Raw genomic sequence first — 230686 nt, 5'->3', positions numbered from 1 at the left:
CGTCAACGGCCTCGGCACCACCGGCGGCTTCAAGTTGCAGATCGAGGATCGCGCAGGCCTCGGCTACACGGCGCTGGATGAGGCCAAGAAGGCTTTCATGGCGAAGGCAGCGCAGGCGCCCGAGATCATGGGGCTGTTCTCGAGCTATCAGGTCAACGTGCCGCAGCTCTATGCCGACATCGACCGCACGCGCGCGCGGCAGCTCGACGTGCCGATCACCAGTATCTTTGAGACGATGCAGGTGTATCTCGGCTCGCTCTATGTGAACGACTTCAACAAGTTCGGCCGCACCTATTCGGTGCGCGTTCAGGCGGATGCGAAATTCCGCGCGCGCTCGGACGATATCGGCCAGTTGAAGGTGCGCTCCAACTCGGGCGAGATGATTCCGCTCTCGGTGCTGCTGAAGGTCAAGACCAGCGCGGGTCCGGAAAGCGCCATGCGCTACAACGGCTTCCTTGCCGCCGACATCAACGGCAACACCACGCAGGGATATTCCACCGGACAATCGCAGGCCGCGGTCGCGCGCATTGCCAAGGAAACGCTGCCGAAGGGCATCGACTACGAATGGACCGATCTCACCTATCAGGAGATCATCGCGGGCAATACGTCGCTGTATGTGTTCCCGATCGTTATCCTTCTGGTGTTCCTCGTACTCGCGGCACAGTACGAAAGCATGATGCTGCCACTGGCAATCATCATGATCGTGCCGATGAGCCTCCTGGCCGCGATGTTCGGCGTCTGGGTCACCGGTAGCGACAACAACGTGTTCACACAGATCGGGTTGTTCGTGCTGGTGGGACTGTCGGCGAAGAACGCAATTCTGATCGTGGAGTTCGCGCGCGAACTGGAGTTCGCCGGGCGCAAACCGATCGCGGCGGCCATCGAAGCCAGCCGGCTGCGGTTGCGGCCGATCCTGATGACGTCGCTCGCCTTCATCATGGGCGTGGTGCCGCTGGTGACCTCCACCGGCGCAGGCGCGGAAATGCGTCACGCCATGGGCGTCGCGGTGTTCTCCGGCATGATCGGTGTCACGGCGTTTGGCATCTTCTTCACGCCGGTGTTCTACGTGCTGCTGCGCGGCCTCAGCGGCAACAAGCCGCTGGTCCAGCACGGCGAAGGCTCGATCGAACCGCTCCCCGTCGCACGCACCGCACCCCATGCGCTGAAGGACGCGGCGGAATAACCCGCTCACGGCGGGCCACGAGATGGCGCACAGCTGCATTGCCCGTGACAGCGATGCGCCCGCGACGAAGCGATTCGGTCCTTGCCCCTCCAAGCCGGATCGCTTCGGTCGCAACTTCCGCAAAAGAAAAATGGCCGGGGATGACCCGGCCATTTTTATCGGCACGACGAGAAGCGAGATTTTGTCCCAAGTGAGATACGCTCCTCTCCCCGCCTGCGGGGAGAGGATTGGGGTGAGGGGCAGAGTTCAATGAATGGAGCGAAGTCGCCCCTCACCCGGATCGCTTCACGATCCGACCTCTCCCCGTAAACAGGGCGAGGTTAAGGAGGTCAGCCCAGCGTCTTCGCCAGCGCGCGAAACTTCTCAAGCTGATCGGTCTTGAGCGCGCGGTTCTCGTCGCGGCCGACAAACACCTTGAACATCACCCCGCCATCGACATTGAGGAACGCCGCGAAGGCGGACAACTTTCCCATGAACGGTCGCTCAACAAACGCGATGCCGCCGCAGCGCTCGTGGCGCAGATGGCCGTGCATGCCCTTTGGCTTCATGATGTTGTAGTAGCCGCGCCCGACCTCACCGCCACCGACCGGCTCGGTGACCTCGAAGATGCCGTCCTCGGTGTGGATGATCAGCGTCACCTCGCCCCACGTTGCGATGTCCTGCATCGCGGGCACAAAGGCTGAGCCGGATATGAGGCTGCGCATCTCGTCCGGCAGCGCCTCGATCACGGCGCGCGCCGTGACGTTCTTCTCCCGCGCGACGTCCTCGATGACGCCGCCCGGATTCTCCGCCATATGCTTCCTGAGATCGGCGAGATCGGTGCTCAGCATGGTTCAGGCCGCCGCGCTGGACTTGCGCTCGGTCTGGATGATCTCGAAGCCCTCGAACTTCGGATGGCCGAGATAAAGACTCTCGCCGGTCTGATTGTCGGCGCGGGCATGCGCCTTGCGAAACTGGTCGGACTTGGTCCACGCCTCGAATGCCGCCTTGTCCGCCCACAACGTGTGTGTCGAGTACAGTGTGTGATCGTCGGCCTTCGGCCCGCGCAGCAGATTGAATTCGATGAAGCCTGCGAGTTCGCTGAGATAGGACTCGCGCGTCGCCCACACGGTCTCGAACGCCTGCTCGGAGCCGGTCTTTACCTGGAATCGGTTCATCGCAATAAACATTGGTCTTCTCCTGTTTGTCTGACTGTAAGGCCGAACGGCCCGTTATTAAAGCGTCGTTCATAAGAGCCTGCGCGGTAAACGCAGCGAACCGCGCAGAAAAGCTCTGCGCGGCAACCCAGTTTGCTTTTCAAAAGCAGGGACCGATCGTTCTGCGTTCAGCTTCCTCCGAAATGGTATTTGAGCCCGGCCTTGTAGACGATGCCCGCGCCGGCGCTGGCCCACAGCACGTCGTTTTGCGGCGATGTGAAGTCGGCGGCGCGCGGAATGGCATAAGGCCGGTAATACTGGTTCAGAAGATTCTCGACCGAGAAGTTCAGCGCGAAGTCCCTGGTCGGCTTCACTTGCAGATAGAGGTTGACCAGATCGTAGGATGTGCCGGGCAGATATGTGACCGGGATATCGGTGTTGCTCTTCACCGAGGTCCACATCGCCGACAGCACGACCTGATTGTCGAGAAAGCGCAGGCCCGCCGTCGTCGTCACCTTCTGCGGCTGGATGCTGTACAAGCCGATGTTGGTCTGGGTGTTCTTGCCTTCCTGCAACGTCACCGACACGCCCACGAAGAAATCATTGGCATCGTACATAGTTTCGGCTTCGAAACCCTGGATCCGGGCATGCGCGATGTTCTGGTATTGAAGATACGTGGTCGGGAATAGCCCTGGAATCGGCGGGAAGGCATTGAACGGAGGACCGGTGAACTGAACGCTGTCGATGTAGTCGTCGACGTCGTTGCGGAACACATTGAACTTGCCGCGGAAGCTGTCGCCGGCCCTGAACAGACCATCCTTCTTGATGTTGACGCCGACCTCCTTGGTCTTGCCGACTTCAGGACGCAGATTGGGGTTCGGCAGGAAGCAGAAGAAACCGCGCGTGCCGTCGGGGCAGATCGAAAAATCGCCCTGCCCGGTGCCGGTCGCAACGTGAGCGCTATCCACCAGCGTTTCGGTGATCGAAGGCGCGCGATAGCCCTCGGCGTAGCTGATGTAGGGCGTCATGACGGCTGCGGGCATCAGCCCGATGGTGATTTTCGGCGAGAAGCGATCGCCGCTGGCAGACCCCGCTGACGAGTTCAATTGATAGTTGTCGTAACGGACCGCACCGACCATCTCCAGCAGCGAGGTATAGTTGGTCTTCCACTGCACGAACGCTCCAGTGACCGTGCGCTCGCCGCCGGGTGTGGTCTTGTTGGAGTTGCCGCTCCTGTCGAAGGTTGAAACGTCATCGCGGAAGCCGTCGCCGCCATAGGTAACGGCATGACGCCAGTCGCCGGTCTCAAAGCGCGACGTGTTGTGAACATCGAAACCGAACGTATCGATCAGATAGCCGCGCCGGCCGCCGACGCAGCCGGTGATGCTGTTGCCAGGCGCGCCGCCGGTGCAGTTGCCGGTCGCCAATGCCGAGTTGTGCAGGGTCTTGACCTGCTGGCTGTCGGTCCGGTTCCAGTAGATTTTCGCATCCCAGTCAAAAATCTGGTCGTCGGGCCGCGAATATTTCCACCCCAGTGTGGTGGTGTAGTTTTTCAGGTTGGTCGCGTAGACCGATGTGCCGTTGCCCGCCGATCCCGCCTGCGCGAAAGGCTGCCCCACCGGGCGGCGCGGCTGGCCGACGTTGTAGATGTCTTCCTGAAAGATTCCGCCGAGCTTGATTTCATGACCGTCGGCGGGACGAACCGTCAGCTTGGCAATGCCGCTCGAGAGCCGCTGCGCGGTGTTCTCGACGGTGACGCCAAGACCGTCCTTGTAGTTGTCCTGCGTCGCGTAAGTGCCGCCTGCGAACACATCGACATTCGGGTTGACATGCACACCGCCAAAGATCGAGCCGAGGGCGCGGCCGTGGTTGGTGCCGAACACAGTATTGGTATCGACGCCCCAGCGCTCACCAAGACGCACCACATCCTGAATGTCCTTGGTGCGGAACGACGCCACGCCGCCGATCGCGCCCGAGCCATAGATGTTGGCGGTCGGACCGCGCACGATATCAATGCCGCCGATCAATTCGGGGTTGAGAAAGAACGAACCGTTCGAGTTGTGGCCGGTGCGCTGGTAGTTCTGGCGCGCACCATCGACAACGACAGCGACGCGGCCGAAGTCCTGCAAGCCGCGAATGTTGATCGATGTCGATGGATCGTCGCCGCGATCCTGTATCCAGACACCGGGAACGGTGTAGACGAGATCGCCGACGCGCGAGGCCTGACGTCCCTGGATCTGCTCCAGCGTGACGACGCTGACCGGCGCCAGAGCATCGATCGCGCGCTCCTGGGTTTTCGATGCGGCAACCGTGATCTCATCCAGCGACTGATAGACCGGCTGTCCAATCTGCGCGTTGGCGTTCATCGGATTGCTCGGCACAGGTACTTCCGCCATCGGCGCGCCCGCGCGTTTGCGCTTGATCGGTTTCGGCTTGGCGGGTTGGACAGTCCGGCTGGACGTTTCAGCAGATTGCGCATGCACCGGCGCGGTCGCGACCACTCCTCCCAGCGCAACAACAGACACAGATAATAGTAGCGCGCACGCGCGCGCATTCAGCCCCGACATGACAGCCCCAAACCTTAACTTGCTTTTGCGTGATGCGGCTGGCGGGCATCGCCCGAAGGCGGCTGGCTGGCTGTCGTAGAATCCGTTGGTCGCTGCCAACGTGTTGCCACTTTTCGTAAAATGGCCGCGCCGGGTCAAGCCAGCGAACGATCAGTTTAAACCTATTGTAAACTGGAGTGTTGGAATTCGCGCGCCGACAAATTTAAGAACAACAAGACTTTCCAACACGGGACGCGCAAAATTGATGAATGCTGGCTCTCCTCACGACCCCGACGGCTCCTCGGGCAAAGACGCCGGCAACGAGTCTGGAACGACTCTAATTGAGCGTTCGATCCCTTTGACGGATAACCGCATCAACAGCCGCGACCTGTTCGTCGCCTCGCGCGAGATCATTATCTCGCATGGTGAGGACACCTATCGTCTGCGGCTGACGGCGCAAAACAAGCTGATCCTGACGAAATGAAAAGCAGAATGCCCGCTTCCCGAACGATTGGCGCGACGTTTGGCGTCACGCTCGCCCTCGCCGTGGGCTTTTACGCCAGCGCGGCCCCGCTCGCGGCGGCGCGCGCCGAAGGTATCATCATCCACGACGCCCGCGGCCGCGATGTGACCATCGGCAATACCGCGCGCATTGTCGCGATCGGCGGCGCCATCACCGAGATTCTGTATGCGCTTGGTCTTCAGGACAAGATCGTCGGCATCGACAGCACCAGCCTTTATCCGCCGAAGGCGCTCGGCGAGAAGCCGAACGTCGGCTACATGCGACAACTCAGCGCAGAAGGCGTGCTCGGCCTCAACCCGCAACTGATTCTTGCGATCGAAGGCTCCGGCCCGAAGGAAACACTCGACGTTATCGACGCCGCTAAAATTCCGTTCGTCTCGTTCCCCGAAACGTACACGGAGCAAGGGCTGATCGATAAGATCAAGCTGGTTTCCCATGCGATGGATGCGGACGCGCGCGGCGCCTGCCTCACCGCGGCGGTCAGCAGCGATCTCGCCGAGTTGAAAAAACTCCGTGACAGCGTCAAGCAGCCTGCGCGGGTGATGTTCGTGATGTCGTTCCTCAACGGCCGCGCCATGGTGGCGGGACACAAGACCGCGGCAAACGAGATCATCAAGCTGGCCGGCGGCGTCAACGCGGTGGACGGCTTCGATGGCTACAAGCCGGTCAATGACGAGGCCATCGTCGCCGCCAGGCCTGACGTCATTCTCACCATGCAGCGCGGCCGCGAGCAGCTCGACGCGCAGACCGTGTTCGCCAATCCATCGTTCGCGCTGACACCTGCCGCCGCCAAGAAATCGTTTGTCGCGATGGACGGACTGTATCTCCTGGGGTTCGGTCCGCGCACCGCAGCCGCCGCCCGCGATCTCGCACTGTCGCTTTATCCCGGCCTCAATGAGAAGGCCGCGACGTGGAAGCCGGCGGCGCTTTCCGTCGACTGCCGGAAATGACGGTGACAGAAGCGACGCCATTGGCTGCCGCCAGGGCCGGCGGGTCCATGCGCCCCTCCGCAATTGCCGTATACGCCGTTCTGACTGCGGGTGTTCTCGCGGTCGCACTGCTGGCGACCACCGTCGGAGCGGCCGGCATTCCGCTACCCCGTCTTGCCGCCGCGCTTGGGCTGAACATCGCCGGCGCCGATCCTGCCCTGCTCGCGCGCGACGAACTCGTGCTGTGGTCGATCCGGATTCCGCGCATCGCGATTGCCGGCATGATCGGCGGTCTGCTGGCGCTGTCCGGCGCGATCATGCAGGGCCTGTTCCGCAATCCCCTCGCCGATCCCGCGCTGGTCGGCGTATCCAGCGGCGGCGCGTTTGCCGCGGCATCGGCCATTGTCATCTCGGACAGTGCGTGGGGCGCGAGCCTCCGGTTCATGCAACTGGAGCTGCTGCCGGTCGCAGCATTCGCAGGCTCGCTGCTGACTACCACCATTCTCTACAGGATCGCGAGCCGCGAGGGCCGCACGTCAGTAGCGATTTTTCTGCTCGCGGGTCTGGCCATCGCGGCGATCGCCAATGCCGGCATCGGGCTTCTGGTGTTCGTCGCCGATGACCGCCAGTTGCGCGACATTACCTTCTGGCTGCTCGGCTCGCTCAGCGGCGCGACCTGGCCGAAAGCCGGGATGGTCGCGCCCGTCGCCTTGCTTGCGGTGCTGGCGATCCCGCTGATCGCGCGCGGCCTCGATGTGCTGGTGCTGGGCGAAGCGGAAGCGTTTCATACCGGCGTCGATGTCGAGCGGCTGAAGAAGATTGCGATCGTGCTGATTTCCGCGATGACTGGTGTCGCCGTGTCGATCTGCGGCGTGGTCGGTTTCGTCGGCATTGTGGTGCCGCATCTGCTGCGCATCGTGATCGGCCCCGGCCACCGGCTGCTGCTGCCCGCTTCGGTTTTCCTCGGAGCCATTCTTCTGATTCTGGCCGACACCATTGCGCGCGTACTGGCGGCGCCCGCCGAGGTGCCGATCGGAATTCTTACCGCTGCGCTCGGCGCGCCGTTCTTCCTGTTCATCCTGCTGCGGCAACGAAAGCTGATCGCATCGTGACCACGCTCGCCCCCGCCATGATCGAAGCCGATGCGGTCTGCATGAAAGTCCGGCATGCGACGCTGCTCGATCGTGTGAGTACGCGGGTTCATGGTGGTGAGACCGTCGCCATCGTCGGGCCGAATGGCGCCGGCAAATCGACATTGCTGCGGCTGTTGTCCGGCGATCTTCGCTGCACCGGCGGCGGCGTCCGTCTCAAGGGCCGCGACCTCGCGTCATTCTCCTCACGCGATCTTGCGAACCACCGCGTCATGCTGTCCCAGCACGTCAATGTCTCCTTCCCGTTCACGGTCGAGGAGATCGTCGCCATGGGCGCGGGCGATCGCTCGCGCACCGTCACTGCGCCGCTGGTGGAAGCCGCCATCGCCGAACTCGACCTGGCGCTATTCCGCCACCGCGAATTGCCGACACTGTCGGGCGGCGAACAGCAACGCGCGCATTTCGCCCGCGTGCTGGTTCAGCTCGCCTGCGGCGAAGCCGAACACGGCCCGGGCGTTCTTCTGCTGGATGAACCGACCTCGAGCCTCGATCTGCGCCACCAGATCAATCTCGTCGAAACCGCCAAGCGCCGGGCGCGCACCGGCACCGCCGTGGTCGCGGTGCTGCACGATCTCAATCTCGCCGTCCGCTTCGCGGATCGCATTATTGTTCTGCGCAAGGGAACGGTCGCCGCTGACGGCAGTCCCGCCGAGACGATCACCGACGCAATGATCAGGGACGTCTTTGACGTCAAAACCAATATCGGCTCCGAAGACGGCCAGCCCTATGTTCTGCTTCAGCGCATGCAGTAACGCCCATTTATGACGGCCGTGGACGGCCTGCATATGGGCGATTTCATATTCCGCACATCGAATTCAACGCATCCGATACTGCGGCGCACGCGCTGCCGATTGCTGTTTCGGCCCGCTTCCGTTATGTCTGATCAGGATTCAACTCCGGTCTCCTGCATTGCAGCACACGCAACATCCGATGTTTAACATCGGATGATTGTCGCCATGAGCGCCGGTGTGCTAGCCTCAGAGCATGAAGTCGCCGGTCAAACCTCGCCCGAAAACCGCCAGCAAGCTCGTCAAGCCCGGCCGCATCCAGGCCGTGTTACGGACGCTCGGCAGCGAGATTGCGCAGGATCTGATTCCGGTCGGCTCGACACTGCCGCCAGAGCATGACCTCGAAAGCCGGTTCAGCGTCGGGCGCGGCGTTGTGCGCGAGGCGATCAAGACGCTCGCCGCCAAGGGACTGGTCAGCGTTCGTCCTCGCCACGGCACGCATGTGCGGCCGCGCGGCGACTGGAGCCTGCTCGACCGCGATGTCCTGAGCTGGCTGATCAGCAAGGACGAACCCAATCGCGACCTGCTGCTGGCGCTTCAGGAAGTGCGCCTGATCATCGAGCCGGCCGCCGCCGCTCTCGCAGCCGAGCGCGCGACGGCGAAGGACCGCCGGCGCATCATGACCGCGCTGGCGGCGATGGAAGCCTCGCACGACGTGCCGACCGCCATCATCGCGGACAAGGCATTTCATCTCGCGATCATCGACGCCACGCACAATCCGGTGCTGCAAGGTTTCCGCGGCGCGATCGACACCATTCTGAGCGCCGTGTTCATGGTCGCCACCGGCAGCCCGGGATGGTTCAACGAGAATCTTCCGAACCACGCTATCGCGGCCCGCGCCATCGACGAGGGCAATGCCGAAAAAGCCCGCGCCGCGATGCAGCAGGTACTCGGCTATACGCAGTTCAAGCTGTCGACCAAGAAAAAATACGGACGCAACGCGAAAATCTCGCCGCGCAAGCAGACGGTCAACGGCAAGCTCAGGAAGAAGCGCGTTGCATGACGCTAACGCGGACCCGCGCCTGTGACACCGGGTTCGCCACACGAACCGGCGCATCACGACGCGATGGATGCTCCAGGCATGACTGGCATTGATGCAAATCCTTTGTGCAATTTCTGCAATACCTGTTCGAGCCCACTGCCATGCAGGCTTTCGTCGCATGCTTCGGGAACCGGGATCGTAGACGCGCGCCAAAAGCCCGCTTAAGCTGCCATCGAACCACCGACATCCGGCAAACGGATGCGGACACAAAGAACCGGCGCGACCGGACAATTCGGGAGGAACAATATGAAGCGCTTCACGCGAAAATTTGGGTTGCTGACGGCCTGCTCCGCCGCTGTTCTGGCCCTTACCGGCCCGACATCGGCACAAGAGACCTTCAAGATCGGCATCGTCACATTCCTGTCAGGTCCGGCGGCCGAAAGTTTCGGCGTCCCCGCAGGTAAGGGCGCGGAGTTCGTTATCGGCGAACTGAACAAGGGCGCCGGACCCGCCCCTTATAACAAAGTCGGCTTCGGCGGCATGAAGATCGAGTCCGTCGTTATCGACGAGAACGGCGGCGCGACCAAGCAGGTGCAGGAACTGCGCAACCTCTATCAGCGCGACAATGTCGATGCCGTCATCGGCTATATCAGCTCCGGCGACTGCCTCGCGGTCGCCCCCATCGCGGAAGAACTGAAGAAGCCCCTGTTCCTGTTCGACTGCGGAACGCCGCGCATCTTCGAGGAAGCAAAATACAACTACGTCTTCCGCACCGCAGCCCACGCCACTCAGGATAACGTCGGGCTGATCCGCTACATGAAGCTCAAGAACATCAAGATGGATACGTTCTCGGCCATCAACCAGGATTACGCCTGGGGCCAGGACAGCCGGGCCGACTTTGTCGCGGCCGCGGCCCAGCTTTACCCCAATGCAAAGCTCGGCGCCGATCTGCTGCCGAAGTTCGGCGCGGGCCAGTATGGCACCGAAATCTCCGCGCTGGTGTCGGCCGGATCTGACGTCGTCTATTCGAGCCTCTGGGGCGGCGATTTGCAGGCCCTGGTCCTGCAATCCGTGCCACGCGGCCTCGCCAAGCGCAGCCAGCTTGTGTTCAGCGCCGCCGATCACGTCCTGCCACCGCTCGGCGACAAGATGCCTGACGGCGTCATCATCGGCGCGCGCGGCGCCTATGGCCTGATGTCGCCGAAGACCCCGCTCAACGAGTGGTTCTTCGCCGGCTATGAGAAGGCCCACGGTTTCTATCCCGTGCAGGCGGCCTATCGCATCACGCAGTCGATCCTCGGCGTGAAGAACGCGGTCGAGAAGGCGATGGCCAAGAACGGCGGCAAGAAGCCGAGCGCCGACGAACTGGTCGCGGCGATGACCGGTTCCGAGTGGCAGAGCCCGGGCGGATTGATTCAGATGAAGAACGGCGACGGCCATCAGGCCATCCAGTCGATCGCCTTCAGCCGCACCAAGTACAACGCGGGAAAGAAGCGGGTCGATCTGGTCGACATCGTCAATTTCGAAGCCGAGTGCGTCAATCCGCCCCCCGGCGTGAAATCCATCGACTGGATCAAGGGCGGAATGAAGAGCGACAAGTGCAAGTAATCTGATCGCACATGTCACATCGAACGCGATGCGCTCCCTCTCCCCGATGGGGAGAGGGTTGGGGTGAGAGGTGCTGGATGCTTCCGCTCGAATACCGATCCCCCCAACCGGCGCTACGCGCCGACCTCTCCCCGCCGGGGAGAGGTGATTCCGGCGGCACGAAAGACAGATGAACACCTTACTCACAGTCATACTCGATGGCCTCATTCAGGCATCGTGGCTTTTCGTTGTGGCGCTGGGCCTGACCCTCGTTTTCGGCGTACTCAAGATTCTCAACATCGCACACGGCGGTTTCTACGCGCTCGGCGCCTATCTCGCTGCGACCGTCGTGACAATGGCGGCGGCGCGCAATGTTCCTCCGGGACCTGGCTTTGTCCTGATGCTGGTGTCGGTGGCCGCCATCGCCGCGGCGGTCGGCCTCCTGATGGAGCGCGGGCTCATCAAGCTGTTCTATGGCCGCGATGAAGTCGTGCTGCTGCTCGTGACCTATGCCGTCTTCCTGATCTTCGAAGACGTGACCAAGCTGATCTGGGGCGTCAATCCGATCTATGCGAACCAGCCCTATGAACTATTCGGCAATGCCGAATTCGCGGGGCTGTTCTACGTCGGTTACGATCTCATGCTGATCCCGCTGTCGGCGGCGATCGGATTCGCGGTGTGGTTCGCCCTCAACCGCACCACCACGGGGAAGATCGTCACCGCCGTGATTCACAACGCCGAAATGAGCGCGAGCATGGGCGTAAAAATCAATCGCGTCTACGCGCTTGCCTTTGCCTTCGGCGTGATGCTCGCGGCGCTCGCTGGCGGCCTGACCGCGCCGAAGATTTCCGTGCAGCCCGGTTTGAGTTCGGAGATCATCATCCTGAGCTTCGCCATCGTGGTGATCGGCGGCCTTGGCAGCATCGAAGGCGCCGCCGTCGGCGCCATCCTCGTCGGCATGGCGCGCGCCGCATCGGTCCACCTGCTGCCGCAGGCCGAACTGTTCATGATCTATCTCATCATGGCCGCCGTGCTGATGTTCCGGCCCGAAGGCCTGTTCCGCCGTGAAGTCGCGAGGCGCATCTGATGAAACACGCCACGCACCCTCTCGCCCTTCTGGGTCTGGTCGTCCTCGCCGTGCTGTTCGGCCGAATCATTCCGGCGTGGACGCTATCGCTTGCAACCGTTGCCGCCTCAAAGGCGCTCGTGGCGCTCGGCATTGTCGTGCTGGCGCGGACGGGCAACGTGTCCTTCGGACAGGGCCTGTTCTATGCCGGCGGCGGCTATGGCGTGGCGCTGCTCGCGATCACCTTCGGCGTCACCGACGCCGTCGCGCAGGTCATCATCGGCGCGGTGTTCGGCGGACTCCTCGGCCTGATCATCGGCCCGCTCATTGCGCGCTATACCGGAATCTTCTTCGGCATGCTGACACTGGCATTGTCGATGGTGCTCTACGGCGCGCTGGTCAAGACGACGATCCTTGGCGGCTCGGACGGCTTCAACGTCGGGCGCCCCACCCTGTTCGGCGCGGTGTTCAATGATCCGCGCGAGGCAGACTTCATGCTCTATGCGGTGTCGGTCGTCGCCACGGGCCTTGCGGGTATCTTCGCCACGATCCTGTTCCGCTCGCAGTTCGGGCTGACAAGCCTCGCCGTGCGCGAAAACAACCTTCGCGTCGAATATCTCGGCACTTCCGCGAACCGCATCATCACCATCAACTTCGTGATCGCGGCGACATTCGCAGGCGCCAGCGGAGCGCTCGCACTGATGGCGCAGCGGCACATCGATCCGGAATTCGCCTACTGGACCACCTCCGGTGACTTCGTCTTCGTCGCCGTCCTTGCCGGGACGCAGAGCGTCGCGGCGGTGTTCGTCTCAGCGCTCGCGCTCGAACTCGTGCGCTCATTCTCGAATCTCTACCTTCCGAACACGTGGCAGCTCGTGCTTGGCGTCTTCCTGCTAGCCGTCATCCTGTTCCTGCCGCGGGGCATCGGCTCGCTCTGGAGCGGGAAAAAACGCAGGGTGTCCGAACCGCTGCCAGACGCGGCAATCGCCGAGAAAGGATCGGTGTCATGAAGCCCGTCCTCTCCGTGCGTGGACTCCAGAAGCGTTTCGGCGCGGTGGTCGCCGCCGACAACGTCAGCATCGATATTCCCGCCAGCCAGAAGCTCTGCCTGATTGGCGCAAACGGCGCCGGCAAGACCACGTTCGTCAACATGGTGACGGGATACATCAAGCCCGACAGCGGCGCGATCGAACTCGACGGCTTGCCGATCGGCCGGCGCTCCCCGCGCGGCGTTGCCAGGCTCGGAATCTCGCGCTCGTTCCAGATTCCGCAGCTCTTCATTGAGCTCACCGCTGCCGAAAACCTGACCGTCGCGGTCTCCAGCGCGGAAGGCGGGCGGCTGTCGTTGACGGTTCCGGCGGAAGCCGGCGAGCGGCATGACAAAGCGCTGGCGTTACTGGATCGCTTTGGTCTCAAGGGTCACGCCGATCGGCCGGTATCCGAACTGGCTGGCGGCGTCCGCAAGCTGGTCGATATCGCCATGGCGCTGGCGCGGCGTCCGAAACTGCTGCTGCTCGACGAGCCGACCTCCGGCGTCTCGGCGGAAGAGAAATTCGCCACCATGGACCGCGTCATCCACGCCGTCTCGGAAGAGGCCGCCACCATCGTCTTCGTCGAGCATGACATGGATATCGTCAGCAAGTATGCCGACCGCGTCGTCGCCTTTTACAACGGCCGCATCCTGGCCGACGGCGAGCCATCAACGGTGCTGAAAGACAGCGAAGTCCGCCGTTATGTGACGGGAGGCGCGAAATGACCGCTCCCCGCTCCCTGCTCGAGATCGACAATCTCGCGGTCGAAATCCAGTCGATGCCGGCGCTGCGCGGCTTCACCATGCACTTGACCGAAGGCGGCATGGTCAGCCTGGTCGGCCGCAACGGCGCCGGCAAAACCACGCTGATGCGCTCGATCATGGGTCACCTCACACCGAAGCGCGGCACGATCCGTTTTGGCGGCGAGGATCTGGCGGCCCTGCCGCGTCATGCCCGCGCCAGCCTCGGTATCGGCTATATGCCGGAAGACCGCGGTTTGGTGCCGCAACTGACGGTGGAGGAGAATATCCTGCTGCCGCTGTGGGTCGCGAAGGATATCGACCGCAAGGCGCGGCTGGACTTCGTCTATGAGGTGATCGGCGAACTCGTGACCATGCGCGACCGCAAGGCACTGCTGCTCAGTGGCGGGCAACAGAAGCTTGTCGCGCTGGGGCGCGCGCTTGGGATTGGAACCAGGTGCCTGCTGCTCGACGAGCCATTCGAAGGGATCGCACCTGCCCTGTCCGAGAGAATCTCCGACGTGCTTGCCTCGCTCAAGGGCAAGGGTTTAACTGTATTGATGTCGCAGTCCGATTTGAATCACTCGCATACTTTGTTTGATTCAGAATTTGTGATCGAGCGCGGGGCAAATTTCTCAACCTGACGCTGAGATCAGGATAGGTAGCGGAATCCATGGACTGGTCGAAATACCCGATTCCGGCAATGCGGCTGGAAGCCCGCTTCGGCGACCGTATTGTACCGGCCTTCGAGAACCGCCCGGCGAACATCTGGGATATGGTCGCCGCCGCCGCTGCGCGCAACCCGGATGGCGAAGCGCTGATCTGCGGGGATGAGCGCCTGACATGGCGCGAGGTCGCGCGGAAATCCGCGCAGGTCGCCGCAGGCTTCAAGGAGATCGGGCTGAAGCCCGGCGACCGGATCGCGCTGCTGCTCGGCAATCGCATCGAGTTCGTGCTTGCGCTCTACGGCGCGGCGCATCTGGGCCTCGTCAGCGTGATGCTGAGCACGCGGCAGCAGAAGCCCGAGATTGCCTATGTTCTGGCCGACTGCGGCGCGGCGCTGATTATCCACGAAGACGGGATGGCGGACCGCCTGCCCGATGACAACGAGATCCCAACCCTGCTTCATCGCGTCTCGATCGGCGTGACCGGCGGGTCACTGGCGTTTCAGGATCTGATCGCGACCGAGACATCGCAGACACCGGTGGCTGTCAGCGAGCAAGACACCGCGATGATCCTCTATACGTCGGGTACGACGGGCAAGCCCAAGGGCGCGATGCTCGCCCATTGCAACCTGATCCACTCGGCGACGATCTACGAGGCCTGCCTCGAACTGACGCAAACCGACCGCTCGATTGCCGCCGTTCCGCTTGCGCATGTCACCGGCATTGCCGCCAACATCATGGCCATGGCCCGCTGCGCGGGCGCGCTCATCATTGTCGCGGAATTCAAGGCGGCGGAGTACCTCAAGATCGCAGCGCGCGAGCGCGCCACACAGACCGTGATGGTGCCTGCGATGTACAATCTGTGTCTGTTGCAGGCGGACTTCGACTCCTACGATCTTTCCGCCTGGCGCATTGGCGGCTACGGCGGCGCGCCGATGCCGGTTGCGACCATCGAGAAGCTGGCGCAAAAGCTGCCCGGATTAAAACTCGTCAATGCCTACGGCTCGACCGAGACGTCATCTCCATCGACCATCATGCCGCCGGCGTTCACCGCGAGCCATAGCGACAGCGTCGGCCTGCCCTGTCCCGGCGCGCATATTATCGTTGTCGATTCATCCGGACGCGAACTGCCGCGCGGCGAGATCGGTGAAATCTGGATTCACAGCGGCTCGGTGATCAAGGGTTACTGGAACAATCCGCGCGCGACGGCGGAGAGTTTCACCGCCGGCTACTGGCATTCGGGCGATCTCGGATCGATCGACGAGCAGAACTTCGTTCGCGTCTTCGACCGGCAGAAGGACATGATCAATCGCGGCGGCCTCAAAATCTACTCCGCCGAGGTCGAGTCGGTTCTCGCCAGTCATCCCGAAGTCCTGGAAAGCGCCATCGTCGCGCGGCCGTGTCCGGTGCTGGGCGAGCGCGTTCACGCTGTCGTGGTTGTGCGCTCGAACATCGACCAGCCGACCCTGCGCGCGTGGTGCGCCGAGCGTCTGTCGGATTACAAAGTCCCCGAGACCATCTCGATCGGCACCGATCCGCTGCCACGCAACGCCAATGGCAAGGTGATGAAGAAAAACCTACGCGACGCGCTGGTCGATTCCTGAGCGAGGCGCCGCCGGATCGCGCCCTAGTGACTGATCATCCACGGCCGCGCGGTTGGAAAGCTTTTCGCGCCGCTGCGGTTCTTGGTCACCAGCCGTGACGGCTTGGTCGAACAGCAGCCGCAGCCCGGCTTGTGCGAAGCCTTGTACTCCCCAAGCGTCTTCGGCGCGTTGGCGCTGCGCTCGTTGATCGCGTGCGACTTGCGCTTGTCCGCCGGCATGCAGGAGAAGCGCGGCGCGGTCAGAATGACCCGTGGCGCAGCGACCGCGCACTTCGGACAGTCCTGCGGCGCATCGAACTCGGCCATCGGCCGCATGTCGGTGAAGGGTCCGCAATCGTTGCAAAGATATTCGTAAACCGGCACAGCCCGTCTCCCTCGGTTTGTCCTGTTGTCTCTCGATCCCGGCGGACGCAGAGGCGGCAAGATACGCACCGCCCCTGCATCGCCTCGCGGGTTACTTGTCCGGTGACAGCGGCATGTCGATGCCGCCCTTAATGTGTTTGATCGGGCCTGCCGACGACGGCATGATGTCGAAGTCGAAGATTTCCGTCGGCAGCCACAACGTGGCGCAGGCGTTCGGCACGTCGACCACGCCGGAAATGTGCCCCTGACACGGGGCCGTTCCAAGAATCGAATAGGCCTGCGCGCCGGAGTATCCGAACTTCTTCAGGTACTCGATGGCATTCAGACATGCCTGACGATATGCGATATGCACGTCGAGATAGTGCTGCTTGCCGGCTTCGTCGACAGAGATGCCTTCGAAGATCAGGAAGTCCTTGTAGTTCGGCGTCATCGGCGACGGCTTGAAGATCGGGTTCTTGATGCCGTACTTCGCCATGCCATCCTTGATGACGTCGACCTTGATATGCAGCCAGCCCGCCATCTCGATCGCGCCGCAGAAGGTGATCTCGCCATCGCCCTGGCTGAAGTGAAGATCGCCCATCGAAAGACCCGCGCCCGGGACGTAAACCGGGAAATAGATCTTCGAACCGCGCGACAGATCCTTGATGTCGCAGTTGCCGCCATGCTCGCGCGGCGGAACGGTGCGCGCGCCTTCCGCCGCGGCCTTCGCCTTGGCATCGCCCTTCATGCGGCCCATATGCGCAGTCGGGCCGAACGGCGGATTGGCGAGACCCGGCACCCGGGTCGGATTTGTCGCGATCAGCGCCGTCTCGCGCTCGTTCCACATCGACAGCATTTTCGGATCGGGCAGACAGCCGATCAGGCCCGGATGAATGAGGCCTGCGAAGTTGACGCCGGGAATGTGCCGCGACGACGTGTACATGCCCTTGAAGTCCCAGATCGACTTCTGCGCCAGCGGGAAATGGTCGGTGAGAAAGCCGCCGCCATTCTGCTTTGAGAAGAAGCCGTTGAAACCCCACAGGCTTTCCTTCATCGGGCCGACGTCGAGCAGATCGACCACCAGAAGGTCGCCCGGCTCCGCGCCCTTGACGCCGATCGGGCCCGACAGGAAATGCACGATCGACAGATCGATATCGCGCACGTCATCGGCCGAGTCGTTGTTCTTGATGAAGCCGCCGGTCCAGTCATAGGTCTCGATGATGAAATCGTCGCCCGGGCTGACCCACTCCACCATCGGGATATCCGGATGCCAGCGATTGTGAACCTTGTCGTTGTCGTAGGCCGACTGGTTGAGATCGACCTTGATCAGTGTGTCTGGCATTTAGGATGCTCCCCTGGTTACAAACGTCGTCGTTAAACTGAAAGATATTTGGCGACCTGCGCGGCATCGATGCCGTCGCGCTTCTCGTCACGGACGATCTCGCCGTTCTCGATCACAAGAACCCGATCGGCGACATCCAGCGCGAAACTGAGAACCTGCTCCGAGACAATGATCGAGAGACCGCGCTCGTCACGGATGCGTTTCAGCGTGCGCGCCATTTCGCGGATGATCGATGGCTGGATGCCCTCGGTCGGCTCGTCCAGCAGAAGAACCTTCGGCTTGGTCGCGAGCGCCCGCGCAATCGCGAGCTGCTGCTGCTGGCCGCCGGAGAGATTACCGCCGCGCCGGCCTTTCATTTCGAGCAAAACCGGAAACAGCTCATAGATGTCGCCGGGCACTTCTTTTTCACCCGAGGTGACCAGCCCGGTTTCGATGTTCTCCTTCACCGTCATGGTCGAGAAGATCATGCGGCCCTGCGGAACATAGGCGAGACCCTTGGCGACACGCTCATAGCTCTTGAGCGCGCTGAGCTCGCTGCCCTCCATGGTGACCGAACCGCTTTTGGTCGGAACGATCCCCATCAGCGACTTCATCAGCGTGGTCTTGCCCATGCCGTTGCGGCCCATGATCGCGACGATCTCGTTGGGCGAAACCGAGACGTTGAGACCGTGCAGGACTTCGCTCTGTCCATAAGCGACGTGAAGGTCCGAGATCGCGAGCATGGTATCTTCCTTAATGGCCGAGATAGACTTCGATAACCTTCGGATCGTTCTTGACCGTCTCCATCGAACCTTCCGACAGGATTTTTCCCTGATGCAGCACGGTCACCTTGTGCGCGATGTCCTCAACGAATTTCATGTCGTGCTCGATCACCAACACCGAGCGATCCTTGATGATGCGGTTGAGCAGCTCGGCGGTCTTGACCCGTTCGCTGACGCTCATGCCGGCCACCGGTTCGTCGAGCATCAGCAAGTCGGGATCCTGGATCAGAAGCATGCCGATCTCGAGCCACTGCTTCTGGCCGTGGCTCAATAATTCAGCACTCATGCCGAGACGATCCTTCAGGAAGATCATCTCCGCGACTTCCTCGACCCGATCCCGCACGGTCGCGTCGCGCTGGAATGTCAGCGCGCCGAATACCGTGCGCCCGCGCGGATAGGAAATTTCGAGATTCTCGAACACGGTGAGATCGTCGTAGATCGACGGCGTCTGGAATTTACGCCCCACCCCGGCCTGGACGATCTGGTTCTCCTTCATCCTGGTCAATTCCTGATTGCGGAACTGGATCGAACCGGATGTCGCCTTGGTCTTCCCGCAGATCAGATCCAGCACCGTGGTCTTGCCGGCACCGTTCGGACCGATGATGACGCGGATCTCGTTTTCATCGACGTAGAACGACAGGTCGTTCACCGCCTTGAAACCATCGAACGACACCGTGAGCGCCTCGACCGCGAGCAGGAATTCCTTGGGTTGATGACCGACAAGCATGATGTGCTCCTATTCCGCCGGTGCGCCGTCGGCGACCGAGCCGCCGGTCCAGCCGTTCTTGCCGTCCGCCTTCGGCTTGCGCGATGAGATCAAACGGTCGATGCGGCTCTGGATGTGATCGCGCCAGATTCCGGCGAGCCCGTTCGGGAAGGCCAGCACCACCGCGATGAACAGGCCGCCGAGGCCGAACAGCCACAGTTCGGGAAACGATTCCGACAGGCTGGTTTTGGCGAAATTGACAAGAAGCGTGCCGTACACCGCGCCGAGAATGGAGAGACGTCCGCCGACCGCGGCATAGATCACCATCTCGATCGACGGCACGATGCCGACGAAGGACGGTGACATGAAGCCGATCTCAAGGGCGAACAGTGCGCCGCCGATGGAGGCGAAAACCGCCGCCGCGCAGAAGGCGAAGATCTTGAAGTTGGCGACGCTGTAGCCCGAGAACCGGACACGGTCTTCCTTCTCGCGCATCGCAACCAGAATGCGCCCGAGTTTCGAATGACGAATGAACTGGGCAATGCCAATGCAGCCGAACAGGCAGGCCACCTCCACGAAGTAGAGAATGAACTTGGCGTTGTCGGTGCGGATATCCCAGCCCTTCAGCGTGCGCAGATCGGTGATGCCATTGACGCCGCCGGTGTAACCCTGCTGGCCGATGATGAGGATGGTCAGGATCGCAGCAATCGCCTGGGTGATGATGGCGAAGTAGGTGCCGCCGACGCGGCGCTTGAACATCGCGGCACCGATGATGAAGGAAAATATCGCAGGCACCGCGATGATCGCGATGATCGTAAAGGTCAGACTGTGAAACGGCTTCCAGAAGAACGGCAGCTGCGTGATCTGATTCCAGTCCATGAAATCCGGAATGCCGGGCGTGGACTGAATCTTGGTGTTGGCAACGCTGGATGCTTCCAGCTTGAGAAACATCGCCATGCAGTAGCCGCCGAGGCCGAAGAATACCCCCTGCCCGAGACTGAGAATTCCGCCGTAGCCCCAGCAGATCACAAGGCCGATCGCCACGAACGCGTAGGTCAGATATTTCGCGACCAGATTGAGCCGGAAGATATCCAGCGTCAGCGGCAGGATGACCACCAGCAGCACCGCCAGCGCCAGGATGCCGAGAAGTTCGGAGCGGTTCGCGAAGCGCGGATTGTCGTTGATGGTTTTGGCGACGACAGTTTGCTCGGAGCTTTTCTCAACGCTTTTCTTGGACATTTTCCTGGCCTTTTCACTTCCGGACCTTGAGGGCGAACAGCCCCTGTGGCCGCAGCATGAGGATGCCGACAATCGCGAGGAGCGTGAGAACCTTGGCCATCGAGCCCGACAAGAAGAACTCCATGGTCGACTGGGCCTGAGAAATGGTGAAAGCCGAGGCGATGGTGCCGAGCAGGCTGGCAGCACCGCCGAACACAACCACGAGGAACGTATCGACGATGTAGAGCTGGCCTGACGTCGGACCGGTCGAGCCGATCATCGTGAAGGCCGAGCCTGCGACGCCCGCGATGCCGCATCCGAGACCGAAAGTGTACCGATCAACCTTCTCAGTGTTGATGCCGACGGCGCCGGCCATCACGCGGTTCTGCACCACGGCGCGGACCTGCCGGCCCCAGCGCGATTTGTACATGATGTAGGCGACGGCGACGGTGATCAGCACCGTCAGGCACATGACGAAGATGCCGTTGATGGGCACTTCGATGGTGTCGGTGAGCTTGAGCGAGCCCAGCATCCACTGCGGCAGTTCGACCCCGACCTCGCGCGCGCCGAAGATCGAGCGATAGGCCTGCTGCAGCATCAGGCTCAGGCCCCAGGTCGCGAGCAGCGTATCGAGCGGGCGCTTGTAGAGATGCCGTATCAGCGCCCATTCCACCAGCATGCCGAGCGCGCCGGATGCGATGAACGCAAGTATCATTGCGAGGAAGAAGTAACCGCTGAACAGCGAGGGCAGATAGGCCTGAAAGAAATTCGACGTCATCCAGGTGACGTAGGCGCCGAGGATCATGAACTCGCCGTGCGCCATGTTGATGACGCCCATCTGGCCGAAGATGATCGCAAGTCCGAGCGCCATCAGAACGTAAACGGAGAACAGGATAAGGCCTGCGAATCCTTGCATCACAAAGATCGAGCCGAGATCGCCAATCGAATAGTCGCCGAACATTTCAATTCTCCGCGGAGAGGAAGTCTCGCGCCGCAGACGAATCCGCGGCGCGAGGGCTGCGGGCGTGGATTGACGATCCACGCCAGGGAGCTCAGCTATCGGAGAGAGGCTTACTGGCAGCCCGTCTTATTGGTAGCCCTTGGGGAACGGATCGGGCTCGACCAGATCGGCGGTCTCGTAAACCACCTTGAACTGACCATCGAGGCCGGCGAGACCGACACGGGTCTTTGACCAGAGATGGTGGTTCGGGTGGATCTTGACGTAACCTTCCGGCGCCTTGGTGAACTCGATGCCCGCGGATGCCGCCGCGATCTTGTCGACATCGAAGCTGCCGGCCTTCTCGACCGTCATTTTCCAGAGCCACGGGCCGAGATAGGCAGCCTGTGTGACGTCTCCGATCACGGTCTTCTCGCCCCACATCTTCTTGAATGCGGCAACGAATTCCTTGTTGTTCGCGTTGTCGAGCGACTGGAAGTACTTCATGCAGGCGAACGCGCCCGCGATGTTCTCGCCGCCGATACCGTCGATTTCGTCCTCGGTGACCGAGATGGTCAGCAGCGTCTGCTTCGACAGGTCGATGCCCGCCGCCTTGAGCTGCTTGTAGAACGCGACGTTCGAGCCGCCGACGATGATGGCGTAGATCACATCGGGCTTGGTCAGCTTGATCTTGTTGATGACCGAGTTGAACTGGGTGTGGCCGAGCGGGAAGTATTCCTCGCCGACGACCTTCGCGCCCTGCAAGTGGCCCTCGATGTGCTTGCGCGCGATCTTGTTCGACGTGCGCGGCCAGATGTAATCCGAGCCCAGCAGGTAGAATGTCTTGGCGCTCTTGGTCTTGTTGACCCAGTCGAGGCCCGCGATGATCTGCTGAGTCGCTTCCTGGCCCGTGTAGATGACGTTTTTCGATTGCTCGAGGCCTTCATAGAAGGTCGGGTAATAGAGCATGCCATTGTACTGCTCGAACACCGGCAGCACCGCCTTGCGCGAGGCCGAGGTCCAGCAGCCCATCACCGAAGCGCACTTGTCGTTGACCAGCAGCTTCTTCGCCTTTTCAGCGAAGGTCGGCCAGTCGGATGCGCCGTCTTCCTGGATAAACTTGATCTTGCGGCCGAGCACGCCGCCCGAGGCGTTGATCTGCTCAATCGCCAGCTTTTCGGCCTGCACCGATCCCGTTTCCGAAATCGCCATGGTGCCGGTCACGGAATGCAGGATGCCGACCGTGACTTCGGTGTCGGTGACTGCGAGGCCTGTGGTGTTGACCGCTGATGTTGCCGGTCCAGCGCCGAACGATGGTTTTGAGACCAGCGACATGGCGGGCAGCGCCGCCATCCCCATCAACATTTTTCGCCGGAACGCGGACTGTAAGCCCTGATTTTTGTCGTCTGACATGACCACCCCTTTTGCTGGAAAACCGCCTTGATGGGGAAAAGATGGCCCGGATTGTGCAGCGCACAGATACGCGAAATCGCGCATACTGCACCGCAAAAGCGCGACGTAGATTTTTCGGAACCGGATCAGGACGCGCAAAGCGTGACGATGGAGATCAAAGTGGCCGGGCGGCAGCGGATAGACCGCGTCAGGCGCCAATATAATCAATGGGTTGCCAACCAGACCCTTGAGGACTACGCGCTTCGCTTCACAGCCAAGAGCGCGCGCCGGTGGTCGGCCGCGCGGGTGGCAAACACCGCGCTGGGCGCGATCTCGTTTCTGGCGCTGGAAGCCATCGGCGGCACGATCACGCTGAACTACGGGGTTACCAATGCCACCGCCGCCATTCTGGTGGTCAGTGCCATCATTTTCTGCTGCGGACTGCCGATTGCCTATTACGCCGCCAGGTATGGTGTCGACATCGATCTGCTCACCCGCGGTGCCGGGTTCGGCTATATCGGCTCCACGATCACGTCGCTGATCTACGCGTCCTTCACCTTCATCTTTTTCGCCATTGAGGCCGTCATTCTTGCGATGGCGCTGGAACTCTGTTTCGGCATCCCCCGCCCGATCGGCTATCTCATCAGCGCGGTCGTGATCATCCCGCTGGTCACCCACGGCATTACGCTGATCAGCCGCTTCCAGTTGTGGACCCAGCCGTTCTGGATTCTACTCCACATTCTCCCCTTCGCGGCCATCGCCATCAAAAGCCCCGGCTCGTTCGCGGAGTGGACCGCGTTTCCGGGCGAGCACGGCGATCCGTCTGGACATCTCGACCTGCTGCTGTTCGGAACCGCGGCGTCAGTGGTGTTCGCGCTGGTGGCGCAGATCGGCGAACAGGTCGACTTCCTGCGGTTCCTTCCGCGCGACCGGCGGACCTCGAAGCGTGCATGGTGGATCGCAATGGTCAGCGCCGGCCCCGGCTGGATCGTGCCCGGCGCAATCAAGATGCTGGCCGGATCGTTCCTCGCCTTCTTCGCGCTCAAGCACGGCGTGATTGCGGAATACGCCGCCGAACCCGCGCACATGTATCTCGAGGCATTCCGTTACGTGCTCGCGCAGCCCGATCTCGCACTGGCGTTGACCGGCACGTTCGTTATCCTGTCGCAGCTCAAGATCAACGTCACCAACGCCTATGCCGGCTCGATCGCGTGGTCGAATTTCTTCTCGCGGCTGACGCACAGCCACCCCGGCCGCGTGGTATGGCTGGTGTTCAACGTGCTGGTCGCGCTGCTGCTGATGGAAATCGGCGTCTACAAGGCGCTGGAGCAGACGCTGGCGCTCTACTCGAACGTCGCCATCGCATGGGTTGGCGCGCTGGTCGCCGATCTCATCGTCAACAAGCCGCTCGGCCTGCGTCCGCCCACCATGGAGTTCAAGCGCGCGCATCTCTACGACATCAATCCGGTCGGCGTCGGCGCGATGACCATCGCGACCATCGTCTCGATCAGCGCGTTCTACGGCTTCTTCGGAACGACGGCGAAGGCGCTCGCACCCTTCGTGGCGCTGACCGTGGCGTTCCTGACCGCGCCGGTGATCGCATGGGCAACCGGTGGAAAATACTATATCGCGCGCAAGCCCAAGAAGAGCTGGCAGAACCTCCAATCGATCAAGTGCTGCATCTGTGAACATGCGTTCGAGCCGGAAGACATGGCCTCCTGCCCGGCCTATGCCGGTCCGATCTGCTCGCTGTGCTGCTCGCTCGATGCCCGCTGCCACGATCTCTGCAAGCCGCACGCGCGGGTGCAGGCGCAGTTCTCCGAAACCCTTGGCAAGATGCTTCCGCAATTCATCTACGCACGGATCAACTCGCAGCTCGGGCATTATCTCGGCGTGTTCGTGCTGTCAGCGGGTCTGGTCGGCCTGACGCTCGCCCTGATTTACCTCCAGACCTCCACCGCGATTCGATTCGATCAGATCCAGCTCTCCGACGTGCTGTGGAAAGTCTTCTTCGCGCTCTCGATCATCATCGGTGTGGTGGCGTGGCTGTTCGTGCTGGCACGGCAAAGCCGCCAGGCCGCCGAGGCCGAAACCAGGCGGCAGACCACGCTGCTGATGCAGGAAATCGACGCCCACCGGCAGACCGACATGGAATTGCAGCGCGCCAAGGAAGTCGCCGAATCCGCCAACCTCGCCAAGAGCCGCTACGTGGTTGGTTTGAGCCACGAACTGCGCTCTCCGCTCAACGCCATCAGTGGCTACGCGCAATTGCTCGAACAGGATGCGACCATTCAGCCGAAACCGCGCGATCAGATCCGCGTCGTTCGCCGCAGCGCCGATCACCTGTCAGGACTGATCGACGGCCTGCTCGACATTTCCAAGATCGAGGCCGGCCGGCTGCATCTGTCGCGTGACGAAGTGCGGCTGCACGCCTTCCTCGACCAGCTTGTCGGCATGTTCCGCTTGCAGGCCGCGGCGAAGAACGTGGAGTTCGTGTTTCAGCGGCCGGAGACCCTGCCCCCCGTCGTCTATGCCGACGAGAAGCGGCTGCGGCAAATTCTGATCAACCTCTTGTCGAACGCCATCAAGTTCACCCAGAGCGGCAGCGTTCATTTCATTGTGCATTACCGCAGCCCCGTCGCCGAGTTCGAGGTGCGCGACACCGGCCCCGGCATTCGTGCCGACGATCTTGAGCGCATCTTCGCGCCGTTCGAGCGTGGCGCGCTCGGCATCTCGCAGCCGCAGACCGGAACGGGCCTCGGCCTCACCATCAGCAAACTGCTTGCAGGCGTGATGGGCGGCGATATCCGTGTGACCAGCACAGTCGGCAAAGGAAGTACATTTCAGGTCAAGATGCTGCTGTCCGAGGTCACCAATCCCACCCGCATCAAGGCGATCAACGCGCCGATCTATGGCTATCACGGCCCGCGCAAGACCATTCTCATCACCGATGACGATCCAACCCACCGCGATCTCCTGCGCGAGGTCCTCGCCCCGCTCGGCTTCATCATCCTGAGCGCGCCGGACGGCGCAACGTGTCTCAATCTCGCGCAGCATTGTCAGCCAGACATGTTCCTGCTCGACATCTCGATGGGCGAGACCGACGGCTGGTCTGTCGCGGAAAGTCTCCGCACTGCCGGGCATCACAACGCCCGCATTCTGATGATTTCGGCAAGCGCACTCGAAGCCCACGGTGCGCCGCTGGCGCAGCCGTTCCACGACGGCTATTTGATGAAGCCGATCGACGTCCCGCGCTTGCTGGAATTGATTGGCCAGTTGCTCAAGATCGAATGGTCATACGAGCCCGGTCCGGTTCAGACGAGCGAAGCTGAAGCTGCCACCTGGAACGCGAGCGACGATCCCGGCCCGCCGGTGCAATATGTCAACGAGTTGATCGATCTCGGACAAATCGGTTACGTCACAGCCATTCATCTCAAGCTCGACCAGATCGACAAGGACCATCCGGAGCACGCTGCCTTCGTGTCGCAGATGCGTTCACTGGTCGAACGCTTCGATCTCGGGCAATACATGGCAACCCTTCAGAATGTGCAGCGCCATGATCATTGAAGCCAGATCCCGCGACACAGTGCTTATCGTCGACGATTCGCCGGAAACCCTGCGGATGCTGACCGATGCGCTCGACGGCGCCGGCATGACCGTAATGGTCGCGCTCGATGGCGCATCCGCGCTACGCATCGGCGAACAGATCGTGCCGGATATCATCCTGCTCGATGCCGTGATGCCGGGGATGGACGGATTCGAGACCTGCCGCCGCCTGAAGCGCGAGGCCAAGCTCGCCGGGGTGCCGGTCATCTTCATGACGGGTCTTGCCGAAAGCGAGCACATCGTGCGGGGGCTTGAGGCCGGTGGCGTCGACTACGTGACCAAGCCGATTGTGATTGTCGAGATGCTGGCCCGGATCAAGGTTCATCTCGCCAATGCCCGGCTCACCCAAAGCGCGCGCGCCGCGCTGGATGTCTCAGGGCGCTACCTGTTTGCGGTCGATCATCGCGGACGAATCATCTGGGCGACCCCGCAGGCGGAAAAGCTGGCGCGCGCACGAGGCACAGATGAGAAGTTCGAACTGCCGGAGCCGTGGCTCGACTGGCTCGGCCAGATGCACCGGGGAATGGCGGAATCGAAATCGCCGCCCGCGCTCTCGTTCCGTGACGAGAAACTCCGCCTGCAATACATGGGGCGGCTTGGTGCGAACGAGTTCCTGCTTCGGCTGGCGCGGGATAGCGGTTCGGATTCCCCGGCGGAATTCAGCAAGGAGCTGGGACTGACCAGCCGCGAGGGAGAAGTGCTGTCCTGGCTGAGCAAGGGCAAGACCAACCGCGACATCGCGCAGATCCTGGGACTCAGCCCGCGCACCGTCGACAAGCATCTTGAACAGATTTACGCAAAGCTCGGCGTGGAAAACCGGACAGCCGCCGCGGCGGTCGCGAGCAACGCGAGCCGCCAGCGCATGTAAGTATTATTGTGAACGTGATCCTGTCCGAAAACCGGTTCCCGCTTTTCGGGATCACGCTTTAGCGTTCAGCGAACGCCTTCTCGACAACGAAATCGGCCGGCTCGCCGTGGTTGCCTTCAACGAAGCCGCGATCTTCGAGCAGCTTCTTGGTGTCGAGCAGAAGCGCCGGGCTTCCGCACATCATCACGCGATCCTTCGCCGCGTCGAGTTGCGGCAGCGAAATGTCTTCGAACAGCTTGCCCGACGTAATGAGGTCGGTGATGCGGCCGCGGTTGCGGAACGGATCACGCGTCACGGTCGGATAATAGATGAGCTGGTTGCGCACCAGGTCGCCGATCATCTCATCCTGCGGAAGTTTCTCGGTGATCAGTTCGCCGTAAGCCAGTTCCCTGACATGGCGGCAGCCATGCAGCAGCACGACCTTCTCGAAACGCTCGTAGGTCTCGGGGTCCTTGATGACGCTGAGGAACGGCGCGAGGCCGGTGCCGGTGCCGATCAGATAGAGATTGCGGCCGGCAGTCAGGTTGTCGATCACCAGCGTGCCGGTCGCCTTGCGGCTGACAATGATCTGGTCACCTTCCTTGAGGTGCTGAAGGCGCGAGGTCAGCGGGCCGTCAGCCACCTTGATCGAGAAGAATTCGAGGTTCTCTTCGTAGTTCGCGCTCGCGACGCTGTAGGCGCGCAGCAGCGGCTTCTCGTTCACCTTCAATCCGATCATGGTGAACTCGCCGTTCCGGAAACGGAATGAGGAATCACGCGTGGTCGTGAAGCTGAAAAGGTTGTCGGTCCAGTGATGGACGCTGAGAACCGTTTCCTGATTGAAGTTGCTCATAACCGGACCCATGCTCTTGCAATCGGTGAGCGCACAATCGCCGGACTTGCGGGCGATCACGCCTCACGCAGAACTTCTCGCCAATGAATTTTGCTGGATGGCCTGCCTCGCAGGCGAAGATGGCGGCAACATTCACGACGCCGGTGAAATAGCCGAATTTCCGTTTTTGGTCAATTACATACCGCGCCTGCGTCATGCCCCGAAGGCAGACCGGCGTTGCATTCTAAGATCATGTTCCACAGGAGAAATTTCCTCCCGTGCAGAGCCCGCCGGGAGGAAATTTACACTCAATCTAAACGCCCCGATAACCACGGCCGGGCAAGCACACGGCCGCGAAAACCGGCCTTACTTCTTCACCATCGGGCAATTCCCCTCGCTCATCGGCCGGAATGCGTCCTTCGCCGGGATCGTCTCCACCAGCTTGTAGAAATCCCACGGCGCCTTGGATTCGGCCGGCGTCTTCACCTGGAACAGGTACATGTTGTGGATGTGACGGCCGTCCTCGCGGATCGTGCCTTCGCCGAACAACGCATCCTTCGACGGCATCTCCTTCATCTTGGCGACGACCTTTTGCCCGTCCGTCGTGTTCGCCGCGGCGGCGGCGCGAAGATAATGCAGCGTGCCGGCATAGACGCCTGCCTGAATGGCGGTCGGGCGCCGTCCGCCGCCCACGATCGCGGTGAAGCGGTCGGAGAACTTGCGCGTGCCTTCGTTGGTGTCCCAATAGAACCCTTCCGTAAGGTAGAGACCTTTCGCGCCCTGCAAACCGATGGCATTGACGTCAGTCACCTGCATCAGCATCGCCGCAAGCTCCTGCCCGCCGGCCTGAATGCCGAACTCGGACGCCTGCTTCACGGAGTTGACGGTGTCACCGACCGCATTCGCAAGCGCGACGATCTTGGCCTTGCTGGCCTGCGCCTGCAAAAGGAACGACGAGAAGTCCGACGCGCCGGGCGGATGCCGCACGCTCCCCAGGATCTTTCCGTTTTCTGCCTTCACGACATCGGACGCGTCTTTCTCAAGCGAATGCCCGAACGCATAGTCCGCCGTCACGAAAAACCACGTGTCCTTCTTCGCCTTCAACAGGGCCAATGCGGTGCCGTGCGCCAGTGCCCAGGTGTCATAGGTCCAGTGGACGGTGTTGGGCGAACACCTTTCTCCGGTCAGCAATGATGAGCCGGGGCCCGACGCGATGAACGCGGTTTTCGATCCGCGCGTGGCCTCCTGTACGGCCAGCGCCACCGACGAGAACGGCACGTCGAGGATTGCATCGATCTTGTCGATGTCCATCCAGCGGCGCGCCAGCGCTCCGCCGATGTCCGCCTTGTTCTGGTGATCCGCCTGAACGAGTTCGACCTTGATGTCCGGCTTCTCGGCCTTGAAGTCCTCGATCGCAAGACGCGCGGCGGCAACCGAACCCGCGCCTGTGGAATCGGTGGCGATGCCGGTGAGATCGGTCAACACGCCGAGCTTGATCGTATTGTTGACGATCTGCGCGTTCGCCGGAGTCGCAAACGCCAACAGCATCGCAGCGCCCGCCAGAAGAGCCGATCTTGATCTAAGCAACATTGTTATCCTCCCGTTTATATTTTTATGAATTGTCCGGCGCTGCCGCCGGAATGGTTAGCCGCGAATCGTCTCCAGAATATTTTGCGCGACATCGATACGCACCGTCGCCCGTTCGACCAGCGCTTTCGCAACAGCCTCGACTTCGTCGCCGACGGCCCCGGCCATGATCGCGATGTTCTGCGCATGAAGCGCCATGTGACCTGACTGAATGCCCACCGTGGCAAGCGCCTTCAACGCGGAGAAATTCTGCGCCAGACCCACCGCCGCGATGATGCGCGCCAGCCGCTCCGCCGTGGTGACGCCGAGAATCTTCAGGCATGCCTGCGCAGTGGGGTGAATTTTGGTCGCGCCGCCGATCAGGCCGACCGCGAGCGGCAATTCGATCGAGCCTGAGAGATCGCCGTCCTTGTTGATCTCGTAGCGCGTCAGGCTGGTGTAGCGTCCGCCCCGCGCGGCATAGGCATGTGCGCCGGCTTCCACTGCGCGGGTGTCGTTGCCAGTCGCGAGAATGACGGCGCTGATTCCGTTCATGATGCCTTTGTTATGCGTGGCTGCGCGATACGGATCAGCTTCGGCGAACTGATACGCGCTGATGATGCCGTCGCGCACACTTTCCCCGCCGATGTCGCCGAGCTTCCACACCGCATGCGCGCGCGCCAGCCGCCGGTCGGCGAGATTGGAGAGAATGCGCAGGAACACCCGCCCGCCGCTCCATGTGGCGACATGCGGCGCGATTTTCTCCGCCATTGTATTGACGGCGTTGGCGCCCATCGCATCGCGCGTATCGACAACCAGATGCGTAATGACCATCGGCCCGCCGAGTGTATCGAGAATGCGCACCTCGACATCGCGGAAGCCGCCGCCGAGCTTGACCAGCAGCGGATCGCAGGCATCGCAGATCGCCTTGATCTCGTCGCGCTTCTCCAGAAGCCGAAGCCGCGCGGCATAAGGATCCGGCACGTCGACGGCCTGCACCTGCGCGATCATCAGCGTGCCGGACACCGATGTCATGAAGCCTGCGTCGTAGGTCTGCCGTGCGGCGTTGCAGACGGCGGCAACCACCGACGACTCTTCCGTCGCCATCGGGATCAGCACGTCCTCGCCATCGACCTTCACATTGGTCGCGATGCCGATCGGCACATTCATCGTGGCGACGACATTCTCGATCATCTTGTCCGCGAGTTGCGGCGACAGGTTGCCCATGTCGGCAAGATGAGCCGTGGCCGCGGCATCGAGGCCCGCAAACGACGCCACCAGATCGAGCCGTTCCTGCGGCGACTTGCGGTGAAATCCGGCGATCCGCGAGCTGCGGTTCGCCCCGTGCTTGGCAGAAATCATTCTTCAGCGTCTCCCGAACCGAGGTCCTCTTGAGGGGGATTTTCGGCTGCGGAAACTGTATGGTGATGGGGGTACACCACAAGGAACGCTTTGCACTATTTCAGGAAGGTCCGTACCATTCATAAGATGGGTACAGTTTCCAGTTCCGATGGCGGCCCCGCGCGGTCGCGCATTGAAACCATTGTCGATGCGATCAACGCGCGGATCGAACGCGGCGCGATCCGGCCCGGCGAACGGTTGCCGTCGATCCGCGGCGCGTCTGAATTGTTCGGAGCATCAAAGAATACCATCGTCGATGCGTATGAGCGGCTGGTCGCGTCGGGCCAGATCGAGAGCAAGCCCGGCTCGGGCTTTTACGTCTCGCTGCACCGTCCCAAGCGCATGGAGACCACCGAACCCGCGAAGGTCGAAGCCGTCGACAGCGTCTGGCTGCTGCGCGAGCAATTGGAGAAGCGTTACGAGGTCCGGGTCGGCGACGGACGACCACCCGCGGCCTGGATGGAAGGTTCGGAAGTCGGTCCTTATCTGCGGCCGGTCAGCCGGCCCGGACAACGCAATCTTCCGGAAAGTTATGGCAGCCCTTACGGCCTGCTGCCATTGCGCCAGCGCATCGCCGGCCTTCTCGCCGAGCGATCGATCGGCGCGGAGCCGACACAGGTACTTTTGACTCAAGGCGCGAACGACGCCCTCGACATGATCGTGCGCCAGTATGTCGAGCCTGGCGATCCCGTGCTTGTCGACAATCCGGGATACTATCCGCTGTTCGGCAAATTGCGGCTGGCCAAGGCGCGGCTGATCGGCGTGCGGCGAACCGTGGATGGGCCGGACCCGGACGACCTTGCCACCAAGGCCGCCAGCACCGGCGCGCGGATGTTCTTCACGCAATCGCTCGCGCACAACCCGACCGGCTGCTCGATCACGCTGCCGGTCGCCTATCGTCTGCTGCGCACCGCCACAGAGCACAATCTGCGGATCGTCGATTCCGATCCGTTCGCCGACGTGTTGCCGAACAACAGTCCCCGCCTCGCCGCGCTCGATCAGCTCGACCGCGTCATCTATGTCGGCACCTTCGCCAAGACCCTCTCCGCCAGTCTGCGGTCGGGATATATCGCCGCTGACGCCGAGACCGTCGCACGGCTCGCCGATCTCAAGATGATCACGCGCGCCAACAGCTCGGGTTATATCGAACAGATCATCTACGACCTGATCACGAGCGGGCGTTATCGCGGACACCTCAAGCGGTTGAGCGGCCGCATCGAAGCCGCCACCCACCAGGCGAACGACAGCCTGTCGCGGCTCGGCCTGCCGGTGTTCGGCCAGCCGCGCGGCGGATTCTACATGTGGTGCGAATTGCCGGCGCACATCGACGACAAGCAGTTGTCGCGCGTTGCCGCCGAACGCAGCATTTTGCTGGCGCCCGCCTCCGCTTTCAATCCGGACGCCGCGCCGGCCCGCCCCGCGATGCGCGTCAATATCGCGCATGTCGGCAATCCACGATTTGAAAGCTTCATGGCCGAGCATCGCAATCCATAACAACGGCTGATCGACGGATCGCCGAACGGACGTGCAAAAATCAGACAGGCCGCGATGAATTCATGAGCATCGCGCGATTTCGGCATCGCAACATCGATCGCATGGCAACACCGTATCCTGCCGCGCGAGCTTTCGAATTCTGTTTCAAACAACCCCACGCTGCAATCATCTGATCTTTGCTTGACTCGAACTTGTCCGGCCAGCAGTCTGTCGCCGCAAATAAAAAGCATCGAACACGAATTCGGATGCAACTGGGAGAAACGCATGAAGTCATTTCTCAACCTGCTCGCGACAGCGAGTATTCTCAGTGCCGGCGCCATTCTCACTCCGGCCTTGGCCCAGCAGAGTCCCATCAAAATCGGTATTCCAACCTCGGTCCAGCTTCAGGTCGGGCGTGATACGCAGAACGCAGCGAAGATGGCTGTGGAAGAAATCAACGCCAAGGGCGGTATCCTTGGCCGCAAACTCGAAATCGTCGTCGCCGACGAAACCGAAAACCCCGAACAGGGCATCGCCGCGATCAAGAAACTCACCGCCGACGACAAGGTCGACGTGCTGATCGGCGGCTATACCAGCGGCGTCACGCTCGCCCAGTTGCCGCACATTTCCAATGCAAAGACGATCTATCTCGGGATCGGCGCTGCGTCTCCCGCCATCACCGCGAAGGTGAAAGCCGATTACGACAACTACAAGTACATCTTCCGCTCTTTTCCCATTCATGCCGGTCATCAGGCCAGAGCGCTGGTGGACTTCATCAGTGGCAAGCTGAAGGGCGAGATGGGGCTCACGAAAATCGCCATCGTCGGCGAAAACGCGAAATGGGTGCAGGATCTCGTTCCGATCCTGAAGAAGGGCGCCATCGCCGGCGGCACCGAAGTGCCGTTATCCGAATTCTTCGATACCTCGACCTCGGACTTCTCGCCGCTGTTCGCCAAGGTCAAGGCCAGCGGCGCCCAGTACCTGATCGTGATCCTGTCCCACGCATCGTCGGATATCTTCGTCAAGCAGTGGCATGACGCGCAGGTGCCGATTCCGATCGGCGGCATCGACGTGAAGAGCCAGGACGCTGACTTCTTTACCCGCGTAAGCGGCAAGGCGCTTGGCGAGACCGTCGCCCTGCTCGCAACCCGCGCCCCGCTGACACCGAAGACGATTCCGTTCTGGGACGGGTTCATCAAACGCTTCGGAACCGCGCCCGTCTATACCGGGGTCGGCGCCTATGACGCGGTTTACGTCTACGCCGAAGCCGTACAGCGCGCCAACTCGCTCGACACCGACAAGGTCATCAAGGAACTCGAGAAGACCGATTATGTCGGCATCGCGGGCAAGGTGCAGTTCGACGAGGTGCATGACGTCAAGGCCGGCCCCGGCCTCCAGGGCGTTCTGTTCGCGCAATGGCAGAAGGACGGCGCACGCATCGTCGTCTGGCCGAAGGCATCCGAAACGGGAAAGATGATCCCGCCGCCCTGGATGAACTAACTGCGCTTGACGTCGTGAGAACAGCGGCCGGTAACGACCTTACCGGCCGCGGTCACCGGAGGCTCCGCCTTCATCTTACGCTCAAGAACAGCAGGCGGTTATGCTCCAGATTCTGATCTATGGCGCGGTTTCCAGCGCGATCTATGCGATGCTCGCGGTGGGTTTCACGCTCATCTTCGGCGTTGCCCGCATCCTCAATCTTGCTCACGGCTCGTTTTACGCGCTTGGCGCGTATGCGGCTTACGTGCTGACATCGCTCCTTAACTTTCCGCTATTCATCGCAGCGCCATTGGCCGTGCTGATTGTCGCAGGCTTCGGCGTGCTGATGGAACGGTTCCTGGTGCGGCCTCTGCGCTCGTCGCAACTCGCCGTGCTGATGATCACGCTGGCGGTATCGCTCGCCGTCGAACAGGCCCTGTTCATCATCTTTGGCTCCGAGTACCGCAACGTGCCTTCCTTCGTTGCGGACAAGCTATCGATCGGTGGTGTCGATATCGGCGGCCAGCGGCTGCTCGCGCTGGTCGCGAGCGTGCTGGTGCTGCTGCTGCTGTGGCTGTTCATTCAGCGCACGCGGCTCGGCGCGGCGATTCTCGCGGTATCGCAGGATCCGGAGGCCGCGCAGTACATGGGCATTCCGACCAATCGCATCTTCTCGATTGTCATGGCGATCTCGGCGGGCACCGCGGCACTGGCTGGCGTGCTGGTCTCGCCGTTTCTCACCGTGCAGCCGACCATGGGCCTGCTGCCGATGGTGAAAGCATTCGCCATCGTCATCGTCGGCGGATTGGGCTCGATCCCCGGCAGCATCATCGCCTCGCTGATCCTCGGTTATTCGGAGACCATCGTGGCCTATCTGATTTCGACATCCTGGACCGAACTGGTTTCGCTGGTCGCAGTCGTCATCACCCTCATGATCAGACCGTCCGGAATTCTCGGACGGCGGGCGGCGTTCTGACATGCGGCAGATTTCACTGATCGATATCGCCGGCGGCATCGTTGTCGTCGCCATCCTGGCGCTGGCCCCCGTGTTCGCGGCCAGCAACTACCTCACGGGCGTGCTGACCGTCTGCGTCATCTACGGCATCTGGGCCTCGAGCTGGGACTTCATGTCGGGCCTGACGGGCCGCGAGAATTTCGGCCACTCGCTCTTTATCGGCGCTGGCGCCTACACCGCGGGCTTCCTGGCGACAATCTGGTTCACGAACCCGTGGTACAGCCTGCCGGCGGCGGTCGTCATCGCGGTCGCATTCAGCCTGATCGTCGGCTTTCCGACATTGCGCCTGCGCGGACCTTATTTTGCGCTGGCGATGCTGTCGGCCTCCGCGATCCTGCAACGCCTGTGCCTGATCTTCTGGGAACAGACCGGCGGCGAGGAAGGCCTTTACGGTCTCGAACCGCTGATGCGCAATCCGCTGCACTATTACTGGCTCGTGCTGGCGGTCCTTGTGATCACCGTGATCGTGCTGGTGCTTCTGGCGCAATCGCACTGGGGTCTGCTGCTGCGCGCCATTCGCGGCGACGAGGCCACCTGCCAGGCGGCGGGCATCAACGTGACGTTCTACAAGATCGCGTCGCTCGCCATCAGCGCGGCCTTCGCCGGCCTCGGCGGCGCGCTTTATGCACATTACCAGCTTCAGGTCTCCCCGCCTCTGTTCTCGGTGGTGGTCTCCATCACCGTCATCATCATGTGCTACGTCGGCGGCATCGGCTCGATCTACGGCGCGGCGATCGCCGCCATCCTGCTCACACTGCTCACCGAGATGCTGCGCGGCTTCGGCGAATACCGGCTGTGGATCTACACCCTCACACTGATGCTGATCCTGTTCTTCCTGCCGAACGGCATGATCGCGCCACTCTGGCGCCGGATGACGGAGCGCTTCCGATGACCGCGCTGCTCGAAGTCAACGACGTCACCAAGCGCTTCGGCGGCCTGACCGCCGTGAAAAACGCGACCTTCACGCTGAAAAAAGGCGAACTGACCGGCATCCTCGGTCCGAACGGCGCCGGCAAGACCACGCTGTTCAATCTGCTGACCGGCTTCATGCAACCCACATCGGGCAGCGTGGTGTTCAACAGCGAGCCGTTGAAGAACCTCGCGCCCTACAAGGTCGTCAACCGGGGCATGGCCCGCACCTTCCAGCTCACCCGCCCATTCGTCGGCATGAACCTGCTGGAGAATGTTCTCGTCGCCTGCATGTCGCCCCGCGCGCATCAGGACCATGACAAGGAAGAGCGCGCGCGCCATCTGCTCGAACAGGTCGGTCTCGGCGGACGCGGCTCCGAGCCGGTGGAAACCCTGCCTTACGGCGACCTGCGGCGGCTGGAAATCGCCCGCGCGCTGGCGACGCGGCCGGATCTGCTGCTGCTCGACGAGCCGTTCGCCGGTCTCGGCTCCAGCGAGATCGAGCCGCTGGCGCAGCTCATCAAGCGCCTGCACCGCGAGGAAAACCTGACCATCCTCCTGATCGAACACAAGCTGCGCGAATTCATGGCGCTGGTGTCACGCGTCATCGCGATGAACTTCGGCGAGATCATCGCCGTCGGACCACCCGAGGAAATCGTGAAAAATCCGAAAGTCATCGAGGCGTATATCGGCAAGACGGAGGATGCATATGCCTCTGCTTGAAGTCTCCGACCTGCGCGTCAGTTACGGCAAGGCGCTCGCCATCGAGTCCGTGTCGATCAAGGTCGAGAAGGGCGAACTGGTCGGCGTGCTGGGTCCCAACGGCGCCGGCAAGACCACCCTGCTGAAAGCGATCTCGCGCTCCATCGGCTCGCAAGGCACGCTGAAGTTCAAGGATCAGCCGCTGGACGGCGTCGCGCCCTACGATGTGGTGGCGCGCGGTATCTGCCATTGCCCCGAAGGCCGCAAACTGTTCTCGGAACTGTCCGTGCTGAAGAACCTTCAGCTCGGCGCTTATCTTCGCAGCAACAAGGCCGAGATCAACGCCGACCTCGAACGCGTTTTCACGCTGTTTCCGGTGCTGCGCGAACGGCAGTGGCAGCAATCCAGCACGCTCTCCGGCGGCGAGCAGCAGATGGTCGCCATCGGCCGCGCGCTGATGGGGCGGCCGGAATTGCTGCTGCTCGATGAGCCGTCGGTCGGCATCGCGCCGCGGCTGAAAGGCCTGATCTTCGATTCGATCCAGCAGATCCGGAAAGACGGCACCGCGATCCTGATCGTCGAACAGGACGCAACCTCCACACTCAAGATCACCGACCGCGTCTATGTTCTCGAACACGGACGCACCATCCGCGAGGGCACGGCGAAAGAGATCGCGAGCGACAAGTACATCCAGCAGGTTTATCTGGGCGTGTGAGGATAGCCCACACCGCAGAATTCTCATCCAGTTTCATACAACGAGCGCGATGCGCTCCCTCTCCCCGCAGGCGGGGAGAGGGTTGGGGTGAGGGGCGCTAGATGTCAAACGTGAATTCTGCCCCTCACCCGACCGTTTCGCGGTCGACCTCTCCCCGTAAACGGGGAGAGGTGAAAAAGCTTACTTCTTGTCCAGCGCGCCTTCGGCCTTCAGTACTTCGTGCGCGGCCTTGAAGGCCTCAAGGCCCGCCGGAATGCCGCTATAGACCGTGGCGTGCAGCAGGACTTCCTTGATCTCATCCACGGTGACGCCGTTGGTCAGCGCGCCTTTGACATGGAGCTTGATCTCGTTTGGCGCCTTCAGCGCTGTCAGCATGGCGAGGTTCAGCATGCTGCGGGTCTTGCGGTCGAGGCCGGGCCGGGTCCAGGCATAGCCCCAGCACCATTCCGTGGTGATGTCCTGGAACGCCATCATGAAGTCGTCGGCCTTGGCGATGCTGCCGTCGACGTAGTCCTTGCCCAGAACGTCGCGCCGGACGGCCAGGCCTTTTTTGAATTGTTCGCTTTCACCGCTCATGACGCTCTCCCGACGTTTGATCCTGCGATAGGCCACAGCCTACCAGCCTTCTCTCATGGCGGCATTCTCCCGGCACGGCAACCCGCGCCGCAACACGGCCCTCGTCTGCGATTGCATAGGCGTATTCGCAAACTGCACCTGCTCCCAGACGCTAAATTGCGGTTCATGGAGGGATGAATCGCGATCCGCTCTCCGGGCCTGCCCGATGAAGCCCATCAGAACGGGCATGAAGCCGGTACATATCGCCCTCAATGTGCTGGCGCTGTGTTTCGCGCTGTCGGTGCTCGGACGCGGGCTCGGCGAAAGTTTCACCGTCTTCCTGCTGCCTATCTCCCAAAGCTTCGGCTGGGACCGGGCGGAGGTCATCTCGATCTATTCGCTGGCCGCGCTGGCGGGCGGTCTTGCCGCCCCCGTGATCGGCCGGATCTTCGACCGTTCCGGTCCCCGCATGGTCTATTCGCTGGGGCTTGTCCTGCTGGGCGGAGCCTTTCTCTCCGCAGCCTTCGCGCGGCAGCTCTGGCAGTTTCAGCTCACGCTCGGCCTGTGCGCCGGCTTCGGAATCGCCTGCATCGGCAACGTGCCGAACTCGATCTTGCTGGGACGATGGTTCGGCCCGAAACTGCCCGCCGCCATGTCGGTGGTTTATTCCGCCGCCGGCGCGGGCGTGCTGATCCTGCTGCCGCTGTCGCAGGTCCTGATCGACCGCGTCGGCTGGCGCGGCGCGTATCAGATCTTCGGCGGCACCGCGCTGGTCCTGCTGTTCCCGTTGTTGCTGCTGCCGTGGAGACTGTTCGCGTCAGGATCGGCCACGCTGGCGAAGAGCGCGGCAACCGACTTCATCGATGAAGGCTGGACGCTGGTCAGCGCCATGCGCCATCACGCCTTCTGGGCACTGTTCTCGACATTCTTCTTCACCGCGGTCGGCATGTTCGCGCTGTCGGCACAGATCGTCGCCTATCTGGTCGATGCCGGATTCCCGCCGTTGCAGGCCGCGACCGCGTGGGGATTCAGCGGCGTGGTGCTGCTGTTCGGGATGCTCGGCGTCACCTGGCTCGACGGCGTGATCGGCCGCCGCCGCTCGGTGCTGTTCAGCTACGCCATGTCGATCATCGGCATTGGCCTGCTCTGGCTGCTGAAATCATATCCCAATGTCTGGCTGCTCACCGCGTTCGTCGTGACATTCGGCAGCATGATCGGCTCGCGCGGCCCCCTCATCACCGCCACCGCGATGAAGATCTTTCGAGGTGAGCGGGTCGGCACCATTTACGGAACCATCACCATCGGCAGCGGGCTCGGATCGGCGTTCGGCTCATGGGCCGGCGGCCTGATCCACGACATGACCGGAAACTACAACGCGCTGCTGCTGTTCGCCCTCATCAGCGTGATCCTCGGCATGATTCCATTTCTCGTGGTGCCTGCGCTGCGGCAGTAAACAAGCGGGTTGCGCCGAAGCCTTGCAGTTGCGATCATCGCGAAAACAAACGCGGAGACGACCTCATGAGCGCACCTGCCGATGCACCGGACTGGCGCAAGCTGACGCAGGAACAGCTCGATCTCGGTTTCAACAACACGCTTCATGTGCCCGAGACCGCGTCCATCATCGCCGAATGGGATTGCCTCTCCGCACAGATGCGGGCCCGGCATCCGCAATCCCTCGATCTTCCCTACGGGCCTCGCGAGCGCAACCGGATCGATTTCCTGAAAACGAAGGACGGCGGGCCGACGCTGGTCTTCATTCATGGCGGCTACTGGCAGACCCGCGCGAAGGAAACATTTGCCTTTTGTGCCGCAGGCCCGATGGCCCACGGCATCAACGTCGCCCTGATCGGCTACACGCTCGCGCCCGACGTCATGCTCGGTCAGATCGTGGACGAGGTGCGCAGCGGCATCGATACTCTTGTGGCAGAGCTTCCCGCGCTCGGCGGCGACCCTAACAGGATGATCGTGTCAGGCTGGTCGGCGGGCGGACATCTGTCATCGATGTCGCTCAGTCATCCGCACATCAAGGCCGGGCTCCTCATCAGCGGCATCTACGATCTGGAGCCGATCAGCCACAGCTATCTGAATGCCAAACTCAGTCTCGATGACGCCACGATCCAGCGCAACTCGCCGCTGCGCAATCCCGGCGGCGTGAACAAGCCGCTCGTTATCGTGGCGGGCAGCGGCGAATTGCCGTTGCTGCGCAAGCAGTCCGCCGACTTCGCCGCGCATCGCGCGACATATGGACTGCCGGTGATTTACGAGGAAATCCCGAAGGCGAACCATTTCACCATGATGGATGAACTGGCTTCACCATCGGGCCGGCTGACGACGCTGATGCGGCAGTTATTCGCGCAAACATCCAGCTAGGTTGCCGTCACCCTGAGGTGCCGTAGCGAAGCGAAGGCCTCGAAGGGCGACGGCGTCCATTGCCCATCATCCTTCGAGGCGCGCAAGAGCGCGCACCTCAGGATGACGACGGAAATCCGCAGAGCGTTCACGCCACCATCGGCATCCGCTGCTCGATGATGCGCGAGAACAGGCTCGCGCCGACAGGCAGAATGCCGTCATCCAGAATGAACCCTGGATTGTGCAGCGGCACCGATCCCTCATGGCCCAGCCAGAAGTAGGCGCCCGGCACCGCCAGCAGCATGTCGGCGAAATCCTCGCTGCCCATTTTCGGCGTGGGCGTGGTCAGCACATTGTTGCTGCCGACAACATCCCGCGCCACGTCCGCCACGAAATGCGCCTGCTCCTCGTGATTGATCAGCACCGAGAAGATGTCGCGGATCTCGACCTTGATCTCGACCTGGAATGCCGTCGCCATGCCGGCAGCAAGGGTGCGCATCCGGTCGCGGATATGTTCGCGGACCTTCTCGGAAAAGGTGCGCACAGTGCCGGCCAGCGTCGCCTCGCCGGGAATGACGTTGTACGCCGAACCTGCATGAATCTGCGTGATCGACAGCACGGCGGATTTGAGCGGATCGACGTTGCGGCTGACGATGGTCTGCAACGCCTGCCCCAGCGTCATCGCGATCACCACCGGATCGCGCGACATTTCCGGCATCGCGCCGTGGCTGCCGTAGCCGGTGATGGTGATATCGAAGAAATCCGCGCAGGCCATGCTCGGCCCCGGAAAGATCGCAACCTGACCCGGATTAAGCTGCGGCGCGTTATGCAGCCCGTAAACCTCATCCAGTGGAAACTTCTCGAACAGGCCGTCCTTGATCATCGCGCGGGCGCCGCCCAGCCCTTCCTCGGCGGGCTGGAAAATGAAAGCCACGGTGCCGTCGAAGTTGCGCGTCTCGGCGAGATAGCGCGCCGTGCCGAGCAGAATGGTGGTGTGGCCGTCGTGACCGCAGCCATGGAAGCGATCGGGAATGGTCGAACGCCAGCCCAAATTGGTCTTCTCTTCCATCGGCAGCGCATCCATGTCGGCGCGCAGGCCGATCCGTTTCTTGCCGTTGCCCTTGCCTTTCAGGAGGCCGACGACGCCGGTGCCGCCGAGGCCGCGATGCACTTCGATGCCCCAACCTGCGAGCTTCTCCGCGACGATGCCGGAGGTGCGATGTTCCTCGAAACCGATTTCGGGATGGGCATGAAGATCGCGGCGGATGGCAATGAGTTCGTCGGTATAGCTTTCGATCAGCTCGATATTGGACATGCGGCGTCATCCCGTTTCGTATGAGGGTTTATGACAAAGCCTGAGCGCGCGGGCTCATCCTGGCAAATCATTGCAGGCCGGCCAAGAGACCCGCGATCAGGCGCCCGCGTTCGGCCAGGCTGTCGACTTCGATATGCTCGTTCAGCGTGTGGTAATCCGCGCCGCGTACCCCGAGACCATCAAGTGTCGGCAGGCCCATCGCGCCGGTGAAGTTTCCGTCGGAACCGCCGCCCGAACTGCCCTGAATCAGATCGAGGCCGATTTTCGCGCCCACCGCGCGCGCCTGTTCATACAGTGCCATGGTACCGGCATCGGACTCCCAGACCGGCCGCGTCACGCCGCGCGTGACCTTGAATGTGACATCGTTCGCCGTGCCGTTCAGCGCCAGCATCCGCTCGACGCCGCGGTCAAGATCGGCCTGGCGTTTCGCCATGCTGAGCGCTTCACCGCGGCAACTCGAGGCGACGCAATTGACCCACTGCCCGCCATGCACGACGCCGACGCTGAAGGTGCAGTCGTCGCCGGTCATGCCGTCGATGGCGATGATCTGCCGCGCCATCTCGCGGATCGCGGAACGGCCCGCTGCGAGCGTCGCGCCCGCGTGGCTCGGCTTGCCGGCCGCTTCCAGATTGAACCGCGCAATCGCATAGCGTCCGGTGATGACGCCCGCATTCTTGAACGCCGGCTCCGGCACCAGCACGTATTTGTTTCGGGCGGCTTCCGCCTCGATGATATCGCGCGTGCTCGGCGTTCCGACTTCCTCGTCGGGCGTGAACAGAACCGTCACAGGCAGCGGCGTCGTGACCGACGCCATGGCGAGTTGCCGGATGGCTTCGAGCGAGGCGTAGTTGCCGCCCTTCATGTCAAGAATGCCGGGGCCGTAGCATTTGCTCCCCTCACGCCGCCACGGAAGTTTTTCCAGCGTCCCGATCGGGTGAACCGTGTCCATGTGCCCGGCGATCAGGATGCCCGGCTGTCCCTGCTTCGGGTGAGGAAACCGGGCGCGGATGCAGCCGCCAAACCCCTGCCGTCCGGCGATATATTCAATCGTTGCACCACTGAGCGCCATGTCACGCGCGGCGAGTTCAAGCATGCGGTTGACCGCGGCAGCGTCCCAGGTCGGGCTTTCGCATTCGACCCACGGACGCAGGCCCGTCAGCATGGTTTCGGTATCGAACGGCAATGAGGCGGGATCGATCAAGGCGTGTCCTCTCGTTTGGCTTGTTTTACGGCAGGAACTGGCGCCCCGCTCGCCCTGATCGTTGCAGAAACAGTGGCCGATTCACAATGCAAACTTGACGGGCCTGCTGCGAGCTTCGCGATGTTGCAGGCCGAAACGGGATTGCGTAAGCAGGCCGTCCATCAAGTCAGGGATTTGCGATGTTGATTTGCGGTGCAGCACGGGGGCGCATGTGACGCAATCGGTCATTGCGATGCAGCCTTCCAATACGAAAGCCGCTGGCTGGATGGCCGGCTGGCTGGCCCTGATGCTGGTGCTGCTGGTCGCCGGGCGCGAAGCCACCCGTGAGCTCAACGTGTTTCAGATCATGGAAATGCGTTCGGTCATCGGCCTCTTGATGCTTTATCCGCTGATCCATGCCAGCGGCGGTCTCGCGCGCATGAAGACCTCGCGGCCGCTCACGCATATCGTCCGCAACATCGTCCACTACGCCGCGCAGTATGGCTGGTTTCTAGCGCTGACGCTGATCCCGCTGGCGCAGGTGGTCGCGATCGAGTTCACCATGCCGATCTGGACCGCGCTGCTTGCCGTGAGCTTCATCGGCGAGCGCCTGAACGTCTGGAAAGTTCTGGCGATTGTGCTGGGACTAATCGGCGTCATCGTCATCGTGCAGCCTGGCGCCGCGCAGATCAGTCCGGGCCAGTTGATCATGGTGCTGGCGGCGATGGGTTTCGGCGCCGCTATCGTCATGGTGAAATCCCTCACCCGCACCGATACGGTCCTCGTGATCATCTTCTGGATGCTGGTGATCCAGTCGGCGATCGGACTGGTCCCGGCGATCTACACCTGGCACTCGCCATCGGCTCACGTCTGGCCGTGGATTCTGGTGATCGCGTTCTGCGGCACGTATTCGCACTACTGCTTCGCGCAGGCGATGCGCTATGCCGACGCGACCGTGGTCGTGCCGATGGATTTTCTCCGCGTGCCGCTCTCGGCGGCGCTCGGCTGGCTGCTCTATTCCGAGCGGCTCGACGCCGCGACCGTCATCGGCGCCGCGCTGATCCTCACTGGCAACCTGCTCAACCTGAAGCGATCGTAGATCGATCAGATCACGGCGATAAACGCACGTCGTCATTGTTTGGGTTGTGAATTCAACCTTAAGAGCGAGACATCACGCCGCGCTTTTCTTGTCCACCGAGAGCACGCCGCGCCGGATCTGGTCTTCTTCAATCGATTCGAACAGCGCCTTGAAGTTGCCTTCGCCAAAGCCATCGTCGCCCTTGCGCTGGATGAACTCGAAGAAGATCGGACCGATCGCGTTGGCCGAGAAGATCTGCAACAGCACCTTGGTGTGGCCGCCATCGACCACACCCTCGCCGTCGATCAATATGCCGTTCTTCCGAAGCCGCGCGACATCCTCGCCGTGCTTTGGCAGGCGCGTATCGATCTTCTCGAAATAGGTATCCGGCGGCGGCGGCATGAACGGCAGGCCGTCGGCGCGCAGCTTCTCGATGGTGCGATAGATGTCCTTCACGCCGCAGGCGATGTGCTGAATGCCCTCGCCGCGATAGATGTTGAGATATTCCTCGATCTGGCCGGAATCGCCCGCATCCTCATTGATCGGAATCCGGATCTTGCCGTCAGGACTTGTGAGCGCGCGCGAGAACAGACCAGAGGCCCTGCCCTCGATGTCGAAGAAGCGGATCTGACGGAAGTTGAACAGTTTCTCATAGAATCCGGTCCACACATCCATGCGGCCGCGATGCACGTTGTGGGTCAGGTGGTCGATGTAAAACAGCCCGGCGCCGTCGGGGTGAGTGTCCTTCAGCCCGAGCCAGCCGAACTCGGCGTCGTAAGCCGAACCCTTCGCGCCATAGCGGTCGACAAAATAAAGCAGGCTGCCGCCGATGCCCTTGATCGCCGGAACATCCAGTGTCTTCTGCGCTGACGTTATATCGGCCGGCTCCGCGCCGAGCGACAGCGCACGCTCATAGGCGCGCTTGGCATCCACCACGCGAAACGCCATCGACGGCGCGCACGGACCATGCGCGGCAACGAAATCATAGCCATGCGTGCCGGGCTGCTCGTTGACCAGATAGTTCACGTCGCCCTGACGATAGACTGTGATCGCCTTGGTCTTGTGACGAGCGACCGCCGTGAACCCCATCAGCCGGAACAGCGCGTGCAGCTTTTCCGGTTCGGGATGGGCGTATTCGACGAACTCGAAACCGTCGGTGCCCATGGGGTTCTGCTCGGAAATGACGGCGGCCGGTGCATCGTGCGGAAACGGACCCATGGCGATCTCCTCTTGCCAGTCTTCGCTGGCGATTCCTTCTGATCTGGAAGGGATCATGAGCGGCTTTTGATGCAACATGCGTGCAAAATGAGGCACATTCTGCTAATATCATGCACAGATTGTGCATTCAGGAAGGTATTGGCGCATGACTTCACTGGACGGTTTCGACCTCAAAATCCTCGCCGCGCTTCAGGACGACGGCCGCCTGACCAACCAGCAGCTCGCCGACCTGGCTGGTCTGTCGGCGTCGCAATGCTCACGCCGCCGCACCCGGCTGGAAGACGAGAAGGTGATCGCCGGTTATCACGCCGACCTCGCCAGCGAAGCGCTGGGTTTCAACGTGCTGGCGTTCATCCAGATCACGCTGGCCACGCACTCCCCTAACAACGCCAAGCGGTTCCGCGACCTGATGCGCCGCGTCGATGAAATCCAGGAGGCCTATTCGCTCACCGGCGATGCGGATTATCTGCTGAAAGTCGTGCTGAGCGATCTCAAGAGCCTGTCCGACATCGTCAACAACGTGCTGATGCCACACGAAAGTGTGGCGCATGTGCGCTCGTCCATCGTGCTCGACCGGCTCAAGACCACGCGGAAGCTGCCGCTGAAGAAGATACCGAGTTGATCGCACGATCTCTCATCTCGTCATGGCCGGGCTTGTCCCGGCCATCCACGCCTCGCTGAGACATCCAAAACGCGGATGCCCGGGACAAGCCCGGGCATGACGGCCGATAAATCTGAAAAACAAGTTCGACTTTTACAGCGCCGGCAATATCGTTCCTTCGACCTCACCGAATCCGATGCGATAGCCGTCGCCCTGACACCAGCCGCGCATGGTCAGCGAGTCGCCGTCTTCGAGGAACGACCGCTGCACGCCATTGCCGAGATCGAGCGGCTCGGCGCCGCCCCAGCTCAGCTCCAGCATGCTGCCGCGCTCGCTTTTCTCAGGCCCGCTGATGGTGCCGGAGCCGAGCAGATCGCCAGCATTCATCGCGCAACCCGATGAGGCATGATGCACAAGCTGCTGCACCGACGACCAGTACATGTATTTGAAGTTGGTGCGGCAGATGCCGGCCGGCTTGTTCATCGTCTCGGTCTTCAGATCCACAGCGAGCTGCAAATCGTAGTTGTTCGCACCCTTCTGCCGCAGATACGGCAGCGGAACCGGGTCCTGCGCCGGTCCCGTCACGCGGAACGGCTCCAGCGCCTCGCGTGTCACGATCCACGGGCTGATCGAGGTGCCGAACGCTTTCGCCTGAAACGGCCCGAGCGGCACATACTCCCAGGCCTGGATATCGCGCGCGCTCCAGTCGTTCAGCAGCGTAAAGCCGAAGATCATCTCCTCGGCCTGCTGCTCGGTCAGCATCTCGCCCATGGCCGAGGCCTGACCGATCACAACGCCCATCTCCAGTTCGAAATCCAGCCGCTTGCAGGGACCGAACACCGGCGCATCCGCTGTCGGCGGCTTCAGCTGTCCGCGCGGGCGGCGGATCGGCGTGCCGCTGACAACGACCGTCGATGCACGGCCATTGTAGCCGATAGGAATCGACAGCCAGTTCGGTTGCAGGGCATTGTCCTTGCCGCGGAACATGATGCCGACATTCGTCGCGTGCTCTTTCGACGAATAGAAATCGGTGAAGCCCTGCACCGCGATCGGCATATGCATGTCGGCAAAGTTGCGCGGCACCAGCGCGCGCTTGCACAGATCCGCGTTGTCGCGCAGTTCGGGATTGTCATGCCGCAGCAGTTCGCTGATCCGCGCGCGCGTCTTGCGCCACACCTTCGGGCCAAGCGCCATGAAGGCGTTGAGCGAGGGACTTGCGAAAACACTCGCTGCGCCATCAACACGCAGCAATCCCGCCGCTTCCAGCACCGCCAGGTCGAGCACAAAATCGCCGATCGCGACACCGACCCGCAGGTCCGGCTGCTCCGGCGTGAAGAACACGCCATACGGTAAATTCTGGATCGGGAAATCCGACGCGGGATCGACCGCGACGAAGGAGCGGAGCTTGGGATCGTTCGGGTGCATCGTGTCCATCCGTTTCTCTTATTCCGCGTCGGGCTGGCGGCCCGGTTCGGCGGCGGCAAAGGCATCGAGGCTCATAGCGGCGGCATCGATCTCCACGATCCGCTTGTAGGGCGCGAGGTCGACACCAAAGCGCCGCGCATTGAAAACCTGCGGCACAAGGCAAATATCCGCCAGTGTCGGCACCTCGCCCAATGCGAACGGCCCCGGCAGATGCGCCAGCCGCGCCTCGACGGCATCGAATCCGGTCTCGATCCAGTGTTTCGACCATGCCGCGCGTGTCGCCTCATCGACGCCCATGTCGATCAGCCGGTTCAGCACGCGCAGATTACCGATGGGATGAATGTCGCTTGCGACAACCAGCGCGATCTCCCGCGCAATCGCCCTTCCCTTTGCATCCGGCGGCAGCAGCGGCGGCTGCGGATGCGTCTCGTCGAGATATTCGATGATCGCCAGCGACTGCGCCAGTTCAAGATCGTCATCGATCCAGTACGGCACAAGGCCAGCCGGATTGATCTTGCGATAGGCCGCTTGCGTCTGCTCGCCCTTGCGCAGATGGACGAAGCGATGATCCGCACTCAATCCTTTCAGATTGAGCGCGATGCGCACGCGATAGGCCGCGGTCGAGCGGAAGTAGCCGTAAAGAACAGCGTCAGTCATGCGAACTCTTTACGGCTTCGACGGATCAAAGCGGCGCTCCAGCCCCTGCCAGCAGTCGGCGTAATCGTCCTGCAACGCACTGGTTGTCGCGGCATACTCGGTCACGTGCTGCGGAAACCGTGTTTCGAACATGAAGGCCATGGTGCCGGTCAGCTTCACCGGCTTCAGTTCGCCGTTGCTGGCGTGATCGAACGCCTCGCGGTCCGGCCCGTGCGGCAGCATCATGTTGTGCAGGCTGATGCCGCCCGGCACGAAGCCCTGCGGCTTGGCGTCGTAGACGCCGTAGATCAGCCCCATGAACTCCGACATGATGTTCATGTGATACCACGGCGGCCGGAAGGTGTTCTCCCCCACCATCCAGCGCTCCGGGAAAATCACGAAGTCGATATTCGCGGTGCCCGCGGTTTCCGACGGCGATGTCAGCACGGTGAAGATCGACGGATCGGGATGATCGAAGCCGATGGCGCCGACCGGCGAGAACGTCCGCAGGTCATATTTGTACGGCGCATAGTTGCCGTGCCACGCTACCACGTCGATGGGCGAATACGGCAGTCTGGTTACGAACAGCGAGCCGCCCCACTTCACATAAAGCTCGGTCGGCGTTTCCTTGTCCTCGTAAGCCGCCACCGGGGTCAGGAAGTCGCGCGAATTGGCCAGACAATTCGCGCCGATCGGCCCGCGCTCCGGCAGCGTGAACGCGCCGCCGTAGTTCTCGCAAAGATACCCGCGCGCCGGACCGCCCGGAATCTCGACGCGGAATTTGACGCCGCGCGGGATCACGGCGATCTCGCCGGGTTCGATATCGATGATGCCGAACTCGGTGACGAGGCGCAGGTTGCCCTCCTGCGGAACGAACATCAGTTCGCCGTCGGCATTGTAGAAATGCTGATCCACCATCGATCTGGTGATGAGATAAATGTGCGCCGCCATGCCCGCCTGGGTGTTGGCGTCACCCGCCGTGGTCATGGTGTAAACGCCCTGGAGGAAGGTTTGCTCCTCCTTCGGCATCGGCACCGGGTCCCAGCGCAGTTGCGCGATCGGCATGTCGTACTCGGTGCATGGCGCGGTGCGCCAGTATTTCGCATCGGCCCTGGTGAAGCGGCCCGAATGCTTCACCGACGGGCGGATACGATAGAGCCACGAGCGCTCGTTGGTGCCGCGCGGCGCGGTGAACGGCGATCCCGAAAGCTGTTCGGCATAAAGCCCGTAGGCGCAGCGCTGCGGCGAGTTGCGCCCGATGGGCAACGCGCCGGCCAGCGCCTCGGTCTCGAAGCTGTTGCCGAAGCCGGACATATAGCCCGGTGTGACATTGACGGCGTTGCGATTGACGGCGCCAGGAGCGGTGTTGATGTTCATCGCACTATCCTCCTTGCAAAGCTGCCCACATTTCGCGGTCGCGCTTGTCGGTCCAGATCACCGGATCGTCGATCCCGGATGCCTCGTCGTAGGCGCGCGAGACATTGAACGGCAGGCAGTGTTCGTAGATCGCGAAGCTGGAAAACTTCGGGTCCATCACCTCGCGGCTCGCGGCCATGGTTTCCTTGAGTGAACGCCCCTTCGCCACCGACAGTTCCGCCGCGCCATAAAGCGAGGTCACGAAATCGCGCGTCATGGCGATGGCCTCGTTCACCGTCGCTGTGCCCTTCAGGGCGTCGCCGCGCCCCGGCGCGACGGCTTTCGGATTGAACTCGCGGATCTCGTTCAGGGTCAGCGGCCATTTGCGCAGCATTGCGTCGCCGCAATAACAGGCCGAGTGATACTCGATCAGATCGCCGGAGCACATCACCTGCGCATCGGGCACCCATGCCACGATGTCACCGGAGGTGTGGCCCGCGCCGAGATGCATCAGCTGCACCTCGCGCTTGCCGAGATAGAGCGTCATGCCGGTGTCGAAAGTCAGCGTCGGCCAGGTCAGGCCGGGAATGCTCTCAGCGTCGCGGAACAGGCGCGGAAACCGGCCATATTCGGAATCCCAGTCCTGCTGTCCGCGCTCCATGATGAGGCGACGGGTTTCCGTTGAGGCGACGATGCCCTGCGCCTTGTAGGCCGATGCGCCAAGCACGCGCACCGCGTGATAGTGCGACAGCACGACATACTTGATCGGCTTGTCGGTCACGGTCCTGACGCGCTCGATCACGCTGTTCGCCATCGCCGGTGTCGCCTGCGCATCGAATACGATGCAGCCGTCATCGCCGACGATCACCGCCGTATTGGGATCGCCCTCCGCGGTGAAAGCGTAAATGTCCGGGCCGATTTCGGAGAAAGTGATCTTCTTTTCCGTCATGTCGCCGGTCGAAGCAAAACCCTTTGCGCTCATTTTGCGTCCTTTTCTGAATTCATCTTGTTGCTGGCCTGACCGAGCTGGCGTTTCGCCAGCGCAATCGCCGCGCGCAGCACATCGGCATCGCCAATATGATTGGCCAAAATCAAAACCAGTGCCGTATCCAGCGATGCACTGTCCTCGTCGCTCAACCCGCGATGCGCTTCCACCACCAGCCGGTAGGCGGTGTCGGGATCGCTGAAATTCGATGCGGTCGAGAGTGTCATGGCGCGGCCCTCCCGCTAGCGCGAACCATCGCGGCCTGCACCGCCGCCGCCGTCGGCTTCCTGAAGCGTGCCGCCACGTAACCGTCGGGACGCAGCAGATAGGCTGCGCCTTCGGATGCATCGTAGCGTTTCGCGAACAGTCCCGACGCATCGCGCAGCGGCGCAGCTTCACCGATGGCGATGGTCCTGCAGCCGGGATGATCGCCGCCATTCAGTCCCGATTGCAGCAGGACGAAACCGCCCTCGCCCTGTTCGATAAAGGCTTCTGTGAGATAGATCGGTTCCCCGCTTGCCGTTGTCAGCGGCGCATCGGCCATATGCGCTCCGGGGCGCGGCCCCGCGCTCCATGCTTCGTTGTCCGGCGTCGACAGCGGCGATTCATAGACCGATGGCGTGGACAACCGCCCGCCGTTGACCATGCGTTTAGCGAACTCGGTTTCCTTCGCGAGCCGCAGCACGGCTTGCCGCATCCGGCGTTCCTGCGCTGAATGCGGCGCGATGAAATCGGTCGAGCGGGTCGAGGCGCGGATGTTCTCGTCGGCGGCGGCGCCGCGTTCGATCTCGTAGCTGCCCAGCAGCGATACCGGCGCCGCTCCGCGCAGGATCAGCGACAGCTTCCACGCCACATTCTCCGCGTCTTCAAGCCCTGAATTCGCGCCCCGCGCGCCGAACGGCGACACCTGATGCGCGGCATCGCCCGCGAAGATCACGCGCTCATGGACGAAGCGCTGCATGCGGCGGCACTGGAACTTGTAGATCGAAATCCATTCGAAATCGAAATTTGTGTGGCCCAGCATCCGCTCGATCCGTGGCCGCACATTCTCCGGCAGCCGCTCGACGGCAGGATCGGCATCCGGCCCCAGTTGCAGGTCGATGCGCCAGACATCGTCCGGCTGGCGATGCAGCAGCGCCGACTGGCCCGAATGGAACGGCGGATCGAACCAGAACCAGCGCTCGGTGGGAAATTCCGCGGTCATCTTGACGTCCGCGATCAGGAACTGATCCTCGAACACCTCGCCGGTGAATTCCGCGTCGACAAAGCCGCGCAGCGCGGAGCGCGCGCCATCGCAGGCGACCACATAGTCCGCCTTCAGATGATAGCGTCCGTCCGGCGTATCGATCGCCAGCACCACATGATCGTTGCGCTGGTCGAGGCCAACGACCTTGTTGCGCCAGCGCAGGTCAACCTGCGGCAGTTCCTGAACGCGATCGACCAGAAAGGCTTCCGCATAATACTGCTGGAGATTGATGAAGGCCGGCATCTTGTGGCCGTCTTCCGGCAATAGGTCGAACCGGTAGAGCATGTCGTCGTTCAGGAAGATCTTGCCGACCTTCCAGACAACGCCCTTCTCCACCATGCGCTCGCCGACCCCGAGGCGGTCCCACAATTCCAGCGAACGCTTCGAGAAGCAGATCGCACGCGAGCCGTCCCCAATCCGGTCGGCGTCGTCGAGCAGAACAACCGCATGGCCCCGCTGCGCCAGATCGATGGCGAGCGTCAGCCCGACCGGACCAGCCCCGACCACCACCACCGGGTGGCGCGCGGCATCCGCCGCCGCCCGGTCCTGATCGGAATGGCGGCGATAGCCGAACTGAATATTCCGTGATACCGGCACGTCTCTCTACCCTGCTTGACTGACGGACCCCTTGAACGAAGCCTCTGGTCAAGAAGATAGACCAAGGCTATGATCGTTGCAACTGCAACCAAATAGGCCAAGCCGCTTCTTGGCCAAACCGGACGTTCTTCTTGACCAAGCTCGACCTTTTCAAATTCGTGCCGTTCCGGCTGAACCGGCTGGCCGCCGAAGTCAGCGCGGAACTCTCCAGCGAATACAGCGAGCGCTACGGCCTCGATATTCCGGAATGGCGGGTGCTGGCGACGCTCGGTTTCCGGGACGATGCCTGCACGGCGCAGTATATCGCCTACTGCACGCGGACGCATAAATCGACCATCAGCCGGGCCGTCGCCCACCTGCTGGAACAGCAGTTGATCGAACGCGTCGAGAATGTGGATGACCGCCGCGAGCTTGCCTTGCAGATCACCCGCAAGGGCCGCGCCCTCTATGAGGAGCTTATTCCCCGTCTGCTCCGCAAGGAGCAGGACATCCTGTCATGCCTGACGGCGGCTGAGCGGAAGGAATTCGCAAATGCGCTCGGCAAGATCGAGCAGCAGCTCGATCTGGTGCAAAGCGTGAAAGACGCGCGCGCCAAAAAGGATGCGTACTAGGAGTAGTTCACACAGCCGTCATCGCCGGGCTTGACGGTTCACTAACACGCGTAACGGCAGAGGGAGCAAAACCTGCTCCCTCTCCCCGTAAGAACAGGGCGAGGTTGCAGCAAGCTATCACGCCGCGCGGATATTCGCCATGAAGCGATCGAGCTCCTGACGCAGCCGCGTGCTTTCGACCGCCAGCGTCTGGGCCGAGTTCAGCACCTCGCCCGACGCCGTGCCGGTTTCGCTGGCGCCGCGGTTTACCTCGGAGATGCCCTCCGCGATCTCCAGCGTGCCGCCGGCGGCGCTCTGGACGTTGCGGGCGATCTCGGTGGTCGCGTTGCTCTGCTGCTCGATGGCAGCGGCGATGTTGCCGGCGATCTTCGAAATCTGGCCGATGGTCTCGCCGATTTCCTTGATGGCGAAAACCGATTCCTGCGTGGCGCTCTGCATCCCGGCGATGTGCGACGAGATCTCGTCGGTCGCCTTCGCGGTCTGGCTCGCCAGCGACTTCACCTCGGATGCGACGACGGCGAAGCCGCGCCCCGCATCGCCTGCCCGCGCCGCCTCGATGGTGGCGTTCAGCGCCAGCAGATTGGTCTGCTCGGCAATCGCCGTAATCAGCTTGACCACGTCGCCGATTTCCTGCGCCGCCCGCGAGAGCTTAGCGATACGCGCGTCGGTCGCCTCGGCCTGCGACACCGCCGCGGCGGCGATGCGGCTCGACTCCTGGACCTGCCGGCCGATCTCGACAACGGATGCCGAGAGTTCTTCTGTCGCAGCCGCCACCGACTGCACGTTGGACGATGCTTCCTCGGATGCGCCTGCGACCTTGCCCGACAGCATCTGGGTCGCCTCGACGGTACGCGTCAGGGTCGTCGCGGACGATTCAAGCTGGCTCGCCGACGCCGAAACACTGGATACGATCCCGCCAACCGCGGTTTCGAAATTGTCCGCGAAACGATGAAGCTCGGCGCTGCGCGCGGCGCTGGCGGACTTGCCTTGCTCCTCGCGCTCCGCCGCCTCGCTCTGCGCCTTGGCGACGGCCCGCATCTTGAATTCCTCGACCGCACCCGCCATCTCGCCGATTTCATCCTTGCGGCCAAGGCCCGGCAGGACGACGTCGAAATTGCCGCCGGCAAGCTGACGCATCGCATCGCACATGCCGATCATCGGCCGCGAAATTCCACGGCCCAGCATCCATGCCAGCAACGCACCGAGCGCGATGCCGCCGCCGCCGAGAATCGTCACAAATTTTCCGGTGGTGCGCGCAGCCTCGGCGGATTCCTTCGAGAGCCGGGCCTGCTGTGCAAGCAGACCGTCCTTGATGGCCTTTGCCTCCTGCGTGACAGCCGCCGCCGCTTCATTCATCCTGGCCGACAGCGCCGCGATCTTCGCGGTATTCTCAACGAACTTCGTGAAGGCCACCTTGTAGGCATCGAGTTCCTGGGTGATCTCCGAAATCTTCGATGCGAGCTTCGCGTCGTCGGCTGTCAGCGTGCCGAAGCTGTTCTTCAGAAGCTGCATGCGGGCATTGACGCTATTGGCGACGGCGGCATCGGGGCGCAGGACGTAGTTGCTGATGTTGGACGTGATCGACGCCGAGTGGGTCGCCAGTTCCTTTGCGTTCTGCTGAATCGATGACAGCCCCGCGAGAATCGCAGTGTCGGCCAGATCGTCGAACTTGTAGCGGATGACGTTGCCCATCCGGAGCAACTGGTTCGACGCGATCGCGGCGTTATCGGTCTTGAGCTTGATGACCTCGCCGAACAGCCCCGCGAACTCGCTGTAGCTGGTGGAAAGGTTGAGGACGCTTTTCCGGTTTCCAGCGGTGGCGACCCGGGCCGCGCGTTCGATTGCGGCGCCAAGGGCGGTCTCGGCGGCGCGCGCGGCTTCCTCGTCGGCGGGAAGGCCGGTCGTCACGTAATAACGTGCGAGAAGCTGATACGCTGCGAGTTCGCGGTCGATGTCACGCGCGCTGTCGGTCTCGGCGACAATGCCCTGATAGGATTGGACACCCTCGGCGATGCGCTCGAAGCCGAAATAGGTGACACCCATGTTGATGGCGGAAATGCTGAGCACGATAACGAAACCGAGCATGATCTTGGTTCGAAATCGCAGGTTGGAGAGAAAGCTGACGCTCGTCTTCTGCTTTGCCGGAGTGTTCTTGAACCAGCCCATTCCCAACCCCCAAAAATTCTTTTTGCATGCGAAGCCTGCCGGACAGCCAACCGGCGCAAGGTCCCTCAAGGTAAACAAAATTGAATAACACCCCGTAAATTGCTACCTCACGCAGCAAAAAACGCCCACCAAGCGGGCGTTTCCTGCAAACATCGCGCGCAATTGCCAGGTTTGCACGGGCTTTCAGCACCGCGCGGCGGCAAAGATTAACAAATTATTCCCAGCTCAGCGCGCCGCCGTTCTGGTACTCGATCACGCGGGTCTCGAAGAAGTTCTTCTCCTTCTTCAGGTCCATCGCCTCCGACATCCACGGGAACGGATTGTCCGTCTCGTCAAACACGCGGGTCAGTCCAAGCTGGGCGCAGCGGCGGTTGGCGATGAAGTGCATGTACTGCTCGCACAGCGCAGCGTTCAGGCCGAGGAACCCCCTCGGCATGGTGTCCCGGCTGTAGGCCGCCTCCAGTTCGGCGGCCTCGCGGATCATGCCGCGCACCTCGTCCTGGAACGCGTGGGTCCACAGATGCGGATTTTCCATCTTGATCTGGTTGATGACGTCGATGCCGAAGTTCAGATGAATGGACTCGTCGCGCAGGATGTACTGGTATTGCTCGGCAATACCAACCATCTTGTTGCGCCGGCCGAGCGACAGGATCTGCGCGAAGCCGGTGTAAAACCACATGCCCTCGAAGATCACGTAGAACGCGACCAGATCGCGCAGGAACGCCTGATCCGACTCCGGGGTGCCGGTCTTGAAATCCGGGTTGTCGAGATTCTGCGTATGCTTCAGCGCCCACGCCGCCTTGTCGGTGATCGAGGGCACCTCGCGGTACATGTTGAACAGTTCGCCTTCGTCGAGGCCGAGGCTTTCGACAATGTACTGGAAGGTATGCGTATGCACCGCCTCCTCGAATGCCTGACGCAGCAGATACTGCCGGCACTCCGGATTGGTCAGGTGGCGATAGATCGCCAGCACGATGTTGTTGGCGACGAGGCTTTCCGAGGCCGCGAAAAATCCAAGATTGCGCTTGATGGCGCGGCGCTCGTCATCGGTGAGACCGTCGCGTGATTTCCACAGCGCGATATCGGCCTGCATCGATACTTCGGTCGGCATCCAGTGATTGTTGCAGCCGGCGAGATACTTCTCCCACGCCCATTTGTACTTCAGCGGCAGAAGCTGATTGACGTCGGCGCGGCAGTTGATCATCGCCTTGTCATCGACCGACACACGGCCGCCTTTGCGGTCGATGATGCCGAGACCTGTTTGGTCAGCCACGGCGGGCTGGCCAGCGAGGATCGGCGGAAGCGTATTGATGGCTTTGTTCGGCGAGGTGTCGGACCAGTCGAGCATGGGAAGATTCCTGAAAATCGTGTGGCCTTCACCCTCCCCTTGAGGGGGAGGGTCGCCGACCGGCAGGTCGACGGGGTGGGATGAACACGACGGCACGGGTTCTCACCCCACCCCGCCGCTACGCGTCGACCCTCCCCCTCAAGGGGAGGGTAAGAAGCGCTACTGGCACGCCTCGCAATCGGGATTATCGATCGAACACGCCACCGCGCCCGACAAATCCGGCGCGGTCGATGCCTGCGGCACCACGATGGGCTGGTTGACTGTCATGACCGCGGGCGACGACGATGACGACACCGCATTGAGCTTGCCGTCGGTGCCTTTGAGCGTGGATTTCTCCACATGCGTGGCGCTGCGCGAGCGCAGGTAATAAGTCGTCTTCAGGCCACGCGCCCACGCCAGCCTATACAGTTGATCGAGCTTCTTGCCCGACGGATTGGCGATGTAGAGATTGAGCGACTGCGCCTGATCGATCCACTTCTGCCGCCGCGCCGCGGCCTCGATCAGCCACGCGCTATCGATCTCGAAAGCGGTGGCATAGAGCAGCTTGAGATCGTCCGGCACGCGGTCGATGGAGCCGACACTGCCGTCGAAGTACTTCAGGTCCGACACCATCACCTCGTCCCACAACCCGCGCGCCTTCAAATCGCGGACGAGAAACTCGTTCACCTCGGTGAAGTCGCCGGACATGTTCGATTTGACATAGAGGTTCTGGTAGGCGGGTTCGATCGACTGCGCCACGCCGCAGATGTTGGAGATGGTCGCAGTCGGCGCAATCGCCATGACGTTGGAATTGCGCATGCCGACCGACTGCACCCGCGAACGAAGTGACGTCCAGTCCAGCGTTGCCGACCAGTCCACGTCCAGACCGCCACGCGCGTCGGCTAGGATCTCGATGGAGTCGATCGGCAGGATGCCCCTGCTCCACAGCGATCCCTTGAACGAGGGATACTGCCCGCGCTCCGCCGCAAGATCGACCGACGCCGAGATGGCGTGATACGAAATCGCTTCCATGCTGGTGTCGGCAAACGCGACAGCGGCGTCCGAGGCAACCGGAATCCGCAGCGCATGCAGCGCATCCTGAAAACCCATCAGGCCGAGGCCGACCGGGCGATGTTGCAGGTTGGAGCGCCGCGCTTCGGGGATGGTGTAGAAATTGATGTCGATCACGTTGTCCAGCATCCGCATCGCGGTGGAGATGGTCCGTTGCAGCCGCGCATGATCGATGCCGCCCTCGCCCACATGGTTGAGCAGGTTGACCGAGCCGAGATTGCACACCGCAACCTCGTCATCCGACGTGTTCAGCGTGATCTCGGTGCAGAGGTTGGACGAGTGGATCACGCCGACATGCTGCTGCGGCGAACGAAGATTGCACGGGTCCTTGAAGGTGATCCAGGGATGTCCTGTCTCGAACAGCATGGTCAGCATGCGCCGCCACAGATCGGTGGCGCGCAGCTTCTTGAACACGCGCATCTCGCCGCGCGCGGCCTTGTCCTCGTAGAAAGCATAACGCTCAGCAAACGCCTTGCCGTAAAGGTCGTGCAGGTCCGGCGTCTCATCCGGCGAGAACAGCGTCCACTCGCCATCGGCCTCGACGCGTTGCATGAACAGATCCGGCACCCAGTTCGCGGTGTTCATGTCGTGGGTGCGGCGGCGGTCGTCGCCGGTGTTCTTGCGCAGATCGAGAAATTCCTCGATATCGACATGCCAGGTCTCGAGGTAAGCGCAGACCGCGCCCTTGCGCTTGCCGCCCTGATTGACCGCGATCGCGGTATCGTTGGCAACCTTCAGGAACGGCACCACGCCTTGGCTTTCGCCGTTGGTGCCCTTGATGTGCGCGCCGAGGCCGCGCACGCGGGTCCAGTCGTTGCCGAGGCCGCCGGAATACTTCGCCAGCAGCGCATTGTCTTTTACCGACTTGAAGATGCCGTCGAGATCGTCGGCCACCGTGGTCAGGAAGCAGGACGAGAGCTGCGGCCGCAGCGTGCCTGAGTTGAACAGCGTCGGGGTCGAGGCCATGAAGTCGAACGACGACAGCAGGTTGTAGAATTCGATGGCGCGCGCCTCGCGGTCGATCTCACGGATCGCAAGGCCCATCGCCACGCGCATGAAAAACGCCTGCGGCAGTTCGATGCGGTTGCCGTTCTCGTGCAGGAAATATCGGTCGTACAGTGTCTGCAAGCCGAGGAACTGAAACGACAGATCGCGCTCCGGCTTCAGCGCCGCCGCGATCCGCGTCAGGTCATAGCGCGCCAGTTCAGGGTCCAGCAGTTCAGCCGCGATCCCCTTCTTGACATAGACCGGGAAGTAATCCGCATAGCGCGCCGTCATATCCGCCTGCGTAGCGCTGATCTGCGCGGAATGAACGAACGACAGCACTTCGGTGCGCAGCTTGTCGAGCAAGAGACGCGCGCTGACATAGGCGTAGTTCGGCTCCTGCTCCACCAGCGTGCGCGCGGCCATGATGCCCGCGAGCGCAAGCTCGTCCTGGCTGATGCCGTCGTAGAGATTGCGGCGTGTCTCGGCGAGAACCGGCGCGGCATCGGCACCGTCGAGACTGGCGCAGGCTTCCTGAATGATCAGGGTCAGACGCTCGACATCGAGCGGCACGCGCGCGCCGTCGCCCAGCGTGACATGCAGCAGCGGCTCGGACGATGTCTTGACCGGCCTAGCGGCGGCCTCTTCGGCACGCTGACGCGCGCGCTCTTCGCGATAGAGCACATAGGCGCGGGCGACCTTGTGGTGCTCGCTGCGCATCAGCGCGAGTTCGACCTGATCCTGCACATCCTCGATATGGAAGGTGCGGCCCTCGCCGATCCTGCGGGTCAGCGCGTTCACCACCTCATTCGTCAGTTGCTCGATCACGCCGTGAATGCGGCGCGACGCCGCCGCGGTGTGTCCCTCGACGGCGAGGAACGCCTTGGTCATCGCGATCGAAATCTTGCTTGCGTCGAACGGCGACACCGTGCCGTTGCGGCGGATCACCTGTAACGGCGGTGTGGCGGCAGGGACGGCCAGCGACTCGGAACGCAACTGAATGAAAGGAGCGGACTTGGCGGCTTCGCGTTCGATCGAGAGTGACATCGGCAGACCCCGTGCATGTTGCAATTTTCTGGGGGCTGGGGCCGAAAGGCGCGTCGTCGCGGCGCGCGAACGCACCGAAGCACGCGACCGCCGGACACCCCGCCCGTGGACGTTCTTTTGGTGTCGCGGCAGGTCTCCTGACTCGCAGGTCGCGGCTGAATCCGGTCTTCCCGATGCGAGAACGCACCAGTGACATCGGTCGGATTCAACTCACTGCTTACAGTTGCGGGGGCAGCGCCGGATTTGCAGCATCGGAGTGCAGCTCACCGGCTTCCCATTTTCACCACTAGGCCTTGCGGCTTTGCGGAACCTCGACATCTACATCCTGTGTATTTGGGACAGGAAGTCAACATCGTGAACCTGTGAATAACCGGGACGACTCCTGCAACAGCGCAAAATGCGCTGAAAAACCGCCCAAAGTTTTTTTTGGTGGCATGAGCAAAAGGCGTTCGAGAGTCCTGCCGCGGATCGCGCTATCCAGAATCAGTTTCCATGATTCTCGCCGAACATTTGCCCACTCACATCGCGCACGCGTCCGGCGCTGCCGCAGTGGGAAGCTTTCCATTTGACCCGGCGCGAGCCACGTCAAGGATGAAACACAGATGCCGCGCGCGTAAACATAGTTCTCGGCGGAAGTGTCGTCATCGAGACAGCGTCGCTTCTCCCTCTCCCCGCATGCGGGGAGAGGTGAATATCAGCGCGCCCCGGAATGACGGCCCCTTACTTCTTCTTCCCGTCCGCGGCGAACTGCTTGAGGAAGGCGGTGAGATCCTTGATCTCGTCTTCCTTCTTGATGCCGGCGAACGCCATCTTGGTGCCGGGGATCTTGGCCTTCGGGTCCTTGATGTATTCGGCAAACACCGCCTCGTCCCAGGTGATGCCGGAATTCTTGTTGGCGTCGGAATAGCTGTAGCCCGCGACGCTTCCGGAGTGGCGGCCGAACAGTCCGTTCAGCGCGGGGCCGACACCGTTCTTGGCGGTCTCGCCGACCTGATGACAGGCGCGGCACTTGTTGAAGGACTTCTCGCCCGCGGCGGCGTCCTGAGCGTTGGCGGTGCCGGCGAAACTGACGGCGGCAAGAGCGAAGGCAGCGGCGAGCGAACGAGCAATCATATGTTTTGACCTTTGAAGCGGGCAGGAAGGCTGGCTGATGGAGTGAGAGAGCGCGAGGCGGGAAACGTCACCGGAACCCGCCACGACGCGGCGGGTTCCGTCAACGGTGAACAAGTGTCAGGCAAACATATCGGCTGTAATTCCGGCGTACCAGCCCATGTTTTCCGCCTGCGTCTGCTTGCGCAGCCCGGCATCCTCGCCGGTCTTCGAGACGAAGGTGGATGACGCCGTGATCTTGCCGTCCTTGGGCTCGTAAGCGCCGCCGACCTTCACGCAGTCGTCGGTGTCGATCAGGCTCCAGCAGGTATTGGTGTAGCGCGCCGGGAACGTGCGCGCCGAAGCCAGCTCGCCCCGGATCATCATGGCGGCGACCTTGGCCTGACTGTTGGCGGAGAACGCGGACTTCGGCATGTCGCCGGCGATGGAGGCATCGCCGAGGATATAGATATTGGCATCAACCGACGACTTCATGTTGGTGGGGTCGATGGCGCAGTAGCCGGTCGTGTTGGCGAGGCCGGCATCCCGCGCGATCGCACCGGCCATCTGCGCGGGAATGACGTTGACCAGCGCCGCATTCTTGTAGGTCTCGAATCCCGTCACCACGGTGTTGGTCTTCGGATCGACCGACTTGACCCCGTCATGAACCTTGGGGCCGAGCCATTCGACCATGCCCTTGTAGTGCTTTTCCCAGCCCTCCTGAAACAGCGCCTGCTTGGAGAAGCTGTCCTTCGGATCGATCACGATGATCTTGGAGCGATCCTTGCGCGCTTTCTTCAGAGCATGCGCCATCATCGAGACGCGCTCATAGGGTCCGGGCGGGCAGCGGTAGGGGTTGGGCGGCGCGATCATCACGATGACGCCGCCGTCAGGCACGGCATCGAGCCGTTTCTTCAAAAGCAGCGTCTGCGCGCCCGGCTTCCAGGCGTGCGGCATCTTTTCTTCCGCGGCCTGCGACCAGCCCGGAACGGAATCGTATTTCAGGTCGATGCCCGGTGAGACCACGAGGCGGTCGTAAGGCAGCTTCTTGCCGCCCGCGAGAACGACTTCCTTCTTGTCGCGGTCAATCTTTGCGGCGCGGTCTGCAACGACGGTGACGCCGTGCTTCTTCAGCGCGCCGTAGCCATGGGTGATGGACGGATAGTCCCTCACACCGCCGAGATAGAGGTTGCTGTGGAAGCAGGTCTGGTATTTCGCATTGGGTTCAATCAGCGTGACGGCAATCGCGCCGCCGCTGTCCTTGGCGATGTATTTCGCCGCGGTGACGCCGCCCGCGCCGCCGCCGATCACCACCACGCGCGGCTTGCCCTGCCCGAGTACAGCGGGCGCACCGAACATCATGATCCCCGCGAACGATGCCGATCCCGAAATCAACTGCCGACGACTGATGCTCATGGTATCCTCCAATATGTCTTATGAAAAATCCAATGCAGCAGGCCAGCCGGGTCAGCCGACCTTCAGATACGCGAAGCCTTTCGATTGCAGCGCCGCCACCGTGGCGACACCGGACGGGACGAAGCCGATGAACGGCGCATCCTTCACCTTGGCCTTGTCCAGCTTCAGCCGCTGGAAGGTGATCTCGCACAGGAGAACCTTGAGGCCGTTCTTGGCGAGCGCGGTGACGCGCTCGAACAGCGCCGGATCGATGGTCTCGTCCTTCCAGGGCGTTCCTTCCAGCGTAGAGAGGAAATATTTCACCGAAACGCTGTGCGCGACGATCACCAGTTGCAGGCCGAACGGGTCGGCGCCGTAAGCCGAATAGTGATTGGAGATGTTGTTGAGCGTCTGGGCGAAGCGCGCGTTGTCGCCATAGTCGCAATGATAGAGGCAGGCAACGTCGCCTTCCTTCTTCAAATCGGCCATGGACAGGTCTTTCGGCGCGGCATGCGCCGTTGCCGCTGCCAGACCACCCGCGGCGGCTCCGATAATAAGACTGCGCCGCGTTGCCGAGCCATTCTGGTCTGTCATGACAGCCTCCGATATTGAAACCGCTATTTCTGCGTACTGAAATAAGCCGCCAGGGCCGCGATGTCATCAGCTCCGAGACGCCCCGCGACGGTTTGCATCACCGGGTTGTCGCGTTGTTTCTGCTTGTAGGCATTCATCACCGCGATGAACTGGTCTTCCGGCCATCCGTGGATCTTCGGAATGCCCTGCGCGTTCTGCCCCGACGTGCGATGACAGGTCATGCACTCCGACGACAGATATTGCCCAAGTTCGCGGTCACCGGCAGCAGCATTTTCCAGCGCAAGACCCGCCGTCAGAACGAAAAGCAACGCTTTCGCCGGCCGCCGCCCCATCAATCGACCTTCGGTCCGGCCTTGCTGTCAGGCGTCACATCGATTGAAATCGCCCGGCCGATCACCTTCGGTGCGCTGCGGCAATCCTTCATGCACGGGTCCTTCTTCCAGAACTGCTTTTCGGCGGTCTCGCGGTCGTCGTCGTAGAAGGCGGACGCATTCGGCATCTTGATGGACGTAAAGTTCTTGTCGTTCAATTCGAAGTTTTCGTCCTTTACGATATCATTCATGCTCAGAAGATACGCCGTCAGAGCATAAATATCATCGTCGGACAGTGACCGCGCATTTCCATAAGGCATCGCGCGCTTGATGTAATCGAATGCGGTCGACAGGTCCGGCCAGAACGAGCCGACGGTCTTGTCGGGACGGTCCGCCTTCAGCGTTCCGGTGCCCCCGGCAAGCACCGGCCAGCGGCCCGCGCCTTCACCGAATTCGCCATGGCAGGACGCGCATTGCGCCTGAAACAGTGCGTCTCCCTGCTTCACCGTGCCCTTGCCCGGCGGAAGGCCCTTGCCGTCCGGCCGCACATCGGTGTCCCATGCCTTGATCTCCTCCGGCAGCGCCGGGCGTCCAAGTCCGAGCTTGGATAAGGTCTTGGTGGCCGCCTGTGCGGCAATTTGCTGCGCTTCGATTGGCGAGTTCGCAACTGCGAGCGCCGCGCCACACAGCAAAGCGAATGCGGCGAGCTTAGCCAATCTCGACATTTTCAGTCTCCCCGCTCGCGCGCACCAGCCAGGTCTGAATGCCGTTGTTGTGGTAGATCGAGTTGACGCCGCGCACCTTGCGCAGTTCGTCCTTGGCCGGCTGAACGTAGCCGGTGGAATCCATCGCGCGGGACTGGATCATCAGCTCCTGCCCGTTCCAGTCGAAGTCGACATAGAAACGCGTCAGCGACTTGTCGAATACCGGCCCGTCGATCCGCGCGGTCTGCCAGTTACGGCCGCCATCCATGGTGACATCGACGCGCTTGATGGTGCCGCGCCCGGACCATGCGAGCCCGCTCAGCACATTGCGGCCCTTATGCTTCAGCGGCGCCTGCGGCGATGGGTTGGTCACCACCGACTTCGCATCCATGACAAAAGTGTGCTTGCGGGAGCGGCCGTCGGCGAGCAGGTCGGTGTATTTCGACGTCTCCTCGCGGGTCTGCCACGGCTGATCGCCGGCCTCGATGCGACGAATCCATTTCACCCAGAGATTGCCTTCCCAGCCGGGAATGACCGCGCGCAGCGGATAACCCTGTTCGGGCCGCAGCGCCTCGCCGTTCATCGCGAACGCGAGCATGCAATCGTGCAGCGCCTTCTCGACCGGCAGCGAGCGGTTCATGCCGGCGGCGTCAGCTCCCTCCAGCATCAGCCATTTTGCATTCGGCTTGAGGCCGGCTTCATCCAACAGGGTCTTCAGCGACACGCCGGTGTACATGAGGTTATGCACCATGCCGTGGGTGAACTGGCAGCCATTGAGCTGCGCGCCGCGCCACTCCATGCCGGAATTCGCCGCGCATTCGAGGAAGTAGACCTTGTTCACGCGCGGCATGCGCCTGATGTCGTCCATCGTGAACACCAAGGGCCTGTCCACGAGACCGTTGATCATCAGGCGGTGATCGGCAGGATTGATCTCCGCGATGCCGGAGTGATGCCGCTCGAAGCACAGCCCCGACGGCGTGATGATGCCGTCGAGGTCGTGCAGCGGCGTGAAGTTGACGGATGACTCGGGCGACGCGGTGAGCCACGACACATCGCGGCGGATCACGTTCTTCTCGAACTTCGAGGGCATGCCGTAAGGAGTCTTCTGTACGCCGTCGCCGAGATAGCGATTCCAGTCCTGCACGCCGGTAATCAGCGGATCGGGTTTGGCTCCTTCCGCCATCGCGGGCATCGCGCCGAGTGCGGCGCCGGCGCCCGCGAGACCCGCGGCGCCAAGGAATTTGCGGCGGTTGAGAATATCCGCAGATGATTTGTCACTCATGCGGCATCCTTTCTATTTATCTCGATACGTGAATGTGTTGACCACGGCGATGCATGGAAATGCCCTGCGTCAGACGCCTGAGACTTTGACGGCGGTGTTCGGCTCGACCTTCACAGTGCCGCGCTTCGATACGTGCGCCGACACGACATCCCAGATCGGCGGGCCCTGCGTGCCTTCGTTGACGCTGGCCCAGCCCGCAACGCTGTAGCTCTTCGCCGCCTCGATCGGCTTGCCGGATTTCAGATGCGTCAGACCGGAAATGCGCGAGCCCATCGGCTTCGACACATCGATCGAATAACCCATGCCGCCGATGCGGACCATGTCGCCGCCGCCCTGGAAATAAGGATCGGGATGGAAGATGTTGTCGGCGACGTCCTCGAGGATTTCCTTGAGCTGCGCGCCGGTCATCTGGTTGCGATAGCAGTTCGGATAGGTGATCGCGGTGGCGTTGGTGACGTCTTCCCAAGTGATCGGGCTGTCCGGCAGCAGTGTGCCGCCCCAGCGGAAGCCCGGCGACAGCGCGATCTCGGCGTCGCGCTCCGACAGCATCGCGTCGCAGATCAGATCGTCGAAGGTGCCGTTGAAATTGCCGCGGCGATACAGCAGCGAGTCCGTCTTGCCGACGACGCGCGCCAGATCCTTCGCGAACGGCGCCCTCACCTTCTCGACCAGCGCGGTCATCGTGCTATCCGGTTTGATCGCGTCGGTGAACACCGGCATCAGCTTGAAGCGGATGCGGGCGGCCTTCTTGTCCTTCACTTCGATATCGAGGCGCGAGACGAACTTGCCGTGCGAGCCGGTCGCGACCAGCACCGTGTCGCCGACGCGCACGAGGCCCGGCATCGCGTCATGGGTATGCGCGGTCAGGATCACATCGAGACCCTTCACCCGGCCCGCGAGCTTGCGGTCGACATCGAAACCATTGTGCGAAAGCAGCACGACGATCTGTGCGCCATCGGCACGCGCCTCGTCGACCTGCTTCTGCATGTCTTCTTCGCGGATGCCGAATTCCCATTTCGGGAACATCCAGCGCGGATTGGCCACCGCCGTGCGCGGCAACGCCTGTCCGATCACGGCGATCCTGGCACCGCCGCGCTCGAACATCTTGCGCGGCTCGAACACCGGCTCCTGCCATTCGTTATCGCGGATGTTCTGCGCCAGGAATGCGAACGGCGCTTTCTCAGTGATTTCCTTGACGCGCTCAGCACCATAGGTGAATTCCCAGTGGCCGACCATGGCATCGACCTTCAGCGCCGACATGACATCCACCATGTCCTGCGCCCTGGTCTGGAGCGAACTCCAGCTTCCCTGCCAGGTGTCGCCGCCATCCAGCAGCAACACCTTGTCCTCGCCACGCTCGGCGCGCACCGCGCCGATCAGCGCCGCGACGCGGTCCATGCCGCCCATGCGGCCGTAGTTGCGCGCCAATGAGACGAAATCGTCCGCCGTCAGCGCATAGGCATCCGCCGATCCGGCAGCGATATTGAAGTACTTCCGGAATTCCGCGTCGGTCAGATGCGGGGGCAGACCCTTATCCGCGCCAACGCCAAGATTGACCGACGGCTCGCGGAAATACAGCGGCATCAACTGCGCATGATTGTCGGCGACATAGAGGATCGTCACCGTGCCGAGCGGATCGAACTTCGTGATGTCGGCCTGCGTCAGCTTCTGCTGCGCCGCCACGCGTCCGAGCGAACCCAGTCCGCTCCCGATCGTCAGCGCAGACGCAGCCGCGCTCGCTTGCAGGAATTCCCGCCTCGATATCATCGGACCACCTTTGTCCCCTCGGTTGAGGGAAACGATTTTCAGAAAGCTTGCCTTCGCACGGACCAGGCCGCGTGAAAAAAAATCAGCCGACCGTCAGCTTGTTCTTGGCGGTGTATTCCGAACCGTCGTCATCCTTCCAGGTGAAGGTGAACTCGCCGGTCTCGGCGGCCTTGTAGAAGAACGACTGATACGGATTGGCCGAGATCGCCGGATTCCAGTCGGCTTCGAACACCGGCTTGCCGTTGAAGGTCGCCGTGAACTTGTTGATGATCTTGCGCGGCACGACCTTGCCGGACGAATCCTTGCGCTGGCCCGATTCCATTTCGTGCGAAATGAGCGTCTTGATTTCGATCAGTTCGCCGGCCTTCGCGGTGGCAGGAACACGAACGCGCGGGGTGGGTGCATTGGCCATTGGAAAATTCCTCGCCTGAATATTTTCTTGTTGAACGCCGTCCGATCAGCCGCCGCAGCCGCCGATGGTGACCTTCACATTGGCTTTCGTCATGTAGAGGCTGCCGTTCGACATTTCCGCGACGCAGACGATGTTCTGCGTTTGCGCCAGACGCATGCGCGTCGATGCGGAGGCCTTGCCGCAGGCCGGCGTGAACCTGTAGCTCACGACGCCGGGCAGCGGATTGCCGTCGGCGAACACATGAACCGCCTTCACGTAATCCTTGTCGGTCATCGGGCTTTCGACCTCGACATTGACCGGGACCACAAGGCCGTTCTCGGCGATCTCGGGCACGTCAAGCTTGATCTTGCCGCTGTCCATTTTCTTGTCGCCGTAAAGTTTCTTGATCTCGGCCGCGACGGCGCCCTCGTCGGCGAACGACATCTTCGGCGCGAGGATTGCCGCGAGCCCCGCGATCGCCGCAAGTGTCAGCGTCTCGCGGCGGGTTGTTTCAACGGACTTCAAATTCATCGAATGATTCCTCCAGCGGGAGTCTTTTGCATCCCTTGACGATAGTATCGCTTGACGATGCCAAGTGTGATCTATCATGATCCGAGACACATCATTATATTGTTTTTCTTGAATGTAAAGATGTACCAAGTATTCGTGTGGTAGTTCGCATCTGCGAAATAAAACGAACTTCGGATTCACGACGCCTGCTAATCCACACTTGGCTAATCCACACCTGGCTAATCCGGGAAGCCGAAAGGGCCGCACAGACGGCCTGACGGAGGGAGGACAAAGAATGAGACAGACCATCATCCGGTCGGCGGTCGCTGTTGCCGTCATGTTCGTAACGACGAGTGCCGTTCGCGCACAGGACGCGAGCGAAAAGGAAATCGAGCGCTACCGCGCGATGATTTCCGATCCGATGTCCAACCCCGGTTTTCTCGCGGTGGATCGTGGCGAGGTGCTCTGGAAGCAGAAGCGCGGCACCAAGGATGTCTCGCTTGAGACCTGCGATCTCGGCCTCGGCGCCGGCAAGCTGGAAGGCGCTTTCGCCAGGCTGCCGCGTTACTTCAAGGAGTCCGACAAGGTCATGGACCTCGAGCAGCGCCTGTTGTGGTGCATGACGAACATCCAGGGCCTCGACACCAAGGACGTGATCGCCCGCCGATTCTCCGGCCCCGGTAAAGCGTCCGACATGGAAGACCTCGTCGCCTTCATCGCCAACAAGTCGAGCGGCATGAAGATCGACATTCCGCTCAGCCATCCGAAAGAGCAGGAAATGGCCGCGGTCGGCGAAGCGCTGTTCTATCGGCGCGGCGGCGTGAACGATTTCTCCTGCGCCACCTGCCACGCCGAGGAAGGCAAGCGCATCCGGCTGCAAGGCCTGCCCGACCTGTCGAAGCCCGGCAAGCTGCCGCAGGAAACCATGGGCGGATGGCCGACTTATCGCGTGTCGCAGGGCGCGCTGCGCACCATGCAGCATCGCCTGTGGGACTGTTACCGGCAGCAGCGCTGGCCGGTGCCTGAATATGCCTCCGACTCGCTCACCGCGCTGACCGTGTTCCTGCAAAAGCAGGCCGTGGGCGGTGAAATCAACGTCCCGTCGATCAAGCGTTGAGAGAGGAGCGCATCATGACATCATCTTTGAAAATCGCAGCACTGGCTCTCACCGCAGGCATCTTCACCGCCTTTCCCTTCGCGGCGTCCGCGCAGACCGCGCCGAAGGCCGTGGACCCAGCGATTGTCGATGCCTATGTGAAATCGACCTTCGGCAAGGCGCCGCCGGAATGGCAGGAGCGGATCGTTCCTGACGAAACGCTGAAGACCTGCAACGCGTATCACAACAACGTGCCGCCGAAAGAAGCCGAAGCGATCACCAAACGCGAGTTGGCGAAAGTCGTCTATCCGGCCGACGGAAAGTTCCTTGGCGACTGGAAGGAAGGCAAGAAGACCGCCAACAACGGCCGCGGCGGACAGTTCTCCGACAAGCCCGACACGGTCTCGGGCGGAAACTGCTACGCTTGCCATCAGCTGGAAAAAGCGGAAGTCTCCTTCGGCACGCTGGGGCCGAGCCTGACCAACTACGGCAAGGACCGCAAATACGCGCCGGACGAGATCAAGAACGCCTTCACGAAGATCTACGATTCGCAGGCCGTGTTCGCATGCTCCAACATGCCGCGCTTCGGCGCGAACAAGGTGCTCAGCGAGCAGCAGATCAAGGATCTCGTGGCGCTGCTGTTCGATCCGGAATCGCCGGTCAACAAGTAAGCCGGTTGCAAGCAAGGTGGAGATAACGGGATGAAGGTGCAAGCCCTGCTGGCGATCACGGCTGTCTGCGCCATCGCCTCGGCTCCGGCGCGCGCACAGGATGCGACCGTCGCGTACAAATCGCTCAGCCCCGAAATCGCGCTGGACGCGGCCAGGGCCGCGCTCAATGATTGCCGCAAGCGCGGCTATCAGGTCGCGGTCGCCGTGGTCGATCGTTCCGGCACGCCGCAGGTGATGCTGCGCGATCGTTTCGCGGGCGCGCACACGCCGCCCACCGCGACCGGCAAGGCCTGGACCGCGGTGAGCTTCAAGAGCAGCACCAATGACCTTGTCACGGCCACGCAGGCACCTGCGATGCAGGGCCTGCGCCAGCTTCCCAATGTGGTTCTGATCGGCGGCGGTGTCGTGATCGAAGCCGGCGGTTCAATGCTTGGCGGCATCGGCGTGTCCGGCGCGCCGGGCGGCGACGCGGACGAAGCCTGCGCCAAGGCCGGCATCGCGGCGATCAGCGACAAGCTGGATTTTTAAGAGCGCGGCAGCGCTCGCCCGACACCAGACGCAGTCCTGGCCGTTGATGGAGCAACCCGACTTCTCCACCCGTCATTCCGGGATGCGCCACTTGGCGCAGGCCCGGAATCCATCATGCAAGAATCTGGCTGGCGTCCGTGGATTCCGGGCTCGCGCGACGACGCGCGCCCCGGAATGACGGTGGGAAATATCGAGCGCTTCAACACACGCGATGTCGTCCCCGCGCAGGCGGGGACCCATACTCCCTGAATCATCGGTGTGAAGGGATGCCGGAGCGATCTTCTCACCATTATCGCAACATTCGATGATTATGGGTCCCCGCCTGCGCGGGGACGACGTAGAGAGATCGCGCGACGCTCCAACACTCACAATTGTCATCACCGGGCTTGACCCGGTGATCCATGTCTTGCTTGGGGATGTCGAGATAAATCGTGGATGGCCGGGTCAAGCCCGGCCATGACGATCTGCGAGCGGGGCACGACGCTCGTTGAACATTGACTGCAGTGAAGAAAACCTCACACCTGCCGCTTGAGCCATTCCGGAAATGGCGCGGACTCGTAACCCTTCTCGCGCACGTAGCGGAACATCGCGAGAAATTCGGTCGGCTCCAGCAGCCCCGGCATGCGGGCGACTTCCCGTGCCTGGCCGTTCAGCGCGGCAAGCCCGTCAGCCTTTTCGGGGAAGAACTGGATCGTCGGCGTGAAGCGGATGCCATAGGCTTCGCCGAAGGCCTTCTCGCCGCGCTTGCGTCCGTCGAAGTCGGTGACCTCGCGTGCGCCGATATGGTTGAGATGAAGGATCTCGAAATTGTCGCGGATGTAGCCCTCGATCTTCGGGTCCTGCATATGCACCTCGTGCATCCGCTTGCAGGCCGGACAGCCCTTGAGGCCCCACATGATCGCGAAGCGCTTGCCCTTCGCGGTCGCGCCGGCAAGATCCTCGGACACATCGAGGAAGCTGTCGAGATACCAGTCCATGTGGTAGATGCCATCATCGCTGAGCATCGCTTTCGCAAGCGAAGGCGCGGCACGCAGGCTCAGGGCACCTGCGCCGAGCGCGGCCAAGGCATGCCGCCGGGTCAGACGGTTTTTGTTGCTGGGCAAGAGAACCTCCCTCTGTCGCGTCAACCGATCGATCCAAACGCCGGAAATGTTTCCAGCAGCCAACCGGCGATACGCGGCATGCTGCCAGTCAAAAACAGCACTCCGGTCAGCACAAGAGCGCCGCCGATCACCTTTTCGACAGTGCCCATGTGGCCGCGCAGCCGCGCCATCATCCGCATGAAAGGACCGGAGAACAGCGACGCCAGCATGAACGGAATGCCTATCCCGAGCGCATAGGCCCCGAGCAGCAACGCGCCGTGCGCCGCCGATCCCTCAATCCCCGCGACCACGAGAATCGCGGCCAGCACCGGCCCGACGCAGGGCGTCCAGCCGAACGCGAAAGCGAGACCGACCACATAGGCGCCGACAAATCCAGCCGGCTTTGCCACGGTCTGAAAGCGCGCTTCGCGAAACAGCAGACCGATCCGAAACAGCCCGAGGAAATGCAGACCGAGGATAATGATGATGACGCCCGCGACGATGGCGAGCGTGTCGAAATACGCGGTGATGGCCTTGCCGAGCGCCGAGGCCGACGCGCCGAGCGCAACGAAGACCGTGGCGAAGCCGAGTACGAAGGCGAAGGACAGCGCCACCACGCGCCAGTCCGGCCGCCAGCCGCGCTCTTTATCCTCCTGCGTCAGGTCATCGAGGCTGATGCCCGCCAGAAAACACAGATACGGCAACACCAATGGTAAAATACAGGGTGAGAGGAACGACAGCACCCCCGCCCCCAGCGCCCCCACGAAAGAAAGAGAAGAAACCACGGATTTCCCGGCTCTGGCAGATACATGCGAATTCGTGTATATGTATCACATGATTGCAGGATTGCGCGCAAGAACCTCGGGTATGGCAGCTATCGCATTTGCGGCGAGCGGGCTTTGGCCCGCTTTGGCGGGTGCGTCCGAGCTTGTGATGTTCGAGCAGGCCGGGTGCGTCTATTGCCAGCGATGGGAGCGCGACGTCGGCGCGCTGTATGAGCGAACCGATGAGGCCAGGGCGCTTCCGCTGCGGCGCGTCGATATCCAGAACCAGAAAATGAGCGGCGTCGCCCTCGCTTCCCCGGTCCGCTTCACGCCGACTTTCGTGATCGTGGACAACGGCCGCGAGGTCGGGCGCATCACTGGCTACAGCAACGACGATGCCTTCTGGGGATTGCTCGACTCACTCGCGGCGAAGCTGCGGACCGCGGCGCGCGAACCGAACCGAATCTGATCCACCGTTTGAAAGCCATGCCTATGACATCGATACTTTCATCCGAACTGGAAACCGAGCTTCGCGACGGCGCGGAGTATTCACCCGAACTCGACCAGTTGATGCGCAAGGCGCGCAAGGCCAGCAACTTCCTCAAGGCGCTGTCGCACGAGAACCGGCTGCTACTGCTCTGCCTGCTGGCCGAACGCGAACGGTCGGTCACCGAGCTTGAAAATATTCTCTCGCTGCGGCAGTCGGCGGTCTCGCAGCAGCTCGCGCGGCTGCGTTACGACGGCATGGTCGATACACGCCGCGACGGCAAGACCATCTACTACAGCCTCGCCAATGACGATGTCCGCCGCGTGATCTCGGTGGTGTACGATATTTTCTGCGCGCCGGTGTAGGCCGCGGACAAGAAATAAACCTGCCGCAACGGCAGGCGGACGCGACACGGCCCGCAAGGCCCTTACGTCGCGCCGGTCCGGGAGAGACGCCATGCAGAACATGTCTGCCTGGATGCAACCACTCGGCGGCTTCGCCATCGGCGCGGCTGCGGGTTTTGCCGTGCGCCATGCGCGGCTATGCACCTTCGGCGCCATCGAGGATGCGCTGATGGGCGGCGACAGCCGCCGGCTGCGCGTGTTCGGGCTGGCGCTCGGCATCGCCATTCTCGGAACGCAGGCGCTTGTTATCGGCGGCATTCTCGATCCGGCGCTCGTGACCTACACACCAACGGCCTTGCCACTGATTGCGATCGCCATCGGCAGTGTGATGTTCGGCATCGGCATGGCGATGGTCGGCACCTGCGGCTTCGGCTCGCTGGTACGGCTCGGCACCGGCGATCTGCGCAGCCTCGTGGTCGTTCTCGTATTGGGCGGCGCGGCCTATGCGACGCTACGCGGAATATTCGCAACCTACCGGATCGAGTTTCTGGAATCCCTGTCGCTGCCAATGCCAGAGGGTACGCGCGCCGACATCGCGTCGTTGTCGTCCCAGCTTGTCGGCATCGATACGCGCGTTATCTTCGCAACCATCGCAGGAGCCGGATTGTGCTGGCTCGCATTGCGAGATCCGAGGCTGCGCCGTGCGCCGCGTCTTTTGTCCGCAGGAATCGCGCTCGGCGTCTTGATCGTCGCCGGATGGATCGTCACGGTGTTGGTCGTGGATGAGTTCGCAGGCCCGGCGCGGCCGCAAAGCCTGACGTTCGTGTCCACCGTCGGCAAGGCGCTGTACGCGGGCCTGCTGAGCGCCACGAATTTCGCCGACTTCGGTGTTGCCAGCGTGTTCGGCGTTATCGCCGGTTCGTGGCTTGCGGCGTGGCGCGCAGCCGAATTGCGCTGGGAAGCCTTCGACGACGATCACGAGATGCGGCGGCATCTCGGCGGCGGCGTATTGATGGGAATGGGCGGGATTCTTGCCGGCGGCTGCACCATCGGTCAGGGCCTGACCGCGGGATCAATGCTGGCGCTGTCAGCGCCGCTCGCGATCGGCGGCATGATTGTGGGCGCGCGGCTCGGTATCGCCATTCTGGTCGATGGCTCGCCGCGCGACATCATTCAGCGCCGCTGGGCGAGCCTGCTCGGCAAAGGCGACCCTGCGGAATAAAGATCAGGGACGAATGACGGTATAACCGCCTTCGCTCAGGGCCAGCAGTTGCCCGACGCCAACCTGTACTTCAATGGCTTGCGGATTGATTTTCGGCCGCTGTCCGGTCTCATGTTCGATGGTGTCGAGGGTGTTGCCGCAGACATCGAAACGAATGCCCTGCGTGACCAGACTGTCCACCAGTTGCCGGTTTTCGCTGGCGTCGCGCAGCAAATCGATGCCGGGACCGAACGTCACCACTTCGATCGCGATCTTGTCCTGCCCGTAGGCTTTCTGGAGATTACTGGCGACGCTCAGCACCAGCCGCTGCTTTTTCGGATCGGCATCGGACAGTTGCAACGCAATGAAGTGTTCCGCGAACGGCTTGTCCTCGGGAGGCTTGGCCTTTGTCTGCGCCCCGGCTGGACGCGAGATGGCTGATGCCAACACGGTACATGCTACGGAGTAGATGAGTTTGCGGCGATTCATGGGTGACTTGCCTCTTCCGGCCGACAACGCGGCGGAGGATGCCGGAGCACCATCAGGACGACAAGGGCTTGCCGCAAACGTTCCGGTGAACGCCGCTATCGTCAGCGCGTTGCAAGAGCCGGAATAACGACCGCGCCGCGAATGCCGAGCGCAGCGCCCGACAGGATTCCGGCAACCGCGATGAACGACGGCATGCCCAGCGTCGACAAGCCGGTCAGGCCCTGGCCAATCGAACAGCCGTAAGCCATCGCGCCGCCGATGCCCATCAATGCCGCGCCGGAAATCGAACGCACCATGTGGCTCGGAGAGGTATAGCCTTCAAGCTTGAAGCGACCGGTCAGAACTGCCGTCAGGACGCTGCCGGAGAGTACGCCAGCCACCAGCGCGACGCCGAAGTTCAGCGTCAGGCCGGTCGACAGCATCGTGTACTGCAACGTATCGGCAATCGGCGAGACGAACGAAAGCGACGTCACCGGGATCGGGTTAAAATCGTCGGCACCGAGCCAGCCGGTGGCAAGCCAGCCGGCGGTGACCAGAAGGCCGACCGCAAGACCGGCCACGATCTGGCCATAGGCACGGCGGAACTGACCGTCGGAGAATGCGAAGATCAGCAGCCCACCGCTCGCAATCAGCGTCACGGCGATACGGGCCACAAACTCGTCGATGCCCGCGGAGGCGAGCAGCGCCGGCGCGGAGACGGCAGCGGGCGTGGTCTGCGTGGCCTGAAGAAAGGCGAGACGTGCAGGCGCGATCAATCCCTTCAGGGTCATCTGCGCGGCGATGCCGATGATGGCGATCACGACCAGCGAACGGAGGTTGCCCTTGCCCAGCAGAACCAGGGCGCGCGACGCGCAGCCATTGGACAGAACCATGCCGAAGCCGAACAGCACGCCGCCCGCGAAGATCAGCGGCGCGGAAAACGATGGCTGGAGATAGATTGACTTGGCGATATCGACGAGGCCCACGCCTGCGGCAAGCTGGGTTCCAAGGATCGCAACCGCCAAGGCCAGGGCGTAGCTGCGGACCTTGCGGCCGTCGTTCGCGGTCCACCAGTCGCGAAGGCTGCTCATCAGGCAGAAGCCGCTGAGAAGACCGACGACGCCGAACGCGAGACCAATCGCAAAACCAGCGGAGACCGGAATACCGGGCATGACGGAGTTTCCTTGACCACGATCGATAATGTCTGGAGAACAAATATCTATTCGCCCGCCCCAAACGGGTCTAGATCGTTGAAAAACTAAGGATATTCTTGCCCATGCGCTTCAAAACGTAGAGAGTCCTCCTATTCCGAGAGGCAACAGGCGGAAATCCTTCTCCCATGTTTCAGCAAAAAATCGGGCTGCCGATGGCACTCTCTATAATCCTGCCCTATAGGCGATCTATTCTGGCTGAATGAGATCGATCAACGCCCCCCTTCCCGCCCCCGCCCAATCCCTCAGAGACGGTATGAACCCAGTTAAAGCTCTCACGACTCACGGCCAGGCGATCTGGCTCGATTTCCTCGCACGCGGCTTCATCGCCAACGGCGAACTCAAGGCGCTGGTCGACAGCGACGGGGTGCGCGGCGTCACATCCAATCCCTCGATCTTCGAGAAGGCGATTGGCGGAAGCGACGAATATGACGGCGCCGTCTCCGCGCTTCTGAATGAGCGCGACCGGCCGGTGGCCGATCTGTATGAAGCCCTCGCCGTGGAAGACATTCAGCGCGCAGCGGATGCACTGCATTCGGTCTATGACGGCCTGAAGGGCGCGGACGGTTATGTCAGCCTCGAAGTCTCACCTTATCTCGCGCGCGACACCGAAGGCACCATCGCCGAGGCGCAGCGGCTCTGGAAAAGCGTTGGCCGCGGCAACCTGATGGTGAAAGTGCCCGGAACACGCGAAGGCGTGCCGGCGATCCGCGCGCTGATCTCGCAGGGCATCAGCATCAATGTCACGCTGCTATTCTCGCAGAAAATGTACGCAGAAGTTCTCGAAGCCTATATCTCCGGCCTCGAAGCCCTCATCGCAGGCGGCGGCGATCCGAAGCGCGTCGCCAGCGTGGCCAGCTTCTTCGTCAGCCGCATCGATACGGCCGTCGACAACCAGCTTGATGCCAAGATCGCGGCTGCGGGCGGCGATGAAAAGGCGCGGCTCGAAACGCTCAAGGGCAAGGTCGCCATCGCCAATGCCAAGCTGGCGTATCAGCACTATCTGAAAGTGATCGGCAGCGAGCGCTGGAAAAAGCTCGCGGCAAAAGGCGCGCAAGTCCAGCGCCTGCTGTGGGCATCGACCGGGACCAAGAACAAGGCCTACAGCGATGTGCTGTATGTCGAGGAACTGGTCGGACGCGATACGGTGAACACCGTGCCGCCCGCGACCCTCGATGCCTTCCGCGACCACGGCAAGCCGCGCGACAGTCTTGAACAGAACATTCCTGACGCCGAGCGCGTTCTCGCGGGTCTCGCGAAAAGCAGCATTTCGCTGGATGCAATCACTGAAGCGCTGGTGGACGATGGCGTGCAACTGTTCGCAGAGGCCTTCGACAAGCTGCTCGGCGCTGTCGCGCAAAAACGCGCGGCGATCCTCGCCTCTCGCATCGATGCGCAGACCATCAAATTGCCGGCAGAGATCGATAAGGACGCCAAGGCGCTGTCCGAGCGCTGGCGTGCAAACGGCACCATCCGCGCGTTGTGGCGGCGCGATGCGAAGGTGTGGACGGATGGCGACGAAGCTAAATGGCTCGGCTGGCTCGATGTCGTCGCACGCGAGCAAAGCGAGATCGAGCGCTATGCCGCATTCTCGGGCTGGGTGAAGAGCAAGAATTTCGCCGACGCCGTTGTACTCGGCATGGGCGGTTCGAGTCTCGGACCGGAAGTACTCGCGGAAACCTATGGCCAGATCGACGGCTTTCCGAAGCTGCGCATTCTGGACTCCACAGATCCAGAGCAGGTCCGGCGCACCGAAGCCACGATTAATCTGGACAAGACGCTGTTCATCGTATCGAGCAAATCCGGCGGCACCACCGAGCCCAACGCGTTGATGGAATATTTCTTCGTCCGCGCCGGCGCAAAGGCCGCCGAACGTTTTGTCGCGGTGACCGATCCCGGCTCGTCGCTTGAAAAGGTGGCGGCCGCGCGCGGCTTTGCGCAGATCTTCCACGGCGAGCCGACCATCGGCGGCCGCTACTCGGTACTCTCGCCGTTCGGCCTTGTGCCGGCGGCTGCGGCTGGAATCGACATTGCGGAATTTCTCGGTCTCGCGAGCGCGATGGTGCGCTCTTGCGGTCCCGATGTGCCGCCTGCGGAAAATCCGGGCGTTCAGCTGGGACTGGCGCTCGCCGCCGCCGCCAAGCATGGCCGCGACAAGCTCACCCTCAACGGATCGCAGCGCATCGCGGATTTCGGCGCCTGGGCTGAGCAACTGATCGCCGAATCCACCGGCAAGAACGGCAAGGCGCTGATCCCGCTCGAAGGTGAGCCTCTCGGCAAGCCAGAGGTTTATGGCAAAGATCGTGTGTTCATCGATCTGCGGCTGAAGGACGACAGCGACAACGCGCGAGAAACGGCACTGACCGCGCTGGAGGCCGCGGGCCATCCGATCATCCGCATCACCGTAACAAGCCCTGCGCATATCGGACAGGAGTTCTTCCGTTTCGAGATCGCCACCGCGGTTTCCGGCGCGGTGATGGGGGTCAATCCATTCGATCAGCCAGATGTTGAGGCCGCGAAGGTCAAGACGCGGGAACTGACGTCCGCATTCGAGACATCAGGCACAATGCCCGCCGAGACTGCTGTCGCAACCGACGGCGCGATTGCGATCTACACCGATACGGCAAACGCGGATGCATTGCGAAAGTCTGGAGCCGATGGCGATCTGACGTCCTGGCTCAGGGCGCATCTCGCCCGCATCAAGGCGGGTGACTATGTCGCGACCCTTGCTTATCTTGACCGCAGCGATGCCAATATCGCTGCGATACAGAGCATCCGCATTGCGATCCGCGATGGCAAACATGCCGCGACATGTGTCGGCTTTGGGCCGCGTTTTCTGCATTCCACCGGACAGGCCTACAAGGGCGGACCGAACAACGGCGTATTCTTGCAGATCACCGCAGACGGCGCCGCCGATCTGGATGTCCCCGGCCAGAAGATCAGCTTCGGCGTCATCGAGGCGGCGCAGGCGCGCGGCGATTTCGGCGTATTGGCGGAGCGTGGCCGCCGCGCGCTGCGGCTTCACATCACGGGCGATGTGGCGAAGGGCCTCGCGGCCATCGATGCGGCCGTTCGAAGCGCCTTGAAATAGGTTCTGGGCTGCGGGCGTTATCAATCGTGAATCGCAGACGCGATGAAGCGATAGATGTCGGTATGATCTGCGTTCCTGTCGAGCGCAGCCTTGGCGTTCTCCCAGAACGACGCGATCGTTTCCGCGTTCGACGGATCGAGGCCGACGAGCTTCGACAGATCGGCAGCGATGCGCAGATCCTTAGCCATCAGCGCCAGCGAAAATCCTGACGCGAAGGTTTCCGAGATCACGAACTGCTTCATCTTGACGTCGGTGGAGTTGTTCTTGCCGGTCGATGCGTTGAGCACGTCGATGACCGTGTCGGGTTGCAGGCCGAAGCGACGGCCAACCAGCAGCGCCTCGCAGGCCGCGACAAGTCCGGAGGCGGAGACGTAGTTGTTCAGCGCCTTCATCGCATGGCCCGATCCAAGCGGCCCGGTCGCGAAGACGGATTTCGCCATGGCTTGCAGCACCGGCTTCGCCCGCTCGACAAGCGCAGCGTCACCTCCGGCCATGATCGACAGCGTACCGTCGATGGCGCGCTTGACGCCTCCGGACACCGGCGCATCGATCAGCGCAATCCCGCGCGCGGCAAGGTCCCTGCCAAGCGACTGCGTATCGACAGGCACCGATGAACTCATGTCGATGATCAGCGCATTCTTCGCAAGAACATCGGCGACGCCTTGTTCGCCCAGCACGGCTTCGCGCACGATTTTGCTGTCCGGCAGCATGGTGATGATAATCGACGCATCCTTTGCGGCTTCGCGTCCGCTCGCGAAGATTTCTCCGCCCGCGGCGGCAAATGCTTCACGCGCGGGCAGCGATGGATCAGCACCGCGAACCTTGAAACCAGCGGCGATGCACCGCTTCGCCATGGGCAGGCCCATCTGACCAAGGCCGATAAATACAACAGTATCGGGCGTCGCCATGCTCATCGATCCATGCTGGTCTTAGAAAAAGATATGCCGGCGCGAGCAATCCCGCGCCGGCAAAATCATGGGGACATATCTCAGGCTGCGTTGAAGCCAGCGATCGCCTTCGCTTCGAGATATTCCTCGAGACCGAACTTGCCCCACTCGCGGCCGTTGCCCGACTGCTTGTAGCCGCCAAACGGAGCGGTGCGCTCGTTTGGCACACCGTTGAGGTTGACGTTGCCAGCGCGCAGCTGACGGCCGACCTTACGTGCGCGCTCGACGGTGCCGGCTGAGACATAGCCTGCGAGTCCGTATGGCGTATCGTTGCCGATCTTGACCGCCTCCGCCTCGTCCTTCGCGCCCATGATCACCAGAACCGGCCCGAAGATTTCCTCGTTGGCAATCGTCATGTCGCTGGTGACATCCGAGAAGATGGTCGGGCGAACGTAGAAGCCCTTGTTGACGCCTTCAGGAAGACCGACGCCGCCAGCAACCAGCGTGGCGCCCTCGTCGATGCCCTTCTGGATTAGACCCTGTATCTTGTCCCACTGGGTGCGGTTGACGACGGGGCCGATCGTGGTGCCCTCGGCGCGCGGATCGCCCGCCTTGGTCTTGTCCGCCACAGCCTTGGCGATCGCAGCGATCTCCTTGATCTTTGCCTGCGGCACGATCATGCGCGAAGGCGCATTGCACGACTGGCCGGAGTTATTGAACATGTGCGCCACGCCGCCGGTCACAGCTTTGGTGAAATCGGCATCATCGAGGATGATGTTCGGCGACTTGCCGCCCAGTTCCTGGCTGACGCGCTTGACGGTATTCGCCGCGCGCTTGGCGACGTCGATACCGGCGCGAGTCGAGCCGGTGAACGAGATCATGTCGATTCCCGGGTGTTCGCTCATGGCGACGCCAACATCAGGACCAAGACCGTTGATCAAATTGAACACACCTTTCGGCACGCCTGCTTCGTGCAGGATCTCAGCGAAGATCAGCGCGGACGACGGCGTGTACTCCGACGGCTTCAAAATCATGGTGCAGCCCGCCGCGAGCGCAGGCGCGACCTTGCAGGCGATCTGGTTGAGCGGCCAGTTCCATGGCGTGATCATGCCGATCACACCGACGGGTTCGCGAACCACGACGGCGGAGCCGACCGGCTCCTCGAACTGGTAGTTCTTGAGAACTTCGAGCGTCGATGCGAGATGACCGAGGCCGGCTCCGGCCTGCATCTTCTCCGCCATCGGCAGCGGCGCACCCATCTCGTCAGACACGGCGGCGCCGATATCTTTCATGCGGGTCTTGTAAACCGCGATAATCTTTTCGAGCAGCGCGACACGCTCTTCGCGGCTGGTCTGCGAGAAGGTTTCGAAAGCGCGGCGAGCAGCAGCCACCGCCTTGTCGACATCGGCTTTCGATCCAACCGCAATTTCATACATCGCTTCTTCCGTCGCCGGGTTGACGACAGGGATAGACTTCTTGACGACGGGATCGACCCAGCTTCCGTCGATATAGAACTGCATACGATTGGTCATGACGTTTCCCTTAACTGCCGCGATCTTGCGTAAAGATGGATGGAATCGATCATACGATCGGTGAATTCATCTACCGGCCCTCGCCGATATTCCTTGATGGTATCTTTGTTGTGGCGGGAGCGAAAGACCATCCTTGGCTGTTTGGCGGCGTCCACCGGCTCAGCGCATGCAAGGCATGCGCTGCATGCTCGATTTAACGGCTCAAAACAGCCCCAAACGGCCTTTTACGCCGCCTTTGATCTCTTTTGACAATTGCTCAAAATAAGCCACTATTAGCGGAATTCCCGATACAAGAGAGCACATGATAACCGCTCCCGCCGGTCTCGCCGATGCATTACTGGCATCAGCATCAGACGCCATCATCGCAACCGACCGCGACGGCGCCGTCACGTTCTGGAATCCCGGTGCGACGCGAATTTTCGGGTTCTCGTCCGATGAAGCAATGGGACAGCCGCTCGATTTCATCATTCCCGAGAATCTCAGAGCGCGGCACTGGGCTGGATACCGGCACACGATGGCGACCGGCGAGAGCCGCTATGGCAGCGGAGATCTGCTCTCGGTTCCGGCGCTGACAAAGGGCGGCCAACGCATCTCCGTCGAATTCACGATTGTCATGCTGCGCGATGAACGCGGCCTGCCTGATGGAACGGTTGCCGTGCTTCGCGACGTCACCCGGAGTTTCGCGGAAAGGCTCGCGTTAAGGCGCGAGATTGCAGAACTTCAACGAACGCCGCGGAGCGGCTAACGGCCTCTGCCGTACCGCGTTTCTGAAAACCTGATCTGATTTGACACCGTTCGGAGCGACGGGATACCGTTCCGGACGACGTTATTTCGTTGCTTTCAGCCTGGGCTGACACCCAATCCGACGCTAGTTGCGTTGCAAAAATCGCCTCCCGGCTCGATGGCTGGGCAAAAAAATGTGCAGGACTTTGATGACTGACAGACAAATGGCGCAGACCCTCAGAGCTGGCAGTAAAGGCATCCCAGCGTGACCGAAAACATCGTTGCGGAAACCGCCGAACGGATCTTTTCCGACCTCGCCGACGCTCGGAACATCAACAATGCCGCAAACGACGGCTGGAAAACACCACTCTGGGCCGCGCTCACCGAAGCGGGGCTACCGCTCTCATGGGTGCCAGAAGACTGCGATGGCTCCGGCGCGAGCCTCGCGGATGGATTCAGCGTTGCGAGTTCGGCAGGCCGGTTTGCAATTTCAATTCCGCTGGTCGAAACAATGCTCGCGGGCTGGTTGCTGGCGCAGGCCGGACTTCCCTCACCCGCCGGCAAAATGACTGTTGCCCCGGCGCGGCCGCAGGACCGCGTTTCGATCAACGCGGACGGCTCCCTCAGCGGACGGGTTCGCGGCGTTCCGCTTGCGTCAGACGCCGCGCATATCGCAGTGATCGCACAGGGCGCGAAGGGATATTCCATTGCGCTGGTGGAAGCCTCCGCCTGCCGGATCGAAGCCCGAGAGAGTCTCGGCGGCGACGTGTCGGACACAGTGACATTCGATAATGTCAGGCCTGTTTTGTCCAAGCCGGCGCCATCGGGTACGACGCCTGTGGCACTGATGCTGATGGGCGCGACTGTGCGCAGCCTGCAAATCGCGGGCGCACTGGAGACCATGCTCGACATGAGCGTGCGCTATTCAAACGAACGTGTTGCATTCGAAAAGCAGATCTCGAAATTCCAGGCGGTGCAGCATAATCTCGCCCGGCTCGCGGGTGAAGTCGCTGCCGCCGTCGCCGCTGCTGGATCAGCCGCCGACGCTATCGCGAATAGCTCGTCGTTCGACGACGCGATCTTTCTGGAAGCTGCGTCGGCAAAAATCCGCTGCGCGGAAGCTGCCGAGAAAGGCGCGGCCATCGCGCATCAGGTGCATGGCGCCATCGGCTTCTCGATGGAGCATATTCTGCACCGCTACACGCTGCGCGCACTGGGATGGCGCGACGATTTCGGCCATGAAAGTTACTGGGCGACCGAACTCGGAAAATTCGTTGCCGCACGCGGTGCGGACGAATTGTGGCCGCTGGTCGCCTCGCGCTGACAAAGGAACTGATCATGACCGCAGCGCTTCGTTTTGACCAAATTCGTCTGCCGGAAGAATGCGAAAAGCTGCGGCATGAGGTGCGCGCCTTTCTCGCCGAGGAAATCGCCGCCGGCACCTTCAATCCGCATGAGCCGCAACGCGAGGACACCGACGTTCCGGAGTTCAGCCGCCGGGTCGGTGAACGCGGCTGGATCGGCATGACCTGGCCGAAAAAATATGGCGGACACGAGCGCACCTTCCTTGAACGCTACGTCGTCACCGAAGAGATGCGTATCGCCAACGCTCCGACCCGGCGCTTCTTCGTCGCCGATCGCCAGAGCGGCCCGGTTCTGCTCAAATACGCCAACGAACGGATCAAGATGGATATCGTGCCGCGCATCTGCCGCGGCGAAGTCTGTTTCGCCATCGGCATGAGCGAGCCAAACTCCGGCTCCGATCTGTTCGCAGCAAAAACAAAGGCCACCAAGACCGACGGCGGCTGGCTGATCAATGGCACCAAGATCTGGACCACCTCGGCGCATATAGCCGACTACATGCTGGCGATCTTCCGCACCTCACCGCCCACCAAGGAGAACCGGCGCCACGGCCTGACGCAGTTTCTGGTCGATATGAAGACGCCCGGCATCACGGTCAATCCGATCGCGCAGATCAGCGGTCTGAAGGAATTCAACGAAGTCGTGTTTCAGGATGCCTTTATGCCGGGCGATCACGTCCTCGGCGAAATCGACGGCGCATGGAAGCAGGCGACCAGCGAATTGGCTTACGAGCGCAGCGGGCCAGAGCGGTTTCTTGAAACCTATTATGTGCTGACCGAACTGGTGCGCGCGCTTGGACCGAATCCGGACACGCGCGGCGCAGAAGGAATCGGCCGGCTGGTGGCGCAGCTTCACACCATGCGCCGCATGTCAGTCTCTGTCGCGGGCATGCTACATGCAGGTAAGGAACCCGTCGTCGAGGCGTCGATCGTCAAGGACATCGGCACGATCTGGGAACAGCAGCTTCCGCATCGCGTGCGTGATCTTGCCGCCTTCATCGACACCGATGCTTCCAATCATCGCACCCTTGAGGATCAGTTGGCGTTCGCCATCAAAATTGCTCCGAAGCTGACGATCCAAGGCGGGACGACCGAAGTCCTGCGCGGCATCATCGCACGCGGCCTTGGACTACGCTAACGAACCAACATCGAACGAGGAACATTCATGAGCGGCTTTACCGACATCGGCGTGGAAAAACACGGGCACGTCACGCTGATCGAGATTCGCCGGCCGCCGCTGAATTTCTTCGATCTGTCCCTGATCCGCCAGATCGCCGACGCGCTCGGGCAGATAGACAATGACATGGACGCCCGCGCCGTGGTGCTGGCCTCGCAAGGAAAAGCCTTCTGCGCCGGCGCGAACTTCAACCGGCCTGCCGGATTCGACGGTGATGCAGCGTCCGGCGACGGAACCACCGGCGATCTTTATCGCGAAGCCGTCCGCATCTTCAGCAACAAGAAGCCGATCGTCGCCGCAGTTCAGGGCGCCGCCATCGGTGGCGGATTGGGACTTGCGGTCTCGGCCGATTTCCGCGTCACCTGCCCCGAAGCACGCTTCGCCGCGAACTTTACCAGGCTTGGGTTTCATCCGGGCTTCGGGTTAACCGTGACGCTGCCTGAGGTGATAGGAAAGAACAACGCCGCGCTGATGTTCTACACCAGCCGCCGCGTGACCGGCGAAGAAGCTTTCAGGATGGGCCTCGCCAATGTGCTGGTGCCGCAGGATCAGGTACGTACCGAAGCGTTCAAGCTCGCAAACGAGATTGCAGAGAACTCGCCATTAGGATTGATGTCGACGCGGGCGACGATGCGGGCAGGCCTCGCGGATCGGGTCAAGGCGCAAACCGATCACGAACTCGCCGAACAGACCTGGTTGCGCGAAACCGAGGATTTCCAGGAAGGCATCAAGGCGACTGCCGAGCGGCGCGCGGGCAACTTCAAAGGACGATGACTAATAGTTAAAGGTGCTGCGCAGGCCAAACACTGCGGCATCCTTGATACGCTTTGTCTGGGTCAGGTCGTTGGGATCGACCACGCCTCCTCCCGGATGAAGGACGTACTGGAAGACCGGCTGAACGGTCCAGCCGGTTTGAATCTCCGCCATGTACGCCATCTCGAACACCGCTTCGAAGTCACGCACCGGAAACGGTGCCCCTGTGAACGCCTGCACATCGCGATCGGCGGCGCGTGCGGCATCGGAAATGCGCGCATAGGTCATGGCGACACCGAATTTGTCATTGGGGCGCGCTTCGCTGAAGCCGGTGAACTGGAAGCCGCCGTCGATATAGAAGCTGATAAGATTTCGATCCGACGGACTGACGGATGTCCGGACAAAGAAGCCGACACCCTTGTCAGAACCCGGCGCAGCGCGCGACAGCATTTGCTCGTACACGCCAAAGATGCCGTGATTCCCGCGGCGTTTCAGCGGGACTCCCGAACTCAGAGGGTCTGCCTGCAGAAAGCCCCCTGTCGCATACCGCATGTCTCCAAATTCACCGAGATGTTTCCAGGCGCCGCCGGTCAACGTGCCCGGTAATTTGCTTTCGCCAAGTTGAAATCCGTATTTGAGCTGTCCAATCACCCACGCCGGGTCGTGAACGCGAAACAACATCCCATGTGGATTTGCGATCTGCGGATCAACCAGCCTGTCCGGCGGAGCGGCGTCACCGTCAAAAATCGCGGCATTGGCCGTGATGTCATCAGCCAGTTGCGCCTTAATGCGCACGCCTGGCACAGCCAGTGGCGGAGATGGGCCGCCGCTCAGCAGATTGATACCGGTGATGCCGGGCCACCCCAGCGCCGAGTTGGTGAAAATATCGTCGTACTTGCTGTCGATGAATTCGATATCGGATGCCTGCTGTCCGACACGAACCTGCAACGCGCCGCCAAACAGAGATTGCTCAATCCACAATTCATACAGCCGCGTCGCGCGGAGCGCTTCGACGCCGCTGACCAGCATGAGGTTCCCGACATAGTCGCGGGACAGACCCTGACCATGAATCTGAAACATGTTGGCGTGGAACCTGGCGCCGGTCCAGCCGACGAGCTTTTCGAGATCGGCGTCCATGCCGAGATCGAGACGCCCTGTATAAACCGAGCCGCGCCGCATGCCGCCCGACGCATTGCCGAACACTTCCGAAATGTAAGTCGCGTTGAATTGCACGCCCCAGTCGGCCAGGATTTCGCGCGGACTTTTCGCCGCGAGCTTGTCCGATGCGGGCTTCGTATCGGCGGCACCCGCTCCATGCAGCGGGAACACGCATATGACGCTGGCGGTCGCTATGGTCCGCAGCAATTTGCACGGATGTTGCACGGCGATCTCGAGCTATCTCAGGATGCCGAAGCGTTTCATGATGAAATATGCGAGCGCGGATGAAGAGACGATCAGAACGCTGGCCGTCAGAAAGCCGGTCTCCACATCGGTCAGCGGCAATCCTTTGGTGTTCATGCCGAAAATGCCGGTCACCAGCGTCGGCGGCAGCAGCAGCGCTGTCAGCACGGACAGCAGATGGATGCTTTTGTTCGTCTGTTCCTCGATTTTGAGATGCAGTTCTTCCTGAAGCAACCGGCTCCGCTCGCGCATTTCCACGACCACATGGTCGAGAGCATCCAGCCGCTGCGCGAGCTTGCCAGCGCGCAGCCGCAATGCTGGCTTAAGCGCGTCCGGCCCTTGCAGATCGAGGCGGCGGAACATCAGCAAAAGGCCAGACAGTTGACGATGCAGGCGGACGCAGGTGCGGCGCAGCCGGCCCAGATCCCTGCGAAGGTCGGCCGAATCATCGGAAAGCACCTTCTCCTCAATACTGTCGAGGCGCGCGCCAACGCGCTCGGCAACACGCTCCATCGTCTCCGCGACGTATTCGACGATGGTTTCGAGCAGAGCAGCCGCGTTGCCGATGCGCTGCTGGCCGCTTTCGAGAACGCGCCGCGTCGCATCGACCGCACAGAGTGCGTGATGACGGCCGCTGAGCAGCAGCCGTTCGGTCATAACAAAATGAAGATAGCCGGTTTCCTCGGTAACGCGGTCGATCGCGCGCACCAGATCGGAAAAGACGCCATAGATGCTGTCATCAACAGCGTGGATCTGCTGGAAATTGTCCCGCGATAACAGCAGCGCCTTGCCAACTTCCGGAATATCGAGGTCAGCCGAGGCCAGCCATTGATCGGCACGCAGATCGCCGAGATTGAAATGCAGCCAGAGCAGCCCATCGCCACGCAGATCGATTGATCCCTCCACGTCGAGCGGTTCGGCACTTCCATCAACATGAATCCGGAACGCCCACACCAGCCCCGGAATCTGCGCCGCATGCGGAGAATGCCCGGCCGCGATATCCTCAGCCGCTAACGCTTCTGCTTGCACGATACGCCCCGACAGCCCAGAACTCACAACGCTTCCGGATGGCTCGGGCCACCCGGATATCGATCGAGTATGACGACAAGTTTGTTACAGGCGCATGTCAGCGCCTGTCATTCTGCCGCCTCCGCCAGATCGTCCGCTTCCTTGTTGTAGTCATGCACGACACGGCCATAGGGCAGCGTCAGGTCGGCCAGGAAATGATGCGCCCCTATCACGCGCCTGACCGGGAAATCGGCCACCGGTGCATTAACGTGCGGGATGAGATGTAGCCGCCCAGGCCCGATCCATGAGCCCTTGACGTTGATGTCGGTCAAGTTGATCGCAACAAGCTGGCAGACTTCGGCACGGCCATCGACACCGGGGATCAATTTCAGATTGATCTGGGTCTTGGACAGCGTGGCGCGTGTGATCTCGCCGTTGCCGGCCATGGATTCGTGCTTATAACCCATGGTGCCCATGGCGACCTGCTGACCGGAATATTCCAGCGTGCCAGTCAACGTATCTTTCACGACCTCGAGCTTGGGGTGTGCATACTTCTTTGGGAATCCCCAAATCTCGCGTCCCGCGGCAATTGGCGGATCGTCATCGAGATACATCTGCGAGACAAAATTGACCTCTTCACCGTTCAGGCGTGCGGGGATGACCAGGCCCGACTCGGTATAGCTGCCGAAGCCGGAAGAATCCGGCATCCTGATCCACTCATAGTGGACGATCGGAGTGTCGATCGGCTCCAGCGGTTCAGGCAATCCGGCGCGGATCAGATCCGGGTCGGTCTCGTAGGTGATGACCAGAAACTCGCGATCGATGAAGCGATATGGCCCCGCCGGATAACTCGGACCGGCGGCCGGCATCGAAGGCAATCTGAGAATATCTGCTCTGCGCATGGAAGCGTTCCTTTCAGTGCGCGGTCCAGCCGCCATCGACGGGCAGCGTCGTGCCGGTGATCGATTTCGCGTTGTCGGTGCAGAGGAATGTCACCAGCGCAGCCAGTTCTTCCACGGTGACGAAACGTTTGGTCGGCTGCGCCGCCAGCAGAACATCGGAAATCACCTGCTGCTCGGAGATACCGCGCGCCTTGGCTTGTTCGGGGATCTGCTTTTCCACCAGCGGCGTCATGACGTAGCCGGGGCAAACGGCATTGACAGTGATGCCATGCTCGGCGACCTCGAGTGCAACCGTCTTGGTAAGGCCGGCAATGCCGTGCTTGGCGGACACGTAGGCCGACTTGAACGGCGAAGCCACCAGCGCATGCGCCGACGCAATATTAACGATCCGGCCCCACGACTGCTTCTTCATCGCCGGGATCGCCAACCGCGTGGCGTGGAAAGCGCTGGACAGATTGATCGCCAGAATGGCGTCCCATTTCTCGACGGGAAACTCTTCGACAGGCGCGACATGCTGAATGCCGGCGTTATTGACGACAATATCGACGCCTCCGAACTCTTCCTCAGCGAGCGCGATCATCTTCTCGATCTCTTGAGGAATCGTCATGTTGGCCGGGCTGAATAGCACCTTGACATTGTGTTCACCCGCGATGTCCTGACGAATGGTTTCAATCTCCGCAGGATCGCCAAATCCGTTGAGCATGATGTTGGCACCGCTGGCGGCCAGCCCGCGGGCAATCCCAAGCCCGATACCGCTGGTGGAGCCTGTGATGATGGCGGATTTTCCGGACAGCATACTGATAGCCAATCTGAACTGCCGAGGCGGGTGCCACATCCTTCACCGGCAGCTCGGTTAAGGAGCGGGAAGAACTGCGATGCGCAACAGCTAACGTCGGTCCTTGACATCGATGTGAGGAAATTTCTTCAGTCCGGTGACACCCCGTTTCTGCACGGCCCCATCCGCTAACCACGAAGCGGATTCCGCAATCAAAAGAGTGGCCTGTCACGACAGCGTCACCGCTCGTCTGAAATTTGCGCATAGGACTTCGAGGCAAAATCAACGGGGCAAAATCATGGACGCGCGCACGCCGAAATCCGAAACTTTTGAATCGCAAAGCTGGCGCCCCGATCGCTGTGATCGTGTGGCGCTGGTTCTTCAGGGCGGCGGCGCGCTCGGCGCCTATCAGGCAGGCGTCTATCAGGCCCTGCACGAAAGCGGCATGGAGCCCGACTGGGTTTGCGGCGTGTCGATCGGTGCAATCAATTCAGCCATTATCGCAGGTAACCCGCCGGAGCGGCGCCTCGAACGGCTGCGGACTTTCTGGGACCGCATCACCAGCCGCAGGGTCTGGCACTACACGCCGGATGGCGACATCTACCGCAAGGCACGCAACATGACGAGTTCGTTCCTGACGACCACAATGGGGCAGCCAGGCTTCTTCAAGCCGCACGACGTCAATCCATGGTTCAGCCCGGCCGGGGCCAAAACAGCAACCAGTTATTATGACACCGCGCCGCTGCGCGCATCGCTGCTAGAGCTCGTCGATTTCGATTTGATCAATTCACGCAAGATGCATTTCGCCGTTGGCGCGGTGAATGTTCTCACTGGCAACTTTTTTTACTTCGACAACAAGAAAGAAATCATCGAGCCCGAGCATGTGATGGCCAGTGGCGCACTGCCGCCAGCCCTGCCCATGGTGAAGATCGGCACCGACCATTTTTGGGACGGCGGCATCGTTTCGAATACGCCGCTGCAGCATTTGCTCGATCAGGAAGACAAAATGAACTCGCTGGTATTTCAGGTCGACCTGTTCAACGCTCGGGGAGTCCTGCCGCGCGATATCCAGGAGGTGATGGCCCGGCACAAGGACATCATGTACTCGTCCCGCACGCGCTACAATACCGACGTCTACAAGCGCATGAACAACCTGAAGACCGATTTCTACAAGACGCTGCTGAAGGTCCCGGAAGACAGACTAACGGATCACGAGCGCGCGCTGCGCGATCACTTCGCGGACCTGCCGGAAATCACCATCTTGCAGATGATCTATCAGCAGAAGGCCTATGAAGGCGACTCCAAGGACCACGAATTCTCCGCCACCTCGATGCGCGAGCACTGGCTGAGCGGCCTTGAGGACACGCGCCGCACGCTGAAGCGGCGCGAATGGCTGGCGATGCCGGAGGCTGGGATGGGCATCGTCATCCACGACGTGCATCGCGAGAAGGACTATTGAGCTTCTGCGATATCTCGTTTGAAGAGAAAGCCCGCGCTTTTCGCGCGGGCTTTTCGTTGTCTACTACCGCTGTTGCAGCGTTGGATCAGAACAGGTGCGAGAACAACACATAGAGGCCCGCCGACAGGCAGATCGCAGCCGGCAGGGTCAGCACCCACGCCATCAGCAGGTTGCGGATGGTCGCCATCTGCAATCCCGAACCGTTAGCCGCCATCGTTCCGGCAACGCCGGACGACAGCACGTGGGTCGTCGAGACCGGAAGGCCGAAAATGTCAGCCGCACCGATCGTCCCCGCTGCAACGAGCTCGGCAGATGCACCCTGTGCGTAGGTCAGGTGCGTCTTTCCGATCTTTTCGCCGACAGTGACAACGATGCGCTTCCAGCCAATCATGGTGCCAAGGCCGAGCGCGATAGCCACCGCGATTTTCACCCAGGTCGGAATGAATTTCGTGGCGCTGTCGAGAGAGCCTTTGTAGGCGTTGAGCGTGGCGACCTCTTCCTTGCTCAGGTCGTTTTCCTTGTCCTTCATCAGGAAGCGGATGGCCTCCGAAGTGAGGTACATATCGTTGCGGGTGTTACCCACCGCCTCGGCAGGAACCTTGTTCAACGTGCCGTACTTCTGCACCTGATCGCCGACGTCCTTCACGAGGATCGCCAGCGACGGATAAGTGCCTTCGCTAATCTTGTGCAGCGAGACGTATTGCGTCACTGCCGGACGGGGGTCACCGATGACGCTGTGACCAGCGCCTTTCGCCGCGATGACCTTGGAGGCGGCCTCTGAGGTCTGCTGGAACTTGACGACCTGCGATTCCGGCAAGGCGCGGTTCAGCGCATAGGCCGTCGGCACGGTGCCGATCAGGATCAGCATGATGAGGCCCATGCCTTTCTGACCGTCGTTTGAGCCGTGCGCGAAGCTAACCCCTGTGCAGGTCGCAATGAGAATACCGCGAATCCACAGCGGCGGCGGCTTGTTTCCTTCCGGAGCAGCGTAAAGCGCGGGATTCCGGATCACAAATTTCAACACCAGCAAGAGAAGCGCGGCCATGCAGAAGCCGAACAACGGCGAGAGCAGCAGCGCGTAACCGATTTCGGTGGCCTTGGTCCAGTCGACACCCGACGTGCCGTCACGTCCGCGCATCACCGCATTGGCGACGCCGACGCCAATGATCGAGCCGATCAGCGTGTGCGAGCTGGACGCCGGAAGACCGAAGTACCAGGTGCCGAGATTCCAGATAATGGCTGCGATCAGGAGCGCGAACACCATGGCGAAACCAGCGCTGCTTCCGACCTGAAGAATGAGTTCAACCGGCAGCAGCGAGACAATGCCGAATGCGACCGCGCCGCTCGACAGCAACACGCCGAGAAAATTGAAAAAGCCCGACCACATCACTGCAAATTCGGCTGGAAGCGAATGGGTATAAATCACCGTTGCGACAGCGTTCGCGGTGTCGTGGAAGCCGTTGACAAACTCGAAGCCGAGCGCAATCAGCAGTGCGATGAACAGCAAGATGTAAGGAAGATAGGTCGTTACCTTGGTGCCGGTTGCGTCGATATCGACGTAAATGCTGTAGGCAACGAATAATGCACCCGCGGCAAGGATGCCAAAAAACAGAATCATTGTCAGCGGGTTGAAACCTTTATCGAGATTAGGCCTTGAGGCCGGTTCGATGGTTTGCCCATCGGCGATCCCGGAATTCAATGTAATGTCGCTCATCTCATACCCCTTATGAAACTCAGGGGTTCTATTTGACTGGTTAACTTGAAGGTTGGATGACACCTTTCATATCGGCCCAGCGACGTACTGAATCCTGCCGACGGGGCGCCGCGCGAAAGTCCTGGAGTTGTTCGGGAAATGCAGTGAGCTAACGCAATGCGCCCGCTCTCTTTTGCTCGTTCATCAATTCAAGCAACCAGGCCAGGCTGATACCCAGACCGAGACCGAGCAACACGCTGACGAGCAGAACCCCGACAGGGAATGTACGGCCAGATACCAGCGGTACCGTTGCGCGGCTCAATATCCGGGGGCTCGCATTGTCCGGTTGCTGTTGCTGAGACCGGGCCAGGATCGCCTGATACGCGGCACGGTTTGCCTCGACCTCTCGTTCCAGTTCCTTGAGGCGGGCAATCACTTCGTTCGTCTTAATGAGGTTTTGTCTCGATGCTTCAAGGCGGCTCTTGAGCTGAGTCAGAATACCACGGGTACGTTCCAGTTCGGCTGTGACGGACTGAGCCACATCCTGAATTGACCGCTCCAGCAGCCGTCTGGCTTCGGCCGCTCGCATCCTGGCAATCACACGGTCGGGGTGACGGGGCCCGAGCGTATCGGACAGATCAATTTCCAGCTGCCTTGCGGCGGCATAGCGGGTTCTGAACGTCCCAATTGCTCCTTCCCGGATCGTATCCGGTATTCCGCCGCCATCGAGGGTTCTTCTGGCACGCTGGATCTGATTCAGCGTCGAACGCAAACCACCGGCCTTGGCCTCAGCCGCGGTGATCTGGTCTGAAATTTCGCTCACCTGTTTCTCGGCACCGGACTGGCCACCAGCCATCATCGCGCGGCTATCGCTGCGATATTTTTCATAACGCCGTTCGGCTTCCAACGAGCGGGTCTGAAGCGTTTCCAACCGTCCGGCGAGAGGTGCCACGGCGCCCGATGCTGCCTCCGCACCGGCGCGCTCCTGTTCCTCCATATAACTATCCATCACCGCGTTGGCGATACGCGCCGACGTTTCGCGGTCCAGCGTGACGACGTTAATGTTCACCGTGTTAGAGGTGGAGTTACGAACGATGCTGATCGCACGGTTCAACTGACGCAATGCCACTATGTGCGGCTCGGTTGCAGGGACAAGTCCGACACCGGCAAGGAGCGTGAAGAGAATCCCTTTCGATTTGCCGCCAAAAAGCGGATCGGTGTCGAGCTTCTGTCTTGCGATAACCTTGTCGAGGACGCTACGCGACGTCAGGGCGCCGATCTCGCTGTCGATACCGGCTGCGGCAGCTTCCGGTTTGCCGGCATCGGCTGTCACCTGAGCAGGCAAACCGAGCAGAATCTGGCCGGATGCGACATACCGGGGAGCCGACAGCAATATCCAGGCAAGGCTGAGCGTGGCGCAGATGGCGGTTACCGCGCCGATAAACGCCGCCCGGCGGCGCAACATCGCTGCAAACCCGTCCACATCCAGGGCAGGTACCTGAATCCGGGACAGGTACGCATCGCGCCTGTCGTTTTCGGAAATCGCCATGCCAACGTCCCCGCGCTACGCGTCTTGGGACCGGATCATCCGACAAATCGGCACGCATTGCGAGGCCAATACCTGTCCAAGCGGCGCAAAAATGGTCACCTGCTAGCGTTCGACGAACGCCTTTTCGATGACAAACTCGCCGGGCTCGCCGTGGTTGCCTTCGGTGAATCCCTTGTCGAGCAGCAGCGCCCGCGTGTCCTGAAGCAATGCCGGGCTGCCACAGATCATGACGCGGTCGTGCGCGGCCTCCAGCGGAGCGAGGTCGGTATCTGCGAACAGCTTGCCCGACGTCATCAGGTCAGTGATCCGGCCGCGATTGCGGAATGGATCGCGCGTCACCGTCGGGTAATAGATCAACTGGTTGCGGACCAGCTCGCCGATCAGATCGTCCTTCGGCAACCGCTCAGTGATCATCTCGCCATAGGCGAGCTCGGCGACACGGCGGCACCCGTGCAGCAGGACCACCTTTTCGAAGCGGTCATAGGTTTCGGGGTCCTTGATGACACTGAGGAACGGCGCAAGCCCGGTCCCGGTGCCGATCAGATAGAGATTCCGGCCGTTCTTCAGATTGTCGATCACCAGCGTGCCGGTGGCCTTGCGCCCGACGATAATCTGGTCGCCTTCCTTCAGATGCTGAAGGCGCGAGGTCAACGGACCATCCGGCACCTTGATCGAGAAGAATTCCAGCCGGTCTTCGTAGTTGGCGCTCGCGACGCTGTAGGCGCGCAGCAGCGGTTTCTCGCCGACCTTCAGGCCGATCATGGTGAATTCGCCGTTGCGGAAGCGGAATGACGGATCGCGCGTCGTCGTGAAACTGAACAGCGTATCGGTCCAGTGATGAACACTGAGAACGCTCTCCTGATTGAAATTGCTCATTTCGCTCGATCCGGTGTGCAGAGCCAACGACGGGGCAAAATCAGAAACACGGAGACAGATTGCCTCGCCAATTCATTTGTGTACTAATGAATAATCCGGCTTGATCCTGCCGTCAAGCCGCGCTCAAGTTGGAGCCGACCCGCTGAAAAGGCATTGCACGGAAGGGAAGAATCCATGGCTAACGATGCGCCCCAGGGCACCACCGGCCCGACCAAGCTGGTGATCCGGAATATCGGCCTGATCCTGAGCGGAGCCATGGAGCAGCCAATCCTGGATGCCGACACTATTGTCGCGGAGAACGGCAAGATCACCGTGATCGGGCGGGCCAAGGATATCGACGCCGAGGGCGCGACCACCGTCATCGATGCCAACGGAACGACGGTCACCCCTGGCCTGATCGACAGCCACGTCCACCCTGTCGCCGGCGACTGGACCCCGCGGCAGAACCAGATCGGCTGGATCGACAGCTTTCTGAATGGGGGCGTCACCACCATGATTTCGGCTGGCGAGGTTCACATGCCCGGCCGCCCGCGCGATGTGGTCGGCGTGAAGGCGATGGCGATCTTCGCTCAGCGCGCGTTCGACAATCTGCGTCCCGGCGGTGTCAAGGTTCATGCCGGCGCGCCGGTGATCGAACCCGGAATGACGGAAGAGGATTTCAAGGAGCTTGCGGCAGCCGGCGTCAGACTGCTCGGTGAAGTAGGCCTCGGCGGCGTCAAGGACGGCCCCACCGCGCGCAAGATGGTGGCTTGGGCACGCAAGTACGGCATTCAAAGCACAATCCACACCGGCGGCCCGTCGATTCCCGGATCCGGCCTGATAGACGCGGACGTTGTGCTTGAAGCAGATACCGATGTTGTCGGCCACATCAACGGCGGCCACACCGCCCTGCCCGATGGACAGATCCGATGTATCTGCGAAGGCTGCAAGCGGGGTCTCGAACTGGTCCACAACGGAAATGAACGCGCAGCGCTCTACACGCTGCGGATTGCCCGTGAGATGAAAGAGCTGAACCGCGTCATTCTCGGTACCGACGCCCCGGCAGGATCAGGCGTTCAGCCGCTTGGTATCTTGCGGATGGTGTCTTTGCTGTCGGCGCTCGGCGACGTTCCGGCGGAAACCGCGTTCTGCTTTGCTACCGGCAACACCGCGCGGATGCGCGCGCTGGACTGCGGCATCATTGAAGTCGGACGAGCCGCGGATTTCGTCATTATGGACAAAGCTCAGCATTCAGCCGGGAAAAATATTCTGGATAGCGTTCAACTCGGCGATTTGCCCGGTATCGGCATGACGATCATCGACGGCATCGTCCGCACACATCGCAGCCGAAATACCCCGCCCGCGACCAAGGTGCCGGAGATCGTCGCGCACTAATCAGAGATCCATCAGCGCAGCTTGTTCAGCAGCGCAACGAAGATTTCGCGCTCCTTTGCATCCAGTGGTGCAAGCGTCTCTTTCGAGATCGCCAGCGCGTTTGGGGCGGCTTTCTCTGCCAACGCCTGCCCGGCGCGAGTGAGGCTGACCAGAAGCCGGCGACCGTCCTGCGGATCCGAACCGGTTTCAGTCAGACCCCGCGCAGTCAACCGGTCGATCACGCCCTTGATGGTTGCAACATCCATTGCGGTGAGGCGTCCGAGCTGGTTTTGAGAGCATGGCCCGGTCTCGGTCAGCTTTGCCAGCGCCGCCCATTGCGCCGGTGTCAGGTTGATCCCGATTTCCCTCGCAAAGATCGCTGCATGACGCTGCCAGACCTGGCGCAACACAAAGCCGATCTGATCCTCAAGCACATAGGGCTGCTTTTTCGGACTTCTTTTCGGAGGAACACCCCTGGCTGGTGCAGCGAACTTGTTCTGAGCGGCCTTGGCCATTCCCGTTCCTCTAATAAATATCTTGTCTTCGTCTGGTGGACGTTGTGACCGCAGCGATCGATCACACCGCCAGATGGGCGTCGCGAATATCCGGACGTGCCTCAAGGTCGCTCATGGTTCCGCTGAAGCAGATACGGCCGCGTTCGATGATATAGGCCCGGTCGGAAATCAGATTCGCGAAGTGGAGATTTTGCTCGGACACAACAATGCTGACGCCTTCCTTCTTCATGGCAAGGATGGCACCTACCATCTGCTCGACAATCTTCGGCGACAACCCTTCCGAGGGTTCGTCGAGCAACACCAGAGACGGATTGCCCATCAGGGTCCGTGCGATAGTGAGCATCTGCTGTTCACCGCCACTCATGCGCCCACCCAGCCGACCTCGCATTTCGCCGAGGTTCGGAAACAATGTGAACAGCTTCTCGCGAGTCCATTGCGGAGCATTCTGGCGCGGTGGCTGACGCCCCACTTCCAGATTCTCCTCGACCGTAAGATCGGTAAAGATGCGGCGTTCCTCCGGCACATAACCGAGCCCCCCGCGCACGATGGCATGCGTCGGCTGAGCGGAAACATCCTTTCCCTCGAATACGATCTGGCCTTCCCGCTGTTCGACCAAGCCGACGATCGACCGGAACGTGGTCGACTTGCCGGCGCCGTTGCGGCCGAGAAGCGCAACGACTTCCCCATCCCCGACATCAAGCGCGACATCGAACAGAATGTGGGCTGGACCGTAGTAGCTGTTGAGTCCCTGAACTGACAGCTTCATGCGGGCGTTCCTTCCCGATGACGCGCGTCGTAGACCAGACCTTCGCCGAGATAGATCGCGCGAACCTGGGGATTGCGCCGAACCTCCTCGGGTGTCCCCTCCGCGATCAGCGTGCCACGATTGAGCACAAGGATACGGTCGGCATGTTCGAACACCACGTCCATATCGTGCTCTGTGAAAAGAACGCCGATTGATTTCTCCCGCGCGATGCGTGCGGTCAGGCGCATCAGTTCGACCCGCTCGCGCGGCGCCATGCCGGCCGTCGGCTCATCCATCAAAAGGAGCTTCGGTTGATTGGCGAGCGCAATCGCAAGTTCGAGGCGCTTGAGGTCGCCATAGGCAAGCTCACCACATGGACGCTCCGCATACCCGCTCATGCCGACAAGATCGAGCAGCCGGTTCGCTTCGTCTCGCTCAAAGCCGGGCGTCGAACGCCACATATTGAAAAGCTGGGCGTTATACGAGATCAAAGGGATCTGCACGTTCTCGCGCACGGTCATGGTGGGAAATGTCGCCGTGATCTGAAATGTGCGGCCAACGCCGAGCCGCCAGATCGCACGTGGCTTCTTTCCGGCAGTGTCCTTGCCCAGTAGATTGATTCGGCCACTGTCCGGAATATTCTGGCCGTTGAGCATGTCGAAACATGTGCTTTTGCCGGCTCCGTTGGGTCCAATCAGCGCGAGAATTTCGCCAGCCGCGAGGGAAAACGACACGCCGCGCACCGCGTGGACGCCGCCATAGGATTTGGTCAGGCCTTCGACCGAAAGAAGTGTAGGCGTAGCACTCATTCCGCGCTCTCGATCCGTGATGCCATAATGGCAGACTTCGACGACTTCGATTGGCGCCGTGTGCGGATCGTTTCGATCACCCCGACGATGCCCTTCGGAAAAACGACCACGATCAGCACGATGACTGCGCCAAGCACGAGCTTGGACCAATCCGTCTGGCTGACCAGCCAAATGTTAAGCGCTTTGAAGACGATCGCACCGACCACAGCGCCAGAAACCGTCTCGACCCCGCCCAGCAGCACCATCACCAAGGCATCGACCGACAACGAGATGCCAAGGCTGTCGGGAAATACACTCCCCTTCAGGTATGCAAACAATGCACCGCCCACACCTGCAGCAGTGCCCGCAATCACAAACGCGGTCCACTGAATACGCTTGCCGTTGATGCCGATAGCTTCGCTGCGCAATGCAGAATCCCGGGTCGCGCGCAGCGCATAGCCGAACGGGGAAAACACGATGATGCGAAGCAGCGCCACCGCGAGCGCCGCAATACCCAGCGATAGCCAATAAAAATGAACCGGCCCCGCCGCCCACGCATCAGGCCAAACGCCTAAAATTCCGTTGTCGCCACCCGTAACCCCAACCCACTGAAATGCGATCGACCAGACGATCTGGGCGAAGGCCAGCGTTAGCATCGCGAAATAGACGCCCGAAAGCTGTACGGCAAAGAATCCGAAGATGGCCGCACCAATCAAACCAAGCAGTGGCCCGAGCAACAGGCACGCGATCATCGGCAAACCCGCAGCCTTGGCGAAGAAGGCGACACCATAGGCGCCGAGACCGAAATAGGCTGCGTGCCCGAATGATGCGAGTCCGCCGACCGACATCAAGAAGTGCAGGCTCGCCGCGAAGACCACGAAGATAGCTATCTCCGCACCAACCGTAAGCGCGTAGTTGCCGCCGAACAGCGGAAGCGCCGCCGCAACGATCAGCGCAGCCAGCATCGCGAAACGTTCGTTCGTGGTCAGCGGCCGCCATGGGCGGACTGTCAGACCCGGCGTCTTACGCGCGACCGCTTCCGGCTTGCCGAACAGTCCCCATGGCCGCACGATCAACACCGCGGCCATCACGAGAAATACGAGAATGATCGAAATTTTCGGGAATATCAGAATGCCGAATGCGTTGAGTTCGGAGACCAGCACCGCGGCAACAAACGCACCGGTGATGCTGCCAAGACCACCGATCACGACCACGACAAAGACATCGACGATGATGCGCAGATCCATCGCATGGTGAACAGCATCACGTGGAATTTGCAGCGCGCCGCCGAGAGCAGCCAGGAACACACCCACCGCGAATACACTGGTAAACAACCACTTCTGATTGACACCCAGCGCCGCCACCATATCGCGATCCTGGGTCGCCGCGCGGACCAGAACGCCCCAGCGCGTGCGGCGGAACAACAGCCACAGCGCTCCCAGGACGGCAGGGCCGAGCACGATCAGGAACAGATCATAGGAAGGAATGTTCTGGCCGAAGAAATCGACGGCGCCGCGAAACCCAGGTGCGCGACGGCCGACCAGATCGTCCGGCCCCCAGATCAGGACAACAAGGTCTTCGACCATCAATGTCAGGCCGAACGTGGCTAGAAGCTGAAACAGTTCCGGCGATTTATAAATTCGCCGTAACAATATCATCTCAACCAGCACGCCCAGAACCGCAACGGCAAGCGCCGCAACGACAATACCGCCCCAGAAACCCAGCGTGCCGGACAGCCGCTCGGTCAGCGTGAACGCGACATACGCGCCCAGCATGTAGAATGCGCCGTGCGCAAAATTCACAATCCGGGTGACGCCGAAAATGATCGACAAGCCCGAGGCAACCAGAAACAGCGATGCCGCGCTCGCAAGACCGGTCAGGAACTGAACAAAATAGAAGCTCATATGCGATCCACGGCTGGCATTGCCGCGGGCGCATCGTGCGCCCGCGGTCGTCAAACTCAGTCTTTTGGACGTAGCTTCTCGACTTCCGCATCGCTCGGCAGGAAGTTCTCACCCTTGCGATAGGCGGAATCGATCATCACGCCCTTGCCATCCTTGAGCGCAGTCTTGCCCACGAATGCACCGAGAGTTGATTGATGATCGATTTTGCGGAAGGTGATCTGGCCGAACGGTGACGGCATCGACAGACCCTCCGCCGCAACGATCATCTTCTCCGGGTCGGTCGAGTTGGCCTTGGCGAGAATAGCTGCAGCCGCCTTGATCGTCTGATATCCGACGATGGAACCCAGCCTCGGATAGTCATTGTACTTGCCCTGATAGGCTTTCAGGAACGCATCGTGCTCCGGCGTCTTGATGCTGTACCAAGGATAGCCGGTGACGATCCAATTCGGAGGCGTTTCTTCCTTCAGTGGATCAAGATACTCCGGCTCGCCGGTGAGGAAGCTCACCACCGAACGATCCTTGAACAGGCCGCGTGTATTGCCTTCGCGGACGAACTTCACGAGATCCGCGCCGAAAGTCACATTGAGGATGGCTTCCGGATTGGAGTTCGCAAGCGCCTGCACGATCGGGCCTGCATCGATCTTGCCCTGCGGTGGCCACTGTTCGTCAACCCACTGGATGTCGGGACGCTTCTCCGACAGAAGTTTCTTGAAGATGCCAACCGCGGACTGACCATACTCATAGTTCGGCGCGATGGTGGCCCAGCGCTTCGCTGGCAGTTTGGCGGCTTCATCGACCAGCATCGCCGCCTGCATGTAGTTAGATGGACGCAGACGGAACGTATAGCGATTGCCTTTTGCCCAGGTAATCGCATCGGTCAGAGGTTCTGCAGCAAGAAAGAAGACTTTCTTCTGCTTGGCAAAATCGCTGACAGCCAGGCCAATGTTGGACAGGAACGTACCTGTCAGCATCACGACGTTCTCGTTCGAGACCAGTTCGTTGGCGGCGGTCTGCGCATCGGCGGGCTTGCCGCCGTCGTCCTTGGAAACGACGACCAGCTTCTTGCCGTTGATTCCACCTGCGGCGTTGATTTCCTCGACTGCCAACTGCCATCCCTTGCGATATGGCTCGGTGAATGCCGGCAACAATGAATAGCTGTTGATCTCGCCAATCTTGATTTCGCCACTCTGCGCCATGGCGGATGTCGCCATGCTACCGAGCATCACACCAAGACTTGCCCCCAACAGACCTTTCAAGAGACGTTTGCTATTTAGCATCCCAACCCTCCAATGTTGGCGAAAGCGCCTGCTCCGCCGTGACGTCCGTCCATCCCCTCCCTCATTCAGGGACAGTCCGGTTAATCCTCGCGCACCTTACCTCAGGCACTGGACGGCTAGCGAAGGCCATCCTCACCCTTGATCTCTCCAACGGTCAATCCGCCGACACGCGGCAGTGGCCTGCCGCTGTCGGTCACAGCAACCGCCACCATGATTTCGTTCGCGCGCGGCGCGTCATTTATCTGCACTTCCATCCCGTCGAAATGACTCCGCACGAACGCCGCATCCTTATGGCCGAGCGGAATGTCGAGCACAGTTCCCAGTCCGCCGCGTTTTTTGGAAGACGGAATCAGCGCCGCACCTTTGCTCAATACCTTACGCACCGGCGCCCCCATCTTGGGATGCAAGATCGCTGCCGCGTGCTCCAGCTCGCCATTCTCACCGACCGCCGCCGCCTTGCCATAGCTCTGCGCCTTGCTGCCTTCGATACCGAGTGCCGCGACCGCCCTCGAAGCGAGCAGTTCGCCAAGTTCCTCGCCAATCGCAATCAATGGCGACAGGTCATCGACGAACTTGCCGGCAAACGGATTATCGATCACGGCGATGGCTGCCGCGCGACGGGTTGGCGGCGAGACATTCCGCCCGCCCTCCATGAGGGTCTCCTCGACCACCGTGACGATCTTGCGAATGACGGCATTCATCGCAGCCCATCCTCCCCCTTTATCTCGCTGGCCTTCAGGCCGCCAACCCGGGCGTGGATTCGCGAGCCCGTGGTCATGACAAGCGCGAGAAGCAATTCATCCGCGCGTGGAGCGTCCGAAATGCCAATCTCCATGGCATCGAAATGCGATCGTACATACGACGCGTTGATATGCGTCACCGGAACATCGAGCCGCGCGCCCGGGCCGCCGACCTTCTTGGCAGACGGCACAATGGCTTTGGCCTCACCGAGAATTTCGCGCATCGCATAACCGCCGGGCACATGCCACAGCGCGCCGTGTTCGAGTTCTCCGGAGGCGCCAATAACGGCGCCCTTGCCATAACCCTGTATCGCATCCGGATTGCCGCCAAGCGCCTTCAGCAGCGCGCCCGCCATGGCAATCCCGAGCGGCATCAAATCGTCCATGAACCCCGCGATATCCTCAACGTAACGCCCGGCGAACGGATTGCGGATTACACACAGAATTGCCCCGCGGCGTAACGGCTGCGCCGCCGGTATCCCGCCTTCATGGAAAATCTCCTCAATCAAGGTGACGCGCTTCCGGACTACGATCTCAGACATGCAACAAACTTTCAGTTCCTGCTCTGGACGCCACGCTCGGCAAGGGCCGCCGCACAACACCATCGATGCCCTTTAGCGCGACAACGCGCGTTTGACCTTGCAGATGCAAGGCCGCTCCATCGATCAATCCGGATCCGAGAAGTGAGCAGGCCACATCAGCCCCCGAATCAAGCGCAGCCTTAATGTCACGCAATGACAGCTCTCCGACTTCACGAGTCACCAGACGCGCTCCCAGATCGCTATCTGGTTGAATTTCGTTGGCGGGGCGCCGGACGATCAACGAATGCTCCGCCAGATTGACCGCGTTGGCGACAATGGTCGCCGCGGCATCGGCCCGCGCGGCAGTTCGCGCCAGAACCGTCACTGCGTCGGCTATCCCAAGCGAAAAACTGCGGCCACGCCATCCGCTAGTCGCTATGCCGCGGGTGGGATGCTTCGATTCGACCACAGTCTTTCCGATCAGGCCAGGCATATCGGGACGATCGATCAGGCCAACAGTAAAGCTTTCGCCGTTGGCAAGATACAGCGCGATGTCGCCGCCGTTATTGACGTACACACGATTGAGATCAGACGCTCGCATCATCGCGCCAAGAATTTCCTCGGCAACCGCACCAGCGACGGCCGCCATCGGCGTAATGAAATGATCGGCGGCAAATGGAGCAACCGCATCATACATCCGGCGCGCGACATCCCCCTTCAGAGAACAGACCGCTGGTCGCGCGGGTTTACGAAGTTCCTGCAGTTCTTCACAGAGCTCATCGAGAAGACCCGTGAAACGCTGCACAGCGGCATCGTATGCCGCACGGACATTCGCCGCGGTTCCACGCGCCTCCACGATCAGATCAATCGGACCGTCTTGCAGGTGAATCCGCCTACCGTCCGCCTGCCATCCGATTTGAGGGAGGCGCTTCATTTACGCGATCTCCGCTCGGAAAGCTGTTTCGGCAGTTGGCGGACCTCCGTGTTATCCTTCAATGACGCCAATGGCCGCACGTGATCCATGTGCCCGCCGAGCGCAGCGTAATCCGATAGCCGCAAGGTAAATTCGATTGGTGCGACCAGCGCCGGTGTCGGCACATAACCAAAAGCTCCTTCCGGCACCTGCGTCACATCGACCATGAAGGTGATGCCGCCGCCCGGCCACACATAGACCGGCGCACCGCCACAGGTCACCGACGTTAATGCGTCCTTGACCGAGCGCGTCAGGCGCACCGGATTATCGGTGACGCCTGCTCGAAGCGATCCACCCGCCCCGCCCATGAACAGCACGGTGCATAGCGCAGGCTCACAATTTTCCTGAATGCGTTCGACCGATAGCCTGAGATCGGCAGGCATTTCCTTCTCGACCGGCTTCAGCGCGTCATCGAGTTCAAAATAAGCTGCATGTTCACCGGTCGTACTGACCATCATCATCCGCAGGCCGGGCCACGAGGTCTTGGGATCGAACGCGCCGAGTACCGACAGCGGATCGGAAATATTTGTGCCACCCCAACCAGTGCCCGGCTCGGCAACCTGGAAATAGCGCCCGGGCGTCGAGCGCCGGCCTTTCATCTTGATGCCAGTGTCCGGAATATCCAGCAACTTGCCCGCCTGATGCTCGGAGAGGACACCGGTAATGTGATCGTCCACCACCACGACCTCATCGACCTTGCCGTGCCATTGCTTCGCGAACATCCCGATGGTCGCCGAGCCGCAACCGACCCGCATCCGCTCTTCCGGCACGCCGTTTACGATCGGTGGATAACCGGCCTGAACCACAATGACCGCACCGCCGTCGATCGTCATCTCAACAGGTTTGCCGTTGGACAGATCCATCAGCGCGTCACACGTGACACGGCCTTCTTTCTTGGAGCCGCCCGTCAGGTGATGCACACCGCCGAGCGACAGCATTTGCGAACCATATTCGCCGGTGGTGACGTGGCCCACCGCTTCACCCTGCACACGCACCATCGCGGTTTCGGGACCGAGGTAACGGTCGGTGTCGATCTTCACCTTGACGCCGCAATAGCTGAAGATACCTTCAGTCACCACCGTGACCATGTCGACGCCTTCGATCTCCGAAGAAACGATGAACGGCGCAGGCTTGTAGTCCGGATAGGTGGTACCGGCACCAATAGCTGTGACGAACACGCCCTTCTCGTGGACAATCTTACCATCCCAGTCGCCGCCGGACTGAAACGGAACCAGCCTGCCACCATGGGACATCGTGCGCTCCAGCACGACATGCGGATCGACGCGCACCAGTTCGCCGTTGTTGTTGGCGTAGCGATCACACGCACCAGCCGCACCAGGCTTGATGTAACACATCACCGGACAAGCATCGCAGCGGATCCTGTCTGAACTGCCAGCAGTGGCGGCGTTTGTTTCAGTCAGCATTACCAAACTCGAGTCCGAGCCAAACTGACCTGACGGGCGGCGCTGATGCCGCGAGGATAAAATTCCGTCCGTCCACATTCGGCATTTTGTTCGTATACGAATGATGTTGCGCGCGGACCTGAAACCTGTCAAGCGCCGCCGCGCGCGAAATCCCGAACTGCCGAATAAAAACTCAATTGCCTACCGTTCGTGTTCACAAATCGTGCAATGCATCATGTCCGCAAAACCACAGCACTTTTCGTTTCATCGCTTGGCTTGCACGTTTGTATACAAACGGTATCGTTGGGATCAGGCGTTGCCGTAGTTTGCAGCGCAGCAGACCGGACCGTGACGATGAGCATGACGCAAAAAACGATCCGCCTGACCGTCAACGGCAGAATTCACGACGTCGATGCCGCGCCAGACACCGCTCTCCTCTACGTGCTGCGCAACGATCTCGCACTGAATGGCCCCAAGTACGGCTGCGGGCTTGGTGAATGCGGCGCCTGCACCGTGATCATCGACGGTGTCGCGGCCCGCTCATGCGTCATTCCAATCAGTGGCTGCCTGCAGCGAGACGTCATCACGCTCGAAGGTCTCGGGTCGCGCGATCATCTAGATCCGGTGCAGCAGGCTTTTATCGAGGAGCAGGCCGCCCAGTGCGGCTACTGCCTTAACGGCATGATCATGACGACGAAGGCTCTGCTGATGCAGAACCCGCACCCTTCTGAATCTGAAGTGCTGAGTACATTGCAGTACAACCTGTGCCGGTGCGGCGCGCACATCGAAATCCTGCGCGCTGTGATGCGTGCTGCTGGTCATGCCGTCGAGGGACACGAGTCATGACTGCGGACTCCCAAGTCGACCGCCAGCCAGCGCTTTCGGGAACGCTGTCCGTTGTTCACCCGACACCCTCGACCGGGAATGAAGCGGCTTTCGAGACCTTCATCAAGATCGCCGCGAACGGAACCGTCACGGCGTTTAACGGTCATGTCGACCTTGGAACCGGCATCCGCACCGCCCTCGGTCAAATCGTCGCGGAAGAGCTCGACGTCTCTTTCGCGCGCGTGATCGTTGTACTGGGTGATACATCGCTTGTGCCCAATCAGGGCGCGACCATTGCCAGCGAAACCATTCAGATCACCGCAGTTCCATTGCGCAAGGCGGCCGCGCAGGCGCGTCATTTTCTGCTGGCGCGCGCCGCTGAGAAGCTCGAACTTCCGGTCAGCGGTTTATCCGTAGAGGATGGCCTGATCCGTGGCCGCGACAACCGCAGCGTCAGCTACGGCGAACTCATCGCAGGCGAAAATATTCGGCTTGAACTTGCCGACGACGTCCCGGTCAAGGCGGTGGATACCTACAGGATTGTCGGGCAATCGATATCGCGCGTCGATCTTCCGGCCAAGGCGACGGGCGAGTTGGTCTATGTGCATGACGTGCGCGTCCCGGGCATGCTGCACGGCCGCGTGGTCCGTCCGCCCTATGCGGGTGTCGATGCAGGCGATTTTGTCGGCACCAGCCTTATAGCTGTCGATGAATCATCGATTCGCGACATCCCTGGAATCGTATCTGTCGTGCAGATCGGTGACTTCGTCGGGGTCGTCGCCGAACGCGAAGAAAATGCGATAAAGGCCGCCGCGCAGCTAAAGGTGACCTGGAAGCCGACGCCCGTGTTGCCAAACCTCGAGGACCTTGCAACCGCGCTCCGTACCAATCCCGGCACACCGCGCACGTTGATCGACAAGGGCGACGTCGATGCCGCCATCGCCTCCACGGACAAGCCGATCAAGCGATCCTACATCTGGCCGTATCAGATGCACGGTTCGATTGGCCCGTCCTGCTCGGTCGCGGATGTTCAGGATGGCGCCGTGCAGGTGTGGTCCGGCACGCAAAATCCCCACATCTTGCGGTCTGATCTCGCGCTGCTCCTTGCGCTACCAGAATCCATGATTGATGTGATCCGGATGGAGGCCGCAGGCTGCTATGGCCGTAACTGCGCCGACGACGTCTCGGCCGACGCTGCGCTGCTGTCGCGTGCCGTGGGCCGTCCGGTTCGCGTGCAACTGACCCGTGAGCAAGAGCATGCGTGGGAGCCCAAAGGCACCGCGCAACTAATGGACGTCAATGGCGGCCTGCGTGCGGACGGCAGCATCGCGGCTTACGACTTCACCACACGCTACCCATCGAACGGCGCGCCAACGCTGGCGCTGTTGCTCACCGGGACAGTTCCTCCGGTGCCGGCTGTCTTTGAGATGGGCGACCGGACTGCAATTCCGCCCTACGATTACGATGTGATGCGCGTGGTCACGCACGACATGCCACCGATCGTGCGCGCGTCGTGGTTTCGCGGCGTATCGGCATTGCCGAATACTTTCGCGCATGAATCCTACATCGACGAACTCGCCACCGAGGCCGGCGTCGATCCCATCGAGTATCGATTGCGCTATCTGAAAGATTCGCGCGCCGTCGATCTGGTCAACGCCGTCGCGGAACGCGCCGGGTGGTCTCCTCGTCCGATCTGGAAAGAGCCAGAAGCAGAAGGCGATGTCGTCCACGGGCGCGGCTTCGCTTACGCGCTCTACGTCCACAGCAAGTTCCCTGGCTATGGTGCGGCGTGGTCGGCCTGGGTCGCGGATGTGGCGGTCAACAAATCAACCGGTGACGTGAGTGTAACGCGTGTGGTTGCGGGGCAGGATTCCGGACTGATGATCAACCCGGACGGCGTGCGCCACCAGATCCACGGCAACGTCATCCAGTCGACCAGCCGGGCGCTCATGGAAGAAGTCTCATTTGACCGGGCTACGGTGGCGAGCCTCGAATGGGGTGCCTACCCGATCATTAAGTTTCCGGACGTCCCGAAGATCGATGTGCTGATGCTGCCACGCCAGGACCAGCCACCTCTTGGCGTCGGTGAATCGGCCTCTGTTCCCAGCGCGGCGGCCATTGCCAACGCCATCTTCGATGCTACCGGTGTGCGGTTCCGCGAACCGCCGTTCACGCCGGATCGCATCCTCGCCGGATTGCGCGGTCAGGAACCTGCACCACAGGGCGCACTGCCGGGACCAACTTTCAAGCCGCTGGAACCACCAACGCGAACTCATAGCGATCCGTTTCTCAAACGCCATAACGTGGTTGCTGGAGCCCTTGCGGCCTGCGCCGCGGTTGTCGGTATCGCTGCCGCGGTGCTGCCGTGGCGGTCGATCGCACCAATTGCCCGGCCGGACACTTCGACCTATTCGGCGGCAACCATTGCCCGAGGTCAGCAGCTCGCAGCGCTCGGCAATTGCGCGGAGTGCCACACCGAGGCAAATGGTGTCGTCAATGCTGGGGGCCGCGCGCTCGATACGCCGTTCGGGGTCATCTACAGCACCAACATCACCCCCGATCCGGAAACCGGAATCGGCGCATGGTCCTATCCGGCCTTCGAACGATCGATGCGCGAAGGCATCCATCGCGATGGCCGACAGTTGTACCCCGCATTTCCCTACAATCACTTCGCCAAGACGACCGACGCCGATTTGCAAGCCCTCTATGCCTATCTGATGGCGCAGACGCCGGTGCGCGCGATCAATCGAGAAAACGCGCTGGCGTTCCCTTTTAATCTCCGCCCACTGCTGGCGGGATGGAATGCGCTGTTTCACAGACCTGCTGTCTTCGAACCCTCCCCCAAACAATCACCTGTCTGGAATCGTGGGGCCTATCTGGTCGAAAGCCTGGGCCACTGCGGCGCCTGCCACACACCGCGCAACGCATTGGGCGCGGAGAGAAATATTAAGGCTTATCTGGCCGGCGGAGTTGCAGAAGGCTGGGAAGCGCCGCCACTGACGAGCCTATCGCATGCGCCAATCCCCTGGAGCGAAGACGAGCTCTTTGCCTATCTGCGAACGGGCATATCCCGTTTCCATGGCGTGGCTGCCGGACCGATGGCGCCGATCGTCAGAGATCTTGCATCCGTACCCGACAGCGACATCCGGGCCATGGCGCTCTATCTCGCCTCTTTCAATGAGAGCGCTATCACTCCATCGGCTCAGGACGAGTTGGCAGCACGACTGGAAACGTCGACAAGCGTGAAAGCAGTTTCTGCATCCACTGCGGGCGGCCGCATTTACGATGGCGCCTGTGCCGTGTGCCATCAAATAGGCGGCCCCGCGCTGTTCGGCAGCAAACCTTCATTGGCCCTCAACAGCAATCTGCACAGTGCTTCGCCCGACAATCTCATTCAGGTCATTCTCCACGGCATCGAACAACCGGTATCCAGTGATCTCGGCTATATGCCGGCGTTCAAAAACAGCCTCAATGACCAGCAGGTCATGGAGCTCGTTTCATACCTGAGACAGCAGTTCGCCCCAGATAAGGCGCCCTGGACCGACGTGGCCGCGGCGATAGGCCGGGCACGCCATGCAGGCAGGCCATAAAATATCACCCGGTGGCTGGTTGCCCGCGAAGGAGCCGGATATGATCCCGGTATGGCCATTACAGATATCGCTTCACGAACCTACAATCACGGCTGGCGCCTCGATCCGATCGTGCGCAGCCTGCTCGACACCGATTTCTACAAGCTCCTGATGCTTCAGATGATCCGGGAGTTCTATCCGGACGAGTATGTCACGTTTTCGGTCATCAACCGTACCCATCATGTCCGCCTCGGCGAAGTGATCGACGAGGGAGAACTTCGCGCGCAACTCGATCATGCCCGTACGGTTCGCTTTACCAAGAAAGAACTGATCTGGCTTGCGGGTAACACCTTCTACGGCAAGACCCAGATGTTCTCGCCGGACTTCATCAACTGGCTCGCGACCTTCCAGCTTCCGGAATATGAACTCCGCACAGTCGACGGCCAGTACGAGCTGCATTTCCATGGATCGTGGACGCACACCACAATGTGGGAGATTCCCGCACTCGCCATCATCAATGAATTGCGCTCACGTCAAGCCATGAAGGGCCAGGGACGCTTCGTTCTCGACGTGCTCTACGCACGCGCCAAGGCGAAACTCTGGACCAAGGTCGAGCGGCTGCGCAAACTGGATGGCTTGCGGCTATCGGATTTTGGAACGCGGCGACGGCACGGATTTTTATGGCAGCGCTGGTGCGTTGAAGCTGTCAAGGAAGGACTGGGGTCGGCATTCACGGGTACATCCAATGTGCTGCTGGCGATGGATAATGACCTCGAAGCCATCGGCACAAATGCGCATGAACTTCCGATGGTGGCGGCGGCCTTGGCCAAGGACGACGACGAACTGCGATGGGCGCCCTATCTTATCCTCGATCAATGGCGCCATACCTATGATGGGAATCTTCTGATCGCCCTGCCTGACGCATTTGGCACAAAAGCGTTTCTCCGCGACGCTCCGGATTGGGTAGCGGACTGGACCGGCTTTCGTCCTGACAGCGCTCCACCGATCGCTGCAGGCGAAGAGATCATCCGATGGTGGAAGGAAAAGGGGCGCGACCCGAAAGAAAAACTTCTCATTTTCTCCGACGGGATGGATGTCGAATCGATAGAGGAAACGCATCGATTTTTTGCCGGGCGCGTCAGGACCAGTTTCGGCTGGGGCACAAATCTCACCAACGACTTTGTCGGATGCGCGCCGGACGGCACCGCCGATCTCGATCCGATCTCGCTGGTCTGCAAGGTGACCGCCGTCAACGGAAAGCCGGCGGTGAAGCTTTCTGACAATCCTGAAAAGGCGACCGGCAATCCCTCCGAAATTACCCGCTACTTGCGCGTCTTCGGCAACGCAGGCCGCGTCCGCAGCGCGGTTCACGTGTAACTGCGAGGTTCGCGACCAATTCCATTTGAGCTTCATCGCATGTAAATTACGCACAAGGCCGCGCTTCAATGACACGTGGTCACTGTTAAGGAGACGAATTGATGAAGATCACGGTCAACATTGACTGCACGCCGCAGGAAGCTCGCGAATTCCTTGGGCTTCCGAATATCCAGCCGATGCAGGAAAGAGCGATGAAACAGGTCGAGGAAAAGCTGCTTGCCGGCGTTGCCAGCATGTCGCCCGACGCGATCCTGCGCAATTGGATGTCGTTCAATCCTGAGCAGATCGGAGACATGTTCAAGATGTTCGGCGGACTAGCTGGCGGCGGGACCAAAAAGTAGAAACTACCGTAACCCCGCAGGTTCGAATTCTACAGCGACACCGCGTAAACTTCGTATTCCTCGCGCACGGTCTCAATGTGATCGCGCATTGCGTTCGCCGCTCCCACCTTGTCGCCGCGCAGGATGGCAACAACGACCCTGTCGTGTTCCACGTAGGATTTCGCAAGACGGCCGAGATTTCGGAACTGCGCCCGCCTGAATGGTTGAACGCGAATCCGCGTCGCTAAAGTCATTTCGGCGACATAGCCGTTCTGGGAGCCCGCGTAGATTGCGTTGTGAAATGCCTCGTTCGCTTCATGAAATAACTGCGGATTCCCATCATAACTCAAAAGCCGCAGCCGCTCGTGCAGCGCCTCCAGTTCACTACGTTGAGTGATCGACATCCGCTCGGCTGCAAGCCCGGCACACAGTGCTTCAAGTTCAGCCATCGCCTCAAACATGCTGTTGAGTTGCTCGATGGTCGGCCTCGCCACCACCGCGCCGCGGTGGGCGCGCGAATTGACCAGACCGCTGGCCACCAATTGCCGAAGTGCCTCGCGAACCGGCGTGCGCGAAACATTGAAGCGTCTTGCAAGCTCGGATTCGTCAAGCGACGATCCCGGCTCCAGCGCCCCGCGCACGATGTCGTCGGCCAGTTGCAACCGCAGCTCTTCGGCAAGCGTGCGCTTTCCTGCGGTTGCCGCTCCACGTGTAAGCGAGCCCGTTTCACCAACTCCTGGCGTGTCGCCGGCCAAATCTTGCGGCATTTCCGGTTCAAAGATCATGGCTTTTCATTCGGCGTGTCGATCAGGCTCACATGGGCAGCGACAATCCGCCAACCTTCCGCGAAGCGCACCCACGTCTGCATCTGCCGCCCCACTCTGCCGGGCGCGGATGCTCGACTGAATAATGTTGAAACAACGGCTGTGTCGCGGCCATAGGTGGTGATGACGGTTTTTGACAGGTCACGCATCAGGCCGGCTGGATTGCGCGCGGCTCGAAACGCGGCGATTGCCTCATAGCCGTAGAGGTTTTCGCCTATGCCGTAGCGAATGGTGTCTGGATCCTTGCGAAACAGCGCATCGAGCGCTGCAACGTCGTTAGACGTCAGCGCTTTCTCATAGCGTTCGAAGGCCTCTGTCACTTCGGCAACGACGTCCAATAGGTTGACCTCAATCGCCATTCTCAAAAATTCCCTGGGCGCGGCGCATGAACGACCCCGGCCTGCTCCAGAGCATAAGCCACACGCAGGGCAATATCCTCTCGCCAGGGCGCCGCGATGATCTGCACCCCGATCGGCATGGGATCCAGCGGAACAGGGACAGCCGCCACCGGGAGACCGATAAACGAAACCGGCTGGGTGTAAATTCCAATGTTAGGCCGAACCAGCATCTCGACTCCATCCAGGACGAAGGTCGCCTGACCGATCTTCGGCGCAACGCAAGGCGTCGACGGCGCCAGAATCACATCGACAGTGTTGAACAATTCCACGACTTTCGCCCGGTACCAACGGCGAAATTTCTGCGCGCGGTCCACGTAGACAGCAGGAACCATTGCTCCGGCGAAGAGCCGATCCCGCACCGCAGGATCGAAATCGTGCGGACGGCTCCGCAACCGGTCGAGATGCAACGACGCGCCTTCGCTTGTCGTGATCACATAGGCCGCGGCACGGGCCCGCGCGGCTTCCGGAATTTCGACCTCATGCGTCACGGACAAAGCCTTGGCGACACGCGCCATGGCTTCCTGTGCCTCGGATGTAAGGGATGCCTTGAAATAACCTCCGGCGACGGCAATGCGCAGATCGCCGATCCCTTGTGCGAGTAACGGCGTCACGGGCTCCACCGGACGCCCCACACACGCTGCGTCGTCCGCATCAGGCCCTTGCATCGCATCGTAAGCGAGCGCCAGATCCCGGGCCGTTCGCGCAAATGGCCCTAGATGATCAAAACTCGCAACAAACGGAAACGACCGTGCGCGCGACAGCCTGCCATAAGTCGGCTTCAGGCCGAAGGTACCGCAGAATGACGAGGGGACGCGGATCGATCCATTGGTGTCGGAGCCTAGCGCCAGCGGTACGAGTCCGCCACCAACCGCGCTGCCGGAACCACCGGATGAACCACCGGACATCCGCGTTAGATCATGCGGATTGCGTGAAGGGCCGTCGTGAACGTTCTCTCCAGTGAAATCGTACGCATACTCGCCCATATTGAGCGCGCCGACCAGAACCGCGCCCGCGGCCTCCAGGCGTTCGATCAGCGTCGCATCGCGGCTGGAGGCGGCGCGATCACGGTTGATCTTCGATCCAGCGCGGGTCGGCAGACCTTCAATATCGAAGAGATTCTTCACTGCGAACGGCACGCCCGCGAGCGGACCTGCTCGACCGCCAGCAGCAAGTGCCGTATCAATCTTCCCTGCTGTTGCCCGCGCGCGGGTGGCAATCACTTCGGTAAATGAATTTAGGCTGGGATCACGCGTTGCGATTCGCGCCAGCGCTCCATTGGTCACGTCGATGGCTGACATCCTGCGGGACGAAACCGCATCGGCAATCTCTGATACCGATAACCACTCCATGTCCGGGATCAAGGTGGTATCAGGCTTCATAGGTATTCGCCGGCTCGACTTCATCGGGCAGCGGAAACTCCTGAACCATCCGCGCCATCTTCAACGAGACGTCCAGATTCGCGCGAACAGCAGGCTTCCAGGCCAGGTCAATCGGCAAGCCGAGGACCGCAGCTGCAGCATCGATGTAAGTATCCAGAGGATCAGTCGGAGGCATAGCTGTCTCAGCGGTTCTCAATGCACGGGAAGCGGCGGATGCGGGATCGCCGACAACAGTTCGCGAGTATAAGCATCCTGCGGCGCATCAAGCACAGTCTCGGTCGCTCCCTGCTCGACGATTCGCCCGCTTCGCATCACGATGACACGATCGCATAGGAGCCGCACCACATTCAGATCATGCGATACGAACAGATAGCTCATACCCATCGACTGCTTGAGATCCTGCAGCAAGTTCAGCACCACCGCCTGCACCGATACATCGAGCGCGGCGGTCGGTTCATCAAGAATGATCAGGTCTGGCTTCAGCGCAATGGCTCGCGCAATACCGACTCGCGCCTTCTGCCCGCCAGACATCTGGTGTGGGAAACGATCCAGCAAGGACAACGGCAAGCCTACCTGCTTCGCCAATTCTTCGCATCGCGCACGCAACGCATCGCCCCCTTTGAGGTCGCCGAGTTGCAGGATCGGGTCGGCAATAGCACGCGCTGCCGTAAAACGCGGATTAAGGCTGTCGGTAGGGTCCTGAAAGACCATCTGGATTCGCTTGCGCAGCGGTAATCGCGCAAAAGCATTGGGAAGAATGGCGCCAACGTCTTCGCCATCGAACACAATGCGCCCTGACGTCTGGTCGAGCAGGCGCATCACCATCATCGATGTGGTGGATTTCCCACAACCCGATTCACCGACAAGGCCGACGCTTTCGCCGCGGTTGACCGAAAAGCTGATACCATCCACGGCCCGAAATTGCTCCGGCTCGACGGGCGGCTTGCGGCCAAACAGTGAAGATAATGTCTTCGATACACCTTGACGTGGATACTCCTTGACCAGTTTTTCGACGACCAGAAGCGGCGCGGCATCTGCCTTTCCCACCGATGTCGTATCTGCTGAAGTCGGCAAAGCCGCCCTGTCTTCATCCGACAACAGATCTCGTAGCGAGACCCCGAGCCTCGGCGTCGCTCGCATCAACTTGCGGGTATAGGGATGCTCGGGTTTGACGAAAATATCATTCGATAGCGCCGTCTCAACGACATTTCCCTTCTCCATCACCACCACGCGGTCGCAGTAAGCAGCCGCGAGCCCGAGATCGTGCGTGATGAGGATGGTGGACATGCCGCGGCTTTTGGTCAGCTCCACGATCAGATCCATCACGGCCTTTTGTGTGGTGACATCAAGACCCGTGGTCGGTTCATCCGCGATCAGAAGCTGGGGATTGCAAGCCAGTGCGAGGGCAATGACAACACGCTGGCACATGCCGCCGGACAGCTCAAACGGATAGGCATGGTACCGCTCTCGCGGGCGCGCGATCTTCACCTGCTCAAGCGCCTCAATCGCCTTCTCGCCGCGATCATTGGACGTCGATTGAACATGCTGGCGCAGCACGTCCTCAATCTGGTCACCGACCTTTCGGATCGGATTGAGCGCGGCGCGCGGGTTCTGGAAAATCATGGACATCTCACGGCCACGCAGGTCGCGCATGTTCGCCTCGGACGCATTCTTGACGTCGATTCCGGAGAACATGATAGATCCGTCGGCAATCCTGCCGGCGCGATCGAGAATCCGCATCACCGCGTAGGACGTCACCGACTTGCCCGAACCGGACTCGCCGACGATGCCCAGTGTCTCGCCCTTGGCGACACTGACATTGACATGCTGAATCGCCCGCACGATGCCGCGCCGGGTCGCAAACTCCACTGTGAGATCATTGACGTCGAGCAACGGGGTCGCGGTCATGCGTTATGTCCTTCGCTGCGGATCGACGATGTCGCGCAATCCGTCGCCGAGCAGGTTGAAGCAAAACACCGCGATCATCAGCGCGAGGCCCGGAAAGAATGCGATCCACCATTCACCCGAGACCATGAAGGTAGCGCCTTCCGCGACCATGATCCCCCACTCGGCCGTCGGCGGGCGAACACCGAGCCCAATGAAGGAGAGGCCCGCGGCGTTAAGGATCGCGTATCCCATGGTCAGCGACATCTGCACAATCATGATCGGCATGATGTTGGGCAGGATATGAGCGAGCAGAATGCGATACTCGCTATTGCCGGACAATCGCGCAGCCTGCACGAAGCCGGCGTCACGGCGGACGTTGGCCTCAGCACGCGCCACACGAACGTAAAGCGGGAAATTCACGATGGCCGTGGCGAAGATGATGTTTTGTACAGTATTGCCGAGCGCGGCGACGATGCCCATCGCCAGCACGAACAACGGAAACGCCATGATGGTATCCGCGATGCGCCCCACGATGCGATCAGTCCAGCCACCGAAATAGCCAGCGGCAACCCCTGCGATGCCGCCCATAAGGAACACCAGTACAACTGAAGCAGCCGCGATGAAGAAGTCCAGCCGGGTTGCAACGACCACCCGGCTCAGAATGTCACGCCCGAGTTGATCGGTGCCGAACCAATGAGCTGCCGAAGGCGGCTTCAGCGCCTGTGCAGTATTACTGGCCAGCGGATCGTAAGGTACGATGGAAGGACCAAATACCGCTGCGACGATAATAAGGACAAGGAGCCCGAACGCGAAGGCCGTGACGAGGTTCTCGCCCAGAATGTATCGCGCGTGCTGGAGCGTGGCCTTGAAGCCCGAGGCCTGATTTGTTGATGCTATTTCGGCAACCGGCGCGACAGTGCTCATCCTTCCAACCTCACACGCGGATCGATGACGCCATAAAGAATGTCAATGACCAGGTTAAGCAGCACGTACATGACTGCCATCGTCAGCACGAAGCCCTGCACCGGCGCGAAGTCGGACGAGATCAATGCTTCGACCGCATAGGAGCCGATACCAGGCCATGCGAAGACTTTTTCCACCAGCACATTGGCGCCGAGCAGGAACGAAAAAACCATGCTCAGCGTAGTAATCACCGGCAGCATCGCGTTGCGAAATGCATAAGTGACGGTGACCTTGGAAGGCGACAATCCGCTGGCACGCGCGGTGCGGACGAAGTCCGATGCCAGAACAGCCAGCATGGAGGCGCGGGTCATGCGCGCGATAGGCGCCAGTGAAAAGATCGCAAGCGTTGCGGCAGGCAGGATCAACTGACTCAGCGCCGAGCGGAACGTCTCCATGTTTCGCGCGAGCAAGCTATCGATCAGGTAGAATCCGGTGACAGCAGGTGGCGCGCTTGCAAATACATCCAGACGCCCGAGCGGCGCCGGCGACCAACCAAGCTTGAAATAGAAGACATAGACCAGAACCAGGCCCGTAAAGAACACCGGCAGCGACACGCCAGCGGTTGTCAGTACCCGGCAAAGATGATCGATCCATGAGCCCGGCCGCGTGGCGGCGAGAATGCCCAGCGGAATCGCAATCGAGACAGCGATCAGCAGTCCGATCAGGGTCAGTTCCGCCGACGCCGGCAAACGATTGCGGATTTCCGTCGCAACTGGCTGGCCCGTGGTGAGCGAGTTACCGAAGTCACCTCTCGATAAATCCACAGTATAGCGGACGAACTGTTCGATCAGCGGCTTATCGAGACCAAGCTTCTTGCGAATTTGCTCGATGGCCTCCTTGGTCGCAGCGGGTCCCGCGAAATAGGCCGCCGGGTCACCCGGCAACGCACGGGTCAGAAGAAATGTGACAATCACGACCCCGATCAAACTCGGGATCGCAAAAGCCAGTCTTTTTCCGATCATGCCGAGCATGGAACGCCCCCGCCCTGACCTTTACGCCTTCACCAGTGCGCGATAGTCGAGTCGGCGGTGGAACCAGTACTGGTAACCCGAAACATTCTTCTGCATCGCGACGTTGACGTAAGGCTGATACAGCGGGATGCGCGGAATGTCGGCGTAAGCGAGATCGACGAAGCCCTTTACATCCTTGTCGTAAGCACTCGTGTCGCCGATCGCGGCCGCATCGACCGCACCGTTGATGTACTTGTCCATTTCCGGCGACTTGTAGCTCATCGTGTTGAAGATCGAATTCTTGCCGCTGTAGCACCAGATGAAAAAGTATTCGGGATAATCGAGCCAACCCGAGAATACGTTGGTGTAAAGCGGCAGCACCTTCTTGTTCAATTCCGTGCGCCAGTTGGCTCCAGGTATCTTGTTGATTGTGGTCTTGATGCCAATCTGGCCAAGACTTTCCTGAACCAGGATGCAAAGTGGCTCGTTGACACCGGCAAAACCGAGATCGAACGACAATGTGGTCTCGAAGCCGTTCGGATAGCCCGCCTCTGCGAGGAGAGCTTTGGCTTTTGCGATGTCGGTGTTGAATTTGTGCGGCTGTGGCCAAGCCACTTCCGTCCCGCCGGTGCCACCGAACATTGGCTTGGCGAGCCCGAACAGCACCGCGTCCATGATCTTCTGGTAAGGCAACGCATACGCGACTGCCTGACGCACCTTCGGATTATCGAACGGGGGCTGCGTGACGTTCATGCCGATGTACTGCACGCCGTTGGAATATGGCGTCGAGACAATATTGAGCTTGCCGGAATCCTTCAGCTCAACGAAGTCCTTGTTGGGCAGATCATAGGAAATGTCGGCATCGCCGCGCTCCAGTAGCGCACGCCGGTTGCCGGACTGCGGCACCATACGCCAGATGACGCGCTTGATCTTCGGCATTGGACCGCCGACCCAGTTCTCGTTACGCTCCATCACTACTTCGGTGCCTGCGGTCCAGCTCTTCACCTGATAGGCACCGGAGCCCGCGGTATTCTGCTTGGTGTACTCGAGACCCCACGGATCTTTCTCGGTCGCGCTTTTCTTCACGAGTTCGGAATTAACGATGCACGGTACGATCACCGCGAGATCGGGAATCGTGAGGCGATCCTTCTTCGCGAAATCCACGCGCACCGTATTGTCGTCAACGATAACGAACTGCTCCGGCTTGGTGAGCGAACCCGCGCTCATCTGGAAGGTCGGGAAGCCGCCGACGCTAACGGCACGGTCGAGCGACCATTTCACATCCTTCGCCGTCACCGGCGCGCCGTCGTGAAACGTCGCCTTTTTCTTCAGTTTGAATGTCACCGACATATCGCCGACATTCATATCCTCGGCCAGTTCAGGCTTGAACTTGTCGCGGTCGTAATACGGAACGCCGTTGGCGCCGGTTTTCATTTCATGGGTGATGAGGCGATCGTAACAATTCCAGGACACCTCGTACCCCGGCACATTCGTGCCGACACCGTGGATATCCAGATTGTTGGGTCCACTTTCAGAAACGATCAGCAGCGTTTCAGAACGCGCATCCGCCTTGGCAGCGGACCAGATCGCCGGCCCCGGTATCGCAGCACCTGCCGCCGCTCCGGTAACCGTCTTCAGAAAATCGCGACGCTTCATGATGTTCTCCAACGCGCTGAGATTTCGTTGGAGATGACCTCGCAAGCTTCATGCCAGATCTAAAGGAGGCATTAAAATACATATAAGATACTGAATTATAAAATGATTTTTTAAAATCTGGAAGCCCGGCGGGTTATTTGCAGCGCGACATAATTGCATACAAAGATGATAATATGCATATTTTTTGTGCGAGTTTTTTGAGATGCACGGGTTTTGCGCGTTGTTAACGCGATGCATGTTGCCATTCGATGCGAGCGATTTTCATTCGAATATTGTCGGGGCGAGAAGCGAACCTCTTAGCCGCGTAGATATGTCAATCGCCATCGGACGAGATCGTCCGCCCCGGGACCCGGTTGCGGCTGCAAGTCGTTCAGTTGAACGGTTTCGCCCGTGTCCTGATCAACCATCGCAAGCTTCACGGCGCCACCGGTCTTTCGATTGGTGAACTTAAGCGGCGGCCCGGCCCTCCCGGACACACCCCACTTGTCCCCCACCTGAACCAGCGCCTGCGTCAGGAGAACCGTATCCCTGCCCTTTCGAGTCAGAATGTACTCGTAGCGCTCCGGATTCACCTGATAGCGCCGCCGCTCGACCAGTTCGTTCTCTTCAAGATGCTTGAGCCGGTCAGACAGCGTTGCGTTGGTCACTCCGGTCGAGCGGCGCAAATCCTCATACTTGCTTAGACCGAATGAGAGGTCGCGCAAAATCAGCACGGCCCATCGATCGCCGATCGCGGCCAATACGCCGGCGATCGAACACGCCATTCCCTCAAAGCCTTTTGACTTCATAAAAGTACTTGCCTCCTTATAACTCTTATCATTAGAGTGACTAGTCGTCCAGTCCTATCGGTACTGGACTGAGACGACGCGAAGCAACGGCATCGCAAAAAACGGTTTAGGGACGGCAAACATGAGCAAGCTTCGCGACCTTGTGATCGATGCACACGGAGGCATTGATCGTTGGAATAAAGTGAGAGCCATCGAAGGCGATATGTCCATCACTGGCCTGCTCTGGGCAAGAAAGGGCTGGCCCGATGCCCTTAAGGACATCCACGTCACCGTCGATACCAAGCTGCAATCGACCAGCTATCGCCCGTTCACGGACCCGAATAAGCGCAGCATCTATCGGCCAAACCATACGGCCGTTGAAACCCTGGACGGGCAAGTGCTTGACGAACGGCGCGATCCGCGCTCCGCATTCGAAGGCCACAAGCCGGAAACACCATGGGATGCCCTCCATCTGGCGTACTTCAGCGGCTACGCGATGTGGAATTATCTCTGCACGCCCTTCATTTTCGCGTTGCCGGGATTCAAAACTGAAGAAATAGACCCTTGGAATGAAAACGGCGAATGCCGCCGCAGACTCAAGGTGACTTTCCCCGACACCATTGCCACCCACTGCTCCGAACAGATCTTTCATATCAATGGCTACGGTCTGGTCTGCCGGCTGGACTACGGTGCGGAGGTCACAAGCAACATTCCCACGGCCCACTATGTCGAGGACTACAAGACGTTCGACGGCATCAAAATCGCGACCAAGCGGCGCGCGCTTCGCCGTAATCCGGATGGCACCGCGGTGCCTGCACCTGTCGCCGTCGCCATCGATATAGCAAACATCAGCTTCGCCTGAAGCAAGGGCCGTATCCGCCAAATCAAACAGCCGCTGAAGACGGCATCACGCATATCGGAGGAACAAGTGGTAGAGACCAACGAAAAACGCCACACAGTGACGTTGACCGTCAACGGCATACGCCAGACCGCCTCGGTGGAGGCGCGGAAACTGCTGGTCCATCTGCTCCGGGATGATCTGAATCTGACCGGCACGCATGTCGGCTGCGACACTTCGCAGTGCGGCGCCTGCACCGTCGACATCGATGGACAGGCGGTCAAATCCTGCACAGTTCTCGCTGTCATGGCCGACGGAACGTCCATCACGACAATCGAAGGCCTCGCGTCGGCTGGCGGCGCTCTGCATCCAATTCAAGAGGCGTTCCACGAACATCATGCCTTGCAATGCGGTTTCTGCACGCCTGGAATGATCATGAGCGTCCGCCAGTTGCTCAAGCAGAACCCGGATCCCACCGAAGACGAAATCCGTCACAACCTCACCGGCAATATCTGCCGTTGCACCGGCTACCACAACATCGTGCGCGCAGTTGAATCGCTCGCAGCAGAGGCACACGGTCATGACTGAAACAGCCACCATCAAGTACATGGGTCAGCCGCTGCGGCGGCGCGAAGACTTCAAATTCATTACCGGCAAGGGACGCTACACGGACGACATGAAATCGCCGGGCATGCTTCATATGGCGATTCTCCGTTCGCCGCACGCCCATGCCATTATCAAGCATGTTGATCTCTCCGCAGCTCAGACAGCCCCAGGCGTTCGCCTTGTTTTGTCCGGTTCCGACCTCGTTGGTAAGATTGGCTCGATCGCTCCCAACTGGATTATTCCGGGAACCAAGGTCCCGGATCGTCCGGTCGTTGCGGTGGATCGTGTCCGCTTCGTCGGGGAATGCGTTGCGGTCGTCGTTGCTGAGACGCAGGCGCTGGCTCACGATGCCGTCGGACTGATCGAAATTGATTACGAGACGCTGCCAGCAGTTGTCGACGAAGAGGCCGCGATCCGCGAGGGCGCGCCGCAACTCCACGACAACGTGCCTAGAAACATTACAACGCTCTACAAGGCCGGCGGCGGCGAGTACAAGAAAGCCGCAAGCGAAGCGGACCATGTCATCAAGCTTCGTGTGATTAACAACCGCTTGATTCCAACCTGTATGGAGACGCGCTCCATCCTCGCCGAGCCGAATGTTGACGGAACACTGACCGTCAACATCCAAAGCCAGGTGCCTCACATGCACCGGCGCTGGATCGCCGAAACCGTCGGCATTCCCGAGCACCAGCTCCGAATCGTCGCGCCTGACATCGGCGGCGGATTCGGTGCAAAGATGCATCTTTATCCAGAGGAACTGCTCTGCCCTTATCTCGCGCGTCAGCTTGGTGTTCCGGTGAAGTGGTGGGAGTCCCGCTCGGAAAGCCATCAATCCACCAGCCACGGACGCGCCCATACCGAGACCATTGAAGTCGCATTCCGGAACGATGGAAAGATTCTTGGACTGAGAGTTGAAACACTCGGCAACGTCGGGGCCTATCTGTCGAACATGGCGTCCGGCGGACCGACGGTGAATACGATCAACTTCGGCACCGGCACCTACAAGATCGACAACTACGAGGCATTCTCCAGGGTAGTTGTAACCAATACCGTTCCGGTCGATGCTTATCGCGGATACGGCCGTCCTGAGGCGGGATACATCGCGGAGCGCGCCATCGACGCGGTTGCACGTCACCTCAAGCTCGATCAGGTCGAGGTGCGGCGACGAAATTTCATTCAGCGCGCCGACTTTCCGCACCGCCCCTATAACGGTACGGCCGTGATTTACGACAGCGGTAACTACGAAGGCTTGCTGGCAAAAGCTCTGGATGCATTCAAGTACGACGAGCGGATCGCCGAACGAGATCAATTGCGCAGCCAGGGCCGCTATCGCGGTATCGGCGTCGCGGCCTATACCCATATGTGTGGCATGGCGCCATCTCGCCGCCTCGGACCAGGCGGATTTGATCGGGGAGGCTGGGAAAGCGCTCGAGTGAGCATCGACTCGAGCGGTCGTGCCACAATCTTTTCCGGTTCGATGAGCCAGGGTCATGGCCACAACACATCATTGGCACAGATCGCGGCCGATGTTCTTCAACTCCCGATCGAGAACATCGACATCGTGCAAGGCGATACGCGGCAGGTTCAGGCCGGCCACGGCACTTTCAACTCCCGCTCCATGGCCGTCGGCGGATCGAGCGTTCACGTCTCGTCACAGCGTGTTGTTGCCAAGGCCAAGAAGATCGCGGCGAGCATGCTGGAGGTAGACGAAAAGGATATTTCCTACCAGGCCGGGCAATTTAGCGTTCCGGGTACGGACATCGCACCGCTAAGCTTCGGCAAGGTCGCCCGCATGGCCTATGTAGGGCACAAGCTTCCTGACGGATTGGAACCAGGCCTTGACGAAACGGTGTTTTACGATCCGACCGGCATGGGGTCGCCCTCAGGCATTCATATGGCTTATATCGAGGTCGATCCTGAAACCGGAATCGTCGATGTTCTCGATTACGTAGCGGTGGATGATGTCGGCACGATCATCAATCCCCTTCTCGCCGCTGGACAAATTCATGGCGGCGTCGTGCAGGGCATCGCGCAGGCCCTTTACGAAGAAGTGAGTTATGATTCCGACACCGGGCAATTGATGACCGGCTCATTGCTGGACTATGCAGTTCCGCGCGCGGAGCATGTTCCAAACATACGGTCGTCGTTTCAGGAAACGCCATCTCCAACCAATCCGATCGGCGTCAAGGGTATCGGCGAAAGCGGTGCGATCGCGGCGCCACCATGCATGGTTCATGCGGTACTCGACGCGCTGTCACCGTTCAAAATCCTGCATTTAGATATGCCGATGACGCCGCCGCGCATCTGGTCCGCGGTTAAAAATGCACGCGCAGGAGGAAGCCAATGATCCCGGCATCGTTTGACTATGTTCGAGCAACCTCGCTCTCCGAGGTGATCAGCCTGTTGCAGAAAGACCCCGATGGCAACAAGCTTGTGGCTGGTGGCCACACGCTGATCCCGACATTGAAGCTGCGGCTGGCGTCGCCTGCGTTGCTGATCGATATCGGCGGCATCGAAGAACTGAGAGGAATCGAAATTGGCGACCGGATCAGGATCGGGGCGCTGACCAAACATGCTGAACTCCTCGCGTCCAAGGAGCTGTACGACGTACTGCCGATCTTTCGTCAAACTGCGGACATCATCGCTGATCCACAGGTGCGTAATCGCGGCACGATCGGCGGCTCGCTGGCCAACGCGGATCCGGCGGCCGACTGGCCAGCCGTTGTCATCGCACTCAAGGCAGAATTGGAGATCGCAGGCCCCAGTGGCTCCCGGCGCATCGGCGCAACGGATTTCTTTGTCGATATTTTCACAACTGCGCTGGAAGCCGGCGAGGTCCTGGTGGCGGTCGATATTCCCCGCCCTGATGCGGGGACTGAGTTCAGGTACCGAAAAATCCGGCACCCTGCGAGCGGCTATGCCGTTGTCGGCGTAGCCGTTGGTGTATCCTTGGAGAATGGGGTCGTCTTGAATGCCGCTATCGGCGTCACCGGCGCCGCCGGTCATGCTTTTGCGGCCGATGCGGCAACCGGCTATCTGATCGGGAAAGCTCTTAAGCGTGAGACCATCGAAACGGCCGCACGGCTTGCAAGCGAGCAAGCCCCATGCCTGTCCGACCACTATGCGTCGGCCGAATATCGCCAACATCTCATCAGGACAGAGGTCACACGAGCGCTGACATCTCTGATTGAGGCAGCGTGATCACTGATGCGGGCGCGCAGCCAAGTTGCGCGCCCAGGCGATCTATTTTCTGTTCCGTTTCGATGGGGAAGCACGACCCTTTGCGTCTGTCTTGTCCCCGCCGGTATCAGGACGAGCGGCGACCGCACCAAACCTCTTCCGGTTAAACGAGACAGCGCCGGAGCCAGCAACAATTTCGATATCTTCTAGGCGGAGCGGTTTACCCCGCGCGGTCAGCAATTCGGGATACTGGATTTCCTGCCCATTGGAACGGTCATGGAAAACGACCTGCGGTCCGGCAGGCTCAGCCAGCCAGTCATCCCCCCATTTTTTGAGCGCCAGATAGGTCGGAAAGAAATCCCGGCCCTTTTCCGTCAACACATACTCATACCGACCAGCATGTTCAGGCAGAGGAACACGGGTCATAATCCCGGCATCGACGAGCTTCTTCAGGCGGGTGCTGAGAATGTTCGGCGCTAAACCGACATAGTACTGGAATTCATCGAAGCGTTTGACACCGTAATAAGCCTCGCGCAGCAGCAGGATCGACCACCTGTCTCCCACCGCTTCCATGGCGCGTGCCACCGAACATTCCTTGTTGGCAATACGGCTTCGCTTCACATCGGCCATTTGCAGTCTTTCATTCCTCGAATCTTGTCCTCACAATATGGAGCCCGATACTCGACTGTCCAGCGCCCTCCTGCCCGCTTTTAGTAGAGTTTTTGAACCTCGTACTCTTCCATCCCCGGCCCGCTCAAGGACCTGAGGCAGCGTCTATAATCGTGCCGAACGGCTGCCACCGCTCACCCACCAGACGGCGGAGTTGCATGGATTTTATGGGGGCCAGATTATCCGGGCTGGTGCTGACTTTGATTCCCGGCATCAACATGTCGATCTCAAAATTCCGGATGTTTGAAGCCTGACGCATGACGTTGTCGCGCGTGAGGTCATCGCCTGCCTGCTTCAGCACCTGTATCATCGTTTGCGCCATGACATAGCCCTGCGTATTACCTGTCGCGGCCACATCGGCCCCGGGATAGTATTTTTCCAGAAAGGCGAGGTAAGCCTTGACGCCCGGATCACTTGCCATCGCGGGATCGGTCGCGTCCTTCAGGAACCCGCCGCTGATAATGCCTTGCGAAACATCGAATCCCGCAGGTTTGATGACACTTCCAATCGAAGCTGAAGGAATGTTGAGAATATGGACCGGTTTCCATCCAAGCTCCGCAATCTTCCGGATCGCCTGGGCTGCGAATTTCGGGCCGGTAAAATTCAAGAAGATATCGGCGCCGCTGGCCTTCAGCGCGACGACCTGGGAATCAACTGTCGGGACTGAAACTTCATAACTCGCCTCTGCCACGATCATCGAGACTCTCGCGCCAAGACCCTGCTTCAGTCCATTCAGGATGTCCTTGCCGTAATCATCGTTCTGGTAGAGGACCGCGACTTTTCCGCCCGGATGATTGGCCGCAATGTATTGGCCGTAAACTCTCCCCTCGGTCAGAAACGACGGCTGGAATCCGGTGGTCCAAGGAAAGTTCTTGGGGTCGTTCCATTTCGACCCGCCTCCGCCGACAAAGAGATGGGGCACCTTCCTGGCATTCACATACTTATGGATGGCAGTGTTGGTCGGAACGCCAAACATACTGAACAGCAGCAGGACTTCATCATTCTCGACCAGTCTGCGGGTTTGCTCTACTGTCTTGGGCGGACTGTAGGCATCGTCGTAACTGATGAATTTGATCTTGCGCCCGTTCACGCCACCTTCGGTATTCACCTTTTCAAAGTATGCCGCCTCAGCTTTGCCAAGCAGACCCCAAGCGGAGCCCTGCCCGCTATAGGGCATGGTATTGCCAATCTTGATTTCGCTGTCAGTTGCGCCGGTGTCGTATTTCTTATCCGCGGCACTGGCATTGCCACAGGCAAATACCGCAGCCACCGCAAAATATGTCATGAACGTTATCAAGCGCATCTCAGCAATCTCCAGACAGAGTTGTTCGCTTTCGGCCGCGCATGATGCGCGACCGATGGTCTCGACCCAGGAAACGGGGAATAATCAGGCCGCCTGGCCGGATTCCTTTGCTTTCGCAGACGACTCTGGCTGCGATGCGCGAGGATGTGTCACCAGCACACCGGCCTCCGCCAATCGCTTCAACTCCGCCTCGCTGATACCGAGCTCGCTGAACACCACGTAGTTATGCTCACCCTGGAAAGCGGGTGTTCCAATAGGTGTCAGTTCTTCATCGGAGAAGTGCCACGGCCGGCCCGGCAGACGATATTCGCCGCCACTACGATCCGACACGTGCTGGACCGCACCCCAGTATTCGCTCCACTCCGATTTGATCAGATCCTTGGTCGAGCGAATCTCACCCATCGCTATCTTGGCCTCATCGAACTGGGCATCGAGCGTCGCCATGTCCGGAAAGGTCAACATCCACGACTGAATGATCTGGTGCAGCGCACCAAAATTCAGGCGGCGTGCTGCGGCCGACGAGAACCGAGGATCATCCATCAGATCGACGCGGCGCATGGCGCGCAGCCAGGAGGGAAACGTGCGGCTGCCAACGATGCTGGTCGCGACCGTGAAATGCTCGCCATTCGGACCAGTAAAGAACGAACAGTCGGTGGCGCCGAGAATCGCCGGCTCCGCGCCAATATCATCATCTGACATATCGAGATGGGCACGTTCATTGATCGCAAGCAGCGTCGCTGCCATAGCTACATCGATGTACTGGCCCTTACCCGTCTTCTGACGGCTGTTGAGAGCGGCAAGAATCGCGATCACCGCCTGCAGACCGGTATAGACATCAGCATGCGACAGGCTGTCGGTGCGCGGCTCCGCAAGCGCTTCGCCGTAATGGCGGACGCTGTTGTGCGTGAACCCCGCTTCGGCTTGCACTGTCGGCGCGTAGGCCATTCGGCTGCGCCACGGGCCGCTCTGACCGTACCCCGTGATGGACGCATAAATCAGCCGCGGATTGCGCTTTGACAACGTCTCGTAGTCGAGGCCAAAGAAACCGAGCGTTCCCGCGCGGAAATTCTCCACCACGATGTCGGCCGTATCGCACAGTTTCAGCGCCAGTTCGTAAGCACCCGGCAGGTTCAGATTGATGCTGACATTGCGCTTTCCGGCGTTCTGCTGGGCGTAATAGCCGGACATGCCGTCCGTCGATGGAAACGCGAAGCGCGACACATCCGGGCTCGGCGGCTCGATCTTGATGACCTCGGCGCCGAGATCCTGCAATGTACGTGCGCACAGGGGACCCGCCAGCACGCGGGAAAAATCGACGATCCGGATTCCGTCAAGAGGACCACTCATGTCAACGCCCCGCGAACTTGGCAAGACCCGGGCCATTCTTGCGGAACGACGCAAGACCGGTCTTGAGATCTTCGGATGACCAGATCGGTCCCTGAATGCGCGCCATGGCCTCATCGGCGGCATCAACGCCTTCGTTGACCGCAATATGAACGAGTTGCTTGGTGGCCGCATGGGCCAGGGTCGGCCCCTGTGCGAACTCTTCCGCAACCGACATCGTCGCACTCTCCAGCGACTCCTCAGGCACGGTGAGATTGATCAGGCCCCACTTTTCCAAGGTCGGCGCATCATAGCGCCGCGCCAACATGGACATCTCCTTGGCGCGCTGCGCGCCGATGCGCTGGGCCTGACGCTGGATACCGCCCAACAGCGGATGAAGACCGAGCGTCGCTTCCACCGAACCGATCTTCGCCGACGACGCCGCAATAATATAGTCGCACGACAAAGCGAGCTCGAGCCCGCCACCAAGACAGACACCGTGTACACTTGCAATCAGCGGAATCGGCAGCAATTCCATGAAGCGAAGAAATTCAACGCCGGTCAGGCGGCGATTCTCATTCGCCTGGTTACCGCTCCCTTCTGCGACGCGCTTGTCGAAGATATCGAGATCGGCGCCAGCTGAAAAATGCCGCAAGCCGCTGCGGATCACGATAGCGCGGCTTCCGGCTTTCTGCGCCTCTTCAACCTTCTCCACGATGGCATTGATGAGCTTGGGGCCCAAGAGATTATAGGGCCGATAGACCATCGTCAGTATCGAAATATTACCGCGCTGCTCGCGCGTAACCAGTGCGTCTTCGGACAAGGTGCGCCTCCCGTTTTGCAGGCGCATTCGCTTGCGCCGATGTCATTACGGGAGGCAGCCTAGCTTATGACTTGCATTTTGCAAGTCATTGTTCGTGCAGGTCAGCTATCTTGGCGCTCGACGCAGTTCTTGAGGACGCCGATCCGCTCGACTTCAAGCTCAATTTCGTCGCCATGCTCCAGAAACCAGCCAAGCTCCAGACCGCACCCGTTGCCAACTGTGCCGGAACCAATGAATTCACCCGGCATCAGGGTCTCATCCTGGGTGACATGCGCGATGATCTCTTCAAACGAGAACAGCATGCCGTCGCTCACACCCTTCGAACGAACTTCGCCATTAACGCGCACTTCCATGTTCAGCCTGTATGGATCGCCGATTTCGTCGGGAGTGACGATCCACGGTCCAAGTACATTGCCGCCGTCGAAGCTTTTGCCCTTCGCTGGGCCGAGCCGGCCTTCCATTTCGATGCGCTGAGCGTCGCGCGCCGAGAAGTCGTTGAAGATCGTATAGCCAAAAATATGATTCCGAGCGTTCGCAGCCGAAATATTAGCGCCCTTGCCTTTGGTGATGACGCCGAATTCAAGCTCGTAATCCATGACCTTGCTGTAACGCGGCCATTTAACGGTCGTATTGGTACCCTGCACGCTGAAACGATTGGTGATGTAGTAGATCGGCTGCTTGCGGTAAATTTCGGGAAGCTCAGGCAATGGCTCCGCCTCAAGCCGCGCCAATTCGGCTTTATTCCCTTCCGCACGGGCCTTCAGCTTCAATTGGCCGCGAGGCGACTGACGGATATGCAGCGGAAACGACATCCCGTCCCGCATCTGGCGGGGCTCTGGCAGAGGCGCCAGAATTTCCGCGCCTGGGACAGCCGTCGACAAATCCGTGTCGCGGCCATAGCGATCAAACAGCGCTCTGGCCTGATCAAGCACCGCGTCCCCGCCATCGATCAGCGCGATCATGGAATTGAATGCGGGATTGGCATTTCCTGCACGCGAGGAAGCCGCAGCAAGATCGAACAAACTTGCGTCGTTGTTATGGACGATCGCGACACGTTCCTTGTCATTTACACGGCATGTTGCAAGCTTCACCGACAATTCCTCCGTTTGCTTCTTGATACATGGAGCCGGAATTTTCCGCTCCGTTCCGCTCAGGATAGACAATGACTTTCATTTTGCAAGTCATTAGAATTTGCAAGGCGCCACCCATACCGGGCCCGCGCCACTGCTTAAGGACCGGTATTGCAGGGGTTTCCAGACGAAAATACTTAGCCGTCCACGGCGATATCGTTCGCAAATCTTGCGATGGGCAGCTATGCGCACATCACGAAAGCCGCTGTTATCCCAGAGTCTTGAGCCAGTTGCCGATTTCGCGTAGCGCGTCATTCGCCTTGGGGAGTAGTTTGCCCATGGTGATAAAGCCATGGAATTGACCGGGATACGCCCGGTGCATGACCGGCACGCCGGCATCACTGAGACGCCTTGCAAATTCATCGCCTTCGTCGCGCAAAGGATCGGCTCCGGCCGTCAAGACGATGGCAGGAGGCAAATCTGAGAGCTGTTTCACACGTGCCGGAGAAGCCCGCCAATCCTCAGAGTCCGCCGCACTATTGAGATAGTGATCGCGAAACCAGCGGATCACGGAATGCGTCAGCAACGCATCGGTCTCAGGCTCGTCGTGGGAAGGATGGCTCATTGAAAAATCGGTTGCGGGGTAGATCAGAACCTGACCCGCAATTTTCGGTCCGTTGTCCCGCGCATGGATCGACACGATTGCAGCGAGATTGCCGCCGGCGCTGTCGCCTCCGACCGCCAACCGCGCGGTATCTATCTTCAACTCACGGGAGTTCCTGGCAATCCAATCCGTCGCAGCGATGGCATCATCGACTGCCGCGGGAAACTTGTGCTCTGGCGCAAGCCGGTAATCGATCGAGATCACGACGAGCTGGCCCTCGTCGGCAAGCGTGCGGCAGACAACGTCGTGGGAATCGAGGTTGCCGATAACCCAGCCTCCGCCATGAAAAAAGACGAGGCACGGCGATAGTCCATCCGCCTCTCTCACGGTCAATGGTCTGTAGAGGCGTGCCGGGATCAACCCGGCCGGTCCCGGTATCATCAGCGATTCAGTTGACGCGATCCTGGGTGGCTCGGGATTCGATACAACGCGGCTGGCCAGATACATCTGGCGAGCCTCCGCTGGGGAGAGCGTTTCATACGGCGGGCGTCCGGCTTCACGGAAGGCACTCAGGACCGCAGCGGCATCGGGATCAAGAATAACTGGCATACAACTCCCCGCAGCCCAAACAGGGCCTCGTCATCTTACTGGCGGGAAACTGTAAACCCGCCGCATGGCTGCTGTCGACGCCGCCATGCGGGGGACCAAGGCCGTACTCCAGCTGCCTTGGAGCCGGATGGATACGATGGGCGAGCCCTTAGATCCCGCCCATACAGAGGTACTTGATCTCGAGATAGTCCTCGATGCCGTACTTGGATCCTTCGCGGCCATTGCCGCTTTCCTTGACACCGCCGAACGGCGCGATCTCGGTTGAGATAATGCCTTCGTTGATACCGACCATGCCGTACTCAAGAGCCTCGGCGACACGCCAAACCCTGCCAATATCGCGGCCGTAGAAATAGGCGGCAAGCCCGAACTCGGTGTCGTTGGCCAGACGGATAGCCTCCTCTTCGGTCTTGAAGCGAAATACCGGCGCGACGGGCCCAAACGTCTCCTCCCGGAAGATCAGCATGTCCGGCGTGGTGCCGGTTAGCACTGTCGGCTCGTAAAAAGTTCGGCCGAGGGCATGGCGCTTGCCGCCGACCGCGACCCTGGCCCCTTTTGCCGCCGCGTCGGCGATATGCTCTTCGACCTTCTCGACCGCGGCCATATTGATCAGGGGTCCAATGGTGACGCCCTCGCCAAACCCATCGCCCACCTTCAGGCTCCGCACCGCCTGCAACAACTTCTCAACAAACGCGTCGTAAATCCCGTCCTGCGCGAAGATACGATTGACGCAAACGCAGGTTTGCCCGGCATTGCGATATTTCGAAGCCATCGCCCCTTTTACCGCAGCATCGATGTCCGCATCGTCGAACACAATGAACGGCGCATTGCCGCCAAGCTCCATCGATGTCCGCTTCACTGTGGACGCGCTCTGCTCCATCAGTTTCTTGCCGATCTCGGTCGAGCCGGTGAAGGTAACCTTGCGCACGATCGGATTTGACGTCATCTCGCCACCGATCGCAGAAGCAGATCCCGTCACCACGGAGAACACGCCCTTCGGCACGCCAGCCCTTTCGGCCAATACAGCGAGAGCCAGCGCGGACAGCGGCGTCTGACTGGCCGGCTTCACAACCATGGTGCAACCCGCGGCAAGAGCCGGTCCGGCCTTGCGGGTAATCATTCCGGCCGGGAAATTCCAAGGGGTAATCGCGGCGCATACGCCAATCGGCTGCTTCAGCACGACAATGCGGCGATCGGCCGTAAACGGCGGGATCGTATCGCCGTAAACGCGTTTGCCCTCCTCCGCGAACCATTCGATGAAACTCGCCGCGTAGGCGATCTCGCCCTTGCTCTCCGCAAGCGGCTTGCCTTGCTCTGCGGTCATGATGGCCGCGAGGTCATCCTGGTTGGCAATCATCAGGTCGAACCACTTGCGCAGAATTGCGGAACGCTCCTTGGCGGTTTTTGCACGCCATGCCGGAAGCGCAGCATTTGAGAGCTCAATCGCGCGCCTGGTTTCACCGGCACCCATATTAGGTACACTGCCGACCAAATCGCCGTTCGCCGGATTGTCGACCTTGATCGTGCCGCCGCCGTCCGCGGCAACCCACTCCCCGCCGATAAAGCAAGCACTACGCAGGAGAGAGGAATCTTTCAGCATCAGTTTCGAAGCCATTGTTAGGATGCCTTGTTAACTGGAGTAATGAGCGTTTCACGCAATTTGAACCGGATAATCTTACCCGATCCCGTGCGCGGAATCTCTTCCACGAAATGAACCGAAAACGGAACCTTGTACGACGACAGATGCTCACGGCAATGATCGAGGATGTCGTTTGTTCCGACATTCACCCCTGTCCGGGCAACAACGAACAATGCCGGCACCTCCCCCAAATGCTCGTGGGGGATACCGACGACCGCGCTGTCGACCACATTCTCGATCGTATTGACGACTTCCTCGATTTCGGCCGGCGCAATATTCTGGCCGCCTCGAATGATCAACTCTTTAAGACGCCCGGTGATGGTGAGAAATCCGTCGCGATCACTCTTGGCAAGATCGCCGGTATGATACCAGCCTTTCAGCAACGCGGACGCGGTCTCCTGCGGCTTGTTGTGATAACCGCTCATAAGGTTGGGTCCGCGAACGATCAGCTCTCCCTCCTCGCCAATCGCGACATCGTCGCCCGTTGCCGGCGAAACAATTCGGACGGCGAGGCCCGTGAGCGGTAGTCCGCACGACCCCATCACCCGGGCTCCTGTTTGCCAATTCATCGTCACCATTGTCGATGTTTCGGTAATTCCATAACCATCCAGCAGCTTAATCCCGAAACGAGATTCGAACTCCCGATTAAGCGTTGCGGGCATGATGGCGCCGGCCGACATACTGAGCCGTAGACCCGGAATTTTCAGACCTGGCTCCGCCTTGGTCGCCTCCAGAAAATAGTGGAACATCGTCGGCACGCCCGGAAAAAGGGTAAACTCTCCCGTCTTCAACAGGCGAACCGCTTCGGTCACCGAATACTTATCCATGATGTATTCGGTGGCGCCGACCGCAAGGATGCTCAGGACCGACAAATTCAACGCGTATGAGTGGAACAATGGCAACGGTGAAAGCACAACGTCCTTTTCCGAAAGTCCCGCGACCGGCGCCCAGCACGCCGCAGTCACCCACAGCATGCTGTGAACCGAGAGAACAACGCCCTTGGCTCGGCCGGTGGTACCGGATGTATAGATAATGAATGCGGGTTGCTCGATCTCCATCGGATCCCGCGGCGGCGACTTTGATACTGACTCCGCCAGCTTCTCGTAAAGCAGTCCTTCGCCCCGCTGCGAGCCGTGGCCAACAAGGACACAGACACCGAGAGCCGACAATTGCGGCTGCAATCTCGCAATTAACGGGGCTTGCTTGTCCGTGGTGATGACGCCCGAGCAATTCGCATCCTGCAATCGATACAGTATCTCGGATTCGGTCGCGTCATAGCTAATCGGAACGCTAATAGCGCCAGTGCGATTGATCGCTAAACAACTCTCAATCCAGGCCACGGAGTTCGGCAAAAAGATCGCAACCTTGTCGCCAGCCTGAATCCCGTTGTCTGCGAGGTGTCCGGCGAGATTGCCTGTACGCGTTGCGAGCTCAGCGTAAGTCACATTCGATGACGCGTCGCGATAGGCGATTTTCGATCCGCGAACCGTCGCATGGCGTTGCAGCAGCACCGGAACCGGCGCTATCAAATCGGTCTGTAGCACATCTGCTCTCCCGTATCGCTCTTCATCAAACCATGCTGAACCCGCCGCTGATGCTGACCGTCTGCCCGGTGATCCATCCGCCGTGCTTCGACGACAACAGGGTCACCATCGGCGCGATATCCGACGGGAACCCAAGACGTCGCAAGGGATAAAGCTTTGTCAGCTTGTCGCGATTGGCATCGACCCATTCGATATCATGAGGGGTTTCAATCAAGCCAAGCGAGATCGTGTTTGCGGTGGTTCCAAAACGTCCGAATTCGCGAGCCAGCGACTTCATCAATGCGATGACGCCAGCACGCGCGGCGGCAACGATCGCAAGTCCCGATTCTCCGACGCGAGACGAGTCGCCGACCAGCGCAATAATGCGGCCATCGCCGGCCTTCTCAAGATGCGGTGCCGCTGCTTTGGAAATATGGATCGCGCCATAAAGGCAGATATTGATCTGCTTCTGCCACTCCTCGGGAGTTGTCTCAGTGAAACGATTCCGAAGCGCAACGCCGGCGTTATTCACGACGATATTGAGCCCACCAAAATCCGAAGCAATCGAGGCGATCATGGCCTTGACCTCGCCGAAATTGGCGACATCGGCCTTGTAGGCCTTGGCTTTCCCGCCCCGCTTCTCGATGTCGGCTACCACCGCCTCGGCACCCGCACGCGATCCATTATAATTGACCGCAACCGTAGCGCCCTCCCCAGCAAGGCTGAGCGCAATCTCGCGTCCCACATCGCGCGCGCCGCCAGTGACAAGAGCCACCTTTCCTTTCAATTGCATGTCCATTTTTCTTGCTCCTCAAGAGTTTGCTTTTGCGCTTTCAATCAGGTGAAACAGCCTTTCCGGCGTCACCGGGAGTTCAAAGACATCGATATTGAGCGGAGCGAGCGCATCCGAAATGGCATTGGCGACTGCCGCCGGCGCCCCAATCGTGCCGCCCTCACCCATTCCGCGGAAACCACCAAGAGTCGTTTTGGACGCGGCCTCGATATGCACGACTCCGATCGGAGGAATTTCACTCGCCGAGGGAACGACATAATCAACGAGACTGGCAGTCACGTTCTGTCCTTCGTCGTTGTAGACCACTTCTTCATAGAGCGCGGCTCCGATCCCCTGCGCGACACCGCCATGCACCTGGCCGTCGACAATCATCGGATTAATAAGTTTTCCGCAGTCCTCCGCGACGAGGAACCGCTCCAGCTTCACCTGATAGGTTTCCGGATCGATCTCTAGTACAACAATGTGAGCGGCCGTCGCAGCAGTCCCGAACACGGGATCGTAGGTTTTCGTCGATGACAACTCTTCGCGCTGATCATTTGGGATACGCCCCATCTCTGAATAGACCGCGCGCGCGAGTTCACGAAACGTCATGCCGCGGTCGGTGCCCATGACCGCGATCCTGCCGTCCTCAATCGTCAAATCCGCCGCCGACGCTTCCAGCAAATGAGACGCGGCGCGCAGCACCTTCTCTTTGACGTCTTGGGCTGCAAGCGTCGCGGCGCCACCGGCGAGTACCGCGCTCCGGCTCGCGTAGGAGCCCGTGGCGTTTGGGACTGCGGCGCTATCGCCATGAATGACGCGGATGTCCTGTAGCCGCGCCCCAAGATGCTCAGCCACGACCTGGGCAAACGTGGTCTCATGCCCTTGCCCGTGAGCTGCCGTACCGACTGCGACCGTCACAGCACCTGTGGAGTCGATCAATATTTTAGCTGTTTCAGTTCCCGTATTGATCGGCATGCCTGGCGCAACAGAGATACGCGAGCCAATTCCCGTGAGTTCCGCATAACATGCCATACCGATGCCGAACCATCGGCCATCCGCCCGCGCTTTGGCTTGACGCTCGCGCAATGCGGCGTAGTTAATCGTCTCGCACGCCGCTTCAAGGCACTCGGTAAAGCTGCACTGATCCCAGACGATGCCGGACCCGATCTTGTGCGGAAACTCATCAGGCTGAATCATATTTTTCAGCCGAAGAAATTTTGGATCGAAGTTGAGTTCGCGTGCCGCCATATCCATCAGACGCTCGGTCACAAACGTCGATGCCGGACGTCCGACGCCACGATATGGACCCATCGGCGGCTTGGAGGTCGCGACCCCTCGCACGCGGCCGCGATAATGCGGGATCTTGTATGGTCCGGGTAGAAAGCTGACAACCTGCACCGGCTCGAGCGCGGCCGTCCACGGATAAATCGAATAGGCTCCAACGTCGCCGACGACATCCGCCCGCAGTGCGATTGCAACACCGTCCCTATCGAAACCAAGCTCGGCGTCCACGATCTCGTCGAAACCCTGACTGGTCGAAGAAAGATCTTCGAGACGATCGCTTGTCCATTTTACCGCACGCCCAAGATGGCGTGCAGCAAACGCGACAAAGAGCTCTTCGGAGTAGAGTGACGCTTTGCCGCCAAATCCACCGCCAACGTCCGGAGCGACGACACGCAACCGGTTGCCTGGCATATCGAGTGCTTCTGACAGCGCATCCCGGATAATCCCCGGAATTTGCGTCGCTGAATACAGCGTAAGCGCATCCTGTCCAGCCGAATACTCGGCGACGTAAGAGCGGTTTTCCATTGCGAGCGGTGTCTTGCGCCGCATTCGAAAACGACCCGACACACGAACGGCCGCATTTTCCATCTCTGCATCGACATCGCCGCGCTTGAATTCACGCGAGAGCAGGACATTTGTGCCGATCTCATCATGCAGTAGCGGCGCATCCGGCTGCATGGCAGCCTCGGGATCTATAACGACCGGAAGCGCTTCGAAATCGATCTCGATCAGCTCGATAGCATCTTCCGCGAGATAGCGGTTTTCCGCGATCACGGCGACGACCGGCTCCCCGGCATAACGAACCTTACCTTGGGCAAGCGCAAACAACGGCGTGGCGTGATAGCTGGCCATACGCGACGTTGCGAGAATCGGCTTGATCCGCCCTTCAAAGTCGGCGCCGGTGAAGACCGAGATTACACCCGGAGATCGACGCGCGGCCTCGCAATCGATTGAAACAATTCGAGCGTGCGAATGATCGCTTCGCCGGAACGCAACATGAAGCATTCCAGCAGACTGCCGATCATCGACGTAGCTGCCATTTCCTGTCAGAAGACGTGGGTCTTCGGTGCGCCTCACGCGCGCGCCGACTGTCTTCGGGCGTGTCGCGAAATCATCATCGACATCGCGCGTGTCTTTTCGACCTGGCTGGACCTTCTCAATCATAGGCGTCAGGCCCTTTGCGTAATTGATTCCACTCTGCGATGTCATGACTGCAAATAATGGTTGCCCCGCTGGACTCGATCTTGCGAACTTCCGCGAACGACCTCAGAAACAATTCTGCATTTTTTGTGTTGCGCGGCACGGTATCGGTATCGAGATTGGCGCGAAGGCTCACCGCGTCCGAGGTCAGCAAGAACTCGCCGTTGCGATCCAGCTTAACCAACGCGCCGATCGTTCCTGGCGTATGACCCGGCAATGGGATCAGCGTAATCCTTCCGTCGCCGAAGATATCTGTTTGCTTATGAATGACATTCATGGGGATCGGATGATCCCAGTCGATCGCGAGATAGCCGCTGCTCAACGCATCCGGCGCCTTCGCTGCTTCAAGCTCAAGCGCATGAACAAAAATCGTCGCCTTCTTGAAGAATTCATTGCAGCCGCAGTGGTCCGTGTGGAAATGCGAACAAACCACAACATCGACATCATCGGGACCGAGCCCGACGGCCTTCAGACCGCTAAGAACATGTTCGCCGGGCGGCATGATGGGTGTCATGAACTTCGCGAGCCCCCCCAAACGCGCCTCGGGGCTTTCAGCCACCTGTGGATGGCAGCCAGTATCGAACAGCACATTTCCCTGGACGTGCCGCATCAGCATGCAGGACACTGGCAGATCAATCATTTCGGTACGCTCTGCGTCCGGAAAGTAAGTGTTCTTCTTCATGCGAAGGCGGCCGCCAGACAACACATGCATCTTCATGATGTCTTTTCCTTCAACGCGTCCGACGCGGACCGCACAGCGCGGACGATGTTTTCATAGCCGGTACAGCGGCACAGATTTCCCGACAGTCCTTCGCGGATGTCGTCATCCGTCGCGAGCGGATGCTTGGCGATCAAGTCTTTTGCTGTGATCAGCATGCCCGGCGTACAGAAGCCACACTGCAAGGCGTGATGCTCCCGGAACGCCTCCTGGATCACACCCATATTGTTAATAGTCCCGAGACCTTCGACCGTCTCGATCTCGCAGCCGTTCATCTGCACCGCCAGCAGCAGGCACGAGCGTACACTGTCACCGTTCACAATGATGGTGCATGCACCGCAAACTCCATGCTCACAGCCGATGTGGGTTCCAGTCAGCCCGAGAGTGCTCCGCAGAAAATCTGCCAACAGCAGCCGCGGCTCGACACTCTTCTCATGTACAACACCATTCACCGTCACCCTGATCTCGCGAGAGATGGTCATGCTGCCACTCCCCCGGCACGTTGCCACGCCGACACGAGCGCGCGGCGCGCCAGCACGCCGACAAGATGACGACGATAATCCGACGAAGCATGCAAGTCCGTATTGGGCTCTACAGCCGCTCTGATCGATGCGACGACATCATCCAGCAGTTCGCCGGACCAGTTCTGACCAGCAAGCAGATCCTCGGCATCGGTCGCCCGTATTGCTGTCTCCCCGACCCCCATCATCCCGATTCGCACTTCGCCTATCGCGCCATCTGAAATTGCGATGGTCGCGGCAACACATGCGAGGGCGAAATCGCCGGATCGCCTGGCCACTTCCTCGAACCCCCAGCCGGTTTGCGGAGGCAGCTTGGGAAACTCGATATCAGTCAGGAGATCATCGTCGGCCAGATCCGTGGTCAGCGCGCCGAGAAAGAAATCCGCAGGGTCCACAGTCCGACGGCCAGCGCTCGACGTGATGCCGAACTTTGCATTGAGCAACAAAGACATCATCGGCAGTTCGGCAGCCGGATCGGCATGAGACAGGCTCCCGCCGATCGTGCCACGATTGCGGATCGCCAGATGCGCGACGAAGGTCATCGCCTCACGCAACACTGGAAAATGCTGAGCAATGATGGGCGACGTTTCAAGTGCGACGTGACGTGTCAAGGCACCAACCCTGATCGACTTACCGCAGTCCTCTACGCCTGCCAGGCCATGGATACGATTGATATCCACCAGCACCGAGGGCCGAAGCAGACGAAAGTTGAGCATCGGCACGAGGCTTTGACCGCCAGCGATGATCTTCCCATCGCCGCCCGCGGCTGCAAGCGCGGACACTGCAGATTCCACGCTATCGGCAACAACATAATCAAAGGCAGCGGGCTTCATCTGGTCAACGCCCCTTGAATACCGGTGGACGTTTCTCGGCGAAAGCCCTGCGGCCCTCCTCGTAATCGTTGCTGGCGGAGGCATGATCGATGAGCCTCTGTGCCGCCTTGGTGTCGAGCGCTCCGTCTCCCATCGCCAGATTCGTCAAGATTGACTTGGCTCCAGCAACCGATAATGGCGCGAGTGTTGCGATGTTAGCCGCAAAGGCCTTGGCGTCGCGCATCGGATTGTCCGACACGCAATCGGAAAAACCAATCCTCTCGGCTTCAGCCGCCCCAAAGCGCTCCGCACTGTAAAGAATCCGCCTGGCATTGGTGAGGCCGACCAGCGACAGCAGCCGCTGCGTGCTGCGAACGCCGTAAATTATCGACAACTTTGCTGCCGGAATGCCGATGGATGCGTCCGCATGCGTAAAGCGAAAATCGCACGCCAGCGACAGATGGCATCCACCACCGAGACAATATCCTTCAATGACTGCGATGACCGGCTTCGGCACTCCTGCGATAGCATCGGAGGACGCATCAACCGCGACTTCATAAGCGGCACTGTCTTCGACACTCGACCGGACTTTGGCGAACTCCGAGACATCAGCACCGACACTGAAGTTGCCGCCAGCCCCAGTCAGAATGATCGCGCGAACGTCGGGGTCGCAGCCGAGCTCACCGAAGACTCGAGCCATGTCCTTCCACATCGCAAGCGTCATGGCGTTGCGCGCGACCGGCCTGTTGAGACGGACCACGCCAATTCGTTCTTCAGTCACGACTTCTATATCGGCCACATCTTCCTCCCGCGAGCGATCTAGACCGCGGCCCGGCTTTCCGCCTTGTCGCTCCCGGACTGTTCCGGGTTGCCGCCGACCAGTTCGCCAAACCGGTCGAAGAACTGTCCGGCGAGTTTCTTCGCCGTCGAATCAATCAGCCGAGCGCCAAGCTGCGCAATCTTGCCGCCGACCTTTGCCTGGACATCATAGTGAAGGACAGTATGGGTTGAATCCAGCGCTTCAAGTCTGACGTTGGCGCCGCCCTCGGCAAAGCCGGCAATGCCGCCCTGTCCCTGGCCTGTGATGGTGTAGCCTTCCGGAGGGGTGATATCGGACAGCGTGACGCGACCAAGAAACTTGGCCTTGATTGGCCCAACCTTCAGGACAACCGATGCAGCGAACTCTGTCCCTGACGTCATATCAAGCGTTTCGCAGCCCGGTATGGCCTGCCGAAGAATGGCGGGATCGTTTAGGGCCGCCCAGACATCGATCTGTGAGGCATTCAGAGTCGTTTGTCCCGACATTTCCATGCGACTGTTCCTTCAACGTATTCAGTTATTCGGCGGCCGCCGACTGCATCCCAGAAACTTGCAACGGCGCAACCGCCAGCCGCAATGTTTCGGGCAAGGATGCGGGTCTCCCGCTCATGCGATCGACATAGACATGCACGAAATGCCCTTGGGCAGATGCGATATCTTCGTTGTCCTTAAAGAGGCCAATCTCATAGCGAATGCTGCTGTTGCCCTGATGGCCGACGCGAAGGCCCGCATTGACCCTCGACGGGAAAGCAATCGATTTAAAGAATCGACAGCTCGTTTCGGCAACAAGACCGATTACTGGACTCTTCTCGATATCGAGCGCCCCTCTCTCGATAAGGTACTGGCAAACGAGCGTATCAAAGAACGAATAGTACGTCGTATTGTTCATGTGATGATAAACGTCATTGTCCATCCAACGCGTCGTCATGATCTGAAAATGTACATAGTCACCGCGGAATTCAGGTTTCGGCCGCTCCGTCATAACGATGCCTCATAGATCGCAAGTGCATCTGCGTGAGTGACTTCGCGCGGATTATTGACGAGAAGGCGCGTCTGTTTCATCGCGTCCTCGGCAAGCATCGCCACATCATTCTGCCCGATTCCGACATCACGCAGGCGCGTAGGCAACCCAAGTTCGATCGGAAGATTCGACAGCATCCTCACAAGCGCCCTGGTGCGATCGGGCGCCCCACCAGTCGCTTGCGGTGTCAAAATGGCAGCGAGTTCGCCGTAGTGCGCCTCTGCGGAACTGGCATTGAATTGAATGACCTGCGGCAATACCAAGGAGTTCGACAGCCCGTGCGGGACATGGAATCGCGCACCCACTGGATAAGCCAGCGCATGCACGGCGGCGACCGGTGCGTTCGCAAATGCCATTCCGGCAAGCATGGAGCCGAGAAGCATATTATGACGCGCTTCGCGATTCGTGCCGTTACGGCAGACCTCATGGATATTCGTACCCAGAAGCCTGAGAGATTCGCGGGCCAATGCATCAGACAACGAATTCTTCAAACGCTTGCTGGTATAGGCCTCGATGGCATGAACCATCGCGTCAATGCCGGTGGCAGCCGTTACTGCTCGCGGCAACCCGAGCGTTAACTCCGCATCGAGCACCGCCCAGTCGGGCAGCAAGACCGGCGAGACGACACCCTTCTTTTCCCCCTCACCGGTGGTCACGATCGAAATCGGCGTCACTTCCGAACCGGTGCCAGCAGTAGTAGGCGCGAGTACCAGGGGCAGACGCGGACCCCTGGCCATGCCGACGCCGTAAATGTCTGCGAGTGTTTCCCGTCCCACCGCCAGCAATGCGACCAGCTTGGCGACGTCCATCGAACTACCACCGCCGATTGAAACCACGCCATCGACTTTCGCCCCCACCGCCAGCTTGACCGCGGCTTCGATCACGTGAACCGGAGGATCAGCTTCAACATCGGAGAACAGGGTAACTGCAACGCCCCGCTGTTCCAGCCCATGCAACCCAGCCTGCAACAGCCCCGCCGATTTGACACCGGCATCGGTGACCAGAAGCACTGACTTGCAGCCAAGATCCCTCACGAGTTCGCCAATGCGCGATGAGCATCCCGGCTCGACCATGATTGATTTTGTTGACTGGAAAACAAACCCCTGCACCGCAAGCTCCGTTCTGTATTCGCGAAGACCGCCGCATCGAAGATGCAGCCCCCCCTTGAAAAGATCGACCCGCACAAACCTCAACGGGAGGCGCTCAATACGGAATAGTAACTTGCATAACTAGACTAATTTTCAAAGCCAATGTCAACTCGCTCGAGCGTCTTTTTCAGCACTCCCCTGCGGAACCCGGTTTATCTTGGCAGCCGCAAAGCAGCACTGATCTCTCCAACAATTCCTCGCCGGAAAAGCATGACGCAGACCATAAAAATCAAACCGATGATGATCGGAACCTTGCTCGATAGATCAACGGCAAGAGATCCTACCTGGATCACACCGAGGCCGGAGAGTTTGCTCTCAAGCGTCACAACCAGAATGGCGCCGATGATCGGGCCGAGTGGCGTCCCCAATCCCCCGAGCAGGCACATCAGGATGACGTTCCCGGATTGAGTCCAGTGCGCATCAGGCAGCCCGGCGAAGCCCATAGTCAGGGCCTTCAGACCGCCTGCAAGGCCTGCGATCGCTGCGGACATCGTGAATGCCGAGAGCTTGTATCTCTGAACATCGTATCCCAGTGAAATAGCCCGCGGCTCGTTGTCGCGAATGGCAAGAAGCACCTGCCCGAAAGGCGCTTCCATGATCCTCTGGAATCCCCAGACTGCAACAAGCATCACTACGAGTGCGAACGCATACATCGCGTGGTCATTCGAAAGATCGAACAATCCGAACAAGGCGCGTCGCGGGATGCGTTGAAGACCATCTTCCGCGCCGGTGAAGGGCGCCTGCACGCAAATGAAATAGACCATTTGCGCAAGCGCCAGCGTGATCATGGCAAAGTAGATGCCCTGCCGCCGGATAGCCATCCCGCCCATGACTGCGCCGAGTGCAATGCCAAAGACGAGGCTGAATCCCAACGCAAGCTCCGGTGTGAAACCCCATGATTTGGTGGCGTAACCTGCCGCATACGCTCCGACACCAAAGAACGCCGCATGACCGATCGATAGAAGCCCCACATTGCCCGTGAAGAAATTGAACGCCACCGCGAAAAGTGCAAATGCCACGCACTTCATCAGAAACTGCGCATAGAGCCCTGCAAAAGGAGCTAGGAGGCCGACAGCGGCCAACCCGAGAAGAAGAACGGTCGACATCTTCATGTTCATGGCGCTCATGCCTCCCGTCCAAACAGCCCGACGGGCCTGACAAGCAGAACAAGCGCCATGACGATGAACACGATTGTCGATGACACTTCCGGGTAAAATACCTTGGAGAGACCTTCGATGACGCCGAGCGCAAGACCTGTCGCGATCGCACCCGCCGTCGACCCCAACCCACCGATCACCACCACGGCGAAAGTGATAATCAGGATGTTCGATCCCATCAGCGGCTGAACCTGATAGATCGGCGCGGCCAGTACGCCGGCAAAGGCCGCCAGCGCGGCGCCAAGCGCGTAGACGAAAGTCACCATCAACGGAACATTAATTCCGAGAGCTTGCACCAGCCGGGCATTCTCTGTGCCTGCGCGCAAGTACGATCCGAGACGCGTCTTCTCGATCAGGAACCAGATCGCGAGGCAGACAAACAACGACACACCGACGATCCACATCCGATAGATCGGCATTCTCATGAAGCCAAGATCGACAAGCCCGCGCAGAGCTTGTGGCGTCTGATAAGGAAGGCCAGCCGACCCGTAGATGTCACGGAAAATGCCCTCCAGAACGAGCGCAAGCCCGAATGTGAATAGCAAGCCGTAAAGATGATCGAGGCCGACCAGCCGACGCAGCAGCAGCCGCTCGATCAACGCGCCAAACGCACCTATCACGACCGGCACAAGCAACAGAGACCACCAGTAATTCACACCAAGCTTATGCATAGCGAGATAGACGCCGAACGCGCCGAGCATATACAGCGCGCCATGGGCGAAATTGATGACATTGAGCAGGCCAAAAATCAGCGCGAGACCGAGGCTCAAGACTGCATAGAAAGAGCCATTCACGAGACCGATCGTAATCTGGCCGAGCAGCACCTGTGCGGGAATATCAGGCATAGCGATCCTCAAACACCCAGGCTTTGGTCAACGAGATCTGCCTTCGCCTCAAGTTCGGCGGCAGACAGCCGCATCGTGATGTCACCATGCTCAACGACTAGGAATCTGTCTGCCAGCGGCGCCGCGAAATACTTATTCTGCTCCACGAGAAGGATCGTGTAATCGCGCGACTTCAGCTCGGTGATGAGATCGAAAAGACGGTCAACGATCACAGGTGCAAGCCCCTCGGAGATTTCGTCGAGCAGCAGCAGCCGTGCCCCGGTGCGCAAAATCCGCGCGATTGCCAGCATTTGTTGTTCGCCCCCCGATAGCCGTGTGCCGGGTGTACTGCGCCGCTCGGCAAGATTTGGGAGCAAAGAGTAGATCTCGTCGACAGACATGCCGCCGCCCGATTGTTGCGGCGGCAGTAGCAGGTTCTCCTCGCAGGACAGGCTGGCGAATATGCCACGTTCCTCCGGGCAGTAGCCGACACCCATGCGCGCTATGACGTGAGGGGCGAGACGGATTGTGTCCCTTCCGCCGACCCGGATCGAGCCTTGCCGCTTGTCGATCAATCCGACGATTGCGCGCAGCGTTGTGGTGCGACCGCTGCCATTGCGGCCCAGCAGTGCAACCACCTCTCCCCGCTGCAAAGAAAACGACATGCCATGAAGAACGTGCGACTCGCCGTACCAAGCCTGCAGGTGGTCCACATTCAACACATCGATAGCGCCCGCCCCTGAACCATTTGCAGTCATGATGCTCTCCCCATCGCGCGCGAGCCGAGATAGGATTCGATCACCTGCGGATTGCGAGACACCTCGTTGTACGGCCCTTCCGCTATGATTTCGCCACGCCGCAACACGCTGATCCGGTCGGCGATCCGCGCCACCATTTTCATGTTGTGCTCAACCATGACCACGGTACGGCCGACAGCTGCCTGCTTGATGAGAGCGGTGACGCTATCAACGTCCTCATGGCCGAGCCCCTGGGTCGGCTCGTCGAGGAGCATGACTTTCGGTTCCGTCGCTAGCGTCGTCGCGAGTTCGAGTGCTCGCTTGCGGCCATACGCCAGGTCTCCAGCGCGGGTGCGCGCGAATGCACCCAGATCAACCTGCTCCAGCAGGCCGTAGATGCGATCAGACATATCAGCGGGACGTAATCCACCGCGCCAGAATGTCGCGGGCGATACAAATCTCCGCTGAAGTGCGATGGCGATGTTCTCGCTCACAGAAAGATGCGAAAAAACCGCCGATATCTGAAACGATCGTACAAGGCCAAGGCGGGCAAGCGCCGCCGGCCGCTCCATCGTCACATCGGCTCCCTCCAATCGGATACGGCCCGATGTCGGCACCAGAAACTTCGTCAGCAGATTGAAGACGGTTGTCTTACCTGCACCGTTTGGACCGATCAGCGCGTGGATCGCGCCGCGTCGAATGTCGAGGTCGACGCCGTTAACTGCAACATAACCACGGAATTCCTTCCGTAGCCCGCGCGCCTCCAGCACCACATCGACATCTGCATGATGCGACGCCTTCTCCATCGGGATCATCTCCTCCGAATTTTGTGCGACGCAATGACAATGAGCCTTGCGAGCCTGTTGACAGTGTCATACCAAATTAGTCTAGTTATGCAAGCCTATCGATCAGGCAAGAAGGGTTCCAAACAGATTAAGAGAGGGAGGAGTAACAATGAGCAAGGTGGCAATGACGCTTGCCGTAAGTATCGGACTGGCAAGCCCGGCATATGCGCAGACGGCAAAAGTATCCGACGACGTTGTCAAGATCGGCGTGATGACCGACATGTCGGGGCAGTTTTCCCATGAGTCCGGCGAAGGATCGGTGACCGCGATCAAAATGGCGATCGAAGATTTTGGCGGGAAGGTTCTCGGCAAACCCATTGAAGTGATCGTCGCCGATCACCAGAACCGCAACGAAGTGGCGATTGCCAAGGCGCGCGAATGGTATGATGTCGCGAAAGTCGACCTGATCGCAAATCTGATCAACTCATCGATCGCGCTCGCAGTAACCAACGTCGCGCAGGAGAAGAACCGCATCGCTATCGTCAATGGGTCCGGCTCGTCACGACTCACGAACGATTCCTGCACACCAAACAGCATCCACTACGCGTACGACACTTACGCGCTGGCCCAAGGAACCGGCAAGGCGCTTATCAAGGAAGGCCTGAATTCGTGGTACTTCCTCACAGCGGATTACGCGTTCGGACATGCACTTGAGAACGACACGGCGAACGTGGTGAAGGCAAACGGCGGTACAGTCGTTGGATCGATCCGCTATCCAATCGATACGGCTGACCACTCGTCCTTTCTTCTTCAGGCGCAAGCCTCAAAATCCAAGGTTGTTGCCGTTGCCGGCTCCGGAACGACGTTCATTAACGCCGTCAAATCGGCCAAAGATTTCGGCCTCACCGACGGGGGAAAGCAAACCATTGCCGGATTGCTAGTCTGGATTACTGATATCGACTCGATGGGATTGACGACGGCACAGGGTCTTGTTTTGACCAACGCCTTTTATTGGGACCGAGACGAAGAAACCCGCGCATTTTCCAAGCGATTTTTTGCGAAGATGAAACGCATGCCACACATGGGTGATGCCGGAGATTATTCGTCCACAATGCATTACCTCAACGCAATCAAGGCCGCGGGTACCGATGATGCCAAAACCGTGATGGCAAAAATGCGCGAGATGCCGGTGAACGATTTCTTCGCCAAGAATGGTCGCGTGCGCGAGGACGGCCGGTTCGTGCATGACATGTACGTCTACGAGGTAAAGAAACCCTCGGAATCGAAATATGAGTGGGACTACTACAAACTTCGTGCGGTCGTTCCGGGCGAAGAAGCCTTCCGCCCAATGTCGGAAAGTAAGTGCCCGCTGATCAAGAAGTAACCCGAAACACCGCTCAGACGCGGCCGGGCACCGCCCGGCCGCTCTTCGTGCCACCGAACTTGTCGGGATCGTAACGCATGCGATACTTCATCGACGTCGCGTGAATTGGCTCTCCGCAACGATTGCAGATGACGGTCGGCGTAAAGTCCTTGCCGCAATCGAGATGCCTGAGGATAAGCGGTGGCTTGTCGTCGGCGCGCCATCGGTCGCCCCAGGCCATCATCATGATCAATGGACCGTACAGATCCATTCCCATCGGAGTCAGTAAATATTCAAATCTTTCCGGCAACGACTGGTATTTCCGCTTCTTGAAAACCCCGCGCTCAACAAGCCGCGCAAGACGATCGGTGAGAATATTTGAGGCAATATTCAATTCAACCTGGAGCTTGTCGAAACGCCTGGCACCGAAGAAGGCTTCACGAATAACGAGAAAGCTCCACCGATCGCCAATCACCTCGAGTGCCCGCGACACCGAGCTCGGACGTCCACGCAAAAAGTCGTCGGCGGTTCGGCGTGATCGTCGCGAGTGCTCAATCCGTGCCTTCCCCGCTCCTGGCCCGTCGCGATAGCTGACACCTCGTGCGACAACACGTTGATGGCAGCAAGAGCACGACACGAAGGGCTTGCTGACGCAATTACAACCTTCGTGAATAAGCTGAAGCGGCGCTCCCTTCGGATCGGCCAGCCACCGGTCACCGAATTGCATAAGAGCCATAAAGGTGGGGTAGAGGTCGATACCGGACTTCGTCAGCTTGTATTCGACGCGGCTCGACGTCTCTGAGTAGCTGATCTCTCGAAATATTCCCTCGCGGGTCAAACGACGGAGACGATCCGTCAGGGTTGCTCGGGAAATTTCGAGAGCCGAACGAAATTCCTCAAACCGCCGAGCTCCGAAAAACGCCTCCCGGATGACGAGAAACGCCCAAGCATCCGAAAGGATGCCGACCGTTCTGGCGACGGAACAGTTCCGCTCGGTCAACACCGGCTGCTTCTGAGCAACACGAGCAGATGGCGCGGCTTTAGCGGCTTTGAGCCGCCTTCCTTGCTTTTTCGCAGCCGCCAGCCGCATAATTCCGTCCCGAGCCTAAACCTGATCGCTGGATTTCGGCACAACTCATGCGTATGAGCCGCCGCTCTCGAAGAGTTTGACGGTATCCGAACGCATTCGTCAAGGTCGGCGGGTTAGTGACGCTAGGCTCAGACTTCGATCACGCGCTCCATATGCACGCGGCGGCAGTCCATTTCGTATTCAAGATCCTGCACCGGCGGCCGGTTCAGATGCCAAGTCAGACCCTGCCTGAAAATGCCGCGCTTTCCAAGTTCACTTTCAATGAACGGAAAGATGTCGTGGACCGTATAAAGCTGCGTTGCAGTCACCTGACTCCAGTCCCCGCCGAAAGCACTCATGCGTCGTTCCATCTCGGCGAGAACCCATTTTGCTTTCTCCAGCATCGCTGCGGACGAGATATCCCCGAGCCGGACGGCATGATCGCGATAGTTTCCTTTGCCTTCCGGTGCTTCACCACTCCCGGCGATCACGAAGGAAGCCGGTGCTTTCGCCGCAATCACCGTATACGAGAAAGCGTGGAAGCCAGGTTCCGACGGCGGATCGATCTTCGGACAGACGTTGCTGCGCGCCACAGGATTGGCAGCACCATCCTGCATCAGCCCCCATGCTTTCAAGGTGCCAGTATACTCTTCATTGAATTTGACGAATCCGCCTTCCGTAAATGGCGCAGGCGAGCGCAACTCGCAAGCAGCAAACGCATTCAAGGGGCGACCGGCATCCTTAAGAATCTGCGCAATTTTCTCGAATCCATGCCGCAGTGGCACGGGATTCGCGAACCGCACGCGCTCGAGCGCGAAGCCGGGAAGCGCAGCAACGCCGGCGGAATATTGACTGACGCCCGGCATGAAACGATAGCCGCCATTGGGCGCTTCAACAGTCTTGTTCATGTTGCCTCTTCTTGTTTTTCGGGAAAGGAATTCGTCGATTGACGGGACTATTCTTCAAGAACGCCGAGATAGGCGTCGCGAATAATTGGATCTGCAAGCAACTCGGTGCCAGATCCAGATCTGACGATCCGGCCCATATCCATGACAAAGGCCGCATGGCATAGATCCAAGGCCGTCATCACATCTTGCTCGACCAGCAAGATGGACATACCTCCGGAGTTGAGCGCGCGTAACGCAGCGACAAGCTGCTCGACCAGCAGCGGCGAAAGGCCGAGTGACAGCTCGTCGATCATCAACAGCTTCGGTGCGCTCATGAGGCCACGCCCAATGGCACACATCTGCTGCTCTCCGCCGGAGAGCGTCGCGGCGGCCTGATTGCGGCGCTCCGACAGTTTTGGAAACGTCGTGTAAACCCTGTCCATATCACGGCTAATTTCGGCGCGCGAAGCTCTGCGCGAATAGGCTCCCATCAGAAGATTGTCTTCGATGCTCATTGCGCCGAACAGCCGCCGCCCTTCCGGCACATGGACGATGCCGTGGGAAAGAATTTTCGCTGCAGTCGCGCCCGCGATATCCTCGCCGTCCGAGTAATAGGTTCCCGACTGAACAGGAATCAGGCCCGACAGCACACGCATCAGTGTGGTCTTCCCCGCGCCGTTGGAGCCGATCAACGCTGTAATTTCACCTCTGCGCACCGCCAGATCGATGCCCCACAGCACCTGAACTTCGCCATAACCAGCGCGCAAACCTTGCAATTCGAGAATGGGAGCAACATCAGCCATGGGCGACAGCCCTCTGAGCATATTGCTGGCCGAGATAGGCCTCTACGACAGCGGGGTTCTTGATTACCTCGCGCGGCAAGCCATCGGCGATGAGTCGCCCATTGTGCAAAACAACGATGCGTGTGCAGACGTTGAGTACGACTTTCATCAAGTGCTCGATCATCACGATGGTGATCCCGCTGGCCGCGAGTTCGTGAATTAGCCGTGTCGCACGTTCAACTTCGGCGCTGTTCAACCCGGCATTGACCTCATCGAGGAACAGCAATTTGGGCCGCATCGCCAGCGCCTTTGCCAGCTCCAGGCGCTTGCGCATTGCCAGCGTGAGTGTCGCCGCCGGCTGATCGGACTGCGCTTCGAGACCAACGAAGGCCAGACGTTCGCGGGCAGACGCCCGCGCCGACTTCAGGCTTTCATTCGGCTGCGAAAACAGCGCCGCGGCAGCCACATTGTCGAGGGCTGAAAGTTCAGCGAAGGGTTGCACGACTTGAAAGGTACGAGACAGTCCGAGACGCGCAGACTGATAGGTCTTAACGCGCGTGATGTCCTGGCCTGCGAATGTTACCGCGCCCGAACTTGCCGGTGTAACGCCGGTGACCACATTGACGAGTGTGGTTTTCCCGGCGCCGTTCGGTCCGATCAAACCAAGCACTTCGCCCTTGGCGATACCGAGTGACACATCGCTAAGCGCCTTGAGGCCGCTGAAATGACGGGAGACGGACTGCAATCTGAGAATTTCAGACACGCTTCGGCCTCCATGAAAGAAGACGGTCGCGCAATGACATCAATCCATGTGGGAGGAACAGCAGAAGCGCGACGATCAGAACGCCGAGAACACCGCTATGGATCTGGATGTAATTGCGCCAGACTACCTCTTCCAATCCAAGATAGACCAGCGCACCAATAACGACGCCAAGCGGGGAGCCAAGGCCGCCGATCAGCGCCATAACAATCGGTTTGACAGAGTAGAGAATGTCGAACACATCGGAGGGATCAATATAGTGAACCCACGCGGCATAGATGCCCCCCGCAGCACTGACAAAGCACGCCGACAGGCCAAACGCGGCGCTCTTATAGAGGGTAGCATTGAGTCCAATCATGTTCGCCGCAGTTTCATTCTGCCGGATGCAGGCAAGCCCGAATCCGAGCTTTGATCCCGAGACGACGAATACCGTCAAGGCGGTTCCGAGCAGCAGTGCCCACATGGCATAGAAGAAGAATGTCGCGTCCGACAGCACGCCAGCCCCGGACATCAATGGAATGTTCAGGCCCATGCCCCCACCAGTAAGATCGGTGGCGTTGTTGACGAGTTCGCGAAACACTTCGATTAACGAGAGGCTGGCAATCGCGAAGTAATGCCCACGCAGGCGCAGCAGCGCAGCCCCAAGTAAACCTGCAAGTACGAATGACGCGACCCATGCGGCGGTCACCGCAACACTAAGGGGTACGCCGCGCGACATCAGAACGCCGGTTGTATACGCGCCAAACCCGAAGAACGCCGCTGTTGCAAACGAAGGATACCCCGCGAAGCCGCCAACGATATTCCACGACAACGCAAGGATCGCATACATGCATGCTATCGTGCCGAGCCTCAGTGCATATGCGCCGCCGAACAGCGGCAGTGCAGCAAGGCAGGCGACCAACACCAGCAGGACTAGATTAGATCGGGTCATTCGAAACCCTTTCGGCCAAGCAGACCCTGGGGGCGAACGATCAGGAAGATGATCAGCAACACGAACGACAGGGTCGTCGCATGCGCCGGACCGATCAGCGTGGAGCCAATGCCTTCGATCAGTGCCAGTAGAATTCCGCCAGCGAGCGCGCCTGACACACTGCCGAGGCCACCGAGCACGCAAACGACGAAGGCTTTCCCGAGATAGGCCGTTGAGGTCAGCGGCGAGATCGGGAAGATCAGGGCCATGAGCACGCCGGCACAGCCGGCCAGCGCCGCACCCAGACCGAACGCTATCGCATAGATCGAATTAACATCGACACCCATCAGCGTAGCTGCGTCACGATCAAGTCTCACCGCAACAATGGCTCGCCCTACCCGCAACCGCCGCAGGACGAGATAGAGCATACCTGTCAGCGCCAATGCGGATGCCGTTGCGATCAACCGATCAACAGGAACGACGACGTCGAACAACGAAATTGATCCCATTGGCGGCGTTAGCGTCAGCTTCCGGTAATCGGCCTTGAAATAGTAGATCATCGCGTTGTTGAGGATCAGATCCAGGCCGAACGTCAGCGTCAGCGTTACCAGCACCGGTGCGGTGATCACCCGGTTCAGAATGAGACGCTGGATGAGATAGCCAAACACAAAGAACAGCGGCGCCGCGATAACAAGCGCGTACCACGGCGAGATATGAAGCGACTGATAAAGTCCCCAGGCCAGATAAGCACCGAGAACAATAAACGAGCCATGGATCAGGTTGATGACGTTCAGAACACCCCAAACCAGCGAGAAGCCGATCGCAATACATGCGTAAAGGCAGCCCAGCACTAAAGCATTGATCAGAACCTGGGCCGCCAGCATGTGGTGTCCTCGCCTCCCGCAGTTTGATCAGTTCACGCCGAGCTTGAATTCGCCCTGCTTGATCAGCGCTGGGGAGAGAACGACAGGCTTGCCACCCTGGAGTTGGAATACCGGCGGCTCCAGTGAATTGATCTGTCCAGTTGGCCCGAATTTCACCGGCCCAAAGAACGTCATCACATCCAGCTTAGCGAGTTCGTCGCGTACCTTGTCCTTGTCGAGCGATCCGGCTTTCTCGATCGCCATCTGAAACAAAGCTCCGGCAACCGAAGCCGACGCCTGCGCATAGTCGGGTTCGGACTTGTACTTTTCCTTGAACAGCTTCACGTAGTTTGCCGTGGTGCCGAAAATGTCCTTTCCGGAATATTGCGCGGCGGGATGCCACCACGCGGCGCTGGTGATGTTCTCCCCGCCTGTGCCAGCGGCATCGATGAACTCCTGATAGGCCGGACCCGCGATCATCGAAACCACCGTGGCCTTGATCTGCTGGTCAGCCATCTGCTTTTTCACCAGCAGCAAATCGTTGATATAGCCAGTCACGAAGATCCATTGCGGGGCCAGCGACTTGATCTGCGACAGTGTCGCGGAGTGGTCGAGCGTCCCAATCGCATACTTCTCGAAATACGCAACTTCGAGACCATTACCTTTCGCCGACTTTTCCATTTCCTGCGCGATGGCGAGCGGGAAAAGATCGTTCCGCGCCAGGATCGCGACCTTCTTCACATCTGGCGCCTTCGCCTTGACCATCTGAGTGAGCGGGGTGGTCAGCGTATCGTTCGGCGTGAAGGTTCCGAACAGATACTTGTATCCTTGATCGTAGACCTGAGACGACGATGCGGTCGCTGCGATCGTCGGCACCTTGTACTTCTCGGAAACGCTGCTGCCTGCCTTTGCGGCACCAGATCCGAATGGGCCAAACAGGAAGTTGACGTTGTTCTGCGTGATCATCTGCTCGGTCGTCTGCACCGCGCGCGGCGTGTTCGACTGATAGTCGGTATAAACGATCTCGACCTTGTACTTCTTGCCGCCGACCGGGATGCCGCCCGCCTTGTTGGCCTGCTCGGCCCACAGGTCGTATCCCTGCTGCTGCTTGATGGCCTCTGGCGCGAGCGGCCCAGTAAGCGGAAGTGGCGCGCCGAAGCGGATCACATCCTGCGCTGCCGCCGCCGAGGCGGACAGTCCCAACGCAGCGACAACCAAGAGCGAATTCAAACCACGCGAGACGAGCCGGGAGCGAGCCATCCAGATTCTCCATCAGGGACCGAGGGTGCGACCTGATTGAAATCTTGGCAAATTAAGGGGTCGAATAAAAGCATTGAAATTCGAAGCAAGAGGTCTGAATATTCGAACGCTATGCATCGTCTGCTTGATTTCAAAGCATCCTTCCAACCCAACCGACTGGGCCGCGAAACATGATCGAATCCACCGCTATCCGGTATTTTCGCGAAGTCACCGAACGCGGTTCGATCAAGCGCGCCGCAGAATCTCTTCGCATTGCACCAAGTGCGATCAGCCGACAGGTGCAGGGGCTCGAAGACGAGCTTTCGGTTAAGTTGTTCGAGCGCGGCGCGCGGGGAATGAACCTGACCAATGCCGGCCACCTGCTCTATCGCTATGCACAAGAGAGCCAGGCGAAACTGGACCGCGTCCGCGCTCAGGTCGAGGAGTTCGATTCGTTGCAGCGCGGCCACGTTAAGCTCGCAACCGTGGAAGGCCTACTGGCGAGCTTCGTATCGGATTTTGTGGTGGATCTTTCGAGGGACTATCCAGGCATTTCGATCGCGGTGACCACCGTGGGATCGCGCGGTGTAGCCGAAATGGTCGGACGGCACGAGGTCGATCTTGGACTGGTCTTCGGCCGTGCGCCCCGCCGCGACCTGATCGAACTGGCCCGGATGCGGCAATCGTTGTGCCTGATGGTCGCGCCGCATCATTCAATGGCCGGCATGGATCATTGCACAATAAAGGATCTGGCAGGGCTGCGCGTGATTCTGCCGGATCCGTCGTTCGGCATTCGCCAGGAAATCGATCGGGCCTGCGCTAAGGCCAATATCGAACTGGATCTCTATAGCGAGACCAACTCCATCGCCTTCGCGCGAACGATGGCCGCCAAAGCCGGCCTCGGGACTTTCCTGCCGCGAAACGCAGCGATGCCCGAACTGATCGCCGGCACGCTGGTTGCTGTCCCGCTGCGTGACAAGCGTCTGGAGGCAACCCAGGTGACGCTGGTGCAACTCGCAGCCCGCAACACGACGCCGTCCAGTCTCCGCGTCGCGGAGTTGCTTGTGGACAGAATGAAAGAGCAGACGGACTAGCCCGGAACGCTTTCGGTGGTCCTCGGCTCCATTTCAACACTGCCCGGGAACAGCCTGCGCACCAGTATGTAGAATATCGGCGTGAAAACCAGACCGAACAATGTGACGCCAAGCATACCGAAAAATACTGCAACACCGACTGCCTGACGCATCTTCGATCCCGATCCCGATGAAATCACCAGCGGGAGCACACCAAGAATGAATGCGAACGAAGTCATCAGGATTGGCCGCAATCGCAGCCGGCACGCCTCGATAGCGGCATCCAGCCGATTGCGTCCCTCACGTTCGATGTCTCGCGCGAACTCAACGATCAGAATGGCGTTCTTGGCAGCCAGCCCAACCAACACAACGAAACCAATCCTGCGTCGCTCTCGCTCCCCCTTCAGATGTGCGCCAACATCGTAACGCTAACACCCTTCTTAAGGAGACTCTCCCCATCTCCCCTCGAACACGAGTTCTTGTCATTGATATACTGCGAATATATGCTTGAGCTAATCCTACCTGTTCATGTCGCATGGGGAGCGAATTGAAATCTAAAAAGGTTACAAAGCGCGCGGCGCAGAATCCGGAGACCGATGACGGAACGCTGACAGACCGTGCTTATCGAGAACTCGAAGAAATGATCGTCACCCTTCAGTTAACTCCCGGCACCATACTGTCCGAACATACCCTTGCACTGAAACTGAAGATCGGTCGAACTCCGATTCGCGAGGCACTGCAACGTCTCGCGCGCGATGGTCTCGTGGTAATCATGCCAAGGCGCGGCATCATGGTCTCGGAGATTAATCTCAGGCTGCAATTGCGGTTGCTCGAAGTGCGCCGCGAGCTTGAGCGGCTGATGGCGAGACTAGCTGCCGAACGCGCCACTCCTGAAGAACGTCAAGAGTTCGCGGAAGTGGCGCGCGGAATGCTCAAGGCGGCGGTCCAAGCGGACGACATCGAATTCATGCGCCTTGATCAGAAATTCAATCTCCTCATCGCGACGACCGCGCGCAATGAATTTGCCCGGCGATCGATGGGGCTCATGAACGCCCTTTCTCGCCGCTTCTGGTATCAGCACTATCAGGAAGTCGCAGATCTGCCGCTTGCCGCCAAGCTGCATGCAGCGGTGGCAGAGGCTGTTGCCGGAAAGAAGCCTAAAATGGCGGCCGCCGCTTCCGACAAGCTGATCGACTATATCGAGGATTTTGCGCGCAAGACGCTCGATACATGATCCGGCCTCAATCGAACATCACGACGCTGCGAATGGTTTCACCACGTTTCAGCGCATCAAAACCCGCATTGATCTCGCTGAGAGTGATACGGCGCAAGATCAAATCGTCCAGCATCAACGATCCGTCGAGATAGGCTTGCGCCAGTATCGGAAAATCGCGGCGCGGCCGTGCATTTCCATAGCTGACGCGGCGGATGCGCTTTTCCTGCATCAAGGAGCCCCAGCGGAACGATACATCCTGTTGCACATCGACTTTACCAAGCCAAATCACATTGCCGCCCGGACGAACCGCTTCGACCGTGACACGGAACGCCGCAGGGCTGCCAGCAGATTCAATCACGGTATCGACACCGCGTCCGCCCGTCTCATTCTTTGCAGCCGCGACAGCGTCGTCATTCGTCGCATTAACAGCGTGGGTCGCGCCCACAGTTATCGCCAGTGCGAGCTTTACGGGATCGAGATCTACAGCGATGATCGCACCCGCTCCCGCAAGCCGCGCTCCTTGCACCGCCGCCAAACCCACCGCACCGCAGCCGATCACCATGACGGTATCGCCATGTTTGACTGCATCCAGGTTCAGTGCAGCGCCGACACCTGTCATTACGCCGCAACCGATCAAGCAGGCACGATCGAACGGAATCTCCTTCGGCACGGCAATCGCCTGCTGATCAGGCACGATGCAGTATTCACCAAACGATCCCAGAAACATCAGTTGCTGCAGGTCACGACCGTCAGCAAGCCTCGCGCGACTCGTTCCATCGAATGACCGCGCCTTTGGGCCTTCGCGGAGATACTCCTCGCAGAGGATTGGCAAATCGCGGTCGCAATAGAAGCAATGGCCGCAGTGCGGATTCCACGACAGTATAACGTGATCACCTTTCTTTACGCCGCGCGCGGCTGAACCGACCTCTTCGACGATGCCCGCGGCTTCGTGGCCGAGCACGATCGGCATCGGAAAGCGTAACGATCCCTCCATCACTTCAAGGTCGGTGTGACACAGCCCCGCAGCGCGTATCCGCACCAGCACATCTGTGGGCTTCAATGCGGTCGCGGTAACAACCTCGATCGAGAGCGGTGTTTTCGCGGCGTGAAGTACAGCCGCGCGGTACTGAAGCGGCATTTATGCGACCGCCTTCCCAGAACTACCCAGCACGTTGAGCGCCAGGTCCATGTCGGATGACGTCATTTCCCATTCGTTGCCGAAGTTAGCCACAACGGTGCGCATGAACGGATCGACTGCCGCTTTCGCGGCAACGGTGTCACCAAGATGATCGGCGAGCAGCGCCAGCGCGAGCTGACGCGGCTCCGGCCCCTCGTAGCTCCACTCAAAACCATTCTTGCTGAATTCCATCACTTCGGTTCGGGGATTCAATGGTGCGCCATCGACAGTCACCTTCACGCCGTCGATCGTCCGGTCGCCAACATAATGTTTCATTCTTTCTCTCCCACACATTCGCGCCCCGATCGATATCTGGTTAGTGCGTCACTTCCACTTCGCCGGCGATCACACGCATGACGTCGCGGTCGCGGTGCGCTTCGGACAGCGATCCGGAAAACATCAGTTCGCCGCGTTCCAGCACATAAAGGCGATCGACATAGTCAGGGATGTGATGGACGTTCGATTCTGCCATCAACACGCCTTTGCCCATTGCCCGGATCGAGGCTACGCCCTCTGCGATCAGTGGAATGATGGCCGGCGACAATCCCTCGAAGGGCTCGTCGAGCAGCAGAAGTTTCGGGTCGAGAGTCAGCGCGCGCGCAATGGACACCATCTTGCGTTCGCCGCCTGAAAGCTGCGCACCGCCGCGTGCAAGATACTGCCGCAGTTTCGGGAAGACCGCATAAGCTTCTTCGATACGCTCCTGAGCCGGCCGGCCGGTCGGCCGCGTCCATGTCGAGAGCTCGATGTTCTCAGCCACAGTAAGGTCAGCATAGACCTCGGATTCTTCGGGCGAGAACCCGATCCCGCTCTGGGCGATCCGCCACGTCGGGAGCTTCGTCAGATCGGCGTTGTCGAAAGTGATATCTCCGGACAATGGACGCCGATAACCCATAATGCTGCGGAATGTCGTGGTCTTCCCGGCGCCATTACGACCCACGAGACAGACGAGTTCGCCCACCGCAACCGACAGGCTAATGCCGTTGAGAATGCGGCTGCCCTGAATGTCGACTTTTACGTTGGAGAGTTCGAGCATTACGACGCCCTCCTCAGGGTAGGCGGCCGTGTCCCCACAACGGCTGAGATCATCTCCGGATCGGCAAAGAACCTGTCAGGCGGCATGTCCGCCAATACCCGGCCCTCTTGCAGGGCGACAATCCGGTGCGAATAGCGCGCCACAAGATCCATGTCATGTTCGACCTGAACGATGGCCCGTACCCCTGCCGCTCTTGCCGCCGACACCAGCACCTCCATGATGGAGTGCTTGTCGCCTGTCGAGACACCACTCGTCGGCTCGTCCAGCAGGATGACCTTCGGACTGAGCGCGAATGCGCTGGCAACATCCAGCAGCTTCTTTTCACCCTGCGACAGAGTGGATGCCACCGTATCCAGCTTGGCACGAAGGCCGAGAACCTCCGCCACGCGCTCGACATCCGCCTGAAGCTCATGATCCTTCGACAGCGAGCGGAATGGATTAGAGACCCGTCGCAGCCGCGAGGCAACGGCGACCGCGAGGGTCTCACGTACCGTCAGGGCTGGAAATACATTCACGAGCTGGAAAGCCCGCGCCATTCCGCGCCGTGCCAGTTCGACAGGCCCGACGCCGGCTATGTCATCGCCGAGAAAACGAACCTCACCAATGGTTGGCCGCAACAGGCCGGTGACAACATTGACAAGCGTGGTCTTGCCGGCGCCGTTTGGTCCGACGATCGAAACGAACTCACCATCCGCAACGTGAAAGGACACGTCTTGCAGCGCTCTGTATGCGCCGTAGTGCTTGGACACACCAATGGTCTCAAAGAGACGTGCAGGGGATGATATGCCTGCCTGATGCATCATTTGTCTCCTTTCCTGCGGGAGAAGAGCATTTCAAATGCACCCGACAAGCCTTGCGGCAGGAAGATGACGAGCAACACCAGCACACCACCCATCACGAAGCGCCAGTATTGCGTGATAGCCATCACGAAGTCCTGCAACAGCACAAAGGCAAGCGCGCCGATGGCTGGGCCGACGAAGGTCCCGCTGCCGCCCAGGACCGCCATGAAAACCAGGTTGCCCGAGTGGGTCCAATACGCTAGTTCGGGATCGGCCAGGCCCGTGGTGACGGCGAGAATCGTTCCTCCGATGCCGCCGTACACCGCCGAGATCACAAACGCGGCAAGCCGCATGCGGAATATCTGCACGCCGACATAAGCCGCTTTGCTTGCGTTTTCGCGAATTGCCTTTAGATGAAGGCCGAATGGCGACTGGGTGATGCGCCACATCGCCATTCCAAGCAGGAGCAGCAACGCCAGCACATAGTAGTAGAACGGCCCGGTGAGAAACGCAGTTTTGCCCCCGCCCCATTCCATGCCGAACAGCAGCGGACGCAACACACGCATTCCCTGATCGCCTCCGGTAACGCTGTAGAACTTGAACAGGAAGGAATGAAACAGCATGCCGAACGCCAGCGTTAGCATCCCGAAGAAGATACGGGTGTAGCGAACGCACAGAACGCCGATCACAAGCGCGACAAGCGCGGAGACCGCTGCGCTGGTCAAAACGATCAGCTCGAAACTCAGCACACCGAATTTGGATGTCAGTGTCGATGCCGTATACGCGCCGACACCAAGAAAGAGAGCGTGCCCGAACGACAACAGGCCCGTCGTGCCGAACAGAAGATTGAATCCAAACAGCGCGATTGCGTAGGCAAAGAACGGCACGAGCAGGAGAAGCGCATAAGGCGAGGCCACAAGCGGCAACAGACCCATAATCCCGATCAAGCCGAAAAAGATCCAGAGGCCATTGATATGGGGTAACGCACGCCGCCTCGGCGTGGCCAGCGACAGATCGATAGATTGTTCACTCATGCCGTCACCTTGCCAAACAAGCCCGCGGGTCTGAGAATGAGCGCCGCGACAACAACGAGATAGACTGACAGCAGCTCCATTTCCGGCATGATCGAGATCGATGCCGCGCGCATCAGTCCGACGATCAGCGCGCCAACGAGAGCGCCACGCATACTGCCCAGCCCACCTATGACAACGACCGCAAACGCCTCCACCACCAGTTCAACAGCCATGTCGAGCGACGCCGCGCTGGATGGCACCACAAGCGCACCGCCGACCGTTCCGAGCATGCAGCCCACGGTGAAGACAAGCGCGAAGATTTTGGAAGCGTTGACGCCGAGGCCTTCGGCCATATCGCGGTTCTCCGCTGTCGCCCGCACGATGCGTCCGGTTTTCGTGCGTTGCAGGAACAACCCAAGCGCGGCGGCAATGCCGATACTCGCCGCTATCACCAGAAGATTATAGGTGGGTACCTGCACGCCCATAACATGCGTCGTACCGTAGATCATGTAGGCGTTATCCATGGTGCGCGGCGTAGCGCCCCACGTGAAGCGAAAGACATCCTGGAACATCAGAAGCAAGCCGAAAGTGAGCAGCAACTGATAGCTCTCATCACGGCGGTACACCGCACGCAGCACCCGCTCGATTGGCAGCCCGACGAGGCCGATCACAAGCCCCGCAAGAATGAGCACGGGGAAGAACATGAGTGGCGGCAGCCCGAACTTCATCGCGACGGCGACGGCCGTAATCCCGAAATAGGCTCCCAAGGCATAGAAGGAGCCGCAGGCGAGATTGACAAGCTGCTGCACGCCGAACACGAGCTGAAGCCCCGCCGCCACCAGGAACAGGATGGCGGCGTGGAACGTCCCACCAAGAATGATATCGACAATCGCCGTCATCGGTCAGACAGGCATCTTGGCGGTCTTGATCCATTCCCAGAAGTCTGCGCCTGGCGGCTTCTGCAATTGATCAGCCTGGAATGTGTCGACCGAAGCAAGTGTCGGAAACTCGTACTTGTTCGTGTTTGTCGACGGTCCTTGGTAAAATACCTGCTCAGCAATCTTGTCCCTGCGGAACCGCCCCCTGCCGCCAAGACTTTCAACCTCGAGGCCGGGCATCGCTTCGGCGACCATATCCGGCGTCGGCCATTTCTTCGCGGCCTTTTGCGCGGCTTCGACGCCCGCCTTATAGCTCGCAAGCGCAAAATAGGCGCGATCCGCTTCCCAGTGCGGCGCCTCCTTGTAGCGGTCCATATAGTCCTGAACGAACGCCTTTTGTAACGACGACGCCTGCGGATGATCGAAGTAAAGGGTGTTGTGTCCGAAGATCACGCCTTCCGGCATGAATTCTTTCTTGAGTTGATTAAGTTGCCAGCCGGCCGCCGGCAGCACCACCTTCACGCCTTCGAACAGACCGGCTGCCGCTCCCTGCTTCATGAACACCGGCAAGTCGGCAAACAGCATCGACGAGAAAATTAGATCCGGCTTGGCCGCCTTGAGTGCGGCGATATGCGAGGTCAGATCAAGCGTACCGACTTTTGGCCACTGCTCGGCCACCAACTCAGCCTCCACGCCATAGCGCGCAAGAATCTGCCGGAAAGCTTCCCAGTTATTGCGTCCGTAGGAGTAATCCGGATTGATGCCGGCGACGCGTTTGAACTTACCCTTGAAGTGCTTGACCGCGAGCAGTGACGCCATTACGGCCTCGCATTCGTTATCGGTCGAACGAAACACGTAACGCGACTTCGGCATCACTTCCTTGACGCCGTCCTGCGTGGTGCCATCCCACATCACCAGGAGCGACTGCTCCTCCTCCGCAACGGGAGCAACCCCAAGACTGACGCCGGTCGAAATCAACCCGTGAACACTTTCGACCTTCTCCTGTAGCACCAGGCGCCGGAAACGCTCGATTGTGTCTTTGGGGTTAGTCTCCTCTTCAATGACAAGCTCGAACCTACGTCCGGCAATGCCACCCTCCTTGTTCATCCGTTCCGCTGCCCATTGCACGGCGCGGATTCCGCATTCGCCAGCGGTACCGGCAACGCCGGAACGAGGTGCAATGATGCCAATCTTGAATGGCTTGTCCTGCGCAATGGCCGGGGCGAATAGCTGCGGCACCGCTGCGGCAGCAACGCCTGCTCCAGCAAGCTTCGAAAAGGCGCGACGGGTGAGCGTCATTGATGTCCTCCCATGTGAACTATGCGCATCTGGCGTGCGTTATTGCCATACCATAAATATATCAGACACATTTCAGCAAGCTCTTTTTTGGCGCAGCGGTGTCGCAGCGCCGGTTGCCGATCTAATAGATTGGTGATATGTCAGCGCCGGGTAAGGCCGGACAAAGCCGCCGGCCGCCAGAAAACAACGGAGCTTTGCGCCATGGAACTCACGTCCAGCCCAATGACCGACCGGCAGCGGAAATACCGGGCCACCTACAGAGATCGTATCGCCGGCTGGTACAATGGCTGGCTCCATGCGTTCGTCATTTACGTGATCGGGTTCACTGCCCTCTCGGTCTACATCGCCAACATTGGCAATGTCCGCTGGTGGGAATGGCTGATCGTGCCCATCACCTTTCTTGCGGCGAACTTCTTTGAATGGTGGATTCACCGCTTCGTCATGCACCGGCCATCACAGATCAAGGCATTCCGTGCGATCTACAATCGGCATACCTTGATGCATCACCAGTTCTTCACCGAAGAAGAAATGCGTTTCGCGGATCACAACGACTGGCGCGTTACATTCTTTCCGCCCTACGCACTGGTCACCTTCACACTGATGTCCATTCCACCGGCTCTCGTGTTGGGTTGGCTCGTGTCACCGAACGTCGGCTGGCTGCTGATCTGCACCACGACTTCGATGTATCTCATCTACGAGTTCATGCATTTCTGCTGCCATGTCGACGAAAACTGGTTTGTTCGCAATATGCCGTTCGTCAACACCATCCGGCGTCATCATACGGCCCATCACAACCAGTCGATCATGATGGAGCGGAACATGAATCTGACCTTCCCCGTGATGGACTGGCTGTTCGGCACGTCGGATCTCGATCGTGGACTGATCGGCCACATCTTCAACGGCTATGACACCCGCTACATCCGCAAAAACATGCGTAAAACCTCGCGCACGCCGAAACCCGACATCGTCGGCCAGCGCTCGGGGTTTGCCACACCGGCCGAATAGACGCAGTCAGAAGAGCGGAGACTCGACATGAGCGCGATCGAGCCGAACTGGTTTTCGCTGATCTGGTTCGCCGGACTGGCCACCGTGTGTGGCGTTGCATTCCTCATCATCGCCGGGAAATTTCCACTCGATACCCGACCCGACGCGGCAAGGTCGTTCCCCGCGACCCTGTTGATTCTCGGTAACGCCGTTCTGCTCGCGGTGCTGCTGGCCGGCACCGGCCTCTATGGGTATGTCGAGTTGCGATGGAGTACGCTAATCGTCGTTAGCGGACTTATCTTTCTGTTCACGCCGGCGCTATTCGAGGAATGGCGATGGCCGCCGAGTAGCGCGACAGTCGAACTGTCCGTACTGGTTGGCATTCAGATCCTGTCGCTGGTCGTCCTTGCCAAGGTCAGCAGTTCAGCGCTCGCAATCCTGTCGTAACATTCACAGCCCAGGGAGCAATCGATGCCCGTAAAGATCAAGTTGGCGCTATCTTTGGTCGTTGTCGTTGTGGCGGCTATAGCGTTTTATATGCAGCACGCGCTTGGTCATGACCGAATTCAGTATTTGGTGGCCTTCCTCGGGGGCCTCATGGTGTTCGCCATGTGGCTGTTCCCGGAGGTGAAACGTGAGGAAACTGCCGGCGGCATCCGCCGGGAATCGCCCCGGAATCGCACCAACTAAAGCAATTCGCTAAGCGCTCGCCGCGCTCCCATGTTGGAGCACTGTGGCATGCGTACCGGTAGGCACTGGCGCAGGCAGCTACGTAGATAGATCCTCAACCACCCAGATAGGCCTCGCGAATGTGCTTGTCGTCGATCAACTCTTCTCCCCGCCCCGACAGCACGATCGACCCCGCTTCCATCAGATATGCATAGTCGCACATATCGAGCGCAGAGTAGGCATTCTGCTCCACCATCAGTACCGTGGTGCCTGATTTGCGGATTCCGTCGATGATCTCGAACACCTGCTCCACGATATTCGGCGCGAGTCCCAAGGATGGCTCATCGAACATCATCAGTTTCGGCTTGGACATGATGGCGCGCCCGATCGCCAGCATTTGCTGCTCGCCGCCGGACAGCGTGCCTGCGACCTGACTACGGCGCTCGGCAAGCCGGGGAAATTGCATCAGAACTCGATCGCGGTCCTCTGCAACACCATCCGCGTCGCGCCTCAGATACGCACCCATGTCAAGGTTCTCCTCGACCGTCATGTCCGGAAACACCCGCCGCCCCTCGGGGCAATGGGCTATACCTCGCGCGAGAATCTCGCGTGCCGAACAGCGCGTGATGTCCTCTCCCTCGAAAATCATTCGGCCGGATGCCGACGGCAGAATTCCGGAAATGGAGCGCAATGTTGTACTCTTCCCGGCGCCGTTCGCACCGATCAGCGCGACAAGTTGCCCCTGCTTGATCGAGAGAGAGATACCCTTGATCGCTTCAACCTTGCCGTAGCGGCAGACGAGATCGCTAATCTCTAGCACGTTTCTTCGCTCCTTGCCCGAGATAAGCACGAATGACTTCAGGATTGCCCTGAATTGCCGAAGGTGGGCCTTCGGCAATGATCCGACCGTAGTTCAAAACGACGATACGATCCGACACGCCCATCACCATTGGCATGTCGTGCTCTACAAGCAGGATCGTGACACCGAGACCGCGCAACTTATCGAGAAGCTGCATGAACCGCGCTGTCTCCGTTGCATTCATGCCGGATACCGGCTCATCGAGCAGCAGCATCGAAGGATCCGCTGCCAGTGCCAATGCGACACCTAGGAGCCTCTGATCGCCATAGGCGAGTGAGCCTGCCATTTCGCGCGAGCGGCGTTCAATCCCAACCAGCGTCAGGATTTCCGCCGCCCGTGTCCGCAGTTCCTTTTCGGACTCACGCTCCCGCGGCAGCGCCAGCAAGGTGTCCCACAGCTGCGAGCGGCCGCGGCGATGCAGGCCGATCATGACATTCTCAAATACGCTGACACTCTGGAACACGCTGGTTCGCTGGAAGGTCCGCACCAAGCCTAATGCCGTAACCTCGTGTGGCTTGAGGTTGTTCAACGACGCGCCGCGATAAATAACCTCGCCCTTTGTCGGTCGCAGAAAACCCGTGATGACATTAAACGCCGTCGTTTTACCCGCGCCGTTCGGCCCGATCAGACTGACGACTTCGCCTTCGTTAACGACGAAGTTCATGTCCGAGATCGCAACGAGGCCGCCGAAATGAACGGCGATATGTTCAATTGAGAGCGCTGGCGGCGTCTTGGCTGCTTGAACCTTAGCTGCTTGAGCCTGCATCATGGCGCATCCTGCATTTTGGCTTCCGGCGCAATGGCAGGATCCTTTGCTTCATCGACCCCAAACCATTTCTCAATAGCCGGAACGATCCCCTGCGGCAGTACGAACACGATCAGGATCATGAACAGCCCATAGAGAATCCATTGGATTTCAGGAGCCGCAAACGAACGCGCAACAACCGGAATGAAGCCGAAAATCAATCCACCGACGAGAGGCCCTGCCAATGTTCCCTTGCCACCGGTAATCACCATGATCACCATGGTAACCGTGTAGAGAAAGAGGAAAACGTCGGGATCAATAATCTTCAGATAGTGCGCGTACAGGCTTCCCGCCGCTCCCGCGATGCCGGCAGATACGACTGCCGCCAATACCAGATAGCGCGTGACGTCTATGCCGACGGAAACCGCCAGCGATTCATTTTCCTTCAACGCCACCATCGCGCGCCCGACCCGCGAGTTCACCAAGCGGCTGATGATGATGTAGGAGATAACGACGACGCCGAGGACCAGATAGTAATTCGATTGCTTGCTGAAGAAATCGAAATAGCCGAGCCTTGGAAGCCCGAGCGTCATGGGCGGAATAGAGGTCAGCGCCAGCGGTCCCTGCGTCAATTCCACCCAGTTCAACGCCACAAGCCGTATGACTTCTGCAAAGCTGATTGTCACGATGACGAAGTAAGCGCCGCGAACCCTGAACGACAGTTTACCTACGATGTATCCGCACAAGCCAGAGACGAGTACGGCAATGATAAAGCCAAGCCAAATCGGCCATGGCTCATGAACAACGCGGATGCCGCCGATCAGCTCCACGTCGAACCCGAGCGCCGTCAAGGCGCTAGTGTAAGCACCGATTCCGAAAAAGGCGACATGACCGAGACTCAACTGGCCGGTGTAACCGAGCAGCAGATTAAGGCTCATCGCCGCGATGATGAAGATGCCCGTCGTAATAAAGGCGTTCAGAAGATAAGGATCCTTGAGCCACAACGGAACTGATGCGAATATGACAATCGCGATCCAGGGGAGAAGCCGTTTCATCCAATTCGCTCCGATCGCGCAAAGAGGCCGGTCGGCTTGAACAGCAATACCGCGATGATAATCAGGAAACCCATGGCGTCGCGGTAACCTGACGAGATGTATCCAGCCCCCATCTCTTCGGCGAACGCGAGGATGAAACCACCGATGGTTGCGCCACCGATACTGCCAAGACCGCCGAGAATCACGATCGCAAACGCCTTGAGCGACGCGATGTTGCCCATCTGCGGTGAGATCACATAGACCGGCCCGAGCAGCGCGCCTGCGGCGGCGGCCAGCGCCGAGCCAATGGCAAACGTCGCCATATAGATCGCCTGAATGTTGACGCCCATCAGGGATGCGGTGTCGGTATCCTGGAATGTCGCACGCATCGCCTTGCCGAGCTTGGTGCGGTTGATCAGGAAATATGAGATGGCGATCAATGTCAGCGCCGCAAAGAACACAAAGAGCCTCAGCCACGACACCGAGAACGGACCGATCGTCAATGGCGTCTCCGGAAACGGGGTATTTACCGCCTTCGCAACACCGCCCCAGACGTATTGCTCCGCGTTCTGCATTACGATCATTGCGCCGATCATAATCAGCATCGTCGTATCGATATCGGCCCCGCGCATCGGCCGCAGCAGCACGAATTCGATCAGAGCGCCAACAATGCACCCGGCCACGATCGCAAAAAGCAGCGCGAGAAAGAAATTGAACCCAAGCAGAACGGCGACGAAATATACAAAATACGCGCCAAATGCATAAAGCTCGCCGTGCGCCATATTTACCACGCGCATGATGCCAAAGATCAAGGTCAGGCCGATTCCGAGCAGCGCATACGTGCTGCCGAGGATCAGCATGTTGATCATATGTTGCAGAAATTCAGTCATTGAGCCTTATCCAGGTCAAAACTCATCGTTCGGCGAAGGCCGCCGTGCCTTTGGAGTGGAAAGGCGCGGGCATCTCGTGGATGCTCGCGCCTACTCCACACTTACAGCTTTGGAAGAATGACTTTCGAGTTGTCGATCTTGATCAGGTAGACGTTTGGCATGCTCTGCCCGCTCTCCTTGCCGGAGGGCCCCTGCTTCTCGAACTTGATCTTGCCGTTCAATCCGAGCAGCTCGGTCTGCCACAACGCAGCGGCAATTGCCTCCGGCTCCGCCTTGCCCGCCTTCGCGATTGCAGCCGCGATTGTACGAATACCGTCGTATCCGCGGAAGCTCTCGGTCGCACCAGCGAAGTTGAAGCCACGCTTTTTCCATTCGCCAAGGAAGTACTTGGTTGCCGGCGGATTCGGCGTCTCATCCGGATACCACGGTGCGAACGTGGTTAGGTGGAATGTTCCGTTAGCAGCAACGCCAGCCTGATCAATCAACTGATCTGGATTTTGCGAGCCGCCAGTCGTCACGATCTGCTTCTTGATGCCGAGTGCAGTTGCCTGCTTCAGGACAAGAGTGAGCTGCTCGACAGCAGTCGTCACCATAATCGTGTCGGAGTCGGTTGCCTTAATTTTCGACAACTGCGCGCTCATATCTTGAGCGGACTGGTCCATCGTCTCAACGAGGCCGACCTGGATGTTGTCTGCCTTCAATACTTTTCCGAAATCTTCGGCGGCACCGCGGCCCCAGTCATTGTTGATGACAAGGAAGTCCGCCTTCTTGATCGATAGCTTGGGGAGAATTGGCTTGAACGCTGCAGCTTCGACTGACGACGGAGGCGAGATGCGGAAGATATAAGGATTGCCCGTTGTCGTGATCTTGCCCGATGAGGAGGTCTCAACCACCATCGGAACCTTGTATTCCATCAGCTTCGGCATCACTGCCAGCGTCAGGCTCGATCCCCATGCGCCCATGATGACCGGCACCTTATCCGCCGTGATCAGCTTTTCAGCCACCGCCGCAGCTTCGGTCGGGTTGCTCTTATTGTCTTCGATGACAAGCTCGACCTTCTTACCGAGAAGGCCGCCCTTCGAATTAATCTCGTCAGCCGCGATCTTCGCGCCATTGACGACGTAGGTCCCCGAAGCAGCAAACGGCCCCGTCAGCGGCTCGTTGACTCCGATTTTGATCGTCTGGGCCGCGGCCTGACCGGCAACACCTGCCGATAACAAAGCGATTGTCGCAAGTAGTTTGGTATGTTTCGCCATCTTCCATTTCCTCCGTTTGAGTGCGGAAATCAGGTCTTTTTCAAGCAAGGCTTGTGCCAGTTGTCCGCGTGTTTTTATCTAACTGTCGTCCCTAATCCAGATAGTCCTATTTTTAGTATCTTAGTATCATCTGCAAAGGCCGCGCGACGTCAAGTTTTTTCAGCAATCCGGCATACTGACCGCAAGCCCTCCGCGCGACGTTTCCTTGTATTTCGTCTGCATATCGGCCCCGGTATCCCGCATCGTACGGATTACCTGATCCAGGGTAACGTGATGCGACCCATCGCCACTCAGCGCCAGCGACGCCGCATTAATGGCCTTGACCGCGCCAAATGCGTTGCGCTCAATGCAGGGAATTTGCACCAGCCCGCCGATCGGATCGCAGGTCATCCCGAGATGGTGTTCCATCCCGATCTCCGCGGCATTTTCAATCTGCCGGCTGCTACCGCCCAGTGCCGCTGTCAGGCCGGCCGCAGCCATGGAGCATGCCACACCCACCTCCCCCTGACACCCGACTTCAGCGCCCGAGATGGAGGCATTCATCTTGCAGAGCCCGCCAACCGCGGCGCTGGTCAGGAGAAAAATCCTGACACCATCTTGGGAGGAGCCCTCGCAATGATCCGTGTAATACCTCAGCACGGCGGGAATGACGCCGGCGGCGCCGTTGGTCGGCGCGGTGACCACGCGGCCGCCTGCCGCATTTTCCTCGTTCACGGCGATCGCGTACAGGCTTGCATAATCCATTGCTGGGATGGAATGCTGCACGTTGCGGCTTTCCGACGCCTGTAGCCGGGCATACAACGAACGAGCGCGACGCTTGACCTTCAAGCCGCCCGGTAACAGACCATCGGTGCGTATTCCGCGATCGATACAGTCGAACATCATCGCGACAAGACGATCGATCCGGTCGTAGACCGACGCTTCATCGGCAAATGCGGCTTCATTTGCGAGCACGACCTGCGCAATCGAGAGGCCGGAACGGTCGCACATCTCAATCAGCTCGGCTGCACTACGATAATCGAATGGAATCGTAGCGGACAATTCTGGCGCAGAATCCGCCTCACCTTCCCGCTGAACGAATCCGCCACCGAGCGAGTACCAGGTTTCCGCCCGCAGTTCGCAGCCGTCCTGATCGAAGGCCGCAAAACGGAGCGTGTTCGGATGAACCGGCGTTGGTTCATCAAAGTTGAAAACGATATCCTGCGCGGGGTCGAAATGGATCGTCATTCCATCCTTCAGTACCAGTATCGCCGCGGTCGCAATGACATCGATGCGGCGGTCCGCATCGTCGGGATCGACAGTCTCCGGCGAGAAACCAGAAAGCCCGAGCATAACGGCCTTGTCCGTTCCATGACCACGCCCGGTCCACGCGAGGGATCCAAGCAACGTGACTTTCAATCGTCTCAGGCGCGAGCGCTGAGATTCGTCGAGAGCCAACATGAAGGCCGCGGCGGCCCTCATCGGACCAACCGTGTGAGAGGATGACGGCCCGATCCCGATCTTGAACAGATCAAAAATACTGATCATGACAGGTGACCGGGCATCGCCCGCTCCAGCTTTGGATGTTACTTCGCCCTCAGCCGTGGAATGACTTCCTTCGCGATCGTCTCGACCTGATCCATTCTGTACTTGTAAGGCACAAAGATAATCTTCTGAACGCCGACGGCCTGATGAGCCCTCAACTGCTCGACGCACTCGTCCACAGATCCCATGATCGCGCTGTCACGCGAACAGTCGCTGTGTTCCGGGAAATCCCATTCCTTGTTCAGCCAATCCATCATCTCGTCTTTGACCGCAGCCTTCGACGGACCAATCATGATCGGCAACTGAGATGCATTGAGAAGCTTGTCAGGATCCTTGCCGCCCTCCTTCGCGAAGTTGCGAAGCTTGGCCCACGATTTCGCAAATGCTTCAGGTGAATAAAAGTAGGTCAGCCAGCCGTCGCCGGCAGTCGCCGCGCGCTGAAGAACCCTGTCGACGTAGCCGCCGATGAGGATCGGCAGAGTGGGCTGTTGCGCCGGCTTCGGATACATGACCGCAGCCGAGATGTCGTGAGCCAGATACTTTCCGTCAACCATCGGCTCCGACCACAGGCGGCGCATGATCTCCAGATTCTCGTCCATCAGCTTTCCGCGCTTGTCGAAAGGAATGCCCATGGCATCGAATTCGCGCTTGTACCAGCCCGACGCCATGCCCATTAGCAGGCGGCCACCGGAGAACTGATCCATGCTGGATAACTGCTTGGCCAGAGCAACCGGGTTGCGCAGCGGCAGAACAAGAATGCCGGTGCCGAGCTTGATCCTGCTGGTGCGCGCGGCGATCGCGGTCAGCGTCGTCAGAGAGTCGAGGATCGGGAAGTGCGGGTCCACGCCGAGAAGAATGTGATCCCAGACCCAAAGCGAATCGTAGCCGAGCTCCTCGACGCGCACACCGTAGTCCACCAGCGCCTTGGCATCCGGCATTTCAGGATAGGCGGTAAAGTTCCGTGCGGCGATACCGAACGTGTTTGACAGTACGGTCATGTTTGCTTCCTCGTTTTTTCTTATGCGATGAAGAGACGATCGGGATCGAGCATTCGTAGCGTGGTCAGTTCGTGCTCGGTGGGTGGTTCCGTAATGCTGAGCCGATCATCAAAGATCAGATCAAAACCAGTGTTATCCTGAACCTGTTCACGCGTGATGCCGGGGTTGAGAGCAAGTACCTTCATCCGGCGCGATGTCTCATCGAAACCGAACACTGCAAGCTCGGTGATCACGCGGAACATCCCGCCTTCCGGTAATCCGCTTTCAGCACGCGACTTGCCGCCGCGAATGAAACCAGGGCTGGTGATGAAATCCACCTGATCGACGAAGCGACGCTTCTCGTGCTTCATCGCGACTATCATGTTGGTCAGGCTGGAAATATCGTTGCCGCCGCCGGTGCCCGGAAGCCGTGTCTTCGGCTTCTCGGAATCACCGATGAAGGAGGAGTTCAGATTTCCGTACTTGTCGATCTGCGCGCCGCCCATGAAACCAACATCGACATATCCGCGCTGCAACAGCAGCAGGACTTCGGCGCTGCCCAGCACCATGTTGGCACGCTTGGTGCAACGCTGATCGTTGGTCGACGGCGGCAATTTGCCGGGCTCGACAAAGGCACCGATCACACCGCCTTCAAACAGGATTGTCAGGCCGGGGCAACGCAGGCGCTGCGCGAGTGTCGCTGCCAGGAGGGGAACACCGATGCCGGCGAACACGACCTGCCCTTCCTTAAGCTGACGCGCACTCAGGATCGCCAACATCTCCGAAGCTGTATGACGATTCTGTTCAGTCATCGAAAATGCTCCTGCCTCTGCGGCTCGCTGTCACGACTTCATCCATTCCGATCTTCGCGAGAAAATCGTTCCAGGTTTTCGGGCCGTAAACGTACTCGTCGAGATACTTCTTCATTCCGCCAACGGGATCCCCGTTAACCTGTGCCACGTAGGCATCGAGATGATTCATCATCGGCTCGTAAACGCCGTAACATTCATGCGGCGCGGAGCCATAAGGCACCTCAACCACCGCATCGACGCAGAAGAATGGAATCTTGGTCTGGTCAGGCGCGCGACGGATCTGATCGTTGGAGACGATCCGCTCGGTGGTCAAAATCACGCTATTAGCCGCCATCGCGAGATCGATATCCATGAACTGCAGGCCATCGATCTGGGCATTGCCGTAAGCGTCGCAGCGCTGCACATGGATCACCGCGACGTCGGGATTCAACGCGGGAACCAGCAGCACCTTCTCGCCGGTAAAGGGGCAATCGAATTCCTTGGCTTCCGGACGGATGCGGGCCACATCGGAGCCCAGCATCGAACGCATCGGCATGAACGGCACGCCCATCGCGCCGGCGCGGAAGCGCATGCCGACGCCCATGTGGCTCCATTCGTCATAACGCGCAGTTCCACCCTCAACATGATGGCGCATCACCTTCGAAAGACCCCACAGGATGCCCTGGGCGAACCAGCTCGAAATGATGTGATTGGCTGCGCCCGATCCAAGCAGCAGGTCGCCATCGGTTGAGATAATGCAGCGCGAACAGGAGAGCTCTTTCTTCCGCGCCCGGATCAACTGCCAGATCATGGCCATCGGCGTGCGCGAGATGGTCGAGCCGCCGATACCTACCGACGCGCCGTCCCTGACGAATGACGCTGCTTCCTCGAGCGTCACAACTTTCTCGCGAAGACTCCGGTCGCGGCGCGAGAGATTCTCCCGCAATTTCTGATATGGCTGGACTGTATCGTGACCTACGCTCATGATCATGCCCTGCCTGCCATTTCGGCCCTGTACTGCGGCCCGAAGGCCTCGACGTTGAAGTCTTCAATCAGCCGATCCCATTCAGGAATGCCCGACGCGAGATCATTCCAGAACGACTGGTGCCTGCGGCGTTCGAAATCCTCGACGCTGACGCCCTGCTGCTCCACCCAGGTGTAGTAGCCAAGATTGAAAACCTGCCGGCGCAACTGATCGGTCAATTCCATGACATTGTCGGTTGCGATCGACGTCAGGCAGGAGCCAAAAATCTCGCCCGCATTCACCTCGTCAAACGATGAAAAATGCTTCGCGCAATAACTGTCACGCTCGCTGTCGTAAAGCGATGCGCTATCGGTTGCGACGGTGACGATGACATCGTCGGATCCGTAGTGAAGCTGCTTTGCCAGCTTGATCGACGCAACAATGTTGGCGAAACCGGAAATGCCAATATCCGCGAACGCCGCAACCAGCTTGCCGTCGAGCTTCTGGCGGCCCTGAAGATACTTCTGGCCAACATCAGAGCCGAACAGCAGGTTGAGGCTATCAGTGACACGATCCGAAACGCCGATCACGACATCGGTATTCATCACGTTATGGATAAAAGGAATATGCTTGTCACCGATGCCCTGGATGTTGTGCTCGCCGTAGCCATTATTCAGCATTGTCGGGCACTCGAGCGCCTCGACCGCGGCAATCTTCGTCCCATGCCGCGCCTTCAGATAGTCACCCGCCGCAATGGTGCCGGCCGAACCCGTCGCTGACACGAACGCAGCGAGACGGCGCTGACCGCCGCCGTTGAATGCGAGAAACGCCTGCTCTGCCGCGCTGCCCGTGCAAGCATAGTGAATGATATAATTCGAGAATGCAGAGAACTGGTTGAGAATCACGTTCTGCGGATCACGCGCGAGTTCAGCGCACTTATCATAGATTTCCTTGACGTTGCTCTCCGTGCCAGGGGTGCGCACGATATCATCCGGATGAGCCACCCACTTCTCGAGCCATTCAAACCGCTCGCGGCTCATGCCCTCGGGAAGCACGGCCACGCCACGGCAGCCAAGCACGCGCGACACTGACACGCCGCCCCGACAGTAATTACCCGTCGAAGGCCAGATCGCCTTTTGCCGTTCCGGATCGAAACGCCCCGTCACAAGCTGCGCCGCCAGCGCCGAGTAGGCAGGCAGCACCTTGTGCGCGCCAATCATCGGAAAGCGCCGACCAAGCAACACAACGATAGGCGCCTTCACACCTGTGAGCGATTCCGGGAGCACGAGATAGCCGGGAACATCGATCCGGCTGGTGCGATCTGCCCCATTGTACCAATGGACACGCCAGAGATTTGCAGCATGCGGCTCATCCGGCGCGACATCAGCCAAGGCCTTCGACGCCGCCGCAGGAATGCTGGACGGATTGGCAAGCTGCGAGAACGTCGGCATCACCACGCCCCGTTCGCGCACCCGCGCGATGGCCCGCGCACGCTGTTTGCTATCGATTATTTCGGGATTGATGACCGAAGACATCGTCAAATTTCTTTCAGAGCTCGTACCGATTTAAATGATACTAACATTAGTAAAATAGGATGTCTAGATCGACACTATTCCATCCTATGAAACACCTGCGGCATGCACGTTTTTGTCCCTATCGCCCACCATTCGTGCAGCCGCCGCGTCAAACGAACGTAACCGGATGTCCTCGTCCGCATTGCGATAAAGCGTCGTTCGCTGCCTCGGGATGCGCCCGGCTGAGAGGATGATCGCCTCCATATCTTGCGGCATCATTTCCTGACCGTGAGACGCGCCTGCCGAGCGCGAAATGCTTTCGTCCATCAAGGTACCGCCGAGATCGTTGACGCCGACCGACAAACACTGACGGACACCCTCTGCACCAAGCTTCACCCAGGATGCCTGGATGTTGGGGATATGCGGATTGAGTACCAGCCGCGCGACCGCATGCATCAGGATCGCTTCGCGGAATGTAGGGCCTGGCCGCGCCCGGCCCTTGAGATAGATCGGCGCTTCCATATGAACGAACGGAAGCGGTACAAACTCCGTGAAGCCGCCGGTGTCGGCTTGCAGATTGCGGATGCGCAGCAAATGACGCGCCCAATGCTGATAGCCTTCGATGTGGCCGAACATGATGGTGGCAGTCGAACGGAAACCCGCTGTATGCGCAGCGCGCATCACGTCGAGCCACTGCTGGGTGTTGATCTTGTCGGCGCACAACACTCCGCGAATCTCGTCGTCGAGAATCTCCGCAGCGGTCCCGGGGAGCGTACCGAGACCCGCTGCTTTCAACTCGCGAAGAAAATTAATGACCGGAATTCCAAGCGTCTGGGCGCCTTGATGAATCTCCAACGGCGAGAACGCATGCATGTGCATCTGCGGCACGGCTTCTTTCACCGTCCGGCAGATATCGAGGTATTTCTGTCCGGTATAGGACGGATGAATGCCGCCCTGCATGCAGACTTCGGACGCGCCACGTTCCCAGGCCTCGACCACGCGGCCGGCGACTTCGCTCATCTCCAAATCGTAAGGCCGACCGCGCAGATTCTCGCTCATCTTGCCTTTGGAGAAAGCGCAGAACTGGCACTTAAACGAGCAGATATTGGTGTAGTTGATATTGCGCGTGACGACATAGCTCACTGTGTCGCCATTCTTCTCACGGCGCAATTCATCCGCTGCACGGCAGATGGCCGAAAAATCATCGCCGCACGCACGGAATAGACCAACGATCTCCGCTTCGCTCAACGCATTCCCGCGCTGCGCCTTCGCTAACACCTGACCAAGACGCCCGGACGGCGTGACCGATGGCGCCCTTTGGATCCACCCGAGTTCACGCGACGGCAATTGTCCAACATGACCAGGGCACCAATCATCCACGCGAGGCGCTCCATCGCCGTCAATGTGATTGAGCACCGATGTCCGCAAGCCCGCATCAACCCAACGGGTCGTATCGCCCGCGAATGACGGATAGATTGCAAGACGTTCGACCAGGTCCTTGCCCGCGGCCTTGGTTGCCGCTTCCAGAAGCCGCAGATGGGGCCAGGGTGCTTCAGGATTGACGTGATCTGGCGTGACCGGCGACACGCCACCCCAGTCGTTGATACCGGCCGCCACAAGTCTGCCCAATGCACCGGGGCTCAGATTGGGCGGTGCCTGAATGTTCATCTCCGGGTCGAAAATCAACCGCGCGATCGCAATTGTCCAGAGATGGTCCTCGACATCCGGCGACTCGGCATCCGCCATGCGCGTGCCGGCCTTCGGACGGAAGTTCTGGACAATGATTTCCTGAATGTGCCCGTACCGGTCGTTAAGATCGCGCAGGGCCAGCAACGAATCGATCCGCTCCTGTCGCGTCTCGCCGATACCGATGAGAATGCCAGACGTGAACGGCACGCTCCGTTCACCGGCCAATCGCATAGTTTCGAGACGCGCGGTCGGAATCTTGTCTGGCGAACCATGATGGGCGCCACCCTTTTCGGAAAGGCGATCCGATATGCTTTCCAGCATGATGCCTTGAGATACCGAAACCTTCCGTAGGGTATCGATGTCTTCACCGCTCATCAGGCCAGGATTGATATGCGGCAGCAAACCAGTTTCGCGAAATACAGCAGCAGCGGCTTCTGCAAGATACGACAGCGTGGTGGGATGTCCCAACCTCGCGAGTTCTTCACGGGCGACACGGTAACGCAATTCGGGCTTATCCCCCAGCGTGAACAGCGCTTCCCTGCATCCGGCCTTCTTGCCCGCTTGCGCAATGGCGACCATCTGCTCGATTGAGAGATAGGGCTTTTCGCCATTGCGCGGCGCATGCGCGAACGTGCAGTAATGGCAGACGTCGCGGCAAAGCTGCGTCAGTGGAATAAAGACCTTTCGCGAATACGACACCTGGTGCCCATGCGCAGCATCGCGCCGTGCGGCAGCGGCGGCAAGAAGCTGATCCAGATCGTCGACGTGGATCAGCTCGGAGGCCTCTTCACGTATCAGGCGGCGGTCTAGCGGGAATTCCTGTAACAAAGAAGCGATCGTCATCACATATGCCTCACGCAAAGCGGCAGCGAACCAACACCCAAACGGGTTGAAATATTCAGTTCCGCAAGCAACGCCGCAGTCAGCGAATACTTTCCGGCCGTGATCGGCGCGACCAGGTCTTGTGGGCGATCGATGTCCCGCCCGATGCCATCTGAGTTGACCACGCCGCAGGCAAAGCCCTTCGCCCTGGACTGCATCTGATGGTGCAAATAGCTATCCTCGCCGAATTTCGGCGCGATCATATCCGGCGCGCGCATAGCGAGAGCGTTGGTGCCGCCATCGGACAAGGCGGGGGCCAGCACCACCGGATGACATTGAAGTTCATTGATGATCAACCGCAGATCGTTCGCGGTCGCAAACGGCACATCAGCCGGAACAATTAGCGCACTCGCTGTCGTGTCGAGAGCCTCCAGGCCTTGCTGAACCGCTGCGTTAATACCGGCTTCCTTATCATCGCGAACTACTCGCGCATCGAACAGCGAGGCAAGGTTCGCTACCATCGGGTCGCTGGTGACGACGACGATGCCCGCAAGTTCGGAAGCACACAGCGTCGTCAGAACCTCATGCAACATGATGAGCGCGAGTTTGACCCGCTCGTTCCGCGACAAAACTGGCGCAAGTCGCTGCTTGGCATGGCTCAGCCGCTTAACAGGGACAATCGCCCAGATGTTTGAAGGACTTTCAGCAAACGCTTCCATCACGTCACTTTCCTTCTCTTGGCCAGCCGCGCGGCAAAGTCGAGGCAACCGGCCGCCAGCCGGTCACGGTCTTCCAAGCTTCGCATCCAGGTGGACGTCACATGCACCGGCATATCGATCTTTCCGGCATCGCCACGATCGGTCTCATCAATGGTCAACCCATCGATAAAGGGATAATGCCGGGCGATCGCAACAGAATCCGCCGGCACACCAAGTTCCGCCATGATTTTAGCCGTCGGCCCCTTCACCGCCTGCCCGCCGATCAGCGGGGAGATCGCGATAATAGGCGCAGTTACGCGATCGAGGGCCTTCCGAATATCCGAAACGGCTAAAATGGGATCGACGCTGAGATACGGATTCGACGGGCAGATGATGACGGCCGCAAGATCTGAATTTCTAAGCGCCGACAGAACCTGATCAGAAGCCGCAGCACGTTCCGCATTCTTGAATTCAAGCCGCTTCACTATCGGCGCGCATTGCAGCTCGACGAAATAGCGCTGGAACGGCAGAGGACCATCAGCGGTAATCACCATGGTCGCGACGCGATCATCCGACATGGGAAGGATGCGCGAAGCTATCCCGAGCCGACACGCCATCGCGGTTGTGAAATCCGTGAGCGACGTTCCCGCGCGCAGCGCGCGCGCACGCTCGACATGCATGGCGAGATCGCGATCGCCGAGCCGAAACCATGTCTCGCCGCCGAGGCCGCCGAGCGACTCCATGAAATTCCAGGTCTCATCCGCTCTGCCCCAACCGCGCTCGATATCGCTGAGACCACCGAGCGTATACAAAACTGTATCGATGTCCGGCGAGACATGAAGCCCCAGATGCTCGAAATCGTCGCCAGTGTTGACGATCACGGTCAGATCGCCACCGATGAGACGCTCCAATCCGAGCGCCAGCTTGGCACCGCCCACACCACCGCACAGCGCGACAACCGGCCGTCCACGAAGCGATGTTGACTGGGCGTTCATCGAAACATGTCTCGTTCACGGGGACGCACCAGCGCCGATGCAGGACGCGATGCCGCGTCGAATGTCAGACCACGCACCACGACCACCGGCAGACCTTCGGCCGCCTGCCCCATCAGCAGCGACGCGCCGGCGGCGATCTCATCCGCCACCGCGACCTCGGTCATCTGCATCTTCCGGCCAAACATGTCCGGTTCACCGATCATATCAAGCAATGACGGCAGACCCGCTGCACCAAGCGCAACACCCACGACGCCGTTGCGCCAGGGACGCCCAAAACTGTCATTGATGATGACGCCAACCTTGGCGCCAAATGCTGCGTCAAACCTGGCCTTCAATTGCGCCGCCGCGCCATCCGGGTCGCGCGGCAACAACAGAACACGCTCTTCACCGTTAACATGTTCTATGTTCGATTGATCGATCCCGGCATTAGCCATCACGAATCCAAGCCGATGGGCTACGATCATGACGTTGGGACGATGGCGCACGACCTCGTCGGATTCAGACAGAACGACTTCGATGTAACGGGCGTCCTTGCCGACTTGATCGGCAAGCAGCCGCGCCTTGTCCGAAGGAACCACGTCTTTCAATGCGATGTAGCGGTTCTCTGCCTTTGAGACGATCTTCTGGGCGACAACGACGATGTCGCCGGATAACAGTGGAAGTTTCGCCTTGTTCAGCGACTCGACGATGAGCGACGCAAGATCATCGCCCGGAGCAATCAGCGGGATACCGGATACAGCATGATATGTGACGCTCTTCGCCATTACGCACGATCATTGTGGAGCGGGCGGAGAAAGCCCGGTGATGCGGATGCCCGCACCGGGAACTCTGTAGCGGCGATTGATTCCGATCAGAACCGACGTCAACGCCTCCGCAGCAGCGGAATTGGCCAGTACGCCGCCATCGATACCGGCACTAGCAACCTCGTTCGCCAGCCCGATCACGATGTCGCGTGATTCCTTGTCATTTCCGAATACCAGCACGTCGCAATCCGCGCGACCGCCTGCGTGCAGCTTGGTAGCGCCGACGTTGTGAAACGCGGAGACCACTTTAACACCCTCGCCGAGCAACGTCTGCGCGATCTGCGCCGCCGAGCCCTCTGGTGGAAGCTGCACAACCGACACCTTGGGCGGCACCAGCGGCACAGCGGCGTCAACCACGATCTTGCCCTGCACCGCGTCCTTTACCTCGCGCAAGGTCGCATCGTGGCTTCCAAACGGCACCGCAAGCACCACGATGTCGGCAGATTTCGCCGCGCCGACATTGTCGTCGCCGCGCGCACCACCGCCAAGCTCCTTTGCAAAGGCTTGGGCCTTCTCCGCCGAGCGTGAGCCAACGACCACAGCGTAACCCGCGGCCAGCCAACGCTTTGCGAGGCCTGAACCAAGATCGCCGGTGCCTCCGAGAATAGCAATACTTGGCTTAGCGCTCATGTAACCGCCCCTTCTTCAGATACGATGCCAGCAGAGAATGTTCAGTCGAGCGCCATTTCGGTCAGCGGCACGAGCTTGACGCCTGCCTTCTCAAGACCTTCGCGCACCGACTTTGCGAGGGCGACCGCAGTTGGCTCGTCGCCATGAACGCAGAGCGAATGGACCTTGCAGGGGATTGTCTTGCCGGTGCGCGTGGTGATGGTGTTGTTCACCACCATGTCGACGACCTGCTTGGTCGCAACCGCAGGATCCTTGATGACCGATCCCGGAATCTTGCGCGAGGTAAGATTGCCGTCCTCTTCGTACTGGCGGTCGCAGAAGCCCTCTAGCGCAACCTTCAGCCCTAGGCTGCGTCCGGCCTTCTCCATCTCGGAACCCGACAGCGCAAGATAGATGATGCTGTCATCGACCGCCTTGATCGCGCGGCCGATCGCGAGCGCGTAGTCGTAATTCTCGGCCGACATGTTGTTGAGCGCGCCATGCGGCTTCAGATGCGTGACCTTCACGCCCGAATAGGAAGCCAGAGCCTGAAGGGCACCGATCTGATAGGCAATCATATTCTCAAGATCGTCGGGGCGCATGTCGATCCGGCGGCGGCCAAAGCCCCAGAGATCGTTGAAGCCGGGATGAGCACCAACGCTGACGCCGGCGCGCTTTGCGTCGGCAACGACCTTGCGCATGGTGAGCGGATCACCGGCATGGAAGCCGCAGGCGATGTTGGCCGATCCGATGATTTTCAGAATACCGTTATCGTCGCCGATATCATAAGCGCCGAAGCCTTCCGCCATGTCTGCGTTGAGATTGATCTTGATGGTCATTGCTCACTCCGGATTTTGGCACGATTTGGCGGAAGTGCTTATTTTTAAGGCCACGCCAAACATAAGGTACTATTATTAGTAAGACAATATCTTTTATGGATATCGCCGCTCTAACGGGACCCAAAAAACCGCCCGAACAAGCGCTTGAGCCTCGCCTTCAGGACGTCGAGCACAAGCGACGCCGCATCGAGGCCCGGCGCTTCTCCCTGTATCACTTCTGTATCGCCGGACAATTTCGCCTCAAGGTTCCTGACAAACATGGCGATCAGGCGTCCGGCGACGTCCTGGACGAGTCCAGAGCGGCTGAACTGAGCCAGAGCACCAGTCAACGTGAAACCGATGCTGACGTCCACGCGGGTCTCGTTTGGGTTGTCGCCCTGTTTCACGGCATACCCGACGAGACCGCGCGTTGCGGAGTTGCTACGCCTGTCCTTGCCGGAACCCCTGATGGTTCCGGTTCGCGTCGCCTCATCGCGCGTGATATCGGCGACGCCCTGGAATTCCGCTGAGATCGGGCCGACCTTGACCTTCATCTGGCCTTCGACACGGCCGTCAACCGGAGCCCCTGCCAGCGACGCGCCAGGCAGGCACGAGGCTACGCCTGCGACGTTGCCGAAGAAATCCCACACCACATCGGCCGGATGCGCTACGACGAAGCTCTGGTCGAACGTCGTTTGCGGCTTCCAGTCAGGATCCATACGCGCAGCGGATGCTGACGGCACGCTCGCTTTCTTTTCTGTTCCCGGCGCCGCGACTGCGCGGGGCGCGGAACCTGCCGCCACTGGCGCCGAATGCCCCGAACCCGATGGGCCAAGCCGTGTCCGGTTGCCATTTGGAATCGCGGCGATGCCCCGGCTGCGGCGCGCTTCAACGACACGCTGCACCGCGCGAATGATGCCGACATAGCCCGTACAGCGGCACAGGTTGCCGCTCATCGCGACGCGAATGTCATGCTCGCTCGGCGCCTGCATTCGCAGCACAACATCGCGTGCGGACACGATCATTCCCGGCGTGCAATAGCCGCACTGTAGCGCATGTTCCTGCATGAACGCGGCGCGCAACTCCGCCGCGATCTCGTCATTGTCGAGACCTTCAATCGTGGTCACCTCAGCCTGCTGGCAGGCCACCGCAAAGGTAATACACGAGCGGGTCGGCACACCGTCGACCAGAATCGTGCAGGCACCGCAGACACCATGCTCGCAGCCAAGATGTGTACCTGTGAGATTCTGGGTCTCGCGCACGAAATCGGCTAGATGGGTGCGCGGCTGAACATTCGCGCTGACTTGTTTACCGTTAACTGTGAGGCTGACTGTATTCATGCCGATTGCGCCTGTTCGATAGCGCGCCGCAACGCGACAATATGCGTTTGCTTGTCGAGCGGATCGGTCATACCCGCCGCTTCGATGACGTCGCCAACTGCATGACTGTTGAAAGCAGCGCCAAGGCGCTCAGTGCGTCCGTCGCCGAGGATGTTACTGGCTTCAGTGACCACGATCGGCCGGCTTTCCGTCGCCCCGATGACAACGCGGCTGACACCGCGATCTGGATCAGAAAGGAATGCCCCGATGGCGTGTGCGAACTCGCCGGTCTTCCGGCAGCTCTTGTAATAACCCCAACGCGCCGAACTGCTGAGCTTTGGAACCTTGACGCTGACCAGCATCTCGCCGGGTTGCAAATCGGCTTCCAGAGCACCGACCATATAGTCCTCGACCGGAATCGTGCGCTCACCGCCCGGCCCTCGCAGCACAACCTTGGCGCCTACAGCAGCCATGATCGAATACCAGTCGGCCGAAGGATCAGCGTGGGTCAGGCTGCCGCCGATGGTTCCGCGATTGCGCACGGCGCGATAGGCAATACCGCGCGCCACCGTCGGCAACGCGCCGCAGGTCACGTCCGGCACGCGCCGGTCTTCGATGTCCGCGTGGGTGATGCAAGCACCGAGCACGATCTCATCGGACCGCTGATCGACACTGCGAAGCTCTTCAATGCCAGTGATATCCACCAACAGATCTGGCTGCACCAGGCGCATGTTGAGCATCGGCCCAAGCGACTGGCTGCCAGCCATAATTTTGACCGTGAGACTGTCGTCGCCGATCAGCTTGAGAGCTGCGCCGACGTCACCCGGACGCGCGTAATCGAAATTGACTGGCTTCACGCAGGCGCTCCTTCGTCGGCTTTCACACCTCGCGTACTCTTGGCCTCCTCAATTGCTTCCAGCACCCTGCGCGGCGTGATCGGCGAGTGCCGTATTTCGGCACCGAGCGACTTCAACGCATCGTTGACTGCATTGCCGATAGCTCCCGGAGGGGCGATCGCGCCACCCTCACCGAGTCCCTTCACACCGAATTCGGTGTATGGCGCCAAGGTCTCCATATGGCCAAGCTTCGGCTCCGGCACTTCGGTTGGACCGGGCAACAGATAGTCAGCGAACGTCGACGCAAGCGGCTGGCCGGATATGTCGAAATTCATCTCTTCGTACAGCGCGGTGCCGATACCCTGCGCCAGCCCGCCGTAAATCTGGCCATCGACCACCATCGGGTTGATGAGCTTGCCGCCATCCTCGACGATGACGTAATCGAGAAGCTCGATATGGCCCATCTCCGGATCGACCGCGACGACGGCAATGTGGGAGGCGTAGCTGAACGTGCCGGAGTCCCGTACCGGCTTGTACCCGATGGTCACTTCCAAACCACGGGGATCGACCGACGGTGGAAGATCCTGCGGACGGCGATACCAAGTGTAGGCGACTTCCTGCAGGGTAACGCTGCCGTTCGGCCCGACCACCGCGCCATCGCTGAGCTTTACGTTGCTGGTGTCCGTCTGCAGCAGGTGCGCACCGATCCCGAGCACAAGCTTGCCGAGTTCGCGCGACGCGGTGGCGACCGCACCGCCAGCCATCACAGCACAGCGTGATCCCCAGCTTCCGGTCGAGTACGGCGTATATTCAGTGTCGCCATGCACCAGCTTGATCTTGGCCGTATCGATGCCGAGAATCTCATGTGCGACCTGCGGCAGCGTGGTCTCCATGCTTTGCCCGTGGGAGTGAACGCCGACGCGCAGCTCGAGTCCTCCATCCGGCGTCATACGTGCGGTCGCTTGCTCGTGGCCCGGCACCATCGGAATGCCCCAACCGGCATAAACCGATGTTCCGTGCGCGCCCTGCTCGCAATAGACCGACAGGCCGACACCGATCAGCCGCCCATCTGCCTCGGGCTTCTTCTGACGTTCGCGCAGCGCCGGCAAATCGATCTTGGCCAGCGCCTGCCGCAACGACTCCGGATAATCGCCGCTGTCGAAATGCTTTTTTGTAATGTTGTCGAACGGCATCTGCTCCGGCTGCACGAGATTTTTCAGCCGCACCTCGTAAGGCTCAAGACCAGTCTCGCGGGCGATGGCGTCCATCATCAACTCAATCGCGAAACAGACACCCGTGCGGGCAACGCCGCGATACGGCAAGATCGGACACTTGTTGGTCGCGACCGACCACGTCCGGCAGCGATATGACGGAAAATCGTAAGGCCCCGGCAAAATACTCGCGACCTGCGCTGCCTCAAGACAGGCCGAAAACGGATAAGATGAATAGGCCCCTGAATCGACCGTCGCTTCGCATTCCACACCGCGCAGCTTACCGTCGCGGTCGGCATAAACGGTGATATTATAGTGGTGTTCGCGACAATTCGCTCCGGCGGTGAGATGCTCGCGGCGATCCTCGATCCAGCGCACGGGATAGCCACAGCGCTTTGCGAGCCAGCCAAGACAGACGTCTTCCGTCAGCACAATACCCTTGTAGCCGAAGCCACCGCCGACGTCGGGCGAAACAATGCGGACCTGAATCTGTTCAAGTCCGAGACACTCCGAAAGACCGTTGCGCACAATGTGCGGCTGCTGGTTTCCAGTATAGAGAACCAGTTGATCCATGCGCTTGTGCCACATGGCAACAGTGCCGCGCCCCTCCATCGGAGCCATGCTTTGGCGCGCCGTTGAAATCTCGCGAGTGATCTTGATCGGCGCATCGTATGCCGCTTCCATGTTCACATCGACGAACGTCTCCAGGAAGATGTTGTCCCCCCAATGCTCATGCAGCAGCGCCGAATCCGGACGCTTCGCAAGCAGCATGTCGTGAACGGCAGGTAATTCCTCGAAATCCACCTCAACGGCAGCAGCGATATCTTCCGCCTCCGCCCGCGTATCCGCGACGCACATGGCGATCAGTTCGCCGACCTGACGAACCTTTTCGAAGGCAAGGATCGGCTGCTCCGAAACCTTGAAACCCGGAAGGCCTGATACCGCGCGGATCGGCTTTACGCTATCAAGGTCAGCCGCGACGAAAACGCTGTCGCGGTACTGGGGCGGGATCCGTATGCCCTTGATACGGGCGTGGGCCAGAGGACTTCGAACGAAAGCGACATCACGCATCCCGGGCAATCGTATATCGCCGACAAATTCGCCACGCCCGCGCATCAGGCGGTCATCCTCCTTGCGGAGAAGCCGCGCGCCTACCCCTTGATCAACCATGCCATTTTCCTTCAACGGAAGGGCGAGACATCACCCCGCAAAATTCATCCTATTTTTAGGACGATAGCAAGATCTCGTTCACGCGAATTAAGGAACAAAGTAAAGCTGCTGAAAAAAATTGCTCACTGCACCGGAACTAGACTTTTCCGGACTTTCGCCGCGCCAGATTGACGGCCTTGTGCCCGTTTCGGGTCTTCTTTTCGCGGAGCGGCTTGGTACCCAGAAGGTCCATTTGCAGTTTGATGCTTTCGCTGCGGTAAATGATATCGCCGACATAGATCGCGATTCCGCCATCATCGATGACAACGCAGTGGGCTTCAACGGTCGGCGCACCGATCGAAATCTTCAGAAGATCGGCGATTTCGGGGTCGGCGCTGCCGATGGTGAGCGTTTGATGCGCTTCCGACAGCGTAATTTCATCCATAGAGTCGATGGTCACCAGCGCCGCTGCGTTCTTGAACCGCACGGGGTTTAGATCGAAAACCTCCCGTGCCAGAAGAAGATTGACGACGGAGTAAGGATCCTCGTTGCGGTACTGAACGCTGCGCAGCTTGACGTAACTGGAGGCAAGATCGCCGTCAGAATCGCCCAAAACAGGAGGAGCGACACCTTCGTCGATCGCCAGCCGCCGCGGCACGTTGTCCTTGAGCGATTCGATCAAAGTGGCCCAACTGGTCGCGAGTTTCACCCAGTGCCGGTCCTGAGTTTTTTTCGAAACAAAAGTACCAAGTCCCTGGCGCGCCTGAAGCAGGCCTTCTTCGCGCAAAACATCCACGGCTTGCCTCACCGTGACACGCGCCACCTCAAACTCGCGTTCGAGCTCTTCAAGAGTAGAAATCTTGTCCCCAGCACTCCACTGCCCGGACTGAATCCGCGTCCTCAACACCGATGCAACCTGAATATACAGGGGCACCCTGCTGCGGTCGTATGCCTTTAACAGTCTGGACACATTATCACTTCTTCTGGAATCTAGGACTCGCAGCAAAGATCATAACTGACGCCCACATCAAAGCAATGCACTAGCTGGACGGGCGACATGAGCCAGGGCACGGCCCCTCCGCCTTTCGCCGAGCGAGAATGGCGCGCAATATTCATCCTGCCCGTACAGATATTCAAGGAAGATTTGACGAAATCATACTATCTTCAGTACCATGATATCAATCAAATGAGTGTGGGCCACATGGCTGATTTCCGGATTTTGAAGGCGGCGGACAGCGCCCTTGTGGTTGAGTTCGGATCGGTGATCGACCGCAGAATCAGCGATCGCGTCCTGGCTCTGGCCGCAGCTCTGGAGGAAGCCAGATTGCCCGGCGTGACCGAGGTGATCGCAACATTCCGGTCGCTCAGCGTGAACTACGACCCGCTGACGACCACTGGCAGCGAGCTTGAACAAGCCATTACATCATTCGTGGATAAGCCCGCCCAATCGGCGCATCACAAACGGCTATGGACGATCCCCGCCTGCTATGATCCTCGGTTCGCACCCGATATCGAGGATGTCGCAAAGGCCAAAGGTCTTTCGATAGCGGAAGTCGCAGCGTTCCACGCCGGTACGCAATATCATGTCTACATGATCGGGTTTGTCCCGGGTTATCCCTACATGGGGGATTTGCCGGACAAACTGCAATTGCCGCGCAGGTCAGATCCTCGCCTGCGCGTTCCTCCCGGCTCGCTCGCCATCGCGACCAGTATGACCGCCGTCTACCCCCATGAAAGCCCGGGAGGCTGGCATCTGATCGGAACTTCGCCCGTTCGTTTCTTTGACGCGGCGTCGGCGAAAGGCTCCCTGCTCGGCCCCGGCGACGGCGTCAAGTTCGAGCCAGTCACGCCCGAAGAATTTGACCACATTCGCAAAGCCGTGGAGCGCAACGACTACATTCCGGATAGCACGGAGCTTACGGCGTGATTTCCGTGCTCAAAGTCATCGCGCCCGGCTTCCACACCACCGTGCAAGACGAAGGACGGCGCGGCTTTCAGCACGTCGGCGTGCCGGTGTCCGGCGCTCTCGACCGCAACGGCTTTATGCTGGCAAATGCACTGGTGGGAAACGCGCAAAATGCATCGTGCCTGGAAATCATCGGCTCCGGTCCCGAACTTGAGGTCATCAGTTCATCCGTTCGCCTAGCACTGGTTGGCAGCGGTGGTGGGCTCGATATCGTCGGACGCGAAGATCCCTTCATCCGCTCCGGCCAGTCGGTACGGTTGACCAAAGGCGAGATTGTACGTGTACGTCTGGGCAGCGATGCGTTCTGCTCTTATCTCGCGATCGAGGGCGGTTTCAATGTCCCGTTGTGCCTCGGCAGCCGAGCGACCTATACCCGCGCCGGTTTCGGAGGACTGTCCGGGCGGCAGCTTCGAGGCGGTGACGTCCTGGACGGATCAGCCGGGGACGTCACTGCGCGTGACGAAGTCACTCTGAGCGAACAGCGCAACCTCCGTTTCGATCAACCGATCCGCGTCGTGATCGGCCCGCAGGATGACCACTTCACCGAAGATGCCATCCGCGAATTCCTGTCGAGTACTTACACCATTACGCCAGCATCCGATCGGATGGGATTTCGTCTGGACGGACCAACTCTCGCGCATAAGACCGATTACAACATCGTCTCTGACGGTATCGTTGCCGGATCGATTCAGGTACCTGGTTCAAAGCTTCCCATCGTTCTGATGGTCGACGCACAAACCACGGGCGGCTATCCAAAAATCGCCACGGTCATCTCTGCTGACCTACCGCTGCTCGGCGTTCGCGGCGCTGGACGCGCCGTGAAGTTCAAGGCTGTATCGCGCGAGGAAGCCGAGGCGATCCGCCGGGCTGAACATCAGGATGTCCTGAATATCATTCGGGACATCCTGCCCGTGAGCGAGATGCAGGGCATCAATCTCAAGGCACTATATACGTGCAACCTGATCGACGGTGTGGTCGATGCGAAAGCTTGACCTGGAATTCCTGATCAGGCCGGGACAAGAATGCGAGGATCAACGCCAGTCAGGCTCTTGTAGATCGAGGGATCGGTCGCACCTTCGGTATTAAAGAGCAGCACGCGCGAACTGGCGTTCAGTCCGAGCAACGCACGGCTCTGCGGATCACTCGCCGCAGAGAGCAGACCAGCCAGACCCGCACCACCGCTTTCGCCCGCAATCACACGGCTTCTTCCATTTTCCGCCACAGCCAGCTGCTTCATCGCCGCGATCGCATCTGCATCGCACACAGTCATGTAAGCCTCAGCCAGCCGGGAAAGGATATCCCACGCCAGCATTGACGGCTCGTAGCATTCAAGCATGGCCATCACTGTCGGCTCGACCGGCTCAATCTTCACCGGTGCGTCTGCCTCATTGCTCGCCAACAGGCAGGCCGCGCGATCGGGTTCGACAATGATGAATTTAGGCCGCGCAGCGCCGGTGCGGAGCGTGAGATTGGCGGCGATAGCGGCGGCAAACCCGCCAACACCTGCCTGCAAGAAAACATGTGTCGGTGGCTCTGCCATTTCATCCAGAATCTCGGACACCATCACGGTGTAGCCCTGCATCACAAGACGCGGAATTCGCTCATAGCCGGGCCATGACGTGTCCGACACGATGATCCAGTTATTGGCATGACAGACACGTTCTGCTTCCGCGACCGCGTCATCGTAATTTCCGTCGACTTCGATGACATTGGCGCCGAACCGCGCAATCGCCGCGATGCGTTCGAGGCTGACGCCTTCATGCACGAAGATATTCGCCCGGCAGCCAGCGAGATTGGCTCCGGCGGCAACGGAGCGGCCATGATTACCATCAGTCGCACAACCGACATCGATGTTGCGGACGACAGCTCTTACGTCGGGATCGAGCAATTCGCCAGGATGCACAGGACGGCCGAGTACGCGGCCGGCTTCTTCAAGCGCGAGACAGACCACGGCATAGGCGCCGCCCAACGACTTGAAGCTTCCAAGCCCGAACCGCCCGCTCTCGTCCTTGATATGCACCGACTGCACACCCACTGTGGCTGCCACCTCGCGCAGCGAACGCAGCGGCGATGGCCGATAGCTCGGATGCAGTTGCAACATGTCCAGCGCCTTTACGGCGGCCGCCGGCCCAAACATTTCCTGATCCAAAGGCAGCAGGAGTTTGCCGCAGCTCTTGCTCTTGTTGCGTTCAATCATGTCTGCACCTCTTTCAAGCGCAAAATTATCTTACTTGACGCGCTAATTGGCCTCTGATTTGATGAATTCAGTGCAATAATTTTGCGAGAAATTAGTGGCGCCCTCAAAAAGCATCCAGCTGGACGACTTCGACCTCGCCATTCTCGACCGGTTGCAGGTCAACAACCGCGCCTCGCTTCAGGAGATCGGAAAGTCCGTCAACCTGTCGGCCGCAGCCGTACAGCGGCGAGTCCGGCGAATGGAAGACGCGCGTGTCATCCAATCCAACGCGGCAATTGTCGACCCCGCCGCCGTTGGGCGCCCGATCACCATCGTCGTGGAGGTGCAGATCGACAGCGAACAGGCCGATCTGATGGACTCGGCGCGCCGCGAATTCGCCGCAGCACCTGAGGTACAGCAATGCTACTACGTCACAGGCGCTGCGGATTTCATCCTCGTCCTCACCGTGTCAACCATGGAAGAGTACGAGCAGCTCAGCCGCCGGTTGTTTCTCGAAAACAGGAACGTGAAACACTTCAATACGTTTGTTGCGATGAACCGCGTCAAGACCGGTCTGAAGGTACCCCTCAGATCGGCGGGAAAAGACCCTTGAAATTTGTGCCGCCGCAAAACCTCATCGGCGCTTCAAAAGGAAATACCCGCACAACAGGATCGGGACCGTCAGCGTTAGCCATGACACGCCATCCCAAAGGCCATCCCCGACCAGAGCCGATACAAGACCGACCACACTCAGCACACCGAGTACGAGCGGTATTGCGAAAATCTGACCGTTCGTTTGCCGGCGCGGCAGAGGCGGCATATGCATCATGATGTATAGACCGCGCGATGATCGGAGGCCGAGGCATCGACGACGATCCGTTCGATGCTTGCCCCGGACTGGCGCCGCCTGAGCCATAAATAGAGTCCGGTCATCAGAACAACGATGGTGATGAGATCGAGAACCGCCCAGATGATTTTTAGCGGCATGCCGCCGTAGTCACCAAAATGCAGCGGCTGAGAGATCAGAAGCGTCGCGACATACCACGGCAGATTCCGACTGTCGGTCAAGACTCCCGTCTCCGCATCGATCAAAGCAGGTTTGAGCAATTTCGCCGTCAGCGGCGTATTTCCCCGCATGAAGACTGCGTAGTGACTCTTGCTGCTGAAGATGGTGCCCGGGAACGCGACGAAGGCTGGCTTCATATTTGGTTCAGCCTTGATGGCCACCTGTACCGCCGCATCGATCGACGACGGATGGGCCGGCAGTGATTTGTCCTTGTATTGCGAGGTCATTTCCGCGAGCTGCCCGAATTGCCAGATCTTGATGACGAGTTCGGCCCACGTATTGATGACGCCCGTGAATCCGACGACCAGCATCCACATCACGAGCACGATGCCGGAAAGATTGTGGATGTCGAGCCACCGGACCACACGAACCCTGTCACGCCGATAGGTCCCGAATTTCAGCTTCCGCATCGACGGCGCATAGACGACGATGCCGGAGATGATCGCCACACAAAACAGAATGCCCATCAGCCCGAGGAACAGTTTCCCAGGCAGGCCAGCGAACATGTCTGTGTGCAGCTTGAGCATGATGTAGGTGAAACGCCCTGTAACATCAGGCGCATCCAGATAGGCCGCGGTGTGAGCACCAACACGGACAATTCTATTGTCGGAAGAATTGGCTTCTAATGATTTGCCGATGCTCACCATCAGTGCATTAGCATCATCCGGGTCCCAGATCAGGAAATGCGGCACCATTCCCGGATCTCTTGACAGGCTGTTCTTCACGACCAAATCGAGACTGGCGAGCGGCGTTCCTTCGGTGACCGGCGCGGCCTGCACTTCGTCATGCAGCAGGTGGTCGATCTCGTGATGAAAGATCAGTGGCAAGCCCGTGAGGCAGAGCATCAACATGAACACGGTGCAGATGATGCTGGACCATTTGTGGGTCCAGCCCCATCTGCGTAATGACTTGCTGTTGCTTGCCACCATCTCGCTCCTTCAGTTCCAGGAATACTTCAGGGTTCCGAGAACCGTGCGGGCCGTTCCAAGGCCGCAATAAGCCAAGCCAGTCAAACACGATGCGACATAATATTTGTTCGTGAGGTTTTTTGCGGTGACCTGGGCCGACCAGCCTTTCAGGTCCGGCCGCACGTAGGCGAAGTCATAGTTCACACTTGCATCGAACAGCGTGTAGTCGGGAAGAACGAACGTATTGAATTGATCGCCGTAACTCTCGCCGACATAACGGACGCCTGCACCGAGGCCAAAGCCGGCCAGCGGGCCGTCGAACCAGGTATACTTAGCCCACAGCGAAGCCTGATCAATCGGCACGCCGTTTACATACTTTCCCTGAGCGCCGAGTACGCTCTTGCTGATCTTGGCATCCGTGTGCGTGTAGCCCGCGATGATTTCAAGCTCGCGCGTGATGTTGCCGCGAGCCTCCAACTCCACACCGCGTGAGCGGACTGCATCAGTCTGCACGCTGAATAGAAAATCAACAGGATCCGACGTCAGCACGTCGTTCTGCTTGATATCGAAGTAAGCCGCGGTGAGCATTAGATTGGTGCCGGCAGGCTGGAATTTCACACCGGCTTCCCAGCCTTCGCCCGTCGTCGGCTTGAATGCCTGACCGTTCCGGCTTGCATTCGCATTCGGGACAAAAGATGTCGAGTAGTTCGCATAAGGCGACAGGCCGAAGTCAAACAGATAGCTCAGGCCTACGCGACCGGTTTGTGCCGAATCATTGCGGCGATAAGTGCCTGGATTCGGATACAATGCGAGACTCTCCAACTCAGTGTTCACGAAGTCCTGCCGACCAGTCAACGATAACGTCCAGCGATTCAGCTTGATCTGATCCTGCGCATACAAGCCGACCTGGTCGATCTTGTTGTTGAGCAACATGAATGGAGCCAACGAACTTGCCGGCAGAATTGCACCTGCTCCGTAGACAGGGTTGTAGGCATTTATCGGCGTAATAAATGTGGTTCTGTAGTCCGAGCTTCCCGTCTGACGCAGGTAATCCATGCCGACGAGGACCTTGTGTGTCAGCACTCCGGTTCGGAAATCCGCCTGTAATTGATTGTCGACGGTGAGGTTCTGCGCCTTTGAGTTGACGTAGTTGTAGGTGCGGTTCACGAGCGAGTTGCTCAGAGGCACCATTCCCTCCGAGCGCACGCTCTGCAAATCGTTGGTCACTTCCATGTAACGCAGGTTCTGGCGAAACTGGATGTTGTTATCAAAGCGATGCTCGAATGCGTAGCCAATGGCAGCCTGTTCGAGCTTATAACCATCGAGGCTCGGCTCACCAATGTAGCGGCTGTAGGGGATGTGCCCGTTCGGATTTGGCAGGAACGACACCTGTCCGGGCACGTATTGCTGGTAGCCCTTGTTATCGATCTTCTGATACTGAGAGAGGATGGTGAGAGACGTGTCCGTCGTCGGCCGCCAAGTAAGGCTCGGCGCGATGAACAGCTTATTGTCCTGCATGAAGTCGGTCTGCGTATCGCTCTGGCGAGCAAGACCGACGACGCGATAGAGAAACTCGCCATTCTTGTCGATCGGGCCACCAATATCGAACGCACCCTGGATGCGATTGAACGACCCAAACATACCTTCGACATCATAATGCGGCGTCGCGGTCGGTCGCTTGCTGATCATATTGATGAAGCCACCGGGATCGGTCTGCCCATAAAGACCGGAAGACGGCCCTTTCAGAACCTCAAGCCTTTCCAGACCGTATGTTTCAATCTTCGGCATCGCGAACGAGATGCCGTCTTTGGGCAGCCGCAAACCATCCAGATATTGGGGGGCATCAAATCCCCGCACCTTGAAGCCGTCGAAGAAGGCATTGGCGCCATAGCCCTGAATCGAAACACCAGGCGTGTATTGAAGTGCGTCCTGAACCGTTTGCGCACCCTGGTCCTTGATCTGGTCCTTCGTCACGACAGAAACGGACTGTGGCGTCTCTAGCAACGGCGTGTCGGTCTTCGTGGCCGTCACGCTTTGCCGAGCTGAATAACCAACAACAGGCCCCGTTCCGCTTTCGCCGACCTGAACAGAAACCGGCTGCGCGGGAGCACGCGCAGGAGGGACACGCGCAGGGCGCCGCGGCTGGGCGCGTCGGCCCGGCACCCGGACTTCGGGAAGAGTCGTTGCCGACTGCTTCTCTGCCAGAGGTTCCGATGATTGCGCGAACGAAGGCGTTGCCTGACAGGCACCTCCCAGAAGCACCGCACCCAACGCGCTTCGCATTGTCAAGCGCAGAACATCTTTCGAAAGCAGTCGCCCCATCTCAAGTCCCCCATCTCGTCAGGCTTTTTCAGCTGTCACGCATGGAGAAAGCAGATTTGGCTCGGGGTCGCCTTTGCGGGCACGCAAAAACCCTTTGATTGCATGTTGATGTTCTCAAAGGTAGCCGCGTTGCTACACCAGTGCGGCATTTAAGACGCACTGACAGCCTCTGTGGCTCTTGCTAGGATAACGCCTGGCTGCGGAAGAGCCTTGGAATCAAGCCAAAGTGCTTCCGGAATGCCGTCGCGAAATTCGCGGGATTTGTGTAGCCGACGAGATCTGCGGCTTCGGTTACCGACAGATTTTGATACACCAGCGCCTCGCGTGCGACCTCAAGCCGTCTCGTTCTCAGATAGTCGATAGCGCTGACGCCATAGGCAGCACGAAAGCGCAGGTTGAAGGATCGGCGACTTGAGCCGGCCCGGCGCGCCAGTTCGGCGATCGTCCAGGGATAACGCAGGTCCGCGTCCATCATGTCCTTCGCAGACTGAAGTCGTGCCCGCTTTTGGTCGACAGGATTTATCAGTTCAACATTGTGGCGTATCGCAAACATGCCCCTCGCCAATATTTCTGTCGCCTGCGCGCTCATCAGCAATTTTGCTGCCTGACCGTCGATCCCCGGTGACAAAATCTCCGACGCGATGGCCTGAATTCGTGGCGGCGCTTGCACCGAAAACGCCAGCACTGGCCGCTCCGTTGCCTTGAACAGATCGAGAAACTCTTGTTCGAGGCCTAGCGCCGTGATCGATGAGCGGGGGAAGGCAATACCGACAGCCCGTATGGCGCCGCCGGGAGCTTCGCCGATGCATGGTGTTGGCTCACGTATCGCCATTCCCAGCAATTTGTTCTCAGAATAGCGGATCTTTTCCGGACCATCACGCGCACAACTCTCGCCCGTGCCTTCAAGCACGATCGTCATATAGAGACCGGGCTTCATGGTCCCCTGTGTGCGAAGATCATTCGGTAGGTGGAGATCTCCGGGATTAAGAATACAGCCGGGATTATCCAGCCAAACCATGTTTTTGGAAAACGTGTCTTCAACAGGACGATTCTCGCTATCGAGAATGCGGTAATCGTCAATAATCAGGCTGTGAAGATCTGTCATGTGGCGGGGCACTCTAAACCACCACTATGACGCCCCTCCCCCTCGTCCTCAACGGGCTAGAGGCGAATTTAGAGCTATTAGAAACAGCGGGGTGTAGTTCTTCCGTCTATGGAAACAGCCCACGCATCGTTTTTGCGGCGCGAACGCGCTCCACTCCGATGGCCATTGCGGCGGTCCGATTGAATACCTTGTCGCGCTTCGCGCGCACAGTCATCTGATCGAACGCGCGATCGAGGATCTGGTACTCGCGCCGCATTACCTCTTCCTCTTCCCAGAACAGCTGCTGCAGATCTTGAACCCACTCGAAATAGCTAACCACAACACCACCGGCATTGCACAGAATGTCCGGTATCAGGAAAATTTCATCTTGGCGCTTTTCAAGCACGAGATCTGCATCCGGTGTCGTGGGGCCATTCGCACCTTCGGCAAGAACCTTGCATTGCAGCCGTTTGGCTACGTTCGCATCGATGACGCGCTCGGTGGCCGCCGGCACAAGGACATCGCAAGGCAGCGTCAGGACATTGGACGGATCGCACGTCAATTCGTTGGAGTAACCTTGAAGGCTCCCGTGCTCGGTGACATGCCTGATTAGAGAGGTTACGTCCAAACCTGCGGTACGATGCAGGGCGCAGGTATGATCGCTGACTGCGATGACAGTCACACCCATCGCTTGCAGCTCAGCAGCCGCGACCGATCCGACGTTTCCGAAACCTTGAACCACCGCCGTCGCGTTGTTCAAGCTGATCGCGCGCTCAAGCATCACGCGCTTAGCCAGATGAGCGACCCCGCGTCCCGTCGCTTCCCGCCGACCCAAGGTCCCGCCCGCGCTTACTGGCTTGCCGGTTACGATTTCCGTGACAGTGCGTCCCTGATACATCGAGTATGTATCCATGAACCACGCCATCACCTGCTCGTTCGTTCCCATATCAGGTGCCATAACGTCGACGTGCGGCCCTACGAACGGAATCATCTCCTGCATGTAGCGGCGAGACAAGGATTCCAGCTCGCGTGCGGACAAGCTCAAGGGATCGACACCAATACCTCCTTTCGCGCCGCCGTAAGGCAACCCAACGAGCGCGCACTTCCAGCTCATCCAGATCGCCAAGGCGGCAACTTCACCAAGATCAACGCTTGCAGCAAACCGCGTCCCTCCTTTAGTCGGGCCAAGAGTCAGATGATGCTGAACGCGATATCCCTCGAAGACCGCCGTCGACCCGTCGTCACGATGGACGGGACATGAAATAACAACCGCGCGCTTCGGCATGAGAAGTCTGCCACGATCGTCCTGTGGGATCGCCAGATAGTCCGCGATGACGCTGAACTGATTCACCGCCATGTCAAAAACTGGACCGCTATAGACTGTCATCTATTTCGTACCTGCATGATTGGAGGTGGAGCTGGCTACTTCTGCTAGGCGGGGATACACCGATGGCTACGCGAGAGCATGAGAATCGTCGAGGGACGACTGCCCGCGATTCTTCATCCGCACATTAGCAAGTCGAGCGCACGTTGGCTGCGGAAATTCGCGACCAGAGTTAAGCGACGGATCGCTGATGCTGCGCTGCATCAGCGCTTCAGGCCATTCTCCAAACGGTTCGGAAATCAGTATACCACCGGCTGCCGTCGCCCCACCCCGCAATACAGAAAGCCGTTTCGAGAGGCTTCGTCCGGCGAGTAAATATTGCGAAGGTCCACAATGACGGGAGTAGCCATGATCGCCGCCATCTCCTTCAGATCGAGCGCGCGAAATTGCTCCCACTCGGTAACGATGACGAGCGCGTGAGCACCCTTCGCACATGTATAAGCATCGTCGCAGAAGGTTACGCCTTCGAGCACCTTCCTCGCCTGTTCCATGCCGACAGGATCGAATACACTCACGATTGCTCCCATGTCCTGGAGAGCCGTAACCAACGGAATGGACGGCGCGTCACGCATGTCGTCGGTGTTTGGCTTGAATGTCACGCCCAGGACAGCGACGGATTTTCCACGCAGATTTCCGCCGAAGGCATTCGCGACCTTGCGCGCCATGGCGCGCTTACGCTGATCGTTTACTGCGACGACAGTCTCGATAATGCGCAGCGGCGCCTCGTTATCCTGTCCGGTCTTGATCAGCGCCAACGTGTCTTTCGGAAAACATGATCCGCCATATCCTGGACCTGCATGCAGGAACTTGGCGCCGATGCGATTATCAAGGCCAATCCCCCTGGCCACCTCCTGCACATTCGCGCCTACTTTCTCGGCGAGATCAGCAATCTCGTTGATGAAGGCGATCTTGGTCGCGAGAAAGGAATTCGCCGCATATTTTGTCAGCTCAGCGGTGCGGCGATCAGTATAAACAATCGGCGCAGCATTGAGATACAACGGCCGATATACCTCGGCCATAACATCCCGCGCCCGAGCGTCGTCGGTACCGATGACAATGCGGTCGGGATGCTTGAAATCACGGATCGCGGCGCCTTCGCGAAGAAACTCGGGATTCGATACGACTGCGAATTTCGCGTCAGACCTCTGTTCGCGAACAAGGCGCTCGACTTCATCGCCGGTGCCAACCGGTACGGTCGATTTCGTCACTATGACCGTGAAACCGGAAAGCGTATCAGCAATCTCACGAGCAGCGGCGTAGACGTAAGAAAGATCGGCATGGCCATCGCCACGGCGCGACGGCGTTCCGACCGCAATAAAAACAACATCGGCTCCATCGATCGCCGGCGCCATGTCATAGGCGAAGGTCAGACGACGTTGTTTCACGTTGCTCCCCACAAGTTCGGCGAGGCCCGGCTCGTAAATCGGAATTTCACCGCGGCCAAGCGCTGCAACCTTCTCCGCATCATTGTCGATGCAAACCACATGGTGTCCGAAATCCGCAAAACACGCCCCGGAAACCAGCCCCACATACCCCGCTCCAACCATGGCAATACGCATTGATCATCCTGTCCGGCCAAGCCGACCTTGCGGCGCGTTCTGCGCACGGCATTTGAGTTTGTGCGGAGAAACTGTTCTAGCTGGACAAGACTGCCCATCCATCTCTGCCGGGCGGGAAGAAGAAGAAATTATTGATGTAGGCGCGTCCGCTCTTGCGCCCGCCGTCGGGCAACAACGAGCTGACATCCTGAAAGATGCCAGCATCAAACTGCTCTACCGGAACAATGTCTCCGTCTTCTACAAAGAAACCGCTGTAGTCTCTTTCCTGGAAGAACTCGAACAGGGATTCCGTCGCCGACTCCCGATGCCGGTCTTCGGCTTCGACAAGGAAAACCGGCTGACTCCGTTCAAGCAGTCCGACCGCACCATGCAGAACGTTCAATTCGTGGCCTTCCACATCGATTTTCACAAACGTGACCTCGTCCCGGATGATCTCGTCGAGGCGAGCAGTCGGAACGCTCTGTACCGCGCAGGAGTCGGCGGAAAACGCAACCCGCGGCTCAAGCGATGCAAGACCATGCACCGCTCCTTCCTCACCTAGCGGAATCAGCAGCTCCGCTTTTCCCTCGTGATCGGACAACGCGATTTCATACACCACCACATTCGGTGCCGAGGTCTGCCGAAGAACCTTAGCCATCTCACGCGAGGGCTCGAATGCATGGACATACCGTGAAAGTCGCGCAAGCTCGCGTGTATAGAGGCCGCAATTTGCGCCCACATCTACGGTGATCGCATCACCGGAAACAATTTTGTTCAGGAATGCGAGTTCGACTTCCGCAGATTTGGGGCGGTGCATGAAATGCCAGTGCAACCAAAGCGACGGAAATGCTTCCTTGAGCACGTTCTTTGCCTGTCTCACGGTATTCATCGCAAACCCTCATTTATATAGACACTGATGTGACGCACATAATTCGGGTTTCAAACCCGGTGGTAGATGTCTTCGATGCGAACAATATCGTCCTCGCCAAGGTACGGACCCGACTGAACCTCAATCAGATTAAGCGGTACCTTGCCGGGGTTTTCGAGACGATGCATGCACCCGAGCGGAACAAAGATCGATTCATTCTCGCGCAACAGAATCTCTTCATCATCTCGCGTAACAATCGCGGTGCCGTTGACCACTACCCAGTGTTCGGCGCGATGAAAATGTTTCTGTAGCGACAGTTTCGCACCTGGATTCACCGTAATGCGCTTAACCTGGAAGCGATCGCCAGCGTGAATAGACTGATAGTATCCCCAAGGCCGGTGGACGGATTGAGTCTGGGTCGCTGAACGATGACCTTCGGCTTTCAGCCTCGCGACAAGCCTTGCAACATCCTGATCGCGGTTCTTGGACGCCACGAGAACAACATCTGGCGTTGCAGTAATGATGAGATCCTCGACGCCGAGTGCAGCAACGAGAGGCCCCTCGCCGCGAACATAGCACCCGGCTGCGCCTTCCATGACCACATCGCCAATCGCGACGTTGCCGGATACATCCTTATCGCCCAATTTCCATAGAGCGGACCAGCTTCCGATATCGCTCCAATCAAAATCCGCAGGGACAACAGCGGCCCGGTCCGTCTTCGCCATCACGGCATAATCAAACGATATTGATGGACAGGTCCTGAAGACATTCTCATCGAGGCGCAGAAAATCCAAATCCCGCGTGCCACCCGCCAGCGCTGCCCTGCACGCAGCCAGCACATCCGGGATCAACCGCGCCATCTCTTCGATGAGTATCCGGGCTGGCAGGAGAAAGATTCCGCTATTCCAGAGATGATCCCCGGCAACCAAAAGTCGCTCGGCCGTGGCGAGGTCTGGCTTTTCCACAAAGCTGGCGACGTCGCAAACCCCAGGGGCCGCGGCTAGCTGATCCGCAGCGCGAATATAGCCAAAACCCGTCGTCGGAGCCGTCGGTCGCAATCCGAACAGGACGAACTTTCCATTCCGAGCTGCAGTCATTCCGGCAGCCACTGCGGCCTGGAACACCGTGACATCTCGAATCCAATGATCCACTGGCATGGCGAGGATGATCGCATCGGGATCAGATTCAGTCGCAACAAGTGCGGCAATTGCGATGGCCGGTGCCGTATTCCGCCCGAATGGCTCAAGCACCATGGTCGGTTGCGCGATACCGAGTGACCGCAGCTGCTCGGCGATTGCAAAACGATGTTCAGCATTAGCGATCACCATTGTTCGACCGAACATCGACGAATCGCTCACCCGCAGCGCCGTTTGCTGAAGCAGTGTCTGTTTGCCAAGCAGGGAGAGAAGCTGCTTGGGATAAATCTCTCGAGACAACGGCCACAATCGCGAACCAGTGCCGCCCGACAAGAGAACGGGGACAATACGGTCTTGTCGCTTCGTCATCCTCGTTGTCCCCATATGCTTGCTAAAACGATTGGACGAAAATTCAATTCAGAAGCCATTTCCCGATAGGAATTCTCTGCGGACTGTCTGCGCGATGATCATCATATCCATCCGGAGCGACCACTTCGCGATGTACTCGAGATCATGATCGATCCGCGCAATCGCCAAGCCAGGCTCGACTGTGCTGCCCCTACATCCACTCACCTGAGCGAGGCCTGTAATCCCTGGTCGCGCCGTGTGTCGCTGAAAATAGTACGGGACCAAATCCTCGTAGGGCATATGAGCTGCGAGCATACCCGGCACATGAGGTCTCGGCCCAACGAGAGACATCTCGCCCTTAACGACATTGATGAGTTGCGGAATCTCGTCGAGGCTCGTGCTTCGCAGGATTTTTCCAACGCGTGTGACCCTGGAATCGCCCTGCACCGTTTGTCTGACGCCAGCGACATCACCGAGATCGACGTGCATTGAGCGAAACTTGTAAATTCTGAACAAGCGATTGCGGTACCCGTAGCGATACTGCTGAAAGAATACCGGCCCGCGCGACGTCGTCTTGATCGCAATCGCGATCGCTATCAAAAGCGGTGCAAAGAACAGCAGCGCAAGGCTCGCTGCCGTCGCATCGAAAATCCGCTTGCTGAGCGCGGATGCCGGCTCGTTGCCTGCAACGTGAGCAGGACGGCGGCCACGATAAGCGTTGTGAGTGCGGTACGGACTGCTGCTGGCGTACTCCACGGGCCGAACCGAGATCAGCCTCGGTCCCTTCCAAAGCGTTGACGAATTGTCCTGGACAAAGCGGGTTGTGACTGTCGCGGCCATTTCTCTCGCTCTCAATTGGACGTCCACAGAAGTGGAACTCGACGCGCACAGAAAGCAGCGGCACTTGCACCGGCAACACAGTCTCTCGCAATCGCGAGAGAAGGACTTGCATGACGAAGGCGCCAACCTTCCGTCCGCTAAAGTTTTCCTAAAGTTTTGTACGAAATGGGGCAGCAAAACGAAAAACTTGCGCGCATGACTCGCGTCGAGTTGTCGCTAAAATTTTGCGACGCGAAATATTGTCGCGCTGCGAAGCGCTTAGATCGGGATGCCAATTTCTTACGCTGCGGTCTGGTTGACGCAGCCATGCACTATCACTGGCGTGGACAATTTTGGAAATTTGAGTCGATTATCGAATCAAACGAGCGCACTGTTGATTCGATGAAGGCTGCGCCATGCGCGGCGATATTTTGAGCAGGTCCATTCACTAAAAACTAAAAGACACTTATTAGATTCCCTGAAGCAGAGTTTTCAGCTCCTGGTGAGCCCGCAGATGGTTGTCCGGCTACAGAACATTAAGACAACGGTCGGCGACGACTCGCATATGTCGCCCGCGCACTCCGCGGAACCACCGATGATCGCTGAGCATGTGAACATCTCGTCGTTGCCGGTAAAGGGCACCAGCCGCCGGCTGAGGAACTGGCTGATTCTCGCCAATATCGCTGCCTGGGCTCTCATCATCTGGGTAGTTCGACTGATTTTTTCCTAAGGCTCACCCCAGCGACACATAAGCACTGAAATAGTGACGCGAATTGACCGCGGAACTTTTTCATGACGAACTCCAGCAATGCGATCCGGTTCTACCCATCCGTCAAGAACGATCCCAGCTGCCGTGCCTGCGGAGACGAGAATCTACGCTATAGGCGACATTCACGGTCGCGCCGACTTGTTGGCCGAAACAATCGATCGCATCGAGGATGACCTTCAACGCAGGCCCATTAATTATGCAGTTGAGGTCTATCTCGGCGATTACATAGATCGAGGGCCAGATTCAAAGGGAGTACTGGATCAACTCGCAGTGCGGCTTGTCCGGCGACACGCGGTCTGCCTTCGGGGCAATCATGAAGCCATCCTCGAGAGGTTTCTTTGGGATGATGCTGAGACTATCCGTCACTGGATTCAGCTCGGCGCCCTTCAAACGTTGGCGTCTTACGGCGTTGTTCCGCGCGCTCGCACGGGAACAATGACGCCATACGAAATTCGGCAGTGGCTGCTCCACTCCCTTCCGCGCGCACATGAATTGTTCCTGCAATGTCTCCGCAATAGTTTCGTGTGTGGTGATTTTGTCTTCGTCCATGCAGGGATACGGCCTGGCGCCCCCATAGAGCAGCAAGACCCCGAAGACCTACTTTGGATACGTGACGAATTCCTGAACTCGACGTTAAATCATGGCAAGTTGGTCGTGCATGGCCATACGCCGGTGAATCATCCGGATATTCGCAGCAACCGCATCAACATCGACACCGGTGCGTGGCGAACGGGAACTCTCACATGCATCGCGATAGAAGGCTCTACAGTTCTCGTGCTGTGAGGCCGCCGCCGAATTGATTTTTTGAACAAGGATCCGATGCTGTTTTTTTTGTGCGCTGTATTTATGCGCAGTGTTTGGAACAGATCCGAAGACACATTGGAACAAGTTATCACATTCTTTCGCCTTGTTTTCCCGACTATCATCACACGTCGCTCTTTTTGGGGTTCGATCCATCGATCGATACAGCGGCTTGTAAGTAGAGTGGGGTTGAGTCATGCCGCAAACGTTCGTCCGCATCGCGCGATTACTACTTGTTGTCATGATGACAATCGGCATCACCGCAAGATTTGGCTCCGAAGCGATCGCTCAGAAGAATAGTTCTTCGGCCGGTTCGATTTCTGGAACATATGCGCTCGGACCGACCGACAGAGTTCGTGTGAAAGTTTACGGCGAACCCGACGTCGCCGGTGAATACGAAATTGACAGCAGCGGTTACGTCTCTATTCCGCTTGCTGGCCGCATCAGGGCGGCCGGATTGACAACGCGTCAGCTCGAGCAGTCGATCACGTCAGCCTTGTCAAAGGGGATCGTGCGCGATCCTCGTGTCAATGTTGAGATAGCCCTCTATCGGCCCTTCTATATTCTCGGTGAAGTCAAGAAGAGCGGAGAGTATCCATATCGTGTCGGCATGACAGTGCTGGATGCGATCGCAAGTGCCGGCGGATTCACATATCGTGCCAACGAAAACAAAGTCTACTTGCGTCGTTCTGGTGGCGCAGGAGAAGAAGTTTATCCGCTCGATGCGCCCGTTCTCATCTATCCCGGCGACAACATCCGGGTTCCCGAACGCTTCTTCTGACGCACGTCATCGTTGCTTCGTACTTTCTCATTCCTCACTTTAGAGCTTTCCGTCCAATTACAGCATCGATTGATGGCGCATCTGTTGCATCGCCATAGTGTCGTCTCTTTGAGGTGAGACTTTTTTCGCGACGCACATAGAACATGATGACGAATGAAAATTCGTCTCTCATGAGTTGGAGAAAGAAATCTTGCGACACTGTCGAGTGCATAAATTGTATCCATTCTGATGCCTTGGTAAGCGAACACTCGACGACTGCGCGGGCGAAGAAGAGAAATTGAAGCCTCATCGCCGTCGCTCGGGATGAATGCCGCCCGCAAGGGTCAGTGAATGAAGCGTGTTGTTGCATTGACGGCGTTGAACGAAACAAAAAATCACGAACGACTCGGCTCACAGCCCTGCCGTCGTGGACCAAGAATTGCACGCTTGAGGGCAACGCGATGGCCGGCAGCGGCACTCATGCTCGGTCTTGCGTCACCCTCGAATGCACAGGTGATACCGTTAACTACTGAGCAACTAGCTGCCCCCTGGAACGCGCAGCGGATCTTCGAACCGTCTTCGCTGCCAAGTATGACCGATCCAGACACGCGCGAAGAGATTCAGCCCGAGGATATGCCCGTGAAAAAGCGACAGCAGCCCGGATATGAACCGGTCGGGATACGCGCTGGCTCCTGGATGTTCAGCCCCAAGCTGATTTCCGGCGGCCTCTACGACAGCAACGTGTTTTCCTCAAGCACCACGAAACGCCCGGATATTGCTGCGGTGTTTGAACCCTCGTTGCGCGCCCACACGCTTTGGGAGAGGCATGGTCTCGACCTTAAGCTGGATGCACAGTCGACCACATATAATGAGAACTCCAGTCTCAATCAGACCAATGCCAGTTTATATGGCAACGGATGGTTCGACATTGCGCACGATCTGGCTGTCCTCGCCAACTTTCAGATCGCTCATTTGAACGAAGGTGTTGGAACACTGAGTTCGCCGGTCAACGCCATCTCACCGACGCCCTACGACCTCTTTTCGGGCGACCTGACCGTTCGGAAGGAATTCAACCGGATCACGACATCGGTCGGCATGCGCATCGACTCCTATGACTTCGGCCAAACGCGCGCCCAGGATGGATCAATTATCAACCAGGACGGCCGCGACGGCCAGATCTACTCACTTCACAGCCGCGTCGACTATGCATTTTCACCCGTTCTTGGCTGGTTCGCCGGTGTCGAGGGCAATCAGCGCAACATTCGCGGAACACCTGCGCAAACGCTCGACTCACAGGGCTATCGAGCTCTTTCTGGGCTTACGGTCGGCTTCACCAATCTTCTCACCGGCGAACTCGGCGCGGGGTATGTCCAGCAACGCTTTGACGATCCGTCGATCGGCTCTATCGAAGGCCCGTCCTACCGCGCCATGCTGACTTGGCGCCCGACTCGCCTGCTCGATATCCACGTCAAGGCTGAGCAGATCGTGACGCAAACGTCCGACACGAGTTCTACCGGCGTGCTGGCAAACGCCTTTCAACTTGGTCTCGATTATGAGCTGCGCCGCAACGTGATCGCGTCGCTGTCCGGCAGCTATGAGAACGACCGATTCTTCGGACAGCAACGCAAGGACAAGGTCATTTCATCCGATGCGCGCATCAAATACCTGATGAACCGATACAGCGCTATTTCCGTTTTTCATAGATATACCGAGCGCAACAGCGACATTCCCGCCTTCAGCTTCGACAAACATCAGGTAGGAATCAATGTTACAGCGCAGTTCTGATCATGATCTTCAAGCTTTGGACGAGCCAGCGGGCGCATCGCCAGGGCGATGGCAACAACCGACCGTGGATCTGCGTGAGATGGCGCGTATCTTGCGACGGCGCTGGAGGACAGTTGCAGCGGTTCCCCTGACGCTGGTCGTGGTCGCGCTGATTTACCTGATGGTGGTCAGCACTCTTTATACAGCGACGTCTACTGTTCTGGTCGATCCACGTCGCGCCAACGTGGTTGATACCAGCCAGACGGTGCTGTCGAACTTCGGCACCGATGACGCCACCATCGAGAGCCAGACATTACTGATTCAGTCGGTGGCGATCCTCCAGCGGGTGGTCGAGAAGCTCAAGCTCACGGCGGATCCAGAATTCACGCCGACACCTGGAATTCTCGATCCAGTCAAACGGCTGTTCAACAGCGGTGGTCCAGCAGAAGGCGCCAGCCCGGAGGATGCTGCGAAAGCAAGGTCGGTCGAGATTCTTCAAAAGCGCATGAAGGTCACGCGACAAGGTACCACCTTTCTTGTCGACATTAATGTTAGTTCGATTGAACCGCGCAAAGCCGCAGCAATCGCCAATGGAATCGCGGAGAGCTATTTCGAGGAACAGGTTCGCGCCAAATACGATGCAACAAAGATCGCCGCTAGTTGGCTGAATGGCCAGATCGAGGGGTTGAAATCGCGCGTCGTTGCATCAGAGCAGGCCGTAGAAGACTTCCGCGCGAGTAACAACTTGTCGGTGTCTCAGGGCGTTACGGTGAACGACCAGCAGATTACCGACCTCAATAATAAATTGATCGCCGCCCGCGCCCAAACTGCCGAAGCACGAGCAAAGTACGATCAGGTACAACAGCTATCCAAATCCGGCAGTGATCCCGGCGGCATCAACGCGGCCATTACGTCGGATATGATTACCAAGTTGCGCACGCAGTATGCGGATATAGCCAAGAACGAGGCAGACCTCGCTAGCAAATACGGTCCGCGCCACCCCCTCGTCGCCAATGTCCGCGCTCAGCTGAAGGACACCCAGCGCCTCATCAACGAGGAAATTCGCCGTATTCTTGACAGCACCCAACATGACTACGATGTAGCCCGCTCCCGCGAAGCATCATTGCAGCAGAGCCTCGATCAGGTTCAGGGCGTGTCGAGTTCGTCCGGTCAGGCCTTGGTGCGCCTGCATGAGCTTCAGCGGGAGGCCGAAGCCAACCGGACGCTCTATGAATCCTATTTGGCCCGCTACAAAGAAACGTCGGCACAGGAAAGCCTCGAAATGCCGGATTCCCGTGTAGTCACACGGGCCAGCATTCCAATCCGGCCGTCCTCCCCCAAGACCATGCTCATTCTGGGCCTCGCGATAATGCTTGGCCTGGGAGGCGGCTGCGTTTTCGCATTCCTTGCCGACTATCTCGACTGCCGCATCAAGACGCTTGAGCAGGCGGAGACGATTTCCGGCGTGCCGGCGCTCGCGGCCGTTCCCCTGATCGGCACGCGCGAACTGGCCGCCCGAGCCCAACGCGGACGGGATGAACTCGGCCGGTATAACCCGCGGACTATGAGGCTGTTGCCGCCTCCTCTGCAGCCGCCATTGATGCGTTATGCGATCGACGAGCCAGGCACCTTTTTTGCGGAAGCTATCCGTGCGGTCCGTCTTGCACTTCAACGCACCATGCGTATCCAGCCACTCAAGGTCGTGCTGATCACTTCCGCGCTCGACAATGAGGGTAAGACAACGCTTGCCGCCAACCTCGCACTCTCGCTCGCTACTCTTGGTATCAAGACGCTTCTGATCGATGGTGATCTCCGCAATCCTCAACTGACGCGCGCGCTCGCGCCGCACGCCGACGCCGGGTTGATGGAAGTCGCCATGGGCCAAACATCGCTAGATCGGGCGATCCTGTTGGACCGGAGTTCCGGGCTTTCGATTCTGCCATCACCTGCGGCGAAGGATGTTGATCTAATAACCGAGTTGATGTTCTCCGAGCGGATTGTCGATATTCTCGACCACCTGCGCCAACATTACGAGTTGATCATCATCGACTCTCCGCCCCTCGTTCCATTGGTTGATGGTCGCGCGCTGGCCGAACTTTCCGATCGCATCATCCTGGCTATGGGGTGGGATCAGACACCTCAGGAGGTCGTCTCCCACACGATCAACCTGCTGTCGCCGGTTCATGACCGGATTCTCGGAACGGTGCTGACGCGTGTCGATCTCAGCCGCCTTCGTTTCTACGACTACTACCGCAGCTCCGCTTATCTCAAGCCGTACGGCACCACAGGACTGAAGCCCAGGCCGGCGGAATGAGGGTGCGTGGGCCGATGAATAGATCCACGCGCGCAATTTCAACGAATGGGCCGTTTCCGCCACATCGTAGCGGACATGCCGTCACCGCCGGACTTCGCTGGCCGCCGCACACGCGAGGCCAAGCACCGGCTGCGGCCAACTCGATCATCGATCGGATGATCATCGCTCTGATGCTGGTGGCAGTAGTCGCAACATTCATGTTGTCGTCAGCAATGCTGACCAACTGGAAAATACATTATCTGACAGCCGGCGGTAATTTTTACGAAAAGCTGCATCCCGCAACGTACGCTACGTTCCTCGCCTTCGGCCTTCTGCTGGTGCGCAACAGCGATCCGATCGGTGAGATCGATCGCATGTTTTCCGAATCGAAACTTATTCTGGTCTATCTGGCCTGCTGGTCGTTCCTGCTCGTCCAGATGTTCGTGCTGACGCGGCCGTTCACGGTTATCATCGATACCTTCCTGCTGCCGGTCGTTCTCTGTCTTGTTATCTGGCAACCGACCTCAGCGCAGCGGAAACCATTGGTGTGGGCCGTTCACTTCACTATCCTGTTGAATGTCTGCGCAGGATACTATGAATATTTCTCCGGCCACCGGCTCATACCCTTAACCCTCGGTGATGTGCTGGTCATCGGGGAATGGCGCTCCTCAGCTTTCCTCGGACATCCCCTCACCGCATCGGGCGTTGTCGGCGCTTACATTCTCGCGCTGATCCTTCGCCCTTCTCTCTGCCCGCCCGTCATGATCCGGATTCCACTTATCGCGTTTTGCCTCGGATCGCTGATGGCGTTCGGTGGACGGACCGCCCTCGTCACGGTTTTGCTGATGATGGGTTTTCTCGGGGCGATGGAGGCGTTTCTGATCTTGCGCGGGAAGCGTGTCTCGCTTCCGGTGGTCATCAGAACCATCTGCCTGTTGTTTGTCGCGGGTGCAGGAATCTTCGCTACGTTCGATCTCGGTATCTTCGACAAAATGCTACTGCGATTTTCCTCCGACAAAGGCAGCGCCCTGGCGCGCTTCGCGACGTTCGATCTGCTGTCCCACTTCGATTGGCACGAACTGGTGATGGGCCCGAATCCTACCCGCGTGAATGCACTTCAGGCGCAACTTGGCCTCAACTACGGAATCGAAAACTTCTGGATTTCCTGCATCGTGCAATTCGGCATCATTCACACGATTTTGCTCACGATCGGGCTGATCGGCTTTTTTGTGGAAGTTCTCAAACGGGCGGATCCCGCAGCGTGGGCGATTGTTCTGCTGATACTGGTGATCGCAGCAAGCTCGGTGAGCTTCTCATCAAAGAACATACAATTTGCGCAGTTTATCATTCTCATCACATTGCTGCTGCCGCGAGATCCTGCGAGCCGCCACCGCAAAGCGCGAACCTTCCCGCAAATCAATCCAAATCCGCGATGACATTGAGATTCAAATGACCATCTATGTCGACCATACTCATCTCGGACGCCACGTCACCGGCCTCGAACGTATTACGCTCGAGTTGTTCTCACCTGAGGCGCTGGCTCCGCTCAACGTAACTCCGGTATTGGCCCAAGGTACCGGGCGAATGGTGGCGACACAGACGTTGGGGTTACCGGCGCGCCTGTTGAACTCATCATCGATTCTTCTCTGTCCCGGCTTTCCGCCAAGTCCGTTGCTGTGGCCGTTCGCGACGCGCGTCGTTCCGTACATTCACGATATCTTCTTGCTGTCACGCCGGGACGATCTCAACCGGCGCGCCAGACTGTACATGGCCGAGCCATTCAGGCTTGCGGTGCGAACCTATCCCCGCTTTCTCGTTAACTCGGCTGACACCAAACGCAAGCTCGCCACATGCTGCCGAAGCGATGCTGAGATCATGCTATACCGCCCACCGGTACGGAACGTGTTCAACATACGTCCGGATAGCCGCAGTGAACGCGAAGAAAAGCCGCCCTCGTTGCGACTCGTAACGCTTGGAACTATCGAACCGCGTAAAAACTTCGCCGCGGCGACGAAAATCCTCTCCGCTCTGCGCGCACACGGTTTCCCCGATGCAACGCTGGAGATTGTCGGTCGGCAAGGCTGGGGCGACGACTGGAATAAGCTCGAAAAATGTCCCGGGGTAATCCTGCACGGATATCAAGCTGGCGACCGCGTTAATCAGATTTTACAGAACTCAGACGTGTTCATCTGCACATCTCACGAAGAGGGTTTGGGCCTGCCGCTGCTCGAGGCGCAGTACGCGGGCCTTCCGATTGTTGCGCCCGATGCGGCTGTCTTCCGGGAAGTACTGGATCAATCCGGCATCTTCATTAACCCTGCCGATCCCGCTTCGGCTGCAAATACGATCATCGCGGCGATTTCTGTTCCGGAATGGCGAGTATTGCACGCTGCACGAGCAGCTCAGAACCTTACTCGCTGGAATGCCTTGGCTTCAGCGGATCGCGACGCGGTTATCGACTTCATCGCACGCCTCGCTCATGGGAAAGCCCGGCCTGTGACCGCACCCGCACCGCTCAATCAGAAAGATCGAAACATCACGCTCTGAACAATTGAGCGATGCGGCGGAAAATATGAGGATTGGTTTGTTGCGCGCAAAAGACAGCACACGTCATCTGGATGGACTGCGAATTATCGCCGCCAGCGCTGTCGTTGTGTTGCACTATTCGGACTATGCGAAGGATCATTCCGCTGGGCGGTTCATGGTCGAGCATACGCTGCATTTCAACCTGTTTGTCGACCTCTTCTTCGTGGTGTCTGGTTTTGTAATCGCTAGCCAGTATCTCGATAAGGTTGATGACCTTCCTTCGATTGGACGTTTCCTTTGGCGCCGGCTGGCGCGAATCTACCCGCTCCATCTGGCGACGCTGATGTTCTATCTGGTCATCGCCTTCGCGCTGTATTCCGGTCTCGCAAAGACCGACAACCCCGCACGCTACCCGTTGTCGGATGTTCTCGTTCAGCTTCTGTTACTCCATGCTCTTGATGGACAGCGGCTAACATTTAACTTTCCAAGCTGGTCGCTTTCCGCGGAGATGTTCTGCTATCTCCTCTTTCCGCTCGCTGCTCTTCTTGTGGCGCGGCGCAGAGCACTGGCCATCGGGCTTGTGATACTTCCCGCACTCGCAAACAGCATTTATGGAGCAGCGACGGGAGCCGAGCCGTGGGCTGAATGGATCAACAAGGGCGGCGTTTTCAGGGCGCTGCCGGGCTTCAATCTTGGCGTTGCCTGCTATTTCTTCCGCGACCAGATCGCGCGTTGGCCCGTCGCCCCTTGGGCGCTGACCACCTCCTTATCCGCATTCGTCCTGCTTGGCTGGCTGCTTCCAGAAATGGCGGGGCTTGTCGCGGTGTACGCGATTGCGATTCTCGCTATCCAATGCGACTATTCCGGCGCAACAACATTATTGACACGCCTGCAATTCGATCGCGCTTCGGCATATACCTATTCCTGCTATATGCTGCACATCCCGGTTGCCACTGTGGTGCTGACCTTCGGGGCGCGTGCGCTGACCGACTTACCTGGAGGAAAGCTGCCGCTATTGCCCGTCGCGATAGCTGCTCTCGCAGGGGCTAGCATCCTGTCTTACCGTTTCTTTGAAACACCGGTGCGGCGCGCCCTCAACGACGTATGTGACCGGCATTTTGCCTCGCGCACGACCATCCCCGCAGTTTCCTCGTCGGAGGGAACGCGATGACAATGGCCGTCCGAATGCCGGGAACCTGGATTGCGCATCAGGACAAGCGCGAGCGCGTCGCCGGCCGGGATTCCGGAATCGATACCATGCGTGGAATCGCCATTCTGATGGTGATTGGCATCCATTCGCTTCAGCAGCCACTGGATACTTCATGGGCGAAATTGATCGATGCAGCATTACGTCCTTGCGTACCGATTTTCCTGTTTGTGTCCGGATATTTGACTGCTCTCTCCGGGCGGGTCATTTTGTGGAAGCGAATCAAGACCGCGCTCATTCCCTACGCGATCGCCTTCGTCGCTGCCTACGTTTATATGGCTTGGCACAATCCAGCGATGGACCATCGACTCGTCACCACTATTGCTCGCTTCATTCTCGCCTACATCTTCGTTTATTACTATGTCTTCGTCTACGTCGGCTGCACGATCGGATTGTGGTTGATCTTTCGAGCGGCAGGCTCCGGCACCCCTGACAGTTCGCAGCGACTTGTTGTCTTCATCGCGCTTTCGATTGCATTCGGTCTCGTCGCCGGGAGCTACCTCGATCCGCTTCTGTTAAAAGCCGGCTTCTCTGAATCATTTGTTCAAGAAGTTCGTCTGCGCGACATTCCATTCTGGTTTTGTTTCGCCGCGTTAGGCGCTCTTGTCGGGACGACCGGTATTGGCTTGGCGCTACGCGACATGCGTGCGCTGGTCATGAGCGCCGCATTGGCCGCTTACGCTATCTACGCGGCGATCCGGATCTTCAGTATAGGCGATGCCGCCGACTACGACTCGGTCGCCTTCTTCGGATATGCAGCGCTGTTCAGCATCCTGCTGTTCGTCCTTCACCTAAGAACGCCGTTTCTCGCGGCCATCGGCTCGGGCAGCTACTTTATCTATCTCTGGCACATTTTCGTGGTGATGGCCCTGCGCGATCACGCATCGCTACACTCGTTCGAGGCCGCCACAGATTTCGCGATCACTTTTGTCGTATCAGCGTCGGTCAGCATCATTGCCCTGATGTTGATCCGGCGGGTTCTTCCATCTCGCGTTTCAAGCTGGCTGGGGGCCTGACCATGCTATTGCGTCATACCTTACTCTATATGCCGGCGCAGATCATCGGCCCGCTGTTTCAGCTGATCGCGATGATCGTCTGGACTCATGTCGTCAATGAACACACCCTCGGCGTGATCACTTTGGTGACAGCCACCCATGAACTCCTACAGATAGGCTTTCTCGCCTGGTGGTCACAATATGCGCTACGTTTCTTCGGGCGATTCCAGAGTGCTGAGGAGGCTCAACGCTTTCACCGAACGGAAAATGTTATCCTACTGGTCTCCGTCGTCATCCAGATCGCCGCCATACTAGGCATTCTCCTTCTGGTGATTGCACCCGATGCCAAAGTCGGACTTCTGGCAGCCACCGTCGCCTACGTGATCACCCGGTCGCTCAATCTCTACATCGGCGAGCGCGCTCGCGTGCAGCAGAAAATCGGCGTATACTCAATTCAGCAGATAGTCGGCCCCGCAATTGGCTTTCTGATCGGGCTTCTGATGATCAGGTTGCTTGGCCAGAATCCCGAATGGCCACTTGCCGGTTATGCCGTCGCACAGCTCATTGCCGTACTGATTGTACTACCGAGGATTGGCATTGGGCGCAGCCTTTGGCCAATAGATCGCGCGATCGTCAATCATGCGCTGCACTACGGAATTCCGATCATTGTCGGCGGCGGGCTTGGCTGGATTGGCCTCAATGCGTCGCGTTTCATCGTCAACGATATGCTGGGCGTCGCTGCGGCGGGCCTGTTCGCTGTCGGTTACGGCCTCGGTCAAAGAGCAGCAGCTGTCGCCGCAATGCTGGTGACGGCCGCGGCTTTTCCGATCGCGGTGAAGCGAATGGAGAGCAGCGGCAGCAAAGCCGCGATGCAGCAACTTTCGGAGAATAGTGCGTTGCTTGTCGCCATTCTCGCCCCGAGCATCGTGGGAATTTTCATGCTGCGTACGGAGATCGTCCATCTGCTGATTGCAGCACCTTTTCAGCAAGTGACCCTCGCCGTTCTGCCGCTTTCGGTTCTGGCCGGCGCGATCCGCAATCTGCGCGCCCACTTTGGCGATCAGGTTTTTCTCCTCCATAGTCGAACACACTTGATGATCGTCGTCGCGAGCATCGACGCGGTGATGACCGTCGCTCTTGGTTTCGTCTTCGTCCGCTATTGGGGGATTTTCGGCGGCGCCATCGCGACTGTCGTTGCTGCCGCGGCGGCGGCAATCGCGAGCTTCACCATCGGATTCTCCCAATTCGGGCTGACGCTGCCGCTTGGCCACCTCATCCGCATTGCGGTTGCGACCACCACCATGAGCGCAGTGCTTCGCCTGATGCCGGAAGCTCTAAATTTCTTGTCGTTGGCGGCACATATCGCCAGTGGAGCGGCGGTCTATGTCGCTCTGCTCGCCACACTCTATGCGCCGTCGATGTTCAGAGTACTGCGCACCCGCCCGCAACAATCCGAATCTTGACGATGCACGAAAGCGATTATGCTCTCTTCGCATTCTTGAAGGCGCGCGCCATCGCGAACCACAACGGCTTCTTCTGCATGGCATCGTCAAACGGCAACGGTCGCGGCAGGCGCTCGGCAAAGGGGTTCTTTTTCCTGGCGACATCCGTATAGAACGAGTAGTTGTCGGCAAGCTCCCACGTGATCACCATCTTAACAGCGGGTATGCTTAAAACGTTGTTGAGAAACTTCTCGGCTGCATCCGCAATCATGGCGTCGCGGGTCGGAACGTCGTCCGGAAAGGTATCGTCACGCACGTCGAATTCCGTGATGTAGATGTCGACCTTGCGTTCGGCGAGCGCATGCACGAAATCGGCAAAGCGCCCGGCATCATATGGATAGCGTGGCTGAAGATGGCCCTGGAGACCGATGGCATGCAACGGTACGCCAGAATCTTTTAGCTCATCCACCAGACGCAGTAGCCCCTCGCGCACGGCACGGCCGACGGCATCGTCGCGCTCAGTCTGAGCTTCGTTGAGTACAAATTTTGTTTTCTTATCGACCAGCGCCGCGCGTTCAAACGCACGTTGAACATAGTGAGTTCCGAATGCCTCATACCACGGGCCGAGCCTATATCCGCCCGGCGTTTTGTGTCCCGGCCAGAATGGCTCATTGACGATATCCCATGACTGCAGCTTTCCTTCGTAACGGCCGACGACGTCTTCTATGTACCTATCGAAGAAAGCCATCCGTTCCGGCACGCTCATACTCTTGATCCATGATGGAACCCACTCGTTCCAAATGAGGCAATGCCCTCGCATCGGAATCTTGTTTCCTGCACAGAATTGCAGCAAACGATCTGCGCTCTCGAACCGCTTTGGTCCAGATTGCGGCGCGATAGTGCCCATTTTCATGGCGATGTCAGTCGTGACGATTCGTGTATGTGTCTTATAGAGATCGCGATAAGCAAGATCCTTATCGATGACAGGCCCCGCAGCAGCGCCAAATACGAATCCATTTGCTGCCGCAATTGCGCCAAGACTGTCATTCGTCGCAGCTGATGCCTTACTGCCATGCATGGTAACTCCCGCACCAGCGAGGATCGTTATCGCTTCTCGGCGAGACAACTTCTGGTGCATGGCAGATCTCCATCGCGAGAATGATTTAGTTTCATCGTCATCGTGGTCTTTAAACGAGACGCCATCGTTGCGACGCATTGGTGCGTTTTCGTGACGATGCTTATCAAGAAGGATGTTTTGGTAAGCAGAGTTCCGTCACCAATGACGTTCAAGTTTTGTGCAGGCGTAACTCGACCACATTGTCATCAGGGGGATAGACATGCTGGAGTCGGAGATGCATCGATCGAGCGATGTGACCGTCGATGGCATCGCCATCAACATTCTCTCCATGCCACAGGCCGTCTCGTCGATCGTCTCGGCAACCCAAGCCGGTGACAGCTTCATTGTTTGTACGCTCAACCTCGATCACGTGGTACAATTGCAGCGACGGTCGGACTTTCGCGCCGCATATCGCCGTGCCCGCTTTGTAACTGCTGATGGATTTCCCATTGTCGCACTTGGCCGTCTCGCGGGTGCGCAAATCCAGAGAACAACCGGCGCCGATCTTGTGGAGCCTCTCTGTGAGCAAGCCAACCGAAACCGAATTCCTGTCTATCTGCTCGGCTCGAATAGGCTCACACTTCACAGAACGTCGCGGCGGCTATCACGCCGCTTCAGCGGGCTTCAGATCGCCGGATACTATGCGCCCAGTGGAAGTTTCGATCCTTATTCGGACGAAGCTGACCGCGCGATCGACGGCATTCGAAGATCAGGAGCGAGACTTTGCTTCATCGCGCTAGGCGCACCCCGGCAGGAAGTCTTCGCCGCGCGCTGTCTCGACAGACTTCCAGGAGTTGGGTTGCTCTGCACCGGCGCGGCACTCGACTTCATCGCTCATACACAGGATCGCGCACCGCGAATCACTCAGAAGACAGGCCTTGAGTGGGCGTGGCGAATGCTGCGGAACCCTCGCCGGCTCGGGCCACGCTACGCGCGCTGCATAGCTATCGTTCCACGGTTGGTGGCGCGCAGCATTCCACAAATCGTAAGTGCATGGACAAGGAAGGCGGCATGACATCCACAGTCACACTGGCGCAGCGCGCCCGCAATGCAAGCCACGCCGGCACGCGATATCAGATCTGCCTGATTCATCCATTCGATCCACGCGGTGAAAAAGTCGGCGGCCTGGAAACCTATATCAGGGATTTCATCACCTTTCACCCGACCGATACCGACCTGCTTTTCATCGGCACCGATTCCATCGGCGACCTGAAGCTCGGAGAGATCCATAAGCTCACCTTTAGAAGCCGCTCGTTCGATTTTCTGCCCATTCTGCACTACTCTGACAGTCAGGCGCGGGAGGCCGCCCGAACAATCCGCTCGTCATTGACGGGACAGTTCTTTGTCGCGCTTTTGCGTAATTTCGGCCTGATTTCCAGGCTGATTCGCAGGAGGCGATGCTCGATCGACCTGCGCCGCGTCGAATTTTCGTGGCTGCCGGCAGTCCTCCGCCTTCCGTTCGTCCAGATGCTTCACGGCGAAGGTGTTCCAAAGCTCCAGATGGACTCACTACTTCGCAGATACTCGTTCGTCCACAACGCGGGAGAGCGATTCGCCATAGCAACGAGCGCGAAATTCCTGTGCGTGAACCCTTACATCACTGAACGCCTTCAGAAAACTTATCCCCGGCAGAAAGAAAAGATCGACACGCTGTGGACCTGGGTCAATACCGATATCTTCAAACCCCAGCCTCTACCCCGCGACACGACACCGTTCCGTGTTGTCTTTGCGGGCCGTCTCGATGAGTTCAAGGACCCGGCACTAATGTTCAGAACTATCGACCGCCTGCGCCAGGTAATGCAGGACAAGGTCGAGTTCCATTACATAGGGACAAGCGATCCACACCGGTTCTCCGAATTCGCGGCGATCGAATCCATCACTGTTCGCCACGGCTTTAAGGACGCAGCTGGAATGGCTGCAACGCTCGCGTCAGTCCATACCGGCATCCTGACATCCGAGTTCGAGGGAATGCCGCGATTTGTTCTTGAAACCCTTGGGGTGGGACGCCCTGTCGTTGCCGTGCATCTGCCTCAACTTGAGGCGGTGATCCGTGACGGCGAGGCCGGGCATCTGGTCCCGCGGAGTGATTCAAAGGACGACATGGTGGAGCGCCTCGTCCACAGGTTTATCGATGTCCGTAACGCCATTGCAAAGGGTGAAATGGATTCAACCCGTATCGCAACCAGTATTCGGACCTTTACGCCGGGTACGCAGCTCGCTCGCGTCTTTCGCTATCACCAGGAAATTCAGAACACGAGGGGCTTGGTGACTCCGCAAGCCTATTTGGGGTGAGCGCATGAACATCCTCTTGCTGACGAGTGAATTCGCGCCGGCGACAGGCGGAATTGGTACCTATGCACGGGAAATCGCAGCGGCGGCCACCGAACTCGGTGCGCGGGTCACAGTGGTTGCTCCCGATTACTCCGAACACTCGCTGGACATGGATAAGTCGCTTCCATTCGAACTCCATCGCTTTCACGGTGGACTGCATTCGATGCGGAATCTTCCCGCGAAGATTCTTATCGCCCGTGACCGGGTTTGCATTGAGGACTACGATGTCATCCATGCCGCGGATTGGCCGTTCTTCATTCCACTCGCGCTGTCGCGGCACCGGACCCAGGCGCGATTGCTAATGACCGTCCATGGTTCGGAAATCAATGAAACACAGACGCCGCTCAAACGGCTCGCGATTCGCGCCGCGGGCGTGTTCGGACCGCGAACCGAGATCGCCGCTAACAGCCGGTTTACACGAGAGCTCTTTTGCGAGCGGTTTACAATTGAAGACGAACGCGTTTCCGCGATTCCGCTTGGCGTCTCGGATTTCTGGTTCGGTCCGCGTAAAAGCCGCAAAGCGACACGTCACGCCTATGGTGTCGGGCTGGACAAGATAGTCATGGTGACGGTCGCCCGTCTTACGCGCCGCAAAGGACATCTCATGACCCTTGCGGCCCTGTCGCGCCTGCCAGACGAACTACGCCAGCGCATCACCTGGCTCGTGATTGGCCCCAACGGCGAAGCGGACTATGTCGATGAATTCCGCGACATGGTCGAGACGACGGATTGCGAAGTTCATCTTCTCGGATCGCTGCCGAACGAACAAATCCGCGACATCTATGGCGCGAGCGATTTCTTCTGTCTGACCGGCATTCCGGATTCGCTTGGACGCGTCGAAGGTTTTGGTCTGGTCTATCTCGAAGCCGGCGCGGGCGGCCTGCCAAGCGTCGCGACGGCGATCGGTGGAGTTTCCGATGCCGTTCTTGCTGACGAGACGGGACTGCTCATTGACCCCAATGTCGAAGCCGTTTCTCAGGCAATCGTCGAACTTGCCGAAGACAGCAATACCCGCTCAATTCTCGCGGCTGGCGCGGCGGCACATGCCCGCGCGCTGTCGTGGGAACGTTGTGCGGCCGAAACTTACGGCTTGCCGCGGTCCAGTCGGCGAGTTGATATCGGGAAGATGGGGCCACCTCCCATAGCCAAGCCGGTATCTCGCGAAGATCCCGCGCCGCACGCGGCGGTCGCTGGCCGCTAACAATGCGAACACTTACAGTGGCGATTGCCATGATCCTGATTGCGGGCAGATCCGCGCATGCTGAAAGCTGCACCAAGAGCCGGGATTATCTGCTTGGGAATCTTGGCGGAGACCTAACGCAATCTCCGCAAGCCTACCAAAACCTGTTCAAGATTTGCCTTGCGACCGTCAGGATGTCGAATGTCAAGGACGCCTTCATTCTGAAAGATGGCGGAATCGCCGTGATCCCGAAGCAGGATAACGTAGCGGCGACAGCTGCGACACTTTCGGCATTCTGCGACGCCTATCCGCGCGGCACCCTGCGGTTTCTCAACCGCAAGGATCTTCTTCAGGCCCTGTCTGTCACAAACATTGTGCGAATTTCGTCCACCGCATCGACGCCTTGCCGGAAGATAAAAGGCAATTCATCATCTTGATCCTCTGATCAAACCGACCGACGGCGAGAGACTGAGAAGCAACAAGCCCGGCCCGTACTATCTGCAGCGGCGCACACGCACACCGTCAACCCACACCGTGCGGCAGACGACCGCCGGCGGACGGCGCACAACAACCGCTCCCCGGGCCCCGGCACAGCCCGCACGATAGACGCCGCACGCGCACACAACCGCGTTGGCGTCCGTCATTTCGATAATCATTGTTCCGGAAAATGCCAGAACGGCAAAAGCAATAAGCAGGAATGAGCGCACGGCGGACTCCCAAAGCTATCTTGGTTGATCTTGGCGTAATCTTCTCAAGAGCGAGTTGACACGGCGCAAATTACTTCTTCTCCGCAGCAACCAATACTTTCTTGCATCCAGCGGTGAGCTTGTCGCTTGACTTGGACAGGCAAGCGATAATTCGCCCTCCTCCCGGCTCAATGCCCTTACAGAATTTTTCATAATCACCCATGCAAGCGCTGCGCTGCTCGGCCGTCAAATCCTGCGAATACGCAGCTCCGGAAACGCACAAAAGGGCGGCAATCAATATGGCATATCGCATGTGCATACTCCTTTTCGATTACAAGAAGACATATGCAGCGGGCGTAATCTACCGCCATGCCGCCACTGCTTTGGGGAAACGACAAGCAGGGGTTCTTGCTTCCTGATAAGGGAGCCGCTGTACTGAGGCGGCCTAGACTCTCTGATCAGACAATCGCTCAAAGCCAGCTCGTCAAATGCCGACTGCAGCCGCAGGGGGAAACCATGGAGAATATCAGAGCCAAGTGGCTTACATTCTACGCTGAACATATCGAACAAGCCTCGAAAGAAATGTTTGGTCATGTCGAGAAAATGATCGTGGCGACATTGATCATATCGGCGGGTGCCCATGTCTCCAGTACTGACCCGGCCATACTTCTGTTCGGTTACTTGCGCCACGGTCTCATCGGCCGTGGTGTCGAATTATTTGGTATCGTTCTTCTCTTCCTCAATTTTCTCGACGGTCTATACAAGCTTTCAAAGCTGAGCTGGCATATCGCTTACCAGATCGTCATGTCGCTCTGTTACATCGTCTTGAGCGTCCGGCTGGTCCAGTTGATCCTTGCCTTTCGTGGTGAATAATCGCGCCGGTGCGAAGATTACTGCGCCGCGAATTGGCCCAGCACATCCTTGCACGCGGGTGAGAGCGAACCAGCTCGCACGGCCAGACACTGCACAATGCGGCCGTTGCCGGGCGCGACGCCACCACAAAGCGCACGAACATCACCGCCGCATGCGGATCTCAAGACAAACAATTCCTCGCGTGGCCGCATCGGCCGCAAGACAAGTGCAGGCGTTGAAGCCGCCGCAGCCGCTCCCGCAGGATTCGCTGCCGTTGACGCCGCCGGCGTACTCCCTCCAGCCGGAGTAGCGGCAGCACCGCTCGCCGCGCTCACCGCCTGCTGGCAACTTTCCGAAAGTTTCGACTTGTTCTTTTCCAGACAATTCAATGCCGGCGCTCCGCCGGGTGGAACGCTCGCGCAATTCTTCTGATAATCGGAACGGCAGGCGCTGCGTATTGCTGCGGTCTGTGCGTCGGTCGGCTTTTGTGTTGGTGTGATCGCGGCCGTCTTAGGAGCTGTAGCCGCGGCCGGCGCAGCAGCTTTCGCTGGTGCGGCAGGTGCCGGAGCGGATTCCGCCTTAGATGCAGCAGCCGGTTCAATCGCCTTCATCGCCTGCTGGCAGGATCCGGAAAGCTTTGGCATGTTCTTCTGCAAGCACTGCAACGACGCGGCACCACCCGGCGGCACACTGGCGCAATTCGCTTCATAGTCTGATCGACACGCAGAGCGAATGGCATTTCGTTGTTCATCGGTAGGCTCCTGAGAGACGGCTGATATTGCCGTTACCAAACCGATCATTACAGTGAGCGACAATAGCGCTGCCGCACGTTTCAACGTGTCGATCATTTAAAGAAACCCCTATTGGAGAGACAGCGCTCGCAATAAAAGTCAATTCAAAAAAACTGTCGGAAAATTCCTACCCGGCGGCATCATTTTCTCTTTTAGGTTCCACCGCAAGTGGATTGTTGATAACCATGGTGGCGGACGTCGTTCCCGAAGCGGAATAATTTCCGCGAAAAGAAATTTTGAATAGGGCATCGAAATGAAAGCTTCGTGTCCGGTCGGTATTCAATTTTCCGGTGCCACTTGGCACAAGGCATCCTCTATCCAGCGTATTCCTCTGGTCATATTTTCGCTGGCCGCGCTAACCGCTTGCGAACAGAATAGTTTTGTACCACCGCCGCCGCCGAAGGTTGATGTTAGCGTTCCAGTGCAGCGCACAATTACACGCTACCTGACAGCTACCGGCAACACTGCCCCCTTCAAGTCAGTTGATCTGGTAGCCCGTGTTCAAGGTGTTCTCCAGTCGATCAGCTATGAAGACGGTGCGTTCGTGAAACAAGGCACATCGCTATTCACGATCGAACCTGAAACCTACAAATTGAAACTCGAACAGGCGCAGGCTGCCGAAGCCGGCGCGCAGGCTTCGTTGAAGCAATCCGAGTCCGACTTCAAGCGTCAGTCGGATCTGGTTACCCGTCAGGTCGTCTCGCAGGCGACACTTGATCAGTCCACCTCCACACGTGACAATGCCCAGGCCAATCTGCAGCAGGCTCAGGTCAACACCAAAATCGCGGCAGTGAACTACGGCTACACCAATGTGGCAGCGCCCTTCGACGGGATCGTTAGCGCGCACCTCGTCTCGGTTGGCGAACTGGTCGGCGCGGCGTCGCCAACCCAGCTTGCGACAATCGTCCAGTTCGATCCGATCTACGTGAATTTCAACGTCAACGAACAGGATGTTCTGCGGATACGTGCGGCCGCCGCAGAGAAAGGGTTGACACCGAAAGATCTCAGGGAAACTCCGATCGAAGTCGGCCTGCAAACTGAGAACGGCTATCCGCACAAAGGTAAGCTCGATTACGCCGCACCGACGATCAATCAATCCACAGGTACACTTGCAGTACGCGGTGTTCTGCAAAACGCTGACCGGATATTGCTGCCTGGATATTATGTGCGAGTTCGCGTTCCGCTCGAGAGGCAGCAAGATGTTCTGCTTATTCCTGACGTTGCATTGGGTAGTGACCAGGCGGGACGATATGTCCTTGTCGTCAACAAGGAAAATGTCGTTGAGCAACGCAAGGTTCAGATCGGACCTCTCGACGGTGAATTGCGTGTGATCGAGACCGGCCTGAAGGCCGATGACCGTATCGTCATCGCCGGTCTGCTCCGCGCAATCCCCGGCCAAAAGGTAGACCCCCAGTTGCAAAAGACAGATCTGCCTCGCGCTTCGGCGAACTAGGACCGACGACGGCCATGATCTCGAAATTCTTCATCGAACGGCCAGTGCTTTCAAACGTCATCGCGATCCTGATGATCCTGATCGGCGGCGTAGCCCTGCTTGGCCTTGCCGTCGCACAATATCCCGATGTGGTGCCGCCGACGGTACAGGTCACAACACGATATCCCGGCGCCAGCGCCAAAACCGTCATTGATACCGTAGCATTGCCGATCGAGCAGCAGGTCAACGGCGTCGAGGGCATGCTTTACATGCAGTCCTACAGCGGCGCCGACGGGAGCTATAGTCTCACGGTGACGTTCAAGATCGGCACCAATCTCGACTTCGCGCAGGTGCTGGTTCAGAATCGGGTTTCCAGCGCGCTGTCGCAATTGCCGCAATCTGTTCAGACTCAAGGCGTCACGGTCCAGAAGAAATCGACAGCGATCCTTTTATTTGTGACGCTGACGTCACCGAATGCCACATACGACAGCCTCTACCTGAGCAATTATGCAACGATCAGTATCCGGGACGAGCTGTCACGGCTGCCCGGCGTAGGGAGCGTGAACGTCTTCGGCGCAGGCCAGTATTCAATGCGCGTTTGGCTCGATCCGAACAAGTTGCAGGCACTCGGATTGATGCCGCAGGACGTGATTCAGGCGATTCAGCAGCAAAGTCAGCAGGTCACCGCCGGTCAGGTCGGAATGCCACCAACGCCGCAGGGGCAAGCATTCCAATACACACTGAATGTGCAAGGCCGGTTGGATGAAACAACCGAATTCGCCGATGTCATCGTCAAGACAGGCAATAATGGCGATGTCACGCGAGTCCGCGACGTTGGACGCGTCGAACTTGGCGCTCAGACATACAGCCAGATATTTTCGCTTAACAAACAGCCCTCAACCGGCGTCGGCGTATTCCAGTCGCCCGGCGCGAACGCGCTCGAAGTCCAACAAGCCGTTAAAAGGAAGATGACCGAGTTAGCGCGCGGATTCCCGCAGGATGTGAAGTTCGACATCCCGTTCGACACAACGACGTTTGTCTCGGCGTCGATTCACGAAGTCTACAAGACACTGATCGAGGCTGGCTTTCTCGTCCTCATCGTTATTCTGGTGTTCTTGCAGGACTGGCGAGCCATGCTGGTTCCAGCGACGACTGTTCCAGTCACTATCATCGGCGCTTTCGCTGCGATGGCCACGCTTGGCTTCACGATCAACCTGTCGACACTGTTCGCCATCGTGCTCGCGATCGGAATCGTGGTCGACGATGCCATCGTCGTTGTTGAAGGAGCTGCCCACAACATCGAGCAAGGTATGTCCGGCCACGATGCCGCGATCAAGGCGATGGATCAGTTGTTCGCGCCGATCGTCGGGATCACGCTGGTCCTGGTATCGGTGTTCCTGCCGGCTGCCTTCTTGCCCGGTCTAACTGGCCGCATCTATGCACAATTTGCGCTGGTGATCGCTGCAACCGCCCTGATCAGCGCGATCAACGCTGCGACTCTAAAGCCCACGCAATGCGCACTCTGGCTTCGACGCCCGGTTTCGCCGGAGCAACGCAACTGGCTCTATCGCGGCTTCAACTCGGTTTATGACCGGATTGAGAAAGGCTATACCTCAGTCATCGATCGGATGGTCCGGCACAGCAATGTCTCGCTAATCGTTGCACTGATCCTGATTGTTATCGGTGGCTACGGCCTGTCCCGCGTGCCAACCGGATTTATCCCGATCGAGGACCAGGGATATCTGCTGGCGGCGGTACAATTGCCGGATGGTGCAGCGCTCGACCGCACCCAGCGCGTACTGGATCAGATCACCGAGATCGCCGGCAAAACACCCGGCGTGGCACAAGTCATTGGTATCTCCGGCATATCGGCACTCGACAATAGCTCAAGTCTTGCCAATGCCGGTGTTGCATACCTCATTCTGAAAGACTGGGATACGCGAGGTCCCGGAGAAGATCTGCGATCGCTCGTTGTTGGGCTGAACCAGAAGCTCGAAGCGATACCGGAGGCGCGGATCTTTGTGCTTCCGCCCCCACCCATTCAGGGCATCGGCAATGCCGCCGGCTTCGCCATGCAGGTTGAACTGCGCGACGGAAATTCCGATTTTGGAAAACTTCAGGCCGTTACCCAGGCGGTCGTCGCCAACGCCCAGACACAGAGTGCGTTGCAGCGCGTCAGTTCACCGTTCCGCTCCATGGTTCCGCAATTCGACGTCGAGGTCGACAGGATCAAGACGCAAACACTGCACATCACAACCGATCAGGTGTTTTCGACTTTGGCCGCCTATCTCGGGTCGTCCTATGTCAATCAGTTCAACAAGTTTGGGCGCACCTTTCAGGTCTATGCGCAAGCCGATTCGCAGTTTCGCCTAACCACCAAGGACATCGAAAACCTGACAATACGCAACCAGCAGGGCGCCATGATCCCGCTCGGCACGATCGCGACGATCACGCCGGCGGTGGGCCCCTCTCTCATCAGCCTCTACAATCTTTACCCGTCCGCGACCATCATCGGACTGCCATCGCAAGGCTACAGTTCCGGCCAGTCTATCGCGCTGATGGAACAAATCGCCGACAAGACCCTGCCGCCTGGCGCGGGCTATGAATGGACGGCGATGTCGTACCAGGAGAAAGCTGTCGGCAGCCAGATTTACTACGTGTTCGGCCTCGCCCTGTTGCTAGTCTATCTGGTTCTGGCCGGGCAGTATGAAAGCTGGTTTGCGCCGATTGCAGTCATTCTAGCCGTGCCGCTGTCCCTGCTCGGGCCGATGGCGGTCCTTACGGGGCTGAGAATCGAAAACAACCTTTACACACAGATCGGGCTGATTTTGCTGATCGCCCTGTCAGCCAAAAACGCTATTCTCATTGTGGAAGTTGCGCTCGAACTCCACGTCCGGGATCGCAAACCGCTGCTGGAATCCGCTGTCGAAGCCGCACGGGCGCGGTTCCGGCCAATCCTGATGACATCGTTCGCCTTTATCCTCGGTGTGGCGCCGCTGGTTTTCGCGACGGGCGCTGGCGCCAGCGCCCGCAAGTCAATCGGCATCACCGTGTTCAGCGGAATGCTCGCTTCCACCTGCCTCGCGGTTCTGTTCGTTCCAACATTCTTTGTCATGATACAGCGGCTCGAGAACTGGCTTGCCGCGCGTAAGGCGAAGAAAGCCGCCTCACAACCGGTCATAGCAGGACCTTAACGACCCGAGCCGTCTTGCTTTCAAATACCTGCCTAGGCCAAGTGAAAATCGCTCTGATGCGTGTGAAGTTCTATCGATGAACTGAGCCGGGCCGTTATCCCTTGATCATCATGGCTGGTGAAAAGGTCGAAGCTTGTCATGGTTTGAACAAGAGCGGCCACATCAACCTCGTTACCAGACCACGATCCTTCGGACTGCATAAGCTCGGATGTCGACCGAACATTGTAATCGGTGTTGGAGCCGAGGTCCGATCTGAAATCGAAACTCTCTCGACCTGAACTGTCGTACTGGTGCGATGTACCGTTCCACGAAAATGTGTGGCCGATGCTTGAAAAACTGTGGCTATGGTGAGATGAGCTGTTCTGGCTTGAATAGTCGGTCATCATACGTGACTGGCTTGTTTGCAGATCCGTGGAGATAGAACGGCCTGAATCGAAGTCTGTCGAAGTGGGTACCTGAGCCGATCCGATCGCCCGCGCGTCAATCGCGCTACTTCCGTGCCTCTCGCTCGACCACGATTCATGCGAAACGTGTTCTCCCGGAGATGCCGAAGCCATGTCTCTTGACGAAACTGAGCGATCAGGATCCCGGGAACACCTTTCATTACACCCGGCTGAATCCGAACCTCTCGCCTCGGATTTGTGGTTGTCCTGCCCCTGATCATTCGAAGCGACGTCGCTGGTTCCTGCCGTCAGCTCACGGCCCTCGCTTGCCAAGAAGAAATCCTGATCATTTGCGGCAATTGCGTCATTCGGGCCGTCGTCGTGGAAATGATGATGGCGATGGTGATGGTGATGGTGGTGGCTATCCGCAATAACGAGGTCAAATTGGTCAACCGCCGTGGCGTCGTGCTCGTCGCTTGCGATAACTTTGATATGGATAACGCATTCCTCGCCCTTCGGTGGCGTTCCGGAAAACGTCATCGATACAGGATCGAATGTGAGCCAGTTTGGAAGCGGATCGCCATTCGCCAATGTCGCGCGAAACGTCAAAGTATCGTTGGCATCAAGATCGGCGAATACACAAGCCGGAATAACATATTCGAATCTACAGCCTTCCTTGGCCCGCTGATCCGGAATCGGATGCTCGACAGTTGGCTTATCGTTCAATCCATTGATGGTCAGCGTGAGCGTTTCTGGAACGATAGATGTTCCGGGCTGGCTATCGAAGCCAATCGTATAGATTGCCGATTCCCCAACACCCAGAAACGCGAATTGGCTCGCATCATAGGTCACGACGCCAGTTGCGGGATCGACATACACCAGCTTGGCGAGATCGACGCCTTGAGGTGTCGGCACCGTGCTTTCCACGCCCCTAACGGTGGCGGTGCCCGGCACGTATCGCCCCGCCGATTGATCGACGACCTGCCCATTGATTGAAACCGTGACTTGATCACTGATGGCAAAGTTTCGTTCGACAGGACCTTGCGACGCCTGGACGTCCACCACGTTTGCGACTGCGATCGCTCGCACCACCGGAGCCGGGGGGGCTTCCGGGAAAATCAAGAGATCCTGCGCCGTCGCGATAATCGGTATGATGGCGACACCGCTTGCAAGCGCGATTAATCCTGGCACACCGGATTCAACTCCTCGGCCAAAGGAGTTGCTGGCAAAACCTGCAAGCGGGTTCACGCTGGAACCAGTTTTATCACCTCCCGGGCCATCCGGATTGTAGTTGGGATAGTAAATCTGAAAAACCTGCTGAATGAGGCTTTTCTCGCTTTGGATATCGGCGAGCGATTTGAGTTGATCGATAGCGGAGACTGGCTGTCCCGCACCAATCGGCGTGACAATCGTCACGAGGCCGGAGTGAGATACCACCTTGATAAGTTCACCAGTTGCCTTGTCGTAAAGTTGAAACGATCCGATTTTTCCATCCGGTTCCTTCAGCACGGAGAACTTGCTCGGTCCATCATCGGCGGCGATTTCCACCATAATAGCAGTGCCCCGGATACCCATTGTGGCGACCGGCGTTTCGACGCGCATGTTCCCGAACTTGGCGGTATGCCCGGCAACGAGGGTAATCGTTCCCTGTATCAGGCTCAAAAGCGACGAGTTGGACGACCCGTTTGGATCATACGTCATCTCATCCAGAACAATGCGGGCATTCGATGCAAGGCCCAGCGCGGTGCCATCAACGAAGCTGATACCAATCGTGGTATCCGGCCCGGTCTGGACGACGTCTCCCTTGAGAAGCCTGTCGCCCTGCTTCAATTCGACAGGAACACCATTGCGCGTAACCACCGCGGTGCCGCTCACCTTCACGACGTTGCCCACAGCTGGTACTGCGCCGGCGATCTGGTCGGCCTGGGCGTATTGGGCCCTCGCCGTCATCGCTTCAATCACGCGCCCGGAAAGGCCTGCTCCTTCCGGAGACATCAACGACGCGCGATACTCGCCCTTGAAGTATTCCTGAACAATGACGCTTTCAGCTTCGCTGGAAATAACCAGATCAATGCCGACACGGTCATAGTGTCCGGAAAACAACAGCCCGGAATTGACAAAAGTTGCTGGAGCGCATGCGGCATGGCATCCTGCCTCTCCCGCAGCGAATACAAAGCCGTCTGAGATCGTGGTCCCGACCAACCCTTGCATACTGAGATCGCTACTCATGTGGACCTCGTGCCTCAGTTTCACATTATCCGTGACTATGCTGTTGCTGCTTCGCCCTGCTCCATTCCGCCGTTGACGGCACGCCGTGCTTTCGGCTTGCGACCATTCAGCTTAGGTGCGCTTTCAGACTGTCCGAGAGCAACGACCAGCGCCGCATTGACATCCTCGATCCGCCCAAGCTTGACGAGTATCGCCGCCAGGCACCCAAAAGCCTCAGGCAGATCTGGCCTCAACCGGATGACCTCCCGATAAGCGTTGGCGGATTCAAGATGCTGTCCAAGCGCATCGCACGATTGCGCAAGACAGAGCCACGGTTTGTAAATATCCGGCCTGATCGTCGTCAGCGTCTTGAAGAGCCGCTTCGCCGAGGCGTGATCGCCCTTATTAGCCAGCAACTGACCGAGCCGATGAATTGCGTCCGGATTTCTCGGCTCGGTATCAATAACTTGCCGGTAACCCTGTTCGGCCTCCACAAGCTTACCTTTCTGGTGAAGCTCGGTTGCCTCTTTCAAGACCTCGGGAATGGTTCGCTGATCGAGCTTGCCGCCGAGATTCAGTCCATTCTTGGTGCCCACAAGAACATACCGGATGCGGCGCTCTTTCACGCCGAATGAGTATTTGTAGGATTCGTTACCACGCAAGAAATCATACTCGGTGAATCCGCTGGCGATTGCATGCCGGATGCTGTGGGCATGTAAAATCACACCCGGCGGCGAACCGTCGAAAGTTTCGTCCCGTCCAGTCATGTAGAACAGGAAGGAGTGCTTGCGCTTGTCAATCAGTGTCGCGAGCGCAGCGAGTGGCCGATCCTCCTTCCAGAGCGTCGGCAAGAACAAGAGATCCGCCCTGAAGCTTCGCGTCAGCATGGCCCGGTTCGAGCGCACCAGAGTATGGACGAGGTCACCTTTACGCGGTGTCCATTTTGTTTCCCAGAATCGAAGCAGCGTATTGAGATCCCGCTCAATCGTTTCTGGAGTTGCCACGGTGATGCGATACTCGCCGGTTTCGTCGACAAGCCTCAACAAGCGCCTGATCTTCTGTCTGGTGTTGGCACTTAACGTATCGAGGTATGCATTCCAATTCGGCGGAAGCGCTGCGAACGGGCACAGATGATTGTCTATGTTGTCGACCTTTCCGATACGGTTGATCTCGCTGGTCTGAAAATTGGCTTTCGGGAAATGCGCCAGCAGAAGCCGGATGCGCGGCTCCGACATGCGAATGTTCTCGAGGTTAAGGCGCGCCCAGTTCATTCGTTTCAGGTGCCGGGCGAATGCGGGGATGGCCTGATGTTCCGCTCCTGGCGCGCAAAGAATGCCGGTATAGTCGGCTGAGAAATTACCGGCCATGTTCAATTCATTGTGAAAGCGCGCGTTCTCCAGTTTCGTCTGAATCCGTAACGGCAGAAAGGCCACGTATGGAGCGTCTGCCCTGTCGTCCGCTTTCGCTCCGAGGACAAGCCAGGGGCTGGATATCTGCGCGAGCCAGCCCGAAAGCCATTTCCAGGAAATAAACAACTGGGCGTCCGGATCCGCGTCATAGACAGCGTTCCAGTTCTCTTCCAGCCGGGCAAAATCCGGCAACGTATTTATGACGTCAATGCGCACGGTATGACCCTCACTTGTGATGCCCGACATCTCAAATCAACGTCTAAACCTTTCCATGCCGACATCTATCAAGGCCGTAAAATCATTCCTCATCGCTCGCGGAACGCGCGTGTCATGCTGTCGTGGATCGGCTTCACGATGTATTGGAAAAAAGTCCGTTCCGACGTCTTGACGTAGACTTCTGCCGGCATCCCCGGCGTCGGGCTGAACCCCGGGATAGTCCCGGCCTCCTCGGTATTCAGCTTGACGCGGATAATATAAATGTCGGTCGGCCCAACCTGTTGGGATTTCTTCTCGTCGGCGAGTGTATCGGCCGAAAGGTAGATGACCTCTCCCGACACCATCGGCGTAATGCGCTGATTGAGCGCGGTGAGCCGAACCGTTGCGTGCTGCCCATGCTTGACGCTGTCAATGTCCTGCGGGCGCACACGGGCTTCGATGATAAGCTCATCCTTGAGCGGCAATATCTCCATGATGCTCTTGCCGGCTTCAATCACACCGCCATGCGTATGATACCGCAGCTTGACGACAACGCCTCTGACGGGCGCCGAAATGCGAATGCGATCCAACACACCCTTGGCACTCAGCATTCGTTCGCGCACATCGACGAGTTCACCGCGCACCTCATGCATCTGCTCAACCGCAGTCTTGATCGCGGTCTTCTTGACGCCGTTGATCTGTTCAAGAGATTTAGCGATGCGCTCCTTGGCGTCGCCTATATCGCCCATGATCCGACCGACCTCTCCCTCAAGATTCGCTTGTGCTCTTTGCAGCAATAGAACCTCCGGCTTCCTCACCAGTCCGGTCTTCAGGAGATATTCCTTTGCCTCAATTTCTTCCTCAATGAACTTGATCTGACGACGAACGCCACCCAGTTGAACCCTCGAACCCTGAATTCTTTCGTTTAGCGCATTGATCCCCTCATTGATGCCCGCGATATCGCTGTTCATGTTGTTCCTGCGAGCGGTAAAGGTGAGCTTTTGACTCTCCAGAATTTCCTTCACTTCAGGTTCATTCAGGGTCTGATTCAATTCATCGGGAAATGTGATCTCACTGGCTTCGCGCATTTCGGCCTGCAATCGGGCATCCATCGCTGTCAAACGTGTACGGCGGAGAAACAGTCGGCGCAGTTCGGCGCGCGGCGCGGTTTCATCAAGATCAACCAACACTTGTCCTTGCTCAACAATATCGCCCTCGCGCACGTAGATTTCACGTATGACACCACCTTCAAGATGCTGAATGATCTTGTTTTGTCCGGTCGCGACGAATACACCCGACGCAACAACGGCGCCGGCAATCGGAGCCATATTGCCCCATACGCCAAATCCCATGACGGTCATCGCCACAATAAGGATGCCGGCAACTGTCGGCACCCGTGTCGATCGTGGAAGCGTATCGTACCAAGTACCCTCAGGTACCGGTCCCTGCGCAATGAGCTTTTTGCCTGACACCACAACACCTCGATAGCTCTGTTAACTCAAATCGCGCCTCGCCATGCCCGGTCTTAGTCCTCATCAAGAATTCAGCATCGGTGGCCCGTCCCCGCCATTCGGCTTGCGTCCGGTAATGAGCGGGATGATTTCGTCGCGCGTGCCAAACGCCTGAACCGAGCCATTATTGAGGATCATGATCTTATCGACGCTTCTGAGAAGCGCGGCTCGCTGCGTAATCGTCACGACCGTCATTCGCTTTTCTTTTGCACGAATGAGCGCCTTTGCCAGCGCCCGCTCTCCGTTCGCATCGAGATTGGAATTAGGCTCATCGAGAACCATCAGACGCGGATTGCCATAGAAGGCTCGCGCGAGCCCAATTCGCTGCCTTTGACCGCCGGATAACGGGCTTCCATCCATGCCGATGATGGTTTCATACCCTTGCGCGAAACTCGATATCATCTCGTGAACATCGGCCGTTTCTGCCGCATCAAAGATGTCTTCATCGATCGCATCCTTGCGCATGCGAGCGATATTGGCCTTGATGGACGCCGGGAAAAGCTGGACGTCCTGGGGCAGATAGCCGACGCTTTCGCCAAACTGCCGCGTATCCCAGTTGCGAAGGTCCATCATATCCAGACGCACGTTGCCAGCTGTGGGGATG

The 230686-nt window shown here is 59.3% G+C and carries 211 protein-coding genes, 1 pseudogene and 1 riboswitch (2 of these 213 only partly in view); of the genes and pseudogenes, 73 read left to right on the top strand and 139 right to left on the bottom strand.

Annotated elements, in window-relative coordinates; all coding sequences use genetic code 11:
- Positions 1–1183: the end of an efflux RND transporter permease subunit gene (locus tag AC1Q6J_RS02035; RefSeq protein WP_492277651.1), read on the top strand. It extends 2033 nt beyond the left edge of the window; the window shows 1183 of its 3216 coding nt (coding positions 2034–3216); its start codon lies off the left edge, out of view; the stop codon is at positions 1181–1183.
- 329 nt (positions 1184–1512) lie between these two features.
- Here AC1Q6J_RS02035 and hutX read toward each other — a convergent pair whose 3' ends face one another.
- From hutX to AC1Q6J_RS02020, 3 genes are all read right to left on the bottom strand, one after another.
- Complete coding sequence (gene hutX / locus AC1Q6J_RS02030) at positions 1513–2013, bottom strand: heme utilization cystosolic carrier protein HutX (RefSeq protein WP_492277650.1); 501 nt, start codon at positions 2011–2013, stop codon at positions 1513–1515.
- A 3-nt stretch (positions 2014–2016) separates the two neighbouring features.
- Complete coding sequence (gene hmuQ / locus AC1Q6J_RS02025; protein WP_492277649.1) at positions 2017–2352, bottom strand: heme-degrading protein HmuQ; 336 nt, start codon at positions 2350–2352, stop codon at positions 2017–2019.
- Positions 2353–2507: 155 nt separating this feature from the next.
- A complete protein-coding gene (locus AC1Q6J_RS02020) occupies positions 2508–4886 on the bottom strand; it encodes a TonB-dependent hemoglobin/transferrin/lactoferrin family receptor (protein ID WP_492277648.1) in 2379 nt (792 codons plus the stop codon).
- Positions 4887–5130: 244 nt separating this feature from the next.
- On the opposite strand from AC1Q6J_RS02020, the gene AC1Q6J_RS02015 reads away from it, so the two are divergent.
- The 11 genes from AC1Q6J_RS02015 (at position 5131) to AC1Q6J_RS01965 (ending at position 15931) form a co-directional block, all read left to right on the top strand.
- On the top strand, positions 5131–5349 hold the full coding sequence (locus AC1Q6J_RS02015) for a hemin uptake protein HemP (protein WP_492277729.1): 219 nt from the start codon (positions 5131–5133) through the stop codon (positions 5347–5349).
- Positions 5350–5357: 8 nt separating this feature from the next.
- On the top strand, positions 5358–6338 hold the full coding sequence (locus AC1Q6J_RS02010; protein WP_492277647.1) for a heme/hemin ABC transporter substrate-binding protein: 981 nt from the start codon (positions 5358–5360) through the stop codon (positions 6336–6338).
- The gene (locus AC1Q6J_RS02005; protein WP_492277646.1) at positions 6335–7429 is read left to right on the top strand and encodes a FecCD family ABC transporter permease; all 1095 of its coding nucleotides are present in this window, start codon (positions 6335–6337) and stop codon (positions 7427–7429) included. Before AC1Q6J_RS02010 ends, AC1Q6J_RS02005 begins: the two co-directional genes overlap by 4 nt.
- Before the next feature lie 17 nt (positions 7430–7446).
- Positions 7447–8220, top strand: a complete 774-nt coding sequence (locus AC1Q6J_RS02000) for a heme ABC transporter ATP-binding protein (RefSeq protein WP_492277728.1) — start codon at positions 7447–7449, stop codon at positions 8218–8220.
- A 232-nt stretch (positions 8221–8452) separates the two neighbouring features.
- Complete coding sequence (locus tag AC1Q6J_RS01995; protein ID WP_492277645.1) at positions 8453–9259, top strand: FadR/GntR family transcriptional regulator; 807 nt, start codon at positions 8453–8455, stop codon at positions 9257–9259.
- Positions 9260–9544: 285 nt separating this feature from the next.
- Positions 9545–10846, top strand: coding sequence for an ABC transporter substrate-binding protein (locus AC1Q6J_RS01990; protein ID WP_492277644.1), 1302 nt, complete (start codon positions 9545–9547; stop codon positions 10844–10846).
- Positions 10847–11015: 169 nt separating this feature from the next.
- A complete protein-coding gene (locus tag AC1Q6J_RS01985) occupies positions 11016–11912 on the top strand; it encodes a branched-chain amino acid ABC transporter permease (protein WP_492277643.1) in 897 nt (298 codons plus the stop codon).
- Positions 11912–12901, top strand: coding sequence for a branched-chain amino acid ABC transporter permease (locus AC1Q6J_RS01980; RefSeq protein WP_492277642.1), 990 nt, complete (start codon positions 11912–11914; stop codon positions 12899–12901). Before AC1Q6J_RS01985 ends, AC1Q6J_RS01980 begins: the two co-directional genes overlap by 1 nt.
- Positions 12898–13647 (top strand): ABC transporter ATP-binding protein, encoded by a 750-nt coding sequence (locus AC1Q6J_RS01975; RefSeq protein WP_492277641.1) that lies wholly within the window; start codon positions 12898–12900, stop codon positions 13645–13647. The genes AC1Q6J_RS01980 and AC1Q6J_RS01975 overlap by 4 nt, the downstream gene beginning before the upstream one ends.
- Positions 13644–14306: an ATP-binding cassette domain-containing protein gene (locus AC1Q6J_RS01970; RefSeq protein ID WP_492277640.1), complete on the top strand. Its 663-nt coding sequence runs from the start codon at positions 13644–13646 to the stop codon at positions 14304–14306. Before AC1Q6J_RS01975 ends, AC1Q6J_RS01970 begins: the two co-directional genes overlap by 4 nt.
- Positions 14307–14335: 29 nt before the next feature.
- Positions 14336–15931, top strand: coding sequence for a class I adenylate-forming enzyme family protein (locus AC1Q6J_RS01965; RefSeq protein ID WP_492277639.1), 1596 nt, complete (start codon positions 14336–14338; stop codon positions 15929–15931).
- A 23-nt stretch (positions 15932–15954) separates the two neighbouring features.
- Here AC1Q6J_RS01965 and AC1Q6J_RS01960 read toward each other — a convergent pair whose 3' ends face one another.
- The 7 genes from AC1Q6J_RS01960 to urtA all read right to left on the bottom strand — a co-directional run bounded on the left by AC1Q6J_RS01960 (position 15955) and on the right by urtA (position 22649).
- Positions 15955–16293, bottom strand: a complete 339-nt coding sequence (locus AC1Q6J_RS01960; protein ID WP_492277638.1) for an FmdB family zinc ribbon protein — start codon at positions 16291–16293, stop codon at positions 15955–15957.
- 91 nt (positions 16294–16384) lie between these two features.
- Positions 16385–17614 (bottom strand): formamidase, encoded by a 1230-nt coding sequence (gene fmdA / locus AC1Q6J_RS01955; RefSeq protein WP_492277637.1) that lies wholly within the window; start codon positions 17612–17614, stop codon positions 16385–16387.
- Positions 17615–17646: 32 nt separating this feature from the next.
- Positions 17647–18336, bottom strand: a complete 690-nt coding sequence (gene urtE, locus AC1Q6J_RS01950; RefSeq protein ID WP_492277636.1) for an urea ABC transporter ATP-binding subunit UrtE — start codon at positions 18334–18336, stop codon at positions 17647–17649.
- Positions 18337–18346: 10 nt separating this feature from the next.
- The gene (gene urtD, locus AC1Q6J_RS01945) at positions 18347–19102 is read right to left on the bottom strand and encodes an urea ABC transporter ATP-binding protein UrtD (protein WP_492277635.1); all 756 of its coding nucleotides are present in this window, start codon (positions 19100–19102) and stop codon (positions 18347–18349) included.
- Positions 19103–19111: 9 nt separating this feature from the next.
- On the bottom strand, positions 19112–20320 hold the full coding sequence (urtC, locus tag AC1Q6J_RS01940) for an urea ABC transporter permease subunit UrtC (protein WP_492277634.1): 1209 nt from the start codon (positions 20318–20320) through the stop codon (positions 19112–19114).
- A 13-nt stretch (positions 20321–20333) separates the two neighbouring features.
- Complete coding sequence (gene urtB, locus AC1Q6J_RS01935; RefSeq protein ID WP_492277633.1) at positions 20334–21260, bottom strand: urea ABC transporter permease subunit UrtB; 927 nt, start codon at positions 21258–21260, stop codon at positions 20334–20336.
- 126 nt (positions 21261–21386) lie between these two features.
- Positions 21387–22649: an urea ABC transporter substrate-binding protein gene (urtA, locus tag AC1Q6J_RS01930; protein ID WP_492277632.1), complete on the bottom strand. Its 1263-nt coding sequence runs from the start codon at positions 22647–22649 to the stop codon at positions 21387–21389.
- Between the two features lie 159 nt (positions 22650–22808).
- On the opposite strand from urtA, the gene AC1Q6J_RS01925 reads away from it, so the two are divergent.
- Both AC1Q6J_RS01925 and AC1Q6J_RS01920 read left to right on the top strand, forming a co-directional pair.
- Positions 22809–26195: a hybrid sensor histidine kinase/response regulator gene (locus AC1Q6J_RS01925; RefSeq protein ID WP_492277727.1), complete on the top strand. Its 3387-nt coding sequence runs from the start codon at positions 22809–22811 to the stop codon at positions 26193–26195.
- Entirely contained in the window at positions 26185–27102 is a 918-nt protein-coding gene (locus tag AC1Q6J_RS01920; RefSeq protein ID WP_492277631.1) for a response regulator, read from the top strand. Before AC1Q6J_RS01925 ends, AC1Q6J_RS01920 begins: the two co-directional genes overlap by 11 nt.
- Before the next feature lie 58 nt (positions 27103–27160).
- Here the strand turns inward: AC1Q6J_RS01920 and AC1Q6J_RS01915 are convergent, their stop codons facing one another.
- The 3 genes from AC1Q6J_RS01915 to AC1Q6J_RS01905 form a co-directional block, all read right to left on the bottom strand.
- On the bottom strand, positions 27161–27934 hold the full coding sequence (locus AC1Q6J_RS01915; RefSeq protein WP_492277630.1) for a ferredoxin--NADP reductase: 774 nt from the start codon (positions 27932–27934) through the stop codon (positions 27161–27163).
- Between the two features lie 345 nt (positions 27935–28279).
- The gene (locus AC1Q6J_RS01910; RefSeq protein ID WP_492277629.1) at positions 28280–29503 is read right to left on the bottom strand and encodes an ABC transporter substrate-binding protein; all 1224 of its coding nucleotides are present in this window, start codon (positions 29501–29503) and stop codon (positions 28280–28282) included.
- 54 nt (positions 29504–29557) lie between these two features.
- The gene (locus AC1Q6J_RS01905; protein ID WP_492277628.1) at positions 29558–30841 is read right to left on the bottom strand and encodes a hydroxymethylglutaryl-CoA reductase, degradative; all 1284 of its coding nucleotides are present in this window, start codon (positions 30839–30841) and stop codon (positions 29558–29560) included.
- Between the two features lie 126 nt (positions 30842–30967).
- On the opposite strand from AC1Q6J_RS01905, the gene AC1Q6J_RS01900 reads away from it, so the two are divergent.
- The 6 genes from AC1Q6J_RS01900 (at position 30968) to AC1Q6J_RS01875 (ending at position 37173) form a co-directional block, all read left to right on the top strand.
- Positions 30968–32374 (top strand): aminotransferase-like domain-containing protein, encoded by a 1407-nt coding sequence (locus AC1Q6J_RS01900; protein WP_492277627.1) that lies wholly within the window; start codon positions 30968–30970, stop codon positions 32372–32374.
- 264 nt (positions 32375–32638) lie between these two features.
- A complete protein-coding gene (locus tag AC1Q6J_RS01895; protein WP_492277626.1) occupies positions 32639–33853 on the top strand; it encodes an ABC transporter substrate-binding protein in 1215 nt (404 codons plus the stop codon).
- A 100-nt stretch (positions 33854–33953) separates the two neighbouring features.
- On the top strand, positions 33954–34808 hold the full coding sequence (locus AC1Q6J_RS01890; protein WP_492277625.1) for a branched-chain amino acid ABC transporter permease: 855 nt from the start codon (positions 33954–33956) through the stop codon (positions 34806–34808).
- A gap of 1 nt (position 34809) precedes the next feature.
- Positions 34810–35739, top strand: a complete 930-nt coding sequence (locus AC1Q6J_RS01885) for a branched-chain amino acid ABC transporter permease (RefSeq protein WP_492277624.1) — start codon at positions 34810–34812, stop codon at positions 35737–35739.
- Positions 35736–36479, top strand: coding sequence for an ABC transporter ATP-binding protein (locus tag AC1Q6J_RS01880; protein WP_492277623.1), 744 nt, complete (start codon positions 35736–35738; stop codon positions 36477–36479). The genes AC1Q6J_RS01885 and AC1Q6J_RS01880 overlap by 4 nt, the downstream gene beginning before the upstream one ends.
- Positions 36466–37173, top strand: coding sequence for an ABC transporter ATP-binding protein (locus AC1Q6J_RS01875; RefSeq protein WP_492277622.1), 708 nt, complete (start codon positions 36466–36468; stop codon positions 37171–37173). Before AC1Q6J_RS01880 ends, AC1Q6J_RS01875 begins: the two co-directional genes overlap by 14 nt.
- Before the next feature lie 180 nt (positions 37174–37353).
- Here the strand turns inward: AC1Q6J_RS01875 and AC1Q6J_RS01870 are convergent, their stop codons facing one another.
- Complete coding sequence (locus AC1Q6J_RS01870) at positions 37354–37749, bottom strand: carboxymuconolactone decarboxylase family protein (protein WP_492277621.1); 396 nt, start codon at positions 37747–37749, stop codon at positions 37354–37356.
- A gap of 205 nt (positions 37750–37954) precedes the next feature.
- On the opposite strand from AC1Q6J_RS01870, the gene AC1Q6J_RS01865 reads away from it, so the two are divergent.
- Positions 37955–39181, top strand: a complete 1227-nt coding sequence (locus AC1Q6J_RS01865; protein WP_492277620.1) for an MFS transporter — start codon at positions 37955–37957, stop codon at positions 39179–39181.
- 65 nt (positions 39182–39246) lie between these two features.
- Entirely contained in the window at positions 39247–40098 is an 852-nt protein-coding gene (locus tag AC1Q6J_RS01860; RefSeq protein ID WP_492277619.1) for an alpha/beta hydrolase, read from the top strand.
- Positions 40099–40225: 127 nt separating this feature from the next.
- Here the strand turns inward: AC1Q6J_RS01860 and AC1Q6J_RS01855 are convergent, their stop codons facing one another.
- Positions 40226–41392: a M20 aminoacylase family protein gene (locus tag AC1Q6J_RS01855; RefSeq protein ID WP_492277618.1), complete on the bottom strand. Its 1167-nt coding sequence runs from the start codon at positions 41390–41392 to the stop codon at positions 40226–40228.
- Positions 41393–41459: 67 nt separating this feature from the next.
- On the bottom strand, positions 41460–42590 hold the full coding sequence (locus AC1Q6J_RS01850; protein ID WP_492277726.1) for a M20/M25/M40 family metallo-hydrolase: 1131 nt from the start codon (positions 42588–42590) through the stop codon (positions 41460–41462).
- Between the two features lie 214 nt (positions 42591–42804).
- On the opposite strand from AC1Q6J_RS01850, the gene AC1Q6J_RS01845 reads away from it, so the two are divergent.
- The gene (locus tag AC1Q6J_RS01845) at positions 42805–43671 is read left to right on the top strand and encodes a DMT family transporter (protein ID WP_492277617.1); all 867 of its coding nucleotides are present in this window, start codon (positions 42805–42807) and stop codon (positions 43669–43671) included.
- A gap of 72 nt (positions 43672–43743) precedes the next feature.
- Here AC1Q6J_RS01845 and hppD read toward each other — a convergent pair whose 3' ends face one another.
- Positions 43744–44868, bottom strand: coding sequence for a 4-hydroxyphenylpyruvate dioxygenase (gene hppD / locus AC1Q6J_RS01840; protein WP_492277616.1), 1125 nt, complete (start codon positions 44866–44868; stop codon positions 43744–43746).
- 145 nt (positions 44869–45013) lie between these two features.
- Here hppD and AC1Q6J_RS01835 point away from each other — a divergent pair, with 145 nt between their 5' ends.
- Entirely contained in the window at positions 45014–45490 is a 477-nt protein-coding gene (locus AC1Q6J_RS01835; RefSeq protein WP_492277615.1) for an Lrp/AsnC family transcriptional regulator, read from the top strand.
- 132 nt (positions 45491–45622) lie between these two features.
- Here AC1Q6J_RS01835 and fahA read toward each other — a convergent pair whose 3' ends face one another.
- From fahA to AC1Q6J_RS01805, 6 genes are read right to left on the bottom strand one after another with little or no spacing between them, the layout of a single operon-like run.
- On the bottom strand, positions 45623–46894 hold the full coding sequence (gene fahA, locus AC1Q6J_RS01830; RefSeq protein ID WP_492277725.1) for a fumarylacetoacetase: 1272 nt from the start codon (positions 46892–46894) through the stop codon (positions 45623–45625).
- Between the two features lie 18 nt (positions 46895–46912).
- Positions 46913–47551, bottom strand: a complete 639-nt coding sequence (maiA, locus tag AC1Q6J_RS01825; protein WP_492277614.1) for a maleylacetoacetate isomerase — start codon at positions 47549–47551, stop codon at positions 46913–46915.
- Between the two features lie 9 nt (positions 47552–47560).
- Positions 47561–48907: a homogentisate 1,2-dioxygenase gene (gene hmgA / locus AC1Q6J_RS01820; protein WP_492277613.1), complete on the bottom strand. Its 1347-nt coding sequence runs from the start codon at positions 48905–48907 to the stop codon at positions 47561–47563.
- Positions 48908–48911: 4 nt separating this feature from the next.
- Positions 48912–49868: an MBL fold metallo-hydrolase gene (locus tag AC1Q6J_RS01815; RefSeq protein ID WP_492277612.1), complete on the bottom strand. Its 957-nt coding sequence runs from the start codon at positions 49866–49868 to the stop codon at positions 48912–48914.
- The gene (locus AC1Q6J_RS01810) at positions 49865–50098 is read right to left on the bottom strand and encodes a DUF2783 domain-containing protein (RefSeq protein ID WP_492277611.1); all 234 of its coding nucleotides are present in this window, start codon (positions 50096–50098) and stop codon (positions 49865–49867) included. Before AC1Q6J_RS01810 ends, AC1Q6J_RS01815 begins: the two co-directional genes overlap by 4 nt.
- Positions 50095–51714: an FAD-dependent oxidoreductase gene (locus AC1Q6J_RS01805; protein ID WP_492277610.1), complete on the bottom strand. Its 1620-nt coding sequence runs from the start codon at positions 51712–51714 to the stop codon at positions 50095–50097. The genes AC1Q6J_RS01810 and AC1Q6J_RS01805 overlap by 4 nt, the downstream gene beginning before the upstream one ends.
- A gap of 131 nt (positions 51715–51845) precedes the next feature.
- Between AC1Q6J_RS01805 and AC1Q6J_RS01800 the strand changes: the two genes are divergently transcribed.
- Positions 51846–52325, top strand: coding sequence for a MarR family winged helix-turn-helix transcriptional regulator (locus AC1Q6J_RS01800; RefSeq protein ID WP_492277609.1), 480 nt, complete (start codon positions 51846–51848; stop codon positions 52323–52325).
- Between the two features lie 117 nt (positions 52326–52442).
- On the opposite strand, the gene AC1Q6J_RS01795 is transcribed toward AC1Q6J_RS01800, so the two are convergent.
- The 12 genes from AC1Q6J_RS01795 to soxY all read right to left on the bottom strand — a co-directional run bounded on the left by AC1Q6J_RS01795 (position 52443) and on the right by soxY (position 66984).
- Positions 52443–54491, bottom strand: a complete 2049-nt coding sequence (locus AC1Q6J_RS01795) for a methyl-accepting chemotaxis protein (RefSeq protein WP_492277608.1) — start codon at positions 54489–54491, stop codon at positions 52443–52445.
- A 214-nt stretch (positions 54492–54705) separates the two neighbouring features.
- Positions 54706–55839 (bottom strand): ribonucleotide-diphosphate reductase subunit beta, encoded by a 1134-nt coding sequence (locus AC1Q6J_RS01790; protein ID WP_492277607.1) that lies wholly within the window; start codon positions 55837–55839, stop codon positions 54706–54708.
- A 159-nt stretch (positions 55840–55998) separates the two neighbouring features.
- Positions 55999–58920, bottom strand: a complete 2922-nt coding sequence (locus tag AC1Q6J_RS01785) for a ribonucleoside-diphosphate reductase subunit alpha (protein WP_492277606.1) — start codon at positions 58918–58920, stop codon at positions 55999–56001.
- Between the two features lie 110 nt (positions 58921–59030).
- A riboswitch (cobalamin riboswitch) is annotated at positions 59031–59249 on the bottom strand.
- Between the two features lie 391 nt (positions 59250–59640).
- Positions 59641–60033, bottom strand: coding sequence for a c-type cytochrome (locus AC1Q6J_RS01780; RefSeq protein ID WP_492277605.1), 393 nt, complete (start codon positions 60031–60033; stop codon positions 59641–59643).
- Between the two features lie 117 nt (positions 60034–60150).
- A complete protein-coding gene (locus tag AC1Q6J_RS01775; protein WP_492277604.1) occupies positions 60151–61425 on the bottom strand; it encodes an NAD(P)/FAD-dependent oxidoreductase in 1275 nt (424 codons plus the stop codon).
- A gap of 51 nt (positions 61426–61476) precedes the next feature.
- Entirely contained in the window at positions 61477–61998 is a 522-nt protein-coding gene (locus AC1Q6J_RS01770; protein ID WP_492277603.1) for a DsrE family protein, read from the bottom strand.
- 23 nt (positions 61999–62021) lie between these two features.
- The gene (locus AC1Q6J_RS01765; RefSeq protein ID WP_492277602.1) at positions 62022–62306 is read right to left on the bottom strand and encodes a c-type cytochrome; all 285 of its coding nucleotides are present in this window, start codon (positions 62304–62306) and stop codon (positions 62022–62024) included.
- Positions 62307–62329: 23 nt separating this feature from the next.
- Positions 62330–63034 carry a c-type cytochrome gene (locus AC1Q6J_RS01760; protein ID WP_492277601.1) on the bottom strand — a complete coding sequence of 235 codons (705 nt, stop codon included), beginning with the start codon at positions 63032–63034 and terminating at the stop codon, positions 62330–62332.
- Positions 63018–64295 (bottom strand): sulfite dehydrogenase, encoded by a 1278-nt coding sequence (soxC, locus tag AC1Q6J_RS01755; RefSeq protein WP_492277600.1) that lies wholly within the window; start codon positions 64293–64295, stop codon positions 63018–63020. Before soxC ends, AC1Q6J_RS01760 begins: the two co-directional genes overlap by 17 nt.
- 69 nt (positions 64296–64364) lie before the next feature.
- Positions 64365–66062 (bottom strand): thiosulfohydrolase SoxB, encoded by a 1698-nt coding sequence (soxB, locus tag AC1Q6J_RS01750; protein WP_492277599.1) that lies wholly within the window; start codon positions 66060–66062, stop codon positions 64365–64367.
- Positions 66063–66144: 82 nt separating this feature from the next.
- Positions 66145–66474, bottom strand: coding sequence for a thiosulfate oxidation carrier complex protein SoxZ (gene soxZ / locus AC1Q6J_RS01745; protein WP_492277598.1), 330 nt, complete (start codon positions 66472–66474; stop codon positions 66145–66147).
- A gap of 45 nt (positions 66475–66519) precedes the next feature.
- Complete coding sequence (gene soxY, locus AC1Q6J_RS01740; protein ID WP_492277597.1) at positions 66520–66984, bottom strand: thiosulfate oxidation carrier protein SoxY; 465 nt, start codon at positions 66982–66984, stop codon at positions 66520–66522.
- Positions 66985–67258: 274 nt separating this feature from the next.
- Between soxY and soxA the strand changes: the two genes are divergently transcribed.
- From soxA to AC1Q6J_RS01720, 4 genes are all read left to right on the top strand, one after another.
- Positions 67259–68080: a sulfur oxidation c-type cytochrome SoxA gene (soxA, locus tag AC1Q6J_RS01735; protein ID WP_492277596.1), complete on the top strand. Its 822-nt coding sequence runs from the start codon at positions 67259–67261 to the stop codon at positions 68078–68080.
- 14 nt (positions 68081–68094) lie between these two features.
- Entirely contained in the window at positions 68095–68730 is a 636-nt protein-coding gene (gene soxX / locus AC1Q6J_RS01730) for a sulfur oxidation c-type cytochrome SoxX (RefSeq protein WP_492277595.1), read from the top strand.
- Between the two features lie 30 nt (positions 68731–68760).
- Entirely contained in the window at positions 68761–69258 is a 498-nt protein-coding gene (locus AC1Q6J_RS01725) for a GlcG/HbpS family heme-binding protein (RefSeq protein WP_492277594.1), read from the top strand.
- A gap of 114 nt (positions 69259–69372) precedes the next feature.
- Positions 69373–69507: a hypothetical protein gene (locus AC1Q6J_RS01720; RefSeq protein ID WP_492277593.1), complete on the top strand. Its 135-nt coding sequence runs from the start codon at positions 69373–69375 to the stop codon at positions 69505–69507.
- 266 nt (positions 69508–69773) lie between these two features.
- Here AC1Q6J_RS01720 and AC1Q6J_RS01715 read toward each other — a convergent pair whose 3' ends face one another.
- Both AC1Q6J_RS01715 and AC1Q6J_RS01710 read right to left on the bottom strand, forming a co-directional pair.
- Entirely contained in the window at positions 69774–70361 is a 588-nt protein-coding gene (locus AC1Q6J_RS01715; RefSeq protein ID WP_492277592.1) for a SoxW family protein, read from the bottom strand.
- A 20-nt stretch (positions 70362–70381) separates the two neighbouring features.
- The gene (locus AC1Q6J_RS01710) at positions 70382–71125 is read right to left on the bottom strand and encodes a cytochrome c biogenesis CcdA family protein (RefSeq protein ID WP_492277591.1); all 744 of its coding nucleotides are present in this window, start codon (positions 71123–71125) and stop codon (positions 70382–70384) included.
- A gap of 40 nt (positions 71126–71165) precedes the next feature.
- Between AC1Q6J_RS01710 and AC1Q6J_RS01705 the strand changes: the two genes are divergently transcribed.
- The 3 genes from AC1Q6J_RS01705 (at position 71166) to AC1Q6J_RS01695 (ending at position 73157) form a co-directional block, all read left to right on the top strand.
- On the top strand, positions 71166–71573 hold the full coding sequence (locus AC1Q6J_RS01705) for a thioredoxin fold domain-containing protein (protein ID WP_492277724.1): 408 nt from the start codon (positions 71166–71168) through the stop codon (positions 71571–71573).
- 23 nt (positions 71574–71596) lie between these two features.
- On the top strand, positions 71597–71956 hold the full coding sequence (locus AC1Q6J_RS01700; protein WP_492277590.1) for a metalloregulator ArsR/SmtB family transcription factor: 360 nt from the start codon (positions 71597–71599) through the stop codon (positions 71954–71956).
- Between the two features lie 91 nt (positions 71957–72047).
- On the top strand, positions 72048–73157 hold the full coding sequence (locus tag AC1Q6J_RS01695; protein WP_492277589.1) for a YeeE/YedE family protein: 1110 nt from the start codon (positions 72048–72050) through the stop codon (positions 73155–73157).
- A gap of 3 nt (positions 73158–73160) precedes the next feature.
- Here the strand turns inward: AC1Q6J_RS01695 and AC1Q6J_RS01690 are convergent, their stop codons facing one another.
- Together AC1Q6J_RS01690 and AC1Q6J_RS01685 are read right to left on the bottom strand one after the other, a co-directional pair.
- Positions 73161–73625, bottom strand: coding sequence for a DsrE family protein (locus tag AC1Q6J_RS01690; RefSeq protein ID WP_492277588.1), 465 nt, complete (start codon positions 73623–73625; stop codon positions 73161–73163).
- A gap of 101 nt (positions 73626–73726) precedes the next feature.
- On the bottom strand, positions 73727–74776 hold the full coding sequence (locus tag AC1Q6J_RS01685; RefSeq protein ID WP_492277587.1) for a YeeE/YedE family protein: 1050 nt from the start codon (positions 74774–74776) through the stop codon (positions 73727–73729).
- Positions 74777–75071: 295 nt separating this feature from the next.
- Between AC1Q6J_RS01685 and AC1Q6J_RS01680 the strand changes: the two genes are divergently transcribed.
- Positions 75072–77906 carry a bifunctional transaldolase/phosoglucose isomerase gene (locus AC1Q6J_RS01680; RefSeq protein WP_492277586.1) on the top strand — a complete coding sequence of 945 codons (2835 nt, stop codon included), beginning with the start codon at positions 75072–75074 and terminating at the stop codon, positions 77904–77906.
- A 20-nt stretch (positions 77907–77926) separates the two neighbouring features.
- Here AC1Q6J_RS01680 and AC1Q6J_RS01675 read toward each other — a convergent pair whose 3' ends face one another.
- Both AC1Q6J_RS01675 and AC1Q6J_RS01670 read right to left on the bottom strand, forming a co-directional pair.
- Entirely contained in the window at positions 77927–78814 is an 888-nt protein-coding gene (locus AC1Q6J_RS01675) for an NAD(P)-dependent oxidoreductase (RefSeq protein WP_492277585.1), read from the bottom strand.
- Between the two features lie 80 nt (positions 78815–78894).
- Complete coding sequence (locus tag AC1Q6J_RS01670; protein ID WP_492277584.1) at positions 78895–80325, bottom strand: aldehyde dehydrogenase family protein; 1431 nt, start codon at positions 80323–80325, stop codon at positions 78895–78897.
- Positions 80326–80626: 301 nt separating this feature from the next.
- Between AC1Q6J_RS01670 and AC1Q6J_RS01665 the strand changes: the two genes are divergently transcribed.
- From AC1Q6J_RS01665 to AC1Q6J_RS01650, 4 genes are all read left to right on the top strand, one after another.
- On the top strand, positions 80627–81070 hold the full coding sequence (locus AC1Q6J_RS01665; RefSeq protein WP_492277583.1) for a PAS domain-containing protein: 444 nt from the start codon (positions 80627–80629) through the stop codon (positions 81068–81070).
- A gap of 243 nt (positions 81071–81313) precedes the next feature.
- Positions 81314–82372 (top strand): acyl-CoA dehydrogenase family protein, encoded by a 1059-nt coding sequence (locus AC1Q6J_RS01660; protein ID WP_492277582.1) that lies wholly within the window; start codon positions 81314–81316, stop codon positions 82370–82372.
- 14 nt (positions 82373–82386) lie between these two features.
- Complete coding sequence (locus AC1Q6J_RS01655) at positions 82387–83547, top strand: acyl-CoA dehydrogenase family protein (RefSeq protein ID WP_492277581.1); 1161 nt, start codon at positions 82387–82389, stop codon at positions 83545–83547.
- A gap of 27 nt (positions 83548–83574) precedes the next feature.
- The gene (locus tag AC1Q6J_RS01650) at positions 83575–84360 is read left to right on the top strand and encodes an enoyl-CoA hydratase/isomerase family protein (RefSeq protein ID WP_492277580.1); all 786 of its coding nucleotides are present in this window, start codon (positions 83575–83577) and stop codon (positions 84358–84360) included.
- On the opposite strand, the gene AC1Q6J_RS01645 is transcribed toward AC1Q6J_RS01650, so the two are convergent.
- The 4 genes from AC1Q6J_RS01645 to AC1Q6J_RS01630 all read right to left on the bottom strand — a co-directional run bounded on the left by AC1Q6J_RS01645 (position 84361) and on the right by AC1Q6J_RS01630 (position 88452).
- Positions 84361–85722 carry a carbohydrate porin gene (locus AC1Q6J_RS01645; protein WP_492277579.1) on the bottom strand — a complete coding sequence of 454 codons (1362 nt, stop codon included), beginning with the start codon at positions 85720–85722 and terminating at the stop codon, positions 84361–84363.
- A gap of 12 nt (positions 85723–85734) precedes the next feature.
- A complete protein-coding gene (locus tag AC1Q6J_RS01640) occupies positions 85735–86796 on the bottom strand; it encodes a CorA family divalent cation transporter (RefSeq protein WP_492277578.1) in 1062 nt (353 codons plus the stop codon).
- Positions 86797–86876: 80 nt separating this feature from the next.
- The gene (locus tag AC1Q6J_RS01635) at positions 86877–87650 is read right to left on the bottom strand and encodes an acetoacetate decarboxylase (RefSeq protein ID WP_492277577.1); all 774 of its coding nucleotides are present in this window, start codon (positions 87648–87650) and stop codon (positions 86877–86879) included.
- Between the two features lie 13 nt (positions 87651–87663).
- Positions 87664–88452, bottom strand: coding sequence for a 3-hydroxybutyrate dehydrogenase (locus AC1Q6J_RS01630; RefSeq protein WP_492277723.1), 789 nt, complete (start codon positions 88450–88452; stop codon positions 87664–87666).
- Positions 88453–88723: 271 nt separating this feature from the next.
- Here AC1Q6J_RS01630 and AC1Q6J_RS01625 point away from each other — a divergent pair, with 271 nt between their 5' ends.
- Positions 88724–89884 (top strand): patatin-like phospholipase family protein, encoded by a 1161-nt coding sequence (locus AC1Q6J_RS01625; RefSeq protein ID WP_492277576.1) that lies wholly within the window; start codon positions 88724–88726, stop codon positions 89882–89884.
- A gap of 85 nt (positions 89885–89969) precedes the next feature.
- Here AC1Q6J_RS01625 and AC1Q6J_RS01620 read toward each other — a convergent pair whose 3' ends face one another.
- From AC1Q6J_RS01620 to AC1Q6J_RS01610, 3 genes are all read right to left on the bottom strand, one after another.
- Positions 89970–91598, bottom strand: coding sequence for an inorganic phosphate transporter (locus tag AC1Q6J_RS01620; protein ID WP_492277575.1), 1629 nt, complete (start codon positions 91596–91598; stop codon positions 89970–89972).
- Positions 91599–91746: 148 nt separating this feature from the next.
- Positions 91747–93126: a GumC family protein gene (locus AC1Q6J_RS01615; RefSeq protein WP_492277574.1), complete on the bottom strand. Its 1380-nt coding sequence runs from the start codon at positions 93124–93126 to the stop codon at positions 91747–91749.
- A gap of 102 nt (positions 93127–93228) precedes the next feature.
- Positions 93229–94002 (bottom strand): ferredoxin--NADP reductase, encoded by a 774-nt coding sequence (locus AC1Q6J_RS01610; RefSeq protein ID WP_492277573.1) that lies wholly within the window; start codon positions 94000–94002, stop codon positions 93229–93231.
- A 174-nt stretch (positions 94003–94176) separates the two neighbouring features.
- On the opposite strand from AC1Q6J_RS01610, the gene AC1Q6J_RS01605 reads away from it, so the two are divergent.
- Positions 94177–95376, top strand: a complete 1200-nt coding sequence (locus tag AC1Q6J_RS01605) for an amidohydrolase family protein (protein WP_492277572.1) — start codon at positions 94177–94179, stop codon at positions 95374–95376.
- A gap of 11 nt (positions 95377–95387) precedes the next feature.
- Here AC1Q6J_RS01605 and AC1Q6J_RS01600 read toward each other — a convergent pair whose 3' ends face one another.
- The 9 genes from AC1Q6J_RS01600 to AC1Q6J_RS01560 all read right to left on the bottom strand — a co-directional run bounded on the left by AC1Q6J_RS01600 (position 95388) and on the right by AC1Q6J_RS01560 (position 104242).
- On the bottom strand, positions 95388–95870 hold the full coding sequence (locus tag AC1Q6J_RS01600; RefSeq protein ID WP_492277571.1) for a MarR family winged helix-turn-helix transcriptional regulator: 483 nt from the start codon (positions 95868–95870) through the stop codon (positions 95388–95390).
- 61 nt (positions 95871–95931) lie between these two features.
- Positions 95932–96636, bottom strand: coding sequence for an ABC transporter ATP-binding protein (locus AC1Q6J_RS01595; protein ID WP_492277570.1), 705 nt, complete (start codon positions 96634–96636; stop codon positions 95932–95934).
- Positions 96633–97424 carry an ABC transporter ATP-binding protein gene (locus AC1Q6J_RS01590; RefSeq protein WP_492277569.1) on the bottom strand — a complete coding sequence of 264 codons (792 nt, stop codon included), beginning with the start codon at positions 97422–97424 and terminating at the stop codon, positions 96633–96635. The genes AC1Q6J_RS01595 and AC1Q6J_RS01590 overlap by 4 nt, the downstream gene beginning before the upstream one ends.
- A complete protein-coding gene (locus AC1Q6J_RS01585; RefSeq protein WP_492277568.1) occupies positions 97421–99307 on the bottom strand; it encodes an ABC transporter permease in 1887 nt (628 codons plus the stop codon). The genes AC1Q6J_RS01590 and AC1Q6J_RS01585 overlap by 4 nt, the downstream gene beginning before the upstream one ends.
- A gap of 56 nt (positions 99308–99363) precedes the next feature.
- A complete protein-coding gene (locus tag AC1Q6J_RS01580; protein WP_492277567.1) occupies positions 99364–100584 on the bottom strand; it encodes an ABC transporter substrate-binding protein in 1221 nt (406 codons plus the stop codon).
- A 116-nt stretch (positions 100585–100700) separates the two neighbouring features.
- On the bottom strand, positions 100701–101285 hold the full coding sequence (locus AC1Q6J_RS01575; protein WP_492277566.1) for an amino acid synthesis family protein: 585 nt from the start codon (positions 101283–101285) through the stop codon (positions 100701–100703).
- Entirely contained in the window at positions 101282–101866 is a 585-nt protein-coding gene (locus AC1Q6J_RS01570) for an amino acid synthesis family protein (RefSeq protein ID WP_492277565.1), read from the bottom strand. The genes AC1Q6J_RS01575 and AC1Q6J_RS01570 overlap by 4 nt, the downstream gene beginning before the upstream one ends.
- Positions 101859–102779 (bottom strand): UPF0280 family protein, encoded by a 921-nt coding sequence (locus tag AC1Q6J_RS01565; RefSeq protein WP_492277564.1) that lies wholly within the window; start codon positions 102777–102779, stop codon positions 101859–101861. Before AC1Q6J_RS01565 ends, AC1Q6J_RS01570 begins: the two co-directional genes overlap by 8 nt.
- Positions 102776–104242 (bottom strand): 6-hydroxynicotinate reductase, encoded by a 1467-nt coding sequence (locus AC1Q6J_RS01560; protein WP_492277563.1) that lies wholly within the window; start codon positions 104240–104242, stop codon positions 102776–102778. Before AC1Q6J_RS01560 ends, AC1Q6J_RS01565 begins: the two co-directional genes overlap by 4 nt.
- A gap of 339 nt (positions 104243–104581) precedes the next feature.
- Between AC1Q6J_RS01560 and AC1Q6J_RS01555 the strand changes: the two genes are divergently transcribed.
- The 4 genes from AC1Q6J_RS01555 (at position 104582) to AC1Q6J_RS01540 (ending at position 110333) form a co-directional block, all read left to right on the top strand.
- Positions 104582–105067 carry a (2Fe-2S)-binding protein gene (locus AC1Q6J_RS01555; RefSeq protein ID WP_492277722.1) on the top strand — a complete coding sequence of 162 codons (486 nt, stop codon included), beginning with the start codon at positions 104582–104584 and terminating at the stop codon, positions 105065–105067.
- Positions 105064–108636 carry a molybdopterin cofactor-binding domain-containing protein gene (locus AC1Q6J_RS01550; protein WP_492277562.1) on the top strand — a complete coding sequence of 1191 codons (3573 nt, stop codon included), beginning with the start codon at positions 105064–105066 and terminating at the stop codon, positions 108634–108636. The genes AC1Q6J_RS01555 and AC1Q6J_RS01550 overlap by 4 nt, the downstream gene beginning before the upstream one ends.
- A gap of 51 nt (positions 108637–108687) precedes the next feature.
- Complete coding sequence (gene pncB, locus AC1Q6J_RS01545; protein WP_492277561.1) at positions 108688–109992, top strand: nicotinate phosphoribosyltransferase; 1305 nt, start codon at positions 108688–108690, stop codon at positions 109990–109992.
- A gap of 101 nt (positions 109993–110093) precedes the next feature.
- The gene (locus tag AC1Q6J_RS01540; RefSeq protein WP_492277560.1) at positions 110094–110333 is read left to right on the top strand and encodes a DUF6489 family protein; all 240 of its coding nucleotides are present in this window, start codon (positions 110094–110096) and stop codon (positions 110331–110333) included.
- A 29-nt stretch (positions 110334–110362) separates the two neighbouring features.
- Here the strand turns inward: AC1Q6J_RS01540 and AC1Q6J_RS01535 are convergent, their stop codons facing one another.
- The 9 genes from AC1Q6J_RS01535 to AC1Q6J_RS01495 all read right to left on the bottom strand — a co-directional run bounded on the left by AC1Q6J_RS01535 (position 110363) and on the right by AC1Q6J_RS01495 (position 119157).
- Positions 110363–111097, bottom strand: a complete 735-nt coding sequence (locus tag AC1Q6J_RS01535; protein WP_492277559.1) for a GntR family transcriptional regulator — start codon at positions 111095–111097, stop codon at positions 110363–110365.
- Positions 111094–111495: an oxalurate catabolism protein HpxZ gene (gene hpxZ, locus AC1Q6J_RS01530; protein WP_492277558.1), complete on the bottom strand. Its 402-nt coding sequence runs from the start codon at positions 111493–111495 to the stop codon at positions 111094–111096. The genes AC1Q6J_RS01535 and hpxZ overlap by 4 nt, the downstream gene beginning before the upstream one ends.
- 2 nt (positions 111496–111497) lie before the next feature.
- A complete protein-coding gene (locus AC1Q6J_RS01525) occupies positions 111498–112913 on the bottom strand; it encodes an AtzE family amidohydrolase (protein ID WP_492277557.1) in 1416 nt (471 codons plus the stop codon).
- The gene (locus AC1Q6J_RS01520; RefSeq protein ID WP_492277556.1) at positions 112903–113088 is read right to left on the bottom strand and encodes a DUF4089 domain-containing protein; all 186 of its coding nucleotides are present in this window, start codon (positions 113086–113088) and stop codon (positions 112903–112905) included. The genes AC1Q6J_RS01525 and AC1Q6J_RS01520 overlap by 11 nt, the downstream gene beginning before the upstream one ends.
- Before the next feature lie 17 nt (positions 113089–113105).
- Positions 113106–114821 (bottom strand): dipeptide ABC transporter ATP-binding protein, encoded by a 1716-nt coding sequence (locus tag AC1Q6J_RS01515; RefSeq protein WP_492277555.1) that lies wholly within the window; start codon positions 114819–114821, stop codon positions 113106–113108.
- Between the two features lie 3 nt (positions 114822–114824).
- The gene (locus tag AC1Q6J_RS01510) at positions 114825–115724 is read right to left on the bottom strand and encodes an ABC transporter permease (RefSeq protein ID WP_492277554.1); all 900 of its coding nucleotides are present in this window, start codon (positions 115722–115724) and stop codon (positions 114825–114827) included.
- A complete protein-coding gene (locus AC1Q6J_RS01505; protein WP_492277553.1) occupies positions 115721–116734 on the bottom strand; it encodes an ABC transporter permease in 1014 nt (337 codons plus the stop codon). Before AC1Q6J_RS01505 ends, AC1Q6J_RS01510 begins: the two co-directional genes overlap by 4 nt.
- 21 nt (positions 116735–116755) lie before the next feature.
- A complete protein-coding gene (locus AC1Q6J_RS01500; protein ID WP_492277552.1) occupies positions 116756–118369 on the bottom strand; it encodes an ABC transporter substrate-binding protein in 1614 nt (537 codons plus the stop codon).
- Between the two features lie 296 nt (positions 118370–118665).
- Positions 118666–119157, bottom strand: coding sequence for a winged helix-turn-helix transcriptional regulator (locus AC1Q6J_RS01495; protein ID WP_492277551.1), 492 nt, complete (start codon positions 119155–119157; stop codon positions 118666–118668).
- 121 nt (positions 119158–119278) lie between these two features.
- On the opposite strand from AC1Q6J_RS01495, the gene AC1Q6J_RS01490 reads away from it, so the two are divergent.
- The 4 genes from AC1Q6J_RS01490 to AC1Q6J_RS01475 all read left to right on the top strand — a co-directional run bounded on the left by AC1Q6J_RS01490 (position 119279) and on the right by AC1Q6J_RS01475 (position 123781).
- Entirely contained in the window at positions 119279–119998 is a 720-nt protein-coding gene (locus tag AC1Q6J_RS01490) for a hypothetical protein (RefSeq protein ID WP_492277550.1), read from the top strand.
- A gap of 66 nt (positions 119999–120064) precedes the next feature.
- Complete coding sequence (locus AC1Q6J_RS01485; RefSeq protein ID WP_492277549.1) at positions 120065–120562, top strand: (2Fe-2S)-binding protein; 498 nt, start codon at positions 120065–120067, stop codon at positions 120560–120562.
- The gene (locus tag AC1Q6J_RS01480; protein ID WP_492277548.1) at positions 120555–122927 is read left to right on the top strand and encodes a xanthine dehydrogenase family protein molybdopterin-binding subunit; all 2373 of its coding nucleotides are present in this window, start codon (positions 120555–120557) and stop codon (positions 122925–122927) included. Before AC1Q6J_RS01485 ends, AC1Q6J_RS01480 begins: the two co-directional genes overlap by 8 nt.
- Positions 122924–123781, top strand: a complete 858-nt coding sequence (locus AC1Q6J_RS01475) for an FAD binding domain-containing protein (RefSeq protein ID WP_492277547.1) — start codon at positions 122924–122926, stop codon at positions 123779–123781. Before AC1Q6J_RS01480 ends, AC1Q6J_RS01475 begins: the two co-directional genes overlap by 4 nt.
- A 42-nt stretch (positions 123782–123823) precedes the next feature.
- On the opposite strand, the gene AC1Q6J_RS01470 is transcribed toward AC1Q6J_RS01475, so the two are convergent.
- The 21 genes from AC1Q6J_RS01470 to AC1Q6J_RS01370 all read right to left on the bottom strand — a co-directional run bounded on the left by AC1Q6J_RS01470 (position 123824) and on the right by AC1Q6J_RS01370 (position 145142).
- Positions 123824–124390 carry a winged helix-turn-helix transcriptional regulator gene (locus AC1Q6J_RS01470; protein ID WP_492277546.1) on the bottom strand — a complete coding sequence of 189 codons (567 nt, stop codon included), beginning with the start codon at positions 124388–124390 and terminating at the stop codon, positions 123824–123826.
- Positions 124391–124514: 124 nt separating this feature from the next.
- Complete coding sequence (locus AC1Q6J_RS01465; RefSeq protein WP_492277545.1) at positions 124515–125714, bottom strand: ABC transporter substrate-binding protein; 1200 nt, start codon at positions 125712–125714, stop codon at positions 124515–124517.
- Positions 125715–125816: 102 nt separating this feature from the next.
- Positions 125817–127079: a CaiB/BaiF CoA transferase family protein gene (locus AC1Q6J_RS01460; protein ID WP_492277544.1), complete on the bottom strand. Its 1263-nt coding sequence runs from the start codon at positions 127077–127079 to the stop codon at positions 125817–125819.
- Between the two features lies 1 nt (position 127080).
- Entirely contained in the window at positions 127081–127878 is a 798-nt protein-coding gene (locus AC1Q6J_RS01455; protein ID WP_492277543.1) for an enoyl-CoA hydratase/isomerase family protein, read from the bottom strand.
- A gap of 101 nt (positions 127879–127979) precedes the next feature.
- A complete protein-coding gene (locus tag AC1Q6J_RS01450) occupies positions 127980–128969 on the bottom strand; it encodes a fumarylacetoacetate hydrolase family protein (protein WP_492277542.1) in 990 nt (329 codons plus the stop codon).
- Positions 128970–129216: 247 nt separating this feature from the next.
- On the bottom strand, positions 129217–130161 hold the full coding sequence (gene lipP1 / locus AC1Q6J_RS01445) for a LipP1 family hormone-sensitive lipase (RefSeq protein WP_492277541.1): 945 nt from the start codon (positions 130159–130161) through the stop codon (positions 129217–129219).
- A gap of 148 nt (positions 130162–130309) precedes the next feature.
- On the bottom strand, positions 130310–131773 hold the full coding sequence (gene gabD, locus AC1Q6J_RS01440; protein ID WP_492277540.1) for an NADP-dependent succinate-semialdehyde dehydrogenase: 1464 nt from the start codon (positions 131771–131773) through the stop codon (positions 130310–130312).
- 2 nt (positions 131774–131775) lie between these two features.
- Complete coding sequence (locus tag AC1Q6J_RS01435; RefSeq protein WP_492277539.1) at positions 131776–133341, bottom strand: class I adenylate-forming enzyme family protein; 1566 nt, start codon at positions 133339–133341, stop codon at positions 131776–131778.
- A gap of 25 nt (positions 133342–133366) precedes the next feature.
- Positions 133367–134119 (bottom strand): SDR family NAD(P)-dependent oxidoreductase, encoded by a 753-nt coding sequence (locus tag AC1Q6J_RS01430; protein ID WP_492277538.1) that lies wholly within the window; start codon positions 134117–134119, stop codon positions 133367–133369.
- A gap of 12 nt (positions 134120–134131) precedes the next feature.
- Positions 134132–136543: a xanthine dehydrogenase family protein molybdopterin-binding subunit gene (locus AC1Q6J_RS01425; protein ID WP_492277537.1), complete on the bottom strand. Its 2412-nt coding sequence runs from the start codon at positions 136541–136543 to the stop codon at positions 134132–134134.
- The gene (locus tag AC1Q6J_RS01420) at positions 136536–137297 is read right to left on the bottom strand and encodes an N-acyl homoserine lactonase family protein (RefSeq protein ID WP_492277536.1); all 762 of its coding nucleotides are present in this window, start codon (positions 137295–137297) and stop codon (positions 136536–136538) included. The genes AC1Q6J_RS01425 and AC1Q6J_RS01420 overlap by 8 nt, the downstream gene beginning before the upstream one ends.
- Positions 137294–137779: a (2Fe-2S)-binding protein gene (locus AC1Q6J_RS01415; protein ID WP_492277535.1), complete on the bottom strand. Its 486-nt coding sequence runs from the start codon at positions 137777–137779 to the stop codon at positions 137294–137296. The genes AC1Q6J_RS01420 and AC1Q6J_RS01415 overlap by 4 nt, the downstream gene beginning before the upstream one ends.
- The gene (locus tag AC1Q6J_RS01410; protein ID WP_492277534.1) at positions 137776–138651 is read right to left on the bottom strand and encodes an FAD binding domain-containing protein; all 876 of its coding nucleotides are present in this window, start codon (positions 138649–138651) and stop codon (positions 137776–137778) included. Before AC1Q6J_RS01410 ends, AC1Q6J_RS01415 begins: the two co-directional genes overlap by 4 nt.
- 4 nt (positions 138652–138655) lie before the next feature.
- Positions 138656–139429, bottom strand: a complete 774-nt coding sequence (locus AC1Q6J_RS01405) for an enoyl-CoA hydratase-related protein (protein ID WP_492277533.1) — start codon at positions 139427–139429, stop codon at positions 138656–138658.
- Positions 139430–139449: 20 nt separating this feature from the next.
- The gene (locus tag AC1Q6J_RS01400) at positions 139450–139941 is read right to left on the bottom strand and encodes an SRPBCC family protein (RefSeq protein ID WP_492277532.1); all 492 of its coding nucleotides are present in this window, start codon (positions 139939–139941) and stop codon (positions 139450–139452) included.
- Between the two features lie 25 nt (positions 139942–139966).
- Entirely contained in the window at positions 139967–140431 is a 465-nt protein-coding gene (locus AC1Q6J_RS01395) for an acyl-CoA thioesterase (RefSeq protein WP_492277531.1), read from the bottom strand.
- Positions 140428–141579: an iron-containing alcohol dehydrogenase gene (locus AC1Q6J_RS01390; protein WP_492277721.1), complete on the bottom strand. Its 1152-nt coding sequence runs from the start codon at positions 141577–141579 to the stop codon at positions 140428–140430. Before AC1Q6J_RS01390 ends, AC1Q6J_RS01395 begins: the two co-directional genes overlap by 4 nt.
- Before the next feature lie 191 nt (positions 141580–141770).
- Positions 141771–142700 (bottom strand): branched-chain amino acid ABC transporter permease, encoded by a 930-nt coding sequence (locus tag AC1Q6J_RS01385; RefSeq protein ID WP_492277530.1) that lies wholly within the window; start codon positions 142698–142700, stop codon positions 141771–141773.
- Positions 142701–142741: 41 nt separating this feature from the next.
- Positions 142742–143620, bottom strand: coding sequence for a branched-chain amino acid ABC transporter permease (locus AC1Q6J_RS01380; RefSeq protein WP_492277529.1), 879 nt, complete (start codon positions 143618–143620; stop codon positions 142742–142744).
- Between the two features lie 8 nt (positions 143621–143628).
- Positions 143629–144357, bottom strand: a complete 729-nt coding sequence (locus tag AC1Q6J_RS01375) for an ABC transporter ATP-binding protein (RefSeq protein ID WP_492277528.1) — start codon at positions 144355–144357, stop codon at positions 143629–143631.
- On the bottom strand, positions 144354–145142 hold the full coding sequence (locus AC1Q6J_RS01370; protein WP_492277527.1) for an ABC transporter ATP-binding protein: 789 nt from the start codon (positions 145140–145142) through the stop codon (positions 144354–144356). The genes AC1Q6J_RS01375 and AC1Q6J_RS01370 overlap by 4 nt, the downstream gene beginning before the upstream one ends.
- Before the next feature lie 148 nt (positions 145143–145290).
- Here AC1Q6J_RS01370 and AC1Q6J_RS01365 point away from each other — a divergent pair, with 148 nt between their 5' ends.
- On the top strand, positions 145291–146505 hold the full coding sequence (locus AC1Q6J_RS01365; RefSeq protein ID WP_492277526.1) for an ABC transporter substrate-binding protein: 1215 nt from the start codon (positions 145291–145293) through the stop codon (positions 146503–146505).
- A gap of 13 nt (positions 146506–146518) precedes the next feature.
- Here AC1Q6J_RS01365 and AC1Q6J_RS01360 read toward each other — a convergent pair whose 3' ends face one another.
- The 7 genes from AC1Q6J_RS01360 to AC1Q6J_RS01330 form a co-directional block, all read right to left on the bottom strand.
- Positions 146519–147574, bottom strand: a complete 1056-nt coding sequence (locus tag AC1Q6J_RS01360) for a winged helix-turn-helix transcriptional regulator (protein ID WP_492277525.1) — start codon at positions 147572–147574, stop codon at positions 146519–146521.
- Positions 147575–147702: 128 nt separating this feature from the next.
- A complete protein-coding gene (gene cnbZ, locus AC1Q6J_RS01355) occupies positions 147703–148461 on the bottom strand; it encodes a 2-amino-5-chloromuconate deaminase CnbZ (RefSeq protein WP_492277524.1) in 759 nt (252 codons plus the stop codon).
- A gap of 47 nt (positions 148462–148508) precedes the next feature.
- Positions 148509–149243 (bottom strand): ABC transporter ATP-binding protein, encoded by a 735-nt coding sequence (locus AC1Q6J_RS01350; RefSeq protein WP_492277523.1) that lies wholly within the window; start codon positions 149241–149243, stop codon positions 148509–148511.
- Positions 149236–149985, bottom strand: a complete 750-nt coding sequence (locus AC1Q6J_RS01345; protein ID WP_492277522.1) for an ABC transporter ATP-binding protein — start codon at positions 149983–149985, stop codon at positions 149236–149238. The genes AC1Q6J_RS01350 and AC1Q6J_RS01345 overlap by 8 nt, the downstream gene beginning before the upstream one ends.
- Positions 149978–150913, bottom strand: a complete 936-nt coding sequence (locus AC1Q6J_RS01340; RefSeq protein WP_492277521.1) for a branched-chain amino acid ABC transporter permease — start codon at positions 150911–150913, stop codon at positions 149978–149980. Before AC1Q6J_RS01340 ends, AC1Q6J_RS01345 begins: the two co-directional genes overlap by 8 nt.
- Positions 150910–151776, bottom strand: a complete 867-nt coding sequence (locus tag AC1Q6J_RS01335) for a branched-chain amino acid ABC transporter permease (protein WP_492277520.1) — start codon at positions 151774–151776, stop codon at positions 150910–150912. Before AC1Q6J_RS01335 ends, AC1Q6J_RS01340 begins: the two co-directional genes overlap by 4 nt.
- A 27-nt stretch (positions 151777–151803) precedes the next feature.
- Positions 151804–153015: an amino acid ABC transporter substrate-binding protein gene (locus AC1Q6J_RS01330; protein WP_492277519.1), complete on the bottom strand. Its 1212-nt coding sequence runs from the start codon at positions 153013–153015 to the stop codon at positions 151804–151806.
- A 170-nt stretch (positions 153016–153185) separates the two neighbouring features.
- Between AC1Q6J_RS01330 and AC1Q6J_RS01325 the strand changes: the two genes are divergently transcribed.
- Positions 153186–154088: a LysR family transcriptional regulator gene (locus AC1Q6J_RS01325; RefSeq protein ID WP_492277518.1), complete on the top strand. Its 903-nt coding sequence runs from the start codon at positions 153186–153188 to the stop codon at positions 154086–154088.
- Here the strand turns inward: AC1Q6J_RS01325 and AC1Q6J_RS01320 are convergent.
- Positions 154085–154450 (bottom strand): annotated as a pseudogene (locus AC1Q6J_RS01320) (efflux RND transporter permease subunit); the annotation flags it as partial. The gene AC1Q6J_RS01325 and the pseudogene AC1Q6J_RS01320 overlap by 4 nt on opposite strands.
- Positions 154451–154602: 152 nt before the next feature.
- Here AC1Q6J_RS01320 and AC1Q6J_RS01315 point away from each other — a divergent pair.
- Positions 154603–155301 carry a GntR family transcriptional regulator gene (locus AC1Q6J_RS01315; RefSeq protein WP_492277517.1) on the top strand — a complete coding sequence of 233 codons (699 nt, stop codon included), beginning with the start codon at positions 154603–154605 and terminating at the stop codon, positions 155299–155301.
- A gap of 7 nt (positions 155302–155308) precedes the next feature.
- On the opposite strand, the gene AC1Q6J_RS01310 is transcribed toward AC1Q6J_RS01315, so the two are convergent.
- The 7 genes from AC1Q6J_RS01310 to AC1Q6J_RS01280 are packed head-to-tail and all read right to left on the bottom strand — an operon-like array spanning position 155309 to position 161465.
- Entirely contained in the window at positions 155309–156421 is a 1113-nt protein-coding gene (locus AC1Q6J_RS01310) for a Zn-dependent alcohol dehydrogenase (protein ID WP_492277516.1), read from the bottom strand.
- On the bottom strand, positions 156422–156736 hold the full coding sequence (locus AC1Q6J_RS01305) for a DUF6166 domain-containing protein (RefSeq protein ID WP_492277515.1): 315 nt from the start codon (positions 156734–156736) through the stop codon (positions 156422–156424).
- A gap of 40 nt (positions 156737–156776) precedes the next feature.
- Positions 156777–157496, bottom strand: coding sequence for an ABC transporter ATP-binding protein (locus AC1Q6J_RS01300; RefSeq protein ID WP_492277514.1), 720 nt, complete (start codon positions 157494–157496; stop codon positions 156777–156779).
- Positions 157496–158299, bottom strand: coding sequence for an ABC transporter ATP-binding protein (locus tag AC1Q6J_RS01295; protein WP_492277513.1), 804 nt, complete (start codon positions 158297–158299; stop codon positions 157496–157498). Before AC1Q6J_RS01295 ends, AC1Q6J_RS01300 begins: the two co-directional genes overlap by 1 nt.
- Positions 158296–159309 carry a branched-chain amino acid ABC transporter permease gene (locus AC1Q6J_RS01290; protein WP_492277512.1) on the bottom strand — a complete coding sequence of 338 codons (1014 nt, stop codon included), beginning with the start codon at positions 159307–159309 and terminating at the stop codon, positions 158296–158298. The genes AC1Q6J_RS01295 and AC1Q6J_RS01290 overlap by 4 nt, the downstream gene beginning before the upstream one ends.
- Entirely contained in the window at positions 159306–160187 is an 882-nt protein-coding gene (locus tag AC1Q6J_RS01285) for a branched-chain amino acid ABC transporter permease (RefSeq protein ID WP_492277511.1), read from the bottom strand. Before AC1Q6J_RS01285 ends, AC1Q6J_RS01290 begins: the two co-directional genes overlap by 4 nt.
- 3 nt (positions 160188–160190) lie before the next feature.
- Positions 160191–161465 carry an ABC transporter substrate-binding protein gene (locus AC1Q6J_RS01280; protein WP_492277510.1) on the bottom strand — a complete coding sequence of 425 codons (1275 nt, stop codon included), beginning with the start codon at positions 161463–161465 and terminating at the stop codon, positions 160191–160193.
- Between the two features lie 201 nt (positions 161466–161666).
- On the opposite strand from AC1Q6J_RS01280, the gene AC1Q6J_RS01275 reads away from it, so the two are divergent.
- From AC1Q6J_RS01275 to AC1Q6J_RS01265, 3 genes are read left to right on the top strand one after another with little or no spacing between them, the layout of a single operon-like run.
- Positions 161667–162470, top strand: coding sequence for a sterol desaturase family protein (locus AC1Q6J_RS01275; protein WP_492277509.1), 804 nt, complete (start codon positions 161667–161669; stop codon positions 162468–162470).
- Between the two features lie 27 nt (positions 162471–162497).
- On the top strand, positions 162498–162896 hold the full coding sequence (locus AC1Q6J_RS01270) for a hypothetical protein (RefSeq protein WP_492277508.1): 399 nt from the start codon (positions 162498–162500) through the stop codon (positions 162894–162896).
- A gap of 24 nt (positions 162897–162920) precedes the next feature.
- Positions 162921–163139: a hypothetical protein gene (locus AC1Q6J_RS01265; RefSeq protein ID WP_492277507.1), complete on the top strand. Its 219-nt coding sequence runs from the start codon at positions 162921–162923 to the stop codon at positions 163137–163139.
- Between the two features lie 94 nt (positions 163140–163233).
- On the opposite strand, the gene AC1Q6J_RS01260 is transcribed toward AC1Q6J_RS01265, so the two are convergent.
- From AC1Q6J_RS01260 to AC1Q6J_RS01165, 20 genes are all read right to left on the bottom strand, one after another.
- Positions 163234–163938, bottom strand: a complete 705-nt coding sequence (locus AC1Q6J_RS01260; protein WP_492277506.1) for an ABC transporter ATP-binding protein — start codon at positions 163936–163938, stop codon at positions 163234–163236.
- Positions 163925–164746 carry an ABC transporter ATP-binding protein gene (locus AC1Q6J_RS01255; RefSeq protein ID WP_492277505.1) on the bottom strand — a complete coding sequence of 274 codons (822 nt, stop codon included), beginning with the start codon at positions 164744–164746 and terminating at the stop codon, positions 163925–163927. Before AC1Q6J_RS01255 ends, AC1Q6J_RS01260 begins: the two co-directional genes overlap by 14 nt.
- A complete protein-coding gene (locus AC1Q6J_RS01250) occupies positions 164743–165777 on the bottom strand; it encodes a branched-chain amino acid ABC transporter permease (RefSeq protein ID WP_492277504.1) in 1035 nt (344 codons plus the stop codon). The genes AC1Q6J_RS01255 and AC1Q6J_RS01250 overlap by 4 nt, the downstream gene beginning before the upstream one ends.
- Complete coding sequence (locus AC1Q6J_RS01245) at positions 165774–166646, bottom strand: branched-chain amino acid ABC transporter permease (RefSeq protein WP_492277503.1); 873 nt, start codon at positions 166644–166646, stop codon at positions 165774–165776. The genes AC1Q6J_RS01250 and AC1Q6J_RS01245 overlap by 4 nt, the downstream gene beginning before the upstream one ends.
- 101 nt (positions 166647–166747) lie before the next feature.
- On the bottom strand, positions 166748–167902 hold the full coding sequence (locus tag AC1Q6J_RS01240; RefSeq protein WP_492277502.1) for an ABC transporter substrate-binding protein: 1155 nt from the start codon (positions 167900–167902) through the stop codon (positions 166748–166750).
- Between the two features lie 159 nt (positions 167903–168061).
- On the bottom strand, positions 168062–169429 hold the full coding sequence (locus AC1Q6J_RS01235) for an L-serine ammonia-lyase (protein WP_492277720.1): 1368 nt from the start codon (positions 169427–169429) through the stop codon (positions 168062–168064).
- A gap of 38 nt (positions 169430–169467) precedes the next feature.
- Entirely contained in the window at positions 169468–170424 is a 957-nt protein-coding gene (locus AC1Q6J_RS01230; RefSeq protein ID WP_492277501.1) for an LLM class flavin-dependent oxidoreductase, read from the bottom strand.
- A 20-nt stretch (positions 170425–170444) separates the two neighbouring features.
- Positions 170445–171215, bottom strand: coding sequence for a CoA-transferase subunit beta (locus tag AC1Q6J_RS01225; protein ID WP_492277500.1), 771 nt, complete (start codon positions 171213–171215; stop codon positions 170445–170447).
- On the bottom strand, positions 171208–172179 hold the full coding sequence (locus tag AC1Q6J_RS01220) for a CoA transferase subunit A (protein WP_492277499.1): 972 nt from the start codon (positions 172177–172179) through the stop codon (positions 171208–171210). The genes AC1Q6J_RS01225 and AC1Q6J_RS01220 overlap by 8 nt, the downstream gene beginning before the upstream one ends.
- 2 nt (positions 172180–172181) lie before the next feature.
- Positions 172182–173693: a pyridoxal-phosphate dependent enzyme gene (locus AC1Q6J_RS01215; protein WP_492277498.1), complete on the bottom strand. Its 1512-nt coding sequence runs from the start codon at positions 173691–173693 to the stop codon at positions 172182–172184.
- Between the two features lie 84 nt (positions 173694–173777).
- A complete protein-coding gene (gene cofH / locus AC1Q6J_RS01210; protein ID WP_492277497.1) occupies positions 173778–176204 on the bottom strand; it encodes a 5-amino-6-(D-ribitylamino)uracil--L-tyrosine 4-hydroxyphenyl transferase CofH in 2427 nt (808 codons plus the stop codon).
- Positions 176204–176902 (bottom strand): 2-phospho-L-lactate guanylyltransferase, encoded by a 699-nt coding sequence (gene cofC, locus AC1Q6J_RS01205; protein ID WP_492277719.1) that lies wholly within the window; start codon positions 176900–176902, stop codon positions 176204–176206. Before cofC ends, cofH begins: the two co-directional genes overlap by 1 nt.
- Positions 176902–177876 (bottom strand): 2-phospho-L-lactate transferase, encoded by a 975-nt coding sequence (cofD, locus tag AC1Q6J_RS01200; RefSeq protein WP_492277496.1) that lies wholly within the window; start codon positions 177874–177876, stop codon positions 176902–176904. The genes cofC and cofD overlap by 1 nt, the downstream gene beginning before the upstream one ends.
- Positions 177873–178640, bottom strand: a complete 768-nt coding sequence (cofE, locus tag AC1Q6J_RS01195) for a coenzyme F420-0:L-glutamate ligase (RefSeq protein WP_492277495.1) — start codon at positions 178638–178640, stop codon at positions 177873–177875. Before cofE ends, cofD begins: the two co-directional genes overlap by 4 nt.
- 9 nt (positions 178641–178649) lie before the next feature.
- Positions 178650–179309 (bottom strand): NADPH-dependent F420 reductase, encoded by a 660-nt coding sequence (npdG, locus tag AC1Q6J_RS01190; protein WP_492277494.1) that lies wholly within the window; start codon positions 179307–179309, stop codon positions 178650–178652.
- 41 nt (positions 179310–179350) lie between these two features.
- Positions 179351–180127 (bottom strand): LamB/YcsF family protein, encoded by a 777-nt coding sequence (locus AC1Q6J_RS01185; RefSeq protein ID WP_492277493.1) that lies wholly within the window; start codon positions 180125–180127, stop codon positions 179351–179353.
- Between the two features lie 110 nt (positions 180128–180237).
- Positions 180238–181446, bottom strand: a complete 1209-nt coding sequence (locus tag AC1Q6J_RS01180; protein WP_492277492.1) for a xanthine dehydrogenase family Fe-S subunit — start codon at positions 181444–181446, stop codon at positions 180238–180240.
- The gene (locus AC1Q6J_RS01175; protein ID WP_492277491.1) at positions 181443–182282 is read right to left on the bottom strand and encodes an FAD binding domain-containing protein; all 840 of its coding nucleotides are present in this window, start codon (positions 182280–182282) and stop codon (positions 181443–181445) included. Before AC1Q6J_RS01175 ends, AC1Q6J_RS01180 begins: the two co-directional genes overlap by 4 nt.
- The gene (locus tag AC1Q6J_RS01170; protein WP_492277490.1) at positions 182279–184642 is read right to left on the bottom strand and encodes a xanthine dehydrogenase family protein molybdopterin-binding subunit; all 2364 of its coding nucleotides are present in this window, start codon (positions 184640–184642) and stop codon (positions 182279–182281) included. The genes AC1Q6J_RS01175 and AC1Q6J_RS01170 overlap by 4 nt, the downstream gene beginning before the upstream one ends.
- Positions 184643–184778: 136 nt before the next feature.
- Entirely contained in the window at positions 184779–185627 is an 849-nt protein-coding gene (locus tag AC1Q6J_RS01165) for a GntR family transcriptional regulator (RefSeq protein ID WP_492277489.1), read from the bottom strand.
- A 51-nt stretch (positions 185628–185678) separates the two neighbouring features.
- Here AC1Q6J_RS01165 and pxpB point away from each other — a divergent pair, with 51 nt between their 5' ends.
- Together pxpB and AC1Q6J_RS01155 are read left to right on the top strand one after the other, a co-directional pair.
- Positions 185679–186548 (top strand): 5-oxoprolinase subunit PxpB, encoded by an 870-nt coding sequence (gene pxpB, locus AC1Q6J_RS01160; RefSeq protein WP_492277488.1) that lies wholly within the window; start codon positions 185679–185681, stop codon positions 186546–186548.
- Entirely contained in the window at positions 186545–187579 is a 1035-nt protein-coding gene (locus AC1Q6J_RS01155; protein ID WP_492277487.1) for a 5-oxoprolinase subunit C family protein, read from the top strand. The genes pxpB and AC1Q6J_RS01155 overlap by 4 nt, the downstream gene beginning before the upstream one ends.
- A 14-nt stretch (positions 187580–187593) precedes the next feature.
- On the opposite strand, the gene AC1Q6J_RS01150 is transcribed toward AC1Q6J_RS01155, so the two are convergent.
- The gene (locus AC1Q6J_RS01150; protein ID WP_492277486.1) at positions 187594–188784 is read right to left on the bottom strand and encodes a diaminopropionate ammonia-lyase; all 1191 of its coding nucleotides are present in this window, start codon (positions 188782–188784) and stop codon (positions 187594–187596) included.
- 94 nt (positions 188785–188878) lie between these two features.
- Here AC1Q6J_RS01150 and AC1Q6J_RS01145 point away from each other — a divergent pair, with 94 nt between their 5' ends.
- A complete protein-coding gene (locus tag AC1Q6J_RS01145) occupies positions 188879–189376 on the top strand; it encodes an Lrp/AsnC family transcriptional regulator (protein ID WP_492277485.1) in 498 nt (165 codons plus the stop codon).
- 212 nt (positions 189377–189588) lie between these two features.
- Here AC1Q6J_RS01145 and AC1Q6J_RS01140 read toward each other — a convergent pair whose 3' ends face one another.
- From AC1Q6J_RS01140 to AC1Q6J_RS01105, 8 genes are all read right to left on the bottom strand, one after another.
- A complete protein-coding gene (locus AC1Q6J_RS01140) occupies positions 189589–190758 on the bottom strand; it encodes a PepSY-associated TM helix domain-containing protein (protein ID WP_492277484.1) in 1170 nt (389 codons plus the stop codon).
- Positions 190759–190767: 9 nt separating this feature from the next.
- On the bottom strand, positions 190768–193059 hold the full coding sequence (locus AC1Q6J_RS01135) for a TonB-dependent siderophore receptor (RefSeq protein ID WP_492277483.1): 2292 nt from the start codon (positions 193057–193059) through the stop codon (positions 190768–190770).
- Positions 193060–193240: 181 nt separating this feature from the next.
- On the bottom strand, positions 193241–194164 hold the full coding sequence (locus AC1Q6J_RS01130; protein ID WP_492277482.1) for a helix-turn-helix transcriptional regulator: 924 nt from the start codon (positions 194162–194164) through the stop codon (positions 193241–193243).
- Between the two features lie 106 nt (positions 194165–194270).
- Positions 194271–195530: a Glu/Leu/Phe/Val family dehydrogenase gene (locus tag AC1Q6J_RS01125; RefSeq protein WP_492277481.1), complete on the bottom strand. Its 1260-nt coding sequence runs from the start codon at positions 195528–195530 to the stop codon at positions 194271–194273.
- 236 nt (positions 195531–195766) lie between these two features.
- Positions 195767–197086, bottom strand: a complete 1320-nt coding sequence (locus tag AC1Q6J_RS01120) for a UDP-glucose dehydrogenase family protein (protein ID WP_492277480.1) — start codon at positions 197084–197086, stop codon at positions 195767–195769.
- 76 nt (positions 197087–197162) lie between these two features.
- Complete coding sequence (locus AC1Q6J_RS01115) at positions 197163–197954, bottom strand: FkbM family methyltransferase (protein WP_492277479.1); 792 nt, start codon at positions 197952–197954, stop codon at positions 197163–197165.
- A 50-nt stretch (positions 197955–198004) separates the two neighbouring features.
- A complete protein-coding gene (locus AC1Q6J_RS01110; RefSeq protein WP_492277478.1) occupies positions 198005–199438 on the bottom strand; it encodes a mannose-1-phosphate guanylyltransferase/mannose-6-phosphate isomerase in 1434 nt (477 codons plus the stop codon).
- 48 nt (positions 199439–199486) lie between these two features.
- Positions 199487–200257 carry a sugar transferase gene (locus AC1Q6J_RS01105; RefSeq protein WP_492277477.1) on the bottom strand — a complete coding sequence of 257 codons (771 nt, stop codon included), beginning with the start codon at positions 200255–200257 and terminating at the stop codon, positions 199487–199489.
- Positions 200258–200831: 574 nt separating this feature from the next.
- On the opposite strand from AC1Q6J_RS01105, the gene AC1Q6J_RS01100 reads away from it, so the two are divergent.
- From AC1Q6J_RS01100 to AC1Q6J_RS01055, 10 genes are all read left to right on the top strand, one after another.
- Positions 200832–200966 carry a hypothetical protein gene (locus tag AC1Q6J_RS01100; RefSeq protein ID WP_492277476.1) on the top strand — a complete coding sequence of 45 codons (135 nt, stop codon included), beginning with the start codon at positions 200832–200834 and terminating at the stop codon, positions 200964–200966.
- A gap of 78 nt (positions 200967–201044) precedes the next feature.
- Positions 201045–201788, top strand: coding sequence for a metallophosphoesterase family protein (locus AC1Q6J_RS01095; protein ID WP_492277475.1), 744 nt, complete (start codon positions 201045–201047; stop codon positions 201786–201788).
- A gap of 214 nt (positions 201789–202002) precedes the next feature.
- Positions 202003–202587 (top strand): polysaccharide biosynthesis/export family protein, encoded by a 585-nt coding sequence (locus AC1Q6J_RS01090; protein WP_492277474.1) that lies wholly within the window; start codon positions 202003–202005, stop codon positions 202585–202587.
- A gap of 330 nt (positions 202588–202917) precedes the next feature.
- On the top strand, positions 202918–204351 hold the full coding sequence (locus tag AC1Q6J_RS01085) for an outer membrane beta-barrel protein (RefSeq protein WP_492277473.1): 1434 nt from the start codon (positions 202918–202920) through the stop codon (positions 204349–204351).
- Complete coding sequence (locus AC1Q6J_RS01080; RefSeq protein ID WP_492277472.1) at positions 204332–206644, top strand: GumC family protein; 2313 nt, start codon at positions 204332–204334, stop codon at positions 206642–206644. Before AC1Q6J_RS01085 ends, AC1Q6J_RS01080 begins: the two co-directional genes overlap by 20 nt.
- A gap of 155 nt (positions 206645–206799) precedes the next feature.
- Positions 206800–208059 carry a VpsF family polysaccharide biosynthesis protein gene (locus AC1Q6J_RS01075; RefSeq protein WP_492277471.1) on the top strand — a complete coding sequence of 420 codons (1260 nt, stop codon included), beginning with the start codon at positions 206800–206802 and terminating at the stop codon, positions 208057–208059.
- A gap of 13 nt (positions 208060–208072) precedes the next feature.
- Complete coding sequence (locus tag AC1Q6J_RS01070; RefSeq protein ID WP_492277470.1) at positions 208073–209170, top strand: glycosyltransferase; 1098 nt, start codon at positions 208073–208075, stop codon at positions 209168–209170.
- Between the two features lie 4 nt (positions 209171–209174).
- The gene (locus AC1Q6J_RS01065) at positions 209175–210320 is read left to right on the top strand and encodes an acyltransferase family protein (RefSeq protein ID WP_492277469.1); all 1146 of its coding nucleotides are present in this window, start codon (positions 209175–209177) and stop codon (positions 210318–210320) included.
- The gene (locus tag AC1Q6J_RS01060) at positions 210317–211372 is read left to right on the top strand and encodes an acyltransferase family protein (RefSeq protein WP_492277468.1); all 1056 of its coding nucleotides are present in this window, start codon (positions 210317–210319) and stop codon (positions 211370–211372) included. The genes AC1Q6J_RS01065 and AC1Q6J_RS01060 overlap by 4 nt, the downstream gene beginning before the upstream one ends.
- Positions 211373–211374: 2 nt before the next feature.
- Entirely contained in the window at positions 211375–212814 is a 1440-nt protein-coding gene (locus AC1Q6J_RS01055; protein WP_492277467.1) for a lipopolysaccharide biosynthesis protein, read from the top strand.
- A 16-nt stretch (positions 212815–212830) separates the two neighbouring features.
- Here the strand turns inward: AC1Q6J_RS01055 and AC1Q6J_RS01050 are convergent, their stop codons facing one another.
- The gene (locus AC1Q6J_RS01050) at positions 212831–214009 is read right to left on the bottom strand and encodes an endo-1,4-beta-xylanase (RefSeq protein WP_492277466.1); all 1179 of its coding nucleotides are present in this window, start codon (positions 214007–214009) and stop codon (positions 212831–212833) included.
- 136 nt (positions 214010–214145) lie between these two features.
- Between AC1Q6J_RS01050 and AC1Q6J_RS01045 the strand changes: the two genes are divergently transcribed.
- From AC1Q6J_RS01045 to AC1Q6J_RS01030, 4 genes are read left to right on the top strand one after another with little or no spacing between them, the layout of a single operon-like run.
- Entirely contained in the window at positions 214146–214925 is a 780-nt protein-coding gene (locus AC1Q6J_RS01045; protein ID WP_492277465.1) for a WecB/TagA/CpsF family glycosyltransferase, read from the top strand.
- Complete coding sequence (locus tag AC1Q6J_RS01040; RefSeq protein ID WP_492277464.1) at positions 214922–216202, top strand: glycosyltransferase; 1281 nt, start codon at positions 214922–214924, stop codon at positions 216200–216202. The genes AC1Q6J_RS01045 and AC1Q6J_RS01040 overlap by 4 nt, the downstream gene beginning before the upstream one ends.
- A gap of 4 nt (positions 216203–216206) precedes the next feature.
- Positions 216207–217442 carry a glycosyltransferase family 4 protein gene (locus AC1Q6J_RS01035; RefSeq protein WP_492277463.1) on the top strand — a complete coding sequence of 412 codons (1236 nt, stop codon included), beginning with the start codon at positions 216207–216209 and terminating at the stop codon, positions 217440–217442.
- Positions 217443–217444: 2 nt separating this feature from the next.
- A complete protein-coding gene (locus tag AC1Q6J_RS01030) occupies positions 217445–217858 on the top strand; it encodes a hypothetical protein (RefSeq protein ID WP_492277462.1) in 414 nt (137 codons plus the stop codon).
- Between the two features lie 57 nt (positions 217859–217915).
- Here AC1Q6J_RS01030 and AC1Q6J_RS01025 read toward each other — a convergent pair whose 3' ends face one another.
- Together AC1Q6J_RS01025 and AC1Q6J_RS01020 are read right to left on the bottom strand one after the other, a co-directional pair.
- The gene (locus AC1Q6J_RS01025; protein WP_492277461.1) at positions 217916–218128 is read right to left on the bottom strand and encodes a hypothetical protein; all 213 of its coding nucleotides are present in this window, start codon (positions 218126–218128) and stop codon (positions 217916–217918) included.
- Positions 218129–218198: 70 nt separating this feature from the next.
- A complete protein-coding gene (locus AC1Q6J_RS01020) occupies positions 218199–218420 on the bottom strand; it encodes a cysteine rich repeat-containing protein (RefSeq protein ID WP_492277460.1) in 222 nt (73 codons plus the stop codon).
- A gap of 56 nt (positions 218421–218476) precedes the next feature.
- Between AC1Q6J_RS01020 and AC1Q6J_RS01015 the strand changes: the two genes are divergently transcribed.
- Positions 218477–218980: a hypothetical protein gene (locus AC1Q6J_RS01015; RefSeq protein ID WP_492277459.1), complete on the top strand. Its 504-nt coding sequence runs from the start codon at positions 218477–218479 to the stop codon at positions 218978–218980.
- 17 nt (positions 218981–218997) lie between these two features.
- On the opposite strand, the gene AC1Q6J_RS01010 is transcribed toward AC1Q6J_RS01015, so the two are convergent.
- Entirely contained in the window at positions 218998–219807 is an 810-nt protein-coding gene (locus tag AC1Q6J_RS01010) for a cysteine rich repeat-containing protein (protein WP_492277458.1), read from the bottom strand.
- A gap of 196 nt (positions 219808–220003) precedes the next feature.
- Between AC1Q6J_RS01010 and AC1Q6J_RS01005 the strand changes: the two genes are divergently transcribed.
- Positions 220004–221203, top strand: a complete 1200-nt coding sequence (locus tag AC1Q6J_RS01005) for an efflux RND transporter periplasmic adaptor subunit (RefSeq protein ID WP_492277457.1) — start codon at positions 220004–220006, stop codon at positions 221201–221203.
- Positions 221204–221217: 14 nt separating this feature from the next.
- On the top strand, positions 221218–224376 hold the full coding sequence (locus tag AC1Q6J_RS01000; RefSeq protein ID WP_492277456.1) for an efflux RND transporter permease subunit: 3159 nt from the start codon (positions 221218–221220) through the stop codon (positions 224374–224376).
- A gap of 32 nt (positions 224377–224408) precedes the next feature.
- Here AC1Q6J_RS01000 and AC1Q6J_RS00995 read toward each other — a convergent pair whose 3' ends face one another.
- The 4 genes from AC1Q6J_RS00995 to AC1Q6J_RS00980 form a co-directional block, all read right to left on the bottom strand.
- Entirely contained in the window at positions 224409–226988 is a 2580-nt protein-coding gene (locus tag AC1Q6J_RS00995) for a putative Ig domain-containing protein (protein ID WP_492277455.1), read from the bottom strand.
- A 35-nt stretch (positions 226989–227023) separates the two neighbouring features.
- Positions 227024–228622: a GNAT family N-acetyltransferase gene (locus AC1Q6J_RS00990; RefSeq protein ID WP_492277454.1), complete on the bottom strand. Its 1599-nt coding sequence runs from the start codon at positions 228620–228622 to the stop codon at positions 227024–227026.
- Positions 228623–228681: 59 nt separating this feature from the next.
- Positions 228682–230043, bottom strand: coding sequence for an HlyD family type I secretion periplasmic adaptor subunit (locus AC1Q6J_RS00985; RefSeq protein WP_492277453.1), 1362 nt, complete (start codon positions 230041–230043; stop codon positions 228682–228684).
- A 63-nt stretch (positions 230044–230106) separates the two neighbouring features.
- Positions 230107–230686, bottom strand: partial view of a type I secretion system permease/ATPase gene (locus AC1Q6J_RS00980; RefSeq protein WP_492277452.1) — the 3' end only. Its footprint extends 1580 nt past the window's final position; 580 of the gene's 2160 nt are visible here — the last part of the coding sequence; its start codon lies beyond the right edge, outside the window; the stop codon is at positions 230107–230109.

Source organism: Afipia sp. MLSD5-FHT05B12 (assembly GCF_058793355.1).
This window is presented reverse-complemented; position numbering and strand designations above follow the sequence as displayed.

What these genes read in the sequence shown, in the direction of transcription:
- AC1Q6J_RS01790 (WP_492277607.1), bottom strand. Translation starts at nt 55,839, where the DNA reads ATGCTCGACTGGTCCGACACCTCGCCGAACAAAGCCATCAATACGCTT.
- AC1Q6J_RS01050 (WP_492277466.1), bottom strand. Translation starts at nt 214,009, where the DNA reads ATGCGTCGCAACGATGGCGTCTCGTTTAAAGACCACGATGACGATGAA.
- maiA (WP_492277614.1), bottom strand. Translation starts at nt 47,551, where the DNA reads ATGACTGACGCTGTTCTTTACGGCTACTTCCGCTCGACCGCGGCCTAT.
- AC1Q6J_RS02000 (WP_492277728.1), top strand. Translation starts at nt 7,447, where the DNA reads ATGATCGAAGCCGATGCGGTCTGCATGAAAGTCCGGCATGCGACGCTG.
- AC1Q6J_RS01245 (WP_492277503.1), bottom strand. Translation starts at nt 166,646, where the DNA reads ATGACTGAATTTCTGCAACATATGATCAACATGCTGATCCTCGGCAGC.
- cofD (WP_492277496.1), bottom strand. Translation starts at nt 177,876, where the DNA reads ATGAACGCCCAGTCAACATCGCTTCGTGGACGGCCGGTTGTCGCGCTG.
- AC1Q6J_RS01615 (WP_492277574.1), bottom strand. Translation starts at nt 93,126, where the DNA reads ATGGCGATTTCCGAAAACGACAGGCGCGATGCGTACCTGTCCCGGATT.
- AC1Q6J_RS01990 (WP_492277644.1), top strand. Translation starts at nt 9,545, where the DNA reads ATGAAGCGCTTCACGCGAAAATTTGGGTTGCTGACGGCCTGCTCCGCC.
- AC1Q6J_RS01685 (WP_492277587.1), bottom strand. Translation starts at nt 74,776, where the DNA reads ATGCCCGGTATTCCGGTCTCCGCTGGTTTTGCGATTGGTCTCGCGTTC.
- AC1Q6J_RS01135 (WP_492277483.1), bottom strand. Translation starts at nt 193,059, where the DNA reads ATGGGGCGACTGCTTTCGAAAGATGTTCTGCGCTTGACAATGCGAAGC.
- AC1Q6J_RS01120 (WP_492277480.1), bottom strand. Translation starts at nt 197,086, where the DNA reads ATGCGTATTGCCATGGTTGGAGCGGGGTATGTGGGGCTGGTTTCCGGG.
- AC1Q6J_RS01625 (WP_492277576.1), top strand. Translation starts at nt 88,724, where the DNA reads ATGGACGCGCGCACGCCGAAATCCGAAACTTTTGAATCGCAAAGCTGG.
- AC1Q6J_RS01150 (WP_492277486.1), bottom strand. Translation starts at nt 188,784, where the DNA reads ATGATTGAACGCAACAAGAGCAAGAGCTGCGGCAAACTCCTGCTGCCT.
- soxC (WP_492277600.1), bottom strand. Translation starts at nt 64,295, where the DNA reads ATGAGTGACAAATCATCTGCGGATATTCTCAACCGCCGCAAATTCCTT.
- pxpB (WP_492277488.1), top strand. Translation starts at nt 185,679, where the DNA reads ATGAGCCAGGGCACGGCCCCTCCGCCTTTCGCCGAGCGAGAATGGCGC.
- AC1Q6J_RS01550 (WP_492277562.1), top strand. Translation starts at nt 105,064, where the DNA reads ATGACTGCGGACTCCCAAGTCGACCGCCAGCCAGCGCTTTCGGGAACG.
- AC1Q6J_RS01335 (WP_492277520.1), bottom strand. Translation starts at nt 151,776, where the DNA reads ATGCTGGCGGCCCAGGTTCTGATCAATGCTTTAGTGCTGGGCTGCCTT.
- urtA (WP_492277632.1), bottom strand. Translation starts at nt 22,649, where the DNA reads ATGTCAGACGACAAAAATCAGGGCTTACAGTCCGCGTTCCGGCGAAAA.
- AC1Q6J_RS01500 (WP_492277552.1), bottom strand. Translation starts at nt 118,369, where the DNA reads ATGAAGCGTCGCGATTTTCTGAAGACGGTTACCGGAGCGGCGGCAGGT.
- AC1Q6J_RS01070 (WP_492277470.1), top strand. Translation starts at nt 208,073, where the DNA reads ATGACCATCTATGTCGACCATACTCATCTCGGACGCCACGTCACCGGC.
- AC1Q6J_RS01780 (WP_492277605.1), bottom strand. Translation starts at nt 60,033, where the DNA reads ATGATTGCTCGTTCGCTCGCCGCTGCCTTCGCTCTTGCCGCCGTCAGT.
- hmuQ (WP_492277649.1), bottom strand. Translation starts at nt 2,352, where the DNA reads ATGTTTATTGCGATGAACCGATTCCAGGTAAAGACCGGCTCCGAGCAG.
- hutX (WP_492277650.1), bottom strand. Translation starts at nt 2,013, where the DNA reads ATGCTGAGCACCGATCTCGCCGATCTCAGGAAGCATATGGCGGAGAAT.
- AC1Q6J_RS01510 (WP_492277554.1), bottom strand. Translation starts at nt 115,724, where the DNA reads ATGAGCACTGTCGCGCCGGTTGCCGAAATAGCATCAACAAATCAGGCC.
- soxB (WP_492277599.1), bottom strand. Translation starts at nt 66,062, where the DNA reads ATGATATCGAGGCGGGAATTCCTGCAAGCGAGCGCGGCTGCGTCTGCG.
- AC1Q6J_RS01255 (WP_492277505.1), bottom strand. Translation starts at nt 164,746, where the DNA reads ATGATGCAGGCTCAAGCAGCTAAGGTTCAAGCAGCCAAGACGCCGCCA.
- AC1Q6J_RS01895 (WP_492277626.1), top strand. Translation starts at nt 32,639, where the DNA reads ATGAAGTCATTTCTCAACCTGCTCGCGACAGCGAGTATTCTCAGTGCC.
- soxZ (WP_492277598.1), bottom strand. Translation starts at nt 66,474, where the DNA reads ATGGCCAATGCACCCACCCCGCGCGTTCGTGTTCCTGCCACCGCGAAG.
- AC1Q6J_RS01030 (WP_492277462.1), top strand. Translation starts at nt 217,445, where the DNA reads ATGCGAACACTTACAGTGGCGATTGCCATGATCCTGATTGCGGGCAGA.
- urtB (WP_492277633.1), bottom strand. Translation starts at nt 21,260, where the DNA reads ATGTTCGGCGACTATTCGATTGGCGATCTCGGCTCGATCTTTGTGATG.
- AC1Q6J_RS01000 (WP_492277456.1), top strand. Translation starts at nt 221,218, where the DNA reads ATGATCTCGAAATTCTTCATCGAACGGCCAGTGCTTTCAAACGTCATC.
- AC1Q6J_RS01170 (WP_492277490.1), bottom strand. Translation starts at nt 184,642, where the DNA reads ATGGTTGATCAAGGGGTAGGCGCGCGGCTTCTCCGCAAGGAGGATGAC.
- AC1Q6J_RS01340 (WP_492277521.1), bottom strand. Translation starts at nt 150,913, where the DNA reads ATGACCCGATCTAATCTAGTCCTGCTGGTGTTGGTCGCCTGCCTTGCT.
- AC1Q6J_RS01055 (WP_492277467.1), top strand. Translation starts at nt 211,375, where the DNA reads ATGCTATTGCGTCATACCTTACTCTATATGCCGGCGCAGATCATCGGC.
- AC1Q6J_RS01350 (WP_492277523.1), bottom strand. Translation starts at nt 149,243, where the DNA reads ATGGCTGATGTTGCTCCCATTCTCGAATTGCAAGGTTTGCGCGCTGGT.
- AC1Q6J_RS01185 (WP_492277493.1), bottom strand. Translation starts at nt 180,127, where the DNA reads ATGACCATCAAGATCAATCTCAACGCAGACATGGCGGAAGGCTTCGGC.
- AC1Q6J_RS01600 (WP_492277571.1), bottom strand. Translation starts at nt 95,870, where the DNA reads ATGGCCAAGGCCGCTCAGAACAAGTTCGCTGCACCAGCCAGGGGTGTT.
- AC1Q6J_RS01095 (WP_492277475.1), top strand. Translation starts at nt 201,045, where the DNA reads ATGCGATCCGGTTCTACCCATCCGTCAAGAACGATCCCAGCTGCCGTG.
- pncB (WP_492277561.1), top strand. Translation starts at nt 108,688, where the DNA reads ATGGCCATTACAGATATCGCTTCACGAACCTACAATCACGGCTGGCGC.
- AC1Q6J_RS01075 (WP_492277471.1), top strand. Translation starts at nt 206,800, where the DNA reads ATGATCATCGCTCTGATGCTGGTGGCAGTAGTCGCAACATTCATGTTG.
- AC1Q6J_RS01140 (WP_492277484.1), bottom strand. Translation starts at nt 190,758, where the DNA reads ATGGTGGCAAGCAACAGCAAGTCATTACGCAGATGGGGCTGGACCCAC.
- AC1Q6J_RS01420 (WP_492277536.1), bottom strand. Translation starts at nt 137,297, where the DNA reads ATGAAGATGCATGTGTTGTCTGGCGGCCGCCTTCGCATGAAGAAGAAC.
- AC1Q6J_RS01580 (WP_492277567.1), bottom strand. Translation starts at nt 100,584, where the DNA reads ATGCTAAATAGCAAACGTCTCTTGAAAGGTCTGTTGGGGGCAAGTCTT.
- AC1Q6J_RS01085 (WP_492277473.1), top strand. Translation starts at nt 202,918, where the DNA reads ATGAAGCGTGTTGTTGCATTGACGGCGTTGAACGAAACAAAAAATCAC.
- AC1Q6J_RS01280 (WP_492277510.1), bottom strand. Translation starts at nt 161,465, where the DNA reads ATGACGCTCACCCGTCGCGCCTTTTCGAAGCTTGCTGGAGCAGGCGTT.
- AC1Q6J_RS00990 (WP_492277454.1), bottom strand. Translation starts at nt 228,622, where the DNA reads ATGTCGGGCATCACAAGTGAGGGTCATACCGTGCGCATTGACGTCATA.
- AC1Q6J_RS01970 (WP_492277640.1), top strand. Translation starts at nt 13,644, where the DNA reads ATGACCGCTCCCCGCTCCCTGCTCGAGATCGACAATCTCGCGGTCGAA.
- AC1Q6J_RS01425 (WP_492277537.1), bottom strand. Translation starts at nt 136,543, where the DNA reads ATGATTGAGAAGGTCCAGCCAGGTCGAAAAGACACGCGCGATGTCGAT.
- AC1Q6J_RS01815 (WP_492277612.1), bottom strand. Translation starts at nt 49,868, where the DNA reads ATGAGCGCAAAGGGTTTTGCTTCGACCGGCGACATGACGGAAAAGAAG.
- hpxZ (WP_492277558.1), bottom strand. Translation starts at nt 111,495, where the DNA reads ATGGCGATTGAGGTCAACCTATTGGACGTCGTTGCCGAAGTGACAGAG.
- AC1Q6J_RS01520 (WP_492277556.1), bottom strand. Translation starts at nt 113,088, where the DNA reads ATGCCTCCGACTGATCCTCTGGATACTTACATCGATGCTGCAGCTGCG.
- AC1Q6J_RS01610 (WP_492277573.1), bottom strand. Translation starts at nt 94,002, where the DNA reads ATGAGCAATTTCAATCAGGAGAGCGTTCTCAGTGTTCATCACTGGACC.
- AC1Q6J_RS01855 (WP_492277618.1), bottom strand. Translation starts at nt 41,392, where the DNA reads ATGTCCAATATCGAGCTGATCGAAAGCTATACCGACGAACTCATTGCC.
- urtD (WP_492277635.1), bottom strand. Translation starts at nt 19,102, where the DNA reads ATGCTTGTCGGTCATCAACCCAAGGAATTCCTGCTCGCGGTCGAGGCG.
- AC1Q6J_RS01365 (WP_492277526.1), top strand. Translation starts at nt 145,291, where the DNA reads ATGAGCAAGGTGGCAATGACGCTTGCCGTAAGTATCGGACTGGCAAGC.
- AC1Q6J_RS01680 (WP_492277586.1), top strand. Translation starts at nt 75,072, where the DNA reads ATGAACCCAGTTAAAGCTCTCACGACTCACGGCCAGGCGATCTGGCTC.
- AC1Q6J_RS01115 (WP_492277479.1), bottom strand. Translation starts at nt 197,954, where the DNA reads ATGAATACCGTGAGACAGGCAAAGAACGTGCTCAAGGAAGCATTTCCG.
- AC1Q6J_RS01375 (WP_492277528.1), bottom strand. Translation starts at nt 144,357, where the DNA reads ATGACTGCAAATGGTTCAGGGGCGGGCGCTATCGATGTGTTGAATGTG.
- AC1Q6J_RS01305 (WP_492277515.1), bottom strand. Translation starts at nt 156,736, where the DNA reads ATGAAACATTATGTTGGCGACCGGACGATCGACGGCGTGAAGGTGACT.
- AC1Q6J_RS01675 (WP_492277585.1), bottom strand. Translation starts at nt 78,814, where the DNA reads ATGGCGACGCCCGATACTGTTGTATTTATCGGCCTTGGTCAGATGGGC.
- AC1Q6J_RS01090 (WP_492277474.1), top strand. Translation starts at nt 202,003, where the DNA reads ATGCCGCAAACGTTCGTCCGCATCGCGCGATTACTACTTGTTGTCATG.
- AC1Q6J_RS01620 (WP_492277575.1), bottom strand. Translation starts at nt 91,598, where the DNA reads ATGAGCGACATTACATTGAATTCCGGGATCGCCGATGGGCAAACCATC.
- AC1Q6J_RS01465 (WP_492277545.1), bottom strand. Translation starts at nt 125,714, where the DNA reads ATGACATATTTTGCGGTGGCTGCGGTATTTGCCTGTGGCAATGCCAGT.
- AC1Q6J_RS01410 (WP_492277534.1), bottom strand. Translation starts at nt 138,651, where the DNA reads ATGAAGCCCGCTGCCTTTGATTATGTTGTTGCCGATAGCGTGGAATCT.
- AC1Q6J_RS01400 (WP_492277532.1), bottom strand. Translation starts at nt 139,941, where the DNA reads ATGGAAATGTCGGGACAAACGACTCTGAATGCCTCACAGATCGATGTC.
- AC1Q6J_RS01265 (WP_492277507.1), top strand. Translation starts at nt 162,921, where the DNA reads ATGCCCGTAAAGATCAAGTTGGCGCTATCTTTGGTCGTTGTCGTTGTG.
- urtC (WP_492277634.1), bottom strand. Translation starts at nt 20,320, where the DNA reads ATGTCCAAGAAAAGCGTTGAGAAAAGCTCCGAGCAAACTGTCGTCGCC.
- AC1Q6J_RS01770 (WP_492277603.1), bottom strand. Translation starts at nt 61,998, where the DNA reads ATGACAGACCAGAATGGCTCGGCAACGCGGCGCAGTCTTATTATCGGA.
- gabD (WP_492277540.1), bottom strand. Translation starts at nt 131,773, where the DNA reads ATGGCTTCGAAACTGATGCTGAAAGATTCCTCTCTCCTGCGTAGTGCT.
- AC1Q6J_RS01560 (WP_492277563.1), bottom strand. Translation starts at nt 104,242, where the DNA reads ATGCTGACTGAAACAAACGCCGCCACTGCTGGCAGTTCAGACAGGATC.
- fahA (WP_492277725.1), bottom strand. Translation starts at nt 46,894, where the DNA reads ATGCACCCGAACGATCCCAAGCTCCGCTCCTTCGTCGCGGTCGATCCC.
- AC1Q6J_RS01505 (WP_492277553.1), bottom strand. Translation starts at nt 116,734, where the DNA reads ATGCTCGGCATGATCGGAAAAAGACTGGCTTTTGCGATCCCGAGTTTG.
- AC1Q6J_RS01875 (WP_492277622.1), top strand. Translation starts at nt 36,466, where the DNA reads ATGCCTCTGCTTGAAGTCTCCGACCTGCGCGTCAGTTACGGCAAGGCG.
- AC1Q6J_RS01985 (WP_492277643.1), top strand. Translation starts at nt 11,016, where the DNA reads ATGAACACCTTACTCACAGTCATACTCGATGGCCTCATTCAGGCATCG.
- AC1Q6J_RS01695 (WP_492277589.1), top strand. Translation starts at nt 72,048, where the DNA reads ATGCAGAACATGTCTGCCTGGATGCAACCACTCGGCGGCTTCGCCATC.
- AC1Q6J_RS01905 (WP_492277628.1), bottom strand. Translation starts at nt 30,841, where the DNA reads ATGATTTCTGCCAAGCACGGGGCGAACCGCAGCTCGCGGATCGCCGGA.
- cnbZ (WP_492277524.1), bottom strand. Translation starts at nt 148,461, where the DNA reads ATGAACAAGACTGTTGAAGCGCCCAATGGCGGCTATCGTTTCATGCCG.
- AC1Q6J_RS01995 (WP_492277645.1), top strand. Translation starts at nt 8,453, where the DNA reads ATGAAGTCGCCGGTCAAACCTCGCCCGAAAACCGCCAGCAAGCTCGTC.
- AC1Q6J_RS01525 (WP_492277557.1), bottom strand. Translation starts at nt 112,913, where the DNA reads ATGAAGCCTGATACCACCTTGATCCCGGACATGGAGTGGTTATCGGTA.
- AC1Q6J_RS01535 (WP_492277559.1), bottom strand. Translation starts at nt 111,097, where the DNA reads ATGATCTTTGAACCGGAAATGCCGCAAGATTTGGCCGGCGACACGCCA.
- AC1Q6J_RS01705 (WP_492277724.1), top strand. Translation starts at nt 71,166, where the DNA reads ATGTATCACATGATTGCAGGATTGCGCGCAAGAACCTCGGGTATGGCA.
- cofH (WP_492277497.1), bottom strand. Translation starts at nt 176,204, where the DNA reads ATGACGATCGCTTCTTTGTTACAGGAATTCCCGCTAGACCGCCGCCTG.
- cofC (WP_492277719.1), bottom strand. Translation starts at nt 176,902, where the DNA reads ATGGAAGCGTTTGCTGAAAGTCCTTCAAACATCTGGGCGATTGTCCCT.
- AC1Q6J_RS01565 (WP_492277564.1), bottom strand. Translation starts at nt 102,779, where the DNA reads ATGAAGCGCCTCCCTCAAATCGGATGGCAGGCGGACGGTAGGCGGATT.
- AC1Q6J_RS02015 (WP_492277729.1), top strand. Translation starts at nt 5,131, where the DNA reads ATGAATGCTGGCTCTCCTCACGACCCCGACGGCTCCTCGGGCAAAGAC.
- AC1Q6J_RS01590 (WP_492277569.1), bottom strand. Translation starts at nt 97,424, where the DNA reads ATGAGTGCTACGCCTACACTTCTTTCGGTCGAAGGCCTGACCAAATCC.
- AC1Q6J_RS01495 (WP_492277551.1), bottom strand. Translation starts at nt 119,157, where the DNA reads ATGAAGTCAAAAGGCTTTGAGGGAATGGCGTGTTCGATCGCCGGCGTA.
- AC1Q6J_RS01975 (WP_492277641.1), top strand. Translation starts at nt 12,898, where the DNA reads ATGAAGCCCGTCCTCTCCGTGCGTGGACTCCAGAAGCGTTTCGGCGCG.
- AC1Q6J_RS01230 (WP_492277501.1), bottom strand. Translation starts at nt 170,424, where the DNA reads ATGACCGTACTGTCAAACACGTTCGGTATCGCCGCACGGAACTTTACC.
- AC1Q6J_RS01515 (WP_492277555.1), bottom strand. Translation starts at nt 114,821, where the DNA reads ATGACCGCGACCCCGTTGCTCGACGTCAATGATCTCACAGTGGAGTTT.
- AC1Q6J_RS01290 (WP_492277512.1), bottom strand. Translation starts at nt 159,309, where the DNA reads ATGAGTGAACAATCTATCGATCTGTCGCTGGCCACGCCGAGGCGGCGT.
- AC1Q6J_RS02010 (WP_492277647.1), top strand. Translation starts at nt 5,358, where the DNA reads ATGCCCGCTTCCCGAACGATTGGCGCGACGTTTGGCGTCACGCTCGCC.
- AC1Q6J_RS01125 (WP_492277481.1), bottom strand. Translation starts at nt 195,530, where the DNA reads ATGACAGTCTATAGCGGTCCAGTTTTTGACATGGCGGTGAATCAGTTC.
- AC1Q6J_RS01595 (WP_492277570.1), bottom strand. Translation starts at nt 96,636, where the DNA reads ATGAAGCTGTCAGTTCAGGGACTCAACAGCTACTACGGTCCAGCCCAC.
- AC1Q6J_RS01635 (WP_492277577.1), bottom strand. Translation starts at nt 87,650, where the DNA reads ATGCGCAGAGCAGATATTCTCAGATTGCCTTCGATGCCGGCCGCCGGT.
- AC1Q6J_RS00995 (WP_492277455.1), bottom strand. Translation starts at nt 226,988, where the DNA reads ATGAGTAGCGATCTCAGTATGCAAGGGTTGGTCGGGACCACGATCTCA.
- AC1Q6J_RS01585 (WP_492277568.1), bottom strand. Translation starts at nt 99,307, where the DNA reads ATGAGCTTCTATTTTGTTCAGTTCCTGACCGGTCTTGCGAGCGCGGCA.
- AC1Q6J_RS01720 (WP_492277593.1), top strand. Translation starts at nt 69,373, where the DNA reads ATGCAAGAATCTGGCTGGCGTCCGTGGATTCCGGGCTCGCGCGACGAC.
- AC1Q6J_RS01415 (WP_492277535.1), bottom strand. Translation starts at nt 137,779, where the DNA reads ATGACCATCTCTCGCGAGATCAGGGTGACGGTGAATGGTGTTGTACAT.
- AC1Q6J_RS01235 (WP_492277720.1), bottom strand. Translation starts at nt 169,429, where the DNA reads ATGATCAGTATTTTTGATCTGTTCAAGATCGGGATCGGGCCGTCATCC.
- cofE (WP_492277495.1), bottom strand. Translation starts at nt 178,640, where the DNA reads ATGGCGAAGAGCGTCACATATCATGCTGTATCCGGTATCCCGCTGATT.
- AC1Q6J_RS02005 (WP_492277646.1), top strand. Translation starts at nt 6,335, where the DNA reads ATGACGGTGACAGAAGCGACGCCATTGGCTGCCGCCAGGGCCGGCGGG.
- AC1Q6J_RS01785 (WP_492277606.1), bottom strand. Translation starts at nt 58,920, where the DNA reads ATGTCACTCTCGATCGAACGCGAAGCCGCCAAGTCCGCTCCTTTCATT.
- AC1Q6J_RS01690 (WP_492277588.1), bottom strand. Translation starts at nt 73,625, where the DNA reads ATGAATCGCCGCAAACTCATCTACTCCGTAGCATGTACCGTGTTGGCA.
- AC1Q6J_RS01130 (WP_492277482.1), bottom strand. Translation starts at nt 194,164, where the DNA reads ATGACAGATCTTCACAGCCTGATTATTGACGATTACCGCATTCTCGAT.
- AC1Q6J_RS01475 (WP_492277547.1), top strand. Translation starts at nt 122,924, where the DNA reads ATGATCCCGGCATCGTTTGACTATGTTCGAGCAACCTCGCTCTCCGAG.
- AC1Q6J_RS01570 (WP_492277565.1), bottom strand. Translation starts at nt 101,866, where the DNA reads ATGTCTGAGATCGTAGTCCGGAAGCGCGTCACCTTGATTGAGGAGATT.
- AC1Q6J_RS01180 (WP_492277492.1), bottom strand. Translation starts at nt 181,446, where the DNA reads ATGAATACAGTCAGCCTCACAGTTAACGGTAAACAAGTCAGCGCGAAT.
- AC1Q6J_RS01880 (WP_492277623.1), top strand. Translation starts at nt 35,736, where the DNA reads ATGACCGCGCTGCTCGAAGTCAACGACGTCACCAAGCGCTTCGGCGGC.
- AC1Q6J_RS01220 (WP_492277499.1), bottom strand. Translation starts at nt 172,179, where the DNA reads ATGAGCGTAGGTCACGATACAGTCCAGCCATATCAGAAATTGCGGGAG.
- AC1Q6J_RS01725 (WP_492277594.1), top strand. Translation starts at nt 68,761, where the DNA reads ATGAAGGTGCAAGCCCTGCTGGCGATCACGGCTGTCTGCGCCATCGCC.
- AC1Q6J_RS01490 (WP_492277550.1), top strand. Translation starts at nt 119,279, where the DNA reads ATGAGCAAGCTTCGCGACCTTGTGATCGATGCACACGGAGGCATTGAT.
- AC1Q6J_RS01480 (WP_492277548.1), top strand. Translation starts at nt 120,555, where the DNA reads ATGACTGAAACAGCCACCATCAAGTACATGGGTCAGCCGCTGCGGCGG.
- lipP1 (WP_492277541.1), bottom strand. Translation starts at nt 130,161, where the DNA reads ATGCCAGTTATTCTTGATCCCGATGCCGCTGCGGTCCTGAGTGCCTTC.
- AC1Q6J_RS01250 (WP_492277504.1), bottom strand. Translation starts at nt 165,777, where the DNA reads ATGAAACGGCTTCTCCCCTGGATCGCGATTGTCATATTCGCATCAGTT.
- AC1Q6J_RS01330 (WP_492277519.1), bottom strand. Translation starts at nt 153,015, where the DNA reads ATGGCTCGCTCCCGGCTCGTCTCGCGTGGTTTGAATTCGCTCTTGGTT.
- urtE (WP_492277636.1), bottom strand. Translation starts at nt 18,336, where the DNA reads ATGCTCGCGATCTCGGACCTTCACGTCGCTTATGGACAGAGCGAAGTC.
- soxA (WP_492277596.1), top strand. Translation starts at nt 67,259, where the DNA reads ATGAGACAGACCATCATCCGGTCGGCGGTCGCTGTTGCCGTCATGTTC.
- AC1Q6J_RS01700 (WP_492277590.1), top strand. Translation starts at nt 71,597, where the DNA reads ATGACATCGATACTTTCATCCGAACTGGAAACCGAGCTTCGCGACGGC.
- AC1Q6J_RS01110 (WP_492277478.1), bottom strand. Translation starts at nt 199,438, where the DNA reads ATGACGAAGCGACAAGACCGTATTGTCCCCGTTCTCTTGTCGGGCGGC.
- AC1Q6J_RS01910 (WP_492277629.1), bottom strand. Translation starts at nt 29,503, where the DNA reads ATGTTGCTTAGATCAAGATCGGCTCTTCTGGCGGGCGCTGCGATGCTG.
- AC1Q6J_RS01890 (WP_492277625.1), top strand. Translation starts at nt 33,954, where the DNA reads ATGCTCCAGATTCTGATCTATGGCGCGGTTTCCAGCGCGATCTATGCG.
- AC1Q6J_RS01430 (WP_492277538.1), bottom strand. Translation starts at nt 134,119, where the DNA reads ATGGACATGCAATTGAAAGGAAAGGTGGCTCTTGTCACTGGCGGCGCG.
- AC1Q6J_RS01980 (WP_492277642.1), top strand. Translation starts at nt 11,912, where the DNA reads ATGAAACACGCCACGCACCCTCTCGCCCTTCTGGGTCTGGTCGTCCTC.
- AC1Q6J_RS01040 (WP_492277464.1), top strand. Translation starts at nt 214,922, where the DNA reads ATGACATCCACAGTCACACTGGCGCAGCGCGCCCGCAATGCAAGCCAC.
- AC1Q6J_RS01605 (WP_492277572.1), top strand. Translation starts at nt 94,177, where the DNA reads ATGGCTAACGATGCGCCCCAGGGCACCACCGGCCCGACCAAGCTGGTG.
- AC1Q6J_RS01860 (WP_492277619.1), top strand. Translation starts at nt 39,247, where the DNA reads ATGAGCGCACCTGCCGATGCACCGGACTGGCGCAAGCTGACGCAGGAA.
- AC1Q6J_RS01100 (WP_492277476.1), top strand. Translation starts at nt 200,832, where the DNA reads ATGATCGCTGAGCATGTGAACATCTCGTCGTTGCCGGTAAAGGGCACC.
- AC1Q6J_RS01775 (WP_492277604.1), bottom strand. Translation starts at nt 61,425, where the DNA reads ATGAGCATCAGTCGTCGGCAGTTGATTTCGGGATCGGCATCGTTCGCG.
- AC1Q6J_RS01315 (WP_492277517.1), top strand. Translation starts at nt 154,603, where the DNA reads ATGGGGAGCGAATTGAAATCTAAAAAGGTTACAAAGCGCGCGGCGCAG.
- AC1Q6J_RS01275 (WP_492277509.1), top strand. Translation starts at nt 161,667, where the DNA reads ATGGAACTCACGTCCAGCCCAATGACCGACCGGCAGCGGAAATACCGG.
- soxX (WP_492277595.1), top strand. Translation starts at nt 68,095, where the DNA reads ATGACATCATCTTTGAAAATCGCAGCACTGGCTCTCACCGCAGGCATC.
- AC1Q6J_RS01045 (WP_492277465.1), top strand. Translation starts at nt 214,146, where the DNA reads ATGCATCGATCGAGCGATGTGACCGTCGATGGCATCGCCATCAACATT.
- AC1Q6J_RS01005 (WP_492277457.1), top strand. Translation starts at nt 220,004, where the DNA reads ATGAAAGCTTCGTGTCCGGTCGGTATTCAATTTTCCGGTGCCACTTGG.
- AC1Q6J_RS01215 (WP_492277498.1), bottom strand. Translation starts at nt 173,693, where the DNA reads ATGTCTTCGGTCATCAATCCCGAAATAATCGATAGCAAACAGCGTGCG.
- AC1Q6J_RS01900 (WP_492277627.1), top strand. Translation starts at nt 30,968, where the DNA reads ATGGGTACAGTTTCCAGTTCCGATGGCGGCCCCGCGCGGTCGCGCATT.
- AC1Q6J_RS01370 (WP_492277527.1), bottom strand. Translation starts at nt 145,142, where the DNA reads ATGGAGAAGGCGTCGCATCATGCAGATGTCGATGTGGTGCTGGAGGCG.
- AC1Q6J_RS01655 (WP_492277581.1), top strand. Translation starts at nt 82,387, where the DNA reads ATGACCGCAGCGCTTCGTTTTGACCAAATTCGTCTGCCGGAAGAATGC.
- AC1Q6J_RS01810 (WP_492277611.1), bottom strand. Translation starts at nt 50,098, where the DNA reads ATGACACTCTCGACCGCATCGAATTTCAGCGATCCCGACACCGCCTAC.
- hmgA (WP_492277613.1), bottom strand. Translation starts at nt 48,907, where the DNA reads ATGAACATCAACACCGCTCCTGGCGCCGTCAATCGCAACGCCGTCAAT.
- AC1Q6J_RS01835 (WP_492277615.1), top strand. Translation starts at nt 45,014, where the DNA reads ATGACTTCACTGGACGGTTTCGACCTCAAAATCCTCGCCGCGCTTCAG.
- AC1Q6J_RS01760 (WP_492277601.1), bottom strand. Translation starts at nt 63,034, where the DNA reads ATGTCGAGATTGGCTAAGCTCGCCGCATTCGCTTTGCTGTGTGGCGCG.
- AC1Q6J_RS01540 (WP_492277560.1), top strand. Translation starts at nt 110,094, where the DNA reads ATGAAGATCACGGTCAACATTGACTGCACGCCGCAGGAAGCTCGCGAA.
- AC1Q6J_RS01285 (WP_492277511.1), bottom strand. Translation starts at nt 160,187, where the DNA reads ATGACGGCGATTGTCGATATCATTCTTGGTGGGACGTTCCACGCCGCC.
- hppD (WP_492277616.1), bottom strand. Translation starts at nt 44,868, where the DNA reads ATGGGTCCGTTTCCGCACGATGCACCGGCCGCCGTCATTTCCGAGCAG.
- AC1Q6J_RS01870 (WP_492277621.1), bottom strand. Translation starts at nt 37,749, where the DNA reads ATGAGCGGTGAAAGCGAACAATTCAAAAAAGGCCTGGCCGTCCGGCGC.
- AC1Q6J_RS01795 (WP_492277608.1), bottom strand. Translation starts at nt 54,491, where the DNA reads ATGGGCTGGTTCAAGAACACTCCGGCAAAGCAGAAGACGAGCGTCAGC.
- AC1Q6J_RS01575 (WP_492277566.1), bottom strand. Translation starts at nt 101,285, where the DNA reads ATGAATGCCGTCATTCGCAAGATCGTCACGGTGGTCGAGGAGACCCTC.
- AC1Q6J_RS01010 (WP_492277458.1), bottom strand. Translation starts at nt 219,807, where the DNA reads ATGATCGACACGTTGAAACGTGCGGCAGCGCTATTGTCGCTCACTGTA.
- AC1Q6J_RS01380 (WP_492277529.1), bottom strand. Translation starts at nt 143,620, where the DNA reads ATGCCTGATATTCCCGCACAGGTGCTGCTCGGCCAGATTACGATCGGT.
- AC1Q6J_RS01915 (WP_492277630.1), bottom strand. Translation starts at nt 27,934, where the DNA reads ATGAGCAACTTCAATCAGGAAACGGTTCTCAGCGTCCATCACTGGACC.
- AC1Q6J_RS01310 (WP_492277516.1), bottom strand. Translation starts at nt 156,421, where the DNA reads ATGCCGCTTCAGTACCGCGCGGCTGTACTTCACGCCGCGAAAACACCG.
- npdG (WP_492277494.1), bottom strand. Translation starts at nt 179,309, where the DNA reads ATGAGCGCTAAGCCAAGTATTGCTATTCTCGGAGGCACCGGCGATCTT.
- AC1Q6J_RS01650 (WP_492277580.1), top strand. Translation starts at nt 83,575, where the DNA reads ATGAGCGGCTTTACCGACATCGGCGTGGAAAAACACGGGCACGTCACG.
- AC1Q6J_RS01665 (WP_492277583.1), top strand. Translation starts at nt 80,627, where the DNA reads ATGATAACCGCTCCCGCCGGTCTCGCCGATGCATTACTGGCATCAGCA.
- AC1Q6J_RS01360 (WP_492277525.1), bottom strand. Translation starts at nt 147,574, where the DNA reads ATGCGGCTGGCGGCTGCGAAAAAGCAAGGAAGGCGGCTCAAAGCCGCT.
- AC1Q6J_RS01225 (WP_492277500.1), bottom strand. Translation starts at nt 171,215, where the DNA reads ATGACTGAACAGAATCGTCATACAGCTTCGGAGATGTTGGCGATCCTG.
- soxY (WP_492277597.1), bottom strand. Translation starts at nt 66,984, where the DNA reads ATGAATTTGAAGTCCGTTGAAACAACCCGCCGCGAGACGCTGACACTT.
- AC1Q6J_RS01105 (WP_492277477.1), bottom strand. Translation starts at nt 200,257, where the DNA reads ATGGCCGCGACAGTCACAACCCGCTTTGTCCAGGACAATTCGTCAACG.
- fmdA (WP_492277637.1), bottom strand. Translation starts at nt 17,614, where the DNA reads ATGCCAGACACACTGATCAAGGTCGATCTCAACCAGTCGGCCTACGAC.
- AC1Q6J_RS01270 (WP_492277508.1), top strand. Translation starts at nt 162,498, where the DNA reads ATGAGCGCGATCGAGCCGAACTGGTTTTCGCTGATCTGGTTCGCCGGA.
- AC1Q6J_RS01035 (WP_492277463.1), top strand. Translation starts at nt 216,207, where the DNA reads ATGAACATCCTCTTGCTGACGAGTGAATTCGCGCCGGCGACAGGCGGA.
- AC1Q6J_RS01670 (WP_492277584.1), bottom strand. Translation starts at nt 80,325, where the DNA reads ATGACCAATCGTATGCAGTTCTATATCGACGGAAGCTGGGTCGATCCC.
- AC1Q6J_RS01555 (WP_492277722.1), top strand. Translation starts at nt 104,582, where the DNA reads ATGACGCAAAAAACGATCCGCCTGACCGTCAACGGCAGAATTCACGAC.
- AC1Q6J_RS01300 (WP_492277514.1), bottom strand. Translation starts at nt 157,496, where the DNA reads ATGCTCGAACTCTCCAACGTAAAAGTCGACATTCAGGGCAGCCGCATT.
- AC1Q6J_RS01080 (WP_492277472.1), top strand. Translation starts at nt 204,332, where the DNA reads ATGTTACAGCGCAGTTCTGATCATGATCTTCAAGCTTTGGACGAGCCA.
- AC1Q6J_RS01470 (WP_492277546.1), bottom strand. Translation starts at nt 124,390, where the DNA reads ATGGCCGATGTGAAGCGAAGCCGTATTGCCAACAAGGAATGTTCGGTG.
- AC1Q6J_RS01885 (WP_492277624.1), top strand. Translation starts at nt 34,810, where the DNA reads ATGCGGCAGATTTCACTGATCGATATCGCCGGCGGCATCGTTGTCGTC.
- AC1Q6J_RS01865 (WP_492277620.1), top strand. Translation starts at nt 37,955, where the DNA reads ATGAAGCCCATCAGAACGGGCATGAAGCCGGTACATATCGCCCTCAAT.
- AC1Q6J_RS01460 (WP_492277544.1), bottom strand. Translation starts at nt 127,079, where the DNA reads ATGAGTGGTCCTCTTGACGGAATCCGGATCGTCGATTTTTCCCGCGTG.
- AC1Q6J_RS02020 (WP_492277648.1), bottom strand. Translation starts at nt 4,886, where the DNA reads ATGTCGGGGCTGAATGCGCGCGCGTGCGCGCTACTATTATCTGTGTCT.
- AC1Q6J_RS01395 (WP_492277531.1), bottom strand. Translation starts at nt 140,431, where the DNA reads ATGACGGAGCGGCCGAAACCTGAATTCCGCGGTGACTATGTACATTTT.
- AC1Q6J_RS01020 (WP_492277460.1), bottom strand. Translation starts at nt 218,420, where the DNA reads ATGCGATATGCCATATTGATTGCCGCCCTTTTGTGCGTTTCCGGAGCT.
- AC1Q6J_RS01060 (WP_492277468.1), top strand. Translation starts at nt 210,317, where the DNA reads ATGACAATGGCCGTCCGAATGCCGGGAACCTGGATTGCGCATCAGGAC.
- AC1Q6J_RS01240 (WP_492277502.1), bottom strand. Translation starts at nt 167,902, where the DNA reads ATGGCGAAACATACCAAACTACTTGCGACAATCGCTTTGTTATCGGCA.
- AC1Q6J_RS01325 (WP_492277518.1), top strand. Translation starts at nt 153,186, where the DNA reads ATGATCGAATCCACCGCTATCCGGTATTTTCGCGAAGTCACCGAACGC.
- AC1Q6J_RS01295 (WP_492277513.1), bottom strand. Translation starts at nt 158,299, where the DNA reads ATGATGCATCAGGCAGGCATATCATCCCCTGCACGTCTCTTTGAGACC.
- AC1Q6J_RS01015 (WP_492277459.1), top strand. Translation starts at nt 218,477, where the DNA reads ATGCCGCCACTGCTTTGGGGAAACGACAAGCAGGGGTTCTTGCTTCCT.
- AC1Q6J_RS01965 (WP_492277639.1), top strand. Translation starts at nt 14,336, where the DNA reads ATGGACTGGTCGAAATACCCGATTCCGGCAATGCGGCTGGAAGCCCGC.
- AC1Q6J_RS01920 (WP_492277631.1), top strand. Translation starts at nt 26,185, where the DNA reads ATGATCATTGAAGCCAGATCCCGCGACACAGTGCTTATCGTCGACGAT.